The sequence below is a fragment of the Streptomyces sp. NPDC024017 genome (assembly GCF_040638895.1).
Taxonomy (GTDB): domain Bacteria; phylum Actinomycetota; class Actinomycetes; order Streptomycetales; family Streptomycetaceae; genus Streptomyces.
Window position 1 is genome coordinate 344033 of record NZ_JBEZYZ010000005.1, and the last position, 226714, is coordinate 570746.

Genomic DNA, 226714 nt, shown 5'->3' on the forward strand with positions numbered 1-226714 from the left:
GCTCCGCTTCGCCGGCATCCTGCACGACGTCGGCAAGCTGGGCGTGCCCACCCGGCTGCTCAGGAAGGACGGTCCGCTGACGCCCGAGGAGCGGCGGGTGATCGAACTGCACCCCGAGTACGGGCACGAGATGGTGCGCGGCATCGGCTTCCTCGGCGAGGCCCGCGCAGCCGTGCTGCACCACCACGAGCGGCTCGACGGCAGCGGTTACCCCTACGGCCTGGTGGGCCGTCAGATCCCCGAGTCCGCACGGGTCGTGGCGGTCGCGGACGCCTTCGACGCCATGACCTCCACCCGGAGCTACAGCAGGGCCCGGCCCGTCGCCGTGGCCCTGGCGGAGCTGGAGCGGTGCGCGGGCAGCCAGTTCGACCCGGTGATGGTCGCGGCTCTCGTCGAGGCCGTCGGGCGGACGGGATGGCACCCGGCGGTGACCGCCGACGAGGAGGAGACCCGCCCGCCCCGGGTGCCCCCGCCCGGCGCACCTCTCCCCAGCCGCCCGGGAGCACACCGATGAGCGCGTACCGGCCGCCACCGCTCCTCACCCTCGTCCACGCCTGCGCCGCCCTCCTCGCCGCCGGCTCCCTCGCCGTCACCCTCTACCAGGGGCTCGAGGAACGCCGGGTCGCCCTCGCCTTCGGCGTCCTCGTCGCCGTCGGCGAACTCACCCGGCGCAACGGCGCGCGGATCCGGGAGCCGGCACCGCTCGGGGCCGCGGCGGCCCTGTCCTACGCCCTGCTCGGGGAGGCCGGCGGACGGGCCACGTACCACGGCCCCGCCCAGGTCGTCGCCGTCGTCCTGGCCGCCTCGCTGCTCGGCAGCGTGCCGCACGTCGCGCGCGGGCAGGGACCCACCCTCGACCACCTGGCGCGCCGCGTGCTCACCGTCGGCTTCGTCGCCGTGTGCTTCCAGCCCCCGTACAACCGGGGGATGTTCGACGAATGGGGCGGCCCCGCCTACGCCCTGCTGCTGCTCGCGCTGCTGTCCCTGACCGCGCTGTGCGACGCGGTGCTCGCCGCCGCGCTGGCCCACACCCGCACCGGCTGGCCCTTCGGGCCGGTCCTGCGGGACGAGCTGCGGGCCGTGTGCGGCATCGGGTCCGCCGTCATCGCCACCGGGGCGGTGATGGCGCTGGCGGTCGCCGTCGTAGGGCTGTGGGCGCTCCCCGTCTTCTCCGTGCCGCTGCTGCTCGCCCAGATGTCGTTCCGCCGGTACGCCGCCGTCCGGGCGACCTACCGGCAGACCATCGCCTCCCTCGCCCGGGCCACCGAGGTCGCCGGGTACACCCCCTGCGGCCACGCCCGGCGTGTCGCCGCGGTCAGCCAGGCGGTGGGGCGTGACCTGGGGCTGACCGAGCCCGAGCTGGCGGTGCTGGAGTACGCCGCGCTCATGCACGACATCGGGCAGCTGAGCCTCGTCGACCCGGTGCCGGCGGGCGCCACCGCCGCGCTGCCCGCCGCGGAGCAGCGGCGGATCGCACTGCTCGGCGGAGCCGTCGTACGGCAGACGGGCGTCGACGAGGCGGTGGCCGTGGTCGTGGAGCGGCAGGCCGACCCCTGCGCCGAGCAGCCGCTCGCCGCGCAGATCGTCCGGGCCGTGAACGCGTACGAGGAGAAGTCCAGGGAAGGAGGGCCCGGCGGGCCGCTGACGGCGCTGGAGGAACTCCGGCTCGCCACCGCCGGGACCTACGCCCCGGAGGTGGTGGAATCACTGGCCCGCGTACTGGCAAGGAGCAGTCTGACCTTGCCCATGGCTGGGTAACCCATGGGTAATGAGCGCCCTCGAGGCCGTACGTGGTTGGATGCGAAGGAGAAGGTGTCCGGGGGCTCGAAACACAGCTACGGCCAGCCCACCGCACGGAACTGGCAGGCGGGAATCGTGAGGATCTTCGGCAAGGGACGGCACCGGCCCTCCGCCTCCTGGCGGCAGGCCACAGACCGGGCGTTCACCCTCATCGGCGACGGCCGGTACGAGGACGCAGGCGCACTGTTGACACGTGCCGCCGATCTGGAGCCCTGGCTTTCCGAGTCCTGGTTCAACCTCGCGCTGCTGCACAAGTTCCGGCACGACTGGGAGCAGGCGCGGGCGGCCGGCCTCAGGGCCGTGGCGCTGCTCGACCGGGACGGCGGAGCGCCCGACTGGTGGAACGTCGGCATCGCCGCGACCGCGCTCCAGGACTGGCCGCTGGCCAGGCGCGCCTGGCAGGCCTACGGGCTGCGGGTGCCGGGGGCGGCCAACGACTCCGGTGAGCCCCTCGGCATGGACCTCGGCAGCGCGGCCGTACGGCTGTCCCCGGAGGGGGAGGCCGAGGTCGTGTGGGGGCGGCGGCTGGATCCCGCGCGGATCGAGGTGCTGTCCATCCCGCTGCCGTCGTCGGGGCGGCGCTGGGGTGAGGTCGTCCTGCACGACGGGGTGCCGCACGGGGAACGGACCACGGCCGCCGGGCACACGTACCCGGTGTTCGACGAGATCGAGCTGTGGGCGCCGTCGCCCGTGCCGACGTGGGTGGTGCTGCTGGAGGCGGCGACGGAGGCGGACCGGGACGCGCTGGAGCAGCTTGCCGCGGACGCCGGGTTCGCCGCGGAGGACTGGTCCTCCTCGGTGCGGTTGCTGTGCCGGATGTGCTCGGAGTCCCGGATGCCGTCCGACGAGGGCGACGGGGAGCATCTCGACCCGCATGATCACAGTGAGCCGGGGCATCCCGGGCCGCTGGGGCATCGGACGGACGGGCAGCTGTGGGTTCCCGAGCGGGAGTGCGGGCTGGCCGCGCCGGCTGCGTTGGTCCGGGGGTTGCTGGACGGGTGGGTCGCCGACAGTCCGGATTCTCGGGATTGGCGGGATTTGGAAGAGGTGTGCTAGCGCCGTTGCCGGGTGCGGCTGCGTCGTGGTCGCGCGCGCAGTTCCCCGCGCCCCTGAAAGCAGGGCGTTTCACCCGCGTACCCTGTATCGCATCTCAGCCCGGTTAGGTTCAGGAAGGCGTACGTAACGTCATGGCTCAGCAGGACACCGATCAGCAGCACGCGGGCGTGCTCCCCGTCGATGACGAGGGGTACGTGATCGACACGGAGGACTGCGAGGAGCGCGAGGCGGCCTGGCGGGAGCGGGGGACCTCGCGGCCGATCACGGTGGTCGGGAACCCGGTACTGCACAAGGAGTGCAAGGACGTCACCGACTTCGGCGACGACTTCCAGCAGCTCGTCGCGGACATGTTCGCCAGCCAGCGCACCGCCGAGGGCGTGGGCCTGGCCGCCAACCAGATCGGCGTCGACGCGAAGGTCTTCGTCTACGACTGCCCGGACGACGAGGGCGTCCGGCACACCGGCGTCGTCTGCAACCCCAAGCTCGTCGAACTGCCCGCCGAGAAGCGCCGCCTGGACGACAGCAACGAGGGCTGCCTGTCGGTGCCCACCGCGTACGCGCCGCTCGCCCGGCCCGACTACGCCGAGGTGACCGGGCAGGACGAGAAGGGCAACCCGATCCGCGTGCGCGGCACCGGATACTTCGCACGGTGTTTGCAGCACGAGACGGATCACCTGTACGGGTACCTGTACATCGACCGGCTCTCCAAGCGCGAACGCAAGGACGCGCTGCGGCAGATGGCCGAGAACGAGCCCCGCTACCCCGTGGTGGCCAACGACTGAGACCTCAGCCTCACCAGGCGCACGGCGTCTGTTCGGGTTTCCCATCCCGAACAGGCGCCGTTCGACTGTGCCGTTCGCCTGTCCGTCGCACGTTCGATCGCTTCTGGTCTCCTGGTGATCCAACGGTAGTCACGCAGCGGGAGGTTCCCGGCACTGTGGGGTAGTGAATGAAGCAAATACGTTCCCAGAACGGTCAGTTGTAGTGCTGAATGGGATGAGCGGGGTATGCAACGGCGCACGCCCGGCACGAAGGGAGGGGCGCCCGCGCCAACTGGCGGCTGAGAGGGGTTAGTTCGTGCATGCTTTGTCACACGGCACCACATCGACACCGACCGCGATCGCAGTTCCACCGTCGCTCTCTCTCCCGGTGATCGAGGCGGCGTTTCCCCGGCAACTCCACCCGTATTGGCCGAAGTGCCAGGAGAAGACCCGGGCCTGGCTGCTCGAAAAGCGGCTCATGCCGGCGGACAAGGTGGAGGAATATGCCGACGGCCTTTGCTACACCGACCTCATGGCCGGGTACTACATCGGCGCCTCCGACGAGGTCATGCAGGCGATCGCCGACTACAGCGCGTGGTTCTTCGTCTGGGACGACCGTCACGACCGCGACATCGTGCACGGCCGCCCCGCCGCCTGGCGGCTGCTGCGGGACCGGCTGCACTCGGCCCTCGACTCCCCCGGGGAGCACCTGCACCACGAGGACCCACTGGTCGCCGGGTTCGCCGATAGTGTGTTGCGGCTGTACGCGTTCCTGCCCCAGACGTGGAACCTCCGGTTCGCCCGGCACTTCCACGCGGTGATCGACGCCTACGACCGGGAGTTCCACAATCGCAGTCAGGGAATCGTCCCGACAGTTGAGGAATACCTGCGGTTGCGCCGGCTCACCTTCGCGCACTGGATATGGACAGACCTGCTGGAGCCGTCCGCAGGCTGTGAACTCCCGGACACCATACGGAAACACCCGGCATATCGGCGGGCGGCGCTGCTGAGTCAGGAATTTGCCGCCTGGTACAACGATCTGTGTTCGCTTCCGAAAGAAATAGCGGGCGACGAGGTGCACAATCTCGGAATCAGTCTCATCACCCATGAGGGGCTGACTCTTGAACAGGCGGTCGTGGAAGTGCGGCGCCGTGTCGAGAAATGCATCACAGAATTCATCGACGTCGAGCAGGAAGCCTTGCGTTTTGCCGACGACCTCGCCGACGGCTCCGTGCGGGGAAAGGAACTGAGCGCCGCTGTGCGGGCCTGCCTGAGCAACATGCGGAACTGGTTCAGTTCCGTCTACTGGTTCCACCACGAGTCCGGCCGGTACATGGTCGACAGCTGGGACGACCGGGCCACGCCCCCGTACGTCAACAACGAAGCGGCAGGTGAGCAATGACCGTCGAGTCCGTGAAGCCCGAAACCCCGCCGGCCGTGGAACTGCGGGAGCCGCCCCGGGCGGGCGGTGGTGTCCCCGTCCTGGGACACGGCTGGAAGCTGGCGCGCGACCCGCTGGCGTTCATGTCCCGGCTGCGCGACCACGGCGACGTCGTGCGGCTGAAGCTCGGGCCGAAGACGGTGTACGCGGTCACCACCCCGGCCCTGACCGGCGCCCTGGCGCTGAGCAACGACTTCATCATCGCCGGGCCGCTGTGGGAGTCCCTGGAGGACCTGCTCGGCAAGGAGGGCGTGGCCACGGCGAACGGACCGCGGCACCGGCGCCAGCGGCGCACCATCCAGCCCGCCTTCCGGCTCGACGCCATCCCCGCCTACGGGCCGATCATGGAGGAGGAGGCCCACGCGCTCACCGAGCGCTGGAAGCCCGGCGAGACGATCGACTGCACCTCCGAGTCCTTCCGGGTGGCCGTGCGCATCGCGGCCCGCTGCCTGTTGCGCAGCGACTTCATGGACGAGCGGGCGGAGCGGCTGTGCGTCGCCCTCGCCACCGTCTTCCGGGGGATGTACCGGCGGATGGTGGTCCCGCTCGGACCGCTCTACGACCTGCCGCTCCCGGCCAACCGCGAATTCAACCGGGCATTGGCTGATTTGCACCTCCTCGTCGACGAGATCGTCGCCGAGCGCAGGGCATCCGGTCAAAAGCCGGACGATTTGCTGACGGCATTGCTGGAGGCGAAGGACGAGAATGGCGACCCGATCGGGGAACAAGAGATCCACGATCAGGTCGTCGCGATCCTCACCCCCGGCAGCGAAACCATCGCCTCCACGATCATGTGGCTGTTGCATATGCTCGCGGAGCACCCCGAACACGCGGACCGGGTGCGTGACGAAGTGCAAGCCGTCACCGGTGGGAGGCCGGTGGCATTCGCAGACGTCCGAGGACTCCGGCACACCAACAATGTCGTCATCGAATCCATGCGTTTGAGCCCCGCCGTCTGGATTCTGACGCGTCGGGCGGTGCGGGACACGGAACTCGGTGGATACCGTATTCCGTCCGGGGCGGACATCATCTACAGCCCGTACGCGATCCAGCGCGACCCGAAGTCGTACGAGCGGAACCTGGAGTTCGATCCCGACCGCTGGCTTCCGGACCGGGTCAAGGACATCCCGAAGCACGCCATGAGCCCCTTCAGCGTGGGCAACCGCAAGTGCCCGAGCGACCACTTCTCGATGGCCCAGCTCACGCTGGTCACGGCGGCCCTGGCCACCAGGTACCGGTTCGAGCAGGTTCCGGGCTCCAAGGACGCCACCCGCGTCGGCATCACGCTCCGGCCGCACGACCTGCGGGTGCGGCCGGTGCCGAGGTGACGGAGGGGGCTTCAGGCCGCTTCGGGGCCTCTGAACGTCCGCCGGTAGGAGTTCGGCGTGGTTCCGATCGCCCGGACGAAGTGGTGGCGCAGCGTGGCCGCGTTGCCGAACCCCGTTCGACCGGCGATCGCGTCCATCGTCTCGTCCGTCGCCTCCAGCAGCCGCTGGGCCAGCAGCACGCGCTGGCGCAGGATCCAGCGGTAGGGAGTGGTCCCGGTCTCCTGCTGGAAGCGGCGGGCGAAGGTGCGCGGGGACATGTGGGCGTGGGCGGCGAGCTGCTCGACGGTGAGCTCCTCGTCGAGATGGCGCTCCATCCAGGCCAGCACGTCGCCGATCGTGTCGCCCTCGGGGTGGGGGAGCGGGCGCTCGATGTACTGGGCCTGGCCGCCGTCGCGGTGCGGCGGCACCACCATTCGCCGGGCGATCTTGTTGGCGACCTCGGAGCCCTGCTCCTTGCGCACCAGGTGCAGGCAGGCGTCGATGCCGGCGGCCGTGCCGGCGGAGGTGATCACCGGGTCCTCGTCGACGTAGAGCACGTCCGGCTCGACGACCACGCGCGGGTACTGCCGGGCGAGGTCCTTCGCATGCTTCCAGTGCGTGGCGCAGCGGCGGCCGTCCAGCAGCCCGGCGGCGGCCAGCACGAAGACGCCGGAGCAGACGCTCAGCACCCGGGCGCCGCGGTCGACCGCGCGGCGCAGGGAGTCCAGCAGCTCCGGCGGGAAGTCCCGGTACGCGTAGGTGTGGCCGGCCGGCACGGCGATCAGGTCGGCCGTCTCCAGCCGCTCCAGGCCGTGCTCGGCCTGGAGCGTGATGCCCGAGTTCATGCGGAGCACCGGGCCCTCGGCCGAGGCGACGGCGAAGTCGTAGACCGGTAGGCCTTCATCGCTCCGGTCGGTTCCGAAGACCTCGCACACCACACCCAGTTCGAAGGGATTCACGCCGTCGAGCAGGGCGACGGCCACGTTCTGCAGCATGCCTCCAGTGTGCCTCGCCTTTGGCAGTAATTCGAGGTTCTACGGCAGTACTGCCACTGACGGTAAGGAGTCATCGGCGCGACACTGGTGTCCATGAACACGAACCAGATCGAAGCACTCATCGGACTGACCGCGACGCTGGGGATCCTGGTCCTCCTGATCCTCCCGTCCGTGATCGGCCTGGTGCGCGAGCGGCGCATCGACCGTCAGATCAGGGAGGCTCAGGAGACCCGGGAAGGTGTACCGGCTCAGAAGTCCTCGTCCAGGTCGACGGTGCCCTCCACCGCCACCTGGTACGCGGAGGGCCGCCGCTCGAAGAAGTTGGTCAGCTCCTGAACCCCCTGGAGCTCCATGAAGGAGAAGGGGTTCTCGGAGCCGTAGACCGGAGCGAAGCCGAGGCGGGTGAGCCGCTGGTCGGCGACGCACTCCAGGTACTGCCGCATCGACTCGGTGTTCATGCCCGGGAGACCGTCCCCGCACAGGTCGCGCGCGAACTGCAGCTCGGCCTCGACGGCCTCCCGGAGCATGTCCGTCACCTCCTGCTGGAGCCGGTCGTCGAAGAGCTCCGGCTCCTCCTTGCGGACGGTGTCGACCACCTCGAAGGCGAAGGACATGTGCATCGTCTCGTCGCGGAACACCCAGTTGGTCCCGGTGGCCAGGCCGTGCAGCAGGCCCCGGCTGCGGAACCAGTAGACGTACGCGAAGGCGCCGTAGAAGAACAGGCCCTCGATGCACGCGGCGAAGCAGATCAGGTTGAGCAGGAACCGGCGGCGGTCGGCCTGGGTCTCCAGCCGGTCGAGCTTGTCCACCGAGTCCATCCACTTGAAGCAGAACGAGGCCTTCTCGCGGATGGACGGGATGTTCTCCACGGCCGCGAAGGCCGCAGCACGGTCCTCCGGGTCGGGCAGATAGGTGTCGAGCAGCGTCAGATAGAACTGGACGTGCACGGCCTCCTCGAAGAGCTGCCGGCTCAGATACAGCCGCGCCTCGGGGGAGTTGATGTGCTTGTACAGCGTCAGCACCAGGTTGTTCGCGACGATCGAGTCGCCCGTCGCGAAGAAGGCGACCAGCCGGCCGATGAGGTGCTGCTCGGCGGGGGAGAGCTTGGCGAGGTCGGCGACGTCCGAGTGGAGGTCGACCTCCTCCACGGTCCAGGTGTTCTTGATGGCGTCCCGGTAGCGCTCGTAGAAGTCCGGGTAGCGCATGGGGCGCAGGGTGAGCTCGAAGCCGGGGTCGAGAAGGTTCTGGGTGCTCATTACTGGCAGGCCTCGCAGGACTCGGGGTTTTCCAGGGAGCAGGCGACCGCTTCGGGGTCCGGGGTGGCCTGCACGGGGACGGTGGCCTGGGCGGCGCGGGCGATGCGGGTCGCCGGGCGCGAGCGCAGGTAGTACGTCGTCTTCAGCCCGGACTTCCAGGCGTAGGCGTACATCGAGGAGAGCTTGCCGATGGTCGGCGTCTCCAGGAAGAGGTTCAGGGACTGGGACTGGTCCAGGAACGGGGTCCTGGCCGCCGCCATGTCGATCAGACTGCGCTGCGGGATCTCCCACGCCGTGCGGTAGAGGGCGCGCACCTCCTCGGGGATCCAGGCGAAGTCCTGCACCGAGCCGTTGGCCTCGCGCAGGGCCTCCCGGCTGCGCGCGTCCCACACGCCGAGCCGCTTCAGCTCGTCCACCAGGTAGGAGTTGACCTGGAGGAACTCACCCGACAGCGTCTCGCGCTTGAACAGGTTGGACACCTGCGGCTCGATGCACTCGTACACGCCCGCGATGGAGGCGATGGTGGCCGTGGGCGCGATGGCGAGCAGCAGCGAGTTGCGCATGCCGGTGGTGGCGATGCGCTCGCGCAGGGCCGACCAGCGCTCCGGCCAGGTGAGCTCCGTGTCGTAGTGGTCGGGGTGCAGCACGCCCCGGGCCGTACGTGTCTTCTCCCAGGCCGGCAGCGGGCCGTTGCGCTCGGCTAGGTCGGCGGAGGCCTCGTACGCGGCGAGCATGATGCGCTCGGCGATACGGGTCGAGAGCGCCTTGGCCTCGGGCGAGTCGAAGGGCAGGCGCAGCTTGAAGAAGACGTCCTGGAGGCCCATGGCGCCCAGGCCGACCGGGCGCCAGCGGGCGTTGGAGCGGCCCGCCTGCTCGGTCGGGTAGAAGTTGATGTCCACGACCCGGTCGAGGAACGTCACGGCCGTGCGGACCGTCTCGTCCAGCCGCTCCCAGTCCAGGGCACCGGTCGACGTGTCGACAAACGAACCCAGGTTGACCGAGCCCAGGTTGCAGACCGCCGTCTCCCCGTCGCTGGTGACCTCCAGGATCTCCGTGCAGAGGTTGGAGGAGTGGACGACGTGGCCCGGCTCGGCCGTCTGGTTGGCGGTGCGGTTGGCGGCGTCCTTGAAGGTCATCCAGCCGTTGCCGGTCTGCGCGAGGGTGCGCATCATGCGCCCGTACAGCTCACGGGCGGGCAGGGTCTTCTTCGCGAGGCCCTTCGCCTCGGCCGCCCGGTACGCGGCGTCGAACTCCTCGCCCCACAGGTCGACCAGCTCGGGCACGTCCGAGGGGGAGAACAGCGACCAGTGCGCGTCGGCGTTCACGCGCCGCATGAACTCGTCCGGCACCCAGTGCGCGAGGTTCAGGTTGTGCGTACGGCGGGCGTCCTCACCGGTGTTGTCGCGCAGCTCCAGGAACTCCTCGAGGTCGGAGTGCCAGGTCTCCAGGTAGACCGCGGCCGCGCCCTTGCGGCGGCCGCCCTGGTTCACGGCGGCGACCGAGGCGTCGAGGGTCTTCAGGAACGGGACGATGCCGTTGGAGTGGCCGTTGGTGCCGCGGATCAGCGAACCGCGGGCGCGGATGCGGGAGTACGCGAGTCCGATGCCGCCGGCGTGCTTCGACAGCCGGGCCACCTGGTGGTACCGGTCGTAGATGGAGTCCAGCTCGTCCTTGGGGGAGTCGAGGAGGTAGCAGGACGACATCTGCGGGTGCCGGGTGCCCGAGTTGAAGAGGGTGGGGGAGGAAGGGAGGTAGTCGAGGCGGCTCATGAGCCCGTAGAGGGCCGCGACCTCGTCCAGCGCGCGTGTGGTGTCGTCCTCGGCGAGGCCGCTCGCCACCCGCAGCATGAAGTGCTGGGGCGTCTCGACGACCTTGCGGGTGAGGGGGTGGCGCAGCAGGTAGCGGCTGTACAGCGTGCGCAGGCCGAAGTAGCCGAAGCGGTCGTCGGCGCCGGTGTCGATCAGGGCGTCGAGCCGGGCCGCGTGCAGCCGGACGAACTCGGCGGTGCGGTCGGCGATGAGGCCCTCGCGGTGGCCGACCGCGACGGACTCGGTGAAGGACGTGACGCCCTGCGAGGCGGCCTCTTCGCGGATGCCGATGGTCAGCAGCCGGGCGGCCAGCCGCGAGTAGGCGGGGTCCTCGGAGATGAGACCGGCGGCCGCCTCCGTCGCAAGCTCGCGCAACTCCGACTCGCCGGCCCGCGCGGACCGGCCGCGCAGCGCGGCGGCGGCGACCCGGCCGGGGTCGGTGTCGGGGAGGTCGGCGGTCAGCTCGGTCAGGGTCCGCAGCAGCGCGGTACCGGGAGCGTCGTGCTCTTCTTCGGCGGCTGAGACCGGTTCGGCTGGCGCGATGGTCACGTGGGGCTCTCCCTCGCTCGGCACGGGGGCCTCGTCGAGGGCAGGGGGCAGCACGCGAGCGCACGCGGCGTCGCGTCCACCGGCCCATTCCACGAGGCCCGGACGTCAGGGCACACCGGCCGGGTGGCCGGGTGCGCTGTCGGCAGGTCCTCGGACTGACTCTCGTGCACAAAACATGCACAAGTACACCGTTGCGGGACAGTTCCGGATTCGCACCGGATTCCCCTGCGGCGGCAGCGAGCATGAGCATACATCTTGTGTTGGGTTCCGGCGGCACCCCCAGATGTTGTGTCGCGGTGGTGTCAGAGCGTCAGCTTTACGTGACAGCGGGCCGCCGTGACGCATGGTCACGGCGGCCCGCTGCGGGGTGTTCGTGGTGGGTCGGGGCCCTGGAATCAGTGCGCGGAACCAGCAGTCGCAGGCGGAAGCTCCACCTGGACCCCGGGGTCGCCCGCGTCCGCCGTGTAGTCCTCCGGCTTGGTCTCGTCGATGCCTTCGGGGGCCTTCAGGGCCTTCAGGACGAAGGTCAGGACCACCGTCACCACCACGTTCAGGACGAACGCCGTGAGGCCGATGTAGCCGATCTCCCCGATGCCCGGGATCTCCTTCGCGGAGCCGCCGAAGTGCTTCTGGGTCGGGGAGGCCACGCCGTACGCGGCGGCCGTGCCGTAGATCATGCCGACCGCCCAGCCGGCGAGCAGCGCCCAGCGGTGGAACCAGCGGGTGAACAGGCCGCCGACCAGGGCCGGGAAGGTCTGCAGGATCCAGATGCCGCCCAGGAGCTGGAAGTTGATGGCGACTGTCTTGTCCATGGTGAGGACGAAGGCCAGCGCGCCCACCTTCACCAGCAGGGAGACCAGCTTGGAGACCTTGGTCTCCTGCGCCGGTGTGGCGTCCGGCTTGATGAAGTCCTTGTAGATGTTGCGCGTGAAGAGGTTCGCCGCCGCGATGGACATGATGGCCGCGGGCACCAGCGCGCCGATGCCGATCGCCGCGAACGCCACGCCCGCGAACCAGTCCGGGAACATCGTCTCGAACAGCTGCGGAATCGCCAGCTGCCCGTTCTGCACCTTGATGCCCGCCGCGATCGCCATGAACCCGAGCAGCGCCAGCAGACCCAGCATCAGCGAGTACAGCGGCAGGATCGTGGTGTTGCGGCGGATCACCTCACGGCTCTTCGAGGACAGCGTCGCCGTGATCGAGTGCGGGTACATGAAGAGGGCCAGGGCGGAGCCCAACGCCAGTGTGGCGTACGTCCACTGGCCTGGCTCGGCCGGTGTCAGCGCACCGCGCGGCGCACCCGTCGCGGGGTTGGTCTGGCTGTACGCCTCGCCGGCCTTGGCGAAGATGTCGTCGAAGCCGCCCAGCTTGATCGGGATGTAGATGATCGCCACCGCGATGACGATGTAGATCAGCGTGTCCTTCACGAACGCGATGAGCGCGGGGGCCCGCAGTCCCGACGAGTACGTGTACGCCGCCAGTACGCCGAACGCGATCAGCAGCGGCAGGTCCTTGATGAACCAGTTGGTGTCCTCGCCGCCGCCGACGCCCATCACGTCCAGCACGGCCTGGATGCCGACCAGCTGGAGCGCGATGTACGGCATCGTCGCCAGGATGCCGGTCACCGCCACCGCCAGCGACAGGCCCTTGGAGCCGAAGCGGCCGCGCACGAAGTCGGACGTCGTGACGTACCCGTGCTTGTGGGAGACCGACCACAGGCGGGGGAGGAAGGTGAAGATCAGCGGGTACACCAGGATCGTGTACGGCACGGCGAAGAAGCCGGCCGCGCCCGCCGCGTAGATCGCCGCCGGCACGGCGACGAAGGTGTACGCCGTGTACAGGTCGCCGCCGAGCAGGAACCAGGTGATCCAGGTGCCGAACGAGCGGCCGCCCAGGCCCCATTCGTCGAGGCTCTGCTCGTTCTCGGCCTTGCGCCAGCGCGCGGCCAGGAAGCCCATGACCGTCACGGCCACGAAGAAGAAGATGAAGACGCCGAGCGCGACGCCGTTCACGCCGTCCTTCACTGCGACGCACCGCCCTTCGCGGCCGAGCGGGCGCGCTGGTCACGCTGCCACAGCTTGTAGGCGATCATCGTCAGGACGGTGGAGATCAGCACCCACGCCATCTGGTACCAGTAGAAGAACGGGATCCCGATGAAGGCCGGATCGGTCTTGGCGTACGAGCCGACCCACAGCATGGCCACGAACGGCGCGATGAGGCAGACGGCGATGACGACGCGCAGGGGCGTCACCACCGCCCCTCTGCTGACTTCTGGGGCTTGCGACATCAGGCGGCTCCGTCCCCTAAGTGATCACCTGTGTAATGCGCAGGCAATCTAGGTCAGGGTGTGGCGATAGCGGAACCCCTCGTCCGCAATGCGGTACCCAACCGAAACCGGGCCTCGGCGACAGCCCCCGGCAGCGGCGGAATCCCCGCCGCAGGCCGCTGGTCGACAGGCCGCTAGTCGACCGGCCGCTTCAGCCGGGCCACGAACTTGTACCGGTCCCCGCGGTAGACCGACCGCACCCATTCCACCGGCTGGCCGTCCCGGTCCAGCGAGTGCCGGGAGAGCATCAGCATCGGCAGGCCGACGTCGGTGCCGAGCAGGCCGGCCTCGCGCGGGGTGGCCAGTGACGTCTCGATGGTCTCCTCGGCCTCCGCGAGATGGACGTCGTAGACCTCGGCCAGCGCCGTGTAGAGGGACGTGTACTTCACCAGCGAGCGCCGCAGCGCCGGGAAGCGCTTCGCGCTCAGGTGGGTGGTCTCGATGGCCATCGGCTCGCCGTTGGCCATGCGCAGCCGCTCGATGCGCAGCACGCGTCCGCCGGGCGTAATGTCGAGCAGCCCGGCCAGGCGGTCGTCCGCCGTGATGTAGCCGATGTCCAGCAGCTGCGAGGTGGGTTCGAGGCCCTGGGCGCGCATGTCCTCGGTGTACGAGGTCAGTTGCAGCGCCTGCGAGACCTTCGGCTTGGCGACGAAGGTGCCCTTGCCCTGGATGCGCTCCAGCCGGCCCTCGACGACCAGCTCCTGCAGCGCCTGGCGCACGGTCGTGCGTGAGGTGTCGAACTCCGCCGCCAGGGTGCGCTCGGGCGGGACCGGCGTGCCCGGCGCCTGCGTCTCCGTCATGTCGAGCAGGTGCTTCTTCAGGCGGTAGTACTTGGGCACGCGTGCGGTACGGACGGGCACCCCGTTCTCGTTCTCCGCACTGCTGACGTCGGTGCTCATGCTCCGCCTTCCCGGCTCGGTCTGCCGACACGATCCCACTTGTATACCGTCGGCGCCTCTTTTGGTCTAGTCCACCATTCCCTGTGGTCTACCCGCAGTATGCCGTGTGCACCCAGGTTTTCGCTGGCTTCTTACTTAAAGGTTCCTGCATATGTAGGTCGCATAACGGCTGGTCAGGGCTGTATCTGGAGCCTTGACAGGCTTCGTGGTCTGGTCCAAGCTCCCCGTACTGGTCTACACCATTGGTCCAGGCCCGGCCCCACGTTCACTGCGGGGAGCCAGGGGGGTTGTGGGATCCCTGAGGAGGGTGGCGTGAAGCGCAAGCTGACAGCCGCGATCGGTATCGCGGGCATGATGGTCTCCATCGCGGCGTGCGGCGGCGAGGGTGGCGGGGGTTCCGACAAGGGCGCGGACGCCAAGGAGCTGACCGTCTGGCTCACCGTCGACGCGCAGAACAACTGGCCGGGGCTGGTGAAGGCCGCCGACGCCGCGGTGAAGAAGAAGCACCCCGGCCTCAAGATCAACCACGAGTACTACGGCTGGCCCGACAAGAATGCCAAGCTCGACGCCGTCCTCGCCACGGACAAGGCCCCCGACGTGGTCGAGATGGGCAACACCGAGATGCTCGGCTACATGGTCAAGGGCGCCTTCGCCCCCCTCGACCAGGCGAAATTCGACAACTCGGACGTCTGGCTGGACGGCCTCAAGGCCTCGGTCACCTACGAGGGCAAGACCTACGGCGTCCCGTACTACGCCGGCGGCCGCGTCGCCAACTGGCGCAAGGACGTGGCGGATTCCGTCGGGGTGAAGTCGGCACCCAAGACGTACAAGGAGCTGACCGCCGCCCTGGACAAGATCCAGAAGAAGCAGGGCGACAAGTTCAGCGCCTGGTACCAGCCCACCCGCGACTGGTACGCGGCCATGTCCTTCGTCTACGACGCCGGCGGCGCCATCGCCACCGAGTCGGGCGGCCAGTGGAAGGCCTCTCTCTCCTCGCCCGAGTCCCTCAAGGGCCTCACCGAGTTCAAGAACGTCGTCGACAGCTACATGCACGGCGACAAGACCAAGGACGAGTCCGACCGCTACATCGTCTACGGCCAGGGCAAGTCCGCCATGATCTTCGCCGCCGCCTGGGAGGGCGCCACCTCCGAGGACCCGAAGAACGACAAGAGCGGCAGGCTCAAGGGCAACCTCGAGAACTTCGTGATGCCCGGCCCGTCCGGCAAGAACATGCCCGTCTTCCTGGGCGGCTCCGACCTCGCGGTGCCGGTGAAGTCCGACGCGCAGGCCCTGGCCGCCGAGTGGATCAACGCGTTCACCGGCTCCTCCGGGCAGAAGGGCCTGATGGCCAAGGGCAACCTGCCCAACAACAAGACCGACCTCGCGACGCTCAAGAACGACCCGAAGACGGCGGTCCCCGCCACCGCGGCCGAGTCCAGCTGGTTCGTCCCGATGGCCCCCGGCTGGGGCCAGGTCGAGAAGGCCCAGATCCTTCAGACCATGCTGCAGAGCATCGGCACCGGCAAGAAGTCCGTCGAGGCCGCCGCCAAGGACGCGGACGCGGCGATCGACAAGGTCATCAACACCAAGTGACCTGAGCACAGGGCCCCGTCGCCTCCCCGCAGTCCGGGACGGGGCCCTGATTCTCGTACGACCTGAGGGACCGCCAAGGAGCGCGCGATGAGTGCCGCAGACACCACCACCCCTGCCAAGGTGCCGCCACCGCGGCAGGCACCGCCGCCGCCCCCGAAGGACCGGCGGCCCCGCGGGCAGCGCACGTCGGGCGGGGCATCCGCCCCCTGGCTGCTGCTCGCGCCCTGCCTGCTGATCCTCGCCCTGGTCATGGGCTATCCGCTGGCCCGGCTGGTCACCCTGTCCTTCCAGAAGTTCGGGCAGTCCCAGCTGTGGGGCTTCCAGCCGGCCGAGTCCGTCGGCTTCGACAACTTCGCCAAGGTGCTGGGCGACCAGGAGTTCTGGGCCGTCGTCCTGCGCACCATCGTCTTCGCGGCCGGCGCCGTCGTCTTCACCATGGTCATCGGCATGGCCCTCGCCCTGCTGCTCCAACGCGTCTCCGGCTGGCTGAAGATGCTCATCAACATCGTGCTGGTGGCCAGCTGGGGCATGCCGGTGATCGTGGCGACCACGGTCTTCAAGTGGCTCTTCGACTCCGACTACGGCGTCTTCAACGCGCTGCTCAGCAAGCTGCCCGGCGTCGAGATGATCGGCCACAACTGGTTCGCCAGCGGCCCCGAGGGCCTGGCCGTGATCATGCTGCTGGTGATCTGGGGAGCCGTGCCCTTCGTGGTCATCACCCTCAGCGCCGGTCTCACCCAGGTCCCGAAGGAACTGGAGGAGGCCGCCCGCCTGGACGGCGCCGGCTCCTGGGGCGTCTTCCGCTATGTCACCCTGCCGGTCCTCAAGCCGATCATCGTGATGCTCACGACCCTGTCGGTCATCTGGGACATGGGCGTCTTCCCTCAGGTGTTCGTCATGCGCAACGGCCACCCCGAGCCGGAGTTCCAGGTCCTCAACACCTACTCCTACGACCGGGCGTTCGTCGTCAACGACTACGCCCAGGGCTCGGCCATCGCGCTGATCACCGTCCTGCTGCTGCTCGGCGTGGTCGCCGTCTACATGCGGCAGATGCTGAAGATCGGAGAGGTCGAATGAGCACGCTCGCCGGAGCCGGCCGCCGGAAGAACTCGCGGCTGGGCTGGAACCTCCTCGGTCTCCTCGTCTTCGTCATCGCCGGCTTCCCGCTCTACTGGATGCTCAACACCGCGTTCAAGCCCGCCAAGGACGCCATCGACCCGGACCCGAGCCTGCTGCCGACCGGCCTCACCTTCGACAACTTCGGGCGGGCGCTGGACATCGCCGACTTCTGGGGCCCGGTGGGCCGCAGCATGGTGGTCTCGCTGGCCGTGGTCGTCATCGGCATGGTCGTCGGGCTGCTGGCCGCGCTCGCCATCTCGCGCTTCGCCTTCCGCGGCCGCAAGATCGTGATCGTGGGCATCCTCGCGGTCCAGATGGTCCCGCTGGTCGCCATGATCATCCCGGTGTTCCTGCTGCTCAACGACCTGGGCCAGTACGACCGGCTGACCGGCCTCATCATCACGTACCTGACCTTCGTCCTGCCGTTCACCGTGTGGACGCTGAGGGGCTTCATCGTCAACATCCCCAAGGAACTGGAGGAGGCGGCCATGGTCGACGGCTGCTCCCGCACGGGCGCCTTCCTCCGGGTCGTCTTCCCGCTCCTGGCCCCCGGCATGGTCGCCACCTCGGTCTACGGCTTCATCCAGGCCTGGAACGAGTACCTCTACGCCCTGATGCTGCTCAGCCAGAAGAACCAGACCGCGACCGTCTGGCTCGGCAACTTCACCACCAAACACGGCACCGAATACGCCCCGATGATGGCCGGCGCCACGATGATGGCCGTGCCGATCGTCGCCCTCTTCCTCCTCGTCCAGCGCAAGATGGCCGCGGGCCTGACCGCCGGCGCAGTGAAGGGATGACCTCACCCGATGACGACACTCGCCAGCGGCACCGACACGCTCACCCGCGACGCCCTGACGGTCCTCCAGCCCGGCTTCACCGGCACCACCGCTCCCGACTGGCTGTTGCGCCGGCTCGGTGAGGGACTCGCCTCCGTCGGACTGTTCGGCCGCAACATCGCCTCCCCCGGCCAACTCGCCGCCCTGACCGCCCAGCTGCGGGCCGAGCGCGACGACGTCCTGGTCGCGATCGACGAGGAGGGCGGTGACGTGACCCGCCTGGAGGTGCGCAGCGGCTCCTCCTTCCCAGGCAACCACGCGCTCGGCGCGGTCGACGACGTGGAGCTCACCCACCAGGTCGCCCACGAACTGGGCCGCCGCCTCGCCTCCTGCGGCGTCAACCTCAACTGGGCCCCGTCCGCCGACGTCAACTCCGACCCCCGCAACCCGGTCATCGGCGTCCGCTCCTTCGGCGCCGACACCGAGCTGGCCGCCCGGCACACCGCCGCCTATGTGACGGGCCTGCAGTCCGCCGGAGTCGCCGCCTGCACCAAGCACTTCCCGGGCCACGGCGACACGGCCGTCGACTCCCACCACGCCCTGCCGCGCATCGACATCTCCGCCGACCTGCTGACCGAGCGCGAACTGACCCCCTTCCGCGCCGCCATCGCCGCCGGAACCCGGGCCGTCATGAGCGCCCACATCCTGGTCCCGGCCCTGGACCCCGACCGCCCGGCCACCCTCTCCCGCCGCATCCTCACCGGCCTGCTCCGCGACGAGCTCGGCTACGACGGCCTCATCGTCACCGACGGCATGGAGATGCGGGCCATCGCGGGCACCTACGGCATCGAACGCGGCAGCGCCCTCGCCATCGCCGCGGGCGCCGACGCGATCTGCGTGGGCGGCGGCCTCGCCGACGACGCGACCGTGCTGCGCCTGCGGGACGCCCTGGTCGCGGCCGTGCGCGGGGGCGAACTCCAGGAGGAACGCCTCGCCGAGGCCGCCGACCGGGTACGGGCACTGGCCCGCTGGGCGGGCACGGCGGGCCGCCCGGCCGAGAGCACCCACGGCACCGAGATCGGCCTGCACGCCGCCCGCCGCGCCCTCACCGTGACCGCCGCACCGGGCCTCGGCAGCCCGGACACCTTCAAGCCCCTCACCGAACCCCCCTACGTCGCCGCCCTCACCCCCGTCGCCAACATCGCCGTGGGCGACGAGACCCCGTGGGGCGTCGCCGCGGAACTCGTCCACCTCCTGCCGGGCACGGTGACGGGCAGCTTCGCCCCCGGGGACGGCCCGGAGGGCGAGGCCGGTGAGAGCGCCGGCAGGGCGGCACTCCAGGCGGCCGGCACCCGCCGGATCGTCGCCGTCGTCCGCGACGAACACCGCCACCCCTGGATGGCCTCGGCCCTCGACACCCTGCTCGCGGCCCGCCCCGACACCATCGTGGTCGAGATGGGCGTCCCCCAGGCCACCCCACGGGGCGCCCTGCACATCGCCACCCACGGCGCGGCCCGCGTCTGCGGCCGGGCGGCGGCCGAGGTGATCGCCGGGATCACGGGACTGTGAGAGCACGTCCGTGAACCGGCCGGTCCGGCGTAGCCGTGCAGGCCCGGCAGAGGGCGCCCCGCAGTGATGAGTTCCGGCCGGGTCGCGCGTCTCTTTGTCGACGGCACGGTCGAGGTCGTCGGACCCGACGGACCGGTCCCGCTCCTGGACCGACCCGCCGCGAGGGCGACGCCATCGCCGCGGCCCGCCGCCGGCCGCCGAGCTCCGCCGACGGGAACGCCACCTAAGGCCCGACCAGTCGCCCCGTAACGCAGTGGACCCGCCCCGGCGTCCCCCCGCGGACCGGGATCGTAGTTGTAAAGCTGCATCCAAATGTAGTACTTCTTATACATGAGCGAGCAGGTGCACAACAGGTTGGCCGTGGTGCGTGCCGAACACAAGGTGTCGCGCCAGAGCCTGGCCGAGGCAGTGGGAGCCCACTACCAGACCATCGGCTACATCGAGCGGGGGCAGTACAACCCGAGCCTCGACCTGGCGCTGAAGATCTCGAAGTTCTTCGGCCTGCCGGTCGAGGCCCTGTTCTCCCTCGAACCGTTCCGCCCGCTCACGGACGAGGTCTACGGGAGGAACCAGCAATGACGACGACACGCCTGACCCGCTACGACCGGAGCATGCTGCGGCTGATGAACGACCGCCGCGCAGCGGCCTGGTACGCCACGGCAGCGCGCCGCCGCCTGGCCGTCGCCGCCCATGTCACCCTCACCGTGGCCATCGGCGGCCTGATGACCCATTGCCTCCTCGCCGAGGGTGAGCCGCTGTGGGCCGTAGCCGTGATGGCGGTGCTGCTGCTTCCCTGGATGGTCGCGACCGGCGTGATCAACGGCGCCACCCGCGGCCTGCTGGAACTGCGCGAACGCGCGCTGGACGAGCGCCAGTCGGCAGAACGCAGCCACGTCCTGGCCCGGGCCCACCGCGTGACGACCCTGCTCCTGGCAGCGGTGGTGGTCACCCTGCTGATCACGGGCGGGGTCGCCGGCGACGCCCCGAAGGCCTATGCCGCACCCCTGCTCATCGCCGTCCTCGTCGTCCACCGGGTGATGCCCCTGTGGGTGGCCGGCTGGCGCGCCCAGGACGAACCGGCCGACGACGACGTATTGGAGCCGGAGGTCCTCGGCCGCTAAGGCTCGCGGCCGACCAGGGCTCTCGTTCGGATCAGGCGGCAGGGAAGTGCCGGTGGGTCCGGTGCCGGCGGTGGGGGCCGGTGCCGGTGGGAGGCCTAGATCCCCTGCCACTCCGGCTTGTTGACGTAGGTGTGCCGGAAGTAGTCCGCCAGCTTCAGCTTCGACGCGGCGGCCTCGTCGACGACGACGGTCGCGTGCGGGTGGAGCTGGAGCGCGGACGCGGGGCACACCGCGGCGATCGGCCCCTCCACCGTCGCCGCGACCGCGTCCGCCTTGCCCTCGCCGGTGGCGAGCAGTACCAGATGCCGGGCCTCCAGGATGGTGCCGATGCCCTGCGTGATCACGTGGTGCGGCACCTGGTCGATGTCGCCGTCGAAGAACCGCGCGTTGTCGATCCGGGTCTGCTCGGTCAGCGTCTTGATCCGCGTCCGCGAGGCCAGCGACGAGCACGGCTCGTTGAACCCTATGTGCCCGTCGGTCCCGATCCCGAGCAGCTGAAGGTCCACACCCCCGGCGTCCGACAGGACCTTGTCGTACGCCTCGCACGCTCCCTGCACGTCCTCCGCCGTGCCGTCCGGACCCGTGAACTGGTCCATCCCGATTCCGAGCGGCTCCAGCACCTCACGCCGCAGCACCGAGCGGTACGACTCCGGATGGTCGGCGGGCAGCCCCACGTACTCGTCGAGCTGCGCGATCCGCGCCCGCCCGACGTCCACGGCACCGGAGCGCACCTTCGCCGCCAGCGCCTCGTACACGGGCAGCGGCGTCGACCCGGTGGCCACGCCGAGCAGGGCGCCGGGCTTGCGCCGGAGCAGCTGAGCCATGGCCTCGGCGATGAGCTCGCCGCCCGCCTTGGCGTCCGGAACGATGACAACTTCCACGCTGGGCCTGCCGATCTGAGAGGAGTGCTCAACTGGGACCGGACCCGGGAGGGGTCGTGTGGTTTAGACCAATCTAACAGAGCGGTCCTGTCCCTCCCAGGGTGAACACCGCCGCTCCCGCGCGGGCGGCGCCGGCCTGCCGACCAGGTCACCAGGGGGTGAACAGTGCCGCTCCGCACGGGGCGTGGAGGCGGAATCGAGGCCACCCGGGCGGGCGCTGTCCGGCCCGGGGGAGTGGAATGGGGTCTGCAGCGTCCCGCCCCCGGAAGGAACCCGCCATGACAGCCGCCGCCACACCGGACGCCCTCGGCGACATCCCGGGCCGGACCATGGCCCGTGAGATGGCGGAGCAGCCCGCCGTCCTGCGTCGGATCCTGTCCGAGGGCGCCCCTGCCATCCAGGACGTGGCCCGGCGGATCGCGGCCCGCGCGCCCCGCTTCGTCCTGCTGACCGCCCGCGGCACCTCCGACAACGCCGCCCTGTACGCCAAGTACCTCCTGGAGATCCGGCTCGGCCTGCCCTGCGGACTCACCTCGATGTCCACCACCACGGCCTACGGCGCCCGGCCCGACCTCACCGATGTCCTCGTCGTCACCGTCAGCCAGTCCGGCGGCTCCCCTGACCTGGTCGCCTCGACCCGGGCCGCCCGCGAGGCCGGCGCCATCACGCTGGCCGTCACCAACAACCCCGACTCACCCCTCGCCGGCGTCTCCGAGTACCACATCGACATCATGGCCGGACCGGAGAAGGCCCTCCCCGCGACCAAGACCTACACCGCCTCCCTTCTCGCGCTCTACCTCTTCGTCGAGGGCCTGCGCGGCGGCGACGGCGCGCCCGCGCGGGTGCTGCCGGACCTCGCCGGGCAACTGCTCGCCCGGCAGGACGAGGTACGCACCCTCGCCGCCCGCTACCGCTTCGCCGAGCGCATGGTGATCACCTCCCGCGGCTACGGCTACCCCACGGCCAAGGAGGCCGCTCTCAAGCTGATGGAGACCAGCTACATCCCCGCCCTCTCCTACTCCGGCGCGGACCTGCTGCACGGACCGCTCGCCATGGTCGACAACGTCTCCCCGGTCATCGCCGTGGTCACCGACGGGAAGGGCGGCGAAGCGCTCCAGCCCGTCCTGGACCGGCTGCGCGGCCGCGGCGCCGACCTCGTCGTCATCGGCCCCCGGCACCAGGTCGAGCAGGCATCGGCCGGCTTCGTCCTGCCCACGGGCGGCGTGGCCGAGGAGGTCCAGCCCGTGCTGGAGATCATCCCCCTTCAGCTCCTGGCCTATGAGGTCACCATCGCCCGGGGCCAGGACCCGGATGCGCCCCGGGCACTGGCGAAGGTGACGAAGACTCGCTGAGGAGGCGGAGTTCTTGGAGGAGGGGGCGGACGCGAACGTCATGGCGGCGGGGCGGCCTGGTCACTGTGGCCACTGAGGCCCACCCCCTCGGTCCGGCCGTCGCGCCTACGTAAGCGAACCGCCCGTCACATCCACCCAACTGCCCGTCACCCAGCGCCCCCCGTCCGACACCAGGAACGCCACCACGTCGGCGACCTCGGCAGGCTCGCCCACCCCGCCCAATGCCGATATCGCCGCCGCCTTCGCCCAGCCGTCCGGGCTGCCGCGCAGCAGTGTTGCCGTGTTGTCCGTGTCGATGATCCCCGGGGCGACCGAGTTCACCGTGATGCCCCGGTGCCCCAGCACCTTGGACAGGTCCCGTGAGAGGACGTCCAGCGCACCCTTCGTCATCGCGTACGCCATGTTGTCCGGCATCGCCGCCGTCCGGGCCAGCCCCGACGAGATGTTGACGACCCGGCCGCCGTCCCGCAGGCGCGTCATGCCGTGCTTGAGGATGAAGAACGGCGCCTTCACGTTCACCGCGAAGACCTCGTCGAACTCCCGCTCCTCCAACTGCCCGATCGGCCGGGTGTTGCCGATCCCCGCGTTGTTCACCAGGATGTCCAGCCCGTCCGCGTGCCGGTCGAACTCCTCCCACAGCGCCTCGGCGTCCCCCGGTGTCCCCAGCTCCACGCCCACCGCGAACGCCGAGCCTCCGGCCCTCTCGATCGACGCGACCGTCTCCTTCGCCGCCGCCTCGTTCCTGCCGTAGTGCACCGCGACCCGCGCCCCGTCGCGCCCCAGCCGCTCGGCGATTCCTCGCCCGATGCCCCTGCTCGCCCCCGTGACGAGTGCCGTCCTGCCTGTGAGCACGCCCATGGCGGCGCCCCCTTCTCATTTCCCTAGCGGTCGCTACAGAAATGACCGTACAGCAGCCGCCGACATTTCTCTAGTGGCCGCTATAAAATGCACCCCATGGTGAACGACGACGGAACCGCGAAGACCTCGGCGAGGCCTGACGCCGCGAGTGCGAGGGCCGTCGGGGACGGCAAGGCCAGGGCCAGGCCCCGCGGACGCCCCCGCTCCTTCGATCGCGAGACCGCGCTGGAGAAGGCTCTCCTGGCCTTCTGGGAGCACGGCTACGAGGCCACGTCCGTCTCCGACCTCACCCGCGTCATGGACATCGGTGCTCCCAGCCTCTACGCGGCCTTCGGCGACAAGCGCTCCCTCTTCGAAGAGGTCGTCCAGGTGTACGGCACGGGATACGGATCCTTCACCGGCCGCGCCCTCGCCGAGGAACCCACCGCACGGGCCGCCGTCGAACGCATCCTGCGCGAGGCCGCCACGGCGTACACCGAACCCGGCCACCCGCACGGCTGCCTCGTCGTCCACGCTGCCGCGAACTGCTCGAACCCCGAGGTGGAGCAGTCGCTGCGGGACCGCCGCAACGCCAACATCGCCGCGTTCGAGAGCCGTATCAGAGCCGATGTCGCCGCCGGCGTGCTGCCACCGGCCATCGACGCCGCCGCGCTGGCTCGTCACACCGGAGCGATGATCCAGGGCATGTCACAACAGGCGCGCGACGGGGCGAGCCGGGAGGAACTGGAGGCGGTCGCGGAAATTGCCCTGTCCATCTGGCCCCGCACAGGAACCCACACGGGTTAGGCTGCCTGCTGGACGCCAGTGCGTCCGACGCGTCACGGAAATGACAACAACGAACAGCCTCCAACGCATGGACACCCGCAAGTGGTCTAGTCCACAATGCGTGACGAGAGCGCGTGTGCAACGCGCACCAACCTCCGTCTTCCCCGCACAGGAAGACGGACCGAGGAACCGAGGCTCTCTGCCCTGACTGCCCCGGCTCCTCATCCTTCGGCCGACCGGGACCGCACACCCCACGGCCGATGCTGCTCCGGGCTGCGGTGCCGAGAGGGTTGAGGGTCCCTCTCAGGCGCCGCGGCCCGCGGGTGTTTCAGGGCCGTACGAACCCCCGGGTACGCTCGCACACGTGCCCTCCATGAACGAACTCGTACGCCAGCACACCGCCCTCGACGACACCGATCTCGAGTGGCTTCACCTGCTGGTCTCGGAGTGGCAGCTGCTCTCCGACCTCTCCTTCGCCGACCTGGTCCTGTGGGTCCCCACCAGCGACGGCACCCGGTACGTCTCGGTCGCCCAGATGCGGCCCAACACCGGCCCGACCTCGTACCAGGACGACATGGTGGGCCATCTCGTCCCGCGCGGCCGTCGCCCGATGCTGGACGCCGCCCACGACGAGGGCCGCATTGTGCGCGAGGGCGATCCCGAGTGGCGCGAGGAGGTCCCCGTCCGGGTCGAGTCGATCCCCGTACGGCGGGAGGGGCGCGTCCTCGGCGTCATCGCGCGCAACACCAACCTCCTCACCGTGCGTACCCCGAGCCGCCTGGAGCTCACCTATCTGCAGAGTGCCTCCGACCTGGCGCAGATGATCGCGGCCGGGTCCTTCCCGTTCGCGAACCAGCAGCTCGACATGGATGCCTCGCCCCGCGTGGGCGACGGACTGATCCGGCTCGACGCCGACGCCATCGTCCAGTACGCCTCCCCGAACGCCCTGTCCGCATATCACCGGCTCGGCCTCGCCTCCGACCTCGTCGGCCAGCACCTGGGCAGGACCACCGCCGAACTCGCCCCGACCCGGGGCCCGGTGGACGAGGCACTCGCCAAGGTCGCCAGCGGCTGGGCGCCGCGCGAGTTCGAGATCGAGGCCACGGACGGCGTCATCCAGTTCCGCGCGATCCCGCTCAAGCCGAAGGGCACCCGCATCGGTTCCCTCGTCCTGCTCCGCGACGTCACCGAACTGCGTCGGCGAGAGCGCGAGTTGATCACCAAGGACGCGACGATCCGGGAGATCCACCACCGCGTCAAGAACAACCTCCAGACGGTGGCGGCGCTGCTCCGCCTCCAGGCCCGGCGTATCGAATCCGACCGCGGGCGCGAGGCCCTCGAAGAGGCGGTGCGGCGTGTCGGATCGATTGCGATCGTGCACGAGACGCTCTCGCAGAACCTGGACGAGCGTGTGGAGTTCGACGACATCGCCGACCGCGTACTGGCCATGGTCGCGGAGATCTCCCCGGGCAAGGTCGCGGGCCGGCGCACCGGCCGCTTCGGCATTCTCGACGCCGAGGTCGCCACGCCGCTGTCGATGGTGCTGACCGAGGTGCTGCAGAACGCGCTGGAGCACGGCTTCCGTGAGGGCGACACCGGCACGGTCGAGGTCTCGGCGGTCCGCGGCGGCACGACCAAGGAAGCCCGACTGCTGGTCACGGTCCAGGACGACGGGATCGGCCTGCCGGAAGGGTTCGATCCGCACACCGCCGGAAATCTCGGCCTGCAGATCGTGCGGACTCTGGTGGAGGGCGAGTTGGGCGGCACCTTCGACATGGTCCCGGCCCCGGAGCGCGGCACCCGTGTGATCCTGGACATCCCGGTGCGGTCGCAGAAGTAGCGGACCCCGGAGCCTCGGAAAAGGGGGCCGGAAAAGCAATGAGCCCCGGGCCACCAAGTGGTCCGGGGCTAAAGCTCGTTGCTGCTTAACTAAGCGCATCGGGGGAACTGCGCGCTGCGGCTCGGGGGCGGGAGATACGTACTCGCTGTACGCGCCGCCAAGCTCAGGCTGTCAGCAGGGGTGGGTTGTCAGGCGGAGGCCTGACGGGCCCGGTTGCGGGCGGCGCGGCGCTTCATGGCACGGCGCTCGTCCTCGCTGAGACCACCCCAGACGCCGGAGTCCTGGCCGGACTCGAGCGCCCACTGCAGACACTGCTCCATCACCGGGCAGCGACGGCAGACGGCCTTGGCTTCCTCGATCTGCAGCAGCGCAGGACCGGTGTTGCCGATGGGGAAGAAGAGCTCGGGGTCTTCCTCGCGGCAAACGGCGTTGTGACGCCAGTCCATGGCTGCTACCTCTCCTTGGTATTACGTGCAGGGCTTGCTTGTGAATGTGAACGCTTTCACGAATCCCTCAACAAGTGAAGGGCCGACCGTCAGGTTCCCTGACGTAGGTCCTGTGAGTTGAAGAGGGGTTCTGGTGATCAGTGGAGGCCGATGTTGCGGGCCGTCCCGATCGCCATGTAGAGACTCGCAAACCTCAGCGGCGGACACAACCCCTTCCGGAAAGTTTTTTTTGATTCTTCGGTGTCGACTAGGTCACAGCCGTACTTCCATGGGGTGGATCCTGGCCTAAACGTTCGAGTGAAAGGACTTTAGCCAGTTCTGCTCACACAATCACACGCAGTGCACGGCGTACGCCTGTGAACGTCACGCTTGTTCGCAGCCCCAGGTGGTCACCGTCCATCTGGAGGGGGAGCGGGACCTTCGAATGCAAGGTGAACTCCGTCAAGTCATGCAGAGAGGTGGCGTGCTTGCCATGGGGTCCACGCTCGGGGGACGAAGTGAGCAACTGGGTGCCATACCGGGCAACCGCCGCGGTGGACAGGCGGCTGAGACCGAAGAGATCGAGCCCGGTATCGAACGAGGCTTTAGGTGCCGCGTAGATCGGGCGATTCCCCAGAAACGTCCATGGTGAGGTGTTCGAGACTATGGACAGCACCAGATCGGTGACCGGATCCTCACCGGCCCGCTCCAGCGTGATCGTCCCGTTACGGCGGTTCGGCTCACCGAGGAGCTGACGTACGACCTGGCGCACGTAAAGAGCGTGTGTGGATTTCCGGCCGCGTTCGCGATGCTGCTCCACACGACCCACCACACCGGCGTCGAAGCCGAGCCCGGCGTTGAAGGTGAACCAGCGGGCCGGCACCGCCTCGTCCTCCGTGCCCGGCGTGCCCGAGGTCAGTCCCAGGCCGACGGTCCGCTCGCTGCCGTCGCGCAGGGCGTCCAGCAGGGCGCCGGTGGCCTCCACGGCGTCGTTGGGCAGGCCCAGGGCGCGGGCGAAGACATTGGTGGAGCCGCCCGGGACCACGGCGAGGCCGGGCAGATGACCCGGAGCGGGGCCGGCGTGCAGGAGGCCGTTGACCACCTCGTTGACCGTGCCGTCGCCGCCGAGGGCCACGACCAGGTCGATGTCGTCGCTGTCCGCCGCGTGCCGGCCCAGGTCGCGCGCGTGACCGCGGTACTCGGTGGTGACCGCCTCCAGCTTCATCTCGCTGGCGAGTGCATGGATCAGTACGTCGCGTGTGCGCGCACTTGTGGTGGTTGCCGCCGGATTGACCACGAGAAGTGCACGCATGACTGGCAGCGTACCTACTGGGTGGTACCTGGCCCATACCGAGGTAGGGATCAGGTAAGAGAGCGGGGGTGAACCGCGCCACGGGGGCGTGTACGACGGGGGCTACTCTGCAGGAGTGAGCAGTGAGCAGACCCGCACCACCGAGGAAACCACCGGCCCCCGCCCCCGGCGTCTGACGTACGCCGCGCTGCTGGCCGCACTGGAGGGGCTCGCGCTGGTCGTGGGCGGTGTCTGGATCCTCGTCCTCGGCCTCACGGGCCATCCGGACGACCGGCAGCAGGCCGTGACCGGGGGCATCACCCTGATGGTGCTCGCGCTGCTCCCGCTGCTCGCGGCCCGCGGACTGCTCGCCCTGCGCAGCTGGAGCCGTGGTCCGGCCGTGATCACCCAGCTCATGGCGCTGCCGGTGGCCTACAACCTGCTGCAGGCCGACAGCATGGCCATTCCGGCCGGGATCGCCCTCGCGGTCGTGGCAGTCGCGTCGCTCGTGCTGCTGGTGAACCCCGAGACGACCCGGGCCCTCGGGATCCGCGGGCCCGGCAACCCCGGCAACCCGGAGAAGTAGCCGTCACTCCTCGACGAGGAGCTTCTCCCGCAGCTGTGCCAGCGTGCGAGCCAGCAGCCGGGAGACGTGCATCTGGGAGATGCCGACCTCCTGCGCGATCTGCGACTGGGTCATGTTGCCGAAGAACCGCAGCAGCAGGATCCGCTTCTCACGCGGCGGCAGATCCTCCAGCAGCGGCTTGAGGGACTCCCGGTACTCCACGCCCTCCAGCGCCTCGTCCTCCGCGCCGAGGGTGTCCGCGACCGCCGGGGACTCGTCGTCGGTGTCGGGGACGTCGAGGGACAGCGTGGAGTACGCGTTGGCGGACTCCAGGCCCTCCAGGACCTCCTCCTCCGAGATCGCCAGCTTCTCGGCGAGCTCGTGGACCGTGGGGGAGCGGCCGTGCAGCTGTGAGAGCTCGGCCGTGGCCGTGGTCAGCGCCAGGCGCAGCTCCTGCAGCCGGCGCGGGACGCGCACCGCCCAGCCCTTGTCGCGGAAGTGCCGCTTGATCTCGCCGACGACCGTCGGGGTCGCGTACGTCGAGAACTCCACGCCGCGGTCCGGGTCGAAACGGTCGACCGACTTGATCAGACCGATCGTGGCGACCTGGGTGAGGTCGTCCAGCGGCTCGCCGCGGTTGCGGAAGCGGCGCGCGAGATGCTCCACGAGCGGCAGATGCATCCGGACCAGCTGGTTGCGCAGCTCCGCGTACTCGGGGCTGCCGCTGCTCAGGGTGCGCAGTTTGAGGAACATCTCGCGCGCCCCGCTGCGGTCCGGAGAGCCGTGGTGCGCACCCTGTGCGTGGTGTGCGCGCGGCGTCTGATCCTCCGAGTGTCGCTCGTGCTCGCTCATCGTCCCGCCCGTCGCCCTTCCCCGAGCCCTCGCCTCCTCCGCCACTCTCGACTTCTCGCGAGTGGGGGGACCCCCCTGGGCCGGGGATGCGGTGATCCCCTCGCCCGGAGGCGCGCTCCGCACGGCACCGTCCCGGTCCAGCCGCCCGCCGCCCGGTAGGGCGGCTCCAGTGGAGTCGTCCTCGGGATGCGGGCGGGCCTGCTCGGGGATGCCGTCGATGCCGTCCGCCATGCGCCGGGCACCGCTCGGGCCGCTCGTGCCCGTGCCCTCGGCCGGCAGCTCTCGTGTGCCGCGCTCTTCGTCCCGCACCGGCCCGTCCTCGCTCCTCACGCCGGCCCGGGTCCCGCGCCGCGCTGTTTGTAGAGGCTGATCGAAACGGTTTTGTCCTTGTCCACGGCAGAGGAGACCTTGCCCGCGAGAGCGGACAGGACGGTCCAGGCGAAGGTGTCCCGCGAAGGGGCATGTCCGTCCGTGGTCGGTGCCGAGACGGTGACCTCGAGTGAGTCGTCGACGAGGCGGAAGACACAGCTGAGCACCGAGCCGGGCACGGCCTGCTGAAGCAGGATCGCGCAGGCCTCGTCCACCGCGATGCGCAGGTCCTCGATCTCGTCGAGGGTGAAGTCCAAACGGGCCGCGAGACCGGCCGTGGCCGTACGCAGCACCGACAGGTAGGCCCCCGCGGCCGGCAGCCGGACTTCGACGAAGTCCTGGGTCGCGGGCTCGCCTGCGATCTGGGACACCCTCACCTCCATGGTGGTACAAGCGTTTCAGGGCCGAGGGTCGCCCCCCGGGGGTAACGCGATACGTGGTTCAGCGGTGACGCTATCGCGCTCTCGACGGTCCTGTCCCCGGGACCCCAACCCCTTGTCGTCACTCACAGTAAACCTGTGGATACGCTCCGTGTCTAGGGGTTGGGCGGGCCCAAATGGGAAGAGCGCGCGCCGGGTTGACGTACCCAGACGTCAGACGGTCGAACCGTCCACCGCCGGGGTCCTGTCGTGTCACACCAGGACATGGTCCACGAAACACCAACGCCAGGTCTCCCCGGGCTCGTGAGTCCGCATCACGGGGTGACCGGACTCCTTATGATGCTCCGCCGCGTGCCGTCCCGGCGAGGAGTCGCAGCAGCCGACGTGACCGCAGCTGAGGCACAGCCGCAGTTGCACCGGATCCATGCCCTCCGCCAGGCACTCCGGACACGTCTCGCTGAGCGGGCCGGGTTCGGGGTGCGGCAGCGCGTCGGCGTGCGTGCACTGTTTCATGATTGCCAGGTTACGTCGGTCGGGTGGAAGACCGCGTCGAAAAACGAGGGCGGGCGAGAACGATGGACGTGATGCCACTGCTGCTGCTCGTGGCGGGCAGTGCCGCGATCGCCGCGGCCGCGCGCCGCACCCCGGTGCCGGCGCCGTTGCTGCTGGTGGCCGTGGCACTGGCGGTCAGCTACGTCCCTGGGGTGCCCGAGTACACGCTCGACCCGCACATCGTCCTGCCGCTCATCCTGCCCCCGCTGCTGCACACGGCCGCCACCGACAGCTCCTATCTCGACCTGCGGGCGCAGCTGCGGCCGGTCGCGATGCTGTCCGTCGGGTACGTGCTGTTCGCGACCTTCGTCGTCGGCTGGGCCCTGTACGTGATCGTGCCGGGCATGCCGCTGACCGCGGCGCTGGTCTTCGGGGCGGTGGTGGCGCCCCCGGACGCGGTCGCGGCGACGGCGGTGGCCCGCCGGGTCGGGCTTCCGTCGCGGATCACCACGATCCTCCAGGGCGAGTCCCTGCTGAACGACGCCACCGCGATCACCGCGTACCGGGTGGCCCTGGCCGCCGCCGTCGGCGAGGGCGCGACCTGGGCCGGGGGCATCGGCGAATTCCTGCTCGCGGCGGTCGGCGGCGTCGTGATGGGCCTGCTGCTGATGGCGCCGATCCACTGGCTGCGCACGCACGTGAAGGAGGCGCTGCCGCAGAACACGCTCTCCCTGCTGATCCCGTTCGTCGCGTACGCCGTCGCCGAGCAGGTGCACGCCTCCGGTGTCCTCGCGGTCGTGGTCGTCGCGCTCTACCTGGGGCACCGGGCGTGGGAGGTCGATTTCGCGACGCGTCTGCAGGAGGAGGCGGTCTGGAAGATGGTCGCCTTCGTCCTGGAGTCGGCGGTGTTCGCCCTGATCGGACTGCAGCTGCCGGTGGTCCTGAGGGGACTCGGGGAGTACGAGGGCGTCGAGGCCGCCTGGTACGCGGTCGCCGTCTTCCTGGTCGTCGTCGCGACCCGGTTCCTCTGGGTGTATCCCGCCACCTTCCTGCCGCGGCTGCTGTCGGCCCGGGTGCGGGAACGGGAGCAGAACCCGACCTGGAAGGGCCCGTTCGTCATCGCGTGGGCGGGGATGCGGGGCGTGGTCTCACTGGCCATCGCCTTCTCGATCCCGCTCACCATGCACGACGGCGAGGAGCCCTTCCCCCAGCGCAACCTCATCCTCTTCCTGACCTTCACGACCGTCATCGGGACCCTCGTCGTCCAGGGCCTGACCCTGCCCCCGCTGATCCGGCTGCTGAAGTTCCCCGGGCGGGACGCCCAGACCGAGACACTCGCCGAGGCCAACGCCCAGGCCCAGGCTTCCAGAGCCGCCGAGCGGCGCCTGGACGAGCTCCTGGCCGACGAACGCAACGCCCTGCCCACCCCGCTCGCCGACCGGCTGCGCATCGTCCTGGAGCGTCGCCGCAACGCCGTCTGGGAACGGCTCGGGCAGGCCAACCCCGTCACGGGGGAGTCCGTCGACGACACCTACCGGCGGTTGGCGCGGGAGATGATCAGCGCCGAGCGCGAGGTGTTCGTCAGGCTCCGGGACGGCCGCTACATCGACGACGAGATGCTGCGGACCCTGCTGCGCAGGCTGGACCTGGAGGAGGCGGCGGCCTTCCGAGAGGCGGCATGACGACGGGGCGGTGCCTCAGGCGAAGGGGCGGCGCCTCAGGGGAAGGGGCGGCCGGTGACCACGGCCGCCACTGCCGTCCCGCGCGGGAAGGCGCCTTCGCCGGCCAGGGTGACGAGTCCGTACAGCAGCTTGGCGACGTACAGACGCTCCACGGGCAGGCCGTGCCGGTGCTCGAAGTCCGCCGCGAAGGCATCGAGCTCGGCGGGCACGCGCGCGTAGCCGCCGAAATGGAAGCGGTCGTCCAGTCTCCAGGTGCCGCGCCGGCCACCGAAGGCCTCACGCTGCAGGGCTTCCGTCTCGGCGGCCAGGAAGCCGCCCTTGAGTACCGGCACGCCCAGGGCACGCTGGCCGGGAGCGAGACCGGCGGCCAGCCCCGCGAGCGTGCCGCCGGTGCCGCAGGGCACGGCGGCGACCTCGGAGCGGCCGCGCAGCTCGGCGCCCAGCGCCCGGCAGCCGCGTACGGCCTCGGCGTTGCTGCCGCCCTCGGGGACGACATACGCCTCCTCTGCGTCCGCCGCGACGAGGATGCCGGCCAGGGTTCGCGGCTCGGACTTGCGGCGGTAGGTCGCCCTGTCGACGAAGTGCAGCCGCATGCCGTCGGCCGTGCAGCGGGCCAGCGAGGGGTTGAGGGGCCGGCCGGCGAGCTCGTCGCCGCGTACGACACCGACCGTGGGGATGCCGAGCAGCCGGCCGGCCGCGGCCGTGGCGCGCAGGTGGTTGGACCAGGCGCCGCCGAAGGTGACGACGGTACGGCCGGCCGCCGCGGTCAGGTTCGGCGCGAGCTTGCGCCACTTGTTGCCGATCAGCTCCGGGTGGATCAGATCGTCCCGCTTCAGCAGCAGCCGCACGCCCCGGCGCTCGAACCGGCTGTCCACGACTTCCTGAACCGGCGAGGGCAGCCGGGGGCGCAGCACCGCGAGTCCGGGGGTGTCGGGGCTGGTCACCGGGCCATTGTCACCCGGGAGTGGGGGAGGTGGGGGCTCGGGGCTGACGCCGATCTCGGCGTCCGGGCACCCGGTCCGAGGCCCGGACCCGGGCCGTTTCCAGCGCCGTAACGGCCCCCCTCTGCCCAGTAGTAGGAAGATCCATTCCCGCTCTTTCGGGTAATAGCACCAAGACGTCGAGTGGGGAAGGCTTGCCCGTGCACATCGATGCCCGAGGCAATGGGCGTCGGTCACAACCGGGAGGGCAGTTCTCTATGTCGGTAGGCGAAGAGGTCCGTACGGAGCAGACCAAGCCGCAGCAGAGTCTCGGCACGGCGGCCGCGCGGAACCTGGCCACCACGACCAAGTCCGTGCCACAGATGCAGGAGATCAGCTCCCGCTGGCTGCTGCGGATGCTGCCGTGGGTCGACATCCAGGGTGGTACGTACCGGGTGAACCGGCGGCTGACGTTCGCCGTGGGCGACGGCCGGCTCACGTTCGTGAAGACCGGCGACCGTGTCGAGATCATCCCCGCGGAGCTGGGCGAGCTGCCGCCGCTGCGGTCGTACGAGGACGAGGAGGTGCTCTTCGAGATCGCCCGCCGCTGCGAGCAGCGGGAGATCGCGGCGGGCGACGTGATCGCGTCGTTCGGCAGCCCGGCCGACGAGGTGTACCTCCTGGCGCACGGCAGGGTCGAGAAAGTCGGCACGGGCCCCTACGGGGACGACGAGTCCCTCGCAGTCCTCGCCGACGGCGCCTACTTCGGCGACGACGCGCTGCTGAACGAGGACGCGATCTGGGAGTACACGGCCCGCGCCCTCACCGCGTGCACCGTGCTCGTGCTCCCCCGCCAGGAGTTCGAACAGGTCGCGGAGCGCTCGGACACCCTGCGCGAACACCTCCAGCAGCGCCGCGCGATCCCGTCGCAGCGCTCCAACAAGTACGGCGAGAAGGAGATCGACCTCTCCTCCGGGCACTCCGGCGAGCCGGACATCCCGCACACCTTCGTCGACTACGAGGCCCGGCCCCGCGAGTACGAACTGAGCGTCGCCCAGACCGTGCTGCGCATCCACACGCGCGTGGCCGACCTCTACAACAAGCCCATGAACCAGACCGAGCAGCAGATCCGGCTGACGGTCGAGGCGCTGAAGGAGCGCCAGGAGCACGAGCTCATCAACAACCGCGACTTCGGTCTCCTGCACAACTGCGAGTACGACCAGCGGATCCAGCCGCACGACGGCGTGCCCGGCCCGGACGACATGGACGAACTGCTCAGCAGGCGCCGCGGCACCAAGTTGCTGCTCGCCCACCCGCGCGCCATCTCCGCGTTCGGCCGCGAGCTCAACAAGCGCGGGTTGGTGCCCGAGACCATCGACATGGCGGGCAACCGCATTCCGACCTGGCGCGGTGTGCCGATCTTCCCGTGCAACAAGATCCCGGTCTCGGACGCCCGTACGACGTCGATCATCGCGCTGCGTACCGGCGAGGCAGACCAGGGCGTCATCGGCCTGCGCGCCTCCGGCATCCCGGACGAGATCGAGCCGAGCCTGTCGGTGCGCTTCATGGGCATCAACGAACAGGCCATCATCAAGTACCTGGTCACGGCCTACTACTCGGCTGCGGTCCTGGTACCGGACGCGCTCGGCGTCCTGGAGAACGTCGAGATCGGCCGCTGGCAGTGACGCTCCCGGTATGCCGGCCGTGTCCCCGCCCCTCGGGGCGGGTACATCCTCGGGGTACGCGCCCAGCGGCAGCGGAAGCGCCACCGTCCGCTCATACTCCGAGGCGGTCCCATGGGTGAGTCCCTCACGGAGTCCAGGACGGAGACGACGCTGCCCGCCCCCGGTGGGCAGCGCGGCGCCGAGCCCCGGCAGACGCCCGGGGCTCAGGAAAGACGGGTGCCCATCGGGACGCAGCGGGACGGCGGGCCGGCACCGGCCGACGGGCACGAGGCGGTCACGCTGCTGGAGCGGGCACGGGCGGAGGTCGACCCGGTGCTGCGGGCCGCGCTCGGCTCGCTGCCCGGCCCGATGCGGCGGATCGCGCTCTACCACTTCGGCTGGGAGCAGGCCGACGGTACCCCGGCGGAGGGAGGCTCCGGCAAGGCGATCCGGCCCGCGCTGGTCCTCGCCGCGGCGGCCGCTCTCGGCGGGCCCGAGGCGCGGGCGGGGGCGGCTCGGGCAGCCGCCGCGGTGGAGCTGGTCCACAACTTCACGCTGCTGCACGACGACGTGATGGACCGGGACACGACCCGCCGCCACCGCCCCACCGCGTGGACCGTGTTCGGTGACGCCGACGCGATCCTCGCCGGGGACACGCTGCAGGCACTGGCCCTGCGGCTGCTCGCCCAGGACCCGCACCCGGCCTCCCCGGCCGCCGCCGTCCGGCTCGCGGACTGCGTGGTCGAACTGTGCGCGGGGCAGCACGCGGACACGGCCATGGAGCGGTGCGCCCCCGCGGAGGTCACGCTCGACGAGGTGCTCGCCATGGCCGAGGCCAAGACGGGCGCTCTGCTCGGGAGCGCCTGCGCGATCGGCGGACTGTACGCGGGCGCCTCGGAAGCGGAAGTGGCGGCGCTGGACGCGTTCGGCCGGGAGGCCGGGCTCGCCTTCCAGCTCATCGACGACGTCATCGGCATATGGGGCGACCCGCGCCGCACCGGCAAGCCCGTCGGTGCCGACCTGGCGGCCCGCAAGAAGTCGCTGCCGGTGGTGGCGGCTTTCGCCTCCGGCACACCGGCGGCGGCCGAACTCGCCGAACTGTACGCGCGACCCAGCGAGAAGGAGGACCTGGACCACATCGCCCTGACCGTGGAGCGCGCGGGCGGCCGTGACTGGGCGCAGGGACAGGCGGCCGACCGGATGGCACGGGCGATGCAGCAGCTGGCCCGAGCGGTGCCGGACCCGGAGGCGGCGGGCGGTCTGCTGGCACTCGCCGAGTTCGTCACGCGGCGCACCAGTTGACGGCCCGCAGCAGCAGACGACCAGCAGCAGACACCCGCGTCGGTCGGCGGCCCGCAGCGGTTGCCGGCCGACGGCAGTCAACGGCCGCAGCGGTGGTGCTGCGATCAGTCGTCGACCACCGGCGGCCGATGACCGACCGCAGGTGCCGGCCGTCAGCGCCGATGGCCGGCAGCAGAGGTCGCCCGTGAGCGCCGACGACCGACCGCAGGTGTCGGCCCTCAGCGCAGATGGCCGGCCGCAGTAGACGACCGTCAGCAGTCGACGGCCGGCATCGGCCGGCGAGAGGCAGCATCAGCGACGCCCCTTCGGGCGACCGAAGGGCAGACCCCCGGAGCGCCGGGGCCGTGCGGCTCCTGACACCGCACGGCCACCGGCCTCCGGTCGGCGGGTCCCGCACTGCCCCACGGTGTGCGGGGCCCACCCCCTTCCCGTATCCGTCGAGTTTGGGCAAACGTTCGATCGAATCCCGCCAAGCTCCTGCCCGGCTCCCCCGGGGAGGGCCAACCCCCCTACGATCAACGCCCGTCGGGACGAGCGAAGGGGCGGGGCATGGGTGTGGCCATCCGAACGGCGGGCGAAGAGGACAGGGAGCTGATCGTCCGGCTTCTGGACGAGGCGTTCCAGGACGACCCCGTGAGCGGGTGGGTCTTCCCCGGCCTGGAGGACCGCCGTGCCAAGCACCCCGGGCTCATGGCCGCCTTCACCGACATCGTGCTCGCGGCCGGTCGCATAGACGTCACCGAGGACGGCTCGGCCTGCGCCCTGTGGCTCTCCATGCCCGCCGACGAGGGCCACGACGACCACGACGCCGAGGACGAAGGCCCTGCCCAGGTGCGGGAGGCCGTGGACCCGGACAACGAGCGCATCGAGACGATCGGCCGGCTGACGGCCGCCGTCCATCCCACCGGACGGGCCCACGAGTACCTGTGGATGATCGGTGTGGCCCCCGGCCGCCAGGGCGAGGGCCTCGGCACCGCGCTGATCGAGGCCGTCCTCGAACGCTGCGACCGAGAGGGCCTGCCCGCCTACCTGGAGGCCAGCAGCGCCCGCAGCCGCGAACTGTACGAGCGGCTCGGCTTCGAGCCCGCCGGCCCGGTTCTCGACCTCCCGGACGGCCCGGCGATGTGGCCCCTGTGGCGCGAGCCCAGGCCGCACCGGCCCGCCTAGGGGGTCTTACGGCGCCACCGCGACAACCAGTCGGTGGGGCGTGCCGGGCCTCGCGGGCAGGCCGTCGCGACAGGCGCTAGGTCTCGTCCGCCCGGCCCTCCTCCGGCAGCACCGTCGCCACGATCCGCTCCACCAGTCCGTCCGGCACGCCCACGCCGGGCAGGACGCCCTCCAGCACGCCCGGCAGGGTCAGATGCTCAAGGAGCAGCCCGAGCATGGCCAGATACAGCACGGCGACGGACTCGTCACCGCCGGGCAGCCCGGCGGTGCGGTGGAACTCCATGGCCTCCTCGAGGTCCCCGCGCACCGACGTGGTGTAGGAGGCCAGCAGTTCGGGGCGCCGGGTGGCCTCCAGACGTAGCTCCATGAGGGCCAGATAGCCCGTGCGGTCGCGGGTCGCGCGGGCCATGAGGTCGTGCATGAAGGCCGTCACCAGCGAGCGGTCCTTCGGCCGGGTCATCAGGTCGGCGACCACGTCGGGGTCGGGTGCGAGCCGTACGTGCAGCCGGGTGTCGATCTGGCGCAGCAGGTCGGCGCGACCGGTGAAGTAGTTGGAGGCGGTGCCCACGGGCACCCCGGCCTCCGCGTCCACCGCGCGGAACGTCAGCCCGCGCGCCCCCTCGCGCGCGAGCACCTCGACACCGGCGTCGACGAGCGCGGCCCGGCGCCCGGGGTTGCTGACCATGCGGAGTCCCTTCTCCCACTTTCGACTGATCGCCGAAAATCTCTTGCAACCACTACGTCAGGAGTACTACAACTGAAGTCGTTACAGCGGCAGCCTACGAAAAGAGACCGGCTTGCGAAAGCTCACGTACTTCATCGCCTGTTCCCTCGACGGCTTCATCGGCGACCCGGACGGCGACGCATCGGCGATGCTCCGTTTCGTCGACGAGGAGTTCCTCGCCTTCCTGAAGGCGGAATACCCGGAGACCATGGCCACCCACGGCCGCCGGGCCCTCGGCCTCGACGACCTGCAGAACAAGCGGTTCGACACCATCATCCAGGGGCGGGGCAGCTACGACTTGGCCCTGAAGGAAGACATCACCAGCCCTTACGCCCACCTGCGCGAGTACGTCGCCTCCAGCACCCTGAAGGAGTCGCCCGACCCGAACGTCGAGATCATCGCGGACGACCTGGTCGGCAGGGTCCGCGAACTGAAGGCGGAGGAGAGTGAGTTCGGCATCTACCTGTGCGGCGGCTCGAAGGTCGCAGGGGAACTGATCGACGAGATCGACGAGCTCGTCATCAAGGCCTACCCGCTCGTGTACGGCACGGGCATGCCGATGTTCGGCTCCGGGTTCGCGATCTCGGAGTTCACCCTGGAATCGGTGCGCACGTTCGGTAACGGCGCGGTGGTGCGCACGTACAGCAGGAAGCGCTGAGCCTCCGACCGGCCTACCCTGAGGACATGGGCAGCGAAGGACACGTCTGTCCGGCCTGCGGACAGCCAGTGGAAACAGTGGTCCGGCGCCACAAGACGCTGGGCGCGTGGGTGCCGCGGTGGATGGCGGGCCCGTGCCACAACCCCGCGTGCGGGGCCTACGACGCGGAGGGCGCCGACAGCGGCTACGCGGGCGAGGGCACCCGGCCCGGGGAAGGTGACCGGCTCGCCGAAGACCCCAGGCCCGCCGAGCAGGCCCGGCCCGCCGGGAACGCCCGCGACGCCGGCGAGGCCCGGCCCGCCGGGGGCACCGCCCCGTCTGCCACGACCCCGCCCGAACCGGCTCCAGGAGAATCCGCCGCGAAGAATTCCTGAGCCCGTGTCGAGATGCGCGGCCCGGCTCCGACGTCCCCTGTGAAGAGCCGCCCACCGGGCGGTGAGAGCCGAAGGAGCGGACCGATGAAGTACCTGGTCATGGTGCAGGGCACACAGGCGGACTACGAAGCCATGCGCGGCAAGGCGTCGGCGAACTCCCCGGCCTGGAGCGAGGAGGAGCTGCAGACCATGTTCGCCTACATGGGCGCCATCAACGACGACCTCTCCGAGAGCGGCGAGCTCGTCGACGGGCAGGGCCTGGCCGAGCCGGCGCAGACCCGGCACGTCACCCTCGGTGACGACGGCAAGGCCGTGATCACCGACGGGCCGTACAGCGAGACCAAGGAGCTGCTGGCCGGCTACTGGGTCCTGGAGTGCGAGAGCCTGGAGCGGGTCACGGAGATCGCCGACCGCGTCTCCCGCTGCCCCCAGCCGGCCGGTGCCCCCGCATACCCGGTCGTGATCCGCCCGATCATGGACGGTTCCGGGGACATCTGACGAACCGGCCGACGCCGACGGACACGCTGGTGAGGAGCACGCCCGAGATCGAGGACCTGCTGCGCGGCAACGCGCCGCAGGTCCTCGGCGCGCTGGTCAGACGGTACGGGCACTTCGACGCCGCCGAGGACGCGGTGCAGGAGGCGCTGCTCGCGGCGGCCGGGCAGTGGCCCTCGGCGGGCGTGCCCGGCAATCCGCGCGGCTGGCTGATCAAGGTCGCCTCGCGGCGCCTCACCGACGCCCTGCGCAGCGATCAGGCCCGGAGGCAGCGCGAGGAGCGGGCGGCCGCGCTCACGCCCCGGGACGCCTTCACGGCACCGCCACCCGGGGAGCGGGCACCCCGCGAGGACGACACGCTCTCGCTGCTGTTCCTGTGCTGCCATCCGGACCTGTCGCCGCCCGCGCAGATCGCGCTCACGCTGCGCGCCGTGGGCGGTCTGACCACAGCGGAGATCGCCCGGGCGTATCTCGTCCCGGAGGCGACCATGGCGCAGCGGGTCAGCCGGGCCAAGCAGAAGGTGCGGGGCGTGCGCTTCGGGCGCCCGGACCGCTGGGAGCAGCGGCTGCCGTCCGTCCTGCAGACCCTCTACCTGATCTTCAACGAGGGCTACACGGCGACCTCCGGCGCCGCGCTGCAGCGCCGCGACCTCGCGGGCGAGGCCGTGCGGCTGACCCGCACGGTCCACCGGCTGCTGCCCGGCGACTGCGAGGTGGCCGGGCTGCTCGCACTGATGCTGCTCACCGACGCCCGGCGCGACGCGCGCAGCGGTCCGCACGGCGAGCTGATCCCCCTCGACGAGCAGGACCGCGACCGTTGGGACGAACCCGCGATCGAGGAGGGCGTCGAGCTGGTCACCCGGGCCCTGTCCCGGGGCCGCCCGGGGCCGTTCCAACTGCGGGCCGCGATCGCCGCCGTGCACGACGAGGCATCCTCGCCCGAGGCGACCGACTGGGCCGAGATCCTTGGCCTGTACGACGTCCTCGTCGGCCTGGTCCCCGGCCCGGTCGAACGCCTCAACCGCGCGGTCGCCGTCGCCATGGTCCACGGCCCGCGCGCGGCACTCGCCGAAGTGGACGCCTTGGTCGACGAGTTGACGGGCCACCGCCTGGAGGCCGTACGAGGCCACCTCCTGGAGCGCGCGGGCGAGCCCGAAGCCGCCCGGGCCGCTTACGAGTCGGCGGCCGCGCAGACCCTCAGCCTGCCCGAGCAGCGCTATCTCCGGGCCAGGGCGGCGCGGTTGTGCGACTAGCGTGTGGGACATGGGCAGACCGGGGGAGCGGCGTCGCCGTGTGTGGCGCCTGGTGGTGATCGTGTGGTTGCTGGCCGTGGCCGTCGCGGGCGGGCTGACACTGTGGATGCAGGACTCGACGGAGCCTCGGGGGCCGTACGTGTGGGAGGAGACGAATCCCGACGAGCCACCGGACCTGCCGCCCTGTCCGAGGCCCGAGGAGGCCGGGGCGTCCGCCTGTGCGTATGCCGACCTGCACTAGCCGCGCGGCCCGCCCGTCACCGGGTCCCGGGTCGTCAGGCAGTACGTGCCGCCCGCCGGGTCGCGCATCACCGTCCAGCGGGAGAAGCCGGCCACGAAGGCGGCCCCGAGCTCCTCGTGCCGTGCCCGGGTCGCCGCGACGTCCGCGCAGGCGAGGTCGAGGTGGGCGGAGGCCGGGCGTTCCTCACCGAGGCGTTGCAGGAGCAGACGGACCGGCAGGCCGGGCGGCGGCTTGACCACGTGGAACTCCGGGAGGGCGCCCGGCAGCGACTCCCAGCCGTCGAGCAGCGCGCTCCAGAAGGCGACTTCCTTCCCGTAGGCCGAGGGCGGGACGTCCAGGCACACCTGGTCGAGCCGGCTGCCCCGCACCACGCCCGGCCGTGACGACTGCCCGCGCCAGGGGTCCGCGCAGAACAACTGCCCGCCGGGCGAACGCAGCACGACGAGCGACCCGAGGTCGGCCACCACGCTCGCACCGAACCGAACCGCCGTGGCGGCGAACTCCGGGACGTCGTCCACGCAGAAGTCGATGTGCGCGCCGCCGGAACCCGGACCGACCGCCTGCACCTTCACGCACGCGTCGGCGCCGTCGGGGAGCAGAGTGCCGAACTCGTCGTGCTCCCCGCGCAGTTCGGACAGGCGGGTGTCCGTGACCGCCGTCCAGAAGTCGCAGGCGGCACCGAAGGCCTCACGCGGGCGGTCGATGAAGGCGTACGTCCAGCTGATCCTCATGGGCGCGATCGTAGAGGGCGCGCTCCACCGCCACCTGCGTGAACCTTGACCAACCCTTGCCGCACCGTTCCCCGTCCATTGGCCGGCGCTTGTTTGCATTCAGCAATGGACCACATCACGTTCCTCGTGGCGGTCGTCATCGTCACCGCACTCGCCTTCGACTTCACCAACGGTTTCCACGACACGGCGAACGCGATGGCCACGTCCATCGCCACCGGCGCGCTCGCTCCCCGTACGGCGGTCCTGATCAGCGGTGTCCTCAACGTCGTCGGTGCCTTTCTGTCCACCGAGGTCGCCAGGACCATCTCGGGCGGCATCGTGGACGACACCCTCGTCTCCCCGGGCATGATCTTCGCGGGGCTGGTCGGCGCGATCCTGTGGAATCTGCTGACCTGGCTGGTCGGTCTGCCCTCAAGCTCCTCGCACGCCCTGTTCGGCGGGCTGATCGGGGCCGTGTGGGTCGGGGCGGGCAGCCAGGGCGTCGACTTCGACAAGGTCGTCGAGAAGGTGCTGGTGCCGGCGGTGGCCTCACCGATCGTGGCCGGTGTCGCCGCGCTGCTCGCCACCTACCTCGCCTACCGGCTCACCGACCGGGCCAGCAAGGACTCCGTCACCAAGGGCTTCCGCATCGGACAGATCGCCTCCGCCTCGCTGGTCTCCCTCGCCCACGGCACCAACGACGCGCAGAAGACCATGGGCGTCATCACCCTCACCCTGATCTCGGCCGGCGCGCTCGGCCACGACGCGGGCCCGCCGCTGTGGGTCATCGCGTCCGCGGGACTCGCCATCGGCCTGGGAACCTACCTGGGCGGCTGGCGGATCATCCGCACCATGGGCAAGGGCCTCACCGAGATCCAGTCGCCGCAGGGCTTCGCGGCCGAGACCGCCTCCACGACCGTCATCCTGACCTCCGCCCACCTCGGATTCGCCCTGTCCACCACCCAGGTGGCCTCGGGCAGCATCCTCGGCGCGGGTCTCGGGCGCCGGCTCGCGCAGGTCCGCTGGGGCGTCGCGGGCCGGATGGCGGTCGCCTGGATGGTCACCCTGCCCGCCGCCGCGCTGGTCGGGGGGCTGGCCGCCGCGGTCGTGCAGAACGGCGGGGATCTCGGCACGGCGGTCGTCGCGCTGGTCGGCGCGGCCCTGGCCGCGGGCATCGTGGTCATCTCGCGCCGCAACCCGGTGCACGCGCACAACGTCAACGACGCACACGAAGTCAGTATCCGCACCGAGCCGCCGGCCAAGGTCGGCACGGCCGCCTGACCGACAGGAGCCGCACATGCATCTGGACTGGACCGCACTCGGCCGGGTCGCCGCGGTGAGCGTCGGCGCCACCGTCACCGTGGTCGTCGTCTTCGCCCTCGGTGTCCTCGGCCTCGCCCGGCTGGAGGGCACCCGCGCACAGCAGGGCGGCACCTCCGCCCTCGGCCTCACCCAGGCAACCCTGTGCTTCCTGGCCTGCGCGGCCGTGGTGGGGTACGGGATCTACCTGATCGTCCCTCAGCTCCACTCGTGGCAGGTGTTCCACTGACAGCGCCCACGACGAAGGGGCCCGGCCGGTTCTCGGTCGGGCCCCTTCGCCGTACGAAGGCGGTCAGGCCTTCTTGGTCTCCCAGAAGATCTTGTCGATCTGGGCGATGTAGTCCAGCGCCTTCTGGCCGGTGGCCGGGTCGGTCGAGCCCTTGGCGGCCGAGAGGGCCTTCAGGGTGTCGTTGACCAGCTGGTGCAGCTCCGGGTACTTCTCGAAGTGCGGGGGCTTGAAGTAGTCGCTCCAGAGCACCGAGACGTGGTGCTTCGCGAGCTCGGCACGCTGCTCCTTGATGACGGTGGCGCGCGCCTGGAAGTGCGGGTCGTCGTTGGCGGCCATCTTCTCCTGCACGGCCTTCACCGACTCCGCCTCGATGCGGGCCTGGGCGGGGTCGTACACACCGCAGGGAAGGTCGCAGTGCGCACTGACCTTGACCTTGGGGGCAAACAGGCGGGAAAGCATGGAGCATTCCTTCCTCGTGATCGTCTTCTCACAGGGGACATTACTCCGTGGGGGACGGCTTTTCGCGGGTGCCCCCATGGGCTTAGGACAAAAGTCCGGGGTGAGACTGAGACTGGTGGACGAAGAACCGGGGAGGTGCCGGGTGATGCCGGAGCTGTCGCAGGAGTCCGAGCGGGGGCGGCCGGCCCCCTTCGGGGTGGCCGAGGTGACCGGGCCGTCCATGGTGCCCACGCTGTACCACGGGGACCGGCTCCTGGTGCACTACGGGGCGCGGGTCAGGCCCGGTGACGTCGTCGTGCTGCGGCACCCCTTCCAGCAGGACCTGCTGGTCGTCAAGCGGGTCGCCCAGCGGCGCGAGAGCGGCTGGTGGGTGCTCGGGGACAACACCTACGCCGGCGGCGACAGCACCGACTACGGCGTCGTGCCCGACGACCTGGTGCTGGGGCGGGTCCGGTTCCGTTACCGGCCGCGCAGGTCCGGCCGGCGGTCGCCCTGGGCGCTGGTGGGCTGGGCGCTGTCGGCCGCCAGGCCCGTCCTCTCCGACCGGTCCGCCTCCAGGCGTTTGCGGGCGCGGTAGGCCGCCACGTTGGCGCGGGTCGCGCAGCGGTCGGAGCAGTAGCGCCGGGAGCGGTTGGTGGAGGTGTCGAGGTAGGCGTTGCGGCAGGGCGCGGCCTCGCACAGGCCGAGGCGGTCCACGCCGTACTCGGTCAGGTGGAACGCCAGGCCCATCGCCGCGATCGCCGCGTAGCCCGCGGTCGCGTTCGACGGGTGGTCCGCCAGATGCATGTGCCACAGGGGCCGGCCGTCGTCGTCGCGGAAGTCGTGCCCGGAGATCTGCGGGCTCACCGGGAACTCCAGCAGCAGTGAGTTCAGCAGGTCGACGGCGAGCCTCTCGTCGCCGGTGTCGGCCGCCTCGAAGACCGCGCGCAGCCGGGCCCGGACCGAGCGGAAGCGGGTGACGTCCGCGTCGGTGGCGCGGCGGGCCGCCGACTGGCTGGGCCCGAACAGATCGCGGACGACCTCGACCGACGTCAGGGCGTCCTTGCCCCGGGCCGGTTCCTCGGTGTTGACGAGGCGCACGGCATAGTCCGAGTAATAGGCCAGTTCCACTTGTAGTCCTTACGGAGGGGCTTTATGGTCGTGAGCGCGCACGTGTAACAGCTGATGGTGCTTCCAGGGTATTACGAGGGAGGGGCTCGATGACGGACGCCGACATCACCACGGCCACCGCCGACTGGCACGCCTGGCAGAAGAGCTGGGACCGGCAGCAGGAGTGGTACCTGCCCGACCGCGAGGAGCGGTTCCGGATCATGCTCGACATGGTCGAGGCCCTCGTGGGCACCGCCCCGCGCGTCCTCGACCTCGCCTGCGGCACGGGCAGCATCACGGCTCGGCTGCTGGCCCGCTTCCCGGACGCCACCAGCACCGGCGTGGACCTCGACCCGGCGCTCCTCGCCATCGCCGAGGGCACCTTCGCGGGCGACGACCGGGTCGGCCTCGTCACCGCCGACCTCAAGGACCCCGACTGGCCGGCGAAGCTGCCGCACGACTCGTACGACGCCGTCCTGACCGCGACGGCCCTGCACTGGCTGCACCGGGAACCCCTCGCGGACCTCTACGGCCAGGTCGCGGGGCTCGTCCGCGCCGGCGGTGTCTTCATGAACGCGGACCACATGATCGACGAGTCGACGCCGCGGATCAACGCCGCCGAGCGGGCGCAGCGCCACGCCCGCATGGAACAGGCCAGGGAATCCGGTGTCCTCGGCTGGACGGAGTGGTGGCAGCTCGCCGCCAAGGACCCGGTCCTCGCCGAACCCACGGCCCGGCGCTACGAGATCTACGGCGACCACGCCGACGGTGACATGCCGTCGGTCCAGTGGCACGCGCGCGTGCTGCGCGAGAAGGGGTTCGGCGAGGCCAGGCCGGTGTGGTGCTCGCCCTCGGACACCCTGCTGCTCGCCATGAAGTAGACCGCGCGAAGGGGGCGGTACGGAGATCCCGTACCGCCCCCTCGCCGTGCGTACCGTCAGAGCACCTTGGACAGGAACGACTTCGTCCGCTCGTGCTGCGGGTTCGTCAGCACCTCGCGCGGGTGGCCGGATTCGACCACCACACCGCCGTCCATGAAGACCAGGCTGTCGCCCACCTCGCGGGCGAAGCCCATCTCGTGGGTGACGACGATCATCGTCATGCCGGACTCGGCCAGGTCGCGCATGACGTCCAGGACGTCACCGACCAGCTCCGGGTCGAGCGCCGAGGTCGGCTCGTCGAACAGCATCAGCTTCGGGTCCATGGCCAGGGCCCGGGCGATGGCGACGCGCTGCTGCTGGCCGCCGGAGAGCTGCGAGGGGTAGCTGCCCGCCTTGTCGGCCAGGCCGACCCGGTCCAGCAGCTCCAGGGCGCGCTCCCGGGCCTTGCCCCTGCTCACGCCCTTGACCTGGACCGGCGCCTCCATGACGTTCTCCACCGACGTCATGTGCGGGAACAGGTTGAAGCGCTGGAAGACCATGCCGATGTCCCGGCGCTTGACCGCGACCTCGCTGTCCTTCAGCTCGTAGAGCTTGTCGCCCTTCTGCCGGTAGCCGACCAGGTCGCCGTCGACGTACAGACGGCCGGCGTTGATCTTCTCCAGGTGGTTGATGCACCGGAGGAAGGTCGACTTGCCGGAGCCGGAGGGGCCGATGAGGCAGAACACCTCGCCGGACTTCACCTCCAGGTCTATGCCCTTGAGGACCTCTACGGGGCCGAAGGACTTGTGGACGCCCTCGGCCTTCACCATGGCGGTCATGCCTTGCCTCCCGTCGGCTTGGAGCGGCTGGACAGGGAGAGCACGTTCGCCCTGATCTTCTGGAACGGGGTGGCCGGCAGGGACCGGCTCGAACCACGCGCGTAGTACCGCTCCAGGTAGTACTGGCCGATGCTGAAGACCGACGTCATGAGCAGGTACCAGGCCGCCGCCAGGAACAGCATCTCGGCGGGGGCGCCGGAGGTCTGGCCGATGTCCTGGGCCGCGCGGAGCAGCTCGGGATACTGGACGACCGAGACCAGCGAGGTCGTCTTCAGCATGTTGATGACCTCGTTGCCCGTCGGCGGCACGATCACGCGCATCGCCTGCGGGATGACGATCCGGCGCAGCGTCTTGGCGTGGCTCATGCCCAGCGCGTGCGACGCCTCGGTCTGGCCCTCGTCGACCGAGAGCAGACCGGCCCGGCAGATCTCCGCCATGTACGCGGCCTCGTTGAGGCCGAGGCCGAGCAGCGCCGTCAGGAACGGGGTCATGAAGTCCGACCACTCGTCCTTGTAGAACGGCCCGAGGTTGATGTACTCGAAGACCAGGCCCAGGTTGAACCAGACGATCAGCTGGACCAGGACCGGGGTGCCGCGGAAGAACCAGATGTAGAACCACGCGATCGACGAGGTCACCGGGTTCTTCGACAGGCGCATCACGGCGAGCATGACGCCGCCGACGATGCCGATCACCATGGACAGCACGGTCAGCAGGAGCGTCTTGCCGACGCCGTCCAGGATGCGGTCGTCGAAGAAGTAGTCCGGGATCGCGCCCCAGTTGATCTTGCCCTGGGCGAACGCGTACACGACCCCGACCAGCAGGGCGATGGCGACGACGGCGGAGACGTACCGCCCGTAGTGCCGGACCGGGATGGCCTTGATGGCCTCCGGCCCGGCCGGGGGCGTGTCAGCCGGCGTCTTGTCGATGTCAACAGTCACGGGTGTTGCCTTTCAGTGCCGCTAGGGCGCGGTCACTTGCCGCCGTTGATGGTGGCTTCCTGCACGGAGCCGTCCGTGACGTTCCACTTCTTCATGATCTTCTCGTACTCGCCGTTCTTGATGACGGCGTCGAGGGCGGCCTTGAGGGCGTCCCGCAGCTGCGTCTGGTTCTTGGCCACCGCGATGCCGTACGGAGCGGCCTCGACCTGCTCGCCGACCAGCTGGAAGTCCTTGCCGCCACCGGAGGTCTTCACCGCGTACGCGGCGACGGGGAAGTCGGACGAGCCGGCGTCGGCGCCGCCCGCGCGCAGGCGGGTCTGGGCCTGCTGGTCGTTGTCGAAGGGCTCGACGGCGATCTTCTTGCCGGCCGGGCACTTCTTCGACTCCGCCTTGGCGAGGTCCTCCGAGACCGTGCCGCGCTGCAGCACGATCTTCTTGCCGCACAGGTCGGACCAGGTCTTGATGCCCTGGTCGTCGCCCTTCTTGGTGTAGATCGAGACACCGGCGGTGAAGTAGTCCACGAAGTCGACGCCCTCGCCGACCTTCTTGCCGGTGTCGGAGTCGATGCCCTCCTGGCGGTCCTTGGTGTCGGTCATCGCGGACATGGCGATGTCGTACCGCTTGGAGCGCAGACCCGTGATCAGCGTGTCGAAGGTGCCGTTCTCGAACTGGAAGTCGACCCCGAGCTGCTTGCCCATGGCGGCGGCGAGGTCCGGGTCGATGCCGACGACCTTGCCTGAGCTGTCCTTGAACTCGACCGGGGCGTAGGCGATGTCGGAGCCGACCTTGATGACACCCTTGTCGCGGATGGCCTGCGGCAGCTTGTCGGCGAGCGGGGCCGAAGCCGCCGTGTCGCTCTCCGAGCCGCTGTCCTTGGTCTGGTCACCGCATCCGGTGAGCATCAGCGCGCCTGCGACCGCGATCGCACCGACCGCTGCTAGCCGGGAGTGCGCGGCGGTCGTACGACGGGTGGAGCTTGCGGTCATGGTGGGTTCCTCCGGCGGATGGGTGGAGTTGCCGATGGGGCGGGCCGCTGCCGATGGGTTCGGCACGGCCGTGGCCTGCCGAGAGGTTCGGCAGTGCCGTGGGTTGACGAGAGCACACCTCTTCGAGTGTCGCGACCTCGTGTGATTACGGCATCTTGCCATTCGGACTGCGCGATTCTGGGGGCCAGCCATGTCAAAATCGGATAACGGGCGACCCCCGAACCGCACCACTCCGGTACATCACGGCCGGACCTTCTATGGGAATGCCCCCTTCCGGCCGGAAGATCTTCGGTAAATCCCGAGATTTCGATACGGGGACCGCGAGCTTCGCCGATGGTTGAGTGGTTGTAGCTGGTTTGTCCAGCTCTTGTCCCGATTTTGGACGAAGAGTCAGGGCGCCGTCATGTGACCTTCGCGTTATGGACTCGTCGTCGATGCGGTCCGTCCGGTAAGAAGGGTCTTTACACCCCTCATCCGGGGCTCAGGGCGCGTGTGCGGCGCGCCCGTCGCGTACGCGCCCGTACGTATACACGTACACAGCACGACATGGGCCTACGCGGTGCCCGCCCACCCCTCACCAGGAGTGGCCACCCTCAAAACAATGAAGATTTAAGGGGTAAAACGAAGTGGCAGCGGAGATCGTCAATCCTCGCAGCGAGAGCAAGACCGGCGATACGGATCACGAGGGCGGTGCGGAGCCCCTCGACTCCTTCGATCCGGCGTTCGCGCTGCACCGCGGCGGCAAGATGGCTGTGCAGGCCACCGTGCCGGTCCGTGACAAGGACGACCTGTCCCTGGCGTACACGCCCGGCGTCGCGAAGGTGTGCAGCGCGATCGCGGAGCAGCCGGAGCTCGTGCACGACTACACGTGGAAGTCGTCGGTCGTGGCCGTCGTGACGGACGGTACGGCCGTGCTGGGCCTCGGTGACATCGGGCCCGAGGCCTCCCTCCCGGTGATGGAGGGCAAGGCGATTCTGTTCAAGCAGTTCGGTGGCGTGGACGCGGTTCCGATCGCCCTGAACTGCACGGACGTCGACGAGATCGTCGAGACCGTGGTGCGGCTCGCTCCGTCGTTCGGCGGGGTCAACCTGGAGGACATCTCGGCACCCCGGTGCTTCGAGGTCGAGCGGAAGCTGCAGGAGCGGCTGGACATCCCGGTCTTCCACGATGACCAGCACGGAACGGCCGTGGTGACGCTGGCGGCCCTGCGGAACGCCGCGCGGCTGAGCGGGCGGGCGCTGGGTGAGCTGCGGGCCGTCATCTCCGGCGCCGGTGCGGCCGGTGTCGCCATCGCGAAGATGCTGGTCGAGGCCGGGATCGGGGATGTCGCGGTGGCCGACCGCAAGGGTGTCGTGTCGGCGGACCGTGACGACCTCACGCCGGTGAAGCAGGAGCTGGCCGGGTTCACGAACAAGGCCGGGATCACCGGGTCGCTGGAGGCGGCGCTGGACGGGGCCGATGTGTTCATCGGCGTGTCCGGCGGGACGGTTCCGGAGTCCGCGGTGGCGACGATGGCCAAGGGCGCGTTCGTTTTCGCCATGGCGAATCCGAATCCCGAGGTTCACCCCGAGGTCGCGCACAAGTACGCGGCGGTCGTCGCGACCGGGCGGTCGGACTTCCCGAACCAGATCAACAACGTGCTGGCGTTTCCCGGGATCTTCGCGGGGGCACTGCAGGTGCGGGCCTCTCGGATCACCGAGGGGATGAAGCTGGCTGCCGCTGAGGCGCTGGCGGCCGTGGTCGGGGACGATCTCGCGGCCGACTACGTCATCCCGTCGCCGTTCGACGAGCGGGTCGCGCCGGCGGTCACGGCCGCGGTGGCGGCTGCGGCCCGGGCCGAGGGCGTGGCTCGGCGCTGACGGTGACGCCGGTGTTTGTGTGATGTGGCCCCGCCCGGGATCGGGCGGGGCCATTTCTTTACGTTCGGGCAGGGCTGTTCGGGTGGTGCGTCGGGGTGCGGGTGCGCGTCTTCGCCTGGCGATGGCTGGTGGGTCGGGGCCGCGCCGGGGGGTGTCCGTCCTCGGAACGGCGCAACGGGGTCTCACGCCGACCGACTGTCCGTTGACGCGCCAACCGCTGCGGGTGGCCCCCCCGACACGTCCCCTTCTCGCCGTGCGCGGGTGCGGGTGCGCTCGTTCGGCGGCACCGATCCCCGGACGTTGGCAAGAGGGTGTGTCTCACAGACGTCGGTGGTTCCACTCGGCAGGTGGTGGAACCTATCGTCAAGGTCATGTTCGCTGTCTACGCCGCCCGAATCGACCGCGACCAGCCGCTGTCCGGCCTGGAGTTGGGAGAGCGTCCGGCTCCCGAGGCCCGTCCCGGCTGGAGTACCGTCACGGTCAAGGCCGCCTCCCTCAACCACCATGACCTCTGGTCCCTGCGTGGCGTGGGCCTCGCAGAGGACAAGCTGCCGATGATCCTCGGCTGTGACGCCGCCGGTGTCGACGAGGACGGCAACGAGGTCGTCCTGCACTCCGTGATCGGACAGAGCGGGCACGGGGTCGGTCCGAAGGAACCCCGTTCCATCCTCACGGAGCGCTACCAGGGCACCTTCGCCGAGCAGGTCTCCGTGCCGACCTGGAACATCCTGCCCAAGCCCAAGGAGCTCTCCTTCGCGGAGGCCGCCTGCCTGCCCACGGCGTGGCTGACCGCGTACCGCATGCTGTTCACCAACGCGGGTGTCCGCCCCGGTGACTCCGTGCTGGTGCAGGGCGCCGGCGGTGGGGTCGCCACGGCCGCCATCGTGCTGGGCAAGGCCGCCGGGCTCCGGGTCTTCGCCACCAGCCGGGACGAGGCCAAGCGGAAGCGGGCCCTGGAGCTCGGGGCCGTCGAGGCGCTGGAGTCCGGGGCGCGGCTGCCGCAGCGGGTCGACGCCGTGATCGAGACCGTCGGTGCCGCCACCTGGTCGCATTCCGTGAAGTCGCTGAAGCCCGGCGGCACGCTGGTCATCTCCGGTGCCACCAGTGGCGACCGGCCCTCGCACGCCGAGCTGACCCGGATCTTCTTCCTCGAGCTCAAGGTCGTCGGATCCACGATGGGCACCAAGGACGAACTGGAGGACCTGCTCGCGTTCTGTGCCGCCACCGGCGTGCGGCCCGTCATCGACGAGGTCATGCCGATGGACCGGGCGCGTGAGGGCTTCGAACGACTGGCCTCGGGTGATCAGTTCGGGAAGGTCGTGCTGACGAATCCCTGACTTCTCTCGGGTGTGCGTTGACGGTCGGTCCGGTGCGGGCCGGCCGTTTTCGTATGTCAACTGTGGTTGACGCGGGCGGGATGTCAACGTAGGTTGACGGCATGACGGAAGCGACCGATCTGGCCGAGCGTGCGGGTGACCGTGATCCACGGGTCGGCCTACGGGCTGTCGCCGCGCTGCGTCGGCTACTGGAGCAGTTGGAAGCCGTACAGGTGCGCAATGCGCGCAATCAGGGCTGGTCGTGGCAGGAGATCGCCACCGAACTCGGTGTGAGCAGGCAGGCCGTGCACAAGAAGTACGGGAGGCATTGATGTTCGAGCGGTTCACGAAAGACGCCCGGGACGTGGTGAAGGGCGCGTACGCGTATGTGGAGGGCGGTGGGGGCGGGCAGTGTGTGGAGCCGGAGCATCTGCTGCTGGCGCTGCTCGACCGGGAGGGCAGTCGTGGGTCCTTCGCGCTCGCCGCTGCCGGGCTCGGTGAGCGGCGGGAGTCCGTGCGGGAGGCGCTGCGTGACGCGCGGCGGCGGGCCGGGCTGACGCAGGCCGAGACCGACGCGCTCGCGGGGCTGGGCATCGATGTGGAGGAGATCGTCGCCCGGGTGGAGGAGGCGCACGGGGTCGGCGCCCTGGCCGGCGACCGGAAGGACAAACGGTGGTGGTCGGGACGTACCTCCTTCGGGCGGGGGGCCAAGGACGTGCTGGAGCGCTCCTTGCGGGTCGCTCTCGCCCAGCGGGACCGGCACATCGGGGACGAGCACATCCTGCTGGCCCTCACCACGGGCCCCGGAGTGCCGGCCGAGGTCCTCGCCGACCACGGGGTGACGTACGCGTCCCTGGTGCGGGTGCTGTACGGCGGTGGTGGCGAGGCCAAGGCCGGCTGAAGGGCCTGCGCCCCGGGCGCCGCCCGCTCTGTGGGGGCCTACTTCTTCTGCGTACGCAGGAGGGCCCCTATGTGGGCCGCCGCCGTCGACAGGTGGCGGCGGGCGTCGCGCAGTTGGTCGGGGGTGACGCCGTGGTCGCGGGCGGCGTCACGGATGTCGTCCCGGAAGCGGTCGAGCAGGCGGTCCAGATCGCGGGCGGGGTCGCCGGTCGAGTCCGTGGCCTCCTCGTGGGCCCAGGCCGGTTCGTAGGCGGCGGGGAAGTCCTCCGGGGGCTGTGAGCGCGTCTGCTCCGCGGTCGGCTTGCCGGTGCCGGTCCAGTCGAAGCCCAGGTCCTTGCCGTAGTCCTTTCCGAACTCGCCCACCTCCTTGACCAGTTCGCTCAGACCCTCGCGCAGGCCCGTCGGCCAGTCGCCGCGGGCGAAGTGGTCCTGCACCTGCTCCTGGACACGGCGGGTGATGCGCTGCACCTGCTCCTGGGCCTGGGCCCGCGCCTGCTCCTGGGCCTCCTTCGCCTGGCGGCGGGCGCGCTGGGCGTCCTCCCGGGCACGGCGGCTCTCGTCCTTGGCGCGCCGGGCCTGCTCCTTCCACTCCTGCCGGGCACGGCGCATCTCCTCCTTGGCGATGCGCCAGGTCTCCTTGTCGCCGTACTGCGCGAAGTCGCCGTAGGGGGCGCCCGCCGTGCCGTCGGCCCTGGCGCCGGTGTCCCGGCGGGCCTCGGTCGCCGCCGCGCGCATCTCGCGGCGCAGGTCGCCGGCGGCTCCGCGCACGTCCGCCTGGATCTCCGCGGCCAGTTCCGCGACCGACTCCCGGATCTCCAGCTCCAGGTCGGCCAGCTCGCCGCTGCGGTCGGCCAGCTCGGCGCGGCCCGCGTCCGTGATCGAGTAGACCTTGCGGCCGCCCTCGGTGGTGTGGGTGACCAGGCCCTCGGCCTCCAGCTTGGCCAGGCGCGGGTAGACCGTGCCCGCCGACGGCGCGTACAGCCCCTGGAAGCGCTCCTCGAGGAGACGGATCACCTCGTAGCCGTGGCGGGGGGCCTCGTCCAGCAGTTTCAGCAGGTAGAGGCGGAGGCGGCCGTGGGCGAAGACGGGGGGCATGTCAGAGCACCTTCTTGTCGGTCGTGCCGTCGGCCGGGGCGGTGGTGGGGTCTTCGCCCGGGCCGGAGACGGAATTGTCTCCCGAGCCGTCCTGGGGGCCACTCGCCGGGGCTGCCGCCGCGCCGCTGGTGCCGGGCCGGGTGTCCCATGGCTCGTCGTGATCGTCCTCCCCCGCCGGGCGGCGGAGCAGAGCGATCGAGCCTGAGACAGTGGTGGCCCGCAGTTTGCCGGTGCCCGCGCCGAGGCGGCCCGTGATCTTGTGGGCCCCCCACTGGCCGTGCACCCGCAGGCCGTCGAAGGCGTTGGAGACGGAGCCGCTCGCCGTGTTCGCCTCGACCTCCGCATCCGCCGGGTACGGCAGCCGGATCGCGATCTCGCCCGAGATGCTGGTCAGCCGGACGTCCGTCGGGCCGTTCGGGTCGAGGTCGACGATCATCGAGCCGCTGACCGATTCCGCCCGCACGGAGGGGCCGGAGCCCTCGACCACCGTGAGGTCGCCGGAGACCGAGTTGAACCGGAGGTCGCCGGTCACGTCCTGGGCCTCCAGGCTGCCGGAGACCGTCTCGGCGCGGACCGGGCCGGAGACACCCACGAGCGTCGTGTCGCCCGTGACGCCCTTCACCACCGACGGGCCCTGGATGCCGGAGATCACGGCGGCCGCGCTCACCACGCCGACCTCCACGCGGGTGCCGGCCGGGACGGCCAGGGAGACCACCGCGCTGCGGCGCCAGCCCTTGCGGTCCAGCCACTTGAGGAAGCCCTTCCACGGCAGGTCCTCGTAGGCCACCGTCAGTACGCCGTCCTGCTGGGTCACCACCAGGGGCGGCCCCTCGATCTCGGAGATCTCCAGGCGGGCGGAACCTTCGTCCGTGCCCACCACGTTCACCGTTCCATTGACGAGACGCACGTGCAGATCGCTCACGGGCTCGTCGAAGGTGAGTTTTTTCGGTTCCGTGACGGACCACTCGGACATGGTGCAGACCTCCCCGTCCGACGCGCCATATCGCGTCCTCTCGTATTCACGATATATCGCGGTCACGGAAAGTCAAGACACCCGTTCTGGGGATGGCGGGGCGGTCAGAAGTGCTCAAAGTGTGACGATTCGCCCTAGCGTGTGAGCATGCCGACGGAAGCTGCCCGCACCGGTCCCGCGCCTGGGGCGCTGCTGTTGTGCCGGGCCGCGCCCGCGTCCGTCGCCCCGGTCGCCCACCTGCTGCGCGAACCGATGCAGCTCACGCGCGCGGGCGAGGCATGGAGCGTTCTTGTGCCCGAGGGCGGGCCCTGGCGGGACGGTGCCGAGCCCGTCGACCGCGTGGTCACCGGCTGGGCCACGGCCCTCGCCGTCGGCGCGCCCTGGCCCGTCCTCGCCCTGTGGTGGGACACCGACCACGCGGGCTTCACACTCGCGTCCGGCTTCCGCCGCCCGGTCGGCTTCGTATGGCTCGCGAGCGGGGTCCCGGCGGGGGAGGACGAGGCGATGCGCACCTTCGCCGCACGCATGGGCCTCGACCCCGTCCTGGACGTGCAGGCCCTGGACCAGCTGACGAAGCCCGACTCCGCGGCCGACGCCCGCACCCGCCTGCGCGGCCTGCTCGCGGTCCTCGCGCGCGTGGGTGTCTCCCTGCCCGCCGAACTCGCCCCCGGCGAAGGCGCCGCCCGCCTCCGGGAGGCCGCCGCCCGCCGGCCGGACAGCCTGCCCGTCGAGTGGCCGGGCTGGCGCGAGGCGGTCGCGGAACGCGACACCGTCGACCACAGCCGCCTCGGCCCATGGATGCCCTGGACCGGCGGGCCGAGGGCCCGTGCCCTGGCCTTGGCGCAGGTGGCGGCGGGCCTGCCGCTCCTGGTCCGGGGCCTACGACGGCGGGGCGGCGGCTGGGCCGCGGCCGGAGCGCTGCTCCTCGCGCACGGAGTGCTGGGCCTGACCTACGACCTCACCCACCCACGCGACTGACGCGACTGGCGCGACCGACGGCCCGACGGCGACGCGTCTCCTACTCGTCGTCCTCGTCGTCCAGCCGCGCCAGCCACGTCGCCAGCCGCTCCACCGGTACCTCGAAGTCGGGATTGAGATCGACGAACGTCCGCAGCTGCTCGGCGAGCCACTCGAAGGTGACTTCCTCCTCGCCGCGCCGCTTCTCCAGTTCCTCGATGCCGCGGTCGGTGAAATACATCGGGTTGTTCTCCTGCGTTCGTCCCGGACGGTGGTGCCGGAAACAGCCTACGTACCGGCCGGGCGACCGCGCTCCGCCTCCAAGGCCCGGCCCCGGCGGTGGGACGCGTGAAGGCCCGGCCCCGCGGGGGGACCGGGCCTTCACGGCGAGAAGGATCAGAGGCTCACGCCTCGAACACCTCACGCACCAGCTGCTCCTGCTCGGCCTGGTGCCGCTTCGCGGAGCCCACCGCCGGGGACGAGCCGTGCGGGCGGGAGATGCGCCGCAGCCGCTCGCCGTGCGGGACGTCCGCGCCGACCGCCAGGTCCAGGTGGTCGATCAGGTTGAGCGCGATGAACGGCCAGGCACCCTGGTTCGCCGGCTCCTCCTGGGCCCACAGGTACTTCTCGGCGTTCGGGTACTTCTTGATCTCCGCCTGGAGCTCGGTACCCGGCAGCGGGTACAGGCGCTCGATGCGGATGATCGCCGTGTCCGTGACGCCGCGCTTCTGACGCTCGGCCTCGAGGTCGTAGTAGACCTTGCCGGCGCAGAAGACGACCTTCTTGACCGCGGCCGCGTCCACCGACGTGTCGCCGATGACCGGCTGGAACTGGCCCGTCGTGAACTCCTCCGCCTTGGCCGCCGCCGCCTTCAGGCGCAGCATCGACTTCGGCGTGAAGACCACCAGCGGCTTGTGGTGCGGGTTGTGCACCTGCCACCGCAGGAGGTGGAAGTAGTTCGACGGAGACGTCGGCATGGCGACCGTCATGTTGTTCTGGGCGCACATCTGCAGGAAGCGCTCCGGGCGGGCCGAGGAGTGGTCCGGGCCCTGGCCCTCGTAGCCGTGCGGCAGGAGCAGGACGACGCCGGACGTCTGGGCCCACTTCTGCTCGGCCGACGAGATGAACTCGTCCACGACCGTCTGCGCGCCGTTGACGAAGTCGCCGAACTGCGCCTCCCACATCACGAGCGCCTCGGGGCGGGCCAGCGAGTAGCCGTACTCGAAGCCCATCGCGGCGTACTCGGAGAGGAGGGAGTTGTAGACGTTGAGCCGCGCCTGGTCCTCGGAGAGGTACTGAAGCGGCGTGTACTCCTCGCCGGTGCTGCGGTCGATGATGACCGCGTGGCGCTGGCCGAACGTACCGCGCTGCGAGTCCTGGCCCGCCAGGCGGACCGGGACGCCCTCCAGCAGGAGGGAGCCGACCGCGAGGGTCTCGCCCATGCCCCAGTCGATCGTGCCGTCCTCGACCATCGACGCCCGGCGCTGCAGCTGCGGCAGCAGACGCGGGTGGACGGTGATGTGGTCGGGGATGTTGACCTGGGACTCGGCGATCCGCTTGACGACCTCCGTGGTCACCGCGGTGTTGACGGCGACCGGGAACTCGGCCTGCGGGTCCGAGGACTCGACCGTCGACGGCTGGGACGTGGCCTCACGGACCTCCGTGAAGACCTTCTCCAGCTGGCCCTGGTAGTCCTGCAGCGCCTGCTCGGCCTCTTCCAGCGTGATGTCGCCACGACCGATGAGGGACTCGGTGTACAGCTTGCGCACCGAGCGCTTCTTGTCGATCAGGTCGTACATCAGCGGCTGGGTGAAGGCCGGGTTGTCCGACTCGTTGTGACCGCGGCGGCGGTAGCAGATGAGGTCGATCACCACGTCCTTGTTGAACGCCTGGCGGAACTCGAAGGCCAGGCGGGCAACGCGGACGACCGCCTCGGGGTCGTCGCCGTTGACGTGGAAGATCGGGGCCTCGATCATGCGGGCCACGTCCGTCGCGTACATGGAGGAACGCGAGGACTCGGGGGCCGCCGTGAAGCCGACCTGGTTGTTGATGACGATGTGGACCGTGCCGCCGGTGCGGTAGCCGCGCAGCTGCGACATGTTCAGGGTCTCGGCCACCACGCCCTGGCCCGCGAAGGCCGCGTCGCCGTGGATCGCCACCGGCAGGACCGTGAAGTCCGTGCCGCCCTTGTTGATGATGTCCTGCTTGGCGCGCGAGACGCCCTCCAGGACCGGGTCCACCGCCTCCAGGTGCGACGGGTTCGCGACCAGGGAGACCTTGATCTGCTCGCCGTCGAGACCGGTGAAGGTGCCCTCGGCGCCCAGGTGGTACTTCACGTCGCCGGAGCCGTGCATCGACTTCGGGTCGAGGTTGCCCTCGAACTCGCGGAAGATCTGCGCGTACGACTTGCCGACGATGTTGGCGAGGACGTTCAGGCGGCCGCGGTGGGCCATGCCGACGACGACCTCGTCCAGGCGGGACTCGGCGGCCGAGTCCAGCACGGCGTCGAGCAGCGGGATGACGGACTCGCCGCCCTCCAGCGAGAAGCGCTTCTGGCCGACGTACTTCGTCTGCAGGAAGGTCTCGAAGGCCTCCGCCGCGTTCAGCCGGCGCAGGATGCGCAGCTGCTCCTCGCGCTCCGGCTTGGTGTGCGGGCGCTCCACGCGGTCCTGGATCCACTTGCGCTGCTTCGGGTCCTGGATGTGCATGAACTCGATGCCGGTGGTGCGGCAGTACGAGTCGCGCAGGACGCCGAGGATGTCGCGCAGCTTCATCATCGACTTGCCGGCGAAACCGCCGACGGCGAACTCGCGCTCCAGGTCCCAGAGCGTGAGGCCGTGCTCGGTGATGTCCAGGTCGGGGTGCTTGCGCTGCTGGTACTCCAGCGGGTCGGTGTCGGCCATGACGTGACCGCGGACCCGGTAGGAGTGGATCAGCTCGAAGACGCGGGCGGCCTTCGTGACGTCGTCGTCGTGCGAAGCGTCGATGTCCTTGAGCCAGCGGACCGGCTCGTAGGGGATGCGCAGCGCCTCGAAGATGTCGTCGTAGAAGCCGTTCTCACCGAGGAGGAGGTTGGCGACGATCCGCAGGAACTCGCCGGAGGCGGCGCCCTGGATCACCCGGTGGTCGTAGGTCGACGTGAGCGTCATGACCTTCGAGATGCCGAGCTTGTTCAGGGTGTCCTGGGAGGTGCCCTGGAACTCCGCCGGGTAGTCCATGGAGCCGACGCCCATGATCACCGACTGGCCGGGCATCAGACGCGGCACGGAGTGCACGGTGCCGAGGCCGCCGGGGTTGGTCAGGGAGACCGTCACGCCGGTGAAGTCGTCCATGCCCAGCTTGCCGTCGCGGGCGCGGCGGACGATGTCCTCGTAGGCCTGCCAGAACTCGAAGAAGTTCAGCGTCTCGGCCTTCTTGATGCCCGCGACCACGAGCTGGCGGTCGCCGTTGGGCTTGACCAGGTCGATGGCGAGGCCGAAGTTGACGTGCTCCGGCTTGACCAGGGTCGGCTTGCCGTCCTTCTCCGCGAAGGAGTAGTTCATCGACGGCATGGCCTTGATGGCCTGCACCATCGCGTAGCCGATCAGGTGCGTGAAGGAGATCTTCCCGCCCCGGGCGCGCTTCAGGTGGTTGTTGATGACGATGCGGTTGTCGAAGAGCAGCTTCACCGGGACCGCGCGCACGGACGTGGCCGTGGGCACCTCCAGGGAGGCGTTCATGTTCTTCGCGACCGCGGCGGCGGGACCGCGCAGCACGACCTGCTCGGGGCCCGAGGGGGCCTCACCGGCGGGTTCGGCCTTCTTCGCGGCGGCCGGCTTCGCTGCCGGGGCGGCCTGCGCCGGAGCGGGGGCCTGAGCCGGCGCCTGTGCGACGGGCTTCGCCGGGGCCGGAGCCGAGGCGGGGGCCGGCGCGGCGGCGGACTTCTCGGCCGCCGGGGCGGGGGCCTGGGCGGGGGCGGCCGGAGCGGCCGCCGGAGCGGTGGTGGTCTCCGCGGCCCCCGCGGCCGCGGTACCCGCCGGAGCCGAGGCGGCGGCCGCCCCTGGCTTGTAGTCGGCGAAGAAGTCCCACCAGGCTCGGTCTACCGAATTCGGGTCCTGGAGGTACTGCTGATAGATCTCGTCGACGAGCCACTCATTGGCACCGAACGACGCGGCAGGGTTCTTCCCCGCTTGGTCGGTGTCGGTCGAGATGCTCGAGTTACTGGGGGACTGTGGCGACACGGCGGCAACCGCCCTCTTCCGCTTCACAAGATGATGGACAGCGGGAATCAAGGCTACGCCCCCTGGACGGGGAAGGTCAGGTCGGGCCCGTGCAACGTCGTGCAAGTCACATCTGGAACCGTGTTTCGGGGCTTGAAATGGCGGGAAACAAGCGTGGTTCCGCTTAACGAGGGATGGGCGGGGCAGGGCCCCGGGCGCCGACGGCGCGGGCCTGTGCCTGATCACACGTGTCCGTCAGCGCGGACGTCCGTGGATCTTGTGGCTCCGCTTCGAACTTTACGTCAACTTGGCACAGATGACAGTCCCGGAAGAGTGACAAGAATCCGGCAACCTCGCTCGGATTCGGCCACTCCGATCCGGCCCCCGTGCAGGTCCACCGCCCAGCGGGCGATCGCCAGGCCGAGACCCGTGCCGCCGTCGCTGCCCGGCCCCTGCGGCCGCTTGGCACTGCCGCGGTTGAACCGCTCGAAGACGCGGTGCCACTCGGACTTCGGAATGCCGGGGCCCTCGTCCAGGACCTCCAGCTCCAGCGACTCCGGCAGGGGGCCGCGCCGCGCCTTGACCGTCACCCGGCCGTGCGGCGGGCTGTGCTTGACCGCGTTGTCGATGAGGTTGGCGACGACCTGGTGGATGCGCTCCGGGTCCGCGTGCGCGGTCAACTCCGGTGGGTGGACGTCGAGGTGCAGATGGACGTCCGTACGGGTGTGGCTGCCCGAGCCGGTGGCGATGCCCGCGCGCACGGAGGCGACCATGTTGGCCTCCTTCAGCACGCCGGACAGATACGGCCACACCTCGAACCGCCGCTGTTTCAGCGGTACGACGCCGTTGTCCAGCCGGGACAGGTCCAGCAGCGTCTCCACCAGCCGCCCGAGCCGCTCGGTCTGCTTCAGCGCCGTGCGCATCGTCTCCGGGTCGGCCTGCGTGACGCCGTCGACGATGTTCTCCAGCACCGCGCGCAGACCCGCGATGGGCGTGCGCAGCTCGTGGGAGACATTCGCCACGAGTTCCTTGCGCTGGCGGTCCTGGGCCTCCAGCTCGTCGGCCATGGCGTTGATCGTCACGGCCAGGTCGCCCAGCTCGTCACGGCGGTTCTCCCGCGTCCTGCGGGTGTAGTCGCCCTGCGAGATGGAACGGGCCACCGCGGTCATCTCGTCCAGCGGTGCGGTGAGTGAATGGGCCACGAACTGCGTGATGAGAAGTGTGGCGATCATCGAGAAGACCGTGATGAAGCGCAGCTCCGTCTTGGTGTGCACCGCGATCACCGACAGGCCCGTGGTGATCAGCACCGAGATGACGACGAGCGCGCCCAGCTTGGTCTTGATCGAGAACGGGCTCACCCCGCCCCAGGGATCCGGCTCCCCGGGGGTTCTCCGTCCGGCCGGCCCACCGCTCATGGCGTCGGGGTCTCCAGGGCGTAACCGACGCCGTGCACCGTGCGGATCCGCTCGGCGCCGATCTTCCGGCGCAGCGCTTTGATGTGACTGTCGACCGTGCGGGTGCCGGAGGCGTCCGCCCAGTCCCAGACCTCGGCGAGCAGCTGCTCACGGGAGAGCACCGCACGCGGGGTGTTCGCCAGGCACACCAGCAGGTCGAACTCGGTGGGCGTCAGGTGAACGTCCTCGCTGCGCACCCGGACCCGGCGCTGCGCGTGGTCGATCTCCAGCTCACCGAGGCGCAGGATGCCGGAGCGGGGGGTGGCCGCCGCGATGGCGGCCCGCTCCACCCGGCGCAGCAGGACGTGCACGCGCGCCGCCAGCTCCCGCATCGAGAAGGGCTTGGTCATGTAGTCGTCGGCACCGACGCCGAGCCCGACCAGCATGTCGGTCTCGTCGTCGCGCGCGGTGAGCATCATCACCGGCACCGGGCGGGCGGCCTGCACGCGCCGGCAGACCTCCAGGCCGTCGAAGCCGGGCAGCATGATGTCGAGGATCAGCAGGTCGGGCTGCCACGCCTCGGCCGTGTCGACCGCGGCCGGACCGTCACCCGCCGTTTGCACGAGGAACCCCTCGGCCCGCAGGCGGGTCGCGATGGCGTCCACGATCGTCGCGTCGTCCTCGACCACCAGGACCCGGCGCTGTGCGCCCGGAGTAGCCGTCGCCGAACCGTTGTGGGAGGTCTGTGTCTGCTCCATCGCCCGCCCCTGGGGTGTGCTTTCCGGAATCAGTGGGGTGATTCCTCGGTCTGCGCATGGTTGCGATTGACGCTTGAATGATCGGCGTCAGAGGAGCAGCGTACGGGGAGTCAGCACACCTTTGCTATCCAGGGCTGATGCCGAGGTGTACGACGTCCGGAACGCCCCGGGCAACCGGGATCTCTTCGGTACGCACCTGTTGGAACCCGGCATTCCGCAAGGTTTCTTCGAATTCCGGAGACGGCTGGGCGGACCAGACAGCGAGAACCCCGCCGGGCCTCAACACCCTTGCGCAGCTTGCCAGTCCGGCTTCCCGGTAGAGATTTCCGTTGCCCTCCGTGACGGTCCAGCCGGGGCCGTTGTCGATGTCGAGGCACAGGGCGTCGTACGTGTCGGATGTCTCATTGACGTGTGCCACGAGATCGGCTTCGACGATTTTCGTGCGACGGTCCGACAGGGCTCGGGCGGAGAGCCCGGAGAGCGGGCCGTCGAGATGCCATTCGACGATCGCGTGCTCGCGCTCCACGACCGTGATCCGTCCCCAGCGCGGGTCCGCGGCGGCGTGCGCGAGGGAGAAGCCGACGCCCAGTCCGCCGATCAGGACGTCGGGGTGGTCGCGGCCGGGCAGGGCGTCCAGTGCCGCGTCGACCAGCCGCCGCTCCGAGCGGCCGTCGGAGGTGTCCATCAGGAAACAGCCGTTGGCGATGATCTCCAGCCGGTCACCGTGCCGCCGCAGGACCACCTCGCCGTGCGGGCCCTCGCGACGGTCCAGGACATCGGGAATGTCGTAAGAGGTAGGCATGGGGGCATCCTCGCAGGGGAGGGGGGTGTGGCGCGCGGCATTTCGCCGGGCCCTGCGGGACGCGGGGCGAGGCTGTCGGGTTGCTGTGAATCGGCTGCCGCGTGGCGCCGGTCACAGACAGCGGGGTGCCCGGGGCGAAGGCTGGGGCATGACGGAAGGAGCGCCCGTTTTGGAACGCACCGCGCCGCCCCATGAGACGGCCGCACCGACACCGGCGGGCGCGCCCGTCTCCGACCTGTCGGGGCTGTTGGACGGGGTGCCGCGGCAGCGGGGCCCGCGTGAGACGGCGGTCGCGGGAGTACGGGAGCCCGTTCCGGCCGCGGGGCCCCCGCTGCGGAGGATCCGCCCCTGGCGTCTGCTGCCCAGCCCCACGGGAACGCCGTTCACCTTCGGATACGCGATCGTCCTCTGCCTCACCTCGCTGATCTCCGCGTACGCGGACCCGGCCCTCGTGCACGCCCTGCTCCAGGGCTCCAGCACGGATGTGGCGCACCTGGTGCGCACGCCCGAGCTGGTGCTGATCGGCAGCGCGCTGTGGGTCGCGGGCGGGGTGACCTCGCCGTTCGCCATCGCCTTCGTGCTGGTGCTGACCGCTCTGGAGCGGCGGATCGGGGGCGTGCGCACGGCCGGTGTCTTCCTCCTGGGACATGTCCCGGCCACCCTGGCGACCGAGGTCCCGGTGGGCCTGGCCGTCCTGGCCGGGCACCTCCCCGCCACCTCCCTGCACCGCCTCGACTACGGCGTCAGCTTCGGCGTCGCCGCCGGCATCGGTGCCCTGGCCGGTCTGCTGCCGCTGTGGCTGCGCCTGCCGCTGCTGACCGGCTTCGGCTGGATGCTGCTCCAGGACCTGCTCGCCTTCACCGACCCGATGACGAACTGGGGGCATGTGATCGCCCTGGGCATCGGGATCGCGACCTGGCCGGTGGTCCGGCGGTGGTACGCGACGCGCCGCGGCCCGGCCGGGGGCTGAGCGCGAGTCACCTCAGGTCCGGGCGGAGGCCGGCGGGTCGTGTTTGGCGCTGGTCAGCGGCGCCACCACCTCCCAGCCCAACGCCTCGTAGAGCCCTCGCCCCGCAGGCGTCCCGGCCAGGATGCCGGTCCGCGCTCCCTGCCGGACGGCGGCGCTTTGCAGGGTCCGCATGACGAGACTTCCCAGGCCCTTGCGGCGGTGTTCGGGGGCCGTCTCGATCTGGTCGACGACGGCGGTCTCGCCCGTCGGGACGATCTGGCCGCGTGCCGCCAGGGACCCGTCCGGCGCGGCCACCATCAGACGGGTCACCCCGCCGCGCGACCACCTGCGCAACCGGTAGCCCTCGGGGACGGCTGGAGCGCCGCCCGCCGCCAGCGGGACCGTCATCAGGCAGCCGGGCTCGGGGTCGATCCACCAGGTGTCGTCCAGCCAGCCGGAGACCACCGACGGGTCCCGGAACGCCTTCAGCCATACGCCGTGCCCGGTCACCGCGCCGGCCACCTTGCGGACGCTCGTCTCGTCGAGGTCGTCGCCCGTCGCACCGAACACGTGCCGCGTGACGTGCCCGTACATCCCCACGTCGATCGTCCAGCCCCACGGCTCGGTCATGGGCGGAGCGGCCCCGCGCGACACGACCCAACCGTTCACCCATGCCTGCACGGTTCCATCCACGCCATCCCCCTGTAATGCCTGCCATGCCAGATCATCTATTACCCACCGGGACCTTACGCACCTCCCCGCTCTCCGCGTCACAGGTGATCGCTGACAGCGAACAGCGGGCGGGGAACATCCGGCGTTGCTCAAGCATTGAGTCGGCATAGCTCAACTTGACTGCCGAAGGGGAGATCATGGCTTCGACGTCCACACCGCTCACCCTGCCCGTGCTGCCGCTCGACGGCGAGGTCGTGCTGCCCGGGATGGTGGTCCCGCTGGACCTGAGCGACTCCGAGGTCCGTGCCGCGGTGGAGGCCGCCCAGGCCGCTGCCCGGTCAACGCCCGGAAAGCCCCGGGTACTCCTGGTGCCACGCATCGACGGGACCTACGCGAACACCGGTGTCCTCGGCACCGTCGAGCAGGTCGGCCGGCTCGCCGACGGCGACCCGGGCGCCCTGATCCGGGGCCGGAGCCGGGTGCGCATCGGCGCGGGGACGACCGGTCCCGGTGCCGCACTCTGGGTCGAGGGCACCCGCGTCGACGAGACCGTGCCGGAGCCGCTGCCCGGCCAGATCGCCGAACTGGTCAAGGAGTACAAGGCCCTCGCCACCGCCTGGCTGCGCAAGCGCGGCGCCTGGCAGGTCGTCGACCGGGTCCAGGCCATCGACGACGTCTCGGCGCTCGCCGACAACTCCGGCTACTCGCCGTTCCTCACCACCGACCAGAAGGTCGAGCTGCTGGAGACCGCCGACCCGGTGGCCCGGCTGAAGCTCGCCACCCAGCAACTGCGCGACCACCTCGCCGAGCAGGACGTGGCCGAGTCCATCGCCAAGGACGTCCAGGAGGGCGTCGACAAGCAGCAGCGCGAGTTCCTGCTGCGGCGTCAGCTGGAAGCGGTCCGCAAGGAGCTGCGCGAGCTGAACGGCGAGCAGGACGGCGAGGAGTCCGACGACTACCGCACCCGCGTGGAGGCCGCCGACCTGCCCGAGAAGGTCCGCGAGGCCGCGCTCAAGGAGGTCGACAAGCTGGAGCGGTCCTCCGACCAGTCGCCCGAGGGCTCCTGGATCCGCACCTGGCTCGACACGGTTCTGGAGATGCCGTGGAACGAGCGCACCGAGGACGCCTACGACATCCGGGGCGCCAAGGCCGTCCTGGACGCCGAGCACTCCGGTCTCGACGACGTGAAGGAGCGGATCACCGAGTACCTGGCGGTGCGCAAGCGGCGTGACGACCGGGGTCTCGGCGTGGTCGGCGGGCGGCGCGGCGGCGCCGTGCTCGCGCTCGTCGGTCCGCCCGGCGTCGGCAAGACCAGCCTGGGCGAGTCCGTCGCCCACGCCATGGGCCGCAAGTTCGTCCGCGTCGCCCTCGGCGGCGTCCGTGACGAGGCCGAGATCCGCGGCCACCGGCGTACGTACGTCGGCGCGCTGCCAGGGCGGGTCGTGCGGGCCATCAAGGAGGCCGGGTCGATGAACCCGGTCGTGCTGCTCGACGAGATCGACAAGGTCGGCTCGGACTTCCGGGGCGACCCGGCCGCGGCCCTGCTCGAAGTCCTCGACCCGGCGCAGAACCACACCTTCCGGGACCACTACCTGGAGGTCGAGCTGGACCTGTCGGACGTCGTCTTCCTCGCGACCGCCAACGTCCTGGAGGCGATCCCGGAGGCGCTGGCCGACCGGATGGAGATCGTCCGCCTGGACGGCTACACCGAGGACGAGAAGGTCGTCATCGCCCGCGACCACCTGCTCCCGCGCCAGCTGGAGCGGGCCGGGCTCGACAGGGACGAGGTGGCCATCGACGAGGGCGCGCTGCGCAAGCTCGCCGGCGAGTACACGCGCGAGGCGGGCGTCCGCACCCTGGAGCGGTCGATCGCACGGCTGCTGCGCAAGGTCGCCGCCCAGCACGAACTGGGCGAGCGGAAGCTGCCCTTCACCGTCCGGGACGAGGACCTGCGCGACCTGATCGGCCGGCCGCACCACGTGCCCGAGTCCGCCCAGGACCCGGCCGAGCGGCGGACGTCCGTGCCGGGCGTGGCGACCGGGCTCGCGGTGACCGGAGCGGGTGGTGACGTGCTGTTCGTCGAGGCGTCGCTGGCCGACCCGGAGACGGGCGCGGCCGGGCTGACCCTGACCGGTCAGCTGGGTGACGTGATGAAGGAGTCCGCGCAGATCGCGCTGAGCTTCCTGCGCTCGCGCGGTGCCGAGCTGGAACTGCCGGTGGGTGACCTCAAGGACCGGGGTGTGCACATCCACTTCCCGGCCGGGGCGGTCCCCAAGGACGGCCCGAGCGCCGGCATCACCATGACCACGGCCCTCGCGTCCCTGCTGTCCGGCCGGCTGGTCCGCACCGACGTGGCGATGACCGGTGAGGTCTCGTTGACCGGTCGGGTCCTGCCGATCGGCGGTGTGAAGCAGAAGCTGCTCGCGGCGCACCGGGCGGGGGTCACCACGGTGATCATCCCCAAGCGCAACGAGCCCGACCTGGACGACGTCCCGGCCGAGGTGCTGGACAAGCTCGACGTCCACGCCGTGAGCGACGTCCGCCAGGTCCTGGAGCTGGCGCTCGCGCCCGCGACCGCGGGTGTGACACCGGAGGTTCCGGTCGCGGCGTGACGGACGTGACCGGATAGGGAAGGCCCGGGTTCTCGTGAGGGAGGCCCGGGCCTTCACCGTGTGGTGGCCCTGTGGACACGGACGCCCTGACCTGCGGAATACTTGCCGAACTGCGGTGATGGTGGCAGGTGGCGGAAAATCCCAGTACCGGAATTCTCAGGACCGGGCGACGACCGAGGCAGGGGCTGACGTGCACGAGGGCGGCAACGACGACGGACACCGCGACGCCGGTGTGGCCGGAAGCGGTGTGGATCAGCCTGCCTTCCTGGCGCTGGAGCGCGAACTGACCGTGCTGCTGCGGCGCGCCCGGGCCAGCCAGGGCGAGATGGCCCGCGAGGTCCATCCCGACCTGGAGTCGTCCGCGTACGGCCTGCTCGTCCGGCTGGACGAGTGCGGAAAGCAGCGGGCCACCGAGCTCGCCGCCTACATCGGGGTCGGCAAGGCGACGATGTCCCGCCAACTGCGCGCCCTGGAGGAACTCGGGCTGGTCGCGCGCGAGCCCGACCCCGCCGACGGACGCGCCTGGCTCGTCGCCCTCACCCAGGAGGGCCACGACCGCGTCCGCCGGGTCCGGGAGGCCCGCCGCGCCCGCTACGCCGGCCGCCTGGCCGACTGGGACTCCCGCGAGGTCACGGAACTGGCCAGGCTGCTGAACCAGCTCAACCGGGGCATGGAGAAGTAGGTCCGGACAGTCGCCTAGAACTCGACGTACACGGCCGTCGCGTCGTCGTGCCGCTTGCTCCGGCCCAGGAACGTCACGGCGTCGTCCGACCGCTCCAGCGCCCGGACGCGGTCCACCAGCGCCTGCGGACCCTCCTTGCGGATCAGGTGGAAGCAGTCGGTCCAGCCACCCTCCTCGAACCGCTCCACCCAGCGGGTCGCGCCGTCCGTCAGCGCTGCCAGGGCACGGACCTGGCCGCGGGGTACGGTTCCGGCCACCGCCCGGGCCGCCACCGAGGGATCCGCGGCCGCCGTGAAGAAGCCGCCCTCCATGTTGCGGAGCGTGGAGTCCACCAGCGCGTCCGTCGCCAGCGCCGAGCGGGGGAGCAGGGCCAGCCGGTCGTCGAGGACCGGGGCCACCACGCCGTCCGGGGACTCCAGGAGAAGGGCCGAGTCCGACAGGACCAGATACTCCACCGTGTCCGGATTCCAGCGGACCGCGACCACCGTGGCCTGAGGCGTCCTGGGGTGAGAAAGGTCACAGGTTGCGGCGTGTGCCTCGGAGGTACGCGCGATGGCACGGGACAAGGCGTCGACCAGAGGAACATCCGGGAGTGAAACGGTCAGTTCGGTCAGTGCGCCACCGAGGCGTGCGGTGAACCAGGGAACGGAATGCAGACAGCCCGTCCCGGTCTTCGGCGGTGTGACCCCGTCCAGGACGACGACCGAACCGCCCTGTCCCGAGGCCGGTAGTCCGACACTGGCGAAGTCCTCGTTGGGGCGGTCGGCGTCTCCCGGCTCCGAGGCGAGTTCAGTACGCATCCAGCCAGTCTGCACGAGCCCTTCACAAGGCCCGCAAAACACTGGCAATGGTTGCCTGACCGGCGCAGTCACGCAGGTCAGACGCCGGGTTTGGGGTGGAATGATTTGTTCCGGGAAGGCGTGGTGGCGAATACTGCCACCGGCCGTCGCCGTCGTCCAACCGGCGTGCCGCGCACGGCTGCTGCGACGGCCTGCGGAACTTGCCCCTCAACTCCCGTCCGAGGTTCACTCCTTCGGGTGGCGGGTCAGGTGATGCGCGTGCGCTGCCCACCGGCGCTGGGAGGGTCGGGAAGTGTACCGGGAGTACGCACCAGTTGACGGAGCGTCACCCGGGCCCAAGGGTTCACGAGTCAGGAATGCGAGCACCGGTGCAGAAGACGCGGCCTCGTCGCACAGGCAAGCAGACGGCCCCCGTTCAGGGCGCTGAGCCGACGCCCCCCACCGGCAAGGGACGCCCCACGCACGTACGCAACCGGCTGATCGTCGCCGTGGCCGTGGTCGCCGCGGCCATCGCCGGCGCCGGCGCCCCGTCCGTCCTCGCCGCCTCCGGGGAACTCCACGACTCCCAGGAACTGGTGACGCTCGCGGAGCAGACGCAGGGCGCCCTCGCCCTCGCGCACTCCCTCGCCGACGAGCGGGACGACGTCACCTCCTACATCGCCGCCGGGCGCCCCAAGTCCAAGGCCCCCTCCGAGCAGCACAGCGCCCGGGTGGACCGGCAGGTCGAGGAGCTGCGGTCCGACACGGACACGCCCGCCTCGCTGCGCTCGGACCTCGACGCCATAGCGGCCGTGCGCAGGGCGGCGCTCACCGGCAAGAGCAGTGCCCTCGAAGCGCACCAGGCGTACTCCGCCGCCATCACCGAACTCCACCGGCTCGCCGAGCAGCTGGCGCAGCAGACGCCGCCGCGCGCCGGCTCCGGCTCGTACGCGCTGGCCGAGCTGGACTCCGCCGTCCAGCAGGCCGCCTCGGCCCGCGGGCTGCTGCTCGCCGCGCTGAGCGTGCCGCGCAGCACGGAGACGGTCGTCGACCCCGTCACCGGCCTGCCGACCGAGACCTCCACCTCCTCGGACGAGGACACCCGGCAGCGCGACGCCCTGAGCGCCGCCGCCCAGCAGGCCCGGCTGCGCTCCGACGCGGCCCTGGCCGACTTCCGCGGCACCGCGCCCAAACCGGCCCGCGCCTCCTTCGACTCCACGGTCACCGGCACCGAGGTCAACTCCGCCGACAAGTACCTCGCCACCCTGACCGACCAGCCGACGCTCTCCCGCAGCGACCTCGCCACCGGCACCAAGAAGCTGGACGCGGCCCTGTCCGCCCGCGTCGACCTGATGCGCGGCGTGGAGTCGGCCCTCTACGACCGTCGCACCAAGGACCTCGAGGCACTGCGCGACGACGACGTCACCGCGCTGGAGATCCGCATCGCCGTCCTCGGCGCCCTCATGCTGCTCGCCGTCGGTGTCGCCACGGGCATGGCCCGCAGCCTCACCCGCCCGCTCGCGGTCCTGCGCCTGGGGTCGAAGCGGCTCGCCGAGGCCGATGACCCGGTGGCCGAGGAGCCGGTGAAGTTCACGGGCCGCAACGACGAGTTCGCCCAGGTCGTCCGCTCCGTCAACGCCCTGCACGCACACGCCGCCGCCCTCACCGAGCGGATCACCACGCTGGAGTCCGACCGCAAGCACCTGGTCGGCCAGCGCCAGAAGATGGCCGACGCACGCGAGGAACTGCGCGGCGAACTCGCCGAGTCCGCCGCCCAGCTGGAGCGGCTGCGCACGGCCATCGGCGGGACGTTCGTCAACCTCGCCCTGCGCACCCTCGGGCTGGTCGAGCGGCAACTGGCCGTCATCGAGAACCTGGAGGAGCGCGAGCAGGACCCGGACCGGCTCGCCACGCTGTTCAAGCTCGACCACTTCGCGACGGTCATGCGCCGGCACAGCGAGAACCTGCTGGTCCTCGCCGGTACCGAGCACGTCCAGCACGCCGCCGGGCCGGTGCCGCTGGTGGACGTCGTCCGTGCCGCCGTGAGCGAGATCGAGCGGTACGAGCGGGTCCGTATCGCCGCGCTGCCGCCGCACGCGCACATCGCCGGGTTCGCCGCGGACGACCTCTCCCACCTGCTGGCCGAGCTCATGGAGAACGCCACCTCGTTCTCGCCGCCCGACCTGCCCGTCGAGATCTCCGGCTGGCTGCTGGAGAACGGCGAGGTCATGCTCTCCGTCCAGGACGAGGGCATCGGCATGACCGAGGACCGGCTGGAGCGCCTCAACTCCCGCCTCACCGACTTCGACCCCGAGGCGCCCTACGACCAGGAGGGCGAGGACGGTCTCGGCCTCGGCCTGTACGTCGTGGCCCGGCTCGCCCACCGCCACGGCGTGCGCGTCCAGTTGCGCGAGCAGAAGCAGGGCGGTGTCGCGGCGGTCGTCGTCCTGCCGCGCACGCTCCTCGCCGCCGCCCCGCCCGTGGCCGTCCCGACCTCCGGCCCCCTCGCCGGCGGGACCCACTCCTTCTCCTTCCCGGGCGCCGACGCCGAGGCCAACTCCAACGTCCTGCACGGCCGCACGGCCGGCGGCGATCCGTTGGTGGCCCTGGCGGAGAAGGCGGTACGGCAGGACGGAGCGGCGGAGATCACCGCAGCCGCCGAGCACCCGGAACCGGCCGGGGAGCCGGAACCGGCCGAGACGACGGAGACGGCCGAGGCGGCAACCCTGGCGCCACACGCCGAGCCGACCGCGCCCGCCGAGCCGGCCGGGCCCGCCGAGCCGGCCGGGCCCGCCGAGCCGACAACGGCCGGCGAGCCGACCACGCCCGCCGATCTGTCGACGCCTGCCGAGCCGACCGCGCCCGCTGAGCCTGTGGCGCCCGCTGGGCCAGCCGCACCTGCCAGCCCGGCGACGCACGCTGAGCCGCCCGTACATGCCGATCCGGCCGCGCACGCCGAATCTGCGGCGCCCGCTGGGCCAGCCGCACCTGCCAGCCCGGCGACGCATGCTGAGTCGGCCGTACACGCCGACCCGGCAACGCCCGCCGACCCGACCGCGCACGCTGAGCCTGTGGCCCCCGCTGAGTCGGCCGCGCACGCCGACCCGGCCGCGCCCGCTGGGCCAGTCGCGTACGCCGATCCGGGGACGCACGCCAAGCCTGTGGCCCCCGCCGGCCCCGTCGAGAACACCGCCCCCGTGGAGTCCCCCGCGGAAACCACGATGGAGCTGCTGATCCCGTTGCAGCCGGGGGCGTCGGACCCGGTCGGGCGTGAGCACGCGGGCGGGACCGGCCCGCAGGGGGCACCCGCACCCGGGGACGCGACCCGCACGGGCGACGCGGACGCGGACGCGGACGAGAACCCGGAGCACGAGCGCGCGCCCGACGAGGAGGAGGACCGCGTCACCGACAAGGGCCTCCCCAAGCGCACCCCGAAGATCACCGCACAGACCACCGCCCCGCGCCAGCGCAGCGGCTCCGTCGACGCCGAAGCCCTGCGCCGCCGTCTCGGCGGCTTCCGCCAGGGCGCCCAGGCCGGCCAGCGCGACGTGGAGGCGGAGATCGCCGAGAGGACGGCCTCGCACCAGCGGCCGGTCACCGGCGCAGCAGGACCAGCTGAACCCGAAGAAGCCACGGGGGGCACAGTCGAGGAGGCAAGCAGTTGACCGCTCCCAGTACCTTCGGACTGATCGGACTGAGCAGTGAGGCCCGCAACCTGCACTGGTTGCTGACCAACCTCGTCGAGGAGGTACCCGGCATCCTCTCGGTCGCGGTCGTCTCGTCCGACGGGCTGCTGCTGCTCTCCTCCGACGACCACCGCAACAAGGAGGCGAGGCAGGCCCTGCAGGCCCGCGGGGCCCGCCGCACCGGCCCGCGCGGCTCCGCCGCCGACCTGGCCACCATCGTCTCCGGCATCGGCAGCCTCACCATCGGCGCCGCCCGGCTGATGGACTTCGGCGGGGTGCGGCACACGATGATCGCGATGGACGAGGGCAGCCTGTTCGTGATGTCGATCAGCGACGGCTCGCTGCTCGGCGTCCACGGCTCCGCGGACTGCGACATGAGCGTGGTGGCGTACCACATGGCCCTGTTCGTCGGCCGCGCCGGTCACGTCCTGACGCCCGAACTCCGCAGCGAGCTCCGTAAATCCCTGGAGGATTCCCAGACGACGGGGAGTGCCCGATGAGTACGCCGAAACATCACCTCCCGGTCCGCGGCGGCGACCGCAAACCCGCCCGGGTCCGCCCCTACTCGCTCACCGGCGGCCGCACCCGCTTCGGCCACGTCCTCCTCGTGGAGACGTTCGTGGCGAGCACGGCCGCGCTCGACGCCCCGGAGGAGCGCAAGGAACTGACGAACGGCCACCTCTCCACTCGCGTGATGCCGGAGCTGCGGGCCATCGTCGAACTGTGCCGCCGGATGCGTACGGTGGCCGAGATCGCCGCGCTGCTGAAGATGCCGCTCGGCGTGGTCCGCGTGCTCCTCAGCGACCTCGCGGACCAGGGAAAGATCCGTGTGTACGGAACGGGCACCGGCCATGGCACGGGCCGCCCGGACCGGGCTCTGCTGGAAAGGGTGCTGAGTGGACTCCGTCGTCTCTGACGTCGCTCACGGCGTCTCTGGTTCATCCCCGTTCGTCCAGCCCGGCGAGAGCATGCACGCCTGGGAGACGGACCGCACCCGTGCCCCGATCGCCACGAAGATCGTGGTGGCGGGCGGCTTCGGCGTGGGCAAGACCACGCTCGTCACCGCCGTCTCGGAGATCACGCCCCTGCAGACCGAGGCGCTGATGACCGAGGCGAGCGAGGCGACCGACGACCTCACCGCCACGCCGGGCAAGTCCACCACCACCGTGGCCATGGACTTCGGGCGCATCACGCTCGACGACGACCTGGTGCTCTACCTGTTCGGCACGCCGGGCCAGCAGCGGTTCTGGTTCATGTGGGACGACATCGTGCGCGGCGCCATCGGCGCCGTCGTCCTGGCCGACACCCGCCGTCTGAAGGACTGCTTCCCGGTCCTGGACTACTTCGAGAGCTCCGGACTGCCCTACGTGGTCGCGGTCAACCACTTCGACGGCAGCGAGCTGTTCGAGCCGGAGGACGTGCGGGAGGCCTTGACCATCCCGCGACACATACCTGTCATGATCATGGACGCGCGTCGCCGGATCTCCGTGATCGAGACCCTCCTGGCCCTCGTGGGCCACGCGCTCGACGAAACCCCCGAGTAAGAGGACAACCCCGCATGCGGAAGATACTCGTCGTCGGAGCCGGTCAGTCCGGACTCCAGATAGCTCTCGGCCTCCAGTCGCAGGGGTACGAGGTCACCCTGATGTCCAACCGGACGGCGGACGAGATCCGCACCGGCCGGGTCATGTCGACGCAGTGCATGTTCCACACGGCCCTGCAGCACGAGCGCGATCTCCAGCTGAACTTCTGGGAGTCCCAGGCCCCGAAGATCGAAGGACTCGGCGTCTCGGTCGCCGCCCCCGGCTCCTGGGCCGAAGGCCCCTCCGCCCGCGCCATCGACTGGCTGGGCCGCCTCGACGGCTACGCGCAGTCCGTCGACCAGCGCGTGAAGATGGCCGGCTGGATGGAGACGTTCGCCCAGCGCGGCGGCCAGCTCGTCATCCACGGCGCGGCCGTCGGCGACCTCGACTACTTCTCCCGCACCTACGACCTGGTGCTCATCGCGGCCGGCAAGGGCGAGCTGGTCCAGATGTTCGGCCGCGACGCGGAGCGCTCCCCGTACAGCGAGCCGCAGCGTGCGCTGGCCGTGGCGTACGTGCACGGGCTGGGCCCGCGCCCCGAGCACCCGGGCACCGAAGCGGTCCGCTGCAACCTCGTGCCGGGCGTCGGCGAGCTGTTCGTCATGCCCACCCTGACCACCTCCGGCCGCGCCGACATCCTGTTCTGGGAGGGCATACCCGGCGGCCCGCTCGACGCCTTCAACGGCGTCAAGGACCCCGCGGAGCACCTCTCCCTGACCCTGGAACTCATGGAGCGGTACGTCCCCTGGGAGTACGCGCGGGCCACCAAGGTCGAACTGACCGACGCCGGCGGCACGCTGGCCGGACGCTACGCCCCCACCGTCCGCAACCCGATCGGCCGCCTCCCCGGCGGCGGACTCGTGCTGGGCGTGGCGGACGTCGTCGTGGCCAACGACCCGATCACCGGACAGGGCTCCAACTCGGCGTCCAAGTGCGCCGCCGCCTACCTCTCCGCGATCGTCGAGCACGGCGACAAGCCGTTCGACGAGGAGTGGATGCGGGCCACCTTCGACCGCTACTGGGACACCGCCCAGCACGTCACCAAGTGGACGAACGCGATGCTCGCGCCGCCGCCGGAGCACATCCTGAACCTCATCGGCGCCGCCGGTGAGCTCCAGCCGGTCGCCGACCGCTTCGCCAACGGCTTCGACAACCCGGCCGACTTCGAGAACTTCTTCTACGACCCGGACAAGACCCAGGCCTACCTGGCCGACGTGTCCGGCGCGGGCGCCGCGTAACCCTCGTAGCCCTCGTCCGGCCCGTCCGTGGCACCCTCGGGGAGCTCCGGCGGCTCGTAGCGCCGCAGGGGCTCCCCGCCCGGGTCCGGTCGCACGGCACCCAGGACGGGGTTGGCCGCGATCGGTGACACCTTCACCTTCGCGCCCGGCCGGGGTGCCTGGACGACCATGCCGTCCCCGAGGTACAGCGCCACGTGCGTGGCCTTCGGGAAGTACACGACCAGGTCGCCCGGGCGCAGCTCGTCCAAGGGGATCCGCTCCAGTTGCTTCCACTGCTCCTGACTGGTCCGGGGGATGGGCGTCCCCGCCTCGGCCCACGCCTGCGAGGTCAGCCCCGAGCAGTCGTACGTCTTCGGGCCCTCCGCGCCCCACTCGTACGGCTTGCCGAGCTGCCGCACGGCGTAGCGCACGGCCCGGCCGCCCTCGGCCGACGGGGTGCGGACACTGTTGCTGCTCCCGCTGCTTCCCCCGCCTTTGTCGCTGCTGCCGTCGCTGCTGCGGTCGTTGCCGAGCGCGCCGGACGCCATGAACTTCTTCTGGGCCTTCGCGATGCCGTCCTGCTCGAACTCGGCGAGGTACGTGAGCTGGTCGCGGCTGAGGGAGGCGAGCAGTTCCTCGACGTCGTGGAGGCGGGCGCGGACCTCGTCCCGTTCCTTCTTGCGCCGCTCGGTGAGGGCGAGCTGCCGGTCGAGGGCCGTGCGGGCCTTGCGGGCCAGCTCCTGGGCCTTGCGCTCGTTGCCGGCCAGCCGGCCGATGGTGTCGGCCCGCTCCCGTGCGAGCCGTCCGATCACATGGCCCTGGTCGATCGCGTGCTGCGGGTCGCGGGCCAGGAGCAGGCGGACGTACGGGGAGATGTCGGTGCTGCTCTGGTACTGCTGCCGGGCCAGCCGGCCGGCCGCGCCCCGGCTGTCGTGCAGGGAGAGCCGGGCGCGGGCGAGGGCGCGCTCCAGGCGGTCGGTCTCGGCGCGCTGCTTCTTCAGCTTCTCCTCGGTGGAGTTGTAGGCCTCGGTGGCCTCCTCGGCCTTCCTGTACAGCTTCTGAAGATCTGTCAGGAGCTCTGCGACGTGCCGCTGTTCCGTGTCCGGTTCGGGAACGGCCGTGGCCGGGACGGGCGCCAGGACGGTTCCGGCCGCCGTCGCCGCGATGCAGACCAGACGCAGAAGCTTTCCTGACATGCCATCACCTCCGTTGCGGGGGCGGCGTGGTGCCGCCGGACACCGTGAGGATCAGGCGTGGGCGTGCGGTGCGCGCGGTGAGTGTGCGCGGTTCGGCGCAACGGGGTCACCCGTCGGCGTCGTCCGGCTTGCCGGGCGGCGTGGCGTCTGGATTGTCGCGGGGCGTGACGTCCGGCTTCGACCAGGGCCAGTTGAGCCGGCGGGGCGGGACGCCCTCCGGGGCGTACTCGTACTTCCAGCGGTTGGTCAGGCCGACCTTGCCCGGTCCCCGGGGGACGCGGCGGTAGACGAGTACGGTGTCCGGTCCGCCGTCGGGGTCCGGGACGGGGATGCGGTACGTCTTGGGCGGGTGGCCGGTGATGCCGACGAGGACGGGCAGGACTCTGCCGTCCATGGGGCCGCCCTCGAAGGGGGTGTCTTCGCTCTTCACGGGATCAGTGTCAGACATCCTCGGCGAGCGCCTGGACCAGGGCGTCGGTCTGCGGGTCGCGGCGGGCGGTCACCGTCAGCATCGCCACGAACTGCTCGACGAGCCAGTCGCGGAGCTCCTCGGCGGGGGGCTGCTTGTCCTCGTCGAGCCAGATGAGCGACGACGCCTCCACGGCGGTGATCCACATGCGGATGGTCATGCGCAGGCGCCGCCCCGGCTCGGTGACCTCCAGGTGCCGGACGATGTGCTCGGCGGCGGCACGGCGTACGCCGTCGACGATGGCGGTGGTGCGGGACGTCTCGACGACGCTGCCGCCCTGGAGGAGGGCGCTGAACCCGGCGTCGTGCTGGTCGACGAAGGTGAGGTAGCGGTCGAGGGCGCGGGACAGGCGGGGGAGGAGGGGGCCCTCGCGGGGTTCGTCGAAGCAGTGCTGGAGCTCGTCGGCGGCGGAGCGCAGGGCGGCCTCGTAGAGCTGCTGCTTGCCGCCCGGGAAGTAGCGGTACACCAGGGGCCGCGAAACCCCGGCCGCCTCCGCCACGTCGTCGAGGGACACCTCCTCCGGGGCGCGGTGGGCGAAGAGGGTCAGCGCGGAGGTGAGCAGCTGACTGCGGCGTTCCTCGACGCTGAGTCGCCGGTAGGCGGGGGTGGGGGCGGCTGGTGTCATGCCTCGAAGCGTAATCGGGGGGCCGGAGGGCTGCGTAGCGGTGGGGATGCGGGCCTGCGCCCGGCGCCGGGTGGTGGGTCGGGGCCGTGTCGGGGGGTGTTCGTCCAGTGACGCCGCGACGCCCCACCCGGATCCACCGAGTGGGGCGCCTGATCCTCCCCCTACGCCAGCAGCCCCGACGACTTCCACAGGCGTCGTCCGACTCCCCGCAGCACCCCGATGTCGTCGAGGAAGTCGGTCAGGCGCTTGGAGCCGTTCTGCATGACCTCCCGGCGGTGTCCGCTCGCCCGTACCTGGGCGAGGGCCTCTCGCTTGTCCAGGCCGACGTTCGTGTAGACGTCGGGGTTGACGAAGGCCACCGAGAAGACGCGGGCGAACTCGCCGGAGGTGACGCGGGTGAACTCCTGGGACCACTTGGGGGCCGTCACCATCTGGCGGCGGAGTTCCTCGCGGGCGTAGCGGACGTGGCGGGCCTCCTCCACGACGTGGATGCGGGTGACGCCGCGGACCAGGGTCTGGACGCGCTCGTCGGGGAACGTCAGCCGCTGCATCCAGTCCAGGACCTCCTCACCCAGCAGGGTCGCCGTGAAGGAACCCGGCGTGGTGGAGATGGTCTTGAACAGGCGGCCCAGGTGCTGGTGGGCGCGGCTGACCGGGTACCAGGGCGTGTCGCCGTGGGAGATCAGGCGGGCGAACATCTTGGAGTGGCGGCACTCGTCCTCGATCTCGGTGAGCGCGTAGCGGACGTGCGCGCTCGTGGCCGCCTTGTCGTAGATGTGCCGCACCAGCAGCTGCATCAGGATGATCTCGAACCAGATGCCCAGGGACGCCAGGGCCGCCGCCTCGTGCTGGGAGAGCAGGATCCGCTGCTCCTCGCCCATCCGCTTCCACAGCGGGGTGTCGTAGAGCGACACCAGCTCCGGCGGCCAGAACCACTTGCCCTCCTCGAAGGGCGCGTCCCAGTCCAGTTCCTTGTCCGGGTCGAAGGAATGCTTGGCGGAGGAGTCGAGCAGCCGCTGGGCCACCTGCTCCCGGTCCTTCAGCAGGCCGAGGGCATCGCGCAGGCCGTCGAGCGCGTCGGCTTCCGTCAGGGTCGTCATGGCTGCCCACCTCGTTGTGCACACGTCACTGTTTCTCTTATGAGACTGCCTGTCAGCAAGCTCGTCAATCCCCTGCGCGCTACTTGTTGACCCGGTGTCTACCTTCTGTGAGCCTGCGGGCATGCCGACCTTCGACCTGTACACCGAGGAACCGGAAGAGCCCGTCCGGCAGGTGCCGGCGAGCGGCGCGGCCCGTTTCACCTGGGAGTACGACGACGGGCGCGACCGCCTCCTGGCCCTCTACCAGAAGGGCAAGGACAAGCAGTGGGACGGCCGGAAACGCATCGACTGGGAGTTGGAGGTGGATCCGTACGATCCGCTCGGGACCCCCGATGAGGCGATGTCCCTCTACGGGACCAGGCACTGGGCGAAGCTGACGGACAAGGACAAGGCCGACCTGCGCCGGCACTACGCCTCCTGGCAGTTCAGCCAGTTCCTGCACGGCGAGCAGGGCGCGATGATCTGCGCCGCGCGGATCGTGGAGTCGGTCCCCGACCTGGACGCGAAGTTCTACTCCGCGACCCAGACCATGGACGAGGCCCGGCACGCCGAGATCTACGGCCGCTTCCTGCACGAGAAGATCGGGCTGCTGTACCCGATCAACGACAACCTCCAGTCCCTGCTGGACGACACGCTGCGCGACGCGCGCTGGGACATGCCGTACCTGGGCATGCAGGTGCTGATCGAGGGCCTCGCACTGGCCGCCTTCGGCATGATCAGGGACACGACGGACAAGCCGCTGCCGAAGCAGATCCTCGCGTACGTCATGCAGGACGAGGCCCGGCACGTGGCCTTCGGGCGGATGGCCCTGCGCGACTACTACCGGCAGCTCACGGACGCCGAGTTGAGGGAGCGCGAGGAGTTCGTCATCGAGGGCTGCTACCTCATGCGCGACCGGCTGCGGGGCGTGGAGGTCCTGGAGAACTTCGGCATCCCGAAGGCCGAGGCGGAGGAGTGCAGCGAGCAGTCCGAGTTCCTCACCCTGTTCCGCAAGCTCCTCTTCAGCCGCATCGTCCCCTGCGTCAAGGACATCGGCCTGTGGGGCGAACGCCTCCAGCAGGCCTACGTCGACATGGGCGTCCTGGAGATGGGCGACTCCAGCCTGGACCTGCTGATGTCCGAGGACGAGGAGATCGCCGAGCGACTCGACGCCGAGCGCTTCGCGGCGGAGGAGAAGGAGCGGGTCGCCGAGGTGCAGGGGGCGATCGACGCGGGGCGGCGGGCCGTGGAGTGAGCGCCCGTCAGAGTGCGCAGCCCAGCCCCTCCGGCACTTCGCCGAGCAGCGGTGCCGCGCCCTGGGGCGGGAACTGGGTCCGCAGCGTGAAGGCGTACGGGGTCGGGCCGTGGGTGCGGATGTGGAGGAGGCGGGACTCCGCCTCCGCGACCGTGGGGCGGTGGCCCGCCGGCACCCACCACAGGGCGACCATGGCCTCCTCGATGCGTTCGAACCACTCCCGGCGGCGGGCGAGCATCTCCCGGTGCCTGCCCTGGTACATGTACGCCGTCAGCGAGTCGGCGTCGCGCCACACCGACATGTTGAGGATCAGCCAGGAGTCGCCGAAGACGGACACGTCCGTGGCGTTGCCGGTGTCGCCCTGCAGGCGCCAGACGAAACCGTCGGCCGCGTCGGCGTCGGCGTTCACCGGGTCCAGGTTGTCGACGAAGTCCTTCAGTTGCGGGGAGTCCAGCGGTGCCTTGAGACGGGCGATGTTGACCTCGGCGAGTTCGTACGCGGCAGCAGGCTCAGTCATGTACCGAACGTTAGGTCGGGAGTTTTCGAGGTGGTAGTCCCGTCTCACCAACTGGGCAACCCTCACCGGGACTTGAGGACCGCCTCCATCACCGCCCGCGCGATCGGCGCCGCGTCACCGCCTCCGCTGATGTCCCTGCGCTGCGCCTCCGCGTCCTCCACGACGACCGCGACCGCCACGCGCGCCGCCAGGTCGCGCTCACCCTGCGCCCAGGAGACGAACCAGGCGTACGGCGTCCCGGAGTTGCCGAGGCCGTGCTGGGCGGTGCCGGTCTTGCCGCCGACCTTGGCGCCGCGGATGGCGGCTCTGCGTCCGCCGCCGTTCTCGACCACGTCCCGCATCATCGCCCGCAGCCGGACGGCGGTGGACGGGTACATCGCCTGGCGGATCGCCCGCGAGCCGGCTGTAGCGAGGGTGCTGCCGCCCGGCCGGGTCGTGCGCTCCACCAGGTAGGGGTCCCGCACCTGCCCGCCGTTGGCCACGGCCGCGGCGACCATCGCCATCTGCAGCGGTGTGGCGCGGGTGTTGTACTGACCGATCGACGACAGCGCCAGCTGTGCCTTGTCCAGGGTGGTGTCGAAGGTGGACCGGGCCACCGGGAAGGGGATCCTCAGCTCCCCGTTGTTGAAGCCGAACGCGTGCGCCGTGGCCGTCATGTCGGTCACGCCCACCTCCACACCGAGCTTGGCGAACACCGTGTTGCAGGAGAGGGTGAAGGCCTCGCGCACGGAGGCGTCCTTGCAGCCCTTCGACGCGTTGGTCAGGCGCGTCCGCGTCCCGGGCAGCCGGTAGGGGTCGGGGGAGCCGGTCGGCGCCTCCAGGTCCGTGACCACACCGGCGTCCAGCGCGGCGGCCGCGGTGACGACCTTGAAGGTCGAGCCCGGCGGATACGTCTGCCGCACCGCCCGGTTGAGCATCGGGCGGTCCTTGTCCCCGTTGAGCCGCGTCCAGGCCCGGGCCGCCGCCGAGCCGTTGCCGGACAGCGGCTGGGGGTCGTAGGACGGGGCGGACACCAGGGCCAGGATCCGGCCGGTCGACGGCTCCAGCGCCGCCACCGCGCCCTTGCGGCCCGCGAGTCCCTTGTACGCGGCCTCCTGTGCTGCCGGGTGCAGTGTCGTGACGACGTCTCCACCGGCGTTGCGCGCACGCGTGAAGTCGTTCCACAACGGGAACGGCGCGAGCATCGGATCCGCCCCGGACAGCACGCCGTCCTCGGCGCTCTCCAGGAGCGTCGTCCCGTACAGCTGGGAGGCGAAGCCGGTGACCGGGGAGTACAACGGGCCGTCGGTGTAGGTCCGTTCGTAGCGGAGGTGCTCGCGGGTGTCCTTGGAGCCGGTGACGGGCCGCCCGCCGACCAGGATGTCCCCGCGGGGCTGCTCGTAGCGCGTGATGTCGGGGCGCCGGTTGGCCGGGTTGCGGTCGTACGCCGGTGCCTGGACGACCTGCACGCGGGCGGCGTTCAGCAGCAGGGCCACCAGCAGCAGGGCGCAGAAGTATCCGGCGTGCCGGATGTGCCGGGTCACCGGGTGTCCTGCCCGTCGTAACTCCGCCGGGCCGAGTCGCTCACCCGGACCAGCAGCGCCACGATCGCCCAGTTGGTGACCACCGACGAGCCGCCCTGCGCCAGGAACGGCATCGCCATGCCGGTCAGCGGGATCAGGCCGGTCACCCCGCCCGCGATCACGAACACCTGGAGCGCTACCAGCGAGGCGAGGCCGACCGCCAGCAGCCGGCCGAACGGCTCGCGCTGCGCGAGGCCCGCCCGAAAGCCGCGCTCCACCAGCAGGCCGTAGAGGAGGAAGATCGCGGACAGGCCGGCCAGGCCGAGTTCCTCGCCCGCGGTGGCCAGGATGAAGTCCGACTTCACGGCGAAGCCGATGAGGACCGAGTGGCCGAGTCCTAGGCCCGTGCCGAGCATGCCGCCCTCCGCGAAGGCGAACAGCGACTGGGCGAGCTGGTTCGCGCCCTCGCCCGCCTCGATGGAGGCGAAGGGGTGCAGCCAGGTCTCGATCCTGCTGTGCACGTGCGGCTCCAGCCGGCCCACGGCGACCGCGCCCAGCGCGGCCAGCAGCAGGCCGACCGCGATCCAGCCGGTGCGGCCGGTGGCGACGTAGAGGAGGACCACGAACAGGCCGAAGAACAGCAGCGAGGTGCCGAGGTCGCGTTCCAGGATCAGCACGCCCACGCTCACCAGCCAGACGGCGACGATCGGGCCGAGGACGCGGCCGGTGGGGAGCTGGAGCTTCCAGATGCGGCGGCCGGTGTAGGCGAGGGCGTTGCGGTTCGCCGCCAGGTACGCGGCGAAGAACACCGCCAGCAGCACCTTCGCGAACTCGCCCGGCTGGATGGAGAACCCGGCGATCCGGATCCAGATGCGGGCCCCGTTCACCGCCGGGAACAGGATCGGCAGCGTGAGCAGGACCAGGGCCGCGACCACACAGACGTACGTGTAGCGCTGGAGCACCCGGTGGTCACGCAGCAGCAGGACGACCAGGATGAACAGCGCCACGCCCAGCGTCGACCACACCAGTTGGGCCGGTGCCGCCCGGTCGCCCGGGGTCTCCAGGTCGAGCCGGTAGATCAGCACCAGGCCCAGCCCGTTGAGCAGCACTCCGATCGGGAGCAGCAGGGGGTCGGCGTACCGGGCCCGCAGGCGTACCGCCAGATGGGCCAGCAGCGCCAGTACGCCGAGGCCGGCGCCGTAGCCGGCGGCGCCGGGCGGGAGCGCTCCGTGCCGGGCGAGGCCCACGGCGCAGTAGCCGTACACCGACAGCAGGACGGCCAGCACGATGAGGGCGAGTTCGATGCCGCGGCGCCGGGGGAGGCGGCGGACGGCGGGCGTGGGCGGGTCCGCCGTCGCCACGGTGATTCCGGCCTTGCTCATGTCCGGAACCTACCCAAACAGTGCGTCTTGTGTGCCTTTGGGTGACCGAGTGTCAGCACCAGCGTGGCGCGGGGCCGATGTTGTCGATGTACCGGGCCGCGCCCCAGGCCCAGGTGCCGTCCGTCAGCAGGTACCAGAGCGGATTGCCCTGCACGGTCTCGCCGCCCGTCTTGCAGAAGATCCGGACGACGTCGCCCCGGTGGGCGAACCGGATGATCTGCGAACCGCGGTTCGGGGCGCTGCGCAGCGCCAGCGTGTCCGCCGTGACGACACCCTCGTAGAGGTCCTGGTCTTGGTTCTGGTGGTTTCCGTTGCCGTTTCCGTTGCCGTTTCCGTTGCCGCCCGTCGGGTCCCAGTCGTCGTGCGCGGCGGCGGCGGGCGTGACGGCGGCCGCGGCGGCGAGGAGCCCGGCGACGGTGGCTATGGAGAGACGGGTGCGCAGGGACATGGGGGTTACCTCCATGTGGTGGCGAACGTACAGAAGCTGACTAATCGCCACATTAGGAGCGCCCAGGGGGTGCCGCCCCTCACGCTGGGCCATAGGAGGACGTGTCCCGGGCTCTCACTCCGCCGTGAGGTTCAGGGTGGCCACCGCCCCGCCCTCCGGCGCGTTCGCGAACTCCAGCCGGGCTCCCAGCACCTCGGCCTGCCCCCGCGCGATGGTCAGCCCCAGCCCGTGCCCCCGCGTACCGCCCTCCGTGCGGAACCGCTGCGGCCCGTGCGCGACCAGGTACTCGGGAAACCCGTCCCCGTGGTCGCGGACGGTCACCACCGGACCGTCCACGGTCAACACCACGGGCCCCCGCCCGTGCTTGTGCGCGTTCGCCACGAGATTGCCCAGCACCCGCTCCAGCCGCCGCCGGTCCGTCTCCACGGACGCATCCCGTACGACCCTGACCTCCGTGCCGTCCCCCGCCGCCCGCACCGCTCGCTCGGCCAGCGGCCCCAACTGCTCGATGTCCAGCTCCAGCCGCTCCCTGCCGGTGTCCAGCCGGGAGATCTCCAGCAGGTCCTCGGTGAGGGTGCGCAGCGCCGCCACCCGGTCGCGGACCAGTTCCGTCGGACGGCCCGGCGGCAGCAGTTCCGCCGCCGCGTGCAGCCCGGTCAGCGGCGTGCGCAGCTCGTGCGCGACATCCGCCGTGAACCGCTGCTCGGCCAGCAGCTTGCCCTGGAGCGAGGCCGCCATGGAGTCCAGCGCGGACGCGACCGCGGCCACCTCGTCCTGCGGGCTGGCCTTCGTGCGCGGCCCCGTGCGGGGGTCGTTCACGCGCGCGTCCAGATCGCCCGCGCTGATCCGCCGGGCCACCAGCGCCGTGGTGTGCAGCCGCCGGGTCACCCGCGTCACCGCGAACGCCCCGACCAGCAGCGTCGCCCCGATCGCCAGGCCCGACGACCACACGATCGCCCGGTCGAGGCCCTCGATCGTGCGGGCCTGCTGCGAGTAGTCGACCGCCACGGCCAGCGCCCGCTCGCCGTCGACGGGACCCGCCGCCCACATCGTGGGGCGTCCCGCGCGGTCGGCGACCATCGTGCCGCGGTCCCCGGCCACCGCCAGCTCCCGCAGCTCCCCGGGCAGCTCCGGCGGATCCACCCCGGCGCCCCGCCGGAGCGTGTCCCCGGCCTCGTACCGCTCCGTCGCCTGCGTCAGCCGCTGCAGCGCCTGGTCACGAGCCTGTCCCACGGTCTGGTTCGTCACCTGCACATGCACCAGGACGCCGAGCAGAGCCGCCAGCGCGCAGCACATCACCGTGATGAACGCGGCGGCCTTCGCGGCGAGCGTTCCGGTCCACAGGGGGAGCGCCGGTCTCATCCGCCACCCGCCGAGGAGGAGCCGGACGGGGAGCCGTCGGGGGAGGCCGACGGCTGCCGGGAGTGCTGGCGCGGACCCGTGCGCAGCATCTCGTCGTGTGTGAGGAGCATGGCCCGCTGGTCCCGGTCCCAGGTCCACTGCAGGCGGTACTCGTAGCCCGCGACCTCCGACGGCGAGCGGATGACCAGGGAACGTCCGGCCAGCTCGACGCCGCTCAGCGCGTCCTCCCACGCCATCACCTGCACCAGCCGGTCCTTCTCGACGGTGTAGACACGGACCGCGGTCGTCTTGCCGGGCAGCAGGGGGAAGCCCAGCGTCAGGTCGTCGCGCCCGTCGCCGGTCAGGTCCCGGTAGTACGGCCTGAGCACCGGGCACTTTCCGTGCCCCGGGCCCTTCGCGCAGTCGGCCATCCTGCGCTTCGTGTCGCGGTAGGGCGCCTTGTCGCCGTCGTAGTCGCCCGGGCTCCCGGCGATCTCGGCCCGGACGATCTTGACCGGATCCACCCGGCGGATGTCGTCGCCGGGCACCTTCACCCCCTTGACCACCTCGGTGTTCACCTCGCCGATCTCGAACGCCGGGCTCGACGCCGGGGTCAGCTCCGGCCAGAGCCGGGCTGGCCCCTCCGCCGTCGGGGTCGACCCCGCGCCCTCCAGCCCGCCGGCGTCCCCGCAGCCCACGGCGGCGGCCAGCAGCAGGGCGACGACGGCGAGGCGACGGGCGGCCTGTCCGGGGCGGCTGAGGGGCACTGCACTCCTGGCGGTTCGTGGGCGATCACACGGGCGGACGCGACCGTCGGCCGCGTACACCTTATTCGTAGGGAAGTCCCATTTGCGCGAGAGGGCGGCCGTAAGTGTGCGGTCGTAGGTGTGCAGCCGTGGGCGTGCAGTCGTGGGTGTGCCGTGCTACTCGGTGAGCTCCTCCAGCAGCCGGGCCGTGGCCAGCCCGGCCCGCAGGTACTCGACGAACAGGTCGTTGTGCAGCGCCCAGGGCGAGCGGCGGGCCCGGATCAGCCGGATCGCCGCCTCGGCGGAGCTGCCCTGGCGCATCAGCGCGTGCGCGATGACGAGACCGGAGCGGTTGTACCCGTGGTAACAGCGGACGAGGACCCTGCGGCCCTCGTCCATGGCCTCGCACGCGGCCTCGGCCAGCCGTATCACCCCGGCGAGCTGCGTCCCGTCCAGCGGCCCGTCGGGGATCGGCCACACATGGTGCCGGACCCCGGGATCGGGCCCGTGGCCCGGCAGCCGCAGCAATGTCTGCACGAGCTCGAACTCGTCCCGTACGACGGCGAACTCCGGATGGCCCATGGCCCCCGTGTACTCGTGACCGCCCATCCAGAGCCCGGGGACGACCTCGTTCCACGGACTCTCCGGAGCGGGCACGTCGGGTTTACTGCGGGTACGCAACGGCGCCTCCCCACCACTACCGCCCGAGGGTCCGCGGGCAGGCCCAACTCCTCAAAGGTAACCGGGTTCTTGCCCCCGCAGCACCCCGCCTGTTCCCATGGAACGGGGTGATGGTGCATGAACGGACTGCGCGTCATACCGACCTGGCGGCACGGCCGGGAGCGGCTGTACGTCTGCCTCCCGGACGGCAGGAACATCGCCTGGTACGACCGTGAGTCGGCCCGGGTGAACCTGCTCGGCGAGGACCGCGAGGACGACGTCCTGCGGGCCCTCGGGCCCTTCATCACCGGCTCCGTGACGGTGGGGCCGCCCCTGGTGCCGACCCCCGCCGAACTGGCCCGCCTCACCCTCCACCCCGACGACGACCTGGCCCCCAACCGCCCCGGGGAGGCCCTCATCGTCGCCCTCGACCGCGACCCCGGCCCCACCCACCGGCTGCGCCCCGACCCGCGCCGCAGGGCCCTGGCCGCCGAGCAGACGGTCGGCGACGCCCTGGACCGCCTCGACAGCGCCGGCTGGCACGCCCTGCACTCCGTGCCGCTCCCCGGCGGCGACCGCATCCACCACCTGCTGATCGGTCCCGGCGGCCTCTACGCCGTCCACAGCCTCCACGCCCGCAAGCAGCGTGTCCTGATCGCCGACCCCATGGTCACCCTGGGCCGCCGTGACCCCCAGCCCCTCCTCCGCCGCCTCCGCGGCGACGCCGACCGCGCCTCCTACGCCCTCACGGCAGAGGTCCGCCCGGTGCTCGCCCTGGTGGACCCGGCGGCCCTCTCGATCCCGACCGCCCCACGCGGGGTCAACGTCCTGACGTCCGCGGAGGTGGAAGGCCTGTCCCAACGGGGCGCAGTCCTGAAACCGGCAGACGTGGAGGCCCTGCACGCGATGGCCCGCGACCGGAACACGTGGGCGCGGGTGTGAAGGGGGCGGGGTGTACGGGGGGCGTCCGGGCGGCTTGAGGGCGTCCCGGGGCCGGAGCACACGCGCCGCCCGACTCGCACTCCGTCGGCCGTCCGGCTGCGGCGGGTCCGGCTACGGCAGGTCCGGCTACGGCAGGGTCCCGGCCCCCTTCGTGTCCAGGAGCGGAGCGAGCAGGTCGCCGTAGTCCTGGATCCTCGGGGCTATGTCGGCGGCATGGAGGTCCAGCCGTTCAGGCGTGCGGCACTCCTCGATCTCCTCCCAGGTCACCGGGGCCGAGACGGTCGGTTCCGGGCGGGCCCGGAGGGTGTAGGGGGTCGCCGTCGTCTTGCGGGCGGCGTTCTGGCTCCAGTCGACGAAGACCTTTCCCGGACGCAGGCTCCTGGTCATCCGGTGGAGTGCGAGCCGGGGCATGGCCTTCTCGGCCTCGACGGCGAGTGCCTTGGCGTACTCGGACACCCGCTCGGAGGACGCCCCGCGCACGGCGGCGAGCAGATGCAGCCCCTTCGAGCCGGAGGTCTTGGCGTAGGCCTCGATGCCGTCGCGTGCGAGCCGTTCCCGCAGCCACAGCGCGACCTCGCAGCACTGCACGATGCTCGCCGGGGCCCCCGGATCGAGGTCGAACACGATCCGGTCGGCCTCGTCCGGCGTACCGACGAGCCACTGATGGGTGTGGAACTCGGTCACGAGGTTCGCCGACCACATCAGGCTCGGCAGATCCTGCACCAGCACCATCCGCGAGGGCCCCTCGACCCGTGGCACCTCGGCGGTGGTGACCCACTCGGGCGTACCCGGCGGCACGTTCTTCGTGAAGAACACCTGCCCGTCCGGCCCGTCCGGATACCGCAGGAAGGACACCGCCCGATCACGCAGATGGGGCAGCAGGACCTCGGCGACGGTGGCGTAGTAGTGCAGCACCTCGCCCTTGGTGAAGCCGGTGGCGGGATACAGCACCTTCTCCAGATTGCTGAGAGCGAGCCGTCGCCCCTCCACCTCTGTGATAGGCGCCATACGATAAGAATCCCACGCAAACCGTGACGAACACTCCCGAGCGTGACCGGAAGGGTGCTGCACGTGAGATCCATATGGAACGGCGCCATCTCGTTCGGCCTGGTCAGCATTCCGATCAAGCTGGTGAACGCCACCGAGAGCCACTCGATCTCCTTCCGCCAGATCCACACCGAGGACGGCGGCCGCATCCGCTACCGCAAGTTCTGTGAACTGGAGGACCGCGAGGTCACCCAGGGGGAGATCGGCAAGGGGTACGAGGACGCGGACGGCACGATCATCCCGATCACCGAGGAGGACCTGTCCAGCCTGCCGCTCCCGACGGCCAAGACGATCGAGATCGTCGCCTTCGTCCCGGCCGACCGGATCGATCCGCTCCAGATGGACGCGGCGTACTACCTCCAGGCCAGTGGCGCCCCGGCCGCGAAGCCGTACACCCTGCTGCGCGAGGCGCTGAAGCGCAGCAACAAGGTGGCGATCGCGAAGTTCGCCCTGCGGGGACGTGAGCGCCTGGGCATGCTCAGGGTCGTCGGCGAGGCCATCGCCATGCACGGCCTGCTGTGGCCGGACGAGGTCCGTGCCCCCGAGGGCCTGGCCCCCGACACCGACGTCACCGTCCGTGACCAGGAACTGGACCTGGCGGACGCCCTGATGGACACCCTGGGCGAGGTCGACCTGGAGGACCTGCACGACGAGTACCGCGAGGCCGTGGAGGAGGTCATCGCCGCGAAGGCCGCCGGCGAGGCCCCGCCCCAGGCCCCGGAACCCGCCGCGGGCGGCAAGGTCCTGGACCTGATGGCGGCCCTGGAGAGCAGCGTCCGCGCTGCTCGCGAGTCCCGGGGCGAGGAGGCCGAGCACGCCGAGGTGAAGTCGCTCCCGCAGCGCAAGACGGCCCGCGCGGCCCCCAAGCAGACCGGCGGCAAGAAGTCGACGTCCACCACGAAGAAGACGGCCGCCAAGAAGACCACGGCCGCGAAGAAGTCGACGGCCAAGTCGGGCCAGGGGTCGGCCAAGAAGACGGCGTCGAAGAGCACCGCGAAGAAGACGACCGCGAAGAAGTCGGCGTCCCGCAAGCGCTCGGCCTGATCCGCCTCGGCTCGGCCGTGGGCCCCCGCATTCCACGGCACCCCGGCGCGCCGCGAACCGGTCCTCGGCGTGCACGGACTGCCCCGCCCGGAACCGTCAGACGCGACCGTCAGACGCGATCGTCAGACGTGACCGTGCCGTCCCGTCTGCACGGCGACCACTGGGACCGCCGTGCCGATCCTGACCGCACCGCACCGCACGGCGGTCACGGCGGGCACGCCCGCGTGCCGTGCGGTCCCGGGGCGGTCCCGGAGGTCTGCTGATGCGGGCCCTCAGGTCAGGCCACCCGCCTCTCCTCCGGCCCGGACTCTTCCTCCTCCTCGTCCGGCAGATGGACGTCGCCGACGGCGATGTTGACCTCCACGACCTCCAGGCCGGTCATCCGCTCCACCGCGTTGACGACGTTGGTCCGGATGTCCGCCGCGGTGTCGACGATGGCGGCGCCGTACTCGACGACCACATCGAGATCAACGGCGGCCTGGCGCTCGCCGACCTCCACCTTGACCCCCTGGGTGACGCCGCCGCCCCCGCCCGGCACCCGCTGACGCACGGCCCCGAAGGCCCTGGTCATTCCTCCGCCGAGGGTGTACACCTCGGGGATCTCCCGGGCCGCCATGCCCGCGATCTTCGCGACGACCGTGTCCGCGATGGCGGTGCTCCCGCGGGTGCCGGGAGCACCCTTGCCGCCCTGCGATGTCGCCCCGTCCTGCCTGCCCGTTGTGTTCGTGCGCTGAGTGGTCTCCGTCATGACCGTCACCTCGATGATCGGTGAGGGGGTGAGCAGCGTCGTTCCTCTCCACGGTAGAACAATGGTGCGTATGGGGCGAAAGTGGTGATTCGCCCTCTTCGCGCTTCACCCTTCCCGGGTGAGGCCCTCCCCGTCTTGCCGTGGGCACGCTGAAAGCGGCACGCGTCATCGGCCGGGGCCGCCCCGCGCCGACCGCGCCCGGATGGAGGACGGACATGAGCGCGCAGTACCTCGCCTACGACTTTCCGCTGTTGAGTGCCTTCTGGACGGTGTTCTGGATCTTCCTGTGGATCATGTGGTTCGTCCTGCTCTTCCGGATCGTCGTCGACATCTTCCGCGACGACTCCCTGAGCGGCTGGGCCAAGGCCGGCTGGCTGGTGTTCGTCTGCGTCCTGCCGTTCCTCGGCGTGTTCATCTACGTGATCGCCCGCGGCAAGAACATGGGCAGCCGCGAAGTGGCACAGGCGCGCGCCCAGCAGGAGGCGTTCGAGAGCTACGTCCGGGACACGGCGAAGGGCGGCGACAAGCGGGCCGGCAGCGTCGACGACCTCGCCAGGCTGTCCGAGATCCGCGCCCGCGGCGACATCACGGACGAGGAGTTCCGCAGGGCGAAGGAACTGGTCCTGGCCGGCGGCCACCCCTCACCGGACGACCTGGGAACGAGGGGACAGGCATGACCACCACGCACCCGGGAGGCGCCCGTACGTCCATGCGGGAATGGGCCACCGGCGTGACCGTCTTCGCGGCCATCATGCTCATGATCGGCGGCATTCTCGACATCATGCGCGGCATCGCGGAGATCGCCGACGACGACATCTTCGTCTCGACGCGGAACTACGTCTTCGCGTTCGACCTCACCGCCTGGGGCTGGATCCACCTCGTCCTGGGCGTGCTCGCCTTCGTCGTCAGCTTCGGGCTGTTCATGGCGTCGACATGGGCTCGCGTCGTCGGCGTGGGCATCGCCGGCCTCGTCATCATCGCCAACTTCCTCTCCCTGCCGTACTACCCGGTCTGGTCGATCGTGATGATCACCATCTCGGGGTTCATCATCTGGGCCCTGTGCGTGATGAGGAAGGACGACGCCTTCGTCCCGTTCGAGAGTCCGCGGGACATGTGAGAACGCGGCCGGGGCGCGGACGTGCTCACCCGCCGGCGGTCGGCGCGCGCGGGTGCGCGGAGGCTGGGATGCTGGCAAGGGAAGTCCTGCCCGCAGCCTGGACGGACAGAGGTCGTGAGCATCATGGCCGTGACCGAAGATCGTGATCAGGACCCGGACCCGCCGGGGCCGGAAATGCTCGATCCCTCCGGTGCCCCGCTCCTCCGAGCCCGTTTCGCTCTGCCGACCACACCCGCCACGTTCCTGCGTCGCGAGCGGCTGGTCAGGCACCTCGACCGGGCGTTGCTGACCAGCCTGACCATGGTCAACGGGTCGTCGGGAGCGGGCAAGACCCTCCTGGTCGCCGACTGGGCCGCGGACCTGGAGACCCCGGTCGCATGGCTCACCGTCGACGCGGACGACTGGGCTCCCGGGCTCTTCTGGGCGTATGCGCTCCAGGCGCTGCGCGTAGCCGGCGTACCGGTGCCGGAGGAGGTCGGCTCCCCGGCAGAGGCGAGCCACGTAGACCGCGGGATGCTGGCCCGCCTGGCCGCCGAGCTCGACGGCCGCGACCGCCCCGTGGTCCTCGTGCTCGACGACTACGATCGCGTGACCGACCCCGAGATCGCCGGGCAACTGCACTTCGTCCTGCACCACGCGGGACAGGGAATGCGCCTGGTGCTCATCACCCGCACCGATCCCCTGCTGCCGATGCACCGGTACCGGGCGTCGGGCGAGATGACGGAGATCCGCGACGCCGAGCTCTCCTTCACGCGGGAGGAGGCCGCGAAACTCCTGGCCCTCCACGGTCTTCGGCTGCCCGCAAGCGCCGTGCACGCCCTGGTCGCGCGTACCCAGGGGTGGGCCGCGGGCCTGAGACTGTGCGCCCTGGCCGCCCGGCAGAGCACGGATCCCCAGAGGTACGTCAAGCAGTTCGAAGCCAGCCGCAGTGCCGTGGCCGACTTCCTGCTGGCCGAGGTGCTCGACCTGCAGAAGCCCGACACGCAGGACCTGCTGCTGCGCATCAGTGTCCTGGAGCGGTTCTGCCCCGATCTGGTCAACGCCCTGACGCTCCGGACCGATGCCGAACCGGTCCTGGCCGCGTTGCACCGCGAGAACGCCTTCGTCCAGTACCTCGGCCGCTCGTGGTACCGGCTGCATCCCCTGTTCGCGGAGATCCTCCGCGCCCATCTGCGCGAGCGCGTTCCCGGGCTGGAGCCCGAACTGCGCCGCCGGGCCGCGCTGTGGCTGCGGCGTTCAGGAGCCCTGCCCGAGGCGCTCGCCCAGGGGGCCGCCGCGGACGACTGGGAGTTCACCGCCGGCGCCGTCGTCGACGACCTGGCGATCGGGCAGTTGTTCACCGGCCTGCGCAGCGAGGACCTGTGCGACCTGTTCGCGCGGATGAGCCCCGAGACCACGGGACCGGCCGCCGACCTCGTCCGCGCGGCCCGAGAGCTGGCTCACCACGACCTCGAACACGGTCTGCACCACCTGCATCATGCCGAGGAGATCCTCGGCGGAGGCGGGCCCGACCCGGCCGCCGCCCGGCTGAGCTGCGCCCTGCTGGAGGCTCTTGCGGCACGGCTGACGGGTTCTCCGGGCCGGGCGGAGAAGGCAGCCGAGACGGCACAGGCCCTCCGGCAGGTGGTGCCGGCCCACCTCCTGGACCGGCATCCCGAGCTCACCGCCCTCCTGCTCACCCATCTCGGCTGCGCCCGTCTGTGGGCCGGTCGTTTCGAGGACGCACGCGTGGTCCTCTCGACGGTCGCCGGGCACCGCGGCGGAGCCCCGATGGCGCTTCCCCGCGTGGAGTGCCTCGGCCACCTGGCGCTGATCGACTACTTGCAGGGCTGGCCGGGCCGGGCGGAGCACCGGGCCCGGGAGGCGGCGAGCGAGGCGGAACGCTACGGCCTGCCCCGGCGGTCGGGCTCCGGCATCGGCCGGCTCGTCCTGGCCGCCGTGCTGGTCGAACGCGACGAACTCCACGAGGCGCAGGCCCTGCTGGAGGACGTGACCGCCTCGCCCGCCGTCCTCGAAGACCCGGTGATGCAGGCGAGCAGGACCATCGCCGAAGGGCGCCTGCAACTGGCCAGGGGAGACACCCGAGGCGCGCTGCAGACGGCGAACTCCTCCGTCCCCGCGGCCGTGACCTCGCCCTGGGCGGAAGACCACACGGCGCTGGTCGCCTCCGCCGCCCACCTGTCCCAGGGCAGCCCGGAGACGGCCGAGAGGGTCCTGCGACACGCGGCACACCACCGGTCGGCCTGCACGGTCCAGGCGGCACGGGCGCGGCTGGCGGCGGGGCACCGCGACGAGGCGCTGGACATGCTCGACGGCATGCCGGGCGGTGACCGGCCCGGCCCGGCGGTGACCGTCCGGGCCACCCTGGTCCGAGCCGAGGCCGCCCACCGGGCAGGGGACCGCACGACCGCCCGCCGCCTCGTCTCCGAGGCGCTCCTGGACGCCCGGCGCGAGCGGTTGCGCCGGCCGTTCCTGGAAACCGGGCCCTGGATCCGCCCGCTGCTCGGCGCGGACCCGCTGCGCGCCCCGGCCGGGGGCCGGCTCGTGGACAGCCCCGTTCCCCGGCCGGCCACGGCGATCAGGGAACCGGCGCTCGTCGTCGAGGAGCTGAGCGCACGCGAGTGCGACGTCCTGCGGCGGCTGGGCCAGATGATGTCCACCGAGGAGATCGCCGCCGACCTCTACGTGTCCGTGAACACCGTGAAAACCCACCTCAAGAGCATCTACCGCAAGCTCGCGGTGAACCGGCGCAACGACGCCGTGCGCCGCGCACGGGAACTGCGGCTGCTGTGACCCCCTTTCACGCGAGGCCACGGGGCGGGGCGATGAGCAACTCGACCACGGCGGGCAGTGAGGGATCATGCGCCGCCGGGAGGAAGCCGCGATGCACCGGACCGAACGGGACACACTCCGGGCACGCAAGGCCGAACGCCGGACCCACATGGACTACACGGGCGGCGTCTACGGCTCGATGCTCGCCGCATCGGTGATCATCGGCGCCGGCGACCTGGGCTCGTTCCCCCGCGCGGAACTGGTGCTGCTGCTGTTGCTGACGGGCGTCGTGTTCTGGATCGCGCACGTGCACGCCCAGTTGTTCGGCGCGCGCATGGCACAGCGGACCCTGGACCGCGGCACCGTACTGCACGTGTGCCGGGACGAGTGGCCGATCGTCAAGGCAGCCGTCCCGCCGGCCGCAGCCGTGGCCGTCAGTCCACTGCTGGGCCTCGATGTGGAGGGGGCCCTCTGGCTCGCCCTGTCCGTCGCCGTGGCCGGACAGGTGGGATGGTCGGTGGCCGCGGCACGGCGGGCCGGCGCCTCCCGGCGCCTGATGGCCGCCTCCGCGTCGGTCAACCTGTTCCTCGGTCTGCTGATCATCCTCTTCAAGATCGTCTTGACCCACTGACGCAGGCCGTCCGTCCCGCGGTGCGGCGTATCACCTGTACCGGGTGAGGGCGGGCGGTGCCCGGCGGCGGAGGATCGCAGGGAAGGCGCCGTCCGCCTGCCCCAGGCAGCCGGGGGGAGAGCAGCTCATGCACTACGAGATCCGCGTCGACGGACACCTGTCGGAGACGCTGTCCAAAGCATTCCCGGAGCTGGACCACGTGATGATGTCCGGTCAGACCGTCCTGTTCGGGCCGGTCGTCGACGAGGCACACCTCTACGGGCTGCTGGCCCGCTGCCAGTCGCTGGGGCTGCGGGTCGTGGAGATGCGTCAGGTGCCGGAGTGACTCGTCCGGCGAGAGACGGACGGCACCGGACCCACCGCCCCGCAACAGCGGACAGGTCACCCGCCGCGGGTGACCCGCTAACCGGCCGTGCGCGCGACGCTGATCGCCCAGCGGCCGTCCCACTCCGGGGTCCCGGGAGCGACCCGAAGAACAGGAGGAGCCATGACCATGCCGCATGGTTCGGCACCGCCCACCGGGCCGGAGCCCCTGTCCGGCGGAACGGCCCTCGGCCCGGCGGCCGACGACCCCGCGCGGGTTCTGGCGGTCCTCGGGCGTTCGTGGACGTGGATCATGGGGGCCGCGATCGCCACGCTCGTGCCGGGCGTCCTGGTCCTGGTCTGGCCGGACGAGACCCTGCACGTACTGGCCGTCCTCATCGGCCTGTACCTGCTCGTGACCGGGATGTTCCGCTTCGTCTCGTCCTTCTCCAGGGACGAGCACGGTGAACGGTTCGCCGGGCTGCTGCTCGCGGTGCTGTACGTCCTCGCCGGGGTCCTGTGCCTGCGGAACCCGTTGCAGACCATCGCCGCGCTCTCGCTGATCGTCGGCGTCGTCTGGCTGGTGTCCGGCGTGGTCACCCTCCACACCGCCCTCGCCGGCCGGGACATGCCGCACCGCGGCTTCGTCCTCGCCGCCGCGCTGCTCGGCATCGTCGCGGGGATCGTCGTGCTCGCCCTGCCGGCCGAATCGGCCCGCGCGCTGACCCGGTTGCTCGGCCTGTGGCTCGTCCTGCTCGGCCTGGTCGAGATGGCGACCGCCTTCGCGTGGCGAGCCGCACTCCGCAGAACACGTGCCCCGGCACCGCACGGACCCGACGAGACACCCTGAGTCCGCGCCCGTACGCAGCCAGGGGGTTCGAGGCAAGGAGCACCCATGGTCCCGAACAACGCCTCCGGACCCTCCCACTCGGGCGGAACCCCGGACAGCGGCCGCCACCTGACGCCCACGGAACGCGCGGAGTACGAGCGCCTGCGCGGCGCGGCGAAGGTACGCCACCGGCGTCTGCGCCATGCGGGCGCCTCCGTCCTCCTGATGGCGGCCCTCCTGCTCGCCCCCCTCGCCGTGGCCGCGGCCTGGGTGGACGACCAGGTCTCCGACACCGACCGGTACGTGCAGACCGTCACCTCGCTGTCGTCGGACCCGGCCGTCCAGGACGTCGTGATCGACCGGCTGACCAACCGTGTGGTGGAGAACGTGGACGTCGAGGCGGTGACGACCGCGCTCTCCGAGACACTCGCGGACAACGGAGCCCGACCGCGCGTCGTGGAGGGGGCCGCAGCGCTCGACGGTCCGCTGAGCTCCGCGGTCAGGACGGCCGCGGAGACCGTCATCACCCGCGTGGTCACCGGCGACGCCTTCCAGCAGGCGTGGGAGGGCGCCAACCGGCGAGCCCACGGCGCTGTGATGAACATGCTCACCGGAGAGCGCGAGGGCGCCGTTCGCGCCACGGACGGCACCATCCAGCTGGACCTCGGAGCGCTGGTCGACGAAGTACGGCAGCGCCTCGTCGACGCGGGCTTCGACAAGGCGTCCGCCATCCCGGACGCCGAGCGCACCGTCACGCTGTTCGAGACCGAGAAGCTCACCAAGGCGCAGGACGCGATGCGGCTCCTCGACGTCGTCGGCACCTGGCTGCCGGTCCTGACCGTCGTGCTCGCCGCCCTCGCCGTGTGGACCGCTCCCGCACACCGGGTGATGCTCATGGTCACGGCCACCGGCGTCGCCGTGATGATGGTGCTGCTGCTCGTCGCGCTGGCCGTCGTACGGAGGATCTACCTCGACGCGGTCCCACCGGCGACCCTGCCCACCGACGCCGCCGCCGCGATCTACGACACGTTCGTGCGCTTCCTGCGCGACAGCACCCGCACCCTCCTCGTCGTGGCCGTGATCACAGGGCTGGCCGCCTACCTGTACGGCCCCGGACGTGCGGCACGCGGGGTGCGGTCGCTCGCCCAGCGGGGCGCCGGAGCCGCAGGAGGGGCGCTGCACCGCGCCGGGGCCCGCACGGGCTCCACCGGACATTGGCTGGACACCCACCGTGCGGGGACCACCGGAGTCGTCCTCGGCGCGGGCGCCCTGGCACTCGTGCTCTGGAACCACCCCACGGTCGGCGCGGTGGCGCTCGTCCTCGGCGTGGCCCTCGCCGTCCTGGCCGTCCTGGCCGTACTCGCCGCCGCGGCGGGACCGGAGCGGGCAGCGGGCGCCGGTGAACCGCGCCGACCGGTCCCGTGACACCGGGCCGACCGGTTGCGTGAGCCATGGTCAGGAAGCCCGTCCCCGCTCAGCGCTCCCACCGGGCAAGGGCGGAGAGACTCGCGGCGAGTCTGCGCTCGGGCCCGGCGGCCCGGCTGCTGCCCCGGTTGTCGGCCGTCAACATCGTCGAAAGCGCCGTGCGGCTGGCCGCCCAGGCCTTCCTCACCGCGCTCCCGCTGCTGATGACGGTGGCGGCGTTCGCGCCGAGCGGAGTGCAGGACCTGCTCGCCGACTCCCTCCGCGCGGTTCTGGGGATCCGCGGCGACACGCTGGAGGAAGTACGCCGCGCGTTCGCCGCCACCGGACCGACACGGGAGGCCGTCGGCGCCGTGGGCGTGATCGTCACGCTCGTCTCGGCCACGGCCTTCAGCCGGGCGCTGCAGGTGGTCTGCGAGCGGTGCTGGCATCTGCCCCGGGCCCCACTGTGGGCGGCGGCCTGGCGCTGGCTGCTCTGGCTGCTCGTCTGGCTGGCCGTCCTGCTGGTCCAGGCACCGCTGCGCAAGGGCTTCGGCCTCGGCCCCGTGACCGGGATCGTGCTGTCCCTGCTGTCGGCGACGCTGCTGTGGTGGTGGTCCCAGCACCTGATGCTGGGCGGCAGGGCCGGCTGGCGCAGTCTGCTGCCGGGGGCGGTGCTGGCCGGAACGGGCACGGTCGTCCTGAGCTGGGCCGCCCGCCTGTTCATGCCCACGGTCACGCAGCGCAGCCTGGAGGAGTTCGGTCCCCTCGGCCCCGTCTTCACCTTCCTGTCCTGGCTGATCGCCGTCTTCCTGGTGGCCGTCTCGGGCCTCGCACTCGGCGAGGTGGTCGCGTCCTCCACCTGGTACCGGACGGCCGTCGCCGACCGCCACCGCGCGCAGGAAGAGCGGGAAGACCCGTGACGGTCACACGGCCGCCCGCCTCACCCGCCTCGGGTGAGGCAGCCCGGGCCTTGCCGTGGGCACGCTGAGAACGCATGCGGTCTGTGCCGTTCGTCTGCGCCCTGCCCTTCCCGGGCGGGCCGGACGACCCTCACCGGACACCATCGAAACGAGGAGCCAGGATGGCCGCCACACACCCCGGACGCACGCACACAGCCAGGCAGGAATGGGCCACGGGCCTGACGGTCTTCGCGGCCGTCATGCTCATGATCGTCGGGATCCTCGACGTCATGAGAGGCATCGCGGCGATCGCCGAGGACGACATCTTCGTCACGACGAGGAACTACACCTTCGCGTTCGACCTCACCAGCTGGGGCTGGATCCACCTCGCCCTCGGCGTGGTCGGCGTGATCGTCAGCCTGGGGTTGTTCCAGGCATCGGCATGGGCACGCGTCATCGGCGTGGGCATCGCCGGACTCATCATCATCGCCAACTTCCTCTCCCTGCCGTACTACCCGGTCTGGTCGATCGTGATGATCGCCGCGTCGGGGTTCATCATCTGGGCCCTGTGCGTGGCGAGGAAGGACGAGTCCTTCGAGTAGTCCGCGCACCCACCGCACGACGTCCGCTCCGGGCGACCCGGCGTACGACGTGCCCCGCACCGGCACGGCCCTGAGGATCCGTACCGGCGCCGGAGGGACAGGGCTGATGAGACGAAGCGGCACGACCGGGAGCCGGCCGGCACGGGGTTCACCGGCAACCACCGGAGGGCACCGTGCCGGTTGGGCGCGCCTGGCACTCCTGGCCCTCCTGGCGAGCGTGCTCGTGCCCCTCACCGTCGCCGGTCTGCGCAGCGTGCTCTGGGTGCTGGTCGGCGTCGCCGGACTGGCCCTCGCCGCGGCCGGGATGTGGTGGACCCTGGCCCACACCGGCGCCGGGCGCGTGCTGGGAGCGGTCGTGTCCGTGATCGCGCCGGCCACGGTCCTGGCGCTGTACGCCGCAGCGGGCATGCTGGGGACGGCACTGCTCTCCCTGGCCCTGTGGGCGCTGGCCGTGGCGGCGGCCCGCATCGCCTCGGCACCGGCTCACACACCCCTGCGGGAGAGGCCCCTGGCCGAGCACCCGCGTCACCCCTGGATCCTCATGAACCCGCGCTCCGGCGGCGGCAAGGTGGACCGCCACCACCTCGCGGACAAGGCCGGCGCGGCGGGCGCCCGTGTCGTCCTGCTCGGCGCCGGGCATCAGGACGTGGCCCAACTCGCCCGGCAGGCCGTCTCCGAGGGAGCCGACCTGCTGGGCGTGGCGGGCGGCGACGGCACCCAGGCCCTGGTGGCGGAAGTGGCGGCGCGGTACCGCCTGCCCTTCGTGGTGATCCCCGCCGGCACCCGCAACCACTTCGCCCTCGACCTCGGCCTCGACCGCGACGACCCGGCGGCAGCCCTGGACGCCCTCACCGACGGGGTCGAAGTCCGTGTCGACCTCGGATTCGCCGCCGACCGGGTCTTCGTCAACAACGCGTCCTTCGGCACCTACGCGACGGTCGTCAGCGACCCCGCCTACCGCGACGACAAAGTGCGCACGGCCCTGCAGACGCTGCCCGGACTCCTCACCGGCCTCGACGCCCCCCGGCTGCGGGTGCGCTCCGCCGGTGCGCACGTCGAGGGTCTGCAGGCGCTGCTCGTCAGCAACAACCCCTACCGGCGAGCCGTCGACTCGCCCCACCCCGGACGCAGGGAACGACTGGACTCGGGGCGGCTCGGTGTTCTCGGCGTACACGTCGAGAACACCGCACAGGCGGCCCGGATGGTGCGTGGTGCCCGTTCCCCGAACCTCACACGGTTCACCGCGGAGGAAGTCGTCGTCGAAGCGGACACGGACACCGTCCCGGCCGGTATCGACGGGGAGTACGTGGTGCTGCCGGCCCCGGTGGTCTGCCGCATCGCGCCCGGCGCGCTGCGCATCCACGTGCCGCGCCACCGCCCGGGAGTACCGCACGGCAGACCACCGGCCGACTGGCCCCGCGTCACCCGACTCGCCCTGGGCCGCCGGCCTCCGGCCGACGACCGGGACCCGGCACCCGCCTGACCGGAGACGGCCTGGCGAAACGGACCGGGAGCCGAGGGGTGGACTGTCCGCACGCAAAAACTCCCGACCTGTACCCCAGGTCGGGAGCGATTCCGGAAGTGCCCCCGGCAGGATTCGAACCTGCGCAGACGGCTCCGGAGGGCGCTTCGACTAGCAGAAGACGTGGTGGTCACAGAGCCAAAATCAGACCGCCGGGCTCACGTCGTCCACGAATGGTCCATGGCCTGGCGCCGATACCTGCGCCAGGCCGTGCGCTCAGTCACAGTTCAGTCAGAGCAGGAACCAGTAGTTTCCGCCCGCGACACCGACGGCCGCAGCTAGCAGCGTGAGGAAGGCCGGCGACACCGACAGAGACACGGACAGGTCGAAGTGCTTGCCGACGGACACGCGAATGTGCCGGGGGGTGGAAGCCGGGCGTCCCTGGAGACCGGCCTGGCCGTTCTGGCTCGCGTTGACAGGCGTGTCATGCTGGTAGTTCATAGGGGACCCCTTCCTGATGACGGCGACGCCCCCGCCCACCCTCCTGCTTGTGCAGAAGAGGACAAAAAGGGGCCCCACCCTGGTAAGCCAGAGTGGGGCCCCTCAATACTAAGAAGACGGTAGCGAGTTACCGAGAAGTAGGTCAACTAACCCTAGTCGCAGCCAAGTTGCACCCCCTCGTCTGTGGCTGCGCGCCTCTGCGACGAACGCAAACGCCCGGACATCCCTTCCCCATGAGGGGTGCATTACGACTTCTTCGTCCCGAAACAACTTGGGGGGAGGCGCCTAGTACTCCAGCCGTAGATCGTGATCTTCATGCTTGAGCGGCTTGTCGTCGGTAGTGGCTGGTCTGGGATCGGGCCTGGTGGCGGCGTCGCCAGACGGACCAGCCAAGCCGGTGGACAGGGTCAAAGACGCGTTGGATGACGAGCGTGATGAACAGTCGTTGGATCTCGTTGCAGGTGAGCGGTATCAGCTCGTCGGGTGAGGGATGACGGTCGTGTTCGTTTGCGCGGACGACGGCGAGGAAGGCGTGCGCAAGCATGGCCAGGGTGGCCCAGCGGGACTAGGACGAGTAGCGCCGGACCTGGTGCTCGTCCAAGGCCGCCAAGCCCTTGCCGGGCTGGAAAAACTCCTCGACCCGCCACCTTGATAGCGACGCGCACCAGGGTGGTCAGAGGCACTGCGGCCGGCGAGTAGCAGCGGTAGTACGCGAGTTCGCCGGTGCTGCGGTTGCGGCGGATCAGCAACTGCTGGCTCCCGGGCCGGGGGTCGGTGAGGTCGATGACGGCCCAGTCGTAGAAGCGGTGGCCCTTGGCCTCGACCCCTGCGGACAGCTTCTGCCAGGCCCTCTTGGGCACCTTCCTGGCCAGCGTGTCCGCGCGGAACTTCCCGGCGCCTGTGGTGACTTCGTGCGAGCAGGCCACCGCTAGGACGTAGCCGGTGCCGCGTTCCTCCAGCGCGGCGCGCAGCCTCGGGTTGCCGCCGTAGACCTCGTCTCCCGCGACCCAGGCGGCCCGGTGGCCGGCGTCGAGGAATCGGGTGACCATGCGAGCGGCCAGTTCCGTCTTGGTCGCGAACTCCGTCTTGTCACCGAGTCCGGCGGCCCGGCAGCGGTCGGGGTCGGAGGTCCAGGAACGCGGAACATAGAGTTCCCGGTCGATCGCCGCGTGCCCTCGCGGGGTCGAGTAGGCGAGGTAAACGGCTACCTGGCTGTTCTCGACGCGTCCGACGGTGCCGGTGTACTGGCGCTGGACACCGACAGTGTCGGTGCCCTTCTTCACGTCGCCGGTCTCGTCGACCGCCAGCACCGCCTCGTCGTCGTGCAGATGCTCCACCACGTAGTCACCCGCGTCGTCGCGGACCTGGTCGGCGTCCCACTTGGCCCGCCCGAGCAGGTGCTGCATGCCGTCCGGGGCCCTGTCCCCGGCCCACTCGGCGATGGTCCAGCAGTTCTTGCGCGGCAGGTCCGACAACATGCCGAGTACCAACTTCCGGGCCCGGCACCGGGATTCCACCCGCGTGAACCCTCCCGCTATCCGGCTCATCAGGCCCTCGAACGCCTCCTGCCGGCAGGCAGGGTCTACGCTGTGACCTGCGGTCACCGCATGATCGTTTGTCTTCACACACCGATGATCAACGGTGGCCGCACCCGTCTCCACAGCGCGTCAGGTTCGCGCAGGGTCTGCCTGCCGTCCTGTGTCTGGAGGACTTGTGCAACGTGGCGAAGTCTGGTGGGTGCAGTTCGCCGAGCGGAGGTTGGTCGTACTGCTGTCGGGAGACGACGCGTCCGGGATCCGGGTGATGCAGGTCGTGCTCCGGCGGGCGTCGACATCAGCCGTCTGGGCATCGAAGTGATGGTGGGCGCCGGTGAAGGACTGCCGTTCGAAGACCGTGCTGCGGCTCGCGTTCCCGCGTCCAGGCTTCACCCCTTGCACGTGGCTGACCCCTGTGTCACGGGACGACCTGATAGAGCGGGCGGCCGTCCTGTCCTCGGCGAACTCAGCGAGATTGACGACGCCCTCCGACTCGCTGAACAAGCGCAGGAGCAGACCCCGGCGACGACCGCGAAGCTCAGCGAGATAAGGGACGCTCTAAGTCTCGGTGAACTCGGATAGAGGGAGAAGGAGCCGACGGCGTGGGCGGTCTCGGCCAGATGGTCGACGCTGTCCGACTGTCGCCTCGGCGCCTCTCACCATCGAGATCACGATCTACGGCTGGAGTACTAGGGGCGACGTGTTCTTCACTTGAACTGATGGTCCGCAGACGTCCGCGGTTGTCCACCGCTGTTCGTCGGCGATGTCACGCAGTTGGAGTATGTCCCGGCCCCGCGTGGCGCGAACGGTGATCGAACTGGACACCGTCCAACGCCTCTCGCAGCCCGACTGTCGTCTACCCGGCGTGGTCGGCGGCCAAGGAGTACGGCGCGGCTTCGAAGGCTGCCTCGCCTACCTTCCACCCAGTGTGCCGGGATGGAGGCCGAGAGCAGAGTCTGTGTCACTCCAGGGCAAGCAGATGCCAGAAGGCACCCTTGCGAGGCCACCAGACTGGGGCCCAGCAGCGCGAGGAGTTCGCGCATGGTCAGGGTGCGGCAGCTCGCCCCCGATCAGAGGCCGCGAGGCGTACACCTGCGGGCGGCCGCTTGAGCGACAGGCCTGTACTGTGCAGGGCCTGAGTGAAGGCGATTGCAGTGAGGTTTCCTGCCATGTGTGAATGATAGTTGGGGACGTTCAGGCGTTAACGCGATAACGGCGCCGCAGTAGCGCCAGAACTATGACGGCTGCGAAGGTCATCCACGTTTTGCCGAGGATTTGTCCAGGCAGGTAATTGAGGGACCCGAAGGCAAGGTGGAGGAACAGGAGGCTGTCGGCGAGAAGTCCGACGGTGTTCGAGGCGAGTATCGCGACGAGTAGTCCTCGCTCGCGCAGGGGTTCGTAGACGACGAAGTCCATGGTTTCAGCGACGGCGAAAGCGACCGCTGAGGCAGTGGCGAGGCTGGGGTCGGCGAGGAGGTAGGAGAGGACGGTGCCGATGGCTATGGCGGCGAGGATGGCGCCACGGCCGGTCGCCTCGCGTGCGAGGTCGCGCAGGACGAGCGCCAGGCCGACGAGGTAGACGCCGGCAGGTGCGACGTAACCGAGGCCGACGGGTACCGCGCCGAAGTGAGTGACGGCCAAGTTGGCGGCCGGGATGGTGGCGATGTAGGCGATGATTGTGGCGATGCCGGCAGGAGCGGGGGCCTTCACGATCTACTTTCTGTCTAGGTCGGCGGGGTGCTGCGCTCGGCTCCAGCGGCGGACGGGCGGTTGGACGAACGTGCAGACAGTACAGCGCAGGGTACTGACACCCCGAGGGCGTCGGTCCGTGCTGCAGTGCTGGGAAGTGCCTGGTTCCGGTGGGCAAATCCGCCTGGGGTCAGGCGGGCGATGCGCGCACTGAGGGACAGGGGTGGGCCTCTCGACGGCGGGCGCGCCAGACAGTGTCGCGGGTGCCGGCTCGCTTTACGGGCCGCGGGGCGCGTGCATAGCCGCCAGTGGGCGCCTCCCGCGGGCTCGGGCGGAACCATGCGCCTCGCCGCGGCAGGCACGGCGTAGGGAAGGGGATGGCATCCCCCGGTTCCGGCCTGAGGCGCGGGCGAGGACGTGGGTTTAGTCGGTGTAGGTCAGGCTGGCGATGGCGTCGTGGCTGTGAATACTTTCCAGATTCTTCGCGCGGATCGCATGGTTCAGACCCTTTTCGCGGCATGTGAGGCTTATTTCGCGAATGAGGTCTTCTACGAAGACGGGATGGTCGTAGGCCTGCATGGTGACGACGCGCTCATCGGACCGCTTGATGAGGGGGAAGACAGGGGCGGAGCCGACGTTGCGCAGTAGGTCGACGATTTCGTGGATCGCCAGGGGGTAGGGCGCGTCCGTTGTCCCGGTGACCGTCAGGGTGATCTCGCTGCGCTGGTTGTGGGCACCGTAGTCGGAGATGGCCTTGGAACACGGGCACAGGCTGGTGACGTCGGTGGTCACCGTGGTGGCGACGGTGCAGGTGTCGGCGGTGATGCGGCCGGTAATGGTGACGTCATGGGTTTGCCACGACTGTCGCTTACTCGCGGGTGCGGTCACGGTCGTGGCGATGGGCAGGGACAGCGTCAATACCAGGGTGGGGGCTTCGAGCAGCTCGAGCCCTCGTTTGAGGGCGATGGGCAACTCCTGCGGGGCGAGGGTGGCCACTTCCTCGTGCACCAGAGCGATCATGCGGCTCATGTGGGTGCCGCGCCGGTCGGCCTGGAGGCCGACGGTGACGCTGATGTCGGCGATGCCGTGTTGGCGTGTGTGGCCGTCATCGAACGTGACGGGGTAGCGCAGGCCGCTGATCCCTACTTCGTCGATGGCGATGCCGCGGGGGTCGGTCTCGTTTTGGATATCGTGCATGTTGCTACTCGCCTCGGTAGGTGCAACCGGAGGTGCAGGTCTCGCGCACGGTGATCGCTGACAGGGCGGGGAGTTCGGCGATCATCCGGTCCCAGATCCAGCGGGCCAGGTTCTCGCTGGTGGGGTTTTCCAAGCCTTCGATGTCGTTCAGGTAGTAATGGTCTAGTTGTGCGTCGATAGGCTTGAACGCACGCTTGACGTCGCCGAAGTCCATTACCCAGCCTGCTTCCGCATCCACTGGCGCTTCGACGTGCACGGTGATCTCGTAGGAGTGGCCATGCAGGCGGGCGCACTTGTGTCCTTCGGGGACACGTGGCAGGCGGTGGGCTGCTTCGAAGGTGAACTCGCGAAAGATTTCCATTACTGAATTCCCAGATACTTGTGCGTCTGGAGGGAAAGTGTCCAGCGCGGGTTCTTCATGCAGTACTCGACGACGGCGCGGGTGTGGGCCTCGCGATGAGCGTCGTCCAGCGGTTGCAGTCTGAAGTGGCGGAAGTTGAGGTCTTCGAACTGGGCGGGGTCACCGCCGGCCTGGGGATAGACCAGCTTGAGTTCGTCGCCGTGAGTGAGGACCAGTGTGGAGCCGATCTTGGGGCTCACGCACAGCCAGTCGATACCCCGGGGCGCCGGACGGGTGCCGTTGGTTTCCACTGCGACTTCGAAGCCGCGGTCGTGGAAGGCGTTGATGGCGTCCTCGTCCAACTGCAGCAGGGGTTCTCCTCCGGTACACACCACGAACCGGTGTGCCCGTTCGGCGGTGGGCCAGGCGGCTTCGACGGCGGCGGCTAGGTCGTCGGCGGTGGTGAAGCGGCCGCCTCCTTCGCCGTCGGTGCCGACAAAGTCGGTGTCGCAGAACTGGCAGATGGCGCGGGCGCGGTCGCGCTCCCGGCCGGTCCACAGGTTGCAGCGCGAGAAGCGGCAGAAGACCGCAGGGCGTCCTGCGTGACTGCCTTCCCCTTGGAGGGTGTAGAAAATTTCCTTGATCAGGTAGGTCATCAGGCGCTCTGGTACTGGACCGGGTCCTTCACGCCGGCTTCGGCGAAGCCTTTCAGGCGCAGCAGGCACGTCTCGCACTTGCCGCAGGCCTGTCCCTGCTCGGCGGGGTCGTAGCAGGAGGAGGTCAGGGAGTAGTCCACGCCCAGGCGCAGGCCCTCGCGGACGATGTCGGCCTTGGACAGTGTCATCAGGGGGGAGTGCAGTGTGATCTTGGAGGTGCCTTCGACGCCGGCTCGGGTGGCCAGGTTGGCCATCGTGGCAAAGGCCTCCATGTACTCGGGGCGGCAGTCGGGGTAGCCGCTGTAGTCCACGGCCGTGACCCCGGTGAAGATGTCGCTGGCGCCGACGGTCTCGGCGAAGGCTAGTGCGAACGACAGGAAGATCGTGTTGCGGGCCGGCACATACGTGATCGGTACTCCGGACTGGGGTGTGTCCTGAAGCGACTCGTGCTTGGGCACCTCGATGTCGGCCGTCAGGGCAGAGCCGCCGAAGACCCGCAGATCGATGTCGGCGATGACATGCCGGGCCACCCCCTGTGCCTGGGCGACCCGCTGGGCTGCCTCCAGTTCGATGGAGTGGCGCTGACCGTAGCGGAAGCTGAGCGCGTAGGGAGTGAATCCCTGGTCCTTGGCGATGGCCAGCACCGTGGTCGAGTCCAGGCCGCCGCTCAGCAACACGATCGCGGGACGGTCCATGCTGTCACTCCCTTGTCTGATGTCCAGTTGCCTCACTTGAGGCAGAGGAAGCCTACCCCGGTAACTACCGGCTACAGTAACTACGACAACAGACGAGTTAACGAAGCCAGAGGTCGAACCGCAGTGAACGAGTTGCCCATCGTGGTCACGTGCACGGACCGGAAGGCCTCACCACCCGTGACCGCCCTGCGGGTCCGCGATCTGCCTGCCGCGGACCTGTCCGAAAAGGCCGTGGAGTGGGAACGCCGCCTCCGCACCGCCTCCGAGGGGCGGGTGGAGTTGGCGCATCTCTACCAAGGGGACCAGTGGAGGCGCGCTCAAGCCCTAGCGGCCGCTGCGACCCACGCCGGGTTCGCCCCTCGCCTGTATGTGGCCTCGGCCGGACTGGGCCTACGATCAGTCTCCAGTCTTGCCCCCCCTTACGCGGCCACTTTCATGTCTCGACATGCAGATTCCGTGGCTTCCTCCACGTCCCAGGCGGCCGACTGGTGGGATCATCTGCAGCGCATGGACGAAAGTCATAACTTGTCCAAGATTGCGGCTTCTGCCGGGCGAATTCTTGTGGTGCTGTCCGAGACGTACGCCCAAGCCATGCACCGCGAACTGCTTGCCCTGGCGGCCAGCGGAGCGGACACGGTGCTCATCGGAGGCGCCTGCGACCTGGACGGCGTGCTGCGCATTCCAGCCAACGCCGCCCTACGTTACGCCCTGGGCGGCACCCTCACCAGCCTCAACGCCCGCACGGCGGCAGCCTGGCTGCAGCACTGCACTCCCGGCCGCCTCATTACCCCTGCCGCCACAGAACGTTGGACGACCTGGGTCGACCAGGCAGCCCGCCCGGAACGCTATGCACGCACCCCGATGTCGGACGCTGCAGTGATCGACTTCATCAAGGACATGAAAAGCCGCTACCCACATGCGTCCCGTACGCGCCTACTACGCCTACTGAGAGACGAGGGGATGGCCTGCGAACAGAAGCGCTTCGCAGGACTGTACTCGTCAACGATTGGCCAACGATGACCTCCACTGTGCTTAAGCGTCGGGCGCTGCGGATCGAGCAGCACCCCACGATCCCGCTGTATGTGTTCACCTTGGCGGCGGAAGAGGTCCACCAGGTCGCCGACGTCGCCCGCATCTCCCGAGACGAAGCGGGCAAACTGATCGGCTACCAACGCCCCGAGAAGAAGCAGCACGTGAAGCAGATTCTCGAGTACCTCGACGGCGAGGAGGTCCTGTTTCCCAATGGGCTGATCATGGCGCTGCCCTCCAGCGTGCGGTTCAAGTCCAGCCCGGGCCCGGGCAGCAGCGACGGCCTGTGCACCTCGGGCACGCTGGAGATCACACTGCCCGATGCCCCCGACGCCCCCCGGCCCGCCTGGATCGTCGACGGTCAGCAGCGCAGCCTCGCCCTGGCTCGCACCCGCAACACCCGCCTGGCTGTGACCATCGCCGGCTTCGTTGCCGAAGACCTGGAAACCCAGCGCGACCAGTTCTTGCGCGTGAACACGGTGTCCCCGCTGCCCACGAATCTCGTGACCGAACTCCTCCCGGAAGTCGGCACCCTGCTGCCGACCAAGCTCTCCGCCCGCAAACTCCCCGCCGTGCTGGTCGAGGCCCTCAATCACGACAAGGACTCACCCTTTCGAGGCCTGGTGCGCCGCCCGTCCACCACGGCCGAGCAGAAGACGGACGCCGTCGTCACGGACAACAGCCTCACCACGGCCATCCAGGAATCCCTCAACTCCCCGTCAGGCGCCTTCTTTCCCTACAAAAATCTGTCCAATGGCACGGTCGACACGGCCACCATCCGCCAGATCCTCGTCGTCTACTGGACCGCGGTGCGCGACACCTTCCCCGACGCGTGGGGGCTGCCGGCGACCAAGAGTCGGCTGATGCACGGCGTCGGCATCCGCTCCATGGGACGCTTGATGGATCGCGTCATGATGGCCATCGACCCCGCCTCACCCCATGCCGTGAAGTTGGCGCGGGACGAACTCGCCTTGATCGCACCGCACTGCCGCTGGACCCAGGGACGCTGGCCCGACCTGAACACCCCCTGGAACGAACTCCAGAACAACCCCCGCCACATCAGCACCCTGTCGAACTACCTCCTCCGTATCTATGTGCAGGAAAAGGCAAAGGCCGCGTGAAATTCTATTTCCCTGACAGCCAGGACCTGGTGAGCCCCACGTACGACTTCATCAACGATGAGTACTCGCCCTACCGAGTCCGTCAGCGCGATGACGTCTACGCCCACCAGGCCGTGACACCGATCCCCTACGACGGGATCCTTGTCAGCAAGGCGGTTGTCGACGGATCCATGAAGGGTGCAGGTAAATACTCTGCCTCCCAGCGCGAGCGCTTCTACCGCCTGGGCGTGAGGAACTTCTTCCGTCTCCCCGACGAATGCTCCACCATCGGAGACTGCGGCGCCTTCAACTATATCGACGAAGAGCGCCCACCCTACGAAGTCGACGAAGTCCTTGACTTCTACGGCCGATGCGGATTCGACGCCGGAATCAGCATCGACCACATCATCTTCGGCTACATCCCTCAAGAATCCGACACGGAACCAGAAGCGGCGTGGGTGGAACGCCAGCAGATCTCCCTGGAACTCGCTGAGAACTTTCTCACCGCGACCAAAAAGCACGGCGCCCACTTCGAACCCGTCGGCGCCGCCCAGGGGTGGGGACCCGACAGTTACGCCCACTCCGTCGCGCAACTGCAGAAGATGGGGTACCGGCGTATCGCCCTCGGCGGCATGGTCCCCCTCAAGTCCCACGAGATCCTGGCCTGCTTGCGGGCCATCGACGAAGTACGCAACCACGACACCGAACTACACCTGCTCGGCATCAACCGCGTCGACAGCATGGAGCAGTTCGCCCGCCACGGCGTGACCAGCTTCGACAGTACCTCCGCCTTCCGCCAGGCCTTCATGGACGACCGCAACAACTACCACACCGCCACCGGTGCCTATACCGCCATCAGAGTCCCCCAAGTCGACGGCAACCCCGCACTCAAACGCCTCATTTTGTCCGGAAGCGTCTCCCAGGCTCAGGCCATCACCGCAGAACGTGCCTGCCTGCGCGCACTACGGGAATTCGACAGCGGAGAGAACTCGCTCGAAGAGGTACTCGACGCCCTCTCTGTCTACGAGTCGCTCGTCCTCGGCCCGAAGAAGAAGAGCTACCTCGCATACTACGAGCGCATCCTCAGCGATGCTCCCTGGCGCGCCTGCCCCTGCGCCCTGTGCAAGAAACATGGCATCGAGATCGCAATATTCCGGGGAACCGAGCGGAACAAACGCCGAGGATTCCACAATCTGACCGTACTCGAGGCCAAAATGCGCTCCCTCACCTTCGGGTGAACCCCCACTTTTCTTCTTTTCATATGTCTGGAGATGCAATGGCCGACCGATACGAACTCAGGCTCCCGGCGCTCGAGATCCGCCAGGGCGGAAGAAAGATCTACTGCTTCGCCGTCGACGGCAAGAAGGTTCACAGCTTCGCCGCGGTCTCCCGCGTACGCCGCGACGGCGACAGCAACCTCCAGGGCTACCAGCGCCCCGAGGTCCTTAGCCACATCCGCGGCATCCGCCGCTACCTCGAGTCCGACAACGCCATGCTCCCCAACGCTCTGGTCCTGGCCTTCGACGAGAGCGTCAGGTTCGAGAGCGGGGCGCGGCGGGTCGCTGGCGTCGACTACTCCATCCCCGGCGAGTTGGTGATCCCTGTCGACGAGTCCCTTTCCGACGAGGACAAGCCCGCCTTGATCGTCGATGGCCAGCAGCGCAGCGCCGCCATCCGTGACGCCGACCTGGTCGAATTCCCCGTCGCCGCCGTCGGGTTCATCGCCGACAACCACGACGATCAGCGCTCCCAGTTCATTCTGGTCAACTCCACCAAGCCGCTACCCAAGGGACTCATCCATGAGCTCCTGCCCGAGACCAGCGGCCACCTCCCGCCCACCTACGCCCGCAAGCGTCTGCCCGCCCAGTTGATGACCCGCCTCAACACCGACGGCCAGGGCCCCTTCTACGGCCGTATCGCCAGCCCCACCTCACCCGACGGCAACATCAAAGACACTGCCGTTCTCCGCATGCTGGAGCACAGCCTCTTCGAGGGTGCTCTCTACCAGTACCGCAACCCCGAAGACGGCTCCGGCGACGTCGACCGCATGCTGCTGCACCTGCGCTCTTTCTGGGCCATCGTCAAGGACACCTTCAGCGACGCCTGGAAACTCCCGCCCCGCCAGTCCCGCCTCACCCACGGCGCCGGCATCCAGGCCATGGGCTTCGTCATGGACAGCCTCACCGATGGCATGCCTGCCGAAGACGTCGACTGCGACGCGGTGCGCAACGCTGTTCTGGGCCTGATGCCGATCACTGCCTGGACCTCCGGCATGTGGCGCTTCGCCGACGGCGAGCAGCGCCGCTGGAACGGTCTGCAGAACACTCCCAACGACGTTCGCCTCCTGACCGACCTGCTGGTCCGCGCCGTACACAGCTGACCTGACCGTTTGTCGTGCTCCGGCTCCGGGGCACGCGAATGACCGCAATCCGCCCGCCACCGGCATCCGGTGGCGGGCGGATCCGTTTTCAGTGCGGCAGTCGCCGTCTGCTTGTGCGGTGCTGCCGCCAGCGCTTTGCCGTCGATCACCAACCCATGAGGATGCCGTCTGACTCCGGTGAGTGTCGGTCGGGCCGCTGGCGGGACCGACCGAGGCCCTGGTTACTGATGTTGATGAACCTGCAACAGTACGCGGCAACAGTCGTCAACCCGATGCCGGGCAGCGGGGTAACTCGAACGCAAGCGCCGGGCGGTTGACGCCTCGTCCTGCCACGCTTGCATCTGTCCGTGGGGGCAGGTCTCGTGGCACCCCATACCTTCCGGCCCCATCAGCCGGGGCAGGTTGGGCGTCAGCTCTGTGATCGACGGCTGGGTTCCGAGGGCATCGGTCACAGCGACTCCCCGGCCCGTAGTGCCTGCAGTTACCCGGCACCGCGGGCATCAGGGTGTCCCGCGACGTTAGGCACTGACCGTTTGTGCTCAGTATTGACCGGATCAACTGTATGGGTTATGAAACTACATGATCATCCTTATCGTGATCTCACCCCCGGTTTCCTGTAGGTGGCCTGGAGGGGCGGTGGGGCGGGGCAGGGTGGCGCTGTTCGGAGTGGTGGGGGCGGCCCGGGTTGCGGCTTTGGTGCGGTGACCTAACACGTCAATGAAGCGCGATCGCCCGAGGCTGTCCACTCGACGAGGGCGTTGTCGGTGGTGCGGTTTACGCTTCAACCGGCTGGATGTGAGCATCTCGTGAAGGAAGTGCGATGTCGGGGCTGAGGGTGGGGGATTTTGTCCGGTTCGCCGGTTCGCGGGGGGTGGGGCGTGTAGGGGCGCTTGAAGGAGACAGTGTCCAGGTCGACTTCTTCGAGTCGATAGCGGAACCTGTTGCGCTACAGCAGCGCATCGCTGCACGGTTGTGCACGCCGGTGGCCCTGCCAGAGGAGACGCGGGTCTACCGGCGCGATCCCAGCACGGGCGTGTGGACCGTGGGACGGGTGCGGGGCAGCGACCCGGGCGTGTACTACGTACAGTTCCCCAATCATCCGGACGTGCACCTGCCCGTCAAGGCGGCCGAGTTGCACGTGCGCTGGGACGAACCGGTACGCAATCCGGTGGCCACCCTCGGAGCCGGCGGAAACGAGTCCGGCTACTTCCACGACGCCCGCCTGCCGATGCTGCACAGCCTCATCGCCCAGCGCAGTGCCAGCGGCAGCATTCCTGCACTGCTCTCCGCCGCCGTGGAGATCTACCCCCACCAAGTGCAGGCCGCCCTGACGGTCCTCTCCGACCCGGTGCAGCGCTACTTGTTGGCCGATGAGGTGGGACTCGGAAAGACCGTCCAGGCCGGCTACGTCATGCGGCAGACCCTCATCGACAACCCCCACGCCAGGATCGTCGTCGTTGCGCCCCAACCTCTGGTGAGGCAGTGGCGCAGCGAGATGCTGGAGAAGTTCTTCATCGACGACTTCCCCGATGCACACATCACCTTCACCGCCCACGAGACCCCCCGCAAGTGGGAGACCTACCGAGGCGCCGACCTGCTCATCGTGGATGAGGCGCATCTCCTCGTCCACGGCATCACCGAGCCCACGCAATCGCCGTACCAGGAACTGTGCGGCATCGCACACTCGGCCGCCCGATTGCTGCTGCTGTCGGCCACTCCAGTGACCTCTCACTACGTCACCCACCTCGGCCTGCTGCATCTGCTGGACAAGGACCTGTACCGGTGGGACGACCGTGCCGCCTTCGGGGAGCGCTACCGGCGGCGCAAGGACCTGGCCGATGGCGTGTTCCAACTGGACGCCTACTTCCCCGCACTGCTGCCGATGACTATTGAAAGCCTGCGAGACCTACTGCCGCCTGATGCACGCTTCGAAGACCTGGCCGCCGGAGTACTGGACCTGCTCACCGAGGACGCTGATCTGGCGGACGAGGATCAGGCTCCCGAACTGGGGCTGCGCGTGGAGAGCCTGAGAGCTCATCTCAGCGAGACCTACCGTCTGCACCGCAGGGTCATCCGCCACCGTCGCGCCTCCGTGCTCCAAGAGGACGAGGAGACGGACCTGGTGCCCTACGAGGTCAGGGGCCGCACCCGCCCGCGACTGCTCGCGGTGGACCGGGACGAACACCACCTGGGCCAGGAGTTGTTGCTCGAGTGGCGCACGCTTGCTGCCGACCACCTGATGGACACGGAAGCAGACGACCACCAGTACACGGCGTTCGCCATGGCACTGGCGGTGCTGGCCTCCCGGGCCGGGGGCCCGGCTCAGGACCTGCTGTGCGCACTGCGCTGGCGCACTCACCTCGATGAGCACGCCGCTGACCGCGCCGGACTCACCGAACAAGAACGACACCTGCTCACGGCGCCAATCGCCCTGCCGGGCGAAGGCAGCCTGCTGGAGGCCTACAGCAACCAGTGCGCCAACTCCTTCGATGCCTCCGCCTGCACCTCCCTTGCCCAGGTGCTGGCACCGGTGATGCGTCCCGGGACGAAGGTGGTGATCTTCTGTGGTCCAGGTTCCATGGCCGCACAGTTGGCGGCCGCCCTCACCGCCGCCCACGCGGCGAGTGCCTTGGTAGGCCTGCACACGACAAAAGCTGGCGCGGACGCCTGCGAACGTGCGGTGCAGGCATGGCGTGCCTCGCAGGACGCGGGAATGTGCCAGGTCCTCGTCGCCGACACCTCGGCCGAGGACGGACTGAACCTTCAAGCGGCCGACACGCTGGTGCACATGCGGCTGCCGTGGTCCCCCAATCGCCTCGAGCAGCGGATCGGACGGGTGGACCGCTACCGGGGAGTGGAATCGCTGCGGCAAAATCGGCCGGCGCAGCAATTCCGCATCGGTGACCGCGAGGGCAACGAGATGTTCTGCGGCGCCTGGGCCGGCCTCCTCCACGAGGGGTACGACCTGTTCACCGCATCGGTGTCAACTCTTCAGGACATCATCGCCGAAGGACTGGCCCGAGTGTGGCGGCGGGCGCTGACCGACGGCCCCGCAGGACTTACGGCCCTGGCACCTGCGCTGCGCGAGGACCTCCGCCAGGCCAAACGGGACATCGACACCATGGACATGCTGGAATCCAGCCACGAGACGTCGGAACAGGCACGTCAGACCACGGGCGCACTCGACCGCCTGGAACAGGACTGGCGCACGCTGCGCAAGAACCTGGTGCACTACGCTGACGACAGCAGTGGCGGCCTGCGCTTCCGGCATGACGTACGCACCGTCGCCGGTCACCAGCGTGACCTCTTCGATATCGCCTCCTCGCGCCCCCTGCTCGACCCCCAGCGTCGCAAGGCGGCCACCGAAAGCATTCACCCCCATATGTCCCAGGGCGTGTTCAACCGCTCCACAGCCTTGCGAGCACCAGGGACTCGGCTCTTTCGCTCGGGCAACCCCTTCGTCGACATGCTGGCGGGCATCGTCTTCACCGACGAACGCGGACAGGCCACGGCCTTCCGGCGCTTTGACCCGGCCTGCCGGGGCGCGGACGAGGCGTACTTCGGCTTTGAGTACCTCGTCGAGGCCGACATCAACTCCGCCCTTCAGCACCTCGCGGACGTACCGGAAGCGAGGCGGGCACTGCGGCGCCAGGCCGACCGCCTGCTCGCACCATTCACCCGCAAGGTCTGGGTGCCAGCCGGACACCGAACAGCTCTCACCAATCCTGAGGCGTGCGCTTGGCTGGACGCCCCCTACGGTCGGCAGGGCGACCAGAACTACAACTTCACCAACCATCAGCAGCTGATCACCGTGTTCGGAGGCGGGCAGGACTACCGGCGCACGGCTGAAGCAGCTGAGGAGGTGGCTCGCGCCCACCTCGTCCAGGCAACCGATCTGGTGGGCAAGTGCGTTACGGCCCAGGACCAGGCACGACAGCAGCTTGCCGTGGCGAGTGCGCAGGCGCAGGCGCGACGTGCGGCCGGGCATCTGTTGGGCGACACCGAGAGCTACCTGCTGGACGTGGCCGTGGCGCGGGATCTGACGGAAGGCCTGAGTCGTCCCTCGGTGCGCGTGGTGGCCGCCACCTGCATCGTGCGCGGTGGATACCGGACGGTGAACCACCATGGGTGATCTGTGGGCGCACGCACAGGAGTTGTTCTCGGCATGGCCCGAGGTGCCAGCGACGACCGCGACGGGGACGCTGCAACGGCTGAAGGACGCCTTGGCCGACCGGGCGGCCAAGCGGACCGACGCGGTCGACTGGCGCGACATCGCGGCCCTGACCCGCCAAGTCCTGCTGGAGGCCGCGGCCAGGGGTAACCATGCCGGCCTAGAGGTGCCGTTGGATGCGGCTCTGCCCAGCCGCGAGCAGTGGGAGCAGATGGCTTGCAGGACGCTGCCCACCGGACGTGGATTGCGTGTTTTTGCCCTGGAATGGCATCCGCGCGCCCTGACACCCCACGCACAGCAGAGCGCACGGGAGGACTTGCAGCAGATTTACCTGGGAGAAGACTCACTGCACCGGCGCCACCTCGAATCCCAGCCGGCCGATCCCTATTGGACCGAGGCCCTCGGCTACCAGGAGTACGTCTCCGTCGGACAGCAGCAGGCCGCACGGGCCGTCGCACTGGCTCCCGCGGGCAGCACCACGATCGTGTGCCTGCCCACCGGCCATGGCAAGACCGCCGTGGCCCAGGCCGCCGCGCTGCTGACAGGAGCCCGCGGGGGAGTGTCTGTCGTGGTCGTGCCCACCGTCGTTCTCGCTCTGGACATGGAGGCCAGGACGCAATCTGCCCTTGCTCTGCAGGGTAGGCAGAGCCCGACCGGCCGCTATGCCTACACCGGCGGCATGCCGCAGGAAGTCAAGCGACAGATCTGCGAGGACGTGCGGACTGGTCGCCAGCGCGTGCTATTCACATCTCCCGAGGCGGTGGTGACGGCGCTGAAGAAGCCTCTGGAGGACGCCGCCGAAGCCGGACTGCTGCAGTACTTCGTCATCGACGAGGCGCACCTGGTAGAGCAGTGGGGCACCGGCTTTCGGCCCGAGTTCCAGACCATGGCCAGCCACCGGCGTACCTGGCTGCGCAAGGCCCCACCAAACCAGGCGCCGGTGACGGTGGCGATGAGTGCCACTCTCACCCACCAGCAGGTCAGCCTGTTGGAGCAATTGTTCGCCGAAGAAGGGCAGGCCGAGGTGATATGGGCTTCCCAACTACGGCATGAGCCCAGCTATTACGTCGACACCTGCCCCGACGAGCAGAGCCGTAACCAAGCCGTGATTGACGCGGTCGCCATGCTGCCTCGGCCGCTGGCGCTCTACACCACCCGGGTCAAAGACGCCGTCGACTGGGCCGAACGGCTGCGCCAGGCCGGTTTTCGCCGTGTCACCCAGGTCACCGGAAAATCTACCGACGAACAGCGGCGGCAGGCTCTTGAGGGCTGGGCGGGATCGACCGCGGCCGGGCCTGCAACCACGCGCTTCGACGTGGTCGTGGGCACCTCGGCCTTCGGCCTGGGAGTCGACCTCGCCGACGTGCGTACCGTGGTTCACGCCTGCCTTCCGGAGACCACGGACCGCTACTACCAAGAGGTCGGCCGCGCCGGACGTGACGGCAACCCCTGCATCGCCTACATGGCCACCGCCCCTGGGGACGAGGAATTGGCCGAAAGCATCAACCGCAGCCCGCAATTGACCGCCGAGCGTGCCTGGTCCCGGTGGCGGGCTATGTGGGTGGGGCGCACCTCCACCGCCAACGGCGCCCACAGACTCAGCCTCGAAGCCCTGCCGGCCGACATGCCCGAAGGGTTCGGCCGCCACCGCAGTTGGAACGAACGCATCCTGAACTTTATGGTCAGAGCGGGGCTCATCAAGGTGAGTATCACCGACCCCCCCCAGCGCGCCACGCAGGAGGCCGACACGGCTTGGCAAGAACGCCTCGATGCGTTTTATGCGTCGCTGGGCAAAGAGTTCGACGTCTTCCTCGTGGACGGGCAGACCAACGACCGTGTCTACTTCCTGCAGCGCTTCAACGACGTCCGTCGGCTGATCATTAACGACCAGCGTGACGCCGCCGGCCGGCTGCGAGAGATCCTTCGCAGCGACCGCTGCTGGGGCGAAGCACTCGCCGACCACTATCGCGTGCCCTACCGCAAAGGCGTCCTGACCACTGGCGTCACCTGCCGTGGATGCCCGCCCTGCCGAAAGCAGGGGCCGCCGCGGACCGCACCGGAGGGCTACTACCGACTCGCGGTCGAGCCCTGGCCCGCCGTGCCATCGTGGCCGAACCGGCACGAGGATCCTCTTAAGCGGTTCCGCGCAGACCTGCCGTGCCTGTCCCTGTACTGGGAAACCGAGCAGGAGTTCACCGACCTGGTGCCCGAACTGCTCGAGCGCCTGGCTGTGCGGGGGATGTCGGTCCTCGGCGGTCCGGGACTCGCCCGACTTGCCACCCGGCGACTGCAGCGCGACGTGCGGCCCCGCCCTCTGGTCGTCGACAGGGACGAGGACCTCCTGGGCCGCTACACCAACCCGATGGTCTGGTTGCTGGACCCTTCCGCCTCCCACATGGGAGAGGAACTGACGATGCGATTTGATTCTCAGGATGTAACGTACCTGCTGCATCCACGGTCTTTGGCGCATCCGGATCGCCCCGACACCCCACTTGTTGCAATCCACCGCGCCCACTTGTGGGTACGTACTGCCTTGGAGTCGTTCTAGTGGCCCTGTTGCTTGCGGAATCTTCAATACCACCGTTTATGTGGGCCGTCGTTCGTCTCCTTGCCGCAGAAAAGAAGCCGGTGCCGGTCGATCGCGCACGGGCTCTTCTGGCTCCCCCGTCCCTGACCGAGGGCAAGGAGAGCAAGACCTTCGACCAAGCCGTGCGCAGTCTGCGCGAGGTGCAGTTGGTCGTCGTCGACGAAGGCCGCCTCTCGCTGACCGGATACGCCAGCGACCTCGACGGCACGGACTTCTCGTCCTTCAGCAGCGCCCTGCGCGAGGCTGTGTTGGCCGGTGAACTCAATGTTGGACTGGCCGACGACGCCGGACAGACCGGTTCGCGCGACCTCACCCGCATCCTCGTGTGGTTCCTCTCCTGCGATCCTCTCGACGGGCCGGCCACCTGGGACATCGTCCAACGCGAGCAGTCCATCGACCTCAATCCGGATGCGGGTACGGCGTCGCGAAACGACACGCGCTGGAACCGTTTTGTGCATTGGGCGCCGGCTCTCGGTATGGCCGCGGCGCCTTTGCTGCCCAGCAGCGGAGTGGGCCCCCTGCTGCCAGACTGCACAGAGGCCGTCAAGCAGACGGTGCAAAGGCTGTGGACTGTCGGGGAACGAGTCAACGCCGTCGACGCCGCCCGAACCCTGCGCACGGCTTTGCCGGTCCTGCCAGGCGGGGACTACGCCAATGCCATGGGCATCCCCGACCCGGGCGGGCAGTCAGCAGGGCCGGCCTTGTCCTACGCCCTGCTGCGCGGCGAAGACGAGGGCTGGCTCATCCTGCAGCAGGACGCCGACGCTCAGCGCGTCTTGACCCTTCATGACCCTGACCGTCCGTCGCACTACGTGTCCGACGTCGTCATCTCGGAGGACCAGCATGGCTGACTTCCGTGGCTTCCTGTGCTGGACGCCCGAAACCGCTGCCGCGACGATCAACACCGAGGCGGTCAGCCCCTCGCGTGCGGTCTTCTTGGCCACGCACGCGCCGCTGCGCATCCGCAAGGCTGGCCTGGACGGACGTGCCCTCGTCTCCGAGGGCCCCCTCATCGACGAGAGCACCGTCCTGAAGGACTTCCTGTCGCTGCAGTCCGACACCGGCGCGCTCCTGTTGCCGATCGTCGGCGACTCCGGAACGGGAAAGTCGCACCTGGTGCGCTGGGTGCGCGAAAACCTTCCCTCCTCGGACAAGTACAAAGTCATCTATCTGGAAAAGGCCAAGACCAGCCTGCGCGCGGTGATCGATGCTCTGCTTGCCGACGCGGATAGCGGCGAACTGGCTCAATTGCGCTCCGACATCCACCGATTCACCGACAGCATAGACGCGGCCACGCTGAGCAGGCGTCTGGTCAACGCCCTCAGCGAGTCCCTGGCCGCCACCACGGCTCGGGACGTACCGCAGCACGCCCGCCCGCTCGCCGGTCCCCGGGGCCTGACGGTCGTCCTGCAAGACCCTCACGTCAGCGCATTCATGCTCGGCCAGGGCAAGTTCCTTACCCGGCTCGCGGAACAACTGCTCAAGGACCGCTCAGATGGTGAGCCGGACCGCCCGATGGCGTTCACCATGCAGGATCTCCCCACCGACCTGCTGGACCTCCACCGCGCCGCCAAGATCACGATCAAGCTGATCAACGTGATCTCGGGCAACACGCAACTACAGCAGGCTGCCGTCGACCTGCTGAACCATCATCTGGAAGCGGCCGTTAAGCGGGTGGCTAGCCTGGGAGCAGGCCGCCTGCAGGACGCCATGCTCCAGGTGCGACGCGAGTACGCTCGTAAGGGCAAAGAGATCATCCTGCTCATCGAGGACTTCGCGCTGATCCAAGGCGTGCAGAAAGATCTCCTTGATGCGGTTATCGAGGCCGCCAACCGATACGGCAGCACCACCTTGGCCCCGATCCGCACCCTCATGGCGGTCACCACGGGCTATTTCAGCGACCTCCCGGAGACCGCACTCACCCGCGTGCGGGCCACCGCCGGCTACGCCTACAACCTCAACGTCCCCTTCACCAATGACGACCAGGGCGAAGCCGAGATCACCTCGTTCGCCGGACGATATCTCAACGCCGCCCGGGTCGGGCGAGACGTCCTGGAGAACGAGCGGCAGGTGCGCAATCCCTGCGAGACCTGCGACCTGGTCTCCCGATGCCATGAGCAGTTCGGGGCCACCTCCGAAGGCTTCGGTCTGTATCCGTTCAACTCCTCCGCCCTGGTCCGCGCCATCCACGCGACAGCTCCGCGCAGCGACCCTTACGCATTTGTCCCGCGTACGGTGCTGGGCAGCGTGATCCGTCCCGTCCTGGTCGAGCACGCCGGCGCACTCAAGGAAGGCACCTTCCCCGACGCCCGTTTTCGCACGCAGTTCCCCACCGCGGACATCGACGAGCCGCTGTCTACCGACGTACAGGAAGTGGTAGAGGCAGAGGACCATCTGGACGCCGACCGTCGAAAGATCGTCCTGGAGTTTTGGGGCGGCGCCCCCGACCAGGCTAGCGCTCTGTCGCCCGCGGTCACGGAAGCCTTCGCCCTGGAAGCCCGTACCTTCTCCGGGGCCAGTGCCGCTCCCAAGCAGCCGATCAAAACCCAGCCGAAGCGGGAAAAGAAGCAGACCGAGACGGAATCCACCACCGCAAAGTTCCCTCCTTCTCTCCAGGCCAAGCTCAATGCCGTGGAGGACTGGCTTACCCGCGAACAAGTACTGCCGCAGGCCGTGGCCGGCGACCTGCGCACGATCATCGCCACGGCCGTCGCCCAACGCTATCGCTGGGTCAATCCGCTGATGCGGGAACAGAACCAGACGACGATCCGCGCAGCATGGCCGTCCAATGCCCGTGTGGTCTCCCTCGAAGGCGCAATGGAAAACATTCAAGGCGCGGACACGGCGCCGATCCGGTTCAAGCGGACGGCACGCAACAGCCGTTATCTGCGCAGCGTGCTGCTGCTGAAGAACGGCCAGCCCGCCCAGCGGGCCGAACACGTGAGACGACTGAGCACCGAGTCCGACCGCTACACGGCGTCGCTGACCACCGCTTTGCAAAAAAGTCTGCAGATTACCGATGGCGACTTGGTTCTTGGGCTGCGGGCAGCCCTGATTGGCGCCGCTTTGGCTGGGCAGGCGTGGCCCGGCATGGACGAGGCCGAACTGCTGGCAGCCACCTTCGCCGACGGCCGCTCCTGGGCGCGCGAGGACACGGCATCGCGTGACGATGCGTGGAGCCGGGCACTGGAGGGTCACCTTCAGCACAGGACACCCCTCGTCGAACGGTTGCGGGACGCCCTGGGCGTGGCGCAGGGCGAGGGTAAGCCCCGACTGATCGACGCAGCACGGGCGCTGCCGCTGCTGCGCCAAGCGACAGCGCAGTGGGACTGGCAGGTGACGGGATCGGACATACCGGAGTGGGTGAAGAAGGCTGTCAAGAACTTCGCCAACTGGACCGACATCGTGAAGGCGCAGAATGCTTCGCTGCGCCGCCAACTGGACGGCATACGCCGCCACCATCCACGGGGCACGACCGGCGCGCAGGTCCTGGCCGCCGTGCGCGACGCGCTTCTTGCGGCCGAGAACGCCAGCATCCCGATTTCGCTGGCCACACGGACCGGTATCACCAGCCTTCTGGCGCAGGCGCAGAACATCGACTGGAAGATGCTGAACCAACTCGAGGACGATCTCCTACGCGCGGAGGACGTCGAAGCCTCCGACGCGGCCCGTATCACGGCCGCCGTGCGGGACCGAGGGGTGACCACCCAGGTGATCGGCGCCTTGCTGCAGGCCAGCGACGCATGGCTGACCACCGCTTTGGAACACGCTGCGTCCCGCACCAACTCCCATGGCGATGAAGCAGCCAGGGGTGTCCAGGAACTTTTGATCGAATGGCAGTCGCTGAGCGCACCGGAGGAGGATCGATGAGCGCGCCCCTGTCCGTGCTGCAAAAGGCCGAACGCTTGCAGGCGGAGGCACGCCGACTCAATGAGGGAGAGAAGGGGGAGGAGGAGGCGAGGCGCATCAGCCAACGCATTGGTGGCCTGCACAACGAGTTGATGGCCCTGCAGCGAAGCCTGCGCATCGCTCGCGCCCTGATGGCCCAGCCGGCGGCCGGCGACATCGACCTCTCCGGGCTCGACACAGGCCTGGCAGCCTTCACTCGCCAGTGCGAGGGCGGACTGCCTCCCAACCCCGCCTTCACCAGGGCTTCGACAGCGGTGCACAAGGTCGCCGACCGCATCGCCCAGGACAGCCAGGAGGCGTGGCGGCAGTGGACACAAGCCCAACTGGCGGCCTTGCAGATGGCGCGGCAGGCCATGCTCTCCCTGCAGGACCAGGCGCGGGCCAAAACCCTGCACCAGGACCTCACCAAGACTGCTCGCGCCGACGTCGACGCAGCCGTGATCACTCTGTTCGCCCATGCCCACGCCGAACTGGTTGAACTCCTCGAGACTGCGCCAGCGCCGCCAGAAGGACTGCAGACGCTCCTGGACCGCCTTGCCTCCGGCACCGCCCTGCTCCTTAGCGACATCACAGACGAGGAGATCGCACTGCTGCGTCGTGTCGATCTCGACGCCGACCTGGAAGTCCGCAGGAGGCGCACGTGATCACACCGTCCCTTGCACGTTTTTACAACCACGTCCTCAACACGCTCGAGAACCGCGAGTTGCCCCTGGTGTCCTGGGGCATCACCGACGGCGTCCTGACCGAGAGCGAAGTCCTCGAGGCCATCGAACTCTGCCTGTCCGACGCCCCGCAGGAGGCGGCAGGCATCTCGAGCGAAGATCTGCTGTATGAATTCCGCGACCGTGCCTGGCTGTTCAAGGTGCCCGACACCTCGCCCCCGCAATATCGCACGCGACTGGCCGAAACCGTCCGTCTGGCGGCACAGTTGCGGCAACTCTTCCCCTGGCAGGTCCGCGACGAGGCCACGCCGTGGTGGCAGAGCAGCAAACGACTCGTCGCCGACTACCGCCTGCACACCGCGCCCCGCCGCTACCCCCAGCGCAATATCCCCGCGGCCGCCGCGCTGAAAGAACTCGCCGACTTGCCAGGGTGGGGCCGCCTCCAGCACCTCGTGGCACAGGCGCAGATCGGCTCCCGTGACCTTGCCCGCTTCCAGATCGATGCCGCTGCCGCGGTGACCCAGGCCCTGAAGCGCCCAAACTCCAGCGGTGTCATCGTGGGCGCCGGCACCGGCAGCGGCAAGACGCTCTCCTTCTACCTGCCGGCGTTCGCCGCCATGGCCGAACGCGCCCGCCCGAACAGCTTCCGACTGCACACCCTGGCGCTGTATCCGCGCAAGGAACTGCTGCGCGACCAGCTACGGGAAGCGCTGAGCACCGCCCGCGCCCTGGAGCCCGCCCTGTACAGCGGCGACCGCAGGCCGCTTCGCCTGGGAGCCCTCTACGGAGACACGCCATACCACTCCCAGGACACACGCCTCGAGCCCGGCGCCAACGGCCGCACCGCCTGGAAACGGACCCAGCAAGGTGCCATATGCCCCTACCTGACATGTCCGCGATGCGAACGCGGTGAGCTTCTGTGGTATGACTCCGACCGCCGCCACAACAAAGAACGCCTGACATGTCTTAGCCCCACCTGCCAGAACGTCATCCAGGAGGGCCGCCTGGCCCTCACCCGCCAATCCCAGCGCGAGCAGCCACCGGATCTGCTGTTCACGACGACAGAGATGCTCAACCTCTACAGCGCTGCAGGAGGCATCGGCCGACTGCTGGGCTGGCAGGCAGGCGCGGTGCCCTCGCTGGTCCTGCTCGACGAGGTGCACACCTACGCCGGGCTTCACGGGGCACAGACGGCCTTGCTGCTGCGCCGATGGCAGCAGGCCGTCGGCAAACCGGTCACTTTCGTCGGACTGAGCGCCACGCTGCGTGACGCCAGCACGTTTTTCGCCCGCCTGGTGGGTCTGCGCGACAACAACGTTGAGTACATCCAGCCCGCCGACGACAGCATGGACGAGGAGGGCCGCGAATACGCCCTCGCACTGCGCGGCGATCCCATCGCTGGCAGCAGCCTGCTGTCCACCTCCATTCAAACGGCCATGCTCTTCGGGCGCATGCTCGACCCTGAGGAAGACGCCGCCCTGTACGGGTCCACCGGATTCCTCTTCACCGACGACCTGGACGTCACCAATCGCTTCTACGACGACCTGCGTGATGCCGAGGGAAAACAAGACCGCTACGGCAGGCCAAATGGCCGCCAACCAGCCCTCGCCGCCCTCCGTGCTCCGGCCAACCCCCAGCACCGCGCCCGCTACCGCGACGGCCAGTCATGGGACCTCATGGAGAAGATCGGTCATGTGCTCGCCCCTGGTACGGGCAGTCGCTCCCTGCGCGTGGCACGCACGTCGTCGCAGGACGTCGGAGTCGATCTGCACGCGGACCTGACGGTGGCGACCGCCTCCCTCGAAGTTGGATTCAACGACCCGCGCGTCGGACTGGTGCTTCAGCACAAGGCCCCACACGACGCAGCGGCCTTCATCCAGCGACGCGGCCGCGCCGGCCGTCAGCGCGCCATGCGCCCGATCACGGTCATCACTCTCTCCGACTACGGCCGCGACCGGCTCGCCTACCAGGCGTACGAGACACTGTTCCAGCCGGAAGTGGCCGCACGCCATCTTCCGGTCAACAACCGCTTCGTGATCAAGATTCAGGGGGCGCAGTCACTCCTTGACTGGGCCGGGCGAAAACTACGTTCTCGCCAAATCTGGAACGATCCCAGGCAACTACTGACTGCACCACGAAACGGCAGCAGCAAAAGTCAGGACGACGACGCCCGCGAGAAGTTGGTGCTCCTGCTGGAGAGTCTGCTGATCAATGCCACCCTTCAGGACGATCTGGCACGTCACCTCAAAGCGGCCCTGCAGTTGAGCGCCGATGAGGTACAGGCCCTGCTGTGGGAGGAGCCGCGGTCGCTGCTGCTCAGCGTCGTACCCACCGCCACTCGCCGTCTGAAGAGCAACTGGCAGACCCTGCAGCACAAGGATCCTGGCGCCGAACCCGGCACCATGCTGCCGGAGTTCGTGACCCGCGCCCTGTTCGACCCACTCAACGTGCCCGAGGTCGCACTGACCCTGCCCTTCGCCGCGCGCCAGGCCGCCGGAGGCGTAGAGCAGGAGAGCACCAACGAACTCCTCCCGATCGCCAGGGCCCTCAGAGAAGCCGTACCTGGCCGGGTCAGTCGCCGCTACGGCTACCAACGGGACGACCACCGAACGTGGCTGCCCATCCCCCCACTCGGCCAGGACACCCTGGAACTCGACGAAACCCTCGCCCCGGAGCCGACGCCCGAAGGACGATGGTTCCCCCCGGGATATGACCAGGGGGGTCTGGTCGTACTGCGCCCGCATCGCCTGCACCTCAGCCAGCCGCCACGACCGGTCGCCGACCGCTCACAAGGCTTTCCGCTGTGGGGCTCACAGATCGTTGTCGACACCAACACCTCGCCCCTTGCCGGGGACGTTCCCCGTCCTTCGTCGTGGCAGGACCGCATCACTGCCGTCGGGTTCTCTCTGCACGCGGCAGGCAACCCCGTCGAAGTACGCCGGATGACCGTCGGAGCACGCTTCGAGGTGAGCTACGACTCGGGCACCACAGATGCCCGAACCGTGCACTACACCTGCAACGGAGAACCCGCCGCCCTCGGATTCCGGCTCAGCGTGGATGCCGCTTCCTTCACTCTTGCCCCGCTGGACACCACCCGCCCCGAGATCGCCCACTACCTCACCTCACCCCCATGGCGGACCCTGGCCTTCTTCCAGGCCGTGAGCGACGATCTTGCACTGGCAGAGGTGACCAACCAGTTCCAGCGCGGCTGGCTTGCCCTGGTCTACCTGACGTCGTTCTCCCTGCGAGGCATAAGCAAGGACACCCCCGATCCGTCATCGATCCGCGCCGCACTAGCAGACGGCAGTTGGCGCCAGGACCTTGCGGAAATCCTCAGCGTGCTCTACCGCGACGAGTCCACCGGCCAGCCCGTCCACACCAACGAACGACTCATCGCCACCCTCACCGAACTGAGCGACCTGCCCACCGTCGTGGACGCCCTGGACCGGGCCGGGCACCTCCTGGTGGCATCGGACGTCGCCGCCCGCACCACCGACCTGGCACGCCGCGCCTACACCGACACCGTGGCCGCCGCCGTCCTCGCTGCCGCACTGCGGGCCTGCCCGGACGCACAGGACGGCGATCTGATCGTCGACGTCGTTGCTGCGTCTGAGCACGGCCATCCGGCAACCGTGTGGCTGAGCGAGACCTCCATCGGCGGCCTGGGCGTGATCGAACAACTCTCCCGCTACTACGCCGAAGACCCGCGCCGCTTCTGGCGCCTGGTTGAGACAGCCTTGACGCCCAACGACTACGAATACGTCGACACCACCCTCACCCGACTCCTGCGCCACGTGACCACAGCACCCACCGGCGCAGCAGCGCAGGCGATGGCAGGTCTGCGGGCCCGCACCTCTGCAGCCGATTCCCGCCAAGCACTCACCGATCTGCGCTCAGCATGGAGCACCCTCGACGGACCGCCACGCCACAGCGCTGTGGCAGCCCTGTCCACGCGACTGCTCCGCCCGGGCAGCAGCCCCACCACCGATGCCAGCGCACTGGCTTTGATCGACGCTTGGCAGGCCCTCGAACACCGTCTTGGCGTGGAAGTTGATGCCCGCGTCATCGCTTACGCCGTCGGCTCCGGACGCCTGCCCACCGGCCTCGGCCCGCGCCTGTCGGCCGATCAGGCATTCAGCCTGCTCTGGCCGCGGGGCAGGGACGCCCGGATTCACCACCTTCAGCACTACCAGCCTTACCTCGACCGCCCACCCGTCCTGGATCGTCTTCTGGCTGCCGCAGCACACGACGAGCAACTGCCGCGTATCGACGTCACCAAAGAAGGCTGGGAAGAGCGCTACAAAGCCGCCATAACCCGGCACGCCGCTGTGGAGTTGACCGCCGACACGAACGCTGCGACGGCTCTGTCCGACGCCATCGTCCGCGTGCCCGTACTGACCGTGGACTGGGACGTGCTACGCCTGTACGGAGAAATGCAAGGAATGCGACGCGACGGCCAGCACTGGCGTGTTCGAGTGGATATTAGGGAGGCCACTCAGTGAGCGGCCTCGAGCGACCCGTTCGCACCGGCGGGCATACCGGCGTGCACGCCGACGCCATCTTGGCCATGGCCCTCGTCGGAGAATTCACCTCCCCCGGACCGGTGATGTGGCTGGTTTCACCTTGGATCAGCGATGTGAAGATCCTCGACAACAGCCAGGGAACATACGACGACCTGTTCGACGACAATCCCCCCAGCAGTTGCTCGTTGGCCGACTTGCTGGCCAGGATCACGGCATCCGGCACCTCCCTGACCGTGGTCACCCGCCCCGACACGCACAACGGCCAATTCCTCGGACGGCTACAGCGCCTGACCTCTCGCCACGCCGTGCGCATCGTCCAGAATCCCGCTGTCCACGAAAAGACCATGTGCGGACGGGACTGGATGCTCACCGGGTCCATGAACTTCACAGTGCGCGGCCTGCTGGAGAACGACGAGGCGGTGAGCTACAAGGTGGGCGGAAGCGACGCGGCCCAGGCACGCCTGGAACTCGCCCAGCGATGGAAGGAACACCAGTGATCGCCCAGCGCCCGGCTGCTGCCGCCCCAAGCGCCCAAGACTTGGAAGCTTTCCTTCAGCGTTTCTTCGGCCAGGGAAACGACGCCTGGCCGGACATGGATCCCGACCCGAGCCAAGGCGAACGAGCCCGGCGCTTCGTCGAGCTGCTGCGTAGCGGCAGCGACCTCCCGATCGTGCTGCCGCGCTACCAGCAGGCCGAGGACCGCTATGCGATCTATGTCATCGCTCGCGACGAGGCGCACGCGACTCTCGTCGGCAACATCATCACGGCCTTCGCAGGCGTCACCTACCTCGACGGCGCTGGCGTGCACCCCTGCACGCTGGACCCTCATGATCCGGTCGAGGCAGCAGTGCAGGAGTTCGCCGCAACGGCGACGACCACCTTCAGGCTCGAGACACACCCCAATCGCCGCTTCCGCCAGAGGCTTACCGACGTGGCGCTGCTCATGCTGCAAACGTTGGCTCACCGTCCCCCGCGACTGTGGCGAGCAGTGAAGCCCACAGGACGGCTGCTGGCCGAATTCGACGCCGCCCTGGCGGCCGGCGGTCAAGCCGCCTCACAAGCGGTTCTCGATCAACTGGTGGGCCAAGGAGGCATGACCGCCACCAACCTTGCCCACCTGCACATCAAGCGGCTCAGCCGGCTCGGCCTCGACCGGGAACTGCTCAGCTACCCGGACCTCGGCGACGTGCTGCGGCAAGACCCGCCCACACCGGTGAAAGCAGCGGTGCTCGGTGCGGTCTTCTCCTGCGACGTGCAAGAGCCCCTGGGCAGCGGCGACCTGCCTGTCGCGCAACAAGCTCTCCACGATCGGGGCTTCCTTGCACTGGCTCCCTTCGAAGACGGCGTGGAGTCCTATTCCGCCGATGCACTTATCGTTTTGCTCCTGGCCGCAGTGACGCGTGGCGCCCGACACAGCAGTCAACACATCCTCACAGCTGTTGAGCGCACAGCGTCCCTCGACGTTGTTCCACCCGTCCTCCAAGAAGCCGCAACGGCTCTCCTCAGCCTGCACAGCGCCCCCCGGAGCCAGTCCGTCCAAGACGGTGCGGACACCCCGGCCGATCCACCGACGCCGGCGCCCGCCCCGTCCGCAGCACAGGACACCGAGCCGGATACGATCGAACCGGCACCAGCCTCCTGGCCGGAGTTGATCAATGCAATCGCTGGCGGATACGCCAGCGTGAACGCCGTCCTGGAGCAGGAAGCCTGGACCGTGTGGTCCTCACCGGCCTTGAACGACCGCAGCATTGCCGCGCTGCTGGAAAACCTGCATGACGAGGGCCAGGCCAAGGTCTGGCGCTGTGTGGGAGCATTTATCGATAGCGTCGGATACCACCAGCCCGCGCCGCTCAGCGCACGCTCCCTCATCACCTGTGCGCTGGCCTTCGATTGGCTGGGCCCCGGGGATCTGCTGGCGGTGCAGGCACTGACCGAGATCGTGCTGCGATCGAGTCCCTCCGCCGACATCTACCGGCAACTGCTGGGAGAACTCGCCGACACCTGCGAGCGGTGGGTCGCTCCCGAGCGAGCCGCTATCGCACTCGATTTCGCCGACCGACTGGTCATGGAGGCCTCTCCCGACCCCGACGCCCGTGAATCCTTCGCGCTTGCACTGCTCCTGCCGCTCAGCGTGCACCAAGGACGCTTGGACCCCGCAGACACTGCCATGGCCCGGCGCCTGTCCTTGGAACTCGGCATCGAACTCGAGTGGCCTGAGCAACTCGACGAAGACCTGGCGCAGGACACGAACGCTAGCCTACGCAAGGCAGCCGGCCGCACCGTACTGCTCTACTCCCTCGACCAGCGAGTCCTGGACCGCGTCAGCGAAGCCCTCCAACAGCTCGCGCCCGGGGTCAAAGTCACCTGTGCTCACGACAGCGTCGGGAGTCCGCCGCTGCGGCAAAAGGCCCGTCAGGCCGATGTGGTCGTGTTGGCCACTCGGTGCGCCAAGCATGCCGCAACGGGCTTCATTACCCAGCACGCAAAAGCAGCCCTCATCGACTACGCGGACGGGAGCGGCTCAGCCTCTCTTATGCGCGCCGCAGTACATGGTCTGCTGCGCATTGTGCACGGAGACTGACAGCTGCCCAGTCGAAGCCGACTATTTTGCCGTTCACGAACCGGCCGCACACCAGAAGAAGGCTCGGACGCCCAGGAAACCTAAAGGTTGTCCCGTAAGTGATCTTGGAGGCGCTGCGGACGCGGGGTGACCGGGGCACGGTCCGCTCGGTCATCCGGTGAGGGCGAGGTTGTACAGGCGGGCAATGCCGAGCATGGCGTAGTGGACGCCGTCGCCTTACGGGGCTATCCAGGACGGCTCCGCCGCCGTCATCACGCCAGCCATCCGAAGATCATTCCAGTTGCCGACACCCCTCGCCACGACGATCCTGGGCTACGAGCAAGCAAGGGGGACAAGGTGGGGCTGATGCTCTTTCCAGGCGACGACGATGTGGCGAGCCCGGACATCTCCTGGTCGTACACCGGCTTCAGCATGTTCAGGAAGTGGTTGGCCCAGGCCGAGGGCTTCAGGCTCGCCGAGATGGACGGCTTCGGCGGAGACCGCCAATGGTGCAGCGTCTCCACCACGCTGGCGCCACTGCTCAACCATCCAGACGACGATGGCCCTGACCTCGCACCCGCTCAATGCGCGGCCATGTTGCCCCGGCTGGAAACGATTATCGACCAACATCAGCACGGCGACAGCGACCCCGTCCTCCGACGGCGCATCGAAGACGTCAGTCAGTTGATCACCGTCCTGCGGTTCTGTGTGGACGAGGACGTTGAGCTCATCTTCGGCTGAGCGCGGGGGCGCGGAGCGACCCGTCGTCGAGGGGATAGCCCGTGGTTACGGGACGGTCTTTAGGAACGAGAAAGAGCGGGACCCAGTGAGACTGGGTCCCGCTCTTCGCGTTAGGCATCTGCGCTGGTCAACCGCATGCTAGTGCTGGTTGAGGCGAAGTGCCCCCGGCAGGATTCGAACCTGCGCACACGGCTCCGGAGGCCGACTGTTTGTCTGCCATCTCCGCAGGTCGGTGGGGTTCAGAGGAAGATCGGCGCTTCCTCGGTCCACATATAGTCCACGGTTCCGGCGACGAGACGGCTCAAGATCCTCTAGCGTGCTGTAAGTGCGCCGCACACCCGCCGCGTACATTTAGGCCAAAATGTCTGAATTGGTTATAAATGTCTGAAGACAGCTTTGTCGAGTTCGAACCTCTCCTGGCCAGCGCAGGTGACGACTCTCCATGGAAGGAGGGCGAATACTACGCCGATATGGGGCTGTTGGAAGACTTGATTGGTATTCCGCTCGGTCAAGGGGCGACCTCACAGAGCGGCTGGCTGGCCAAGGCTCTGGATTCCTGGATAGCTCACGAATTGAGGCGATCAGGATTTCATGCGGATGAGGTATGGCCTCGTCAAGAGGCGCCAAGAGTCCTGCCACACGAAGTTTCGACATTCATCAATAGGCTCCCGAAAGCGATGCGCGCCGACCTGCACAAGCGTCTACTCAAGGACAAGAAGACGGCGCCGACCAGTGCAAAGGTGCTTGGCAGAGCATACGTGAAGCAGGTTGATGTTGTTGTGGCCCAGTGGGCCCGAGGGCCTGAGATCATGGTTTCCACAAAGACCATGGAATCTTCGTTCGGCAACAACATGTTCAATCGCTTTGAAGAGTCCTACGGTGACGCAAAGAACTTGCGCGGGCGACACCCCCTGGCCGCAATTGGCTTTGTATTTCTGCTGAACTCATCGATCCACTCACAGGCGCCTGGCTCGTATGAGCGTGCGATTGACATGATGAGAAAGCTGAAAGCCGAGTTGGACGTCTATGATGCGACGGCCCTAATCATTGCTGATTGGACCCCACGTAGTGCAGAAGGTATTAAGGTGCGTCCCGAGCTTGTTCCCGAAGACGTGTCCATCAACAGATTTTTCGAGGAAATGGTAGCTGCTGTTCTGTCGAGGACTCCTATCGAAATGCATGTTGCAGTCCGAGAGAGGAGAGAGGCCAGGGAGATTCCCGTACCCGAGCAGGACCCTGAGGAGTGACCCTCTAATAGGCCGGAAGATTATCGATCCCGTAGGCGCTGAGAGCTGCTTCAGTGGCTCCCTCCACGTCCCGGCGCCTGAATGCTTCAGCCAAAGCCTGTGTGATGTCGGAGGTCAACACATCTGGATTAGGCACGCGGATCCGCCTCAGGTACTGTGCTTGAAACCTGAGCGTCCCCCCTCGCATCCTCACTGCGTAGGCTTCAACAAAAGTTTGAGCCAGGCGCGATAGGAGAATGCCGCCGAGAACTTCTAGGTCCCAACGATCCGTGACCATGTAATACAAATTATGGTGCGGATAGTGCCCGCCATCCTCAAGTGTTGGATGGATATTGAGTTTCATATCGGGAAAGAGCAGCTTAGGTCGGCTAGTCAAGCTCGCGTCGACCTTGTCGATGGTGCGATACCAGCGGTTAGGGGTCTTCCTAGCTACATGACGACGCTCTAGAGCTGGTCGATTCTTTTCGAAGAATGAGCGCAGGCGCGGATAGTCTTCAAAGGCTACGAGATCTCCATCTTCAGTCCAGGGGTTGACCAGGTAATGCCCCGTCCAAATAAAATTACCCGTCTTGGCGTCTCTGACCATGGATAGCGGAAGTAGCCGGTCACGTTCTACTAGATCGTGGTCTGTAGTTACGAAAACAGAGTCTGCCCCAGTTGCGACTCCGATTCCCACCTTTACGCCAGTTTCTTCGAGCGTCGGGTATCGGTCGCTGAGATCTTCGAGGAGAGCGAGTCGTTCAGGGCTGCCCATCGGCCAAGACTCCGTGCCTTGAAACCAGTGTGGAAGACGTGCGGCACGGAAAGCGACATGTTCGCTATTCGCGGTTTTTGAAGACTCAACCCATGAAACAAGCTCCTCGGAATGACGCTGACCCAGTTCCTTGGTGGTGTCGACAACAGTTGCAGCTTGCTGGGGTCCGCTGCGGATGACCGTGATTGCTGGATAGGCTGCCACTTTGTCTTCGAAAGCATCGACGTCATGCATGACGATGAGGCAGTCGACTGCATAATTCTCAGAGATCAGCTCTCGCAGGTTGCGCCCGTACTGGTTCCTCATCCATCGATCAGCACAAATGAACCCTAGTTTTCCACCGGGCTTAAGTGCTTTCAGCCCCTGCTCGTAGAAGCCTACGTAGATGTCTGACCTACCGGTCATGGTCCTATTCCGGCGCCGATACAAATCCATTCGTGACGCGGGAACGTCCTCGATGCGAATGTAGGGTGGGTTGCCCACGACGAGGTCCGCTTGGGTGTGTTGATCTTGCAGCAGGTAGTCCCCCTGCTTTACCCACTGAGAGGCAAGATCTTGCGCTACCTGTTGCCCCCAACCCTCATCAATGAGTGTCGCTTCGATGCTTCGTCGACTACTCTCCACGTTTCGCTCAAGAAGATCGAAAGCTTGGACTGACGTGAAAGGGAGCTCACGATCATACTTGCGGCAGGACTGGCTCAGCCGCTCGGCGATCGCGACAAGGAAGGCCCCACCCCCGCACGCAGGGTCCGTGATGGTCAAACTGGCGAGGTCCCGGTCCGCGGTGTAGCCGATCAGGTCAAGGATCATGTCTACGACCCAACGCTGGGTGTACACCTCGCCGTGCTTGATGGAGCCAGCAGGGATCTCAGTGCCGGATGGAGTCTGTGGTGTCTGCGGTGTCACAGTGGAAGCCTATCCTGGCGAGCTGGGGCTGCTCTGTTCAGAGGGGCGTATTGAAAGAACGAGACGTTTGAGAGCACCCTTCTTCGGTAAATCTGCCTGGTCTAGGGGATCTAAGGCTGCCAAGCCGCCGGCTGCCTGCCAAGAGACCTGGCGTACTGCTGAACGTGGTCTTTCAGGACTTCGTAAATCGAAGTAGATAGCTGACTAAGGAAGGCCACGTTGAAACGAATCTCTGCGGGAGAAGATGGGATATTGGCGCCGCTATGGGCGACAATGTTTCGTAGACGCATGATCTGTCCTAGGCGGTCTTCTAGCTTACCTACCGCAATGGTACTTATCGTTGGAAGAGTGGGCGCTGTATAGGAGGCATCGAAGTGTTCGGTGATGCGCTTCCAGGCGTTATCTACGCCGACAAGCTTCATTAGCTCTGCGACTGTTTTAGGGCCTGGGTTGCCCCCGGTTTCGATGGCATGTTCCGCCTTGATGTTCCCGCCTACGACGTGTTTCGCTGCTTCCACACCCTCAGTGATACGTTGGGATGGTGTTCTAGGTTCGCCGTGCCGAATTCCTTGCAGAGCGGCATTTAGGCTCTTTGAAATTAGGTGCACTTGAACGTTCTCCGGGAGATCCCAGAGTGTCATCGGAGGATCGCAGAGGCTGTGACGTTCGAGTGCGTAGGCTATGATTTCTTTAAGAAATTCTTCGAACCTCGCGCACAATAGAACAACAGCGCCGGCGAGTAAGGGACTGGGGTCCAGTCGGTGACGCAGGTATGACAGAGAAGGGTCGCCCAGTGTAATCGACTCAACGAGGTCCAGCATGCCTTCGACGTCGACCAATTGTGCCCGGAACTTGTTCAGCGCCATGGCTACCTCGCCGCACGGTCGAGGAGTTCCTTGAAAAACTCGACTCGCCGGACCAGGCTATGTGGCAGTTGATTTCCAAAGCGCAGCGATTCTTGGAATTCAGGTAGCGTGAAAAGCTCTTTCGTTCTCTCCTGGATGAACCACGAGTTTCGTGTGAGCTTACTGATCTCCCAATCTCGCACGGCTATCATTTGTGCTTCGTAGACGGCGACTGAGATTCGCTTTGATGGAGCGTTCCTCTCCGGCTGCCATCGACGGAATAGAAGATCTCCAAAAGCTGCTCTGCACTTGTTGAAAGACGACAGGAAGTCTGTTTTGCACCACTCAATCTCCTGCGGCGTCGAGTGATTCTTCCGAGCCAGGGTGTTTGTCAGGGCATGAGCCATCGACCTGCGGTAAGCCAGGGGGTCGTCGACCAAAGTGAAGTAGCGCAATACGAGCTCGACGTCTCTCATTTCTCGGTAGATTGCACTGAAAGGGCCACTGTCAATTGCTGCTTGAAATGTGAGATCTTCTGAAAGCTCGACAGTTAGACGATTGAACGGTCCGGGGTGCACGGCGTTTCTCAACTCTTGGGCGTTCAGTGGCACGCCACCCGTGTTTAGTCGGGCAAATACCTCGTACTTCATATCGGGGTCCGAAAGGCGCCTGAGGATCACCGCACGGATTGTCCCCGTAGAGGTCAGAGATCGCTGAATGGCTGGGTCTAGATCTTGATATGTCTTTCCTTCCGCCTCTCGCAATACACCAAGCCCCCTAAGGGCGTAGTGCCCTTCGATGAATTCCACCAGGGCTGTTATTCTTTGTTTTCCGTCAATGACGGAATACTGGCCATAGTCTTCTTCATTGAGAAAAACCGCGGGGATGGGAATGTTCAACAGGAAGGATTCAATTAGTCGTGACTTCCTGTGGATATCCCACCTGTCGCGGCGCTCGAATTCTGGGAAGAGGTCCAGATTCCCCTCTCTGACGAGAGAAACAACAGACCATACGGTGAAGTCCATCGCATGGCTGATAAGGTCCCTTTGGTGGCGCTCCCAACGCTCACGCAGGTCACTATCAGGCTCGATGTCGGAAGAATTTACTTCGAGCTCTGCGGGACTCTCCTCGAAGATGTTGCCCTCTTCCTCGCTCATACGTGCCACGCTGCCTCGCTCTCAAGACTTGCTTAGGGCGTGCACTAGTCTGCCGTACCGAGGGGTGGGCCACGTGCCCTTCGCGGGCGGCGGAGCGGCTTTGGGCTGGAGCTGCTTTGGGGTGAGTGATCATGGCCCCGTAAGCTTCCGGCGCGTCGGGCAGTCTGTGGACCTGCCCGGTAAAGCACGACGTTGGGGCCATGATCTTCGAGGCTCGCCCCAAAGTGGCTGCGTAAAGCCGCGGAGCCGACCGCCCCAGCCACGGCTTACGCTTCTCTGGCATCAGGCGGCTAGTTGCTGGGCGCGCGGCACGGGCGCCGGCCGGGCTGGAGCGGGGCGGAGACTGGAGCGCAGGCCCGGCCGGGGGCCGTGCCGCGCGCGGTGAGCGGAGCGAGCCGCCTTGAACCCGTGAAGAAGGTTGTTACTCAGGGGTGGATGTGATGCGCCACAAGGGTGCGTCGTACTGCTCCGGACGGCTGTTGATGAGCAGTTGGCGCAGGTCCTCGCGTAGGGAGCCGTTGAGGTTCAGCGCCTCGGTGATGCGGCGGAACGTCGTGTGGGTAACTCCGCGGTTCAGGGCCTCGGCTTCGAACTGGTTGAGTTGGGACAGCACGGCTCCCGGGTCGAGCTGCACCGGAGGCTGGTCCTTGAGCCATGCGGCCTTGTTGCGCTCGTAGTCGATTTCCGAGTAGCCGCAGATCTCACGGCTGTGTGCCTCTGCCTCGTCCAGGGTGGCGGTCGTCAGGATGGCGCGGGCCAGCTGGTTACGGCTCAGTGCCTCGTCCAGGTCGACCTCATGGACGGTGGGGCCTTCGTCGGTGAGGGGGACTGGGAGGCCGGCGTCTCGCATCTCGCATGTGCCGCGTACGCCTCGGGCTGTCGCTGCCAGCATTCCGGTTGCCTCGGACGGGTGCCACTCCAGGACCGAGCTGATCGGCTCGACGTCCTTCGCGGTGAAGGTGTGGACGAGCGGGCCAAGCATGTTGTGCAGTTCGTCGAGAGGCAGTTCACCGTCAAGTCCGGGGCCTGCCACCAGGAGGCGGATCGTTGCGTTCACTTGGCAGCACGCGGCGAGCGTGACGGCGTCGGCAAGCGGGCTCTTCAGCGTCGGCTCATCGCCGCGGGCGAGGATGTCTCCGCCTACGTCCAGGAGGTCGATCGACTCGGGTGACAAGTGGTCAACCAGGTCTTCGAGTTGATGCGTGATGCCCTCGACCCCGTGGCGCGGGTCGATCAGCGCGATCGTGTGCGGGAGCTCCGTCGCGAGTCGGGGGAGGGTGGAGCCTGCCGGAGCGATCGGGCGGGCCTCGGCCGGCACTGCCCGGACAGCTGGGGTGAGCGGCTTGAGGCCAGTGAAGTTATCTGGGCCTCGGGGGCCTGGTACTGGGTCGATCAGGAGACGGTCCCACGCGTACGTGAGGATCACCGCCTGGTCCTCGTCGCCATAGAGGGCGGCGTGAAGCATTGCGGCGGCGACTGCGTCGCCCCCTCCTCCTGCTGCGACGATCAACCGCATCATGCGGTTCAGCCTACGGGGTACGGGGTTGACCACTCACCCTATAGTGGCTAGAGGCCATAGCCACTTGTATCGAGAATCGGCCTCAGGCCGGTAGCGGGGTTCCCGACTACTCACCTGGAGCCCACGTTGGGTGAGGAGGACTGATGCCACAGATCGAGGAGGCTCAGCCGAAGTATCTCCAGATCGCGCACTACATCCGCGATCAGATTCTTCGGGGTGACCTGCGGCCGGGGGACGAGGTCCCGTCTGAGCGGCAGTTGGCGGCGGACTGGAAGGTCTCCCGACCCACGGCTGCACGGTCGTTGGAGGCGCTGAGCCACCAAGGGCTCGTCGAGAAGCGTCAGGGGTCGGGTACGTACGTGCGGAGCCTGGAGGTCAACCGGCGAGCACGTGAGTTGTACGGGCGGGCTCGGCAGACCGGCAAGATCTACACGCCCGGTGAGTACGCGGTGATCACCTCGACCGGTTGGATGGAGGCGCCGGCTCACGTTGCTGAGGGGTTGGGCCTGGTCAAGGATCGACGGGCTGTGCATCGGCGGCGCGTGACCAATAACCAGGACGGGCCGATCACGCTGTCCACCTCGTGGTTTGCTCCGGAGGTCGGCCACCGTGCGCCGAAGCTGCTTGAGCCGGAGCGCATCCAAGAGGGAACGCTCATGTACGTCGAGAACATGACGGGGCGGCAGGGCAGTTACGCGGAAGATCGCATGTGTGCGAGGGATGCCACGGAGGAAGAAGCCGTGGACCTCCAACTGGAGCCTGGCTCGGCCGTCCTGATCGTCCACCACGTCGTCTTCGACCTCCAGGACCGGCCGTTGGAGTTCGCCGAAGCCACGTACCCGCCGCATCGCTGGGCTTTCGAGCAGGGCTACCCGCTCACCTGAGGGTGCGGTGAGGTCCCGCTAGTTACGGCGAACGGGTTGCGGAGTAGAAGTGGCTAATGCCACTATCCAGAAAGTGGCTAAGGCCACTTGAACGGGAAGGGGGCACGGGTGACGAGTCAGCGGCCGGACGAGGATGCGCGGTTAGCTTGCCGGGGTTGTCGTGGGCGCGGTTGGAAGCGCGTCGGCTCCCGTACGGCTCTGGCGCTCTCCACGGCCAACGATCGCCACCGTGTCACATCGAAACGGCGCTGCCTCGACTGTGACGGCAGCGGCAAGGAGTGAGCGCGGATGGCCTACACGATCGACCGCTTTCCTTCTGAGGAGTGGCCGCGACTCGGTGCCATGACTTTGCACCCAGTCGCGGAGTCCGTGCCTCGGGCTCGGTACTGGTTCCGGAAGTTCCTCGCCCCGTACAACCCGTCCTGCTCGATCGACGACTGCGCGCTGATGATTTCCGAGCTGGTGACCAACGCCATTCTCTATGGGCGGGCGGATGAGTCCTGGGTGGTGCGCGTTGAGTGGTTTCGCGTGGAGACGACACTTCGGATCGAGGTGCACAACCCGGGCTTCCCTGCGAACGTTCAGATGCGGCGGCCAGACGCCAACGACGCCCACGGTCGCGGCCTGCTCCTGGTCGACTCCATCGCCGAGTCGTGGCACTCCGGGCCTAGCCGCTTCGGTGGGACGATGGTCTCCTGCGACGTGGCCGGCGCGTGGCCGTCCAGCGAGGGCTTCACTCCGATCCTGTTCTGACGCTCCAGTTGTCGCTAGTCTGGTTGACCAGTTGACTTGGCCAATCCCGACAGGCGGCGTTCATGGCGTATGAAGTGGCGGCACCGAAGTACGTGCGCCTAGCTCAGACGATCCAGCGCCGCATCGAGGACGGCACGTACCCGCCCGGCACCCGGGTGCCCAGCGAAAACCAGTTGGTGCAAGCCTTCGGGATGTCCCGTCCCACCGTCGTACGGGCGCTGGAACTGCTGAAGCGCGACGGCTGGCTGGAGTCCCGGCAGGGGTACGGCACGATCGTCCGGGGCAGGCCGGAGGTCGTGGAGCAGAAGGGCCGGCGGGGACTGGAGGCCCTGGAGCGCGACGAGTCGCGGGCCTCGGGGCGCCTGGTTGAAGTCGGTGAAGTCCCTGTTCCGGCCCGGGTCGCCTCTGCGCTCGGGCTCCCGAAGCGGGCCGAGGTCGTCATGCGTCGCTTTCTGGTGGAGGAGGACGGCGAAGCGGTCGAGTTGGTCTCGTCGTACTTTCCCGCCGGCCTCGTCGAGGGCACCGAGTTGGCGAGTGGAGAAGCTCTGAGCGGCAGTGTCCGCGAGCACGTGGAGGCCCGGCAGAAGGTCCGCTTCGACCATGTGACGGAGCGAGTCTCGGCTCGGCTGCCGGAGAGTGGCGAAGCCGAACTTCTGGGCGGCTTGCCGGACGGCACGCCTGTGCTCAGCGTCTTGGTCATTGCGTGCGATGCCTCCGGGCGGGCGCTGCAAGTCTCTGAAGTGCTGCTGCCTGCTGATCTGCATGAACTCGAAGACACCTATCGCTTGAACTGACGCCTGGTCCAGGCGAGTTCACCCGAAACTCCACTTGACAAGTCAACCTGTCATCCGTAGCTTCGAACTTGCTAAGTCAACTTGTCAGGTGGCGAGTTGGTCGCCTCAGAAGGAGAAATCTCTGTGCGTGTGATCCGCATTGACGCCTCGACCGCCACGATCCTGCTCACCGAAGCTCCGGCGCCGAAGGTGCGCGACCGGCAGACCGGCGAGATCGCCAAGGACGCGATGAGCGGCGAGGCACTGATGACGATCGGCGTGGTCTACATCGAGGAGGGGGAGTCGTCGCTGATCAAGGTCACGGTTCCTGAGAGCGGGGTCTCTGAAGGGCTGACGCTCGGGGCTCCGGTCGCGCTGCCGGGGCTGGTGGCTCGTCCGTGGGAGAGCGTGTTCAACGGCCAGCAGCGGCACGGCATCGCGTTCCGGGCCACCGCCGTGGCTCCGGGCGCCTTCCCGATGGCTGAGGCGGGCTGATCGACGTGACCGACCTGGTGACGTGGGCCGAGCTGGGCGGATCGCTTGCTGCGATAGGCGGCGCGGCCTACGCCCGGCACGCCCACCCGGCCGCGTACTGGTCAACGGTCGGGCTGCCGGTCTCGGTGGCCCGGCTGCTGGCCTCGTACTCCTCGACCATGGATGCGTGCGGTCTGACGGTCGAGCCGTCCCGGTGGCGGGCACTGGCCGTCAAGGCGACCACTCGCCGTGAAATCCGTCCGGTGCCCCCTCGGCGGGGCATGATCCGGCCCACCTCGACCGGTCTGCGGCTCCGGCTGCGGCTGGCTCCGGGGCAGGAACCTGCGGACGTGGCGGCCTCGGCCGAACGGCTGCGCCATGCCTGGGGCGTTCACGCCGTGTACGTCCGGGACGTGAAGCCCGGAGTCGTGGAACTGCGGCTCGTCGGCTTCGACGTTCTGCGGAAGGTGCGGATGCCTCGACGAACCGTCTCAGGTCCGTTGCAAGTGCCGGTGGCTCTGCGAGAAGACGCCACCGCCTTTGTACGGGACTACCGGGCCGTCCCTCACGAACTCGTGCTCGGCGCCACGCTGTCGGGCAAGTCCATGTTCCTGCGGAGCCTGATTGCCGCACTGGCCGCTCAGTCGGTGGCGCTCGTGGGGATCGACTGCAAGCGCGGGGTGGAGCTGGCGCCGTTCGCGCCCCGGCTCTCCGGGCTGGCGACGGACCCGGAGCAGGCTTCCGAGCTGCTGCCCGTGCTGGTCAAGGAAATGGAGGACCGCTACGACCTGATCAAGGCCCGGCAGGGCATCGCACCAGGTACCCCGGACGAGGAGATCACCTCGGACATCTGGGGCCTGCCTGAGGACGAACGTCCCGCGCCCATCGTGCTGTTCGTCGACGAGGTGGCCGAACTGTTTCTCGTCGCCACAAGGAAGGAGGAAGAGCGGCGAGACGAGATGGTCACTCAGCTCATCCGCCTCGCCCAACTCGGCCGCGCGGCCGGCATCTACCTGGAGGTCTGCGGCCAGCGTTTCGGAGCCGAGCTCGGCAAGGGCGCGACCATGCTCCGGGCCCAACTCACCGGTCGGGTCTGCCACCGCGTCAACGACGAAGCCTCCGCCAAGATGGCGCTCGGCGACATCGCCCCTGAAGCGGTCTACGCGGCCTGCTCCATCGCCGCCGAGCTGCCCGGCCTCGCGGTCGTCGGCGACACATCCGGCGGCTGGTCCCGCATCCGTACCCCGTACCTGTCCCTCGCCGAAGCTGCGGCCACCTGCCGCGAGACGGCACACCTCGCCCCAGACGTACCAGCGCTCACGCCCTTCCGGCCGTATGTCCCGCCCGTGCCAGTGAAGGAGCCCAAGCCCGTGGCCGCTCCTGCGCCGGTCATCGAGTAACCACCCCGATCCCACGGTCGGCGCGGCCGTCTCGCGCCAAGTCCCTACCCCGCCCATGCCTGGAACCGAAAGGAGTCGCGCCGTGCGCACCCTGCCTGTCCGCGTTGACGCCGTGCTCGTTCAAGCAGTGATCGCCGCCGCGCTGTCCTTCGCCCACCTGCACGACCTGGCCGCAGCGGCCGGACAGGACGGCTGGAAGGCGTGGGCCTATCCGGTCTCCGTCGATCTGCTGTTGGTGGCTGCCTGGCGGCGGCTCCGTTCCGGTGAGGCGAAAGCGGCCGGGTGGTGCTGGTTCCTCGTTGCCCTGATCGCCTCCCTCGGCGCCAATGTCGCCACCGCCGGACTGCTGGACCTCGACCGCGTACCGGCCTGGCTGCGCATTCTCGTCGCGGGCTGGCCCGCGGTCGCCTTCCTGGGCGGCACGCTCCTTGCCCACGGATCGCCGAAGTCGATCGAGACTCCGGCGACGACACCCGAGCCGCCCTCGACGGACACGGAATCCGAACCCACCCCCGTAGAAGTCGAACCGCCCTCAGCAGCGGCCGTACTGCCCGCCGCCGAACCGGGGCCAGCTCCGACGTCTCCGATACCGCCCGCGCTCGTCGCCCTGGCCCGCAAGGTCGCCGACGAACACCGCGCCCGGACCGGAACCGACATCGACACCTCGACACTTCGCGCCCGGCTCGGTGTCCCGATGCCGCTCGCCGAAGCCATCGCTACCCAACTCACCTGACCCGGAGGACTTTCCCCCTTGCGCCCGTCCACGCTCCGCGCGCTGAAGCGCGCCGCCGAGCTGACCCGACAGAACCGCCTCACCGAAGCCGTGCTGATCGCAGAGCCCGTGATCCTCGCCGCCGACAGCTACGAGGGCGACGAGATCTTGCGCTGGCTGGCCGACCACGTCACCGACTTCACCGGCGAGACCGACAAGGAGAGGCCCTGATGTCCGCCAACCGCCGTTTCCGCCGCGTCGTCCGCATCGGCCCCGTCCAGGTCGCCACCTACTACGACGGCCGGGGCCGCGAGAAGCACACCGCCGCCTGCACGGCTCCGCGCTGCGGCTTCTCCACCGACTACGACAGCCGCGCCGCCGCCGAGCTGGCCGCGCGCACCCACCGCTGCCGCGTCCGCTGAGGAGCTCCCGTGACCGTCTCGCTGCCGCTCGTCTTCGTCCTGGGCGTCATCGCCTGGGCCGCGATCAAGTTCCTCGGCATCCGCCTCTGGGTCGCCGTCGTGATCGCGCTGTTCGGCTTCTGGCTCTCGCACACCATCCTCGCCCCGGCCATCGAGTCCGGCACCCGCTCCGGAGTCGACGTCGTCAACGGCACCCACGAATGACACCCCGACCGACAAGGAGTCCCGCGATGTTCCGCCCCAAGCTGCCCGACACCCCGCACGTCCCGAGCATCACCACCCACATCCCGCAGGACGGCGCCCCGGCTCCCTCCGCCGGCCGCTCGGTTGCCCCGTTCGTGGGGGTCGGCGCCGGTGCGGTCGCCGCGGTGGTGGTCGTCGGCGTCGTCCTCACCGCGCTCCTGGCGGCGGTCGCCGTCTCGGCCGTGTCCGTGGCCATCGCCGCCGTGGTCCTGCGCTCCCTCGTCACCGGCGCGAACAAGCGCTGACCGGCCGCCGGGGCGGCAAACGCCGCCAAGCATCCCGCCGCCCCGGGGCCGTCCCTCCCAACCGCCGAAACAGCCGAAAGGAAGACCCATCATCACCCGGCAGACTCCGCCCCCGCTGGCGGAACTCTCCATGCTGGCCTCCCTCGGCACCATGCCCGAGCTGGCCCGCCAACTCTCCGGCCTGGGTGGCTGCACGAACCCCGTGCGCCTCGACGGCCACCGCACCGAGTACGCGGTTGACCGGACGACCGGAGAGATCGGGCGCGTCCTCCAGCACCTCGACTCGTCCTCCCTGCCCGCCGGAAGTCTCCTCGTCCGCTGCAACAACCGTCGTGCCACCCGCTGCGCGGCCTGCGCGGAGGTCTACCGCCGAGACACCTTCCATCTGATCACCGCCGGACTCCGTGGCGGCAAGGGCACCGCCGAACAGGTCGGAACGCACCCGCGTGTCTTCGCCACCCTCACCGCGCCGAGCTTCGGCCCGGTCCACAACCGCCCCTCCAGCGGGCGGCCCTGCCGCTGCGGTGCCCGGCACGACGAGACAGACCCGGCCCTCGGTACGCCCCTCGATCCGGACACGTACGACTACCAAGCGGCCGTGCTCTGGAACGCCCACGCCGGAGCCCTCTGGCGGCGCTTCTCCATCTACCTGCGCCGTGAGATCGCCAAGCGCGCCGGACTCACCCAACGCGCGTTTCGGCATCACGCACGCGTCTCCTTCGCCAAGGTCGCCGAGTATCAGAAGCGAGGCGCCGTCCACTTCCACGCGGTCATCCGCCTCGACGGCCCGGAGGGCGGCGACACGGCCCCTCCGGCTTGGGCGTCTGCCGAGCTGCTGACCGAAGCGATCCATGCCGCCGTCACCGCCACACGCGTCAACGGACCGCATGTCGACGGCCGCGCCCACACCTTCACCTTCGGCCGCCAACTCGACGTACGCACCATCCGCTCGGCCGACTTCGACGGCGGCCAGGAACTGACCGAACGGGCCGTCGCCGCATACATCGCCAAGTACGCCACCAAAGGCGCCGAGACAGCGACCGGCACCCTGGACCGGCCCATCCGCTTCCTCGCCGAACTGGCACAGGCCCGGCTCAACGGCCACGCCCGCCGCATGATCCGAACGGCCTGGACCCTCGGCGCACGCAAGGACCTCGAACACCTCCGCCTGCGCGCCTGGGCCCACATGCTCGGCTTCCGCGGCCACTTCTCCACCAAGTCCCGCCGCTACTCCACCACCCTCGGCGCCCTCCGCGACGCCCGCGCCGAATGGCGCCGCGCCAAAGCCGCCACGGCCGCTCCCCAGGACGGCGAAACCACGCTCGTCCTCGCTCACTGGGTCTTCGCCGGAACCGGCCTCAGCACCGGCGAAGCCTGGCTTGCCGCATCCCTCGAACCCGCGCCCGGAACGGAAGGAGAACCGACATGGACGCCCGTCGCGACGAGCTGATGACCGTTCGCCAAGTCCTGGACGAGCTCGGCGGTGTCTCCCGTCGGACGTTCTACCGCTGGCGAGAACTGGGGTACGGGCCGGCCGCATTCAAGCTGCCCAACGGAGAGCTGCGGGTTTGGCGGAGTGACTTCAACACATGGCTGCGGCAGCTGGAGGAGGCGGCGTGAAGTCTCTCGATGTGAAGGTCTGGGGAGTCCGCAAGCGGGACACCAAAACGCCCTCGTACGGTGTCCGCTGGTCCGTCGCAGGCGGTGTGTTCTCGGATTCCTTCCGCACTAAGGCGCTCGCAGACCACTACCGCACGAAGCTCATGCGCGCGATGCGTGAGGGCGAGGAGTTCGACACGGAGTCGGGACTTCCGGCCTCGATGGAAGAGAAGAAGTCGGCCGTGTCGTGGTACGCCTTCGCTCTCAGGTACCTCGCCATGAAATGGCCTCATACCGCCCCCAACACACGGGACGGCATCAACGAAGCCCTCACCAGCGTGACGCTGGAACTCCTCGACGAGCGCGCCGGACGACCGTCCGACGAGGAAATCCGCAGAGCACTGCGCAACTGGGCCTTCGTGCTGCCGGGGCCCGATGACCGGGAAGTCCCGGACGACGTACGGAACGTTCTCCACTGGGTGTCCAAGGCGTCCCGGCCGCTCGCCGATCTCGCTGAGGCGGCCACGGCTCGCACGGTCCTCGACTCGCTAAAGCTCAAGCTCGACGGCACGGCGGCAGCGGCGGAGACAGTGCGGCGTAAGCGGCGGACACTCGTCAACGCCGCGAACTACGCCGTCGACCTGGGGGAGCTGCGGGAGAACCCCATCACGGCTGTCCGCTGGCAGAAGCCGAAGGTGTCCAACCAGGTCGACCCGCGGGTTGTCGCCAATCCGGAGCAGGCACGGAACCTCCTGGCGGCGGTTTCCTACGTGGGCGGGTACCGGCGTGCTCGTGGGCGTCGCCTCGTGGGTCTGTTCGCCGCCATGTACTTCGGTGGCCTGCGGCCGGCGGAAGCGGTCGGCATCGTCGAGACGGACCTTAAGCTGCCCGAGCAGGGCTGGGGCTCGGCGCTGCTCCACCGGACCCGTCCATCCGTCGGCAAGCAGTGGACCGACTCAGGGGAGACCCATGACGACCGCGGGCTGAAGAACCGGCCGACCGAGGACGTCAGGCGGGTGCCCATCCCGCCCCACCTCGTCGCCGTGCTCCGCGAGCACCTGGCCACCTTCGGCACGGCGGACGACGGACGGCTCTTCTTCAGCGAGAAGGGCTCGGTCGTCCCGTCGTCGACCTACTACCGCGTGTAGCAGGAAGCTCGGCTCCTCGCGCTGCCGCCGGCCGTCGCGGCCTCGCCGCTCGCGAGTCGGCCGTACGACCTCCGGCACTCGGCGCTGTCGACGTGGCTCAACGCCGGTGTCGACCCCACCGAGGCGGCCGGGCGCGCCGGCAACAGCGTGGAGGTCCTGCTGACCCGCTACGCCAAGTGCCTCGACGGACGGCAAGACGTCGCCAACCGGCGTATTGAGGATCTGTTGCGCGAGTACGAGTGATCGCAGACGACGGTAGCTCCGATGCCCCCGGACTTGTTCCGGGGGCATCGGCATGCCTTGGCCGAGAGGGGCGTTCCTGTCCTCAGGAATTCCGCGCCGGTGGCTCTGGGGTGTATGTCGGGCCGGGCCATGAAGTAAGGCCGGCTTCCATCACTCGTTCAGAGGCGCCTCTCATGCGCATTACGCGCATGATGCCCAGAGTTGACCACGACTAGTTGCGTCTACTTACAGGGGTAAAGGATCATGCCGACGTTTGTTGCGCTGCTGAACTGGACCGACCAGGGAGTCCGCGGCTACAAGGACACCCCGCAACGCGCCGAAGCCTTCACGGCAGCGGCTCAGAAGCTCGGGGTGAAGGTCCTGAACCTCTTCTGGACCGTCGGCCCGTACGACCTCGTGGCTGTCGTGGAGGCGCCCGACGACGAGACTGCCACCGCAGTGCTCCTACAGGTCGGCGCGTTGGGCAACGTCCGTAGCACGACCCTCCGAGCCTTCGGCCGGGAGGAGATGGACCGCATCATCGCCAAAGCCACCGGCTGAGGGACTTCCACGTCGAGGTTCTGTTGGTACGAGTGACACGCTCAAGGCGGCATGACCTGCGCTTACGTCCCAAGATCCCGTCCACGCCTCGTCCACAGCCCCCGACATACGCCCGCTCCGGGCCGCACACGCCTGCACATACGCGAAGACCCCGTCTCAGCGAAAGCGCTGATGGCGGGGTCTTTGGACACCTCATACAAGGTGCCCCCGGCAGGATTCGAACCTGCGCACACGGCTCCGGAGGCCGTTGCTCTATCCCCTGAGCTACGGGGGCGTGTTCGTCGCGTTGCTCGCGGCGACGGGTAGAACACTACCAGCTCCCTCGGGGTGGTCATGAACGGGTTTCCGCTGTCGGGGGCGGGGATGCGGGGCGCTCGTGCGGGGTGGAAGTGGGGAAAACCCGGACGCGATGGCCGGGTCCGACCTACTCTCGAGTTGTGCCAGGCGCGTCGGGTCGGGTGCTTGTTGTGGACGACAACAAGGTCATCCGGCAGTTGATCAGGGTCAACCTCGAGCTGGAGGGGCTGGAGGTCGTGACCGCGGCCGATGGTGCCGAATGTCTTGATGTCGTTCATCAGGTGCGGCCCGATGTCGTGACCCTCGATGTCGTCATGCCCCGGCTGGACGGGCTGCGGACCGCCGCTCGCCTGAGGGCCGATCCGCGGACCCGGGACATGCCCCTCGCCATCGTCAGCGCCTGCGGCCATCACGAGGTCGAGGCCGGACTCGAAGTGGGCGTCGACGCCTTCCTCGCCAAGCCCTTCGATCCCGCCGAACTGGTCCGCATGGTGCGGCAGTTGGTCGAGCGGGCCCGGGGCGGGGGGCGGCAGCGCGGCGGTGGCCCCGACGCCGGCGGCGGTGCCCAGGCCAAGGAAGTTGATCAACCCGCCGTACCGTAGGCGAGTGGCCCGTGCGAGACCCCTTGAACAGGGGGTCGCGTCCACATCCCGGACCGTACGGAAACCGGCTCGCATACCCACCCCCTTCCTCCCATACGCTTGTCCCGTGACCCCCGTCGAGCTCTCCCGCACCGTGCTGCACGCCGTGCGCCGTGCTGTCGACGAGGGTGAGCTCAGCGTGACCGTGCCGGAGCGGGCCGTGGTCACTCCGCCGGGGCCCGGGGGGTGTGGCGACTACGCCACGAACATCGCCCTCCAACTGGCCCGCGCGGCAGGGCGGCCGCCGCGCGACGTGGCCGAGATCCTGCGGGCGCGGCTCCTCGACGAGCGATCGTTCACCGATGTCGTCGTCACCGGGCCCGGCTTCCTCAACCTCAGCCTGCAGAGCACCGCCTCCGCCGGCCTCGTCGAGGAGATCCTGCGGCGCGGGCGGCGGTACGGGCACGCCACCACCGGGTTCAGCGGGACCGCCGTCCGGCTCCGGTGCCCGGCGGAGGTGCGCGCCGTCGTGGTCGCGGACGCCGTGACCCGTGTGCTGCGCAGCCAGGGGGACTTCGTCCGTGTCGAGTGCGACGGCCGGCCCGCCCCGGAGTGGGAGTCCGTCCTCGGGGCGGACGTCACCACCCGCGGGCCACGTCTCATCGCCGATCGGTCCCTCGCCGTCCGCCCCGTCCCCGCCCCCGCCGACCCCCTGCCCCTCGGCAGGGACGCCGCCCGCTGGGCCTTGCTGCACCCCGCCGCCCACGACCGGCCCCGGATCCCCGGAGATCACCTCGTCCAGCGGGAGACCAACCCCCTCTTCCGCGTCCGGTACGCCCACGCCCGCACCCGGGCCCTCCTGCGCAACGCCGCCGACCTCGGCTTCCACCCCGAGCCCGGTCCCGTGAGCGAAGCGGAAGCGCTGACCGCCGTACTCGGCGACCACCCCCGCGTCCTGGCCGCCACGGCCGCGCAGCACGCCCCCGACCGTCTGGCCCGGCACCTCATCGCCGTCGCCGATGCCGCAATGCCCCTGCTGCCCGCCGTGTTGCCCCTCGGTGAGGAGAAACCCTCGGCCGCCCACCGTGCCCGGCTCGCGCTCGCCGAAGCCGCCGGGACGGTGCTGGCCGGCGGCCTGTCCCTGCTCGGCATCGACGCTCCCGACCATCTCTGAGAGACACGAACAGATCATGAGCCGTTCCGCACACCCCGCCGGGCCCCGTCACGCCGATGTCCTCCCCGAGGGCCACTACTCCGCCCCGCCCGCCGACCTCAACGCGCTGGACCCCAAGGTGTGGGCCCAGACCGTGACGCGCGACGGCGACGGAGTCGTGACCGTGGGCGGCATCCCCGTCACCCGGCTCGCCGAGGAGTTCGGCACCCCCGCCTACGTCCTGGACGAGGCCGACTTCCGGGCCCGCGCGCGTGCCTGGCGCACCGCCTTCGGGGCCGACGCCGACGTCTTCTACGCCGGCAAGGCGTTCCTCTCCCGCGCCGTCGTGCGCTGGCTCGACGAGGAGGGGCTGAACGTGGACGTCTGCTCCGGCGGCGAGCTGGCCACCGCCCTCTCCGCCGGCATGCCCGCCGACCGCATCGCCTTCCACGGCAACAACAAGTCCGTCGACGAGATCACCCGGGCCGTCGAGGCCGGAGTCGGGCACATCGTCCTCGACTCCTTCCAGGAGATCGTCCGCGTCGCCCACATCGCGCAGAGCCTCGGCACGCGGCAGAAGGTCCTCATCCGCATCACCGTCGGCGTCGAGGCCCACACCCACGAGTTCATCGCCACGGCCCACGAGGACCAGAAGTTCGGCATCCCGCTGGCCGGCGGGCAGGCCGCCGAGGCCGTACGCCGGGCCCTGAAGCTCGACGGGCTCGAGCTGGTCGGCATCCACAGCCACATCGGGTCGCAGATCTTCGACATGTCCGGGTTCGAGGTCGCCGCCCACCGGGTGGTCGGGCTGCTCAAGGACATCCGCGACGAGCACGGCGTCGAGCTGCCCGAGATCGACCTCGGCGGCGGCCTCGGCATCGCGTACACCAGCGACGACGACCCCCGTGAGCCGCATGAGATCGCCAAGGCGCTCACCGAGATCGTCACCAGGGAGTGCGAGGCCGCCAAGCTGCGCACGCCGCGCATCTCCGTCGAGCCGGGGCGCGCCATCGTCGGCCCGACGGCCTTCACGCTCTACGAGGTCGGCACCATCAAGCCCCTCGACGGGCTGCGGACCTACGTCTCCGTCGACGGCGGCATGTCGGACAACATCCGCACCGCGCTGTACGACGCCGAGTACAGCGTCGCGCTGGTCTCCCGCACCTCCGACGCCCAGCCGATGCTCGCCCGCGTCGTCGGCAAGCACTGCGAGAGCGGGGACATCGTGGTCAAGGACGCGTTCCTGCCGTCCGACCTGGCACCGGGTGACCTCATCGCCGTACCGGCCACCGGCGCGTACTGCCGGTCCATGGCCAGCAACTACAACCACGTGCTCCGCCCGCCGGTCGTCGCCGTCGACGGCGGTGAGGCGCGGGTGATCGTCCGCCGCGAGACGGAGGAGGACCTGCTGCGTCTCGACGTCGGCTGAAAAGAAGCGAGAAAAGGCGGAAAGTGGCAGGCGGCGGAAGATCTCCTGTCTTCCGCCCCCGCGAAAATGAAATAGACGTCTCACGATCCGGACTGGGGGCAGAAACTCCCGTCCGGTGAGTGAGACTGGTTCCACCGTAGACGGTAATGAGGAAACGAGGTCGGATGATGCGTACGCGTCCGCTGAAGGTGGCGCTGCTGGGCTGTGGAGTGGTCGGCTCAGAGGTGGCGCGCATCATGACGACGCACGCCGACGACCTCACGGCCCGGATCGGGGCCCCGGTGGAACTCGCGGGTGTGGCCGTACGGCGCCCGGACAGGGTGCGCGAGGGCATCGCCCCCGAGCTCGTCACCACCGACGCCATGGCCCTCGTCAAACGCGGCGACATCGACGTGGTGGTCGAGGTCATCGGCGGCATCGAGCCCGCGCGCGGCCTCATCACCACCGCCTTCGAGCACGGCGCCTCCGTCGTCTCCGCCAACAAGGCGCTGCTCGCGCAGGACGGGGCAGCCCTGCACGCCGTCGCCGAGCAGCACGACAAGGACCTCTACTACGAGGCCGCCGTCGCAGGTGCCATCCCGCTGATCCGGCCGCTGCGCGAGTCCCTCGCCGGCGACAAGATCAACCGTGTGATGGGCATCGTCAACGGCACGACGAACTTCATCCTCGACAAGATGGACTCCACCGGTGCCGGCTACCAGGAGGCCCTCGACGAGGCCACCGCCCTGGGCTACGCGGAGGCCGACCCGACCGCCGACGTCGAGGGCTTCGACGCCGCCGCCAAGGCCGCGATCCTCGCCGGCATCTCCTTCCACACGCGCGTGCGCCTCGACGACGTCTACCGCGAGGGCATGACCGAGGTGACCGCGGCCGACTTCGCCTCCGCGAGGGAGATGGGCTGCACCATCAAGCTGCTCGCCATCTGCGAGCGAGCGGCCGACGGGGCGTCCGTCACCGCGCGCGTGCACCCGGCCATGATCCCGCTGAGCCACCCGCTGGCCTCCGTCCGCGGCGCCTACAACGCCGTGTTCGTCGAGTCCGACGCCGCCGGGCAGCTCATGTTCTACGGCCCCGGCGCGGGCGGTTCCCCGACGGCCTCCGCCGTGCTCGGCGACCTCGTCGCCGTCTGCCGCAACCGGCTCAGCGGCTCGACCGGACCGGGCGAGTCCGCCTACGCAGCGCTGCCGGTGTCCCCGATGGGCGACGTCGTCACGCGCTACCACATCAGCCTCGACGTGGCCGACAAACCGGGTGTTCTCGCCCAGGTCGCGACCGTCTTCGCCGAGCACGGAGTCTCGATCGATACGGTTCGCCAGTCGGGGAAGGACGGCGAGGCCTCCCTCGTCGTCGTCACGCACCGCGCGTCCGACGCCGCCCTCACCGGGACGGTCGAGGCGTTGCGCAAGCTCGACACCGTGCGTGGTGTCGCCAGCATCATGCGGGTTGAAGGAGAGTAACCAGCAATGACCCACCAGTGGCGCGGAATCATCGAGGAGTACCGGGACCGGCTGCCCGTCTCCGACAGCACGCCGGTCGTGACGCTCCGTGAGGGCGGTACGCCGCTCGTGCCCGCGCAGGTGCTCTCCGAGCGCACGGGCTGCGAGGTCCACCTCAAGGTGGAGGGCGCGAACCCGACCGGGTCCTTCAAGGACCGCGGCATGACCATGGCCATCACGCGGGCCAAGGAGGAGGGCGCGCAGGCCGTCATCTGCGCCTCCACCGGCAACACGTCGGCCTCCGCCGCCGCGTACGCGGTGCGCGCCGGGATGGTCTGCGCCGTGCTCGTGCCGCAGGGCAAGATCGCGCTCGGCAAGATGGGCCAGGCCCTCGTGCACGGCGCGAAGATCCTCCAGGTCGACGGCAACTTCGACGACTGCCTCACGCTCGCGCGCGGCCTGAGCGACAACTACCCGGTGGCGCTGGTCAATTCGGTCAACCCGGTACGGATCGAGGGCCAGAAGACGGCCGCGTTCGAGATCGTGGACATGCTCGGCGACGCGCCCGACATCCACGTCCTGCCGGTCGGCAACGCGGGCAACATCACGGCCTATTGGAAGGGCTACACGGAGTACGCCGCCGACGGTGTGGCGACCCGGACCCCGCGGATGTGGGGCTTCCAGGCCTCCGGCAGTGCCCCGATCGTGCGCGGCGAGGTCGTCAAGGACCCGTCGACCATCGCCACGGCCATCCGCATCGGCAACCCGGCCTCCTGGCAGTACGCGCTCGCCGCGCGGGACGAGTCGGGCGGCTTCATCGACGAGGTGACGGACCGTGAGATCCTGCGCGCCTACCGGCTGTTGGCGTCGCAGGAGGGTGTCTTCGTCGAGCCGGCGTCCGCCGCGTCCGTCGCCGGTCTGCTGAAGGCCGCCGAGCAGGGCAAGGTCGACCCGGGGCAGCGGATCGTGTGCACCGTCACCGGCAATGGGCTGAAGGACCCCGACTGGGCCGTCGCCGGTGCCCCGCAGCCGGTCACCGTACCCGTCGACGCGGCGGCCGCCGCGGAGCGCCTCGGCCTGGCCTGACGTGCGGCAACGCACCGAGCGCCGGTGCAACGCCGGACACGGTCCGGCGTAAGACGGCGCTTGCCCGGGGACATTCCCTACGGGGGGTGCACAGGGGGCTTACGACACGCATCGTGCGCCTCCTGTGCGCCCTATGTCGCCACAGAACCTTCCTTCGATAGGCTGTACTGAACCCGCCCGCCGCATATGCCTCCGCATGGAGCACGGCGCCGCGCCGTCTCCGCGGCCGGGACAGCGGCCGGCCCTCGCGGTCGGCAGCGGCCCCCAGGGTTCTCGTACGCCATCGAATGTCCACTGAACGTCATTCGACAATCACGCAGCTCAAGGAGAGTCATCGAGCGATGGCCGGTCCAGCGTTCCGCGCCGCCGCCGTCCGGGTGCGCGTCCCCGCCACCAGCGCCAACCTCGGCCCGGGCTTCGACGCCCTCGGCCTCGCGCTGGGCTTGTACGACGACGTGGTCGTCCGGGTGGCCGACTCCGGGCTGCACATCGACATCGCGGGTGAGGGAAGCGAGACGCTCCCGCGCGACGAGCAGCACCTCCTCGTCCGTTCCCTGCGCACCGCCTTCGACCTGCTGGGCGGACAGCCGCGCGGTCTGGAAATCGTCTGCGCCAACCGCATTCCGCACGGCCGGGGCCTCGGCTCCTCCTCGGCCGCCATCTGCGCCGGGATCGTCGCCGCCCGCGCCGTGACCATAGGGGCAGACGCCAAGCTCGACGACACCGCGCTGCTGGAACTCGCCACCGAGATCGAGGGCCACCCCGACAACGTCGCGGCGTGCCTGCTCGGCGGCTTCACACTGTCCTGGATGGAGGGCGGCGCCGCCCGCGCGATCAGGATGGACCCCGCCGATTCCATCGTTCCGGTGGTTTTCGTCCCCGGAAAGCCCGTACTCACCGAGACGGCGCGCGGCCTGCTCCCGCGCACCGTGCCGCACGTCGACGCGGCCACCAACGCCGGCCGGGCCGCCCTGCTCGTCGAAGCCATGACGCGCCGCCCCGAGCTGCTGCTGCCGGCCACCGAGGACCGTCTGCACCAGGAGTACCGCGCGCCGGCCATGCCCGAGAGCGCGGCACTGGTGGAGCGGCTGCGGGGCGACGGCATCCCCGCGGTCATCTCCGGGGCCGGACCGACGGTCATGGCACTGGCCGACGCGGCGTCCGCCGACAAGGTCGAGGCCCTGGCGGGCGCGGACTGGGCCGCGAACCGGCTGCCTCTCGATCAGCAGGGCGCGAGTGTTTTGCCGCTCGCGGCCTCCGGTGACATCTAAAAGCGCGCGGTTGCCGGATTTCGAGAGGGGGAATGTTTGTTGGATCCGGTAGTGTTAACCTCAAGTCTGCACCCGACCCCACCATGGCGAGGTGCCTCGTGTCCCCGTCCGGGACAGACATTCTTCCGGGAGCCCCCCAAGCCGCACTGTGTTTTGTACGTCGGATCGTACGCCGTACAAGGACACTGAGCGGGGCGCAGGGCACGCTCCGGAACCGGTGCAACCACGCCGCGTGACACTGACACTGGGTGCCACGGCTCAAGGAAGCGCCATCACCAGATTCCTCCGCCGCTTAGGCGGACCACCGCCCCGGCACGGTTCACACCACACGAACCGAAGCCGGACAGCACAACCGGTCGCCGAGCCAGACAGGCCGACGTCCGCTCCAGGGAAGGACCCTTCGTGAGCGACACCACCGATCTGATGGGCGCACGTGTCGAGGAGACCGCTGCCGCGCCCGCCACGGACGCCTCCGCGCCTGCCACCGGTGCCGGCTCCCGGCGGCGCCGCGGTACCGGCCTCGAGGGCATGGTGCTGGCCGAGCTGCAGCAGGTCGCATCCGGCCTCGGCATCAGGGGCACCGCGCGTATGCGCAAGAGCCAGCTGATCGAGGTCATCAAGGAGGCGCAGGCGTCCGGCGGCGCCGCTCCGGCCGCGAAGGCCGACGCCACCGCCGAGACCAAGCCCAAGCGCCGCGCCACCTCGCGGACCCGTACGGGCGACAACGCCGAGAAGGCGGACAAGAAGGCGGACGCGAAGGAGGCCTCCCAGGCCCCCGCGGACAAGGCCGACAAGGCCGTGGCCCAGCAGCAGATCGAGATCCCCGGCCAGCCCGCCGGGGGCCCCTCCCGCGATGGCGGAGACGACGCGCCCGAGCGCCGTCGGCGCCGGGCCACCGCCGAGGCCGGAGCTCCGTCCTCCGCTACGGAGACCATCGTCGCCGAGGCGAAGAACGACTCCAAGGCCGAGGCGCCGGCCCAGTCGCAGCAGCAGTCGCAGAACAACGAGGCCAAGTCCGACGCCGGTGACGGCGGCGAGGGCCGTCGTCGCGACCGCCGTGACCGCGGCAGGGACCGGGACCGCGACCGCGACCGTGACCGCCGGGGCGGCAAGGGCGACGACCAGCAGGGCGGCCAGCGCGGCCAGCAGCAGAGTCAGGGTGGCGGCGGCCGTCAGGACCGCGGCCAGCAGCAGCAGGACGACGACGACTTCGAGGGCGGGCGTCGTGGCCGTCGCGGGCGCTACCGCGACCGCCGGGGCCGTCGCGGCCGCGACGACATCGCCTCCGAGCCGCAGATCAACGAGGACGACGTCCTGATCCCCGTCGCGGGCATCCTGGACATCCTCGACAACTACGCGTTCATCCGCACGTCGGGCTACCTGCCCGGCCCGAACGACGTGTACGTCTCCCTCGCCCAGGTCCGCAAGAACGGCCTGCGCAAGGGCGACCACATCACCGGTGCCGTGCGGCAGCCCAAGGACGGCGAGCGGCGCGAGAAGTTCAACGCGCTGGTGCGCCTGGACTCCGTCAACGGCATGGCGCCCGAATCCGGGCGCGGGCGACCGGAGTTCAACAAGCTGACGCCGCTTTACCCGCAGGACCGCCTCCGCCTGGAGACGGACCCGGGCGTGCTCACCACCCGCATCATCGACCTGGTCTCGCCCATCGGTAAGGGCCAGCGCGGTCTGATCGTGGCCCCGCCGAAGACCGGCAAGACCATGATCATGCAGGCGATCGCCAACGCGATCACGCACAACAACCCCGAGTGCCACCTGATGGTCGTCCTCGTCGACGAGCGTCCGGAAGAGGTCACCGACATGCAGCGGTCGGTGAAGGGCGAGGTCATCTCCTCGACCTTCGACCGCCCGGCCGAGGACCACACCACCGTCGCCGAGCTGGCCATCGAGCGCGCCAAGCGCCTGGTGGAGCTGGGTCACGACGTGGTCGTGCTGCTCGACTCGATCACCCGCCTGGGCCGTGCGTACAACCTCGCCGCCCCGGCCTCCGGCCGCATCCTGTCCGGTGGTGTCGACTCGACGGCGCTGTACCCGCCGAAGCGCTTCTTCGGTGCGGCCCGCAACATCGAGGACGGCGGTTCGCTGACCATCCTCGCCACCGCCCTGGTGGACACCGGGTCCCGCATGGACGAGGTCATCTTCGAGGAGTTCAAGGGCACGGGCAACGCCGAGCTCAAGCTCGACCGGAAGCTCGCCGACAAGCGCATCTTCCCGGCGGTGGACGTCGACGCGTCCGGTACCCGTAAGGAAGAGATCCTGCTCGCCCCCGACGAGCTCGCCATCGTCTGGAAGCTGCGCCGGGTGCTGCACGCCCTCGACCAGCAGCAGGCGGTCGAGCTGCTGCTCGACAAGATGAAGCAGACGAAGTCGAACGCCGAGTTCCTGATGCAGATCCAGAAGACCACCCCGACGCCGGGCAACGGCGACTGAGGCAGGTCGACTCGGTAAGGACCGCACAAGAGGGCCGCTCCCCGACCGGGGAGCGGCCCTCTTGTGCGGTTGGTGTGCGGGTAGGATCACGCTCTCTTCGAACTTGTGATCCCGAGGGGGGACATTCGTGGGTACACCCATGCCCGGGGGCGGTCGGCACAGACGCCGCATACGCATCGCACTGCCCATCGCCGCGGCCGGTGTCGCCGCCGCCGTGGCCGGCGCGCTGCTGACGACGTCCGCCGGTGCGGCCACCCCGCTGCCGCAGCCGACGGTCAAGCCCGTCACCAGCTCGCCGTCGCTCGCCGAGCTGGAGAAGCGCGTCGCGGGCGCCATGGCCGGTGACGACGTCGCCGGCAAGACGAGCAAGGCCGCGCTCACCGCGGGCACCGTCGCCGGCAGCATCGACGCGAAGGTCATCGGCGGCAACGAGACCACCATCAGCACGGCCCCGTGGATGGCGCAGCTCCTCTACTTCGACGACCGGGGCACCTCCAGCACCGGCGACGACATCGGCTTCTTCTGCGGCGGCGCCGTCGTCTCGCCGACGAAGATCCTCACCGCCGCGCACTGCGTCAAGGGCTACAACTGGAGCGCCAACGGCGCCGTCGTCACCGGCACCTCCCAGCTGCCCTCCGCCGACGGCACCGACCTGCACGGCGGTACCGCCACGGCCGTCCGGCGGCAGTGGAACCACCCGTCGTACAGCGCGACGACCATCGACAACGACATCGCGGTGCTGACTCTCGGCGGACCGGTCAAGGCCACGCCCATCCGCATGACGACGTCCGGTGACACCACGTCGTACGCGGCCGGCACCAGTGCCAAGGTCTACGGATGGGGCCGCACCAGCTCCATCAGCGACGACATCTCCGAGACGCTGAAGACCGCCACGCTGCCCATACAGTCCGACACGACCTGCTCCGGCGCGTACGGCAGTGACTTCGTCAAGGGCCACATGGTCTGCGCGGGCAACCCCGCCACCGGCAGCGACGCCGGCACCGTCTCCGCGTGCAACGGCGACTCCGGCGGCCCCCTGGTCGTGAACAACCGGATCGTCGGTGTCGTGTCCTGGGGCGTGACCGACTGCGTCGCCAAGGGCGCCTACAGCGTCTTCGCCAAGGTCAGCTCCTACGTCGGCGCCGCCTACCCGCGCCTCGACGACACCAACATCAGCCTCGACCACAAGGCCGACCTGTGGGTGCGCAACGCCTCCACCAAGACCGGCTACTCCAAGAACTCCACGGGCACGGCGTTCGCCGCTCGCGAGTCCTGGGGCGACTGGAGCGGCGTGAACGTCGTCCTGCAGACCGACCTCGACCGCGACGGCTTCCAGGACCTCGTCTACCGGCGCAGCAGCGACGGCGACCTCTTCTGGACGCACTTCGTCACCGCCAGCGGCACCTGGTCCACCAAGCAGATCGCCGACAACTGGAAGACCCGCACCCGCATCATCACCCCCGGTGACGTCACCGGCGACTACCTGCCCGACCTGCTCTCGGTCGACTCCGCGGGCGTCATGTGGATCTACCCGGGCAACGGCAACGGCACCTTCGCGTCCCGCGTGAAGGTCGGCTCCGGCTGGAACCAGTACAACTCCGTGCGCGGCAAGGGCGACTTCAACGGGGACGGCAAGACCGACCTGATCGCCCGCAGCGCCTCCGGGAGCTACATCTACCTGTACAAGGGCACCGGCAAGGCCGGCTCGGGCGCCTTCTCGGCCCGGGTCAAGGTGCGCACGTGGAGCGGCTACAACGCCTTCGACGCGCCCGGCGACGTCACCGGCGACGGCAAGGCCGACTTCCTGGCCCGCACCCCGGGCGGCACGCTCTACCTGTACCCGGGCACCGGCAAGGGGACCAGCGAGATCTTTGCCACAAGGAAGTCCGTGGGCACCGATTTCAAGCAGTACGACATCTTCGGCTGAAGCCGCAGGTGAGCGGGTTTCACCCCGCTGTGACGAACACGGACTGTGCCCACCGCCGCACGCGGTGGGCACAGTCCGTTGTGCAACCCTTTCCCGAGTTTCTCCGTCTGACCAGGCGGGGCGACGACAGGTGCGAGGAAGGGTCTTCTCCGGCCACGCCTGGCACTGACCGCAGGGGGTAACCGACTGAAGAAGAGCTGAGGAGTACATGTCTGCCGAGAGCACGCCGGACCCGGGTATACCGGGCGACACCGGCATCGACGGAGCACGTCACCGCGGCAAGGGTCGGCGCCGCAAGCCCCAGAAGCGCCACAAGGGCTTGATGATCATGGCCTGGACCGCCGCGGGCATCGTCGTGCTGGGCGGCACCGGGGCCGGATACATGTACTTCAAGCTCAACGGCAACCTCAAGAGCGTCGACATCGACCAGGCCCTCGGCACCGACCGGCCCAAGAAGGCCGACAACGGCTCCGAGAACATCCTCGTCCTCGGCTCCGACACCCGCGCCGGAGGCAACAAGAAGCTCGGCGGCGGCACCGACGACGGCAGCGCCCGATCCGACACGGCGATGATCGTGCACGTCTACAAGGGCCACAAGAAGGCCAGCGTGGTCTCCATCCCGCGCGACACCCTCATCGACCGCCCCTCGTGCACGGACACCAAGGGCACCGAGCACCCCGCCGCCCACAGCGTGATGTTCAACTCCGCGTACTCCACCGGCGGGGCCGCCTGCGCCGTGAAGACGGTCGAGTCGATCACCGACCTGCGCATGGACCACTACCTGGAGGTCGACTTCGCCGGCTTCCAGACGCTCATCGACGACCTCGGCGGCGTCGAGATCACCACGACCAAGAGCATCGACGACCCCGAGAGCCACCTGAAGCTGAAGGCGGGCACCCACACGCTCGACGGCAGGCAGGCCCTCGGCCTGGTCCGCACCAGACACGGCGTCGGCGACGGCTCCGACCTGGGCCGCATCCAGCTCCAGCAGGCCTTCATCAAGGCCCTGGTCAACCAGATCAAGGACGTCGGCGTCTTCTCGAACCCGAAGAAGCTGCTCGACCTCGCGGAAACCGCGACCAAGACGGTGACGGCCGACTCCGACCTCGGCTCGGTCAACAAGCTCGCGTCCTTCGCGAACGGCCTCAAGGGCATCGAGCCGTCCAACATGCACATGGTCACGATGCCGGTGGCCTACGACCCGGCCGATCCCAACCGCGTCCTCCTCCAGGAGAAGAAGGCCGACCAGATCTGGAAGGCCCTGGCGAACGACAGGCCGATCCCGGCGAGCGCCACCAAGGGAACGGCCACGGGTGAGGCCAAGGGCGTCGTCAGCGGCTCCTGAGGGGCGGCATGGAATAGATCGCGGCAACCCCCGGTTTTGGGGGATGGCCCCAGTCCTGGCAGACTGGTACGTCGGCTCCGGTTCACGCTCCCGCACCCCGCGGCGGCGACCCGGCGCCCTCCCGAACCTAGGAGACACCTTGAAGCGCGACATCCACCCCGAGTACGTCGAGACGCAGGTCAGCTGCACCTGTGGCGCGTCGTTCACCACCCGCAGCACGATCGAGTCCGGCACCATCCGTGCCGACGTCTGCTCCGAGTGCCACCCGTTCTACACGGGCAAGCAGAAGATCCTCGACACCGGTGGCCGTGTGGCCCGCTTCGAGGCCCGCTTCGGCAAGGCCGCCGGCTCCAAGAAGTAGCGAGCCTCAATTCGCCGGTCCACGGCCGCGCCCCCACCGAGGGCGCGCCGGGACCGGCGTTTTTGGTCGCCCGCCCTTCACCCCCGTCCGTTCACAGGAGCCCAAGATGTTCGAGGCCGTCGAGGAACTCGTCGCCGAGCACGCCGACCTTGAGAAGAAGGTCGCCGACCCGTCGGTCCACTCCGACCAGGCCAACGCGCGCAAGCTGAACAAGCGTTACGCCGAGCTCACCCCGATCGTCGCCACGTACCGCTCCTGGAAGCAGACCGGCGACGACATCGAGACCGCGCGCGAACTGGGCGCCGACGACCCGGAGTTCGCCGCCGAGGTCAAGGAGCTGGAGAAGGCCCGCGAGGAGCTGACGGAGAAGCTGCGGCTTCTCCTCGTCCCGCGCGACCCCAGCGACGACAAGGACGTCATCCTCGAGATCAAGGCGGGCGCGGGCGGCGACGAGTCGGCGCTGTTCGCCGGCGACCTGCTGCGCATGTACCTGCGCTACGCCGAGCGCGTCGGCTGGAAGACCGAGATCATCGACGCCACCGAGTCCGAGCTGGGCGGCTACAAGGACGTCCAGGTCGCCGTGAAGACCAAGGGCGGCCAGGGCGCCACCGAGCCCGGCCAGGGCGTCTGGGCGCGGATGAAGTACGAGGGCGGCGTGCACCGCGTGCAGCGCGTGCCCGCGACGGAGTCCCAGGGCCGTATCCACACCTCCGCGGCCGGTGTGCTCGTCACGCCCGAGGCCGAGGAGGTCGACGTCGAGATCAACCCGAACGACCTGCGCATCGACGTCTACCGGTCCTCCGGGCCCGGCGGGCAGTCCGTCAACACCACCGACTCCGCCGTGCGCATCACGCACATCCCCACCGGAGTCGTCGCCTCCTGCCAGAACGAGAAGAGCCAGCTGCAGAACAAGGAGCAGGCACTGCGTATCCTGCGCTCCAGGCTGCTCGCGGCGGCGCAGGAGGAGGCGGAGCGGGAGGCTGCCGACGCCCGCCGCAGCCAGGTCCGCACCGTCGACCGCTCCGAGAAGATCCGCACGTACAACTTCCCGGAGAACCGCATCTCGGACCACCGCGTCGGCTTCAAGGCGTACAACCTGGACCAGGTCCTGGACGGCGACCTCGACGCGGTGATCCAGGCCTGCGTCGACGCGGACTCCGCGGCGAAGCTGGCGGCTGCGTAAGGCACGCACGAGCACGTACGAGCAATACGGAGGACTTGCGTGAACCTGCTGCTCGCGGAGGTGGCCCAGGCCACCCAGCGGCTCGCCGACGCCGGCGTGCCCTCGCCGCGTACCGACGCGGAGGAGCTCGCCGCGTTCGTGCACGGCGTCAAGCGCGGCGAGCTGCACTCCGTCAAGGACTCCGATTTCGATGCCCGCTACTGGGAGGTCATCGCCCGCCGCGAGGCCCGCGAACCGCTCCAGCACATCACCGGGCGCGCCTACTTCCGCTACCTGGAACTCCAGGTCGGCCCCGGGGTGTTCGTGCCGCGGCCCGAGACGGAGTCCGTGGTCGGCTGGGCCATAGACGCCGTACGGGCCATGGACGTCGTCGAGCCGTGCATCGTCGACCTGTGCACCGGCTCCGGCGCCATCGCGCTCGCCCTCGCCCAGGAGGTGCCGCGCTCGCGCGTGCACGCCGTGGAGCTGTCCGAGGACGCCCTGCGGTGGACCCGCAAGAACGTCGAGGGGTCCAGGGTCGACCTGCGGCAGGGCAACGCCCTCACGGCCTTCCCGGACCTGGACGGTCAGGTCGACCTGGTCATCACCAACCCGCCGTACATCCCGCTCACCGAGTGGGAGTACGTCGCCCCCGAGGCCCGGGACTACGACCCCGACATGTCCCTCTTCTCCGGCGAGGACGGCCTCGACCTCATCCGCGGTCTCGAGCGCACCGCGCACCGGCTGCTGCGCCCGGGCGGCGTGGTCGTCGTCGAGCACGCGGACACCCAGGGCGGCCAGGTGCCGTGGATCTTCGCCGAGGACCGCGGCTGGACCGACGCGGCCGACCACCCGGACCTGAACAACCGCCCGCGCTTCGCCACGGCCCGCAAGGCGCTGCCGTGAGCACACCGGGCACCCCGCGTTCCTCGCGGACTTCATCCCAGCAGCACGTGTACGAGGAGGCCAGCTAAAGATGGCACGGCGATACGACACCAACGACGCGACCGACCGTGTGACCGGTCTGCGCGAGGCAGCGTCCGCCGTCCGCCGTGGCGAGCTCGTGGTGCTGCCGACGGACACGGTGTACGGCATCGGCGCGGACGCGTTCTCCTCGGAGGCGGTCGCCGACCTGCTGGACGCGAAGGGCCGGGGCCGCAACATGCCCACCCCCGTCCTCATCGGCTCACCGAACACGCTGCACGGCCTCGTCACGGACTTCTCCGAGCTGGCCTGGGAACTGGTCGACGCCTTCTGGCCGGGCGCGCTGACGCTCGTGGCCAGGCACCAGCCGTCCCTCCAGTGGGACCTCGGGGACACCCGTGGCACGGTCGCCGTGCGCATGCCGCTGCACCCGGTCGCCATCGAGCTGCTGACCGAGGTCGGTCCCATGGCCGTCTCCTCCGCCAACCTGACCGGCCACCCGGCGCCGGAGGACTGCGACGCCGCGCAGGAGATGCTCGGCGACTCCGTCTCCGTCTACCTCGACGGTGGCCCGACCCCCGGCATCGTGCCGTCGTCGATCGTGGACGTGACCCGTGAGGTGCCGCTGCTGCTGCGCGCGGGTGCCATCTCGGCGGACGAGCTGCGAAAGGTCGTACCCGACCTCGAGGTGGCGAATTGACGGCCCCTGGATCGGGGCGTGGCATAGGCAACGGGGAAAGCGCGGCGGAGATCACGACGACCTTCGTGGGACTTCCGCGCGACAGCTTCCGCATCCTCCACGTCAGCACCGGCAACGTGTGCCGCTCGCCCATCACCGAGCGGCTGACCCGCCATTTCGTCAAGGAGCGCCTCGGCATCCTCGGCGGCGGGCTCGTCGTGGAGAGCGCGGGCACCTGGGGTCATGAGGGCGCGTCCATGGAGTCCCACGCGGAGACCGTCCTGGCCGACTTCGGCGCGGACGCCTCCGGCTTCACCGGGCGCGAGCTCCTCGACGAGCACGTGATCCGCGCCGACCTGGTGCTGACCGCCACCAGGGACCACCGGGCGCAGGTCATCTCCATGGGGCACTCGGCGGGCCTGCGGACCTTCACCCTCAAGGAGTTCACCCGTCTGGTCAAGGCCATCGACCCGGCGACCCTGCCGCCCCTGGAGGAGGGTGTGGTCGTCCGCGCGCGTGCGCTGGTCCGCGCCGCGGCGGCTCTACGCGGGTGGCTCCTGGCGCCGACCGCCGAGGCGGACGAGGTCTACGACCCGTACGGCGCACCCCTGACGTTCTTCCGCTCCATCGGGGACGAGATACACCAGGCACTGGATCCGGTCGTCACGGCCCTGACGGGCGTCCCCGCAAAGACGTAACGGCCGAGCGCTCTTCAGGCCCCGGGCCTACATTGGTCGTACGTCACCGTCGACGCCCGGAGCCCACCATGACGGTCACCCCTGCCATCGAGGCCGACGTCCTGCGCCGCCAGGACCCCGAGCTCGCCGACATCCTGCTCGGCGAGCGGGAGCGGCAGTCGACGACGCTCCAGCTGATCGCCGCCGAGAACTTCACGTCCCCGGCGGTGCTGGCCGCGCTCGGGTCCCCCCTCGCCAACAAGTACGCCGAGGGCTATCCGGGGGCGCGGCACCACGGCGGCTGCGAGATCGTCGACGTCGCCGAGCGTCTCGCCGTCGAGCGTGCCCGGGCGCTCTTCGGGGCCGACCACGCCAACGTCCAGGCGCACTCGGGCTCTTCGGCGGTGCTCGCCGCCTACGCCGCCCTGCTCCGCCCCGGCGACACCGTCCTCGCCCTCGGCCTGCCCTACGGCGGCCACCTCACGCACGGCTCGCCCGCCAACTTCTCCGGCCGCTGGTTCGACTTCGTCGGATACGGCGTGGAGGCCGAGTCCGGGCTCATCGATCACGAGCAGGTGCGCACCCTGGCCCGCACGCGCCGGCCCAAGGCGATCGTGTGCGGCTCGATCGCCTACCCCCGGCACATCGACTACGCGTTCTTCCGCGAGGTCGCCGACGAGGTGGGCGCGTACCTCATCGCGGACGCCGCGCACCCCCTCGGGCTCGTCGCCGGGGGAGCGGCCCCGAATCCGGTGCCGTACGCGGACATCGTCTGCGGGACCACCCACAAGGTGCTGCGGGGCCCGCGCGGCGGCATGATCCTGTGCCGCTCGGAGCTGGCCGAGCGGGTCGACCGGGCCGTGTTTCCTTTCACACAGGGCGGCGCGCAGATGCACACCATCGCCGCCAAGGCGGTCGCGTTCGGGGAGGCGGCAACACCGGCGTTCGCCGCGTACGCCCATCAGGTGGTGGCGAATGCGCGGGTTCTGGCGGCCCGGCTGGCCGCGGAGGGCCTGGTCGTCACCACCGGCGGCACGGACACCCACCTGATCACCGCCGACCCGGCGCCGCTCGGCGTCGACGGACGCACCGCCCGGGGCCGTCTCGCCGCTGCGGGCCTGGTCATGGACTGCTGCGCGCTGCCGCACGGCGACGCCCGGGGACTGAGGCTCGGCACGGCCGCGATCACCACGCAGGGAATGGGCGAGGTGGAGATGGCCCGGATCGCCAAGCTGCTCGCCGGAGTGCTCCTCGGCGTGACGGAAGCCTCAAGAGCCCGTGAAGAAGTGCGGGAGCTGGCCGGTGGATTTCCGCCGTATCCCGCTTGAGTCGGGGTAAGCGCACCAGGGTGCACAGCCACTCGTGCAACCATCGTCGCTACCCGGAAGTCCCCACCCATATGCGCGCATCGCTAGGGTGTGGGGCTGAGATGGCCAGCGAGACCTGTGGGGAAGCCCGTGCGTGAATACCTCCTGACGCTCTGCATCACGGCCGCGGTGACGTATCTGCTGACAGCGCCGGTACGTAAGTTCGCGATCGTGGCAGGAGCGATGCCGGAGATCCGGGCACGTGACGTGCACCGGGAGCCCACTCCGCGCCTCGGCGGTATCGCGATGTTCTTCGGCCTGTGTGCGGGCCTGCTGGTCGCCGACCACCTGACCAACCTCAGCCAGGTCTTCGAGACGTCGAACGAACCCCGGGCACTGCTGTCCGGGGCGGCGGTGATCTGGCTGATCGGGGTGCTGGACGACAAGTTCGAGATCGACGCCCTGATCAAGCTGGGCGGCCAGATGATCGCCGCGGGCGTGATGGTCGTGCAGGGTCTGACGATCCTGTGGCTGCCGATCCCCGGTATCGGCTCGGTCGCGCTCACCCAGTGGCAGGGCACCCTGCTCACGGTCGCGCTGGTCGTCATCACCATCAACGCGGTCAACTTCGTCGACGGCCTCGACGGCCTCGCGGCCGGCATGGTCTGCATCGCGGCCACGGCGTTCTTCCTGTACGCCTACCGCATCTGGTACTCGTACGGCATCGAGGCCGCCGCCCCGGCCACGCTCTTCTCGGCGATCCTGATGGGCATGTGCCTGGGCTTCCTGCCGCACAACATGCACCCGGCCCGGATCTTCATGGGCGACTCGGGCTCGATGCTGATCGGCCTGGTGCTGGCCGCCGGTGCGATCTCCGTCACGGGGCAGGTCGACCCGGACGCCCTCAACCTGTACGTGGGGTCCGAGAAGGAGGCCGTGCACCAGACGGTCCCCGTCTACATCCCGCTGCTGCTGCCGCTGACGATCATCGCGGTGCCGGCCGCCGACCTGATCCTGGCGATCGTGCGGCGTACCTGGCGCGGCCAGTCCCCGTTCGCCGCCGACCGCGGCCACCTGCACCACCGGCTGCTGGAGATCGGCCACTCGCACAGCCGCGCGGTGCTGATCATGTACTTCTGGTCGGCGCTGATCGCCTTCGGCGCGCTCGCCTACTCGGTCAACTCGGCGTCCATGTGGATCGTGCTGGGTGTGGTGTTCCTGAGCGCGATCGGTCTGATCCTGCTCCTGCTGCCGCGCTTCACGCCGCGCGCCCCGCGCTGGATGGAGCACTTCGTGCCCCCGCGTTACCGGCGCCGCGGCTCGGTCGCGGCCCTGTCGCCCGAGGCCTCGACACCGGCGTCAGCGGCGGACCAGCACACCCCGGTCGGGCCGGAGAACCGCACCCCGGTGGTGTCCGGGGTCGCCGGCGTCAACGGGGCGACCGCCATCGGCCCCCGTTCGCGTCTGGACCGGCGCAAGGCGGGGACAAGGTAAGAATCTGACTAGAGCATTGCCAAGTCGTGGGGTTGTGATGGGGGTACGAAGCGCCCCAATACCAGACATGTCGGCGGTGTTCTCGCTCAGGCGCGCACGTTCACTCTCATGTGTGACAGTCCGCACACCTCCAGGTAAAGACTGCATCAAATAGTTTGTGATACGGTTCACGAGAACCCCCGGATAGAGCCGAAGGACCGCAGTGCGACGGTCCATTGGCGTGAGGTCTCCACTCAGCCCGGGACTACGCTCGTCCATGACGACACCCCTGCCCCCTGCGAAAGCGGAGTTGCCGCCATGCCGTCCAATGACGCCCGGAACCTCTTGCAGTGCGCTGTGCCCACAGCGGCTGCCGGTGCGGTCGCGGTCGCCGTCAGCGGCGTGGTGGCCGGAGGCAAGGGGGCTGTCGGAGCGGCTGTCGGTGCGGTGGTGGCCATCCTCTTCATGGGGATCGGTCTGTTCGTTCTCCAGTGGACGGCAAAAACGCTCCCGCAGTTGTTCCAGGCAATGGGGCTGATGCTTTATATGGCTCAGCTCCTGCTGCTCCTGATCTTCGTCGCCCTCTTCAAGGACACCTCTCTCTTCAACGCGAAGACGTTCGCCGCAGGGCTCGTCGTCGCGACCGTCGTGTGGATGGCTGCGCAGGCTCGTGCGCATATGAAGGCCAAGATCTTCTACATCGACCCGGACTCCGAGAAGAGTGAGAAGCCCGAGAAGACCGGGTCGTCGTCGTGACGGGTAGGGGCGCGATAAAGAGCACTGAGAACTCCTGCTATCGTCCGGTGCCAACTGCGGCATCGCGGGCGCGGGCATCTGAGCTGACGCCTGCTCGAACGCGAGGCTCGATGCCCCCCAGCCGCCCTCACATCCGTAACACCAGTCCAGTGCCGATCCGCGGCTGCGTGCCGCGCCGACACAACGAGGTTGCCGTACCCATGCGTCACGCCGAAGGAGCCCGCGGTGAGTGCTGACCAGACCCAGCTCGCCTTTGACTGGAGCTGTCGGATCATGTCCGACGGGTGTGGTTTTCCGGCACCGGGCCTGCACTCGTTCCTCTTCAAGCCGATTGCCACGGTTGGAGGGTTCGAGTTCAACAAGGTGATGCTGCTTGCCCTCATCACCACCATCCTCGTCATCGGCTTCTTCTATGCGGCCTTCGGCAAGGCCAAGGTGGTACCGGGCAAGCTGCAGATGGTCGGTGAAGCCGGTTACGACTTCGTCCGCCGCGGCATCGTCTACGAGACCCTCGGCAAGAAGGAGGGCGAGAAGTACGTCCCCTTGATGGTCTCGCTCTTCTTCTTCATCTGGATCATGAACATCTGGTCCGTGATCCCGCTCGCGCAGTTCCCGGTCTCGTCGATCATCGCGTTCCCGGCGGTCCTCGCCGTGATCGTCTACGTGACCTGGGTCTCGCTGACCTTCAAGCGGCACGGCTTCGTCGGGTTCTTCAAGAACATCACCGGCTACGACAAGTCGCTCGGCCCGGTGCTGCCGCTCGTGATGGTCATCGAGTTCTTCTCGAACCTGCTCGTCCGGCCGTTCACGCACGCCGTGCGACTGTTCGCGAACATGTTCGCCGGCCACCTGATGCTGGTCATGTTCACCGTCGCCTCCTGGTACCTGCTCAACAGCTGGATGATCCCGGCGGCCGGTGTCTCCTTCGTCATGACCGTCGCCATGATCGGCTTCGAACTTTTCGTGCAGGCCGTCCAGGCTTACGTCTTCGTACTCCTTGCCTGCACGTACATCCAGGGCGCTCTGGCCGAGCACCACTGAGCCCCTCCGCCCCCGCAAGTCCCAAGAACGTCCGGTGGCCAACCCCCGCCGGTCCGTGAAAGAGAAGGAAGATTCAGCATGGCTGCCACTGAGACCCTCGCCGCTGTCTCCGGTTCGCTCGGCTCCATCGGCTACGGCCTCTCCGCCATCGGCCCCGGCATCGGCGTCGGCATCATCTTCGGCAACGGCACCCAGGCCCTGGCCCGTCAGCCCGAGGCCGCCGGCCTGATCCGTGCCAACCAGATCCTGGGCTTCGCCTTCTGTGAGGCGCTCGCCCTCATCGGCATCGTTATGCCGTTCGTGTTCGGTCAGTAATTACCTGCTCACCGACACGTTTCGACGAAAGGCACTGATGTGATCGCCAACCTGGTGCAGCTGGCGGCCGAGGAAGAGCAGAACCCGCTCGTTCCTCCGGGCCCCGAGCTGCTCGTCGGCACCATCGCCTTCGCCATCGTGTTCTTCTTCTTCTGGAAGAAGCTGCTTCCGAACATCAACAAGGTTCTGGAGGAGCGCCGCGCGGCGATCGAAGGCGGTATCGAAGAGGCCGAGACCATGAAGGTCGAGGCCCAGAGCGTCCTTGAGCAGTACAAGGCACAGCTCGCCGAGGCCCGGCACGAGGCCGCGCGTCTGCGCCAGGAGGCGCAGGAGCAGGGTGCCGCGCTCATCGCCGAGATGCGGGCCGAGGGCCAGCGTCAGCGCGAGGAGATCGTCGCCGCCGGTCACTCCCAGATCGAGGCCGACCGCAAGGCCGCCGCGTCCGCGCTGCGCCAGGACGTCGGCAAGCTCGCCACCGACCTGGCCGGCAAGCTCGTCGGCGAGTCCCTCGAGGACCACGCCCGCCAGAGCCGTGTGATCGACCGGTTCCTCGACGAGCTCGAGGAGAAGGCCGAGGCCGGACGATGAACGGAGCGAGCCGCGAGGCCCTGGCAGCCGCACGTGAGCGTCTCGACGCGCTGACGGACTCGACGTCCGTGGACGCGGGCTCGCTCGCCGACGAGCTGGCCGCCGTCACCGCGCTGCTCGACCGCGAGGTGTCTCTGCGTCGGGTCCTCACCGACCCGGCGCAGGCCGCAGAGGCCAAGGCCGAGCTGGCCCAGCGTCTGCTCGGCACCCAGGTCAGCGGCCCCGCCGCCGACCTGGTGGCCGGCATGGTGCGCTCCCGCTGGTCGCAGTCGCGCGACCTGGTGGACGCGCTGGAGGTGCTGGCCGACACCGCCGACCTCACGGCCGCCCAGCAGGCCGGCAAGCTCGACGACGTCGAGGACGAGCTGTTCCGGTTCGGCCGGATCATCTCCGGCAGCACCGAGCTGCGGGCCGCGCTGACCGACCGCAAGGCCACCACCTCGGCCAAGGGCGAGCTGCTGCGCAGCCTGCTCGGCGGCCGGGCGCAGTCGGCCACCGAGCGTCTGGTCACGCGCCTTGTGACCGCGCCGCGGGGACGTAGCCTGGAGTCGGGACTCGAGTCCCTGTCCAAGCTCGCCGCCGATCGCCGGGACCGCATGGTGGCCATCGTCACCTCGGCGGTACCGCTGAGCGACCCGCAGAAGCAGCGCCTGGGTGCCGCCCTCGCGAAGCTCTACGGCCGCACGATGCACCTCAACCTGGACGTGGACCCCGAGGTCCTCGGCGGAATCCGGGTGCAGGTCGGCGACGAGGTCATCAACGGCGCTCTGGTGGACCGCATCGAGGACGCCAGCCGCCGGCTCGCCGGCTGAGCAGCAACTCAATAGGCACAACGTACTTACGACGGCCCTGGTTGGGCCGTGCAGAAGAATCCTGGGGGTCGCCCCCAGACCCCCAAAGTGAAACTTCGGGCCCAACAAGGAGAGCAGGGAACCCAGATGGCGGAGCTCACGATCCGGCCGGAGGAGATCCGGGACGCGCTGGAGAACTTCGTCCAGGCGTACAAGCCGGACGCGGCCTCGCGCGAGGAGGTCGGTACGGTCACCTTCGCCGGCGACGGTATCGCGAAGGTCGAGGGTCTGCCCTCGGTCATGGCCAACGAGCTGCTGAAGTTCGAGGACGGCAGCCTCGGTCTCGCCCTCAACCTCGAGGAGCGCGAGATCGGCTGTGTCGTCCTCGGCGAGTTCAGCGGTATCGAGGAGGGTCAGCCGGTCTCCCGTACCGGTGAGGTTCTCTCCGTTGCGGTGGGCGAGGGCTACCTCGGCCGCGTGGTGGACCCCCTCGGCAACCCGATCGACGGCCTCGGCGAGATCGAGACCGACAGCCGCCGTGCCCTGGAGCTGCAGGCCCCGGGCGTCATGGTCCGTAAGTCGGTGCACGAGCCGATGGAGACGGGCTACAAGGCCGTCGACACGATGACCCCGATCGGCCGTGGCCAGCGTCAGCTGATCATCGGTGACCGCCAGACCGGCAAGACCGCCCTGGCCGTCGACACGATCATCAACCAGCGTGACAACTGGCGCACCGGCGACCCGAACAAGCAGGTCCGCTGCATCTACGTCGCCATCGGTCAGAAGGGCTCCACGATCGCCGGTGTGCGCGGCGCTCTGGAGGAGGCCGGCGCGCTGGAGTACACGACCATCGTCGCCGCCCCGGCGTCCGACCCGGCCGGCTTCAAGTACCTGGCGCCGTACACCGGTTCGGCCATCGGCCAGCACTGGATGTACCAGGGCAAGCACGTCCTGATCATCTTCGACGACCTGTCGAAGCAGGCCGACGCCTACCGCGCCGTGTCGCTGCTGCTGCGCCGCCCGCCGGGCCGTGAGGCCTACCCGGGTGACGTCTTCTACCTGCACTCCCGTCTGCTGGAGCGCTGCGCCAAGCTCTCCGACGAGATGGGTGCCGGCTCGATGACCGGTCTGCCGATCGTCGAGACCAAGGCCAACGACGTCTCGGCGTTCATCCCGACCAACGTCATCTCCATCACCGACGGCCAGTGCTTCCTGGAGTCGGACCTGTTCAACGCCGGTCAGCGCCCCGCGCTGAACGTCGGTATCTCCGTCTCCCGCGTCGGTGGTTCCGCCCAGCACAAGGCGATCCGCCAGGTGTCCGGCCGCCTCCGTGTGGACCTCGCCCAGTTCCGTGAGCTGGAGGCGTTCGCCGCCTTCGGTTCCGACCTGGACGCCGCGTCCAAGGCGCAGCTGGAGCGTGGTCAGCGCATGGTCGAGCTGCTGAAGCAGCCGCAGTACCAGCCGATGGCCACCGAGGACCAGGTCGTCTCCATCTGGGCCGGCACCACCGGCAAGATGGACGAGGTCCCCGTCGCCGACATCCGCCGCTTCGAGAAGGAGCTGCTGGAGTACCTGCACCGCAAGGAGCAGGGCCTGCTGACCTCCATCCGCGAGGGCGGCAAGATGTCCGACGACACCCTCCAGGCCATGGCAGACGCCATCGCGGAGTTCAAGAAGCAGTTCGAGACCTCCGACGGCAAGCTGCTCGGCGAGGACACCCCGGCTGCCGGCAAGTGACGACGGAAGGGACCTGACTCATGGGAGCCCAGCTCCGGGTCTACAAGCGTCGCATCCGATCCGTCACCGCGACCAAGAAGATCACCAAGGCGATGGAGATGATCGCCGCCTCGCGCGTCGTCAAGGCGCAGCGCAAGGTGGCGGCCTCCACCCCGTACGCGACCGAGCTCACCCGCGCGGTCACGGCGGTCGCCACCGGCTCTAACACCAAGCACCCGCTGACGACGGAGGCGGAGAACCCGACCCGTGCCGCGGTCCTGCTCCTCACGAGCGACCGCGGTCTGGCCGGCGCCTTCAACTCCAACGCCATCAAGGCCGCGGAGCGGCTCACGGCGAAGCTGGAGGCCGAGGGCAAGGAGGTCGTCAGCTACATCGTCGGCCGCCGTGGTGTCGCCCACTACAACTTCCGCGAGCGCAAGATCGCGGAGTCGTTCACGGGCTTCACCGACGACCCGTCGTACGCGGACGCCAAGAAGGTCGCGGCCCCGCTGATCGAGGCGATCGAGACGGAGACGGACGAGGGCGGCGTGGACGAGCTCCACATCGTCTACACCGAGTTCGTGTCGATGATGACGCAGACGGCGATCGAGGCCCGGCTCCTGCCGCTCAGCCTCGACGAGGTCGCCGAGGCCGAGACATCGGCCGCTGAAGCGGCGGGCAAGCCCGGCAAGGGCGAGATCCTCCCGCTGTTCGACTTCGAGCCGTCGGCGGAGGACGTCCTCGACGCCCTGCTGCCGCGCTACGTCGAGAGCCGCATCTACAACGCGCTGCTCCAGTCGGCCGCCTCCAAGCACGCCGCCACGCGGCGCGCGATGAAGTCGGCCACCGACAACGCCGGAGAGCTCATCGAGACGCTCACCCGGCTTGCCAACCAGGCCCGCCAGGCCGAAATCACCCAGGAAATCAGCGAGATCGTCGGTGGCGCGAGTGCCCTGGCCGACGCGACCGCGGGGAGTGACCGATAAATGACCACCACTGTTGAGACGGCCACGGCGACGGGCCGCGTCGCGCGGGTCATCGGCCCGGTCGTCGACGTGGAGTTCCCCGTCGACGCGATGCCGGAGATCTACAACGCCCTGCACGTCGAGGTCGCAGACCCGGCGCTGGCGGGCGAGAAGAAGACGCTGACCCTGGAGGTCGCCCAGCACCTGGGTGACGGCCTGGTCCGCGCCATCTCCATGCAGCCCACCGACGGTCTGGTCCGCCAGGCCTCGGTGACCAACACCGGCGCGGGCATCTCCGTCCCGGTCGGCGACTTCACCAAGGGCAAGGTGTTCAACACCCTCGGTGAGGTGCTGAACAGCGACGAGGCCTACGAGGGCGAGCGCTGGTCCATCCACCGCAAGGCCCCCGCGTTCGACCAGCTCGAGTCGAAGACCGAGATGTTCGAGACGGGCCTGAAGGTCGTCGACCTGCTCACCCCGTACGTCAAGGGCGGCAAGATCGGTCTGTTCGGTGGTGCCGGTGTCGGCAAGACCGTGCTGATCCAGGAAATGATCATGCGTGTCGCCAACCTCCACGAGGGCGTCTCCGTCTTCGCGGGCGTCGGCGAGCGCACCCGTGAGGGCAACGACCTCATCGCGGAGATGGAAGAGTCCGGCGTTCTGGACAAGACCGCCCTGGTCTTCGGTCAGATGGACGAGCCCCCGGGCACCCGTCTGCGCGTGGCCCTGGCCGGCCTGACGATGGCGGAGTACTTCCGTGACGTCCAGAAGCAGGACGTGCTGTTCTTCATCGACAACATCTTCCGCTTCACCCAGGCCGGCTCCGAGGTGTCGACCCTGCTCGGCCGTATGCCCTCCGCGGTGGGCTACCAGCCGAACCTGGCCGACGAGATGGGCACGCTCCAGGAGCGCATCACCTCGACCCGTGGTCACTCGATCACCTCGATGCAGGCGATCTACGTCCCCGCGGACGACCTGACCGACCCGGCCCCGGCCACCACCTTCGCCCACCTCGACGCGACGACGGTGCTCTCCCGTCCGATCTCCGAGAAGGGCATCTACCCGGCCGTGGACCCGCTGGACTCCACGTCCCGGATCCTCGACCCGCGGTACATCTCGGCGGAGCACTACAACGCCGCGATGCGCGTGAAGAACATCCTGCAGAAGTACAAGGACCTGCAGGACATCATCGCGATCCTCGGTATCGACGAGCTCGGCGAGGAGGACAAGCTCGTCGTCCACCGTGCCCGTCGCGTGGAGCGCTTCCTGTCCCAGAACACCCACGCCGCCAAGCAGTTCACCGGCGTGGACGGTTCGGACGTGCCGCTGGACGAGTCGATCGCCGCGTTCAACGCGATCTGCGACGGCGAGTACGACCACTTCCCGGAGCAGGCGTTCTTCATGTGCGGTGGTCTCGAGGACCTGAAGAACAACGCGAAGGAGCTGGGCGTCTCCTGACCCGGGCAGTGCTCGAGTCATGAGGGGGCGGGGTTCGTCCCGCCCCCTCATTCACGCCTACTAGACTTGTAACCAACACCCGGCACTCCCGCCGGGTGGTGACCCGAGGAGCCACCCTTGGCTGCTGAGCTGCACGTCGCGCTGGTCGCGGCCGACCGTGAGGTCTGGTCCGGCCAGGCCACCCTGGTCGTCGCGCGCACCACGTCCGGCGACATCGGCGTCATGCCCGGTCACCAGCCGCTGCTCGGTGTGCTGGAGTCGGGCCCGGTGACCATCCGCACGAGCGAGGGCGGGACGGTCGTCGCCGCGGTCCACGGCGGATTCATCTCGTTCGCGGACGACAAGCTCTCGCTGCTGGCCGAAGTCGCCGAGCTGTCGGACGAGATCGATGTCCAGCGCGCGGAGCAGGAGCTCGAGCGCGCGAAGGCGGAGGACGACGCGGAGGCCAAGCGCCGCGCGGACGTCCGCCTGCGGGCTGCCACGGCGGCGCGCTGACCCCGTCCGCCGTGTGATGACGTCACTCAGCCGCGGCTGGGTACCGGAGTGATCCGGGACCCAGCCGCGGCTGAGGCGGATGTGGGTGATTTTTACGTTCCGTTACCTAGGAGACGAGGAGGTCGGTGTCGATGGTCCTCGCTCTGACTGTGTGCGGAATCGTGGTGGCCCTCGTGGTGGTGGGTCTGTTCGTCTTCGGCCTGCGCCGCCGGCTGATCCAGCGTTCGGGCGGCACCTTCGACGCCAGCCTGCGCTGGGACGCCCCGGCCGAGGGCGACTCGAACGGCAAGGGCTGGGCGTACGGGGTGGCCCGGTACAACGGTGACCGCGTCGAGTGGTACCGCGTCTTCTCGTACTCGCCGCGTCCGCGCCGCGTCCTGGAGCGTTCCGCGATCGAGGTGGCCGGCCGCCGGGTCCCGGAGGGTGAGGAGGAGCTGGCGCTCCTGTCCGACCATGTGATCCTGGCCTGTCTGCACCGGGGCACGCGTCTCGAACTCGCGATGAGCGAAGACGCGCTGACCGGTTTCCTCGCGTGGCTGGAAGCAGCCCCGCCCGGTCAGCGCGTCAATGTCGCTTAGGGTCTACGACCCTTCGAACTTCTCTGTGATGCGGCCTACTTCAGGCCGCTGTCGATGGCGGTCGCCAGCTCTCCGTTGGCGGTGTCTCCGCTGAACTCCCAGAAGAACGCGCCGCCGAGCCCCTGGTTCTTCGCCCAGGTCATCTTCCCGGCGATCGTGGCCGGGGTGTCGTACGACCACCAGTTGCTGCCGCAGTGCGCGTACGCGGTGCCGGCGACGGTGCCGGTGGCCGGGCAGGAGTTCTTCAGGACCTTGTAGTCCTCGATGCCCGCCTCGTACGTGCCCGGGGCCGCGCCGGTCGCCGATCCGCCCGGGGCGGACTGGGTGACGCCGGTCCAGCCGCGGCCGTAGAAGCCGATGCCGAGCAGCAGCTTCTTGGACGGGACGCCCTTCGCCTTCAGCTTGGCGATCGCGTCGGCCGAGTTGAAGCCCGCCTGCGGGATCCCCGGGTACGACGTGAGCGGGGAGTGCGGGGCGGTCGGGCCGTCCTTGTCGAAGGCGCCGAAGTAGTCGTACGTCATCACGTTGTACCAGTCGAGGTACTGGGCGGCGCCGCCGTAGTCGGCCGCGTCGATCTTGCCGCCGGAGGAGCCGTCGGCGGTGATGGCCGCGGTGACCAGGTAGTTCGGGCCGAACTCGGTGCGCAGGGCCTGGGAGAGGGTCCTGAAGGCCGCCGGGCCCGAGGTGTCGCAGGTCAGGCCGCAGGCGTTCGGGTACTCCCAGTCGATGTCGATGCCGTCGAAGACGTCGGCCCAGCGCGGGTCCTCCACGACGGCCTTGCAGGACTTGGCGAACGCGGACGCGTTCTGCGCCGCCTGGCCGAAGCCGCCGGAGTAGGTCCAGCCGCCGAAGGAGTAGAGCACCTTGATGTGCGGGTACTTCGCCTTCAGCTGGCGGAGCTGGTTGAAGTTGCCGCGCAGCGGCTGGTCCCAGGTGTCGGCGGTGCCGCTGACGGACTGGTCGGCGGTGTAGGCCTTGTCGTAGGCGGCGTAGGTGTCGTCGACGGTGCACTGGCCGTTCTTGACGTTGCCGAAGGCGTAGTTGATGTGCGTGATCTTCGACGCCGAGCCCGAGGTCACCAGGTTCTTGACGTGGTAGTTGCGGCCGTAGACGCCCCACTCGGTGAAGTAGCCGAGCTTGACCTTGTCGCCGGTGGGCGGCTCGGTGGTGCCGCCCGTGGTGCGGACCCGGACGGAGCCGCTGACCGGGCCGCTCTGGTCGGCGGTGTCACGGGCCTGGACGGAGTAGGAGTAGTCCGTGCCCTTGGTCAGGCCGGTGTCGGTGTACGAGGTGGTCGTCACGGTGGCGACCTTGGTGCCGTCGCGCAGGACGTCGTAGTTCTTGACGCCCTTGTCGTCGGAGGCGGCGGACCAGGTCAGTTTCACCGAGGTGTCGGTGATGCCGGACGCGGTGGGGGTGCCGGGGGCGCTCGGGGCGCTGTCGCCGGGTTCGGTGGTGCCGCCGTCGCAGCTGCCGCCGTTGAGCTTGCAGTTCGTGGGGGAGCCGGAGCCGGTGCCGTTGAAGCCGAAGGTGACGGAGGCGCCGGGGGCGAGGGTGCCGTTCCAGGACTTGTTCTTGGCGGTCCAGTGGGTGCCGGAGGAGGTGACGTCGGCGTCCCAGGCGGAGGTGACGGAGGTACCGGAGGGGAAGTCCCACTCGACGGTCCAGGAGCCGATGGCCGTGGTGCCGGTGTTCTTCACCGTCCACTTGCCCTCGAAGCCGGAGCCCCAGTCCTGGGTCTTGGCGTACGTGGCGGTGGCGGACGTGGCTGCCTGGGCCGGGCTCGCCAGGCCGACGAGGCCGGCGAAGGGGAGCAACAGGGTCACGAACCCTGCCGCGGCTCTGTGTCTGAAGCGCATGCTGCGCCTCCTTGATGGAGTTGTGGGGGGCGTGACTGAGCCTCACGCCACTCGTGGTGCGGTGAGAATAGAAAGGTCTGGACCACCGGTCAATAGGTCTGGACCACCACGCGCCGAACTCGGATCAGACACCCAACTCCTGGGCCAGCACCGCGGCTTGCACCCGGCTCCGCAGCCCCAGCTTCCCCAGCAGTCTGCTGACGTGGGTCTTCACGGTCGCCTCGGCCATGTCGAGCCGCTCCGCGATGCCCGCGTTGGACAGACCCTCGCCTAGGCAGGCCAGCACCTCGCGCTCCCGCCGGGTCAGCTGGTCGAGCACCGCCGGGTCGGCCGCGGGCTCCCGGGCGGGCTTGGCGGCGAACTCCGCGATCAGCCGCCGGGTCACCGCCGGGGCGATCAGCCCCTCCCCGCGCGCGACCGTCCGCACGGCCTCCAGCAGCTCCCTCGCCTCGGTGTTCTTGAGGAGGAAGCCGGACGCGCCCGCCCGCAGCGCCCCGAAGACGTACTCGTCGAGGTCGAAGGTGGTCAGCACCAGCACGTCGGCCAGGTGCTCCGCGACGACCTGCCGGGTCGCCGACACCCCGTCCAGACGTGGCATCTGAACGTCCATCAGCACCAGGTCCGGCCGCAGCTCGCGGGCCAGCGCCACCGCCTGCTCGCCGTCCGCGGCCTCGCCGACCACCTCGATGTCGGGCGCGCTGCGCAGGATGAGGACCAGGCCCGCGCGGACGGCGGACTGGTCCTCGGCGACCAGGACGCGGATCATGCGGTGTCTCCTTCGACGATGTCGGTGACGGGCAGGGCCGCGCGTACGACCCAGATCTTGCCGTCCGGCGAGTCCTCGGGGCCTGCCTCGAACGTGCCGTCCAGCAGCGCGGTGCGTTCCCGCATGCCGACCAGACCGGCGCCGGAGCCGGGGGCGCTCGGCCCGTCCCGGTCGCCGTAGGGGCTGGTCACCGCGACGGTCAGCAGCCCGTCCCGCTGGGCGAGGGACACCGCGACCCGGCCGGGTGCGGCGTGCTTGAGGGCGTTGGTGAGGGACTCCTGGACGATGCGGTAGGCGGCGAGTTCGAAGGGCGCGGGAACCGTGCCGTGAGCGACGTCGAGCGTGACGTCCAGGCCGTTGGTGCGGGCACCCTCGACCAGGGCGCCGAGTCCGTCGAGGGTCGGGGCGGCGGCCGGCTCGGTGTCTCCGCTGGAGTCGCGCAGGATGCCGATCAGCCGCCGCATCTCCGAGAGCCCCTGCACGCTGTTCTCACGGATGACCACCAGCGCCTCCTGGGAGGTCTTCGGGTCGTCGAGGGAGAGCGCGGCGGTGGAGTGGATGGCGATCGCGGAGAGGTGGTTGGCGACCATGTCGTGCAGTTCGCGGGCCATCCGCGCGCGTTCGGCGGTGACGGCCTGGGTGCGGTCCATCTCGGCGAGCAGCGCGGTCTGTTCGGCGCGCAGCCGGGCCGCCACGGCGGCGTCCCGGTGGTTGCGGACGATCAGGCCGGTGGCCGCGGGCGCGAACGCCACGAGACCGGTGACCACACCGATCAGCAGTGCCTCGGGTTCACGCCACAGCGCGAACGGCACCACGGTCCCCGCCACCGACAGCAGCCCCGTGATCCGCGGGATGCGGTGGGCCGAGGCGGGCGGGCCGTACAGGACGGCCGCGTACATGAGGTCGGTGTACATCAGGACCGTCACCAGGTTGCCCTGGGTGAGGACGTCCACGACGATCGCGGCCGTGCCGGTCAGCAGGGCGATGCGCGGGGCGGTCCGGCGCAGCAACTCGCAACCGGCCATGACGGCCAGCGGCAGCAGGACCGGCCAGCGTCCGGGCAGGAGCACGTACGGCTCGGTGTGCGGACGGGTGGCCAGGCCCAGGCCCCACAGCAGCAGCCCGCCGAGCAGCCCGCCCAGCGCGACGTGGACGTCGAAGCGGTGCGGGCGGGGGAGTCGTACGGCCATGGCACCATCCAACACGGCTGCCGTGCCCCGCGCGTGATCCCCGCGTAGGGTCCCCGACTGCATCTTTCGATGTACCGCGGGTTCGTCAGTCGCGACGACGATTCGGGCCGCGCCGGCCGGGAGCCTGGAAGGGTGACCGAGAGGAGCGAACCGTGATCGTCGCCTTGATCGCAGCCTGCGAGATCGGCTTCTGGGTGCTGCTGGCGGCCGGGCTGTCCGTCCGCTATCTGCTGCGCATGCCGCGCACCGGACTGGCGCTGCTGCTGTGCGAGCCGCTGCTGGAGGTCGTCCTGCTGGTCGCCACCGCGCTGGACCTGAAGAACGGCGCCGACCCGAACTGGACGCACGGTCTTGCCGCGCTGTACATCGGCTACACCGTCGGCCACGGCCACCGCACCGTGAAGTGGCTCGACGGCCACGCGGCCCACCGGCTCGGCGGCGGCCCGCCCCCGCCGAAGCCGCCGCGCTACGGCATGGCCCGGGCGCGCCACGAGGGCAAGGTGTGGCTGGGGACGCTGACGGCGGCCGTCGTCGCGACGGTGCTGCTCCAGCTCGCCATCTGGTACGTGGACGACCCGAGCCGCGTCACCTCCCTGGAGAACTGGCGCTGGGTGGCCTGGCGCACGGCCGGGATCCACGGCCTGATCGCGCTGAGCTACGCGATCTGGCCGCGGAAGGCTCCGGCGGGTGAGCCGGAGGTCACGCCGGAGAAGGAGGGGGCGCAGCGATGAGCAAGGCTCGCGGGAACCTGGTGGAGGGGGTCGTCACCTTCGTGATCGGCCTCGGGCTGTGGCTGTTCACCGGCGATGTGGAGGTCCCCGTCGTCACCCTCACGAAGGTCGGCATCGTGATGATGTGCGTCGGCGGTGTGCTGGTCGCCTCCGGCCTGTGGCAGGAGGCACGCGGCAAGAGCTGACTAACGCTCCCCGCCCGGTACCCACAGCACATCGCCGACCTCCTTGTTCGCCGTCCTGGCGAGGATGAACAGGAGGTCGGAGAGGCGGTTGAGGTAGGTGGCCGTCAGCGGGTTCATGACCTCGCCGTGGACCTCCAGGGCCGCCCAGGTCGAGCGTTCCGCTCGGCGGACCACCGTGCAGGCCTGGTGGAGCAGGGCCGCGCCCGGGGTGCCGCCCGGGAGGATGAAGGAGCGGAGCTTCTCCACCTCTTCGAGGAAGCGGTCGCAGTCCGCCTCCAGCTTGTCGATGTAGAACTGCTCGACCCGCAGGGGCGGGAACCCGGGGTTCTCCACCACCGGCGTCGAGAGGTCCGCACCCACGTCGAACAGGTCGTTCTGGACGCGGGTGAGGACCGTGACGATCTCCTCGTCCAGGCCGCCCAGTGCGATGGCCGTGCCGATCGCCGCGTTCGCCTCGTTGGCGTCGGCGTACGCGGCGATCCGCAGGTCGGTCTTGGCGACCCGGCTCATGTCGCCGAGGGCGGTGGTGCCCTGGTCGCCGGTCCTGGTGTAGATGCGCGTCAGATTGACCATGCCGCCAGCGTAGTTACGCTCCGGCGGTTCGGAACACGCGTGTGCCCACTGTCACGGCCAGCGCGGTGAAGCCGACGGCCACCAGGACGCCGTACACCATGTGCTCCGTGGCGTACGAGCCGACGTAGGCGTCCCGGACCGCGTCCACCAGATAGCGGAACGGTACGAAGTGGGACAGCACGTCCAGCCACTTCGGTCCCAGTGTCATCGGCAGCATCAGGCCGGACAGGAGCATCATCGGCATCGTCATGGCGTTGACCGCCGGGCCGAACTCCTGCGGGGTGCGGACCTTCATCGCCAGCGCGTACGACAGCGCGGCCAGCGACACCGTCAGCAGCGCGACGAACGCGAAGCCGATCAGGACGCCCGCGAGCGGGGCCCGCAGGCCCATCGCCAGGGCCGCCAGCACCAGCAGCACCGCCTGGAAGACGAACACGGTCGCGTCCCGCAGGACCCGCCCCAGCAGCAGGGCGAGCCGGCTGACGGGCGTCACCCGCATCCGCTCCACTACCCCCTGACCCTTCTCGATGATGATCGAGAAGCCCGCGAAGGACGCTCCGAACAGACCGAGTTGCAGCAGCAGCCCGGGCACCAGCACCTGCCACGAGCTGCCCTGTCCGCCCAGCGGCAGATCCGTCAGCAGCGGACCGAAGAACAGCAGGTACAGCAGCGGCATCAGGACGCCGAAGAGCAGTGCGAACCGGGAACGCAGGGACTGGCGTAGGTAGCGCCCGTAGACGAGCGCGGTGTCGTGCAACAGCATCGTGAGTCCTCTGGCGTCTATACGGCGACGGGGGTCTGGTCGGCCGGCGCGGCATTGCGGCCGGTGATGGCGAGGAAGGTGTCCTGGAGCGAGGCGTCGAGCGAGCCGCCGTACTCGAGCTTCAGCGCGCTCGGGGTGCCCTCGGCGACGACCACGCCCTGGTCGACGATCACCAGCCGGTCGGAGAGGGCGTCGGCCTCGTCGAGGTAGTGGGTGGTCAGGAAGACGGTGGTGCCGTACGTGTCGCGCAGCCGGCGCACCAGGTCCCACAGGTCGGCGCGGCTGCCCGGGTCGAGACCGGTGGTCGGCTCGTCGAGGAACAGCACCTTCGGGCGGTGGGTGAGCGCCATCGCGATGTCCAGGCGGCGCCGCTGCCCGCCGGAGAGGGCGGCGCACTTGCGGTCGAGCAGCTCGGTGAGGTTCAGGTCGCGGGCCAGTTCCCCGGCGCGCTCGACGGCCTCGGTCTTCGACAGGCGGTACAGCCGCCCCTGGGTGACCAGCTCCTCCCGCACGGTGATCTGCGGGTCGACCCCGCCGGACTGCGCCACGTACCCGCAGGCCCGTCGCACCCCGGCGGGGTCGCTCGCCAGGTCGTGACCCGCGACGGTGGCGGCGCCGCCGGTCGGCTCCAGCAGGGTCGTCAGCATCCGCAGGGTCGTCGTCTTGCCGGCCCCGTTCGGGCCGAGGAAGCCGAGGATCTCGCCCTCGCGGACGGTCAGGTCGATACCGCGCACGGCCTCCACGGGGCCGCGTTTCGTCTGGAAGGTACGGGCCAGGCCGGCCGTACTGATGATTGCCATGGCCCTAGAAAAACAGAGTCTCTTAAAGTTTGCAATGACCCCAAGTTTTCAGAGCCACCAGGGAAGCTAGGATTCGGACATGGCTGAGGGGCTCAGGGAGCGGAAGAAGCGCGAGACCAGGCAGCGCATCTCGGACATCGCCACCGGGCTGTTCCTGGAGCACGGGTTCGTGACGGTGACGATCGCGGACGTGGCGGAAGCGGCCGACGTCTCCGTGAACACCGTCTACAACTATTTCCCGGCCAAAGAGGACCTCTTCTTCGACCGCTCCCAGGGCGTCGTCGGCCGGCTCTCCCGCTGGGTGCGCGGCCGGGACGCGGGGGAGTCGGCCGCCCGGGCGGTGCTGCGCGAACTGCGCGCCGAGATCGAGGCCGTCTCACCCCGGATGGGCCTCATCGAGGGCTATGACCGTTTCATGCGCTGCATCGACGAGGCCCCGCCGCTGCGCTCCCGGCTGTGGAGCATTCAGCAGGAGGTCCAGGACAACCTGGAGGCGACCCTCCGCGAGGAGGCGGGCGCCGAGGACGGCGACCCGCTGCCGAGGCTGATCTCCGGTCAGATCTGCTGGGTCCACGGCACCGTCTTCGTCTCGATCGGCCGCGAGATGGCCCAGGGGCGCAACCCGGACGAAGTGTCACGGGAGATGCTCGTCCTCCTCGACGACATCGAGGAGCTGTTGAGCGAGAAGGTGCTCAACTACGCCGTACGAGGCGCCGCATGACCCGCGCCGGTGTGATGTCCGTCATGTGAGACGTGACGCGCATTACTTACTGGTCACACAGCCCCTCACGAGCGCTAGTGTCCGCCCGAGAGCAGACATGAGCAGCGCGTCAGGGGAGTCGCACAGTGGCACGGAAGCTTGCCGTCATCGGAGCCGGCCTCATGGGATCCGGCATCGCCCAGGTCTCCGCACAGGCGGGCTGGGAGGTGGTCCTGCGTGACGTCACCGACGAGGCGCTGACGCGGGGCACCGACGGCATCAAGGCGTCGTACGACAAGTTCGTCGCCAAGGGCAAGCTGGAGGCGCACGACGCCGACGCCGCCCTGGCCCGCATCACCGCGACCACCGACCTGGACGCCGTGGCCGACGCGGACGTCGTCGTCGAGGCCGTCTTCGAGAAGCTCGAGATCAAGCACGAGATCTTCCGCGCGCTCGACAAGATCGTGAAGGACGAGGCGATCCTCGCGTCCAACACCTCCGCCATCCCGATCACCAAGATCGCGGCAGCGACGGAGCGCCCGGAGCGTGTCGTCGGCACGCACTTCTTCTCGCCGGTGCCGATGATGCAGCTGTGCGAACTCGTCCGCGGCTACAAGACCAGCGACGAAACCCTCGCCAAGGCCCGGGAGTTCGCCGAGTCGGTCGGCAAGACCTGCATCGTCGTCAACCGCGACGTCGCAGGCTTCGTGACGACCCGTCTCATCTGCGCCCTGGTCGTCGAGGCCGCGAAGCTGCAGGAGTCGGGCGTGGCCAGCGCCGAGGACATCGACCTCGCCTGCAAGCTGGGCTTCGGCCACGCCATGGGTCCGCTGGCGACGGCGGACCTGACGGGCGTCGACATCCTGCTGCACGCCACGAACAACATCTACACCGAGTCGCAGGACGAGAAGTTCGCGGCCCCCGAGTCGATGCGCCGGATGGTTGACGCCGGTGACATCGGGCGCAAGAGCGGGCAGGGCTTCTACAAGCACTGAAACCGCACATGCCCCGGGGGCCATCACCCCCCAGGGTGAATTCGGTATCGGTTCGCTTACAAGAAGCAACCTCTGGCTCCTCCACACAGTCAGAGGTTGCATCACCCACATCCAGAACGCGGAGCACGATTCGCACGCACGGGGAGCACATATGTACATCAGGGGCGACCACGCCGAGCTGGTCGTCGGGGGCCGCCTCGACGTCCGGAGCGCGGCGGACGCCCGTACGGTCCTGCACTCGGCCGTCGACGACGGAGTCGGCGACCTCGTGCTGGACCTGTCCGAATTGGACTCCTGGGACGCCACCGGACTGGGCGTGATCATGGGGGCCCACCGGCGGGCCGGCCGCTGCGGCCGGCGTCTGGTGCTGCGCGGAGTACCGCCGCAGATGCAGCGCCTGCTGGTGGCCACCCGCCTGCACCGGATCCTGGCGATCGAGGGCGGCATCGGGGTGGAGACCCTTCCCCGCGTGTGACGCTTCGTACGGGTGTGAGCCGGGCGACCGGGGAGACCCGGACGCACGTCGTCGAATCGTGCGACGCGCACAATCCTCACGAGACCGTGACGTTACGGACGGCGCGGTACCCCGGACTGTCGTAGATACTGTGCGAAGGTTTAGGGTTCGGCTGCCCGCTGCCTTGACACCCTTCGGCGGGACCGGACCAGAAGCGACAGCGCGGTGTGCAGCAAGGCCGGGAGGGGCTTTTCAGGCACACACACGCTTTTGGGGGGCTTGACCTATGGATCCTGACAACCAGGGACCCGAGGAGTACGGCCACGACGGTGACGGCCCTGCGCCGCGCCAGCGCCCTCCCAGGGAATCCCTCGCACCCGACTTCGGGCAGCACGCGCCGGCGCTCGCCCGCACAGTGCAGCTCGTCTCCGGCGATTTCCTGCTGACCGTCAACCCCGTCGACGGCAGCGAGATAGAAGTCTGCCCGCCCACCGAGCGTCCCGCCCGGCCCGTGAAGCTCACCGCGGCCGAGCGCGCCGAGGCCGAGCGCGCGGCCCGCCCGCCCGTCCCGCCCGGCCCCCCGCAGCCCGCCCTGCCGCTGCTGGCCCGCCAGGACGAGCGCGAGCACCTGGTGCGCCTGCTCGCCCGCGGCCGCTCCACCCGCCTCACCGGCGCGGCCGGCTCCGGCCGCACCCGGCTCCTCGACCTCGTCGCCGAGGACTGCTCCGACCTCGCCCCCGACGGCGTCGTCCGCCTCAACGGCTTCGGGCGCACCTCCGGCGATCTGCTGTACGACCTGTTCCACGCGGTGTACAGCGCCCCCCTGCACCGCCCGGACCGGGACGAACTGCTCACCTACGTCCGTGAGATCGGCGCGGTCGTCGTCCTCGACGACCTGGAGTTCGGCGGCGCCGCGCTCGACGAGCTGCTGGAGGCCACGCCCGAGTGCGCCTTCCTGCTCGGCGCCACCCCGGACGTGCCGGCCCCCTCCGCCGACGCCGGTGTCGAGGAGGTCCTCCTCGGCGGACTGGAGCGCGCGGCCGGGCTCGACCTGCTGGAGCACGCCGTCGGCCGGACCCTCACCGAGGACGAGTCCAACTGGGCGGGCGACCTCTGGTTCGAGTCCGAGGGCCTGCCGCTGCGCTTCGTCCAGGCCGGCGCCCTGCTGCGGCAGCGCGACCGGATGCGTGCCGGCACCGGTGCCGTCGACGAGTTCGGCGTCTTCGAGGACGCACCCCCGGCCGACACCGCCGGGGCCTACGACCTCGGCGACGACGTGCCGCTGCCCGCGCTCGGCGAGGCCGCCGCGCCCGCTCCGCTGCTCGCCTCCCGGCTGAGCGCCTCCGCCCGCGCCACCCTGCGGTTCGCCGTCGCCCTCGGTGGCGAGGTCCCGCACCAGGCGCATCTGCCCGCCCTGGTCGGCGACACCCACGCGGACGCCGCGCTCGGCGAACTGGCCGCCTGCGGCCTGGTCTCCCCGGTCGGCTCCCGCTACCGCCTCGCGGCCGGCGTGCCGGCCCAGCTGGAGGCCGCCGGGTACGCCGACGAGGCCGAGTCCCGTGCCCGCAGCGCCGCTCAGCACTACTCCTGGTGGGCCGGGCACCCCTCGGTCACCCCGGAACGCGTGTGCGGCGAGGCCGACGCGGTCCTCGCCGCCCTGGCCGTCCTCGGCCCGGCCACCCGGCCGCCCGCCGAGGGCGAGGAGAGCGCGGCCGTGCACCTGGCCCGCACCGCCGCCCCCGCGTTCGCCGCCGGACTGCACTGGAGCGCCTGGGAGCGGGCCCTGCGGTCCGGCGCCGAGGCCGCCCGGCTCGCCGGGGACGTCGCCGAAGAGGCCTACTTCCACCACGAGCTCGGCATCCGCGCCCTGTGCGGGGGGCAGCTCGACCGGGCCCGCGCCGAGCTGGAGGCCTCCATCGGCCTGCGCGGCGCGCTCGCCGACAAGCGCGGCACCGTCGCCGGCCGCCGTGCCCTCGCCCTGGTCGCCGACCGCTCGGGCACACCGCTCGGGCTCGGGCCGACCGCGGGGGAGGAGGTGCCCGACGCCCGTGACGAGGAGTCGGCGTCCCCGCCCGGAGGTGTTCCGGCGGCCTTCCCGACGCTCCAGCACCCGCCGTCCCCGGCCCTGGTCACCCACCGCAGCTCGCCCTCGCCCTCGCGGGGGGCCTCGCCCGCACCCTCCCGGGCGGCCCGGGGCGGCCTCAAGGGCCTGGCCCGGCGCAACCTCGTGGCCTCCGGTGCCGGTGCCCTGCTCGTCGCGGTCCTGGGCACGGTGGTGACGCTCGGCGCCACCTCCGACAAGGATCAGAACCCGCCGTCCGACCAGGTCGGCGTCAACCCGTCCGCCAGCCAGGGCATCAACGACGGCAGCCTCGGAGCCGACCAGCCGGTCAGCGACAGCAACGGCGACACGGCCCCGGCGACCAACCGCCCGACCGACCCGGGCCCGGACGGCACGCTCGGCACGTCGGACGACCCGACGCCGTCGGACTCCCCGAGCGGTTCGCAGGACCCGAGTGACCCGGCGTCGACGTCCAAGCCGCCGACGTCCTCGAAGCCGCCGTCCACGTCCAAGCCGCCGACGACGTCCAAGCCCCCCACGACGTCCAAGCCGCCGACGTCGAAGCCGCCGACGTCCGAGCCGCCGACCTCGCAACCGCCCACCTCCGTGCCGCCCACCTCGGCGCCGCCGACGACCAGCCCGTCCACCTCCGACTCGGCCAGCGGTCCGGCGCCGAGCACCACCGCGAGCGCGTCGCAGAGCACCACGGGCACGCCGAGCGGCCCGGACACGGTGATCTGACACCCGTACACACGGCAGGGCCGGGTCCGCGCAACGGACCCGGCCCTGTTCGTCGTCGTACGGACCGTCAGAACAGCCGCAGCTTGTCGTCCTCGATGCCCCGCAGCGCGTCGTAGTCGAGGACCTGGCAGCCGATGCCGCGGTCGGTCGCGAGGACGCGGGCCTGGGGCTTGATCTCCTGGGCCGCGAAGACACCGCGCACCGGGGCGAGATGGGGATCGCGGTTCAGCAGCTCCAGATAGCGCGTGAGCTGCTCCACGCCGTCGATCTCACCGCGTCGCTTGATCTCCACCGCGACGGTCTTGCCGTCGGCGTCCCGGCACAGGATGTCGACCGGCCCGATGGCCGTCGGGTACTCGCGGCGGATCAGCGTGTAGCCGTCGCCGAGTGTCTCGATGCGGTCGGCGAGCAGCTCCTGGAGGTGCGCTTCCACGCCGTCCTTGATCAGGCCGGGATCGACGCCCAGTTCGTGCGAGGAGTCGTGGAGGACTTCCTCCATCGTGATGATGAGCTTCTCGCCCGCCTTGTTGACGACGGTCCAGACGCCCTCTTCCTCGCCGGTGCCCTCCTTCAGCGTGCAGGGCGGCGACATCCAGTTCAGGGGCTTGTAGGCCCGGTCGTCGGCATGGATCGAGACGCTGCCGTCCGCCTTCACCAGGATCAGGCGCGGGGCCGAGGGAAGGTGGGCGGTGAGCCGCCCGGCGTAGTCCACGGAGCAGCGGGCAATGACGAGACGCATGGTCGGCAACGCTACTCGACGGGCACCTGTCCACGCGATTCGCCCTGGAAAACACGTGTTCGGTAATGGCCGATTGTGTGCACGGTGTGCTCAGCGAGAGTGTCTCATCTGCGCATTTTCCTGGTGCCGTCACCGTACGGTGCTTACCGTATGAACGGGAGGTCGCGGTGCGTGTACGCAGCGTGTCCGGTGTCGCGAACTCCCTTATCTGTCCGGCAACCCCTGCTCGTCGGGGGTGCGAGAGGAGAACTCATGTCGCTCGACGTCTCACCGGCCCTACTCGAACAGGCCGAGCGAGGCGAGGTCGACGAAGCGGAATTCGTCGACTGCGTCCGGACCTCCCTGCCCTATGCGTGGGAGATGATCAGCTCACTGGTGGCCCAGCTGAAGGTGGACGGCGGCGCGTTCGCCGACAACCAGACGCCCCCGCCGGACGAGCAGGCACGCGGTCAGCTGCTGCGTGCGCTTGCGAGTGACGCGATACGCGGCGCGCTGCAACGGCACTTCGGTGTACGACTTGCCTTCCAGAACTGCCACCGGGTGGCCGTGTTCCCGCTCGACTCCTCGGTGGACGAGAAACTGGGCCGCTTCACCTCGGTCCGCAGCCAGGTGCTGAACCAGTCGCCCGAGTTCCGGGACTGCTGACGCGGCGCCACTTGCTTGCCGCTCCGTACGCGGGAGGTGCAGTTCTGTACCGGAGCGGCAAGCCCCCAGGAATCCACCGCGCTCTCACACGAGTTGGGGGAGCACCTCGGCGCCCAGCCGCCGCACGTTCTCCTCGGTCGCCGCCAGGTCCCCGGAGCCCTCGACGAGCAGCGCGAAGCGGGAGATTCCCGTCCGCTCGCTGGTCGCCGCCAGCCGGTCCGCGCACAGCCGCGGAGTGCCCACCGGGTGCAGCCCGCAGAGCAGTTCCGTGTATGCGAGCGGGTCGCGCATCCGGCGCGTACGCCCGTCGACCGTGACATGCGCCTCCAGGCCTTGCTTCAGCCAGCCCGGCATCGCCTTCATGAGGGTCTCCGCCGCGTCGACCCGCCGGTCCGCGATCTGGCAGACGCCGGCCGACACATGGGACGCGCCCCGGATCTCCTCCGGCGACCGGCCACAGGCGCGCGCGTGCTGCCGCCACAGCGCGACCATCTCGGCCTTCTCCTCGTCCCCCACGTGCATCCCGAGCAGCATCGACAGGCCCCGCTCGGCGGCGAGCCGCACGCTCGCCGGCGATGTGCAGGCGACGACGAGCTCGGGTCCCGCGGCCTCCGTCAGGGCCTCCGACGGCCGGGGCACCACCGGGACTTCACGGAAGCGGAAGCGCTCCCCGTCGGCCGCCACGGACGACTCGCGCAGCCACCGCACCAGAAGCTCCAGGGACTCCGGGAACCCCTTCTCGTACGCCTCCAGACCCGCGCCGAACACCTCCAGGTCGATCCACGGCCCGCCGCGTCCGACGCCGAGCGTGAAACGGCCGCCGCTCGTGTGGTGCAGCAGCGCGGCCTGTTCGCCGAGGGCCACGGGGTGGACGGTGGGCAGGACGCTGACCGCCGTACCGACCCGGATGCGGCGGGTGCGGCCCAGCAGCAAGGCGGCCAGGGTGATGGCCGACGGGCACGTGCCGTACGGCACGAAGTGGTGCTCGGCCAGCCAGACGGTGTCGAGCCCGGCCTCCTCGGCCACCTCGGCCGAGCGGACCGCGCGGTGCAGCGCCTCTCCCTCGCCCTGACCGGGGAACTGGGCCGCCAACACGAAACTTCCAACGCGCATTGCTTTCCTGCTTCCTTGGCTCCGACACGGAGCTCCCCCACAGCGCATAACCGTCTGACACGTGCCGAGGACACGGCCGGGCGGAGTGTTTTGCGGATTGTCTGCAGAATGGGGCGTTCCGCCGGGAGTCCGGGGGAGGGCACCCGGCCCGTCCGCCGCGCCCGTGAGGGACTTATGGCGTTTGGTGCCGTACGTGTACCGTTCCTAGAGACTGAGCGGGAGTGAGTCCTGGTGCCAGGGCTCATGCTCAGCCGGACGCCCTGAACGGTGTTGGGCGTCCTGGTTCCCCGCGTTCGCTCCGTATCCGGCGCGCACGGATCGTGTCCGTGGTCCGGGAATGCGGGGGCGGGGTTCCTCACACCCGGGAATGTCGGATCTGGCCTGGGCGGTCCGATGCCCCTGCTCATCACTCCGGTGAGCAGGGGGCGGTGCCGTCCGTCGCCGGATCGGGTGCCCCAGGGCGCGCCTGCCGATCGCCACGGCTGCCGCGTCGTGGCGAGTGGTCGTGCGGTTGTGGGTGGTAAGAGGTTTCTGCCAGTGCTGGGCGCCCCACTTGGAGGTGTAGGCGGGGTCGACGGCGACGACGGTGATGCCGAGTTCGGCCGCCATCGACACCAGCCGGGCCCGCAGCCTGGAGGTGGGCATGCCGGAGATGAGGTTGCGGAACTTCTTGCGGCGGCCGTGCTTCTCGCGGGTCTTCTCGGCGGTGAAGTCGAGGTCTTCGATCGCGATCGCGAGGTGGTGGCGTTCGGCGAAGTGCAGCAGGCGGATCAGGGCGTGGCGGATCTGGGCGTCGCGATGCTGTGCGGTGCCGGACAGGTCGTAGTCGAACCGGCAGGGCTCGCCGACAGGGTTGCCGTGCGCGTCGAGGCGCCAGGCGGCCAGGTGGTCGGCGTTGGTGTCGACACCAACCAGCCCGCCAGCGCGGGCCGCCGCCAAGGGCGCGGTCTTCACCGGGGGAATCGTCCACGAGGCGGTCAGGTACCAGCGTCCGCGTGCGGTGTCTTCGTGGATGCGGTAGGCGGCGGCTCGGTTCGCCTGGATGCGGTCGCGCCACTGGTCGCCCCGGTGCGCGAAGGCCACCGTTGAGGCGAGCACGTACCGGTCGTGCGGGGCGTTCGCCAGATGTGCCAACGGGGTGGGGAGTTTGATCGAGACCTCGCCGCCGGGGGTGACGCGGATGGTCTCGTTGCCGAACCGCTTGCCGCTCTCGCCGTCGGCTGCGAGGAACCGGCGCCCGGCCTGCCACCGCGTGCGCCACTGTTCCTCGCTCAGCTGGGCAGTCTGCAGGTGGTGGCGGGTGTTCAAGAGCCGCTTCCCGCCGCGCACCACATGCACGCGCCCGGTCTCCCAGTCTGCCCGGGCCGCCTGGAGCCGGTCGGTGAGCACGTGCAGGCGGCGCGTCTTGGCGAACCACTCCCGCTTGCTGCGGTAGCCACCCGGAGCCCGCTTGCTGCCCGCCTCACCGACTGGGAGGGACAGCCGGTGCGCGATCGTGCGCACCCCTGCCTGAAGGCTCTGGATGTGTGCCAGCTGGCTGCGTCGGGCCAGCGCCCACTGATCGTGGGTGGCCTTCGTGATCGACCCGGCCCACCGCGAAGAGGACGCCTGTGTCAGAGCCCGCTTACGCTCGGCCCACTGCTCAGTGTCATGCTCCAGCCCTGCCGCGCACCGCATCTTCAGGTCCAGGCAAGCCAGCCTGCCCAGATGGTCACCGACCAGACGCAGCACTTTCTCGTCCTCGGCAGTCAGGTGCTTGAGCCGGTCCCGGACCGCAACCCCGCAAGGGCCGGGCACCACGAACGGCGCCCCAACGCTCCGCAGCCCGCTCAATCCCCTCACCCCCGCCCAGCGCTGACCCACCCATCCCTCAGCACGTCTCAACGACCACCACGGGCAAAAGGTCACACATTCGACAGAAGAACCTGCGTTCCCGCCCAGGGGTCCGCACGCGCCACAACACGGACACTCGCCCATACACGCCTGTGCGCAGTCAACCGTCGGGAGCCCAGAACCCCCGTGCGCGCCGCGTAGGCTGGACGCCGCCCGTGCTTCCTGTATAGCCCCGAGAGGTGTCCCGTGTCCCCGCGTCGCAACCGACCCAAGGGCGCCGCTTCGTCCGGCCGGAGCGTCGAGGACGACCGCCCCGGCCGCTACGGCGGCTGGCAGTCTTCGGAGCACTGGCAGGGCGAGAACTGGAGCGTACGGCACGTGGCTGGCGCGAGCGCGCAGGGCAAGTCCTACCGCTGCCCCGGCTGCGACCAGATGATCCCCGACGGGGTGCCGCACGTGGTGGCATGGTCGGAGCACACGGGCGTCGACGACCGCCGGCACTGGCACAAGGCCTGCTGGAACGCGCGGGACCGCCGCACCCCGGGGGTGCAGCGGTCCCGTAACGCGCCGAGATTCTGACCGGACTCAGACGTCCCGCTTCTCCAGCAGCGCGAAGGCGCCGGCGAACGCGACGGCCGTGGCGCCGAGGATGATCCACAGCGGGTCCCAGCCGGACGGGCCGGACTGGCTGAGGGAGTTGGCGTAGAAGACGCTGAGCTGGTTCGGGATCGAGTACTCGAACAGGGCGTCGCGCACCCCCTCCAGGGACTCCGAGAACATGAACAGCGCGATCACCAGCGGGGCCAGCACGGCGCCGATCATGATGGTGATGGCGCCGGCCGAGTGCCGGATGATCGAGCCGACGAGGAGCGAGAGCAGACCGAGCAGCGCGATGTAGAGCGCGATGCCGACCGTGCCCTTCAGCCACTCACCGCCGGTCGGTTCCTTGGCGCCGTTGCCCTCCAGCATGGCCACGTGCAGGAAGGCGACGAGGGAGCCGGCCACCAGCGTCACCACGAACGCGACCAGGAAGAACACGATGGCCTTCGCCGCCAGCACGCGTCCGCGGCTCGGGCACGCGACCATCGTGGTGCGGATCATGCCGGTGCCGTACTCCGAGGCCGTGGTCAGCACGCCGAGCGTGATGATGCACATGCTGCCGAGCAGCAGGCCGAAGAAGCCGAGGGACAGCGCGTTCTCGCCGGACAGGTCCGAGGAGGAGCTCGACACCACGATGCCGGTCAGCAGACCGATGCCGACCACGAGCAGGACGAACACGCCGAGCGTCCACATCGTGGAGCGCACCGACCTGATCTTCGTCCACTCGGAGGCGATGGCGTTGCCGAGGTGCGTGCGCACGACCGGGATCGGCGAGGTGTAGCCAGTGCTGCCGGCGTACGGGGCGGAACCGGGCGCCGCCTGCCAGGCGGGCGCGGCCTGCGGCGTCTGGGACTGGGGGCTGCTCATCGGGCGTCCTCGGGCTTGGTCAGGTCGGAGGTCGGGGCGGCGGCGGGCTGGGCGGCGGGAGCCGGGGATTCCTGCGGCGCGGACTGCGCGCCACCCTGGGGCGCCTGGGGCGCGGGCTGGACGTACGGGTTGGGCGTTCCCGCCCCGGGGGCGCCAGGGGCGCTCGGAGCGGCGCCGGGTGCTCCCGGGGCGCCGTAGGGGCCCGCCGGAGCCTGGCCCGGCGCGCCCTGCGGCGGGGTCGGGAACGGCTGTCCGCCCTGCTGGGGCGGCGGCGGGGCGTACCAGCCCGGCTGGCCCTGCCCGGGCACCGGCATCGGCGGCTGCGCGCCGGGCGGCAGCGGCTGCTGGAACCCTTCCTTCTGGTCGACCGTCGAGCGGTAGTCGACGGCGCCCTGCGTCATCCGCATGTACGCCTCCTCCAGGGAGGCCTGGTGGGGCGACAGCTCCCACAGCCGTACGTCGTGGTCGTGCGCGATGTCGCTGATCCGGGGGAGCGGCAGCCCGGTCACCCGCAGCGCGCCGTCCTGCTCGGGCATGACGTGTCCGCCCGACTCGGTGAGCGCGGCCGACAGCTTCTCGCGCTGCTGCGGCTCGCTGTCCGGCGTCCGCACGCGCGCGAAGTCCGCGGAGTTCGCCGAGATGAACGCGGTCACGCTCATGTCGGCGAGCAGCTGACCGCGCCCGATGACGATGAGGTGGTCGGCGGTCAGCGCCATCTCGCTCATCAGGTGGGAGGAGACGAAGACCGTACGGCCCTCCGCCGCCAGCGCCTTCATCAGGTTGCGCACCCAGAGGATGCCCTCGGGGTCCAGGCCGTTGACCGGCTCGTCGAACAGCAGCACCTGCGGGTCGCCGAGCAGCGCCGCCGCGATGCCGAGCCGCTGGCCCATGCCGAGGGAGAACCCCTTGGACCGCTTCTTGGCCACGTCCTGCAGGCCGACGACCCCGAGCACCTCGTCGACCCGCCTGGCCGGGATGCCCGAGAGCTGGGCCAGGGACAGCAGGTGGTTGCGGGCCGAGCGGCCGCCGTGCACCGCCTTGGCGTCCAGCAGGGCGCCGACCTGACGGGCGGCGTTGGGCAGTCTGCGGTACGGATAGCCGCCGATCGTCACATGCCCGGCCGACGGGTTGTCCAGGCCGAGGATCATCCGCATCGTCGTCGACTTGCCCGAGCCGTTCGGCCCGAGGAAGCCGGTGACGGCTCCGGGCCGCACCTGGAAGGAAAGGTTGTACACAGCGGTCTTGTCGCCATAGCGCTTCGTCAGGCCGACTGCTTCGATCATGCTCCGCACCCATCGCAAGGTTCAGGACAGCGGGGCACACGCCCCCGTAAGGGTTAGGAGGATATCGAGGCGCTGACGGTTCCGCCCAAGAGGAGGTAAAAGGTCGGGCCGCGTCCGGCCCCTCAGGCGTCGCGCTTCTTCAGCAGCACATAGCCGCCGACGAGTGCGGCGAGGACCCACAGCCCCATGATCCCGAGGCCGCCCCACGGTCCGTACGGGGTGTCGTCGTCGATCGGCGTGACCACCTGCATGATCTTGCTGCCGGCCTGGTCGGGAAGAAACCGGCCGACCTTCTTCGTCGCGTCGACATTGCCCAGGATGTTGGAGATCAGGAAGAAGAACGGCATCAGGATGCCCAGCGACAGCATCGGTGAGCGCAGCATCGCGGCGACGCCCATGGAGAACATCGCGATCAGCGCCATGTAGAGGCCGCCGCCGAACACGGCCCGCAGCACCCCCGGGTCGCCGATCTCCGCCCGGTGCGAGCCCAGCATCGCCTGCCCCAGGAAGAACGCGGCGAAGCTGGTGACGAGACCGACCAGCAGGGCGAGTCCACTGGCGACCGCGATCTTGCTGAACAGGAAGGAGCCGCGCTGCGGCACCGCGGCCAGCGAGGTGCGGATCATGCCGGTGCTGTACTCGTTCGACACGACCAGCACACCGAAGACGATCATCGCGAGCTGACCGAGACTCATCCCGGCGAAGCTGATGAACGTCGGGTCGAACTCCGCGCGGCCCTGCGCGTTCATCGAGTCGAACTCGCTCTTCGACAGCGCCGAGATCAGCATGCCGAGGGCGACCGTCACGACCACCACCAGCGAGAGTGTCCACACCGTGGACGCCACCGACCGGATCTTGGTCCACTCCGACCGTACGACCTGTGTCACCGCCATGCTCAGCCCCTCTTCCAGCCGTCGCCCCACTGCTGCCGCGGTGGCTCGGGGCTCGCCGGGCTCGTCTCGCTGTGTGCGTGGTACTCCACCGACTCCGCGGTCAGCTGCATGAACGCCTCCTCCAGCGAGGCCTGTTGGGGGCTCAGCTCGTGCAGGGTGATCCGGTGCTGCGCCGCCAGCTCACCGATGTGCTCGGCCTTGCCGCCGTCCACCTCCAGCACTCCGTCGCCGCTCTCCACGGCCACGATCCCGGCCTGGTGCAGCACGTCGAGCAGCCGCTCCCGCTGCGGACTGCGGACCCGGACGTACGAGCGTGAGTTGCGGTCGATGAAGTCCGCCATGGAGGTGTCCGCGAGCAGCCGCCCCTGCCCGATGACGACGAGGTGCTCGGCCGTCAGCGCCATCTCGCTCATCAGGTGGGAGGAGACGAACACGGTCCGCCCCTGTGCGGCGAGCGACTTCATCAGGGTGCGGATCCAGTGGATGCCCTCGGGGTCGAGGCCGTTGACCGGCTCGTCGAACATCAGGATCCGCGGGTCGCCGAGCAGCGCGGCCGCGATGCCGAGCCGCTGCCCCATGCCCATCGAGAAGCCCTTGGTCTTCTTCCTCGCGACCGCCGTCAGCCCGACCGTCTCCAGCACGTCCCGCACGCGGCTGCGCGGAATGCCGTTGCTCTGCGCGAGGCACAGCAGATGGTTGTAGGCGGTGCGCCCGCCGTGCCAGGCCTTGGCCTCCAGCAGGGCGCCGATGTACGTCAGTGGGTCCTTGAGCTGCTGGTAGTGCTTGCCGTCGATACGGACGTCGCCGGCGGTCGGGTGGTCGAGACCGAGGATCATCCGCATGGTCGTCGACTTGCCCGCGCCGTTCGGCCCGAGGAAGCCGGTGACGATGCCCGGTCTCACGGTGAACGACAGGTTGTTGACCGCCACCTTCTCGCCGTACCGCTTGGTCAGCCCCTCCAGCTCAATCATGCCCGCCACGCTAGAACGGGACAAAGCCCTCTGCCACCCGAGCGGCAGAGGGCTTTGCGGAGATTCAGACTCCGTATGCCGGGCTGTTACCGGGACTGCTGCGCCGGGACCCCACGGGAGATCGGCTCGTCCTCGGCCGGCGTGCCGGCTGCGGCCACCGCGGCGCCCGTGAGCGTCGCGAGCATCTCGCGGACGTTCGTCAGCTGGGCGTTGATGCTGTCGCGGCGGTTGGTGAGGGCCGCGAGCTCCCGCTCGGATTCCGAACGGATGCGGTCGGCCTTGGCGTTGGCGTCGGCCACGATGTCCTCGGCCTGGCGCTGGGCCGTCTCCACCGTCTGGCGGGCGCGGCGCTCGGCGTCCGTGCGCAGCTTCTCGGCCTCCAGGCGCAGCTGCTCGGCGCGGTGCTCGATCTCGGCGAGGCGCTTCTCGGCCTTGGCCTGACGGGAGGCCAGGTCGCGCTCGGACTGCTCGCGGCGCTTGGCGAGGTTCGTCTCGAAGTCGGCGGCGGCCTGAGCGGCCTTCGCGCGGGTCTCCTCGAAGAGGGCGTCCGCCTCCTCACGCTTGGACTGCGCGTCCTTCTGCGCCTCGGAACGCAGCTGGGAAGCGTCACTCTTGGCCTTCTCGACGATCCGCAGGCCCTCGTCCTCGGCCTTCGCCTTGCGATCCGCCGAGTACGACTCGGCGTCGTTGCGCACCTGCTGGGCCGCCGACTCGGCGAGCTCGCGGTGCTGCTCGGCCGCGCGCCGGGCCTCCTCGCGCAGGTCCTTCGCCTCTTCCTCGGCGAGGCGGAGGATCTTCTCCACGCGCGCGCCGAGACCCGCGTACGACGGCTCGGCGTCGGTGATCTGGGCCTGGGCGTTCTGCGTCTCGAGGTGGAGCTCTTCGATGCGCTTTTCCAGAGCGGTGATGCGGGCGAGAGCGCTGTCACGGTCGGAGACGAGCTTGGAGATACGTTCGTCCACCTGAGCGCGGTCGTACCCACGCCGCACAAGCTCGAAGCCGTAGGGGGAAGTGTCGCTCATGGGGTTCCTGTCGAATGAGACCGGTGAGGTGATAGGTGGAATCCTAGGGGCCGAAACGGTGTGTCATCGAGCGGATGCGCGTTTGATCTGGAAAATGACACCCCTTTTGAGTGGCTAATCCCTGGACCGCTTGCCAAAGACTTGGCCAAAGGCCCCAGCACACACCGGATTCGCCCCGATTCGCTAGCTATCCGCGGACTTGCCACCCGAACGGGGTGCGCCGACCGTCGCGCCCGCCTTGACCCCGTTGTCCTTGCCCGTGGCAGGGGCCTCGAAGGACTCCAACGCCTCCAGGACGTCCTGGACACGGGAGATCTCGGCGTTGATGTCCTCGCGGCGGCGGACCAGGACCTCCAGCTCGCGCTTGCCCTCCTCGACCGTGCGCTTGGCCTCGCGGATCGCCTCGGCCTTGAGCTCCTCGGCCTCCCGGACCAGCGTGGACTTCTTCTGCTCGGCCTCCTTGAGCAGGCCCTCCGCCTTCTTCACCGCGGCGATACGGACCTTGCCCGCCTCGGAGTTGGCCTCCGAGACGATCTCCTTGGCCTTCGCCTGCGCCTTCGCCAGCTGCTCCTCGGCCGCCTTGACGAGCGCGTCGCAGCGGTCGCCCGCCGACTTCATCGTCTCGGCCGACTCGCGGCGGGCCCGCTCGTGCAGCTCCTCGATCTCGGAGGTGATGCGGTCGCGCAGCTCCTCGGCACGCTCCCTTATCTGCGTGGCGTCCCGGCGCGCGCCGACCAGCAGCTCGTCGGCGTCCGTACGGGCCTTCTCCACCAGGGAGTTGCCCTCGACCGTCGCCTCGGACACCAGCCGGTCGGCCTCCGTACGGGCCGCGCCCACCATCGTGTCGGCCTGCGACTCGGCCTCCGCGGTGGTCTTGTGCGCCTGCTGCTGCGCCTCGGTCAGCAGCTTGTCCGCCTCGGCCGTGGTCTCCGTGATGAGCTTGTCGACCTGCTCGGCCGCCTCGGAGCGCCGCTTGTTGGCGTCCTTGCGGGCCTCGTCCAGCGTGCGGTCGGCCTCCTCGCGCGCGGTGCTGACGAGCCGCTCCGCCTCCGCCTCCGCATCGGTCTTGACCCGCTGGGCCTCGCTGCGGATCCGCTCCGCGTGCTGCTGCGCCGAACCGACCGTCTCGGCGGCCTCGGCCCGCAGCCGCTCGGCCTCGCCGGTGGCTTCCCCGACCAGCTGGTCGGCCTTGGCGACCGACTCCGCCCGCAGCCGCTCGGCCTCCGTGGCCGCCTCGGAGCGGACGCGGTCGGCCTCGGAGATCGCCTCCGTGCGGACCCGCTCGGCCTCGGCGACCGTGTCCATGCGCAGCCGGTCGGTCTCCTGGACCGTCTCCGTCGTGAGCCGCTCCGCCTCGTTGCGCGCCTCGGTGATGAGGGTGTCCGCCTGCGTCGCCGCGTCCGAGCGGATGCGGTTGGCGTCCTCCCGGGCGTCCGCACGGGTGCGCGAGGCGGCCTGCTCTGCCTCGGCGATCGCGTCCGACGCCTCCGTGCGCACCCGCTGGGCGTGCTCGGCGACGTCCGTGCGGATCCGCTCCGCCTCCGAGATCGCCTCGGACATCGTCCGCTCGGCGAGCGCCTTGGCGGCCTCGGACTCCTCGTGCGCCTCGCGCCGCAGCCGGCCGGCGTCCTCGCTCGCCCGCTCCCGCTCGGCGTAGGCGTCGGAGCGGACCCGGTCCGCCTCCTCCTGGGCCTCCCGGCGCGTACGGTCCGCCGCGTGCTCGGCGGCGGACCGCAGGCCGGTGATCTCCTCCTGGGCCTGCTCGTGCAGCCCCGCGACGGAGTCCCGGACCTGCTGGGCGTGCTGCTCGGCCGCCGACACCATCTCCGTGGCACGGCGGTCGGCCTCCTCGACCAGCCGTACGGCCTCGGTCTGCGCCTCCTCCACGCGCTTGCGCGCCGAGGCCAGCAGCTCCTCGCTCTGCTCGCGGGCCCGCTCGCGCTCCTGGTCGGCCTCCTGCCGGGCGCTGCCGAGGAGTTCCTCGGCCTCGCGGCGGCGCCGGTTGGCCTCGTCCTGGGCGGCGGCCAGCGTCTCGGACGCCTCCGCGGCGAGCCGCTCGGCGGCGGACTGCGCCTCCGCGCGCATCCGGTCGGCGCTCTCCTGCGCCTCCGACTTCAGCCGCTCGGCCTCGTTCGCCGCCTCCGAGCGCAGCCGTACGGCGACGGCCTCGCCCTCGGCACGCGCCGCGGACGCGTCCGACACGGCCTCGTCGCGCAGCCGCTCGGCCTCCGCCTCCGCCTGCTGCTGGAGCGCACGGATCCGCTCGGCGGCCTCGGCGCGCAGCCGCTCGTTCTCCTCGGCGGCCTCGCGGCGGATCCGCGCGGCCTCCTCACGGGCGTCCGACAGCGCCTGCTCGGCGGCCGTCAGCCGCTCCTCGGCCTCCGTCTGGAGCCGCGTCAGCTCCTCGGCGGCCTCGCGGCGACGGGCCTCTATGGCCTGCTCGGTCTCCTCGTGCAGTTCCCGCGCCGCGCGCTCGGCGTCCTCCTTGAGCGCCTCGGCCTGCTCGACGACCTCCTCGCGGTGCCGCTCGGCCTCCTGCCGGGTGCGCTGGAGGGTCTCCTCGGCCTGCCGGCGCAGGGTCGTCGCCCGCTCGATGGCCTCGGTGCGGACCCTCTCGCTGTCCGTCTGGGCCGTCGTGCGCAGCTCGTCCGCGTCCGCCTTGGCCTTGGCGAGCAGTTCCTCGGCGGACTTCGCCGCCTCCTCGATCTGCGCCACGGCCTCCTTGCGGGCCTCGGCGCGGATCTTCTCGCCCTCGTCGACCGCGTCCGCCCGCAGCTGCTCGGCCTCGCCGCGCAGCCGGCGGGCCTCCTCCTGCAGCTCGACCGTCTTGGCGCGGTACTCCTTGGTGTCGTCCTTCGCCGCGCCCTTGAGCTGCTCGGCGATGTCGTGCGCCTCGGCCCGCAGCCGGTCCGCCTCGGTCTCGGCCTCCGAGCGGATCCGCTCGGCTTCCTCGGCCGCCGCCTTCGTCGTCTTCTTGGCGTCCTCCGACGCCTTGTTGAGGACCTCCTCGGCGGTCCTGGCCGCCTTGGACAGCTGGGTCGCGGTCTCCTCGGCGGTGAGCGTGCGGGCCTTCTCGGCGGCCTCCGCGACGATCTTCTCGGCCTCGGCGCGGGCGTCCGCGACCAGCTGCTCGGCCTCGGACTTGGTGTTCTCGGCCTCCTTCGTGGCCTCCTCGACCAGCCGGGCGACCTGCTCCTTGGCGGTGCGCGTCCGCGTCTCGTTCGCGGACTCGGCGCTCGCCAGGGCCTTGGCGGCGGCCTCCTTGGCCTCCGTGACCAGCTTCTCCGACTCGGTCTGCGCCTTGCGCAGCGCCTCCTCGGCCTCGGCCATCCGCTGCTCGGCGGCCTTGCTCAGCTCCTGGGCCTCGCGGCGCGCGGACTCCGACTCCGAGGCGCTGGACGTGCGCAGCTGCTCGGCGTGGTCGGTGGCCTCCTGGGCCTGGTTGGAGGCGGCGTTGAGCAGGCGCTCGGCGTCCGTGCGGGCGCGGCGCAGGATCTGCTCGGCCTCGGCCCGGGCCTCCTCGGCCGCGCCCGTCAGCCGCTGCCGGGCCTCGGTCGAGACTCGCTCGGCCTCCGCGCGGGCGGTGGCCAGGGCCTGCTCGGCCTCGGCCCGGGACTCCTCCAGCAGCCGGCGGGCCTGCTGCTCGGTGCGGGCCCGCAGCTGCTCGGCCCACGCCACGTTCTCGTTGACGTGCGACTCGACCGTCTGGCGGCGCTCGGCCAGCTCCTGGTCCAGCTGCTGGCGGCGGGTCACCGCCTCCTGGTGCAGCTCGGCCTGGAGCCGGGCCGCCTGCTCGGCGTGCTCCTGGAGGATCCGCTGGGTCTGGGCCCGGGCCTCGCTCAGCTCGCGATCGGCGTCCGCGCGGATCTGGTCGGCCTGCATCTGCGCGTTGCGCAGCAACTGCTCGGCCTGCCAGCCGATGTCGCCCCCCTCGAAGGAGGGCCGGGACATGATGGTGCGCCGCGCCTCGTGCAGCTTGGCGCGCAGCACCTCGACCTGGTAGCCGAGGTCCTCGGCGTGCTGGATCGCCTTTTCCCGCTCGGTCTTCAGCCGCTTCATCTCGGCTTCGAACCGAGAGAGGTGGTCGACGTCAGCCGCCGGCTCTCGCTCCTGGCTCTCGTAGCCCCGCACTGCGCGGTCCCATCCGTCCCCTGGTCGCAACTCTTTCCGAACGAGCTCCGTCCATCCGCCGAACGGGGCCCCCGGGGAATGGTGTCAGATCATCGGCGGAGCAGAGGCTGCTGCCCCGACGCTCGTCCCCCGAAACCCGGACCCCGGTGGTCCTGCCGTCGCACGGCGGGACCGCGGTCACCCTGGACTGAGCGGCGACCGCACCCAACCCTACCGGCCCCTATGTACGAGCATCAGTGCTCAGGTGACTCAACAGGCGCCGAAGTGACCAGTTCTGTCAGTACGCCATGACAGTCCTTGGGGTGCAGGAAGGTGATCCGTGACCCCATGGAACCGACTCGCGGCTCTTCGTACAGCACGCGTACGCCCTTGCCCTTGATCTCCTCGGCGTCCCCGTCGACATCCGCCGTACCGAAAGCGATGTGGTGGACGCCCTCCCCGTTCTTCGCCAGCCACTTCGCGACGGTGGAGTCCTCGCGGGTCGGCTCCAGGAGCTGCAGGTAGGAGGCGCCGCCGTCGGACGTATCGTTGATCTTGAGCATGGCCTCGCGCACCCCCTGCTCCTCGTTGACCTCGGAGTGGAACACCTCGAAGCCGTAGGTGGCACGGTAGAACTCGACGGTCTTGTCGAGATCGAAACAGGCGATTCCGATGTGGTCGATTCGCGTCAGCATGGATTCAGTGCAGCGCCCCGGAGGTGGTTACGCAACGTGCGCGCGATCACACCGACAGCCCGATGACGGGGTGGAGTACCGGTCAGTACATTCGAAGTAAACCCTCGTTCACTCCTCGGCTGTGCAGCCGGTAAGGGGATCGCAGCTCATGTCTTCTGCTACGACCAGCTCGGTGATCGTCTCGGGCGCCCGTACGCCCATGGGGCGGTTGCTCGGCTCGCTGAAGTCCTTCTCCGGAGCCGACCTCGGCGGCTTCGCGATCAAGGCCGCCCTCGACCGTGCGGGGATCGGCGGCGACCAGGTGCAGTACGTGATCATGGGACAGGTGCTCCAGGCCGGGGCGGGGCAGATCCCGGCCCGTCAGGCCGCGGTCAAGGCCGGCATCCCGATGAACGTGCCGGCGCTGACCATCAACAAGGTGTGTCTGTCCGGCCTCGACGCCATCGCGCTCGCCGACCAGCTCATCCGTGCGGGTGAGTTCGACGTGGTCGTCGCCGGTGGCCAGGAGTCGATGACCAACGCGCCGCACCTGCTGCCGAAGTCCCGCGAGGGCTTCAAGTACGGCGCCATCGAGATGCTCGACGCCATGGCCTACGACGGTCTGACCGACTCCTTCGAGGGCGTCGCCATGGGCGAGTCGACGGAGAAGCACAACACGCGTCTGGGCATCGCGCGGCCCGAGCAGGACGAGATCGCCGCGCTGTCGCACCAGCGGGCCGCCGCGGCCCAGAAGAACGGCCTGTTCGAGGCGGAGATCACGCCCGTCGAGATCCCGCAGCGCAAGGGCGACCCGGTGCTGTTCAGCAAGGACGAGGGGATCCGCGGCGACACGACCGCGGAGTCCCTGGGCAAGCTGCGCCCGGCGTTCGCCAAGGACGGCACGATCACGGCCGGTTCCGCCTCGCAGATCTCCGACGGTGCCGCCGCCGTCGTCGTGATGAGCAAGGCCAAGGCGCAGGAGCTCGGTCTGGAGTGGATCGCCGAGATCGGGGCGCACGGGAACGTGGCCGGGCCGGACAACTCGCTCCAGTCGCAGCCGTCCAACGCGATCCTGCACGCGCTGAAGAAGGAGGGCCTGGAGGTTTCGGACCTCGACCTCATCGAGATCAACGAGGCGTTCGCGGCCGTGGCCGTGCAGTCGATGAAGGACCTCGGGGTGTCCACCGAAAAGGTGAATGTCAACGGTGGTGCGATTGCCCTGGGTCACCCGATCGGGATGTCCGGTGCGCGTCTGGTGCTGCATCTCGCGCTGGAGCTGAAGCGGCGCGGCGGCGGCGTGGGCGCGGCCGCGCTGTGCGGTGGCGGTGGGCAGGGTGACGCGCTGATCGTGCGCGTGCCCAAGGCCTGAGGTTCGGTACGTCCCTTATCTGAACGGAGCTGTGATGCAGGACGTCTCCACGCTGGTGGCCCAGGCCAGGGAGGGGCGGCCGCGGGCCGTGGCCCGGCTGATCTCCCTGGTGGAGGGGGCGTCCCCGCAGCTGCGGGAGGTCATGGCGGCGCTCGCGCCCCTGACGGGCGGGGCGTACGTCGTGGGTCTGACCGGGTCGCCCGGGGTCGGCAAGTCCACGTCGACCTCGGCGCTGGTCTCCGCGTACCGCAAGCAGGGCAAGCGGGTCGGCGTGCTCGCCGTCGACCCGTCGTCCCCGTTCTCGGGCGGTGCGCTGCTCGGGGACCGGGTGCGGATGTCGGAGCACGCGTCCGACCCGGGCGTCTACATCCGCTCGATGGCGACGCGCGGGCATCTGGGCGGGCTGGCCTGGTCGGCCCCGCAGGCGATCCGGGTCCTGGACGCCGCCGGCTGCGACGTGATCCTGGTCGAGACGGTGGGAGTGGGGCAGTCCGAGGTGGAGATCGCCTCGCAGGCGGACACGTCCGTCGTCCTGCTCGCGCCGGGGATGGGCGACGGGATCCAGGCGGCCAAGGCCGGGATCCTGGAGATCGGCGACGTGTACGTCGTGAACAAGGCGGACCGGGACGGGGCGGATGCGACGGCTCGCGAGCTGAACCACATGCTGGGCCTGGGGGAGTCCCGGGGACCGGGCGACTGGCGCCCGCCGATCGTGAAGACGGTCGCCGCGCGGAGTGAGGGCATCGACGAGGTCGTCGAGGCCCTGGAGAAGCACCGCGCCTGGATGGAGGAGCGGGGCGTCCTCGCGGAGCGGCGTCTGTCCCGGGCCTCGCGGGAGGTCGAGACGATCGCGGTGACGGCGCTGCGGGAGCGGATCGGTGACCTGCACGGCGACCGCCGCCTCGGGGCGCTGGCGGAGCGGATCATCGCGGGTGAGCTCGATCCTTACCGGGCGGCTGACGAGCTGGTTGCCGGGTTGACGGAGGGCTGAGGGCTTACGGCTGAGGGCTGAGCCGCTTGCGCCTGCTCGCCGTGGTGGGTCGGGGCCGCGCCGGGGGGTGTCCGTCCTCGGAACGGCGCGATGGGGTCGGACGCCGACTGACTGTCCGTTGACGCGCCAACCGCTGCGGGCGGACACCCCCCGACACGGCCCCTTCTCGCCGTACGCGGGTGCCGGTCCGCTCAGCCTGCGGCGCCGGGTTGCGCGACGCCCCGGCGTCAGCACGGACGCCGGGGCGGCAGAAGGCAGCAGTACCTGATCAGTCCTGGTCGTCGGCGTCGTCCTCGTCGTCCTGGGCGTCCGAGCGGTCCGCCGTGACCTTGCCCGTCTTGAGGTCGACCTTCCAGTCCTGCTCGGCGGCGCCGGACTTGCGGGTCTCGGCCTCCCAGGACTTGTCCTTGCCGTCCTCGTCCAGGTCGACGGACGTCACCACGCCCTTGCCGGCGGCAGCCTTCGCGGCCTCCTCGGCCGTCACCGAAGAGCCCTTCAGGGCCGCCCGGACCTGGGCCGTGTCGTCCTCGTCGTCGGTGTGCGAGCCGAGGACCCTGCCGTTGGACGGGTCGACGCTCACGCTGTGCCAGGTGTTGTCGCCGGAGAGGACGTCGACCTTCCAGATCACCTTGGCGTTGTCGTCCTCGTCGTCCAGCTCGGCGGAGACGGCCGTGCCGGACGTGTGCTTCAGCGCGGAGGCGATGGCCTCGGACGCGGTGACGTCCGCGGAGGCGGCCTGCGCGGCGTCGTCGTCGCGGTCGTACTGGTCGTTGCGGTCGTCGTCCGCCGACAGCCGCGTGTTCGCCGCCTGCCGCGCCGAGCCCCCGTCGTCTCCCGTGGTCGCGAGAGCCGTGGCCGTACCGCCTCCGACCAGAGCGGCGGCGGTCACAGCGGCGATCACGATGTTGCGCTTCATGCGGATTCCTCCCGAGTCGTTTCGTTTTCGACGTCTTCGACTCTGGCTGATCGAGGCTGAGAGGAAGCTGAAGGCCCCTGAAGGGATCTTCAGGTTGGCTTTGCCACTCTTTACCCATGCGCCTGTTGATCGTGGAGGACGAAAAGCGGCTGGCCCTGTCGCTCGCCAGGGGCCTGACGGCCGAGGGGTACGCCGTGGACGTCGTCCACGACGGACAGGAGGGGCTCCACCAGGCCTCGGAGGGCACGTACGACCTGGTGATCCTCGACATCATGCTGCCCGGCCTCAACGGCTACCGGGTCTGCGCCGCCCTGCGCGCCGCCGGGCACGAGGTGCCGATCCTGATGCTGACCGCCAAGGACGGCGAGTACGACGAGGCCGAGGGCCTCGACACCGGCGCGGACGACTATCTGACCAAGCCGTTCTCGTACGTCGTGCTCGTCGCCCGGGTCAAGGCGCTGCTGCGGCGGCGCGGGCAGGGCGCGGGAGCCTCGCCCGTGCATGTGCACGGGGATCTCAAGGTGGACACCGCGGCCCGGCGGGTGTTCCTGGGTGACGACGAGATCGCCCTCACCGCCAAGGAGTTCTCCGTGCTGGAGCAGCTCGTGCTGCGGGCCGGCGAGGTGGTGTCCAAGTCCGAGATCCTGGAGCACGTCTGGGACTTCGCGTACGAGGGTGATCCCAACATCGTAGAGGTGTACGTCAGCACTCTGCGGCGGAAGCTGCGGGCGGGGCTGATCCGGACCGTGCGCGGGGCCGGGTACCGGCTGGAGACGTCGCCGTGAGGCGGCTGTTCGGGTCCGTCCGGGCGCGGGCCACGCTGGGGGCGACGCTCGTGGTCGCGGTGGCGCTGGTCGCGGCCGGGGCCGCCGTGCTGCTGTCCCTGCGGTCCAACCTGATCGGCGAGGCCGGTACGCAGGCGGAGCGCTCCGCGCGGGCGGTCGCCTCCGAGCTCGCCGCCGGGACGCCGTACGACAAGCTCTCGGGGCTGGACGGCGACGACGGGCCGGTGCAGGTCCTGGACGAGCACGATCGGCTGGTCGCGGCCAGTGAGGATCTGGAGCGGATCAGCGGCACGGACAGCACCGAGGTGAAGCCGCAGAAGGCCGTGGCCCCGGGCGCGGACGACGATGACGACGCCGACGACGCGGGCGAGGCCCTCGAACCCGGTGAGATCTCCGGGGAGAGCGTCACCCGCAACGGGTCGGCGACGATCGACGGTGAGACGCAGGACTACCGGTTCGCCGCGGTCGAGGTGGAGACCCAGGACCGCGGACACCTCAAGGTCTACGCCGGGTCCCCGCTGGCCGCCGAGCACGGGGCCGTGCGGACCGCGCTGACGGTGATGCTGATCGGGTTCCCGCTGCTGCTCGGTGTCGTCGCGGCCGTGACCTGGCTGGTCACCCGGCGGGCCCTGCGGCCCGTGGAGGGCATCCGGCGCGAGATGGCCGCGATCACCCACTCCGAGGACCTCGCGCGGCGCGTCCCGGAGCCGGACACGCACGACGAGATCGCCCGGCTCGCCAGCACCACCAACGAGACGCTCGCGGCGCTGGAGACGTCCGTGGAGCGGCAGCGGCGGTTCGTCGCCGACGCCTCCCACGAGCTGCGCAGCCCCATCGCCTCGCTGCGGACGCAGTTGGAGGTGGCCGCCGCGCACCCCGAGCTGCTGGACCTGGACGGGGCCGTGGAGGACACCGTCCGGCTGCAGCGGCTGGCGGCCGATCTGCTGCTGCTCGCCCGGCTGGACGCGGGGGAGCGGCTGGGCGACGCCAAGGTCGACCTCGCCGGACTCGCCCGGGAGGAGGCCGAGGGGCGGCCCGGTGTCACCGTGGACGCCGAGCCGGTGGAGGTGGCCGGATCACGGGGGCAGTTGGGGCGGGTGCTCGCCAATCTGCTGGACAACGCCCAGCGGCATGCGCGGTCGGCTGTCGTCGTGAGCGTGCGGCGCGAGGGTGACCGGGCCGTGGTCGGGGTGGCCGACGACGGTGACGGGGTGCCCGAGGACGACCGGGAGCGGATCTTCGAACGGTTCGTCCGTCTGGATGCCGCCCGCAGCCGCGACGACGGCGGAGCCGGGTTGGGGCTCGCCATCGCCCGCGACGTCGCCGTCCGGCACGGCGGCACGCTCACGGCCGGACGGGGGCCCGCAGGCGGAGCCCTGTTCGAACTCCGCCTGCCGCTCGCCTAGCGCCTGCGGTTACGGGCGCCCGCGCTGTCCGCGCAGGTGCTCCGCGATGGGCTTGAGGCCCTTGTCGAGCTCGGTCAGGGCCTCGGGGGACAGCAGGTCGATGAAGTGCCTCCGCACGGACGCCACATGGTGGGGCGCGACCTTCTGCATCGTCGCCATGCCGTGGTCGGTGAGGACCGCGTAGAGCCCCCGGCGGTCCGACTCGCAGTTCTCCCGCCGGACCAGGTTCGCGTTCTCCATACGCGTGATCTGGTGCGAGAGGCGGCTCTTGGACTGGAGGGTGGCGGAGGCGAGGTCGCTCATCCGCATCCTCTGGTCCTCGGACTCGGAGAGATTCACCAGGATCTCGTAGTCGTTCATTGTCAGGCCGAACGGCTGCAGGTCCTTCTCGAGCTGGTACGTCAACAGCCTGTTGACCTCCAGGTGGGTGCGCCAGGCGCACTGCTCCGCATCGGTCAGCCAGCGGGTGGCCGTCTCGGTCTCCATGAATGAAGTCTACCTAAAAGGTTGAAAGGCGAACTAGTGAGGGTGGCGTGTGACCGCGCACACCTGGGCGAACAGCAGTGCGCAGGCGTTCGATGTCACACTCCGCAGACTACCGCTCACAGCCCGAAGCGACGCTGGAGGTCCCCCAGCTGTCCGGGAAGGCGCGGTACGCCGGACTGCCCCGCCTGGGGGCTGTGCGCCCCGCCGCCAGGCACGCCGGCCTGGTGCGGAACGGTCCCTGTGGCGTGCTCGGCCATCAGAGTCTCGGACGACTGGAGCAGCACCGTCCCGGCGCCGACGAACTCGAACTGGTGCTCCTCGCCGGAGGCCCCGCCGAGGCCCGTCAGTGCACGTAGACCGCCCATGACGCCGGTCATGTACCCGTAGTCGTAGTGGTGGCACGGGGAGGGGCAGTCGGCCCAGCCGACCAGGGCCTGGGGGTCGACGCGGATCGGGGGTTCCATGAACACCACCGGCCCGTTAGACGCGGCCACGAACTTTCCGGTTCCGATGAGGGTCAGAAAACCCGGCACGATTGATTGCTTCAGTGCCAGAGTTGGCTGAAAAGCGAGCAGGTTGCCCGAGCGAATGGTCAGGTTGCCCTCTTCGAGGTCGTACGAATTGACGTCGAAGGCCCGGTCGGCGAGGAGCATCTTGCCCGAGCCCTCCGCCACGACCCAGTCGCTCGCGTGCAGTGGCGAATGGAAGGACGTGCGGACGAGACGGTCCAGCCGGCCGTGTCCGACGCCGTTGAAGTCGATCGAGCCGTAGTAGGCGATCATCTTCCCCTTCTGCAGGAACCACTGGCTTCCCTTGAGCTCCACACAGAAGGTGTACGCGTTGACGTTGTCGTCGGGCGGCAGCGTCGCCGGGTCGAAGACCACGGGGCCGGCGCCCGGGGTTCCGTACGTGCTCACAGCTTCTCCTCCGACGCCTGGACGTACACCGCACCGCTGCCGCTGAGCTCCAGCTGGAACGCCTCGCCCGAGCCGCGGCCCACCATGTCCCGCCAGCCCAGGGCCGTGGACAGCTTGTTGCGGACGTCGCCGTGGTGGGCGACGTAGGCCTGCGGGTCCACATGGACCGGCCGCTGCGGGCTGATCGGGATCTCGATGACGCCGCCGTGGGCCATGACCGCGACGGCCCCGTGCCCCTTCAGCGTCGTGGTGAACAGGCCCTGACCGCTGACCTGGCCCCGCACCATGCCCATGACGCCGCCCTGCGAGCCCAGGAACATCGTGCCCTGCTGGAGCGAGCCCTCGAAGGCCAGGAGGCGGTCCGCCTCGACGCAGAGCGTGTCGCCGGTGAGGCGGATCACCTGGACGTGGTGCCCGCCGTGCCCGAACAGGACCGTGCCGCTGCCCTCGACGGACATCAGGGGGGTGTCCTCGTTCGCCACCCGGCGGCCGATCATCGACATGATCCCGCCCTGGCCGCCCGCCGTGTTGGGCGTGAACGACACCTCGCCCTTGTAGGCGAGCATCGCGCCGCGCTGACTGAACAGCCGCTGCCCCGGCACGACCGTCGCCTCGACCATCTTTCCGTTGATCTCCCGGAAGGCCATGTCACACGTCTCCCGCGATCGTGTTCCGCTCGCTCGGCTGCACGTACACCAGCCCGTCCCCCTCGAACCGCATCTGGAAGGCCTCGCCGCCGCCCTCCCCGAGCAGCGTGCGGAACGTCACACCGGACTGGAAGGACTGCCGCAGATTGCCCTGGTGCGCCACGTACGCCCCCGGGTCGACGGTCAGCGGGTACTGCGCGCTCACCCGCAGCACCACCGCCGGGCCGTCCGACATGATCGCCGCCTGGCCGTGGCCCTCGACGGTCGTCGTGAACAGGCCGTTGCCCTGTGAGGCGCCGCGCAGGCCGGTGAACTCCGTGCCCGTGCGCAGCCCGCCGTCGGTCGCGAGCAGGTTGCTCGACTCGACGTAGAGCTTGTCGCCCTGGACGCTGACCAGGTTGATCTCGGACGCGCGGTCCGCGAACCAGCAGGTTCCGCGTCCCTTCACCTCCATCAACGTCATCTGCTCACCGGTCAGCCGCCGGGTCACCATGCCCCGGATGCCCTCGCCGCCGCCGCTGAGCTTCTTGAAGGCCATCTCGCCGTCGTACGCGACCATCGAGCCGTTCTTCGCCTTCACGGCGTCTCCGGTCATGTCGACGGCGAGCACCTTGCTGCTCTGAAGTCGGAACATCGCCACGACTGGAAGGTAGCCGCAGGCCGGGCCCCGCGGACAGGGCCCGTGGGTGGAGAACGACCCTGATCGCACCCCTAGGGGCGGGGAGGCGGACCCCGGGCCGGAGTGCCCGCGGCGGTTTGCCACAATGGGCGGGACGCTTGTGCGCGCGTTCACAAACCGTCGGACCCGTGCCAGCCGTTCAGATCGACCAGACCGCCGCGTTACTCCCACCGAAGGTGACCCGTGGACCTCAAGACCGCCACCGCCATCCGCCGCCTCCGCCTGGTCTCGGCCCCCGAGGCGATCTCCTTCCTCCTCCTGCTGGTCTGCTCGGTGCTGAAGCGGACCACGGACTTCAACGCCGTGCCGGTGATGGGCATGGTGCACGGAGTGCTGTTCGTCCTGTACGTGATCTTCTGGGCCGACGCGTGGAACCGGGCGAAGTGGCCGCTGAAGACCGCCGCCCTGTACTTCGTCCTCTCGGTGCTGCCGGCCGGCGGGTTCTTCGCCGAGCGCAGGCTGCGGCGTGAGGCCGAGGACGCGGTCATCGCGTCCCGCGCCCGCAAGGAAGGCGTGGTGGGCGCGTGATCGTCGCCTTTTCCGTGACGCCGCTCGGGGTCGGTGAGGACGTGGGGGAGTACGTCGCCGACGCCGTGCGGGTGGTGCGTGAGTCGGGGCTGCCGAACCGCACCGACGCGATGTTCACGTCCGTCGAAGGTGAGTGGGACGAGGTCATGGACGTCGTCCGGCGCGCGGTCGCCGCGGTCGAGCGCCGGGCCCCCCGGGTCTCCCTCGTCCTCAAGGCGGACATCCGCCCCGGAGTGACGGACGGCCTCACGTCCAAGGTCGAGACCGTGGAGCGGCACCTCGCCGAGTAGCGGTTCCGCAAGCCTCACATCGAGAACCCTGGCCCGCTCGGGCCGGGGTTCTCGTCGTACTCGGCCCTCCTCGAGCCCCGGGCCTGGCCGCCGCCTTCACCGCCGGCGCCGGGTCGGCCTGCCCGTCGGCCACAGCGCGACCGGCCGGCCGGCGATCCGCGGATCGGCTCGGCGTCCTGCCCGCGGCGAGACCGAGCACTGCGAGGGCCGCGAGGGCTTGGATCAGTACGGTTCATGCCGCTCCGGGATGAAACGAGGACATGGGCCCGCCGGGCCCGCGTACGGAACCGACGCCGCGCGCCCGAAGGGCGAGACAGGGCTGACCACCATGTGACCGGCCGGTAAGGTCGGGTTCGTGCCGAAGCCGCTCAGTCTCTCCTTCGATCCGATCGCGCGCGCCGACGAACGCTGGAAGCAGCGCTGGGGAAACGTGCCGTCCATGGCCGCGATCACCTCGATCATGCGCGCCCAGCAGATCCTCCTCGCCGAGGTCGACGCGGTGGTCAGGCCGTACGGGCTGACGTTCGCGCGCTACGAGGCGCTGGTGCTGCTCACCTTCTCCAAGTCCGGTGAGCTGCCCATGTCCAAGATCGGTGAGCGGCTGATGGTGCACCCCACGTCCGTGACGAACACCGTGGACCGGCTGGTGAAGTCGGGTCTGGTCGCCAAGCGGCCCAACCCGAACGACGGCCGCGGCACCCTCGCCAGCATCACCGACAAGGGCCGCGAGGTCGTCGAGTCGGCCACCCGCGACCTGATGGCGATGGACTTCGGGCTCGGGGCGTACGACGCCGAGGAGTGCGCGGAGATCTTCGCGATGCTGCGGCCGCTGCGCGTCTCGGCGGGCGACTTCGAGGAGCAGTGACCCGGGGCAAGATCTCCCGGAACGGGTCGTTACGCTCGACCGCATGAAAAAGAGCGTGCTGACCCGCTATCGCGTGATGGCCTACGTCACCGGCGTACTGCTGGTCCTGCTGACCTTCGGCATGATCGGCAAGTATGTGCTCGACCTGAACGGCGCGGCCGACTTCACGCGCGTCGTCAGCATCGCGCACGGCTGGCTGTACGTCGTGTACCTGATCTTCGCCTTCGATCTCGGCTCCAAGGCGAAGTGGCCGGTGGGCAAGCAGATCTGGGTGCTGCTCGCCGGGACCATCCCGACGGCCGCGTTCTTCGTGGAGCGCAGGATCAGCCACGAGCTGGAGGCCCGGATCGCCGAGGACGCGCCCGCGCCCGCCAAGGCGTAACCGCGCGCAGACCTCGTAGCCGCCGTACGCGCGCGTACGGCGGCCGGTCTCACCCGTTCGCCAGGTCACTCCCGTCAGCCATCGACATTTACTAGGACGTCCAAGTAAATTCGAAGGTATGGACGCTGACGCCATCGAGGAGGGCCGCCGCCGCTGGCAGGCCCGGTACGACGCCGCGCGCAAGCGCGAGGCCGACTTCACCACGCTCTCCGGCGACCCCGTGGAGCCGGTGTACGGGCCGCGGCCCGGTGACACCTACGACGGGTTCGACCGGATCGGCTGGCCGGGGGAGTACCCCTTCACCCGCGGCCTGTACGCGACCGGCTACCGAGGGCGGACGTGGACCATCCGGCAGTTCGCCGGGTTCGGCAACGCCGAGCAGACCAACGAGCGCTACAAGATGATCCTCCGCAACGGCGGAGGCGGGCTCTCGGTCGCCTTCGACATGCCGACGCTGATGGGCCGCGACTCCGACGACCCGCGCTCGCTCGGCGAGGTCGGGCACTGCGGTGTCGCCATCGACTCGGCGGCCGACATGGAGGTCCTGTTCAAGGACATCCCGCTGGGTGACGTCACGACGTCGATGACCATCAGCGGCCCGGCCGTCCCCGTCTTCTGCATGTACCTGGTCGCCGCCGAACGGCAGGGCGTCGACCCGTCCGTCCTCAACGGCACCCTCCAGACGGACATCTTCAAGGAGTACATCGCCCAGAAGGAGTGGCTCTTCCAGCCCGAGCCGCATCTGCGGCTCATCGGCGACCTCATGGAGTACTGCGCGGCCGGCATTCCCGCGTACAAGCCGCTGTCCGTCTCCGGCTACCACATCCGCGAGGCCGGGTCGACGGCCGCGCAGGAGCTGGCGTACACGCTGGCGGACGGCTTCGGGTACGTCGAGCTGGGCCTGTCGCGCGGACTGGACGTGGACGTCTTCGCCCCCGGCCTGTCCTTCTTCTTCGACGCGCACGTCGACTTCTTCGAGGAGATCGCCAAGTTCCGCGCGGCGCGGCGCATCTGGGCCCGCTGGATGCGTGACGTCTACGGCGCGCAGTCCGAGAAGGCCCAGTGGCTCCGCTTCCACACGCAGACCGCGGGGGTCTCCCTCACCGCGCAGCAGCCGTACAACAACGTCGTACGGACGGCCGTTGAGGCGCTGGCGGCCGTGCTCGGCGGGACCAACTCGCTGCACACCAACGCGCTCGACGAGACCCTCGCCCTGCCGAGCGAGCAGGCGGCGGAGATCGCGCTGCGCACGCAGCAGGTGCTGATGGAGGAGACCGGGGTCGCCAACGTGGCCGACCCGCTGGGCGGTTCCTGGTACGTCGAGCAGCTGACCGACCGCATCGAGGCCGACGCGGAGAAGATCTTCGAGCAGATCAAGGAGCGCGGGCTGCGGGCCCACCCCGACGGGCGGCACCCCATCGGCCCGATCACCTCCGGAATCCTGCGCGGTATAGAGGACGGCTGGTTCACCGGGGAGATCGCCGAGTCGGCGTTCCGGTACCAGCAGGCGCTGGAGAAGGGCGACAAGAGGGTCGTAGGCGTGAACTGTCACGACGGGTCGGTCACCGGGGACCTGGAGATCCTGCGGGTCAGCCACGAGGTGGAGCGGGAGCAGGTCCGGGCGCTGGGCGGGCGGAAGACGGCCCGTGACGACGCGGCGGTGCGCACCGCGCTCGACGCCATGCTGGCCGCCGCCCGCAGCGGCGCCAACATGATCGAGCCGATGCTGGACGCGGTGCGGGCGGAGGCCACGCTCGGGGAGATCTGCGGCGTGCTGCGGGACGAGTGGGGGGTGTACACCGAGCCCGCCGGGTTCTGACCCGGGGCCTGATCCAAACGACAGGCCCTAGCTGCTCAACCCGTGCAGCAGCACCCTGGTGAAGCCGCGGACCCATTCCTCGTCCGCCGGTTCCGCGCTCACCAGGGTGCGGTGGACCACCGCACCCGCCACCATGTCGAAGATCAGGTCCACCGTGCGGGCGGACGAGGCGGGGTCCGGCTCCGGGGGGAGCTCGCCCCGCGCCTGGGCCCGCGCGCGACCCTCCAGGACCAGGCGCTTCTGGCGGTCGACGACCGAGGCGCGGATGCGTTCCCGCAGGGCCTCGTCGCGGGTGGCTTCCGCCACCACCGCCATCAGACCGCTCTTCGCCTCCGGGCAGGCCAGGATCGTGGCGAACTGGAGGACCACGCCCTCGATGTCGGCGGCCAGGGAGCCGCGGTCGGGGAGTTCCAGCTCGTCGAAGAGTTCCGCGACGGCGTCGACGACCAGTTCGTTCTTGCCCGCCCAGCGGCGATAGAGCGTCGTCTTCGCAACCCCGGCGCGCGTCGCGACGTCTCCCAGTGTGAGCTTGGACCAGCCCAGTTCCACCAGAGCCTCGCGTGTCGCGGCCAGGATCGCGGCGTCCGCCGTGGCGCTGCGCGGACGCCCCGTGCGGCTGGCTGGGCTGCGGCTCTGCATCTCATGACCATAAACCGACGGTTCGTGTGCGGCCGTGAGGGAGATCACCGGGGGGTGGTGTCCCGGCACCCCGGTGTGGCATTACGCTACGACTCGTAGCGAAAGCCCGTGATGGACGTACACGGGCCTCGGCACACGCGGCGCGGGGTGGGGACCCGGCGCCGAAAGGCACCGACCGGCCTGGCTTTCACACCGTTTTTCACACGCGCGCGCAGTACGGGGGAGGATAGACGCATGCAGCCACGGAACATGTCCATGAGCGGAGTCGTCGACCTCGCCGCGGTGAAGGCGGCCCAGGAGGCCAAGGCGAAGGCGGAGCAGGCGCGCGCGCAATCAGCCCGGGAGGGCGGGACGGGGGCCATCTCCCCGGCCGATCTCGTCATCGACGTCGACGAGGCGGGGTTCGAGAGGGACGTCCTGCAGCGTTCCGCCGAAGTGCCCGTCGTCATCGACTTCTGGGCCGAGTGGTGTGAGCCCTGCAAGCAGCTCAGCCCGGTCCTCGAGCGGCTGGCCGTCGAGTACAACGGCCGCTTCCTGCTCGCCAAGGTCGACGTCGACGCCAACCAGATGCTGATGCAGCAGTTCGGCATCCAGGGAATCCCCGCGGTGTTCGCGGTCGTCGCGGGGCAGGCGCTTCCGCTCTTCCAGGGGGCGGCGGGCGAGGCGCAGATCCGCCAGACCCTGGACCAGCTGGTGCAGGTCGGCGAGCAGCGCTTCGGCCTGACCGGCCTCACCGTCGACCCCGAGGCCGAGCCGGGCGGTGCCCCGGCGGCTCCCGAGCGCCCGGCCGGTCCGCACGACGGGCTCCTCGAGGCCGCCGTGCAGGCACTGGACTCGGGCGACCTGTCCGGTGCCGTCCAGGCGTACAAGAACGTACTGAACGAGGACCCGGGCAACGAGGAGGCCAAACTGGGTCTCGCCCAGGCCGAGTTGCTCCAGCGGGTGCAGGGCGTCGACCCGCAGCAGGTGCGCCGGGACGCGGCCGACAAGCCGGCCGACGTGCAGGCGCAGATCGCCGCCGCCGACCTGGATCTGGTGGGCGGCCATGTCGAGGACGCGTTCGGCCGGCTCATCGAGACCGTGCAGCGCACGGTGGGTGACGACCGGGAAACCGTGCGGATGCGGCTGCTGGAGCTGTTCGAGGTCGTCGGACCCGAGGATCCCCGCGTGATCGCGGCGCGCCGGGCCCTGGCGCGCGCCCTGTTCTGACCAGTCGTTAAACACGCGGGCATGTGGTGCCCGCGTGAAAAGTTTGCCGAATGAAGGTCACTGCGGCCGCGCTTTACCAAATCTTGGTAATCGCGGCCGCTGTTACTACGAGTAAGTCACAGGCGTTGATCTGTCGGATTCTGTCCATCGATCAACAGCTTTGTACCGCCGCCCGGCACCACCCTGTGTCGCCGACCGAGACCGATGGGTCGTTGTTCGGTTATCCGGCCGTTACTAGCCAGTAACGAACCCCCTTGTGCGGGCGGCGAGAATGCACCACGATCGGCCACGCTCGGTCCATTCCCGCAACCCGGCAGCCGGTTGGGTCGCGGGACATCCTGGGTCCCCACCGAGCAGAGCCGGCGGCAGTGGCGCCGGCTCTTGGGCAGGGGGGTCTTCGCCCTTCCGGTGAAGCCTGTCCAGCAGGTTGTGCGTGATGCGTGTCAGGCGCGACCAGTGGTTGTCGCTCGGGGGTGATCGCCGGTGATTCGGGCGCAGTTGCGCCGCCGAGTGCAGGCGCTCTCCTTCCCGAGGACGTAGCACTTCTCCCATCCCTGCCCGGCTGAGCCTCGACTCGAGGCTGGTCAGGACAGGAGATGTACGTCCGAGAAGGAGGAAATATGGAGTCCCAGGTGCGTGGCGGGACCAGATGGAAGCGGTTCGCTGTGGTCATGGTGCCCAGCGTCGCCGCCACGGCTGCGATAGGTGTCGCCCTCGCGCAGGGCGCTCTCGCCGCGTCGTTCAGTGTCTCCGGGCAGTCGTTCAAGGTCACGACCGACCAGCTCGTCGGCACGGGCTTCTCGCAGTACGGCGCCCTCGATGAGGGATACACGATGGACGGCAAGAAGGCCGTCCACCCGGTCGCCGTCTCGTCGTTCAAGCAGGCGACGATCAAGAACCTGTGCCAGTCGGTCGTCACCCCGAACATTCCGGTGCTCGGGAACGTCAGCCTGATCCTGCGTGCGGGTCAGGGTGCGAAGCCGGTGGAGGCGCAGAACCTCTACATCGACGTCGCCGACCTCAGTGCCGATGCGACGTTCGAGAACATCGACATCGGTGTGGCCGCCAAGGACGCCACCAAGGGTCCGGCCATGCGGAAGGGCGAGACGGCCAACCCGTACGGCTTCGCCCAGCAGGCGGACAAGGCGACCCTGTCCGACGTGAAGCAGACGGCGTGGGCGACCACTGCCGGAACCTTCAAGCTCAGCGGCCTGAAGATGTCGCTGTCGACGGGTGTCAAGGAGTGCTACTAAGCACTCGCTGACGGGCGGGGGAGCCGGTGGCGCCCCCGCCCGTCCACCTTCCGGCCGCGCCTTCACGCGGGGCCCACATCACCACCACAGCAACGCTGTACCAGGGAGCTGTTTTTCCATGAGCGCCGAGACTCCTGCCGCCACCGGCCAGTTCACCGTCCGGAGGCAGCAGTTCCGCGCCTGGCGGGGTGAGCGGCCGTTCTGGGCCGGGCTTTTCGTCCTCCTCAGTGGACTGCCCATCGCCTACTTCCCGTACGCGAACCTCCAGATCGGCCACTTGACGCTGGCGATGGCGACCACCGCGGGTGCCGGGTCCCTGATCATCGGCGTGCTGCTCGTCGTACTGGGCGTCAGCCTCTGGTTCCAGAAGCACGTCCGCGTCTTCGCGGGAGTCGCGGCGATCCTGCTGGCGCTGGTGTCCATCCCCGTGTCCAACCTCGGCGGCTTCCTCATCGGCTTCTTCCTCGCCCTCGTGGGCGGGGCGATGGCCGTGGCCTGGGCGCCGGGGGCACGTCCCGCGGGGCAGTCCGCCGCCATGGCCAGCACCGGTACGGGCGGGGCCCCCGAGGCCGCGGACCACGAGACCACGGTGCTGCGGCCCGTGGACGCGGCGGACGAGCCGAACGATCTGTCAGGAACGAACCCGGCCAACGGGGCGAACGGGAGGCACAGTGCCGGCTGACGAGGTGACCCACGGGGTTGATGTGGAGGCGTCCCGTGTGAGAACCGGGCCGCGCCACGCGGCACCCAAGAAGCCGCTGTTCACCAGGTTCAACAGGCCGGCCGGCAAGGCGATAGCCATGGCGGCGATGCCGACGGCGGTGCTCATGGGCATGGGCTTCACGTCGACGCTCGCCATCGCCGACAGCGACAACCCCGTGGCGCCGACGTCGAAGAGCCTGACGGCCGACGAGTACAAGGACTGCGTGGCGGCCCTGGAGGACTCCGACAAGGACTCCAAGGGCGACGAGTCCGCCTCGCCCACGCCGTCCCCCTCGGCGAGCGAGGGCGCGACGGACGGGAAGGACGACGACCAGGGCGACACGGCCCCGACGCCGTCCCCCTCGGGTGGTACGGACGCGAACAACGGCGGTTCCTCTTCGTCGGATTCAGGTGCCGACGACGAGCCCGAGCCGACGCCGACCCCGTCCACGAGCGCGCCCGCCACCGGCGGCGACGACGCGGCCGACACCGCGTCCCCCTCGCCGTCCGAGAGCGGCGGCAACGTGCTGGAGGACATCGGCGACGCGATCGGCGGCATCTTCGACGGCGGGAACAAGGACGCGGCGAGCCCCGGTCCGACCCCGTCCGCCTCGGCGTCGGAGAGCACCGAGAAGCCGGCCGAGGACGCCTCCGACGCCGTGAAGGACACGACCGACAAGGTCACCGGCACGGCCGAGGACACCGTCGAGGACACCACCGACAAGGCGTCCGGGACGGCCGAGGACACCGGCAAGACGGTGGAGGACACCTCCAAGGCCGTCGAGAAGGCGGCCGAGGAGGCGGCGGAGAAGGCGCAGGAGGCCACCGCCTCGCCGAGCCCCTCCCCGAGCGCCAGCACGGACCCCGACGACTGCCCGGCCGCCACCGAGGCCGAGGGCGGCGTCGACAACAAGGTGCCGCTGCCCGACGACCCGTGGTTCCTCAACGCCAGCTCGCTGACGCTGAAGGGCGCCGACTACAAGGGCATCGTCGAGGTGCGGACCGCCGACGGCACCGTCAAGAAGGTGCTGAAGTACGTCATATCCGGCGGCACCGACATCGGCGACCTGCACCAGACGGTCAAGGACAAGCAGTCCGGCAAGACCTACCACGTGCAGGCGGCCAAGGGCTCGACGTCCACGATCACCGGTGGCGACACCGTGATGTACACGGAGAGCATCTCCGGCAACCTGCTCGGGCTGATACCGATCACGTTCGACCCGGAGCACCCGCCGCCGCTGAACATCCCGCTGATCTACTTCACCAACGTGAAGGTCCAGCAGGCCGGCCAGTTCGGCGGGACCCTGCACGTGCCCGGGCTGCACAACTTCGTCACCGACTGAGCGCCCCTCAGAGCCCGTTCGGGAGCCGCACACAAGGAGGGCGCCCCCTGGATCCCAGGGGGCGCCCTCCGTGCCGTCTGCGGGCCTTCACGGCCCTTTGCCGATCAGCCCTTGGCCTCGCCCAGGTGGTGGACCCGCACCATGTTGGTGGTGCCGGGCACGCCGGGGGGCGAACCGGCGGTGATGACCACGATGTCGCCGTCGTTGAAGCGGTTCAGCTTCACCAGCTCCTGCTCCACCAGGTCGACCATCTCGTCGGTGCTGTTGACGAACGGCACCACGTACGGCTCCACGCCCCAGCTCAGCGCCATCTGGTTGCGGGTGCCCTCGTCGGTGGTGAAGGCGATGATGGGCTGCTGCGCGCGGTAGCGCGACAGGCGGCGGGCGGTGTCGCCGGACTGCGTGAAGGCCACCAGGCCGCGGCCGCCGAGGAAGTCGGCGATCTCGCAGGCCGCGCGGGCCACCGAACCGCCCTGCGTGCGCGGCTTCTTGCCCGGCACCAGCGGCTGCAGGCCCTTGGACATCAGCTCCTGCTCGGCCGCGGTGACGATCTTCGACATCGTCTTCACGGTCTCGATCGGGTACGCGCCCACGCTCGACTCGGCGGACAGCATGACCGCGTCGGCGCCGTCCAGGATCGCGTTGGCCACGTCGGAGGCCTCGGCGCGGGTCGGACGGGAGTTGGTGATCATCGACTCCATCATCTGGGTCGCCACGATCACCGGCTTGGCGTTGCGCCGGCACAGCTCGATCAGGCGCTTCTGCACCATGGGGACCTTCTCGAGCGGGTACTCGACGGCCAGGTCACCGCGGGCGACCATCACACCGTCGAACGCCATCACGACGTCCTCCATGTTCTGCACCGCCTGCGGCTTCTCCACCTTGGCGATGACCGGGACGCGGCGGCCCTCCTCGTCCATGATGCGGTGCACGTCCTGGACGTCCTTGGCGTCCCGGACGAAGGACAGCGCGACCAGGTCGCAGCCCATCCGGAGGGCGAAGCGGAGGTCGTCGATGTCCTTCTCGGACAGGGCCGGCACGTTGACGGCCGCGCCGGGCAGGTTGATGCCCTTGTGGTCGGAGATGACACCGCCCTCGATGACGATCGTCTTCACCCGGGGGCCCTCGACCTCGGTGACCTTCAGCTCGACGTTGCCGTCGTTGATGAGGACCTGGTCGCCCTTGGTGACATCGCCGGGCAGACCCTTGTAGGTCGTCCCGCAGATCGTCTTGTCGCCGGGGACGTCGTCGGTGGTGATGGTGAACTCGTCACCGCGCACCAGCTCCACGGGACCCTCGGCGAAGGTCTCCAGCCGGATCTTCGGGCCCTGGAGGTCGGCGAGGACACCGATGGCCCGGCCGGTCTCCTTGGCGGCGGCACGGACCCGGTCGTACCGGCCCTGGTGCTCGGCGTGCGAGCCGTGGCTGAAGTTGAAGCGGGCCACGTTCATGCCGGCTTCGATCAACGCGACAAGCTGATCGTGGGAGTCGACCGCGGGGCCGAGAGTACAGACGATTTTCGAACGGCGCATGGGGGCGATCCTATCGGTTTGTTTCGCAACGGAATATTCCGTCTGGCGGAAAATACAAAAGGGCGGGATGCCGCTCAGGTGTGATTCCCCGAACCAATTACCAGCGCGTAGGTCTGTGTCGCGATCTCCAATTCCTCGTCAGTAGGTACCACCGCCACCGCGACCCGGGCACCCTCGGGCGAGATCAGCCGCGCCTCGTCGCCGCGCACGGCGTTGCGTTCGCCGTCCACCGTCAGGCCCAGCTCCTCCAGGCCCGCCAGGGCGGCCGCCCGCACGGGAGCCGCGTTCTCGCCGACACCGGCGGTGAAGGCGACCGCGTCCACCCGCCCGAGTACGGCGTAATAGGCGCCGATGTACTTCTTCAGCCGGTGAATGTAGATGTCGAACGCCAGCTCCGCCTGCTCGTCGCCCTCGTCGACGCGGCGGCGGATCTCCCTCATGTCGTTGTCACCGCACAGACCGATCAGACCGCTCTTCTTGTTGAGAAGAGTGTCGATCTCGTCGGCGGACATTCCGCCAACACGCATCAAATGGAAGATGACGGCCGGGTCCATGTCTCCGGAGCGCGTACCCATCACGAGCCCCTCCAAAGGCGTCAGCCCCATGGAAGTGTCCACGCAGCGACCGCCGCGCACGGCCGAGGCCGACGCCCCGTTGCCCAGGTGCAGCACGATCACGTTCGTCTCGGAGGGGTCCTTGCCGAGCAGCTCTGCGGTGGCGCGGGAGACATAGGCGTGCGAGGTGCCGTGGAAGCCGTAGCGCCGCACCCGGTGCTCGTCGGCGGTCTTCACGTCGATCGCGTAGCGGGCGGCCGACTCCGGCATGGTCGTGTGGAACGCGGTGTCGAACACGGCGACCTGCGGCAGGTCGGGGCGCAGCACCTGGGCCGTGCGGATCCCGGTGAGGTTGGCCGGGTTGTGCAGCGGGGCCACCGGGATGAGCCGCTCGATCTCGGAGAGCACGGCGTCGTCGATCACGGTGGGCTCGGTGAAGGACTTGCCGCCGTGCACCACCCGGTGCCCTATCGCGGCGAGTTCGGGCGAGTCCAGGCCGAGGCCGTCCTTGGCGAGCTCCTCGGCCACGGCCTTCAGGGCGGCGCCGTGGTCGGCGATCGCCCCGCCGCGCTCCCGGCTCTCGCCGCCGGCCGGGGTGTGCTTCAGACGGGAGGTCTGCTCGCCGATGCGCTCGACCAGGCCCACCGCCAGCCGGCTGCTGTCGCGCATGTCGAGCAGCTGGTACTTCACCGACGAGGAGCCGGAGTTGAGGACGAGGACACGGGTGGGGCTCACTGGGCGGTCGCCTTCTCGCTCGGGGACGGGGCGGGGGTCTGGGCCTGGATCGCCGTGATGGCGACGGTGTTGACGATGTCCTGGACGAGGGCGCCCCGGGACAGGTCGTTGACCGGCTTGCGCAGACCCTGCAGCACCGGGCCGACGGCGATCGCGCCGGCCGAGCGCTGCACGGCCTTGTAGGTGTTGTTGCCGGTGTTCAGGTCGGGGAAGATCAGCACGCTCGCCTGCCCGGCGACCTCGGAGCCGGGCAGCTTGGTCGCCGCGACCGACGGCTCCACGGCGGCGTCGTACTGGATCGGGCCCTCGATCTTCAGGTCGGGCCGGCGCGAGCGCACGAGCTCGGTGGCCTCGCGCACCTTGTCGACGTCGGCGCCGGAGCCCGAGGTGCCGGTGGAGTACGACAGCATCGCGATCCGCGGCTCCACACCGAACTGCTCGGCCGTGCTCGCCGACTGGATGGCGATGTCGGCGAGCTGCTGGGCGTTCGGGTCCGGGTTGACCGCGCAGTCGCCGTAGACGAGGACCTTGTCGGCCAGGCACATGAAGAACACCGACGAGACGATGTCGGCGTCCGGCTTGGCCCTCCCGTCTCCCACCACCGCCCTACCTGACGCGCTTCGCGCGGCCCCTCGTGTCTTGATGATCTCGAAGGCCGGGCGGATGGTCGCGGCCGTGGAGTGCACCGAGCCCGACACCATGCCGTCGGCGAGGCCCTCCTGGACCATCAGCGTGCCGAAGTAGTTCACGTCGGAGACGACGTCGTAGGCCAGCTCCACGGTGACGCCCCGGTGGGCGCGCAGGCCCGCGTACTTCTCGGCGAAGGCGTCCCGCAGGTCGGAGGTGGCCGGGTCGATGAGCTGGGACTCGCCGAGGTCGACGCCCAGGTCGGCGGCCTTCTTGCGGATCTGGTCGACCGGGCCGAGCAGGGTCAGCTCGCAGACGCCCCGGCGCAGCAGCACCTCGGCGGCGTGCAGCACGCGCTCCTCGGTGCCCTCGGGCAGGACGACCCGGCGCAGATCGGAGCGGGCCTGCTCCAGCAGCTTGTGCTCGAACATCATCGGCGTGACGCGGTCGCTGCTCGGTGCGGAGACGCGGCGGGCCAGGTCGCCGGTGTCGGCGTACCGCTCGAACAGGCCGAGGGCCCGCTCCGCCTTGCGCGGTGTGGCCGCGTTGAGCTTGCCCTCCAGGGAGAACAGCTGCTCGGCGGTGGGGAAGCTGGTGCCGGCCACCGACAGCACCGGGGTGCCGGGAGCGAGGCGGTCGGCGAGGGTGAGGATGTCGTCGCCGGGCACCTCGTCCAGGGTGAGCAGCACGCCCGCTATCGGCGGGGTACCGGCGCTGTGTGCGGCGAGCGCGCCGACGACCAGGTCCGCGCGGTCTCCCGGGGTGACGACGAGGCAGCCCGGTGTGAGGGCGCCGAGGAAGTTCGGCAGCATCGCCCCGCCGAAGATGAATCCGAGCACGTCACGGGCGAGCCCGGAGTCGTCGCCGAGCACCACCTTGGCGCCGAGGGTGTGGCCGATCTGCGAGACGGTCGGCGCGGACAGCGCGGGCTCGTCGGGCAGGACGTAACAGGGCACCGGCAGCCGGGAGCCGAGCCGGCCGGCGATCTCGTCGCGGTCCTCGCGGGCCACCCTGTTGGTGACCATGGCCAGGACGTCGCAGCCCAGGGTGTCGTAGGCGCGGTAGGCGTTGCGCGTCTCGGCGAGCACCGACTCGACGGTCTGCTTGCGGCCGCCGACGACCGGGATCACGGACGCGCCGAACTCGTTCGCCAGCCGGGCGTTGAGCGACAGCTCGTCGGGGAGCTGGGTGCCGGCGTAGTCGGTGCCGAGGACCAGGACGACGTCGTAGTCCCGGGCGACCAGGTGGAAGCGGTCGACGAGCGTGGACACCAGCTCGTCGGTGCCGGCCTCGGCCTGGAGGGCGGACGCCTCGTGGTAGTCCATGCCGTAGACCGTCGCCGGGTCCTGGGTGAGCCGGTAGCGGGCGCGCAGCAGCTCGAAGAGGCGGTCGGGTCCGTCGTGGACCAGGGGCCGGAACACACCGACCCGGTCGACCTGCCGGGTGAGGAGCTCCATGACCCCCAGTTCGACGACTTGGCGTCCGTCGCCGCGGTCGATGCCGGTCACGTACACGCTGCGGGTCACGCGCGCTCTCCGTTTCGTCTCGGTGTCGTCTTGCGTCGTCTTGCCGTGAGGGGGCAAATCAAGCCAGGGCACAAAAATCGCCCACCGAGGTGAGCAGAACCCTCTTGACAATACCTCTGCCGCTAGATAAGGCGCCCATCAGAGTGGGGTGCCGCACCGGGCTGTGGAGCGTGAAACAATCGGCAGTGGCTCACCGGTGTCAACAGCGAGCAGGAGACACAGCACGATGCGTATCGGAGTTCTCACCGCAGGCGGCGACTGCCCCGGCCTGAACGCCGTGATCCGGTCGGTCGTGCACCGGGCGGTCGACAACTACGGCGACGAGGTCATCGGCTTCGAGGACGGCTACTCGGGCCTGCTCGACGGCCGCTACCGCGCCCTCGACCTGAACGCGGTCAGCGGCATCCTGGCCCGCGGCGGCACCATTCTCGGATCGTCCCGGCTGGAGCGCGACCGGCTCCGCGAGGCCTGCGAGAACGCCTCCGACATGATCCACGAGTTCGGCATCGACGCGCTCATCCCGATCGGCGGCGAGGGCACGCTGACGGCCGCGCGCATGCTGAGCGACGCGGGCCTGCCCGTCGTGGGCGTCCCGAAGACGATCGACAACGACATCTCGTCGACGGACCGCACCTTCGGCTTCGACACCGCCGTGGGCGTCGCCACGGAGGCGATGGACCGCCTGAAGACCACCGCCGAGTCCCACCAGCGGGTGATGGTGGTGGAGGTCATGGGACGGCACGCGGGCTGGATCGCCCTGGAGTCCGGCATGGCGGCCGGTGCGCACGGCATCTGCCTGCCGGAGCGGCCGTTCGACCCGGCCGACCTCGTGAAGATGGTCGAGGAGCGCTTCGCCCGCGGGAAGAAGTTCGCGGTGGTCTGCGTCGCCGAGGGCGCCCACCCCGCCGACGGCAGCATGGACTACGGCAAGGGCGCCATAGACAAATTCGGCCACGAGCGCTTCCAGGGCATCGGCACCGCCCTCGCCCTCGAGCTGGAGCGACGGCTCGGCAAGGAGGCCAAGCCGGTCATTCTCGGCCACGTCCAGCGCGGCGGCTCACCGACCGCGTACGACCGGGTGCTCGCCACGCGGTTCGGCTGGCACGCGGTGGAGGCGGCGCACCAGGGGCAGTTCGGCCGGATGACCGCGCTGCGCGGGACGGACATCGTGATGGTGCCGCTCGCCGAGGCCGTGACCGAGCTGAAGACGGTGCCGAAGGACCGGATGGACGAGGCGGAGTCGGTCTTCTAGCAGTCGGTCCTCCAGCCGCCGGTCTTCCCGGAGGCCGGTCTTCTAGCCGGCCTCCAGGTCGGTGTCGTCCTGGAGCTTCGTCCAGAAGTGCTCCACGATCCGGTCGAGGAAGTCCTGGCCGGCGCCGCCCGCGTCACCGCTGCCGCCACCCCAGCTCAGGGTGGCGGCCATGTGGCCCTGGTAGTCCTCGTGCAGGCCCCGCAGGGCGTCCTCCAGGAACCGCCGGTCCAGGGGCACGAGTTTGGCCACCGGGCGGACATAGGCCTGCCACCGGGTGGTGGCGGCGCTGCGCAGCAGGTCGCCGAGTCTGGCGTCGCGGCCCGTGACGGTGACGAAGTCGGGCAGGCCGAGCCCGAGCAGATCGGCGAGGGCGGCGGACTGGCGGTCCGTGCCGCGCCAGGTGTCGGTCTCCTCCATGCGCAGGTACGCGTGCACGTCGTGCCCCACGGCCCGGGCGACGTCCTCCGGGGCGAGGCAGCGGGCGATGCGGTGTTCGCGCAGGGTGCGCGGTCTGCCGATGAGTTCGGCGGGCGAGCACCACAGCACGCCCGCGAGCGCGGTGAGTTCGGAGTTGGTCGGGGCGGCGGCCCCGCGTTCCCAGGCCATCACGTGGTCCGGGGTGATGTGGGGATGCCCGTACGAGACGCGCATGCCGTAGGCGACGTGCTCGGGTGCCATCCCGAGGGCCTCGCGCAGCCGGCGGGCGGCGGGGGCGTTGAAGGGCGGGGCCGTGGGGGCGGACGGCGCGGGGGGAGAGGAGGGAGGGAGCTGGCCAGGTCGGGCTGAAGGTCGGCGCACGGCCCACAAGCTAGGGCGGCCTGGGTGGGTTGACTACGGTCTGTTCGGCCAGGATCACGGATTGTAGGAAGCTACGGCTACCGGCGGGTTCGACCGGGGCTGAAGATCGCCTGTCGACCGGGGTGCGGGCGGGGTGAGGATGGCGCCGGGTCCGGTGATCGCGGGCCCGGAAAGGCAGTGACTTACGTGAACGGCAAGCTCAACGGGCATATTCGCGAGCGTCTTCTCGCGCCGAACTTCTGGCATCTCGCGACGGTGGGGGCGGACGGGGCACCTCAGGTGTCGCCCATGTGGGCGGACATCGAAGGGGAGTACGTCATGGTCAACACCTCGGTGGGGCGGGTGAAGGAGGAGAATCTGCGGCGCAATCCGTACGTTTCGCTGTCGCACCACGACCCCGCGAACCCGTACGACCGCGCCGAGATCCGCGGGAAGGTCGTGCGGTTCGTGGAGGGGGAGGCCGCCGAGCGGGCGATGGACCGGCTGGCGCGCAAGTACCTCGGCGAGGACCGCTACCCGTGGCTGCTGCCGGGTGAGCGCCGGGTGATGCTGCTGATCGAGCCGACGCGGGTGCGGAGGCTGGACGGAGTCGAGCCGTTCCGGGCGGGTGTGCTGCCGGAGGAGGCGGCAGGCTGAACCACGGGCGCGGCCCGGGTGGGCGGCGCGCCCCGAATCCCCTTCGGTGATCTTCACCCCGGACCTCGGGGTGGCGGTCGACGGTCCGTCTCCGAAGGGCAGTTCGTCATCAGAGCGCTCGGCGAGCAGGGTCTCGCCGGGCGCTCCGGCATGTGCGGCCCGGGTCCCCCTGTCCCGCGCGAGCCGGCCGAGGTGTGATCGTCCGACCCATTGACCCGATGCGTTCACCCACTTAGCCTCCATCTTCATACGTGGACGCCATCTTCATACAGGGATGAGACACCGGTTCAAAGGGGAACTGCCTTGCCTCTGCTCGTCGTAGGGATCAGCGTTCTGATCCTTCTCCTCCTCATGACCAGGCTGAGACTGAACGGCTTCGCGGCCCTGCTGCTCGTGGCGGTAGGGGTCGCGCTGGTTCAGGGCATCCCCGTGGCGACCATCCCGGACGTCCTCTCCGAGGGCATCGGGGACCAGATCGGCGACACCATGCTGACCATCGGGCTCGGCGCGATGGTGGGCCGCGTGATGGGGGACTCGGGCGCCGCCCAGCGCATAGCCGGCAAGCTCCTCGACGCCTTCGGCCCGCGCTGGGTCCAGGTCGCCATGGTGGTCACATCCATGCTGATCGGCGTGACCATGTTCTACGAGGTCGCGTTCATCATCATCGTCCCCATCGCGTTCACCCTGGTCAGGGTCACCGGGGCGAAGCTGCTGTGGGTGGGCCTGCCGATGTCCATCGCGCTGTCCACCATGCACAGCTTCCTCCCTCCGCACCCCGGCCCGACCGCCGTCGCCGCGACCTTCCACGCCTCCGTCGGACTGACCCTGTTCTACGGCCTGTTCATCGCCGTGCCCGTCGGCGCGCTCATCGCCCTGACCTGGCCGAGGCTTCCGTTCGTCGCGCGGCTGACGCCGTCCATCCCCAAGGGCCTGGTCAGCGAACGGGAGTTCACCGACGAGGAGATGCCGGGCCTCGGCTGGTCGCTGTTCGTGGCGCTCTTCCCCGTGGTGCTGATCGTGGCCGCCGCGGTGACCGAGATGGCCACATC

General features: G+C 69.6%; 212 protein-coding genes, 1 tRNA gene, 3 pseudogenes and 1 riboswitch (2 of these 217 cut by a window edge). Of the genes and pseudogenes, 135 read left to right on the forward strand and 81 right to left on the reverse strand.

The features are described from left to right. From AB0G20_RS15800 to AB0G20_RS15825, 6 genes are all read left to right on the forward strand, one after another. Positions 1 to 514 carry the final stretch of an HD-GYP domain-containing protein gene (locus AB0G20_RS15800; RefSeq protein WP_361301788.1) on the forward strand. 824 nt of this gene lie to the left of the window's left edge, so only the last 514 of its 1338 coding nucleotides appear in the window; the start codon falls outside the window, past its left edge; its stop codon occupies positions 512 to 514. After that, on the forward strand, positions 511 to 1758 hold the full coding sequence (locus tag AB0G20_RS15805) for an HD domain-containing protein (protein ID WP_361301791.1): 1248 nt from the start codon (positions 511 to 513) through the stop codon (positions 1756 to 1758). The genes AB0G20_RS15800 and AB0G20_RS15805 overlap by 4 nt, the downstream gene beginning before the upstream one ends. A 117-nt stretch (positions 1759 to 1875) precedes the next feature. Next, positions 1876 to 2856, forward strand: coding sequence for a hypothetical protein (locus tag AB0G20_RS15810; RefSeq protein WP_361302433.1), 981 nt, complete (start codon positions 1876 to 1878; stop codon positions 2854 to 2856). A gap of 131 nt (positions 2857 to 2987) precedes the next feature. Next, complete coding sequence (gene def, locus AB0G20_RS15815) at positions 2988 to 3638, forward strand: peptide deformylase (protein ID WP_361301794.1); 651 nt, start codon at positions 2988 to 2990, stop codon at positions 3636 to 3638. Between the two features lie 295 nt (positions 3639 to 3933). Further along, a complete protein-coding gene (gene cyc1, locus AB0G20_RS15820; protein WP_361301797.1) occupies positions 3934 to 5019 on the forward strand; it encodes an epi-isozizaene synthase in 1086 nt (361 codons plus the stop codon). Beyond that, complete coding sequence (locus tag AB0G20_RS15825) at positions 5016 to 6386, forward strand: cytochrome P450 (protein WP_361301800.1); 1371 nt, start codon at positions 5016 to 5018, stop codon at positions 6384 to 6386. The genes cyc1 and AB0G20_RS15825 overlap by 4 nt, the downstream gene beginning before the upstream one ends. Positions 6387 to 6397: 11 nt before the next feature. Here AB0G20_RS15825 and AB0G20_RS15830 read toward each other — a convergent pair whose 3' ends face one another. Further along, entirely contained in the window at positions 6398 to 7360 is a 963-nt protein-coding gene (locus tag AB0G20_RS15830) for a helix-turn-helix domain-containing protein (RefSeq protein WP_361301803.1), read from the reverse strand. A 93-nt stretch (positions 7361 to 7453) separates the two neighbouring features. Between AB0G20_RS15830 and AB0G20_RS15835 the strand changes: the two genes are divergently transcribed. Then, entirely contained in the window at positions 7454 to 7696 is a 243-nt protein-coding gene (locus tag AB0G20_RS15835) for a hypothetical protein (RefSeq protein WP_361301806.1), read from the forward strand. Here the strand turns inward: AB0G20_RS15835 and AB0G20_RS15840 are convergent. The 5 genes from AB0G20_RS15840 to AB0G20_RS15860 form a co-directional block, all read right to left on the reverse strand. Then, positions 7609 to 8616 carry a ribonucleotide-diphosphate reductase subunit beta gene (locus tag AB0G20_RS15840; RefSeq protein WP_184849822.1) on the reverse strand — a complete coding sequence of 336 codons (1008 nt, stop codon included), beginning with the start codon at positions 8614 to 8616 and terminating at the stop codon, positions 7609 to 7611. The genes AB0G20_RS15835 and AB0G20_RS15840 overlap by 88 nt on opposite strands. Then, the gene (locus tag AB0G20_RS15845; protein WP_361301810.1) at positions 8616 to 10973 is read right to left on the reverse strand and encodes a ribonucleoside-diphosphate reductase subunit alpha; all 2358 of its coding nucleotides are present in this window, start codon (positions 10971 to 10973) and stop codon (positions 8616 to 8618) included. The genes AB0G20_RS15840 and AB0G20_RS15845 overlap by 1 nt, the downstream gene beginning before the upstream one ends. 123 nt (positions 10974 to 11096) lie before the next feature. Then, positions 11097 to 11230, reverse strand: a riboswitch (cobalamin riboswitch). Between the two features lie 138 nt (positions 11231 to 11368). Further along, positions 11369 to 12997 (reverse strand): monocarboxylate uptake permease MctP, encoded by a 1629-nt coding sequence (gene mctP / locus AB0G20_RS15850; protein ID WP_361301813.1) that lies wholly within the window; start codon positions 12995 to 12997, stop codon positions 11369 to 11371. Further along, positions 12994 to 13260, reverse strand: a complete 267-nt coding sequence (locus AB0G20_RS15855) for a DUF3311 domain-containing protein (RefSeq protein WP_361301816.1) — start codon at positions 13258 to 13260, stop codon at positions 12994 to 12996. The genes mctP and AB0G20_RS15855 overlap by 4 nt, the downstream gene beginning before the upstream one ends. A gap of 173 nt (positions 13261 to 13433) precedes the next feature. Then, positions 13434 to 14198, reverse strand: coding sequence for a GntR family transcriptional regulator (locus AB0G20_RS15860; protein ID WP_033313567.1), 765 nt, complete (start codon positions 14196 to 14198; stop codon positions 13434 to 13436). 312 nt (positions 14199 to 14510) lie between these two features. Between AB0G20_RS15860 and AB0G20_RS15865 the strand changes: the two genes are divergently transcribed. The 6 genes from AB0G20_RS15865 (at position 14511) to AB0G20_RS15890 (ending at position 20379) form a co-directional block, all read left to right on the forward strand. After that, positions 14511 to 15791 carry an extracellular solute-binding protein gene (locus AB0G20_RS15865; RefSeq protein ID WP_361301819.1) on the forward strand — a complete coding sequence of 427 codons (1281 nt, stop codon included), beginning with the start codon at positions 14511 to 14513 and terminating at the stop codon, positions 15789 to 15791. An 87-nt stretch (positions 15792 to 15878) separates the two neighbouring features. Beyond that, complete coding sequence (locus AB0G20_RS15870; RefSeq protein ID WP_361301821.1) at positions 15879 to 16868, forward strand: sugar ABC transporter permease; 990 nt, start codon at positions 15879 to 15881, stop codon at positions 16866 to 16868. Then, positions 16865 to 17710: a carbohydrate ABC transporter permease gene (locus AB0G20_RS15875; protein WP_361301823.1), complete on the forward strand. Its 846-nt coding sequence runs from the start codon at positions 16865 to 16867 to the stop codon at positions 17708 to 17710. The genes AB0G20_RS15870 and AB0G20_RS15875 overlap by 4 nt, the downstream gene beginning before the upstream one ends. Before the next feature lie 9 nt (positions 17711 to 17719). Continuing rightward, entirely contained in the window at positions 17720 to 19258 is a 1539-nt protein-coding gene (locus AB0G20_RS15880; protein WP_361301826.1) for a glycoside hydrolase family 3 protein, read from the forward strand. A 330-nt stretch (positions 19259 to 19588) separates the two neighbouring features. Beyond that, on the forward strand, positions 19589 to 19837 hold the full coding sequence (locus AB0G20_RS15885; RefSeq protein WP_248504658.1) for a helix-turn-helix transcriptional regulator: 249 nt from the start codon (positions 19589 to 19591) through the stop codon (positions 19835 to 19837). After that, positions 19834 to 20379 carry a hypothetical protein gene (locus AB0G20_RS15890; RefSeq protein WP_361301830.1) on the forward strand — a complete coding sequence of 182 codons (546 nt, stop codon included), beginning with the start codon at positions 19834 to 19836 and terminating at the stop codon, positions 20377 to 20379. The genes AB0G20_RS15885 and AB0G20_RS15890 overlap by 4 nt, the downstream gene beginning before the upstream one ends. Before the next feature lie 95 nt (positions 20380 to 20474). Here AB0G20_RS15890 and nagB read toward each other — a convergent pair whose 3' ends face one another. Further along, positions 20475 to 21260, reverse strand: coding sequence for a glucosamine-6-phosphate deaminase (gene nagB, locus AB0G20_RS15895; RefSeq protein ID WP_361301833.1), 786 nt, complete (start codon positions 21258 to 21260; stop codon positions 20475 to 20477). Positions 21261 to 21538: 278 nt separating this feature from the next. Between nagB and AB0G20_RS15900 the strand changes: the two genes are divergently transcribed. After that, a complete protein-coding gene (locus AB0G20_RS15900; RefSeq protein WP_361301836.1) occupies positions 21539 to 22612 on the forward strand; it encodes an SIS domain-containing protein in 1074 nt (357 codons plus the stop codon). 105 nt (positions 22613 to 22717) lie between these two features. On the opposite strand, the gene AB0G20_RS15905 is transcribed toward AB0G20_RS15900, so the two are convergent. Continuing rightward, positions 22718 to 23470 (reverse strand): SDR family oxidoreductase, encoded by a 753-nt coding sequence (locus tag AB0G20_RS15905; protein ID WP_361301839.1) that lies wholly within the window; start codon positions 23468 to 23470, stop codon positions 22718 to 22720. Between the two features lie 96 nt (positions 23471 to 23566). Between AB0G20_RS15905 and AB0G20_RS15910 the strand changes: the two genes are divergently transcribed. After that, entirely contained in the window at positions 23567 to 24256 is a 690-nt protein-coding gene (locus AB0G20_RS15910; RefSeq protein WP_361301842.1) for a TetR/AcrR family transcriptional regulator, read from the forward strand. Positions 24257 to 24599: 343 nt separating this feature from the next. Continuing rightward, entirely contained in the window at positions 24600 to 26075 is a 1476-nt protein-coding gene (locus AB0G20_RS15915) for a PAS domain-containing sensor histidine kinase (protein ID WP_361301845.1), read from the forward strand. Between the two features lie 188 nt (positions 26076 to 26263). Here the strand turns inward: AB0G20_RS15915 and AB0G20_RS15920 are convergent, their stop codons facing one another. Next, positions 26264 to 26521, reverse strand: coding sequence for a WhiB family transcriptional regulator (locus AB0G20_RS15920; protein WP_016639615.1), 258 nt, complete (start codon positions 26519 to 26521; stop codon positions 26264 to 26266). Positions 26522 to 26843: 322 nt separating this feature from the next. Further along, a complete protein-coding gene (locus tag AB0G20_RS15925; RefSeq protein WP_361301848.1) occupies positions 26844 to 27812 on the reverse strand; it encodes a diacylglycerol kinase family protein in 969 nt (322 codons plus the stop codon). 115 nt (positions 27813 to 27927) lie between these two features. Between AB0G20_RS15925 and AB0G20_RS15930 the strand changes: the two genes are divergently transcribed. Next, a complete protein-coding gene (locus tag AB0G20_RS15930) occupies positions 27928 to 28377 on the forward strand; it encodes a hypothetical protein (protein ID WP_361301851.1) in 450 nt (149 codons plus the stop codon). A gap of 3 nt (positions 28378 to 28380) precedes the next feature. Here the strand turns inward: AB0G20_RS15930 and AB0G20_RS15935 are convergent, their stop codons facing one another. The 3 genes from AB0G20_RS15935 to AB0G20_RS15945 all read right to left on the reverse strand — a co-directional run bounded on the left by AB0G20_RS15935 (position 28381) and on the right by AB0G20_RS15945 (position 30470). Continuing rightward, positions 28381 to 29517 (reverse strand): RNA polymerase sigma factor SigF, encoded by a 1137-nt coding sequence (locus AB0G20_RS15935; protein ID WP_361301854.1) that lies wholly within the window; start codon positions 29515 to 29517, stop codon positions 28381 to 28383. Between the two features lie 17 nt (positions 29518 to 29534). Continuing rightward, the gene (locus AB0G20_RS15940) at positions 29535 to 29948 is read right to left on the reverse strand and encodes a hypothetical protein (RefSeq protein ID WP_003992877.1); all 414 of its coding nucleotides are present in this window, start codon (positions 29946 to 29948) and stop codon (positions 29535 to 29537) included. A gap of 261 nt (positions 29949 to 30209) precedes the next feature. Beyond that, positions 30210 to 30470 (reverse strand): UBP-type zinc finger domain-containing protein, encoded by a 261-nt coding sequence (locus tag AB0G20_RS15945; protein ID WP_053672413.1) that lies wholly within the window; start codon positions 30468 to 30470, stop codon positions 30210 to 30212. A 62-nt stretch (positions 30471 to 30532) separates the two neighbouring features. Here AB0G20_RS15945 and AB0G20_RS15950 point away from each other — a divergent pair, with 62 nt between their 5' ends. Further along, positions 30533 to 32131, forward strand: a complete 1599-nt coding sequence (locus AB0G20_RS15950) for a Na+/H+ antiporter (protein WP_361301858.1) — start codon at positions 30533 to 30535, stop codon at positions 32129 to 32131. A gap of 35 nt (positions 32132 to 32166) precedes the next feature. On the opposite strand, the gene AB0G20_RS15955 is transcribed toward AB0G20_RS15950, so the two are convergent. Further along, on the reverse strand, positions 32167 to 33075 hold the full coding sequence (locus AB0G20_RS15955; RefSeq protein ID WP_361301861.1) for a pyridoxal-phosphate dependent enzyme: 909 nt from the start codon (positions 33073 to 33075) through the stop codon (positions 32167 to 32169). A gap of 254 nt (positions 33076 to 33329) precedes the next feature. On the opposite strand from AB0G20_RS15955, the gene AB0G20_RS15960 reads away from it, so the two are divergent. From AB0G20_RS15960 to AB0G20_RS15970, 3 genes are all read left to right on the forward strand, one after another. Next, positions 33330 to 34736 (forward strand): family 2B encapsulin nanocompartment shell protein, encoded by a 1407-nt coding sequence (locus tag AB0G20_RS15960; RefSeq protein ID WP_361301864.1) that lies wholly within the window; start codon positions 33330 to 33332, stop codon positions 34734 to 34736. A 111-nt stretch (positions 34737 to 34847) separates the two neighbouring features. Next, complete coding sequence (locus AB0G20_RS15965) at positions 34848 to 36017, forward strand: family 2 encapsulin nanocompartment cargo protein polyprenyl transferase (protein ID WP_361301867.1); 1170 nt, start codon at positions 34848 to 34850, stop codon at positions 36015 to 36017. A gap of 549 nt (positions 36018 to 36566) precedes the next feature. Next, the gene (locus AB0G20_RS15970; RefSeq protein ID WP_361301870.1) at positions 36567 to 37184 is read left to right on the forward strand and encodes a GNAT family N-acetyltransferase; all 618 of its coding nucleotides are present in this window, start codon (positions 36567 to 36569) and stop codon (positions 37182 to 37184) included. A 76-nt stretch (positions 37185 to 37260) separates the two neighbouring features. On the opposite strand, the gene AB0G20_RS15975 is transcribed toward AB0G20_RS15970, so the two are convergent. After that, entirely contained in the window at positions 37261 to 37869 is a 609-nt protein-coding gene (locus AB0G20_RS15975; protein ID WP_361301873.1) for a TetR family transcriptional regulator, read from the reverse strand. A 112-nt stretch (positions 37870 to 37981) separates the two neighbouring features. On the opposite strand from AB0G20_RS15975, the gene AB0G20_RS15980 reads away from it, so the two are divergent. The 5 genes from AB0G20_RS15980 (at position 37982) to AB0G20_RS16000 (ending at position 40929) form a co-directional block, all read left to right on the forward strand. After that, on the forward strand, positions 37982 to 38566 hold the full coding sequence (locus AB0G20_RS15980) for a dihydrofolate reductase family protein (protein WP_361301876.1): 585 nt from the start codon (positions 37982 to 37984) through the stop codon (positions 38564 to 38566). A 26-nt stretch (positions 38567 to 38592) separates the two neighbouring features. Further along, positions 38593 to 38940: a hypothetical protein gene (locus tag AB0G20_RS15985; protein WP_361302452.1), complete on the forward strand. Its 348-nt coding sequence runs from the start codon at positions 38593 to 38595 to the stop codon at positions 38938 to 38940. A gap of 84 nt (positions 38941 to 39024) precedes the next feature. Continuing rightward, a complete protein-coding gene (locus tag AB0G20_RS15990; protein WP_361301879.1) occupies positions 39025 to 39438 on the forward strand; it encodes a YciI family protein in 414 nt (137 codons plus the stop codon). A gap of 29 nt (positions 39439 to 39467) precedes the next feature. Then, positions 39468 to 40688, forward strand: a complete 1221-nt coding sequence (locus tag AB0G20_RS15995) for a sigma-70 family RNA polymerase sigma factor (protein ID WP_361301882.1) — start codon at positions 39468 to 39470, stop codon at positions 40686 to 40688. Between the two features lie 10 nt (positions 40689 to 40698). Beyond that, a complete protein-coding gene (locus tag AB0G20_RS16000; RefSeq protein ID WP_361301885.1) occupies positions 40699 to 40929 on the forward strand; it encodes a hypothetical protein in 231 nt (76 codons plus the stop codon). Here the strand turns inward: AB0G20_RS16000 and AB0G20_RS16005 are convergent. Continuing rightward, a complete protein-coding gene (locus AB0G20_RS16005) occupies positions 40926 to 41660 on the reverse strand; it encodes a VOC family protein (RefSeq protein WP_361301888.1) in 735 nt (244 codons plus the stop codon). The genes AB0G20_RS16000 and AB0G20_RS16005 overlap by 4 nt on opposite strands. 105 nt (positions 41661 to 41765) lie before the next feature. Between AB0G20_RS16005 and AB0G20_RS16010 the strand changes: the two genes are divergently transcribed. Continuing rightward, positions 41766 to 42920, forward strand: coding sequence for an inorganic phosphate transporter (locus tag AB0G20_RS16010; RefSeq protein ID WP_361301891.1), 1155 nt, complete (start codon positions 41766 to 41768; stop codon positions 42918 to 42920). 16 nt (positions 42921 to 42936) lie between these two features. Continuing rightward, positions 42937 to 43188 carry a hypothetical protein gene (locus tag AB0G20_RS16015; RefSeq protein ID WP_361301894.1) on the forward strand — a complete coding sequence of 84 codons (252 nt, stop codon included), beginning with the start codon at positions 42937 to 42939 and terminating at the stop codon, positions 43186 to 43188. Positions 43189 to 43251: 63 nt separating this feature from the next. Here the strand turns inward: AB0G20_RS16015 and sodN are convergent, their stop codons facing one another. Then, the gene (sodN, locus tag AB0G20_RS16020; protein ID WP_031140564.1) at positions 43252 to 43647 is read right to left on the reverse strand and encodes a superoxide dismutase, Ni; all 396 of its coding nucleotides are present in this window, start codon (positions 43645 to 43647) and stop codon (positions 43252 to 43254) included. A 145-nt stretch (positions 43648 to 43792) separates the two neighbouring features. On the opposite strand from sodN, the gene sodX reads away from it, so the two are divergent. Beyond that, a complete protein-coding gene (sodX, locus tag AB0G20_RS16025) occupies positions 43793 to 44224 on the forward strand; it encodes a nickel-type superoxide dismutase maturation protease (protein ID WP_361301898.1) in 432 nt (143 codons plus the stop codon). Here sodX and AB0G20_RS16030 read toward each other — a convergent pair. Further along, positions 44107 to 44757, reverse strand: coding sequence for a CGNR zinc finger domain-containing protein (locus tag AB0G20_RS16030; RefSeq protein ID WP_361301901.1), 651 nt, complete (start codon positions 44755 to 44757; stop codon positions 44107 to 44109). The genes sodX and AB0G20_RS16030 overlap by 118 nt on opposite strands. Before the next feature lie 89 nt (positions 44758 to 44846). On the opposite strand from AB0G20_RS16030, the gene AB0G20_RS16035 reads away from it, so the two are divergent. Next, positions 44847 to 45617: a class I SAM-dependent methyltransferase gene (locus AB0G20_RS16035; RefSeq protein WP_361301904.1), complete on the forward strand. Its 771-nt coding sequence runs from the start codon at positions 44847 to 44849 to the stop codon at positions 45615 to 45617. Positions 45618 to 45673: 56 nt separating this feature from the next. Here the strand turns inward: AB0G20_RS16035 and AB0G20_RS16040 are convergent, their stop codons facing one another. From AB0G20_RS16040 to AB0G20_RS16050, 3 genes are read right to left on the reverse strand one after another with little or no spacing between them, the layout of a single operon-like run. Further along, positions 45674 to 46435 carry an amino acid ABC transporter ATP-binding protein gene (locus AB0G20_RS16040; protein ID WP_030851712.1) on the reverse strand — a complete coding sequence of 254 codons (762 nt, stop codon included), beginning with the start codon at positions 46433 to 46435 and terminating at the stop codon, positions 45674 to 45676. Next, positions 46432 to 47373, reverse strand: coding sequence for an amino acid ABC transporter permease (locus AB0G20_RS16045; protein WP_361301907.1), 942 nt, complete (start codon positions 47371 to 47373; stop codon positions 46432 to 46434). The genes AB0G20_RS16040 and AB0G20_RS16045 overlap by 4 nt, the downstream gene beginning before the upstream one ends. A 32-nt stretch (positions 47374 to 47405) precedes the next feature. Beyond that, complete coding sequence (locus AB0G20_RS16050) at positions 47406 to 48359, reverse strand: ABC transporter substrate-binding protein (protein WP_361301910.1); 954 nt, start codon at positions 48357 to 48359, stop codon at positions 47406 to 47408. A gap of 626 nt (positions 48360 to 48985) precedes the next feature. On the opposite strand from AB0G20_RS16050, the gene AB0G20_RS16055 reads away from it, so the two are divergent. The 4 genes from AB0G20_RS16055 (at position 48986) to AB0G20_RS16070 (ending at position 52435) form a co-directional block, all read left to right on the forward strand. Continuing rightward, positions 48986 to 50218 (forward strand): NADP-dependent malic enzyme, encoded by a 1233-nt coding sequence (locus AB0G20_RS16055; RefSeq protein WP_361301913.1) that lies wholly within the window; start codon positions 48986 to 48988, stop codon positions 50216 to 50218. 371 nt (positions 50219 to 50589) lie between these two features. Next, entirely contained in the window at positions 50590 to 51555 is a 966-nt protein-coding gene (locus AB0G20_RS16060) for a zinc-binding dehydrogenase (RefSeq protein WP_361301916.1), read from the forward strand. A 101-nt stretch (positions 51556 to 51656) separates the two neighbouring features. Beyond that, positions 51657 to 51866: an HTH domain-containing protein gene (locus AB0G20_RS16065; protein ID WP_003992902.1), complete on the forward strand. Its 210-nt coding sequence runs from the start codon at positions 51657 to 51659 to the stop codon at positions 51864 to 51866. Beyond that, on the forward strand, positions 51866 to 52435 hold the full coding sequence (locus AB0G20_RS16070; protein ID WP_361301919.1) for a Clp protease N-terminal domain-containing protein: 570 nt from the start codon (positions 51866 to 51868) through the stop codon (positions 52433 to 52435). Before AB0G20_RS16065 ends, AB0G20_RS16070 begins: the two co-directional genes overlap by 1 nt. Before the next feature lie 38 nt (positions 52436 to 52473). On the opposite strand, the gene AB0G20_RS16075 is transcribed toward AB0G20_RS16070, so the two are convergent. Together AB0G20_RS16075 and AB0G20_RS16080 are read right to left on the reverse strand one after the other, a co-directional pair. Then, positions 52474 to 53529 carry a helix-turn-helix transcriptional regulator gene (locus AB0G20_RS16075; RefSeq protein WP_361301922.1) on the reverse strand — a complete coding sequence of 352 codons (1056 nt, stop codon included), beginning with the start codon at positions 53527 to 53529 and terminating at the stop codon, positions 52474 to 52476. A gap of 1 nt (position 53530) precedes the next feature. Then, a complete protein-coding gene (locus AB0G20_RS16080) occupies positions 53531 to 54502 on the reverse strand; it encodes a DUF4097 family beta strand repeat-containing protein (RefSeq protein ID WP_361301925.1) in 972 nt (323 codons plus the stop codon). Between the two features lie 147 nt (positions 54503 to 54649). Between AB0G20_RS16080 and AB0G20_RS16085 the strand changes: the two genes are divergently transcribed. After that, positions 54650 to 55480 carry a hypothetical protein gene (locus AB0G20_RS16085; protein WP_361301928.1) on the forward strand — a complete coding sequence of 277 codons (831 nt, stop codon included), beginning with the start codon at positions 54650 to 54652 and terminating at the stop codon, positions 55478 to 55480. 40 nt (positions 55481 to 55520) lie between these two features. Here AB0G20_RS16085 and AB0G20_RS16090 read toward each other — a convergent pair whose 3' ends face one another. The 5 genes from AB0G20_RS16090 to AB0G20_RS16110 form a co-directional block, all read right to left on the reverse strand. Continuing rightward, positions 55521 to 55700 (reverse strand): DUF6104 family protein, encoded by a 180-nt coding sequence (locus AB0G20_RS16090; protein ID WP_003992906.1) that lies wholly within the window; start codon positions 55698 to 55700, stop codon positions 55521 to 55523. A gap of 163 nt (positions 55701 to 55863) precedes the next feature. Continuing rightward, positions 55864 to 59679: a multifunctional oxoglutarate decarboxylase/oxoglutarate dehydrogenase thiamine pyrophosphate-binding subunit/dihydrolipoyllysine-residue succinyltransferase subunit gene (locus AB0G20_RS16095; protein ID WP_361301931.1), complete on the reverse strand. Its 3816-nt coding sequence runs from the start codon at positions 59677 to 59679 to the stop codon at positions 55864 to 55866. Between the two features lie 281 nt (positions 59680 to 59960). Further along, a complete protein-coding gene (locus AB0G20_RS16100) occupies positions 59961 to 61073 on the reverse strand; it encodes a HAMP domain-containing sensor histidine kinase (RefSeq protein ID WP_361301934.1) in 1113 nt (370 codons plus the stop codon). Further along, positions 61070 to 61810, reverse strand: a complete 741-nt coding sequence (locus AB0G20_RS16105) for a response regulator transcription factor (RefSeq protein WP_030851757.1) — start codon at positions 61808 to 61810, stop codon at positions 61070 to 61072. The genes AB0G20_RS16100 and AB0G20_RS16105 overlap by 4 nt, the downstream gene beginning before the upstream one ends. A 124-nt stretch (positions 61811 to 61934) precedes the next feature. Then, on the reverse strand, positions 61935 to 62612 hold the full coding sequence (locus AB0G20_RS16110) for a spermidine synthase (RefSeq protein ID WP_361301938.1): 678 nt from the start codon (positions 62610 to 62612) through the stop codon (positions 61935 to 61937). A gap of 169 nt (positions 62613 to 62781) precedes the next feature. Between AB0G20_RS16110 and AB0G20_RS16115 the strand changes: the two genes are divergently transcribed. After that, the gene (locus tag AB0G20_RS16115; protein ID WP_361301945.1) at positions 62782 to 63582 is read left to right on the forward strand and encodes a rhomboid-like protein; all 801 of its coding nucleotides are present in this window, start codon (positions 62782 to 62784) and stop codon (positions 63580 to 63582) included. Between the two features lie 12 nt (positions 63583 to 63594). Here AB0G20_RS16115 and AB0G20_RS16120 read toward each other — a convergent pair whose 3' ends face one another. Then, a complete protein-coding gene (locus AB0G20_RS16120; protein WP_361301948.1) occupies positions 63595 to 64254 on the reverse strand; it encodes a GNAT family N-acetyltransferase in 660 nt (219 codons plus the stop codon). Positions 64255 to 64430: 176 nt separating this feature from the next. Between AB0G20_RS16120 and lon the strand changes: the two genes are divergently transcribed. Continuing rightward, positions 64431 to 66845 (forward strand): endopeptidase La, encoded by a 2415-nt coding sequence (gene lon, locus AB0G20_RS16125; RefSeq protein WP_361301951.1) that lies wholly within the window; start codon positions 64431 to 64433, stop codon positions 66843 to 66845. 190 nt (positions 66846 to 67035) lie between these two features. Beyond that, positions 67036 to 67527: a MarR family transcriptional regulator gene (locus AB0G20_RS16130; protein ID WP_361301954.1), complete on the forward strand. Its 492-nt coding sequence runs from the start codon at positions 67036 to 67038 to the stop codon at positions 67525 to 67527. 14 nt (positions 67528 to 67541) lie between these two features. On the opposite strand, the gene AB0G20_RS16135 is transcribed toward AB0G20_RS16130, so the two are convergent. After that, positions 67542 to 68327 carry a protein phosphatase 2C domain-containing protein gene (locus tag AB0G20_RS16135; RefSeq protein WP_361301957.1) on the reverse strand — a complete coding sequence of 262 codons (786 nt, stop codon included), beginning with the start codon at positions 68325 to 68327 and terminating at the stop codon, positions 67542 to 67544. Positions 68328 to 68695: 368 nt separating this feature from the next. Here AB0G20_RS16135 and AB0G20_RS16140 point away from each other — a divergent pair, with 368 nt between their 5' ends. The 5 genes from AB0G20_RS16140 to AB0G20_RS16160 are packed head-to-tail and all read left to right on the forward strand — an operon-like array spanning position 68696 to position 74813. After that, entirely contained in the window at positions 68696 to 71971 is a 3276-nt protein-coding gene (locus AB0G20_RS16140) for a nitrate- and nitrite sensing domain-containing protein (RefSeq protein WP_361301960.1), read from the forward strand. Beyond that, positions 71968 to 72492, forward strand: coding sequence for a roadblock/LC7 domain-containing protein (locus AB0G20_RS16145; RefSeq protein ID WP_361301963.1), 525 nt, complete (start codon positions 71968 to 71970; stop codon positions 72490 to 72492). Before AB0G20_RS16140 ends, AB0G20_RS16145 begins: the two co-directional genes overlap by 4 nt. Beyond that, on the forward strand, positions 72489 to 72908 hold the full coding sequence (locus tag AB0G20_RS16150) for a DUF742 domain-containing protein (protein ID WP_361301966.1): 420 nt from the start codon (positions 72489 to 72491) through the stop codon (positions 72906 to 72908). The genes AB0G20_RS16145 and AB0G20_RS16150 overlap by 4 nt, the downstream gene beginning before the upstream one ends. Then, entirely contained in the window at positions 72889 to 73536 is a 648-nt protein-coding gene (locus AB0G20_RS16155) for an ATP/GTP-binding protein (RefSeq protein ID WP_361301969.1), read from the forward strand. The genes AB0G20_RS16150 and AB0G20_RS16155 overlap by 20 nt, the downstream gene beginning before the upstream one ends. Positions 73537 to 73550: 14 nt before the next feature. Continuing rightward, the gene (locus AB0G20_RS16160; RefSeq protein WP_361301972.1) at positions 73551 to 74813 is read left to right on the forward strand and encodes a styrene monooxygenase/indole monooxygenase family protein; all 1263 of its coding nucleotides are present in this window, start codon (positions 73551 to 73553) and stop codon (positions 74811 to 74813) included. Here the strand turns inward: AB0G20_RS16160 and AB0G20_RS16165 are convergent. The 4 genes from AB0G20_RS16165 to AB0G20_RS16180 form a co-directional block, all read right to left on the reverse strand. Next, the gene (locus tag AB0G20_RS16165; RefSeq protein WP_361301974.1) at positions 74777 to 75988 is read right to left on the reverse strand and encodes an NlpC/P60 family protein; all 1212 of its coding nucleotides are present in this window, start codon (positions 75986 to 75988) and stop codon (positions 74777 to 74779) included. The genes AB0G20_RS16160 and AB0G20_RS16165 overlap by 37 nt on opposite strands. A gap of 106 nt (positions 75989 to 76094) precedes the next feature. Further along, positions 76095 to 76418, reverse strand: a complete 324-nt coding sequence (locus AB0G20_RS16170) for a hypothetical protein (RefSeq protein ID WP_361301977.1) — start codon at positions 76416 to 76418, stop codon at positions 76095 to 76097. 10 nt (positions 76419 to 76428) lie between these two features. After that, complete coding sequence (locus AB0G20_RS16175; protein ID WP_361301980.1) at positions 76429 to 77082, reverse strand: TetR/AcrR family transcriptional regulator; 654 nt, start codon at positions 77080 to 77082, stop codon at positions 76429 to 76431. Between the two features lie 161 nt (positions 77083 to 77243). Then, positions 77244 to 78182 carry a diiron oxygenase gene (locus AB0G20_RS16180; protein WP_031108281.1) on the reverse strand — a complete coding sequence of 313 codons (939 nt, stop codon included), beginning with the start codon at positions 78180 to 78182 and terminating at the stop codon, positions 77244 to 77246. A gap of 121 nt (positions 78183 to 78303) precedes the next feature. Between AB0G20_RS16180 and AB0G20_RS16185 the strand changes: the two genes are divergently transcribed. Further along, complete coding sequence (locus AB0G20_RS16185) at positions 78304 to 79416, forward strand: ferritin-like domain-containing protein (RefSeq protein ID WP_361301983.1); 1113 nt, start codon at positions 78304 to 78306, stop codon at positions 79414 to 79416. 7 nt (positions 79417 to 79423) lie between these two features. On the opposite strand, the gene AB0G20_RS16190 is transcribed toward AB0G20_RS16185, so the two are convergent. The 7 genes from AB0G20_RS16190 to AB0G20_RS16220 form a co-directional block, all read right to left on the reverse strand. Next, positions 79424 to 79933: a DUF3291 domain-containing protein gene (locus tag AB0G20_RS16190; protein WP_361301986.1), complete on the reverse strand. Its 510-nt coding sequence runs from the start codon at positions 79931 to 79933 to the stop codon at positions 79424 to 79426. A gap of 62 nt (positions 79934 to 79995) precedes the next feature. Further along, on the reverse strand, positions 79996 to 81456 hold the full coding sequence (locus AB0G20_RS16195; RefSeq protein ID WP_361301989.1) for a penicillin-binding transpeptidase domain-containing protein: 1461 nt from the start codon (positions 81454 to 81456) through the stop codon (positions 79996 to 79998). Further along, entirely contained in the window at positions 81453 to 82817 is a 1365-nt protein-coding gene (locus tag AB0G20_RS16200) for an FtsW/RodA/SpoVE family cell cycle protein (RefSeq protein ID WP_361301992.1), read from the reverse strand. The genes AB0G20_RS16195 and AB0G20_RS16200 overlap by 4 nt, the downstream gene beginning before the upstream one ends. A 52-nt stretch (positions 82818 to 82869) precedes the next feature. Further along, the gene (locus AB0G20_RS16205; protein ID WP_361301995.1) at positions 82870 to 83265 is read right to left on the reverse strand and encodes an SH3 domain-containing protein; all 396 of its coding nucleotides are present in this window, start codon (positions 83263 to 83265) and stop codon (positions 82870 to 82872) included. Between the two features lie 114 nt (positions 83266 to 83379). After that, positions 83380 to 84627 carry an ATP-binding protein gene (locus AB0G20_RS16210; protein ID WP_361301998.1) on the reverse strand — a complete coding sequence of 416 codons (1248 nt, stop codon included), beginning with the start codon at positions 84625 to 84627 and terminating at the stop codon, positions 83380 to 83382. After that, positions 84624 to 85373 carry a hypothetical protein gene (locus tag AB0G20_RS16215; RefSeq protein ID WP_361302001.1) on the reverse strand — a complete coding sequence of 250 codons (750 nt, stop codon included), beginning with the start codon at positions 85371 to 85373 and terminating at the stop codon, positions 84624 to 84626. The genes AB0G20_RS16210 and AB0G20_RS16215 overlap by 4 nt, the downstream gene beginning before the upstream one ends. 156 nt (positions 85374 to 85529) lie before the next feature. After that, on the reverse strand, positions 85530 to 86033 hold the full coding sequence (locus AB0G20_RS16220) for a dual specificity protein phosphatase family protein (protein ID WP_361302004.1): 504 nt from the start codon (positions 86031 to 86033) through the stop codon (positions 85530 to 85532). 117 nt (positions 86034 to 86150) lie between these two features. Here AB0G20_RS16220 and AB0G20_RS16225 point away from each other — a divergent pair, with 117 nt between their 5' ends. Next, entirely contained in the window at positions 86151 to 86954 is an 804-nt protein-coding gene (locus AB0G20_RS16225; protein ID WP_361302007.1) for a nuclease-related domain-containing protein, read from the forward strand. A 126-nt stretch (positions 86955 to 87080) separates the two neighbouring features. Here AB0G20_RS16225 and ligD read toward each other — a convergent pair whose 3' ends face one another. After that, the gene (ligD, locus tag AB0G20_RS16230) at positions 87081 to 87962 is read right to left on the reverse strand and encodes a non-homologous end-joining DNA ligase (RefSeq protein WP_361302010.1); all 882 of its coding nucleotides are present in this window, start codon (positions 87960 to 87962) and stop codon (positions 87081 to 87083) included. A gap of 54 nt (positions 87963 to 88016) precedes the next feature. Between ligD and AB0G20_RS16235 the strand changes: the two genes are divergently transcribed. Next, on the forward strand, positions 88017 to 89045 hold the full coding sequence (locus tag AB0G20_RS16235; RefSeq protein ID WP_361302436.1) for a Ku protein: 1029 nt from the start codon (positions 88017 to 88019) through the stop codon (positions 89043 to 89045). Between the two features lie 277 nt (positions 89046 to 89322). Here AB0G20_RS16235 and AB0G20_RS16240 read toward each other — a convergent pair whose 3' ends face one another. Then, complete coding sequence (locus tag AB0G20_RS16240; RefSeq protein WP_361302013.1) at positions 89323 to 89793, reverse strand: Asp23/Gls24 family envelope stress response protein; 471 nt, start codon at positions 89791 to 89793, stop codon at positions 89323 to 89325. 215 nt (positions 89794 to 90008) lie between these two features. Between AB0G20_RS16240 and AB0G20_RS16245 the strand changes: the two genes are divergently transcribed. From AB0G20_RS16245 to AB0G20_RS16290, 10 genes are all read left to right on the forward strand, one after another. Then, positions 90009 to 90470, forward strand: coding sequence for an SHOCT domain-containing protein (locus tag AB0G20_RS16245; protein WP_361302016.1), 462 nt, complete (start codon positions 90009 to 90011; stop codon positions 90468 to 90470). Continuing rightward, on the forward strand, positions 90467 to 90910 hold the full coding sequence (locus AB0G20_RS16250) for a hypothetical protein (RefSeq protein WP_361302019.1): 444 nt from the start codon (positions 90467 to 90469) through the stop codon (positions 90908 to 90910). The genes AB0G20_RS16245 and AB0G20_RS16250 overlap by 4 nt, the downstream gene beginning before the upstream one ends. A gap of 123 nt (positions 90911 to 91033) precedes the next feature. Continuing rightward, on the forward strand, positions 91034 to 93703 hold the full coding sequence (locus tag AB0G20_RS16255; RefSeq protein ID WP_361302022.1) for a LuxR C-terminal-related transcriptional regulator: 2670 nt from the start codon (positions 91034 to 91036) through the stop codon (positions 93701 to 93703). A 91-nt stretch (positions 93704 to 93794) separates the two neighbouring features. Continuing rightward, positions 93795 to 94313, forward strand: a complete 519-nt coding sequence (locus tag AB0G20_RS16260; RefSeq protein WP_361302025.1) for a hypothetical protein — start codon at positions 93795 to 93797, stop codon at positions 94311 to 94313. Between the two features lie 127 nt (positions 94314 to 94440). Then, a complete protein-coding gene (locus AB0G20_RS16265) occupies positions 94441 to 94638 on the forward strand; it encodes a hypothetical protein (protein WP_361302028.1) in 198 nt (65 codons plus the stop codon). A gap of 162 nt (positions 94639 to 94800) precedes the next feature. Next, positions 94801 to 95466 (forward strand): DUF308 domain-containing protein, encoded by a 666-nt coding sequence (locus tag AB0G20_RS16270; RefSeq protein WP_361302031.1) that lies wholly within the window; start codon positions 94801 to 94803, stop codon positions 95464 to 95466. A gap of 45 nt (positions 95467 to 95511) precedes the next feature. Next, the gene (locus AB0G20_RS16275; protein ID WP_361302034.1) at positions 95512 to 96870 is read left to right on the forward strand and encodes a hypothetical protein; all 1359 of its coding nucleotides are present in this window, start codon (positions 95512 to 95514) and stop codon (positions 96868 to 96870) included. A 26-nt stretch (positions 96871 to 96896) separates the two neighbouring features. Beyond that, positions 96897 to 97769, forward strand: coding sequence for a YhjD/YihY/BrkB family envelope integrity protein (locus AB0G20_RS16280; protein ID WP_361302037.1), 873 nt, complete (start codon positions 96897 to 96899; stop codon positions 97767 to 97769). A gap of 161 nt (positions 97770 to 97930) precedes the next feature. Further along, positions 97931 to 98350 (forward strand): hypothetical protein, encoded by a 420-nt coding sequence (locus AB0G20_RS16285; protein WP_361302040.1) that lies wholly within the window; start codon positions 97931 to 97933, stop codon positions 98348 to 98350. A 217-nt stretch (positions 98351 to 98567) separates the two neighbouring features. Beyond that, on the forward strand, positions 98568 to 99833 hold the full coding sequence (locus AB0G20_RS16290) for a diacylglycerol kinase family protein (protein WP_361302043.1): 1266 nt from the start codon (positions 98568 to 98570) through the stop codon (positions 99831 to 99833). 270 nt (positions 99834 to 100103) lie between these two features. Here AB0G20_RS16290 and AB0G20_RS16295 read toward each other — a convergent pair whose 3' ends face one another. Then, positions 100104 to 100313 carry a hypothetical protein gene (locus tag AB0G20_RS16295; protein WP_361302046.1) on the reverse strand — a complete coding sequence of 70 codons (210 nt, stop codon included), beginning with the start codon at positions 100311 to 100313 and terminating at the stop codon, positions 100104 to 100106. A 313-nt stretch (positions 100314 to 100626) separates the two neighbouring features. Then, a pseudogene (locus AB0G20_RS16300) lies at positions 100627 to 101860 on the reverse strand (IS701 family transposase). Positions 101861 to 102026: 166 nt separating this feature from the next. Between AB0G20_RS16300 and AB0G20_RS16305 the strand changes: the two are divergent. Next, positions 102027 to 102430, forward strand: a pseudogene (locus tag AB0G20_RS16305) (type II toxin-antitoxin system PemK/MazF family toxin). Between the two features lie 612 nt (positions 102431 to 103042). Here the strand turns inward: AB0G20_RS16305 and AB0G20_RS16310 are convergent. The 5 genes from AB0G20_RS16310 to queC all read right to left on the reverse strand — a co-directional run bounded on the left by AB0G20_RS16310 (position 103043) and on the right by queC (position 106425). Continuing rightward, complete coding sequence (locus tag AB0G20_RS16310; protein ID WP_361302049.1) at positions 103043 to 103558, reverse strand: VUT family protein; 516 nt, start codon at positions 103556 to 103558, stop codon at positions 103043 to 103045. 402 nt (positions 103559 to 103960) lie between these two features. After that, positions 103961 to 104734, reverse strand: a complete 774-nt coding sequence (locus AB0G20_RS16315) for a GTP cyclohydrolase, FolE2/MptA family (protein WP_361302052.1) — start codon at positions 104732 to 104734, stop codon at positions 103961 to 103963. Positions 104735 to 104738: 4 nt separating this feature from the next. Next, positions 104739 to 105095, reverse strand: a complete 357-nt coding sequence (gene queD, locus AB0G20_RS16320) for a 6-carboxytetrahydropterin synthase QueD (RefSeq protein WP_361302055.1) — start codon at positions 105093 to 105095, stop codon at positions 104739 to 104741. Next, on the reverse strand, positions 105095 to 105730 hold the full coding sequence (gene queE, locus AB0G20_RS16325; protein ID WP_361302058.1) for a 7-carboxy-7-deazaguanine synthase: 636 nt from the start codon (positions 105728 to 105730) through the stop codon (positions 105095 to 105097). The genes queD and queE overlap by 1 nt, the downstream gene beginning before the upstream one ends. Further along, positions 105730 to 106425 (reverse strand): 7-cyano-7-deazaguanine synthase QueC, encoded by a 696-nt coding sequence (queC, locus tag AB0G20_RS16330; RefSeq protein WP_361302061.1) that lies wholly within the window; start codon positions 106423 to 106425, stop codon positions 105730 to 105732. The genes queE and queC overlap by 1 nt, the downstream gene beginning before the upstream one ends. A 456-nt stretch (positions 106426 to 106881) precedes the next feature. Here queC and AB0G20_RS16335 point away from each other — a divergent pair, with 456 nt between their 5' ends. From AB0G20_RS16335 to AB0G20_RS16400, 14 genes are all read left to right on the forward strand, one after another. Continuing rightward, positions 106882 to 107445 (forward strand): hypothetical protein, encoded by a 564-nt coding sequence (locus AB0G20_RS16335; protein WP_361302064.1) that lies wholly within the window; start codon positions 106882 to 106884, stop codon positions 107443 to 107445. After that, positions 107442 to 108575 carry a DGQHR domain-containing protein DpdB gene (gene dbpB / locus AB0G20_RS16340; RefSeq protein WP_361302067.1) on the forward strand — a complete coding sequence of 378 codons (1134 nt, stop codon included), beginning with the start codon at positions 107442 to 107444 and terminating at the stop codon, positions 108573 to 108575. The genes AB0G20_RS16335 and dbpB (AB0G20_RS16340) overlap by 4 nt, the downstream gene beginning before the upstream one ends. Continuing rightward, positions 108572 to 109792 (forward strand): tRNA-guanine transglycosylase DpdA, encoded by a 1221-nt coding sequence (gene dpdA / locus AB0G20_RS16345; protein WP_361302070.1) that lies wholly within the window; start codon positions 108572 to 108574, stop codon positions 109790 to 109792. Before dbpB (AB0G20_RS16340) ends, dpdA begins: the two co-directional genes overlap by 4 nt. Before the next feature lie 38 nt (positions 109793 to 109830). Beyond that, a complete protein-coding gene (gene dbpB / locus AB0G20_RS16350; RefSeq protein ID WP_361302073.1) occupies positions 109831 to 110934 on the forward strand; it encodes a DGQHR domain-containing protein DpdB in 1104 nt (367 codons plus the stop codon). A gap of 820 nt (positions 110935 to 111754) precedes the next feature. Beyond that, positions 111755 to 115066: a protein DpdE gene (dpdE, locus tag AB0G20_RS16355; RefSeq protein WP_361302076.1), complete on the forward strand. Its 3312-nt coding sequence runs from the start codon at positions 111755 to 111757 to the stop codon at positions 115064 to 115066. Then, entirely contained in the window at positions 115059 to 117653 is a 2595-nt protein-coding gene (gene dpdF, locus AB0G20_RS16360; RefSeq protein ID WP_361302079.1) for a protein DpdF, read from the forward strand. The genes dpdE and dpdF overlap by 8 nt, the downstream gene beginning before the upstream one ends. Positions 117654 to 117691: 38 nt before the next feature. Continuing rightward, positions 117692 to 118543, forward strand: a complete 852-nt coding sequence (gene dpdG / locus AB0G20_RS16365; protein WP_361302082.1) for a protein DpdG — start codon at positions 117692 to 117694, stop codon at positions 118541 to 118543. Continuing rightward, the gene (gene dpdH, locus AB0G20_RS16370) at positions 118536 to 121562 is read left to right on the forward strand and encodes a protein DpdH (protein ID WP_361302085.1); all 3027 of its coding nucleotides are present in this window, start codon (positions 118536 to 118538) and stop codon (positions 121560 to 121562) included. Before dpdG ends, dpdH begins: the two co-directional genes overlap by 8 nt. Further along, the gene (locus AB0G20_RS16375; RefSeq protein ID WP_361302088.1) at positions 121559 to 122245 is read left to right on the forward strand and encodes a hypothetical protein; all 687 of its coding nucleotides are present in this window, start codon (positions 121559 to 121561) and stop codon (positions 122243 to 122245) included. Before dpdH ends, AB0G20_RS16375 begins: the two co-directional genes overlap by 4 nt. After that, complete coding sequence (gene dpdJ, locus AB0G20_RS16380) at positions 122242 to 126765, forward strand: protein DpdJ (RefSeq protein ID WP_361302091.1); 4524 nt, start codon at positions 122242 to 122244, stop codon at positions 126763 to 126765. The genes AB0G20_RS16375 and dpdJ overlap by 4 nt, the downstream gene beginning before the upstream one ends. Continuing rightward, entirely contained in the window at positions 126762 to 127283 is a 522-nt protein-coding gene (gene dpdK / locus AB0G20_RS16385; RefSeq protein ID WP_361302094.1) for a phospholipase D-like domain-containing protein DpdK, read from the forward strand. Before dpdJ ends, dpdK begins: the two co-directional genes overlap by 4 nt. Continuing rightward, on the forward strand, positions 127280 to 129367 hold the full coding sequence (gene dpdD / locus AB0G20_RS16390; protein WP_361302097.1) for a protein DpdD: 2088 nt from the start codon (positions 127280 to 127282) through the stop codon (positions 129365 to 129367). Before dpdK ends, dpdD begins: the two co-directional genes overlap by 4 nt. A gap of 201 nt (positions 129368 to 129568) precedes the next feature. Beyond that, on the forward strand, positions 129569 to 130087 hold the full coding sequence (locus AB0G20_RS16395; RefSeq protein ID WP_361302100.1) for a hypothetical protein: 519 nt from the start codon (positions 129569 to 129571) through the stop codon (positions 130085 to 130087). Between the two features lie 380 nt (positions 130088 to 130467). Continuing rightward, positions 130468 to 131334: a hypothetical protein gene (locus AB0G20_RS16400; protein WP_361302103.1), complete on the forward strand. Its 867-nt coding sequence runs from the start codon at positions 130468 to 130470 to the stop codon at positions 131332 to 131334. Positions 131335 to 131338: 4 nt separating this feature from the next. Here AB0G20_RS16400 and AB0G20_RS16405 read toward each other — a convergent pair whose 3' ends face one another. The 4 genes from AB0G20_RS16405 to AB0G20_RS16420 all read right to left on the reverse strand — a co-directional run bounded on the left by AB0G20_RS16405 (position 131339) and on the right by AB0G20_RS16420 (position 136515). Continuing rightward, the gene (locus tag AB0G20_RS16405) at positions 131339 to 132994 is read right to left on the reverse strand and encodes an N-6 DNA methylase (protein ID WP_361302106.1); all 1656 of its coding nucleotides are present in this window, start codon (positions 132992 to 132994) and stop codon (positions 131339 to 131341) included. A gap of 110 nt (positions 132995 to 133104) precedes the next feature. Next, positions 133105 to 133860 carry a HEPN domain-containing protein gene (locus AB0G20_RS16410; protein WP_361302109.1) on the reverse strand — a complete coding sequence of 252 codons (756 nt, stop codon included), beginning with the start codon at positions 133858 to 133860 and terminating at the stop codon, positions 133105 to 133107. A gap of 2 nt (positions 133861 to 133862) precedes the next feature. Further along, on the reverse strand, positions 133863 to 134996 hold the full coding sequence (locus tag AB0G20_RS16415; protein ID WP_361302112.1) for a DUF262 domain-containing protein: 1134 nt from the start codon (positions 134994 to 134996) through the stop codon (positions 133863 to 133865). Between the two features lie 421 nt (positions 134997 to 135417). After that, on the reverse strand, positions 135418 to 136515 hold the full coding sequence (locus tag AB0G20_RS16420; protein WP_361302115.1) for a DUF1152 domain-containing protein: 1098 nt from the start codon (positions 136513 to 136515) through the stop codon (positions 135418 to 135420). A gap of 143 nt (positions 136516 to 136658) precedes the next feature. On the opposite strand from AB0G20_RS16420, the gene AB0G20_RS16425 reads away from it, so the two are divergent. From AB0G20_RS16425 to AB0G20_RS16490, 14 genes and pseudogenes are all read left to right on the forward strand, one after another. Next, positions 136659 to 137399: a GntR family transcriptional regulator gene (locus AB0G20_RS16425; RefSeq protein ID WP_086560777.1), complete on the forward strand. Its 741-nt coding sequence runs from the start codon at positions 136659 to 136661 to the stop codon at positions 137397 to 137399. 288 nt (positions 137400 to 137687) lie between these two features. After that, complete coding sequence (locus AB0G20_RS16430) at positions 137688 to 138152, forward strand: ATP-binding protein (protein ID WP_361302118.1); 465 nt, start codon at positions 137688 to 137690, stop codon at positions 138150 to 138152. Between the two features lie 62 nt (positions 138153 to 138214). Beyond that, complete coding sequence (locus tag AB0G20_RS16435) at positions 138215 to 138946, forward strand: GntR family transcriptional regulator (protein WP_361302121.1); 732 nt, start codon at positions 138215 to 138217, stop codon at positions 138944 to 138946. A gap of 123 nt (positions 138947 to 139069) precedes the next feature. Beyond that, the gene (locus AB0G20_RS16440) at positions 139070 to 139420 is read left to right on the forward strand and encodes a hypothetical protein (RefSeq protein WP_030868207.1); all 351 of its coding nucleotides are present in this window, start codon (positions 139070 to 139072) and stop codon (positions 139418 to 139420) included. A gap of 5 nt (positions 139421 to 139425) precedes the next feature. After that, on the forward strand, positions 139426 to 140799 hold the full coding sequence (locus AB0G20_RS16445; RefSeq protein ID WP_361302124.1) for an FtsK/SpoIIIE domain-containing protein: 1374 nt from the start codon (positions 139426 to 139428) through the stop codon (positions 140797 to 140799). A gap of 55 nt (positions 140800 to 140854) precedes the next feature. Then, positions 140855 to 141532, forward strand: a complete 678-nt coding sequence (locus AB0G20_RS16450; RefSeq protein ID WP_361302127.1) for a DUF2637 domain-containing protein — start codon at positions 140855 to 140857, stop codon at positions 141530 to 141532. Between the two features lie 18 nt (positions 141533 to 141550). Then, complete coding sequence (locus AB0G20_RS16455; RefSeq protein WP_352368452.1) at positions 141551 to 141742, forward strand: hypothetical protein; 192 nt, start codon at positions 141551 to 141553, stop codon at positions 141740 to 141742. Beyond that, positions 141742 to 141933: a mobile element transfer protein gene (locus tag AB0G20_RS16460; RefSeq protein ID WP_030868218.1), complete on the forward strand. Its 192-nt coding sequence runs from the start codon at positions 141742 to 141744 to the stop codon at positions 141931 to 141933. Before AB0G20_RS16455 ends, AB0G20_RS16460 begins: the two co-directional genes overlap by 1 nt. Before the next feature lie 9 nt (positions 141934 to 141942). Continuing rightward, positions 141943 to 142137 (forward strand): hypothetical protein, encoded by a 195-nt coding sequence (locus AB0G20_RS16465; protein ID WP_030246370.1) that lies wholly within the window; start codon positions 141943 to 141945, stop codon positions 142135 to 142137. A gap of 26 nt (positions 142138 to 142163) precedes the next feature. Continuing rightward, positions 142164 to 142421, forward strand: a complete 258-nt coding sequence (locus AB0G20_RS16470) for a SpdD protein (RefSeq protein ID WP_361302132.1) — start codon at positions 142164 to 142166, stop codon at positions 142419 to 142421. 130 nt (positions 142422 to 142551) lie between these two features. Beyond that, the gene (locus AB0G20_RS16475) at positions 142552 to 143871 is read left to right on the forward strand and encodes a replication initiator (protein ID WP_361302135.1); all 1320 of its coding nucleotides are present in this window, start codon (positions 142552 to 142554) and stop codon (positions 143869 to 143871) included. Then, a complete protein-coding gene (locus tag AB0G20_RS16480) occupies positions 143847 to 144041 on the forward strand; it encodes a helix-turn-helix domain-containing protein (protein ID WP_030246378.1) in 195 nt (64 codons plus the stop codon). Before AB0G20_RS16475 ends, AB0G20_RS16480 begins: the two co-directional genes overlap by 25 nt. Then, positions 144038 to 145411, forward strand: a pseudogene (locus AB0G20_RS16485) (site-specific integrase). Before AB0G20_RS16480 ends, AB0G20_RS16485 begins: the two are co-directional and overlap by 4 nt. 243 nt (positions 145412 to 145654) lie before the next feature. Continuing rightward, positions 145655 to 145951: a GYD domain-containing protein gene (locus AB0G20_RS16490; protein WP_150483021.1), complete on the forward strand. Its 297-nt coding sequence runs from the start codon at positions 145655 to 145657 to the stop codon at positions 145949 to 145951. A gap of 202 nt (positions 145952 to 146153) precedes the next feature. Here the strand turns inward: AB0G20_RS16490 and AB0G20_RS16495 are convergent. Then, positions 146154 to 146225, reverse strand: a tRNA-Arg gene (locus AB0G20_RS16495). Positions 146226 to 146340: 115 nt separating this feature from the next. Between AB0G20_RS16495 and AB0G20_RS16500 the strand changes: the two genes are divergently transcribed. The 26 genes from AB0G20_RS16500 (at position 146341) to AB0G20_RS16625 (ending at position 174210) form a co-directional block, all read left to right on the forward strand. Next, positions 146341 to 146850: a response regulator gene (locus AB0G20_RS16500; RefSeq protein WP_361302139.1), complete on the forward strand. Its 510-nt coding sequence runs from the start codon at positions 146341 to 146343 to the stop codon at positions 146848 to 146850. A 106-nt stretch (positions 146851 to 146956) separates the two neighbouring features. Next, on the forward strand, positions 146957 to 148003 hold the full coding sequence (nrtL, locus tag AB0G20_RS16505; RefSeq protein WP_361302142.1) for an ArgS-related anticodon-binding protein NrtL: 1047 nt from the start codon (positions 146957 to 146959) through the stop codon (positions 148001 to 148003). Positions 148004 to 148019: 16 nt separating this feature from the next. Next, a complete protein-coding gene (gene lysA / locus AB0G20_RS16510) occupies positions 148020 to 149411 on the forward strand; it encodes a diaminopimelate decarboxylase (RefSeq protein WP_361302145.1) in 1392 nt (463 codons plus the stop codon). 167 nt (positions 149412 to 149578) lie between these two features. After that, the gene (locus AB0G20_RS16515; protein WP_361302439.1) at positions 149579 to 150868 is read left to right on the forward strand and encodes a homoserine dehydrogenase; all 1290 of its coding nucleotides are present in this window, start codon (positions 149579 to 149581) and stop codon (positions 150866 to 150868) included. A gap of 6 nt (positions 150869 to 150874) precedes the next feature. Continuing rightward, positions 150875 to 151933, forward strand: coding sequence for a threonine synthase (gene thrC / locus AB0G20_RS16520; protein WP_361302148.1), 1059 nt, complete (start codon positions 150875 to 150877; stop codon positions 151931 to 151933). Positions 151934 to 152274: 341 nt separating this feature from the next. Further along, on the forward strand, positions 152275 to 153204 hold the full coding sequence (gene thrB / locus AB0G20_RS16525) for a homoserine kinase (protein ID WP_361302151.1): 930 nt from the start codon (positions 152275 to 152277) through the stop codon (positions 153202 to 153204). A gap of 402 nt (positions 153205 to 153606) precedes the next feature. Then, a complete protein-coding gene (gene rho / locus AB0G20_RS16530) occupies positions 153607 to 155652 on the forward strand; it encodes a transcription termination factor Rho (protein ID WP_361302154.1) in 2046 nt (681 codons plus the stop codon). Between the two features lie 139 nt (positions 155653 to 155791). Then, positions 155792 to 157579: a trypsin-like serine protease gene (locus AB0G20_RS16535; RefSeq protein WP_361302442.1), complete on the forward strand. Its 1788-nt coding sequence runs from the start codon at positions 155792 to 155794 to the stop codon at positions 157577 to 157579. A gap of 208 nt (positions 157580 to 157787) precedes the next feature. Continuing rightward, the gene (locus AB0G20_RS16540) at positions 157788 to 158924 is read left to right on the forward strand and encodes an LCP family protein (protein ID WP_361302157.1); all 1137 of its coding nucleotides are present in this window, start codon (positions 157788 to 157790) and stop codon (positions 158922 to 158924) included. A gap of 139 nt (positions 158925 to 159063) precedes the next feature. Beyond that, the gene (gene rpmE / locus AB0G20_RS16545) at positions 159064 to 159285 is read left to right on the forward strand and encodes a 50S ribosomal protein L31 (protein WP_003992975.1); all 222 of its coding nucleotides are present in this window, start codon (positions 159064 to 159066) and stop codon (positions 159283 to 159285) included. Positions 159286 to 159391: 106 nt separating this feature from the next. Continuing rightward, positions 159392 to 160468, forward strand: a complete 1077-nt coding sequence (gene prfA, locus AB0G20_RS16550) for a peptide chain release factor 1 (RefSeq protein WP_361302161.1) — start codon at positions 159392 to 159394, stop codon at positions 160466 to 160468. A 39-nt stretch (positions 160469 to 160507) separates the two neighbouring features. After that, positions 160508 to 161353 carry a peptide chain release factor N(5)-glutamine methyltransferase gene (gene prmC / locus AB0G20_RS16555; RefSeq protein WP_361302164.1) on the forward strand — a complete coding sequence of 282 codons (846 nt, stop codon included), beginning with the start codon at positions 160508 to 160510 and terminating at the stop codon, positions 161351 to 161353. Positions 161354 to 161423: 70 nt separating this feature from the next. After that, positions 161424 to 162071, forward strand: coding sequence for an L-threonylcarbamoyladenylate synthase (locus AB0G20_RS16560; protein ID WP_030854964.1), 648 nt, complete (start codon positions 161424 to 161426; stop codon positions 162069 to 162071). Further along, positions 162068 to 162748, forward strand: coding sequence for a protein-tyrosine-phosphatase (locus AB0G20_RS16565; protein WP_361302168.1), 681 nt, complete (start codon positions 162068 to 162070; stop codon positions 162746 to 162748). The genes AB0G20_RS16560 and AB0G20_RS16565 overlap by 4 nt, the downstream gene beginning before the upstream one ends. 68 nt (positions 162749 to 162816) lie before the next feature. After that, complete coding sequence (gene glyA / locus AB0G20_RS16570) at positions 162817 to 164055, forward strand: serine hydroxymethyltransferase (protein WP_361302171.1); 1239 nt, start codon at positions 162817 to 162819, stop codon at positions 164053 to 164055. Between the two features lie 129 nt (positions 164056 to 164184). Then, on the forward strand, positions 164185 to 165528 hold the full coding sequence (locus AB0G20_RS16575) for an MraY family glycosyltransferase (RefSeq protein ID WP_361302174.1): 1344 nt from the start codon (positions 164185 to 164187) through the stop codon (positions 165526 to 165528). A gap of 297 nt (positions 165529 to 165825) precedes the next feature. Continuing rightward, positions 165826 to 166263 carry a hypothetical protein gene (locus AB0G20_RS16580; protein ID WP_361302177.1) on the forward strand — a complete coding sequence of 146 codons (438 nt, stop codon included), beginning with the start codon at positions 165826 to 165828 and terminating at the stop codon, positions 166261 to 166263. Positions 166264 to 166536: 273 nt separating this feature from the next. Continuing rightward, a complete protein-coding gene (gene atpB / locus AB0G20_RS16585) occupies positions 166537 to 167304 on the forward strand; it encodes a F0F1 ATP synthase subunit A (protein ID WP_184854058.1) in 768 nt (255 codons plus the stop codon). Between the two features lie 78 nt (positions 167305 to 167382). Further along, positions 167383 to 167619 carry an ATP synthase subunit C gene (locus AB0G20_RS16590; RefSeq protein ID WP_010040161.1) on the forward strand — a complete coding sequence of 79 codons (237 nt, stop codon included), beginning with the start codon at positions 167383 to 167385 and terminating at the stop codon, positions 167617 to 167619. A 39-nt stretch (positions 167620 to 167658) separates the two neighbouring features. Continuing rightward, positions 167659 to 168207 (forward strand): F0F1 ATP synthase subunit B, encoded by a 549-nt coding sequence (locus AB0G20_RS16595; protein WP_161368781.1) that lies wholly within the window; start codon positions 167659 to 167661, stop codon positions 168205 to 168207. Beyond that, positions 168204 to 169019, forward strand: a complete 816-nt coding sequence (locus AB0G20_RS16600; protein ID WP_361302182.1) for a F0F1 ATP synthase subunit delta — start codon at positions 168204 to 168206, stop codon at positions 169017 to 169019. The genes AB0G20_RS16595 and AB0G20_RS16600 overlap by 4 nt, the downstream gene beginning before the upstream one ends. 126 nt (positions 169020 to 169145) lie before the next feature. Further along, positions 169146 to 170735 carry a F0F1 ATP synthase subunit alpha gene (atpA, locus tag AB0G20_RS16605; protein ID WP_361302185.1) on the forward strand — a complete coding sequence of 530 codons (1590 nt, stop codon included), beginning with the start codon at positions 169146 to 169148 and terminating at the stop codon, positions 170733 to 170735. A gap of 20 nt (positions 170736 to 170755) precedes the next feature. Further along, positions 170756 to 171700: a F0F1 ATP synthase subunit gamma gene (locus tag AB0G20_RS16610; RefSeq protein WP_361302188.1), complete on the forward strand. Its 945-nt coding sequence runs from the start codon at positions 170756 to 170758 to the stop codon at positions 171698 to 171700. Continuing rightward, positions 171701 to 173137 carry a F0F1 ATP synthase subunit beta gene (gene atpD / locus AB0G20_RS16615; RefSeq protein WP_361302191.1) on the forward strand — a complete coding sequence of 479 codons (1437 nt, stop codon included), beginning with the start codon at positions 171701 to 171703 and terminating at the stop codon, positions 173135 to 173137. 117 nt (positions 173138 to 173254) lie between these two features. Then, complete coding sequence (locus AB0G20_RS16620; RefSeq protein WP_215118518.1) at positions 173255 to 173632, forward strand: F0F1 ATP synthase subunit epsilon; 378 nt, start codon at positions 173255 to 173257, stop codon at positions 173630 to 173632. Positions 173633 to 173763: 131 nt separating this feature from the next. Beyond that, positions 173764 to 174210: a DUF2550 domain-containing protein gene (locus tag AB0G20_RS16625; protein ID WP_361302195.1), complete on the forward strand. Its 447-nt coding sequence runs from the start codon at positions 173764 to 173766 to the stop codon at positions 174208 to 174210. A 35-nt stretch (positions 174211 to 174245) separates the two neighbouring features. Here AB0G20_RS16625 and AB0G20_RS16630 read toward each other — a convergent pair whose 3' ends face one another. From AB0G20_RS16630 to AB0G20_RS16640, 3 genes are all read right to left on the reverse strand, one after another. Continuing rightward, positions 174246 to 176069: a glycoside hydrolase family 18 chitinase gene (locus tag AB0G20_RS16630; RefSeq protein ID WP_361302198.1), complete on the reverse strand. Its 1824-nt coding sequence runs from the start codon at positions 176067 to 176069 to the stop codon at positions 174246 to 174248. Positions 176070 to 176193: 124 nt separating this feature from the next. Next, the gene (locus AB0G20_RS16635; protein WP_361302201.1) at positions 176194 to 176835 is read right to left on the reverse strand and encodes a response regulator transcription factor; all 642 of its coding nucleotides are present in this window, start codon (positions 176833 to 176835) and stop codon (positions 176194 to 176196) included. After that, positions 176832 to 178025 (reverse strand): histidine kinase, encoded by a 1194-nt coding sequence (locus AB0G20_RS16640; protein ID WP_361302204.1) that lies wholly within the window; start codon positions 178023 to 178025, stop codon positions 176832 to 176834. The genes AB0G20_RS16635 and AB0G20_RS16640 overlap by 4 nt, the downstream gene beginning before the upstream one ends. A gap of 152 nt (positions 178026 to 178177) precedes the next feature. On the opposite strand from AB0G20_RS16640, the gene AB0G20_RS16645 reads away from it, so the two are divergent. Both AB0G20_RS16645 and AB0G20_RS16650 read left to right on the forward strand, forming a co-directional pair. Continuing rightward, positions 178178 to 178756 (forward strand): hypothetical protein, encoded by a 579-nt coding sequence (locus AB0G20_RS16645; protein ID WP_361302207.1) that lies wholly within the window; start codon positions 178178 to 178180, stop codon positions 178754 to 178756. After that, a complete protein-coding gene (locus AB0G20_RS16650; protein WP_361302210.1) occupies positions 178753 to 178941 on the forward strand; it encodes a DUF5708 family protein in 189 nt (62 codons plus the stop codon). The genes AB0G20_RS16645 and AB0G20_RS16650 overlap by 4 nt, the downstream gene beginning before the upstream one ends. Here the strand turns inward: AB0G20_RS16650 and AB0G20_RS16655 are convergent, their stop codons facing one another. The 3 genes from AB0G20_RS16655 to AB0G20_RS16665 are packed head-to-tail and all read right to left on the reverse strand — an operon-like array spanning position 178942 to position 181077. Further along, complete coding sequence (locus AB0G20_RS16655; protein WP_361302213.1) at positions 178942 to 179514, reverse strand: cob(I)yrinic acid a,c-diamide adenosyltransferase; 573 nt, start codon at positions 179512 to 179514, stop codon at positions 178942 to 178944. A 13-nt stretch (positions 179515 to 179527) separates the two neighbouring features. Continuing rightward, entirely contained in the window at positions 179528 to 180277 is a 750-nt protein-coding gene (locus AB0G20_RS16660; RefSeq protein WP_361302216.1) for an ABC transporter permease, read from the reverse strand. A gap of 17 nt (positions 180278 to 180294) precedes the next feature. After that, a complete protein-coding gene (locus AB0G20_RS16665) occupies positions 180295 to 181077 on the reverse strand; it encodes an ATP-binding cassette domain-containing protein (protein ID WP_361302219.1) in 783 nt (260 codons plus the stop codon). Between the two features lie 79 nt (positions 181078 to 181156). Here AB0G20_RS16665 and AB0G20_RS16670 point away from each other — a divergent pair, with 79 nt between their 5' ends. The 4 genes from AB0G20_RS16670 to AB0G20_RS16685 all read left to right on the forward strand — a co-directional run bounded on the left by AB0G20_RS16670 (position 181157) and on the right by AB0G20_RS16685 (position 186029). After that, entirely contained in the window at positions 181157 to 181798 is a 642-nt protein-coding gene (locus AB0G20_RS16670) for a TetR/AcrR family transcriptional regulator (RefSeq protein ID WP_361302223.1), read from the forward strand. Between the two features lie 125 nt (positions 181799 to 181923). Continuing rightward, positions 181924 to 182772 (forward strand): 3-hydroxyacyl-CoA dehydrogenase family protein, encoded by an 849-nt coding sequence (locus AB0G20_RS16675; RefSeq protein WP_361302226.1) that lies wholly within the window; start codon positions 181924 to 181926, stop codon positions 182770 to 182772. A gap of 151 nt (positions 182773 to 182923) precedes the next feature. Next, the gene (locus tag AB0G20_RS16680; RefSeq protein ID WP_030246483.1) at positions 182924 to 183247 is read left to right on the forward strand and encodes an STAS domain-containing protein; all 324 of its coding nucleotides are present in this window, start codon (positions 182924 to 182926) and stop codon (positions 183245 to 183247) included. 265 nt (positions 183248 to 183512) lie between these two features. Then, positions 183513 to 186029, forward strand: a complete 2517-nt coding sequence (locus AB0G20_RS16685; RefSeq protein ID WP_361302230.1) for an ATP-binding protein — start codon at positions 183513 to 183515, stop codon at positions 186027 to 186029. A gap of 67 nt (positions 186030 to 186096) precedes the next feature. Here AB0G20_RS16685 and nucS read toward each other — a convergent pair whose 3' ends face one another. Further along, positions 186097 to 186768, reverse strand: a complete 672-nt coding sequence (nucS, locus tag AB0G20_RS16690; protein WP_030854272.1) for an endonuclease NucS — start codon at positions 186766 to 186768, stop codon at positions 186097 to 186099. Between the two features lie 252 nt (positions 186769 to 187020). Here nucS and AB0G20_RS16695 point away from each other — a divergent pair, with 252 nt between their 5' ends. Beyond that, a complete protein-coding gene (locus AB0G20_RS16695; protein WP_030246492.1) occupies positions 187021 to 187413 on the forward strand; it encodes an SCO5389 family protein in 393 nt (130 codons plus the stop codon). A gap of 84 nt (positions 187414 to 187497) precedes the next feature. On the opposite strand, the gene AB0G20_RS16700 is transcribed toward AB0G20_RS16695, so the two are convergent. Then, entirely contained in the window at positions 187498 to 188526 is a 1029-nt protein-coding gene (locus AB0G20_RS16700; protein WP_361302235.1) for an LLM class flavin-dependent oxidoreductase, read from the reverse strand. Positions 188527 to 188730: 204 nt separating this feature from the next. Beyond that, positions 188731 to 190359, reverse strand: coding sequence for an IS200/IS605 family accessory protein TnpB-related protein (locus tag AB0G20_RS16705; RefSeq protein WP_361302238.1), 1629 nt, complete (start codon positions 190357 to 190359; stop codon positions 188731 to 188733). 246 nt (positions 190360 to 190605) lie between these two features. On the opposite strand from AB0G20_RS16705, the gene AB0G20_RS16710 reads away from it, so the two are divergent. Next, positions 190606 to 190938 carry an ATP/GTP-binding protein gene (locus AB0G20_RS16710; protein WP_361302241.1) on the forward strand — a complete coding sequence of 111 codons (333 nt, stop codon included), beginning with the start codon at positions 190606 to 190608 and terminating at the stop codon, positions 190936 to 190938. A 6-nt stretch (positions 190939 to 190944) separates the two neighbouring features. Here AB0G20_RS16710 and AB0G20_RS16715 read toward each other — a convergent pair whose 3' ends face one another. The 7 genes from AB0G20_RS16715 to mce form a co-directional block, all read right to left on the reverse strand. Next, the gene (locus AB0G20_RS16715) at positions 190945 to 191826 is read right to left on the reverse strand and encodes an ABC transporter permease subunit (RefSeq protein WP_361302244.1); all 882 of its coding nucleotides are present in this window, start codon (positions 191824 to 191826) and stop codon (positions 190945 to 190947) included. Next, on the reverse strand, positions 191823 to 193109 hold the full coding sequence (locus tag AB0G20_RS16720; RefSeq protein WP_361302247.1) for an ABC transporter ATP-binding protein: 1287 nt from the start codon (positions 193107 to 193109) through the stop codon (positions 191823 to 191825). Before AB0G20_RS16720 ends, AB0G20_RS16715 begins: the two co-directional genes overlap by 4 nt. Before the next feature lie 122 nt (positions 193110 to 193231). Next, on the reverse strand, positions 193232 to 194002 hold the full coding sequence (locus tag AB0G20_RS16725) for an ABC transporter permease (protein WP_361302250.1): 771 nt from the start codon (positions 194000 to 194002) through the stop codon (positions 193232 to 193234). A gap of 2 nt (positions 194003 to 194004) precedes the next feature. After that, positions 194005 to 194973: an ABC transporter ATP-binding protein gene (locus AB0G20_RS16730; protein ID WP_361302253.1), complete on the reverse strand. Its 969-nt coding sequence runs from the start codon at positions 194971 to 194973 to the stop codon at positions 194005 to 194007. Positions 194974 to 195059: 86 nt separating this feature from the next. Beyond that, on the reverse strand, positions 195060 to 195995 hold the full coding sequence (locus AB0G20_RS16735; RefSeq protein WP_361302256.1) for a cellulose-binding protein: 936 nt from the start codon (positions 195993 to 195995) through the stop codon (positions 195060 to 195062). Positions 195996 to 196178: 183 nt separating this feature from the next. Continuing rightward, on the reverse strand, positions 196179 to 200126 hold the full coding sequence (gene scy / locus AB0G20_RS16740) for a polarized growth protein Scy (protein WP_361302259.1): 3948 nt from the start codon (positions 200124 to 200126) through the stop codon (positions 196179 to 196181). Positions 200127 to 200359: 233 nt separating this feature from the next. Next, on the reverse strand, positions 200360 to 200800 hold the full coding sequence (mce, locus tag AB0G20_RS16745) for a methylmalonyl-CoA epimerase (protein ID WP_030854295.1): 441 nt from the start codon (positions 200798 to 200800) through the stop codon (positions 200360 to 200362). Positions 200801 to 200948: 148 nt separating this feature from the next. Here mce and AB0G20_RS16750 point away from each other — a divergent pair, with 148 nt between their 5' ends. Together AB0G20_RS16750 and meaB are read left to right on the forward strand one after the other, a co-directional pair. Further along, entirely contained in the window at positions 200949 to 202148 is a 1200-nt protein-coding gene (locus AB0G20_RS16750; RefSeq protein WP_361302263.1) for an acetyl-CoA C-acetyltransferase, read from the forward strand. Positions 202149 to 202182: 34 nt separating this feature from the next. Beyond that, on the forward strand, positions 202183 to 203139 hold the full coding sequence (meaB, locus tag AB0G20_RS16755; RefSeq protein WP_361302266.1) for a methylmalonyl Co-A mutase-associated GTPase MeaB: 957 nt from the start codon (positions 202183 to 202185) through the stop codon (positions 203137 to 203139). Between the two features lie 268 nt (positions 203140 to 203407). Here the strand turns inward: meaB and AB0G20_RS16760 are convergent, their stop codons facing one another. Further along, on the reverse strand, positions 203408 to 204055 hold the full coding sequence (locus AB0G20_RS16760) for a PepSY domain-containing protein (protein WP_361302269.1): 648 nt from the start codon (positions 204053 to 204055) through the stop codon (positions 203408 to 203410). A gap of 116 nt (positions 204056 to 204171) precedes the next feature. Between AB0G20_RS16760 and AB0G20_RS16765 the strand changes: the two genes are divergently transcribed. Further along, the gene (locus AB0G20_RS16765) at positions 204172 to 204840 is read left to right on the forward strand and encodes a response regulator transcription factor (RefSeq protein ID WP_361302272.1); all 669 of its coding nucleotides are present in this window, start codon (positions 204172 to 204174) and stop codon (positions 204838 to 204840) included. Next, positions 204837 to 206246 carry a HAMP domain-containing sensor histidine kinase gene (locus AB0G20_RS16770; protein ID WP_361302275.1) on the forward strand — a complete coding sequence of 470 codons (1410 nt, stop codon included), beginning with the start codon at positions 204837 to 204839 and terminating at the stop codon, positions 206244 to 206246. The genes AB0G20_RS16765 and AB0G20_RS16770 overlap by 4 nt, the downstream gene beginning before the upstream one ends. A gap of 9 nt (positions 206247 to 206255) precedes the next feature. Here the strand turns inward: AB0G20_RS16770 and AB0G20_RS16775 are convergent, their stop codons facing one another. The 4 genes from AB0G20_RS16775 to AB0G20_RS16790 form a co-directional block, all read right to left on the reverse strand. Beyond that, the gene (locus tag AB0G20_RS16775) at positions 206256 to 206732 is read right to left on the reverse strand and encodes a MarR family transcriptional regulator (protein ID WP_361302278.1); all 477 of its coding nucleotides are present in this window, start codon (positions 206730 to 206732) and stop codon (positions 206256 to 206258) included. A gap of 116 nt (positions 206733 to 206848) precedes the next feature. Beyond that, positions 206849 to 207649, reverse strand: coding sequence for an AIM24 family protein (locus tag AB0G20_RS16780; protein ID WP_361302281.1), 801 nt, complete (start codon positions 207647 to 207649; stop codon positions 206849 to 206851). Next, the gene (locus AB0G20_RS16785; RefSeq protein ID WP_361302284.1) at positions 207646 to 208296 is read right to left on the reverse strand and encodes an AIM24 family protein; all 651 of its coding nucleotides are present in this window, start codon (positions 208294 to 208296) and stop codon (positions 207646 to 207648) included. The genes AB0G20_RS16780 and AB0G20_RS16785 overlap by 4 nt, the downstream gene beginning before the upstream one ends. A gap of 1 nt (position 208297) precedes the next feature. Continuing rightward, positions 208298 to 208930 (reverse strand): AIM24 family protein, encoded by a 633-nt coding sequence (locus AB0G20_RS16790; protein ID WP_102911820.1) that lies wholly within the window; start codon positions 208928 to 208930, stop codon positions 208298 to 208300. 228 nt (positions 208931 to 209158) lie between these two features. On the opposite strand from AB0G20_RS16790, the gene AB0G20_RS16795 reads away from it, so the two are divergent. The 5 genes from AB0G20_RS16795 to AB0G20_RS16815 all read left to right on the forward strand — a co-directional run bounded on the left by AB0G20_RS16795 (position 209159) and on the right by AB0G20_RS16815 (position 212859). Beyond that, positions 209159 to 209503, forward strand: a complete 345-nt coding sequence (locus tag AB0G20_RS16795) for a DUF3817 domain-containing protein (protein ID WP_361302287.1) — start codon at positions 209159 to 209161, stop codon at positions 209501 to 209503. After that, a complete protein-coding gene (locus AB0G20_RS16800; RefSeq protein ID WP_030854324.1) occupies positions 209500 to 209793 on the forward strand; it encodes an MTH1187 family thiamine-binding protein in 294 nt (97 codons plus the stop codon). The genes AB0G20_RS16795 and AB0G20_RS16800 overlap by 4 nt, the downstream gene beginning before the upstream one ends. A 355-nt stretch (positions 209794 to 210148) precedes the next feature. Next, positions 210149 to 210658, forward strand: a complete 510-nt coding sequence (locus AB0G20_RS16805) for a MarR family transcriptional regulator (RefSeq protein WP_361302290.1) — start codon at positions 210149 to 210151, stop codon at positions 210656 to 210658. A gap of 43 nt (positions 210659 to 210701) precedes the next feature. Beyond that, a complete protein-coding gene (locus AB0G20_RS16810) occupies positions 210702 to 211040 on the forward strand; it encodes a DUF3817 domain-containing protein (RefSeq protein ID WP_361302293.1) in 339 nt (112 codons plus the stop codon). A gap of 118 nt (positions 211041 to 211158) precedes the next feature. Continuing rightward, positions 211159 to 212859 (forward strand): methylmalonyl-CoA mutase family protein, encoded by a 1701-nt coding sequence (locus AB0G20_RS16815; RefSeq protein ID WP_361302296.1) that lies wholly within the window; start codon positions 211159 to 211161, stop codon positions 212857 to 212859. A 27-nt stretch (positions 212860 to 212886) separates the two neighbouring features. Here AB0G20_RS16815 and AB0G20_RS16820 read toward each other — a convergent pair whose 3' ends face one another. Further along, the gene (locus AB0G20_RS16820; protein ID WP_361302299.1) at positions 212887 to 213498 is read right to left on the reverse strand and encodes a TetR/AcrR family transcriptional regulator; all 612 of its coding nucleotides are present in this window, start codon (positions 213496 to 213498) and stop codon (positions 212887 to 212889) included. Positions 213499 to 213732: 234 nt separating this feature from the next. Here AB0G20_RS16820 and AB0G20_RS16825 point away from each other — a divergent pair, with 234 nt between their 5' ends. The 4 genes from AB0G20_RS16825 (at position 213733) to AB0G20_RS16840 (ending at position 218005) form a co-directional block, all read left to right on the forward strand. Further along, positions 213733 to 214707, forward strand: a complete 975-nt coding sequence (locus AB0G20_RS16825) for a tetratricopeptide repeat protein (RefSeq protein WP_361302302.1) — start codon at positions 213733 to 213735, stop codon at positions 214705 to 214707. A 620-nt stretch (positions 214708 to 215327) separates the two neighbouring features. After that, entirely contained in the window at positions 215328 to 215960 is a 633-nt protein-coding gene (locus tag AB0G20_RS16830; protein WP_361302305.1) for a DUF6230 family protein, read from the forward strand. A 118-nt stretch (positions 215961 to 216078) separates the two neighbouring features. Next, a complete protein-coding gene (locus tag AB0G20_RS16835; RefSeq protein WP_361302308.1) occupies positions 216079 to 216642 on the forward strand; it encodes a DUF6114 domain-containing protein in 564 nt (187 codons plus the stop codon). Beyond that, positions 216632 to 218005 (forward strand): hypothetical protein, encoded by a 1374-nt coding sequence (locus AB0G20_RS16840; protein WP_361302311.1) that lies wholly within the window; start codon positions 216632 to 216634, stop codon positions 218003 to 218005. The genes AB0G20_RS16835 and AB0G20_RS16840 overlap by 11 nt, the downstream gene beginning before the upstream one ends. A 104-nt stretch (positions 218006 to 218109) precedes the next feature. Here the strand turns inward: AB0G20_RS16840 and pyk are convergent, their stop codons facing one another. From pyk to pta, 3 genes are all read right to left on the reverse strand, one after another. Beyond that, positions 218110 to 219537: a pyruvate kinase gene (gene pyk / locus AB0G20_RS16845; RefSeq protein ID WP_361302314.1), complete on the reverse strand. Its 1428-nt coding sequence runs from the start codon at positions 219535 to 219537 to the stop codon at positions 218110 to 218112. Between the two features lie 74 nt (positions 219538 to 219611). Continuing rightward, positions 219612 to 220826: an acetate kinase gene (locus tag AB0G20_RS16850; protein ID WP_361302317.1), complete on the reverse strand. Its 1215-nt coding sequence runs from the start codon at positions 220824 to 220826 to the stop codon at positions 219612 to 219614. Beyond that, entirely contained in the window at positions 220823 to 222979 is a 2157-nt protein-coding gene (pta, locus tag AB0G20_RS16855) for a phosphate acetyltransferase (protein WP_361302320.1), read from the reverse strand. The genes AB0G20_RS16850 and pta overlap by 4 nt, the downstream gene beginning before the upstream one ends. Positions 222980 to 223205: 226 nt before the next feature. On the opposite strand from pta, the gene AB0G20_RS16860 reads away from it, so the two are divergent. Then, on the forward strand, positions 223206 to 224231 hold the full coding sequence (locus AB0G20_RS16860; protein WP_248504893.1) for an ATP-dependent 6-phosphofructokinase: 1026 nt from the start codon (positions 223206 to 223208) through the stop codon (positions 224229 to 224231). 42 nt (positions 224232 to 224273) lie between these two features. Here AB0G20_RS16860 and AB0G20_RS16865 read toward each other — a convergent pair whose 3' ends face one another. After that, complete coding sequence (locus AB0G20_RS16865; RefSeq protein WP_361302324.1) at positions 224274 to 225029, reverse strand: helix-turn-helix transcriptional regulator; 756 nt, start codon at positions 225027 to 225029, stop codon at positions 224274 to 224276. Between the two features lie 177 nt (positions 225030 to 225206). On the opposite strand from AB0G20_RS16865, the gene AB0G20_RS16870 reads away from it, so the two are divergent. Further along, entirely contained in the window at positions 225207 to 225665 is a 459-nt protein-coding gene (locus tag AB0G20_RS16870) for a PPOX class F420-dependent oxidoreductase (RefSeq protein ID WP_361302327.1), read from the forward strand. A gap of 303 nt (positions 225666 to 225968) precedes the next feature. Next, a protein-coding gene (locus tag AB0G20_RS16875) for a gluconate:H+ symporter (RefSeq protein WP_361302330.1) crosses the window boundary here: on the forward strand, positions 225969 to 226714 show its 5' portion. The gene runs 592 nt beyond the window's last position; only the first 746 of its 1338 coding nucleotides appear in the window; it begins with the start codon at positions 225969 to 225971; the stop codon falls past the right edge of the window.

What these genes read in the sequence shown, in the direction of transcription:
- AB0G20_RS16765 (WP_361302272.1), top strand. Translation starts at nt 204,172, where the DNA reads ATGCGCCTGTTGATCGTGGAGGACGAAAAGCGGCTGGCCCTGTCGCTC.
- AB0G20_RS16015 (WP_361301894.1), top strand. Translation starts at nt 42,937, where the DNA reads ATGCATCTGGACTGGACCGCACTCGGCCGGGTCGCCGCGGTGAGCGTC.
- AB0G20_RS16135 (WP_361301957.1), bottom strand. Translation starts at nt 68,327, where the DNA reads ATGCGTACTGAACTCGCCTCGGAGCCGGGAGACGCCGACCGCCCCAAC.
- AB0G20_RS15920 (WP_016639615.1), bottom strand. Translation starts at nt 26,521, where the DNA reads ATGGACTGGCGTCACAACGCCGTTTGCCGCGAGGAAGACCCCGAGCTC.
- AB0G20_RS16160 (WP_361301972.1), top strand. Translation starts at nt 73,551, where the DNA reads ATGCGGAAGATACTCGTCGTCGGAGCCGGTCAGTCCGGACTCCAGATA.
- AB0G20_RS16255 (WP_361302022.1), top strand. Translation starts at nt 91,034, where the DNA reads ATGGCCGTGACCGAAGATCGTGATCAGGACCCGGACCCGCCGGGGCCG.
- mce (WP_030854295.1), bottom strand. Translation starts at nt 200,800, where the DNA reads ATGCTGACGCGAATCGACCACATCGGAATCGCCTGTTTCGATCTCGAC.
- lysA (WP_361302145.1), top strand. Translation starts at nt 148,020, where the DNA reads ATGAGCCGTTCCGCACACCCCGCCGGGCCCCGTCACGCCGATGTCCTC.
- AB0G20_RS16730 (WP_361302253.1), bottom strand. Translation starts at nt 194,973, where the DNA reads ATGATTGAGCTGGAGGGGCTGACCAAGCGGTACGGCGAGAAGGTGGCG.
- thrB (WP_361302151.1), top strand. Translation starts at nt 152,275, where the DNA reads ATGGCCGGTCCAGCGTTCCGCGCCGCCGCCGTCCGGGTGCGCGTCCCC.
- AB0G20_RS15945 (WP_053672413.1), bottom strand. Translation starts at nt 30,470, where the DNA reads ATGAAACAGTGCACGCACGCCGACGCGCTGCCGCACCCCGAACCCGGC.
- AB0G20_RS15825 (WP_361301800.1), top strand. Translation starts at nt 5,016, where the DNA reads ATGACCGTCGAGTCCGTGAAGCCCGAAACCCCGCCGGCCGTGGAACTG.
- queE (WP_361302058.1), bottom strand. Translation starts at nt 105,730, where the DNA reads ATGACCTACCTGATCAAGGAAATTTTCTACACCCTCCAAGGGGAAGGC.
- AB0G20_RS16750 (WP_361302263.1), top strand. Translation starts at nt 200,949, where the DNA reads ATGTCTTCTGCTACGACCAGCTCGGTGATCGTCTCGGGCGCCCGTACG.
- AB0G20_RS15970 (WP_361301870.1), top strand. Translation starts at nt 36,567, where the DNA reads ATGGGTGTGGCCATCCGAACGGCGGGCGAAGAGGACAGGGAGCTGATC.
- nucS (WP_030854272.1), bottom strand. Translation starts at nt 186,768, where the DNA reads ATGCGTCTCGTCATTGCCCGCTGCTCCGTGGACTACGCCGGGCGGCTC.
- AB0G20_RS16785 (WP_361302284.1), bottom strand. Translation starts at nt 208,296, where the DNA reads ATGGCCTTCCGGGAGATCAACGGAAAGATGGTCGAGGCGACGGTCGTG.
- dpdH (WP_361302085.1), top strand. Translation starts at nt 118,536, where the DNA reads ATGGCTGACTTCCGTGGCTTCCTGTGCTGGACGCCCGAAACCGCTGCC.
- queD (WP_361302055.1), bottom strand. Translation starts at nt 105,095, where the DNA reads ATGGAAATCTTTCGCGAGTTCACCTTCGAAGCAGCCCACCGCCTGCCA.
- AB0G20_RS16175 (WP_361301980.1), bottom strand. Translation starts at nt 77,082, where the DNA reads ATGACACCAGCCGCCCCCACCCCCGCCTACCGGCGACTCAGCGTCGAG.
- AB0G20_RS16860 (WP_248504893.1), top strand. Translation starts at nt 223,206, where the DNA reads ATGCGTATCGGAGTTCTCACCGCAGGCGGCGACTGCCCCGGCCTGAAC.
- AB0G20_RS16700 (WP_361302235.1), bottom strand. Translation starts at nt 188,526, where the DNA reads ATGCGCGTTGGAAGTTTCGTGTTGGCGGCCCAGTTCCCCGGTCAGGGC.
- AB0G20_RS16270 (WP_361302031.1), top strand. Translation starts at nt 94,801, where the DNA reads ATGACCATGCCGCATGGTTCGGCACCGCCCACCGGGCCGGAGCCCCTG.
- AB0G20_RS16600 (WP_361302182.1), top strand. Translation starts at nt 168,204, where the DNA reads ATGAACGGAGCGAGCCGCGAGGCCCTGGCAGCCGCACGTGAGCGTCTC.
- AB0G20_RS16480 (WP_030246378.1), top strand. Translation starts at nt 143,847, where the DNA reads ATGGACGCCCGTCGCGACGAGCTGATGACCGTTCGCCAAGTCCTGGAC.
- AB0G20_RS16090 (WP_003992906.1), bottom strand. Translation starts at nt 55,700, where the DNA reads ATGTATTTCACCGACCGCGGCATCGAGGAACTGGAGAAGCGGCGCGGC.
- AB0G20_RS16635 (WP_361302201.1), bottom strand. Translation starts at nt 176,835, where the DNA reads ATGATCCGCGTCCTGGTCGCCGAGGACCAGTCCGCCGTCCGCGCGGGC.
- AB0G20_RS16000 (WP_361301885.1), top strand. Translation starts at nt 40,699, where the DNA reads ATGGGCAGACCGGGGGAGCGGCGTCGCCGTGTGTGGCGCCTGGTGGTG.
- AB0G20_RS15990 (WP_361301879.1), top strand. Translation starts at nt 39,025, where the DNA reads ATGAAGTACCTGGTCATGGTGCAGGGCACACAGGCGGACTACGAAGCC.
- AB0G20_RS16315 (WP_361302052.1), bottom strand. Translation starts at nt 104,734, where the DNA reads ATGCACGATATCCAAAACGAGACCGACCCCCGCGGCATCGCCATCGAC.
- AB0G20_RS15985 (WP_361302452.1), top strand. Translation starts at nt 38,593, where the DNA reads ATGGGCAGCGAAGGACACGTCTGTCCGGCCTGCGGACAGCCAGTGGAA.
- AB0G20_RS16450 (WP_361302127.1), top strand. Translation starts at nt 140,855, where the DNA reads ATGCCTGGAACCGAAAGGAGTCGCGCCGTGCGCACCCTGCCTGTCCGC.
- meaB (WP_361302266.1), top strand. Translation starts at nt 202,183, where the DNA reads ATGCAGGACGTCTCCACGCTGGTGGCCCAGGCCAGGGAGGGGCGGCCG.
- AB0G20_RS16165 (WP_361301974.1), bottom strand. Translation starts at nt 75,988, where the DNA reads ATGTCAGGAAAGCTTCTGCGTCTGGTCTGCATCGCGGCGACGGCGGCC.
- ligD (WP_361302010.1), bottom strand. Translation starts at nt 87,962, where the DNA reads ATGGCGCCTATCACAGAGGTGGAGGGGCGACGGCTCGCTCTCAGCAAT.
- AB0G20_RS16190 (WP_361301986.1), bottom strand. Translation starts at nt 79,933, where the DNA reads ATGACTGAGCCTGCTGCCGCGTACGAACTCGCCGAGGTCAACATCGCC.
- AB0G20_RS16760 (WP_361302269.1), bottom strand. Translation starts at nt 204,055, where the DNA reads ATGAAGCGCAACATCGTGATCGCCGCTGTGACCGCCGCCGCTCTGGTC.
- AB0G20_RS15900 (WP_361301836.1), top strand. Translation starts at nt 21,539, where the DNA reads ATGACAGCCGCCGCCACACCGGACGCCCTCGGCGACATCCCGGGCCGG.
- AB0G20_RS16720 (WP_361302247.1), bottom strand. Translation starts at nt 193,109, where the DNA reads ATGATCGAAGCAGTCGGCCTGACGAAGCGCTATGGCGACAAGACCGCT.
- AB0G20_RS16065 (WP_003992902.1), top strand. Translation starts at nt 51,657, where the DNA reads ATGACGGAAGCGACCGATCTGGCCGAGCGTGCGGGTGACCGTGATCCA.
- AB0G20_RS16430 (WP_361302118.1), top strand. Translation starts at nt 137,688, where the DNA reads ATGGCCTACACGATCGACCGCTTTCCTTCTGAGGAGTGGCCGCGACTC.
- AB0G20_RS16830 (WP_361302305.1), top strand. Translation starts at nt 215,328, where the DNA reads ATGGAGTCCCAGGTGCGTGGCGGGACCAGATGGAAGCGGTTCGCTGTG.
- AB0G20_RS16735 (WP_361302256.1), bottom strand. Translation starts at nt 195,995, where the DNA reads ATGAGCGACACTTCCCCCTACGGCTTCGAGCTTGTGCGGCGTGGGTAC.
- AB0G20_RS15875 (WP_361301823.1), top strand. Translation starts at nt 16,865, where the DNA reads ATGAGCACGCTCGCCGGAGCCGGCCGCCGGAAGAACTCGCGGCTGGGC.
- AB0G20_RS16035 (WP_361301904.1), top strand. Translation starts at nt 44,847, where the DNA reads ATGACGGACGCCGACATCACCACGGCCACCGCCGACTGGCACGCCTGG.
- AB0G20_RS15840 (WP_184849822.1), bottom strand. Translation starts at nt 8,616, where the DNA reads ATGAGCACCCAGAACCTTCTCGACCCCGGCTTCGAGCTCACCCTGCGC.
- dbpB (WP_361302067.1), top strand. Translation starts at nt 107,442, where the DNA reads ATGACCTCCACTGTGCTTAAGCGTCGGGCGCTGCGGATCGAGCAGCAC.
- atpA (WP_361302185.1), top strand. Translation starts at nt 169,146, where the DNA reads ATGGCGGAGCTCACGATCCGGCCGGAGGAGATCCGGGACGCGCTGGAG.
- AB0G20_RS16810 (WP_361302293.1), top strand. Translation starts at nt 210,702, where the DNA reads ATGAAAAAGAGCGTGCTGACCCGCTATCGCGTGATGGCCTACGTCACC.
- AB0G20_RS16105 (WP_030851757.1), bottom strand. Translation starts at nt 61,810, where the DNA reads ATGGAGCAGACACAGACCTCCCACAACGGTTCGGCGACGGCTACTCCG.
- AB0G20_RS16470 (WP_361302132.1), top strand. Translation starts at nt 142,164, where the DNA reads ATGTTCCGCCCCAAGCTGCCCGACACCCCGCACGTCCCGAGCATCACC.
- AB0G20_RS16085 (WP_361301928.1), top strand. Translation starts at nt 54,650, where the DNA reads ATGCCGACGGAAGCTGCCCGCACCGGTCCCGCGCCTGGGGCGCTGCTG.
- AB0G20_RS16535 (WP_361302442.1), top strand. Translation starts at nt 155,792, where the DNA reads ATGCCCGGGGGCGGTCGGCACAGACGCCGCATACGCATCGCACTGCCC.
- AB0G20_RS16240 (WP_361302013.1), bottom strand. Translation starts at nt 89,793, where the DNA reads ATGACGGAGACCACTCAGCGCACGAACACAACGGGCAGGCAGGACGGG.
- AB0G20_RS16375 (WP_361302088.1), top strand. Translation starts at nt 121,559, where the DNA reads ATGAGCGCGCCCCTGTCCGTGCTGCAAAAGGCCGAACGCTTGCAGGCG.
- AB0G20_RS15805 (WP_361301791.1), top strand. Translation starts at nt 511, where the DNA reads ATGAGCGCGTACCGGCCGCCACCGCTCCTCACCCTCGTCCACGCCTGC.
- AB0G20_RS15835 (WP_361301806.1), top strand. Translation starts at nt 7,454, where the DNA reads ATGAACACGAACCAGATCGAAGCACTCATCGGACTGACCGCGACGCTG.
- AB0G20_RS16625 (WP_361302195.1), top strand. Translation starts at nt 173,764, where the DNA reads ATGGTCCTCGCTCTGACTGTGTGCGGAATCGTGGTGGCCCTCGTGGTG.
- AB0G20_RS15965 (WP_361301867.1), top strand. Translation starts at nt 34,848, where the DNA reads ATGGGTGAGTCCCTCACGGAGTCCAGGACGGAGACGACGCTGCCCGCC.
- AB0G20_RS16590 (WP_010040161.1), top strand. Translation starts at nt 167,383, where the DNA reads ATGGCTGCCACTGAGACCCTCGCCGCTGTCTCCGGTTCGCTCGGCTCC.
- AB0G20_RS15885 (WP_248504658.1), top strand. Translation starts at nt 19,589, where the DNA reads ATGAGCGAGCAGGTGCACAACAGGTTGGCCGTGGTGCGTGCCGAACAC.
- AB0G20_RS16050 (WP_361301910.1), bottom strand. Translation starts at nt 48,359, where the DNA reads ATGACCGCAAGCTCCACCCGTCGTACGACCGCCGCGCACTCCCGGCTA.
- AB0G20_RS15950 (WP_361301858.1), top strand. Translation starts at nt 30,533, where the DNA reads ATGGACGTGATGCCACTGCTGCTGCTCGTGGCGGGCAGTGCCGCGATC.
- AB0G20_RS16070 (WP_361301919.1), top strand. Translation starts at nt 51,866, where the DNA reads ATGTTCGAGCGGTTCACGAAAGACGCCCGGGACGTGGTGAAGGGCGCG.
- AB0G20_RS16790 (WP_102911820.1), bottom strand. Translation starts at nt 208,930, where the DNA reads ATGTTCCGACTTCAGAGCAGCAAGGTGCTCGCCGTCGACATGACCGGA.
- sodN (WP_031140564.1), bottom strand. Translation starts at nt 43,647, where the DNA reads ATGCTTTCCCGCCTGTTTGCCCCCAAGGTCAAGGTCAGTGCGCACTGC.
- dpdE (WP_361302076.1), top strand. Translation starts at nt 111,755, where the DNA reads ATGTCGGGGCTGAGGGTGGGGGATTTTGTCCGGTTCGCCGGTTCGCGG.
- AB0G20_RS16275 (WP_361302034.1), top strand. Translation starts at nt 95,512, where the DNA reads ATGGTCCCGAACAACGCCTCCGGACCCTCCCACTCGGGCGGAACCCCG.
- AB0G20_RS16210 (WP_361301998.1), bottom strand. Translation starts at nt 84,627, where the DNA reads ATGAGACCGGCGCTCCCCCTGTGGACCGGAACGCTCGCCGCGAAGGCC.
- AB0G20_RS15890 (WP_361301830.1), top strand. Translation starts at nt 19,834, where the DNA reads ATGACGACGACACGCCTGACCCGCTACGACCGGAGCATGCTGCGGCTG.
- AB0G20_RS16670 (WP_361302223.1), top strand. Translation starts at nt 181,157, where the DNA reads ATGGCTGAGGGGCTCAGGGAGCGGAAGAAGCGCGAGACCAGGCAGCGC.
- AB0G20_RS16420 (WP_361302115.1), bottom strand. Translation starts at nt 136,515, where the DNA reads ATGATGCGGTTGATCGTCGCAGCAGGAGGAGGGGGCGACGCAGTCGCC.
- AB0G20_RS15860 (WP_033313567.1), bottom strand. Translation starts at nt 14,198, where the DNA reads ATGAGCACCGACGTCAGCAGTGCGGAGAACGAGAACGGGGTGCCCGTC.
- AB0G20_RS16490 (WP_150483021.1), top strand. Translation starts at nt 145,655, where the DNA reads ATGCCGACGTTTGTTGCGCTGCTGAACTGGACCGACCAGGGAGTCCGC.
- AB0G20_RS16285 (WP_361302040.1), top strand. Translation starts at nt 97,931, where the DNA reads ATGGCCGCCACACACCCCGGACGCACGCACACAGCCAGGCAGGAATGG.
- AB0G20_RS16580 (WP_361302177.1), top strand. Translation starts at nt 165,826, where the DNA reads ATGCCGTCCAATGACGCCCGGAACCTCTTGCAGTGCGCTGTGCCCACA.
- AB0G20_RS16205 (WP_361301995.1), bottom strand. Translation starts at nt 83,265, where the DNA reads ATGTCCCTGCGCACCCGTCTCTCCATAGCCACCGTCGCCGGGCTCCTC.
- AB0G20_RS16060 (WP_361301916.1), top strand. Translation starts at nt 50,590, where the DNA reads ATGTTCGCTGTCTACGCCGCCCGAATCGACCGCGACCAGCCGCTGTCC.
- atpB (WP_184854058.1), top strand. Translation starts at nt 166,537, where the DNA reads ATGTCCGACGGGTGTGGTTTTCCGGCACCGGGCCTGCACTCGTTCCTC.
- AB0G20_RS16475 (WP_361302135.1), top strand. Translation starts at nt 142,552, where the DNA reads ATGCTGGCCTCCCTCGGCACCATGCCCGAGCTGGCCCGCCAACTCTCC.
- AB0G20_RS16655 (WP_361302213.1), bottom strand. Translation starts at nt 179,514, where the DNA reads ATGGTCAATCTGACGCGCATCTACACCAGGACCGGCGACCAGGGCACC.
- AB0G20_RS16225 (WP_361302007.1), top strand. Translation starts at nt 86,151, where the DNA reads ATGAACGGACTGCGCGTCATACCGACCTGGCGGCACGGCCGGGAGCGG.
- AB0G20_RS16680 (WP_030246483.1), top strand. Translation starts at nt 182,924, where the DNA reads ATGTACATCAGGGGCGACCACGCCGAGCTGGTCGTCGGGGGCCGCCTC.
- AB0G20_RS16610 (WP_361302188.1), top strand. Translation starts at nt 170,756, where the DNA reads ATGGGAGCCCAGCTCCGGGTCTACAAGCGTCGCATCCGATCCGTCACC.
- AB0G20_RS16400 (WP_361302103.1), top strand. Translation starts at nt 130,468, where the DNA reads ATGTCTGAAGACAGCTTTGTCGAGTTCGAACCTCTCCTGGCCAGCGCA.
- AB0G20_RS15960 (WP_361301864.1), top strand. Translation starts at nt 33,330, where the DNA reads ATGTCGGTAGGCGAAGAGGTCCGTACGGAGCAGACCAAGCCGCAGCAG.
- AB0G20_RS16005 (WP_361301888.1), bottom strand. Translation starts at nt 41,660, where the DNA reads ATGAGGATCAGCTGGACGTACGCCTTCATCGACCGCCCGCGTGAGGCC.
- dpdG (WP_361302082.1), top strand. Translation starts at nt 117,692, where the DNA reads ATGTGGGCCGTCGTTCGTCTCCTTGCCGCAGAAAAGAAGCCGGTGCCG.
- AB0G20_RS16815 (WP_361302296.1), top strand. Translation starts at nt 211,159, where the DNA reads ATGGACGCTGACGCCATCGAGGAGGGCCGCCGCCGCTGGCAGGCCCGG.
- AB0G20_RS16715 (WP_361302244.1), bottom strand. Translation starts at nt 191,826, where the DNA reads ATGAGCAGCCCCCAGTCCCAGACGCCGCAGGCCGCGCCCGCCTGGCAG.
- AB0G20_RS16080 (WP_361301925.1), bottom strand. Translation starts at nt 54,502, where the DNA reads ATGTCCGAGTGGTCCGTCACGGAACCGAAAAAACTCACCTTCGACGAG.
- AB0G20_RS15880 (WP_361301826.1), top strand. Translation starts at nt 17,720, where the DNA reads ATGACGACACTCGCCAGCGGCACCGACACGCTCACCCGCGACGCCCTG.
- AB0G20_RS16835 (WP_361302308.1), top strand. Translation starts at nt 216,079, where the DNA reads ATGAGCGCCGAGACTCCTGCCGCCACCGGCCAGTTCACCGTCCGGAGG.
- AB0G20_RS15870 (WP_361301821.1), top strand. Translation starts at nt 15,879, where the DNA reads ATGAGTGCCGCAGACACCACCACCCCTGCCAAGGTGCCGCCACCGCGG.
- AB0G20_RS16280 (WP_361302037.1), top strand. Translation starts at nt 96,897, where the DNA reads ATGGTCAGGAAGCCCGTCCCCGCTCAGCGCTCCCACCGGGCAAGGGCG.
- AB0G20_RS16040 (WP_030851712.1), bottom strand. Translation starts at nt 46,435, where the DNA reads ATGACCGCCATGGTGAAGGCCGAGGGCGTCCACAAGTCCTTCGGCCCC.
- AB0G20_RS16515 (WP_361302439.1), top strand. Translation starts at nt 149,579, where the DNA reads ATGCGTACGCGTCCGCTGAAGGTGGCGCTGCTGGGCTGTGGAGTGGTC.
- AB0G20_RS16185 (WP_361301983.1), top strand. Translation starts at nt 78,304, where the DNA reads ATGCCGACCTTCGACCTGTACACCGAGGAACCGGAAGAGCCCGTCCGG.
- prfA (WP_361302161.1), top strand. Translation starts at nt 159,392, where the DNA reads ATGTTCGAGGCCGTCGAGGAACTCGTCGCCGAGCACGCCGACCTTGAG.
- AB0G20_RS16260 (WP_361302025.1), top strand. Translation starts at nt 93,795, where the DNA reads ATGCACCGGACCGAACGGGACACACTCCGGGCACGCAAGGCCGAACGC.
- pyk (WP_361302314.1), bottom strand. Translation starts at nt 219,537, where the DNA reads ATGCGCCGTTCGAAAATCGTCTGTACTCTCGGCCCCGCGGTCGACTCC.
- AB0G20_RS16820 (WP_361302299.1), bottom strand. Translation starts at nt 213,498, where the DNA reads ATGCAGAGCCGCAGCCCAGCCAGCCGCACGGGGCGTCCGCGCAGCGCC.
- AB0G20_RS16650 (WP_361302210.1), top strand. Translation starts at nt 178,753, where the DNA reads ATGAGCAAGGCTCGCGGGAACCTGGTGGAGGGGGTCGTCACCTTCGTG.
- atpD (WP_361302191.1), top strand. Translation starts at nt 171,701, where the DNA reads ATGACCACCACTGTTGAGACGGCCACGGCGACGGGCCGCGTCGCGCGG.
- AB0G20_RS16245 (WP_361302016.1), top strand. Translation starts at nt 90,009, where the DNA reads ATGAGCGCGCAGTACCTCGCCTACGACTTTCCGCTGTTGAGTGCCTTC.
- AB0G20_RS15910 (WP_361301842.1), top strand. Translation starts at nt 23,567, where the DNA reads ATGGTGAACGACGACGGAACCGCGAAGACCTCGGCGAGGCCTGACGCC.
- AB0G20_RS16640 (WP_361302204.1), bottom strand. Translation starts at nt 178,025, where the DNA reads ATGGCCGTACGACTCCCCCGCCCGCACCGCTTCGACGTCCACGTCGCG.
- queC (WP_361302061.1), bottom strand. Translation starts at nt 106,425, where the DNA reads ATGGACCGTCCCGCGATCGTGTTGCTGAGCGGCGGCCTGGACTCGACC.
- AB0G20_RS16110 (WP_361301938.1), bottom strand. Translation starts at nt 62,612, where the DNA reads ATGCCTACCTCTTACGACATTCCCGATGTCCTGGACCGTCGCGAGGGC.
- dbpB (WP_361302073.1), top strand. Translation starts at nt 109,831, where the DNA reads ATGGCCGACCGATACGAACTCAGGCTCCCGGCGCTCGAGATCCGCCAG.
- def (WP_361301794.1), top strand. Translation starts at nt 2,988, where the DNA reads ATGGCTCAGCAGGACACCGATCAGCAGCACGCGGGCGTGCTCCCCGTC.
- AB0G20_RS16630 (WP_361302198.1), bottom strand. Translation starts at nt 176,069, where the DNA reads ATGCGCTTCAGACACAGAGCCGCGGCAGGGTTCGTGACCCTGTTGCTC.
- AB0G20_RS16265 (WP_361302028.1), top strand. Translation starts at nt 94,441, where the DNA reads ATGCACTACGAGATCCGCGTCGACGGACACCTGTCGGAGACGCTGTCC.
- dpdF (WP_361302079.1), top strand. Translation starts at nt 115,059, where the DNA reads ATGGGTGATCTGTGGGCGCACGCACAGGAGTTGTTCTCGGCATGGCCC.
- AB0G20_RS16435 (WP_361302121.1), top strand. Translation starts at nt 138,215, where the DNA reads ATGGCGTATGAAGTGGCGGCACCGAAGTACGTGCGCCTAGCTCAGACG.
- sodX (WP_361301898.1), top strand. Translation starts at nt 43,793, where the DNA reads ATGCCGGAGCTGTCGCAGGAGTCCGAGCGGGGGCGGCCGGCCCCCTTC.
- AB0G20_RS16415 (WP_361302112.1), bottom strand. Translation starts at nt 134,996, where the DNA reads ATGAGCGAGGAAGAGGGCAACATCTTCGAGGAGAGTCCCGCAGAGCTC.
- AB0G20_RS16425 (WP_086560777.1), top strand. Translation starts at nt 136,659, where the DNA reads ATGCCACAGATCGAGGAGGCTCAGCCGAAGTATCTCCAGATCGCGCAC.
- AB0G20_RS16560 (WP_030854964.1), top strand. Translation starts at nt 161,424, where the DNA reads ATGGCACGGCGATACGACACCAACGACGCGACCGACCGTGTGACCGGT.
- AB0G20_RS16685 (WP_361302230.1), top strand. Translation starts at nt 183,513, where the DNA reads ATGGATCCTGACAACCAGGGACCCGAGGAGTACGGCCACGACGGTGAC.
- AB0G20_RS15830 (WP_361301803.1), bottom strand. Translation starts at nt 7,360, where the DNA reads ATGCTGCAGAACGTGGCCGTCGCCCTGCTCGACGGCGTGAATCCCTTC.
- AB0G20_RS16200 (WP_361301992.1), bottom strand. Translation starts at nt 82,817, where the DNA reads ATGAGCAAGGCCGGAATCACCGTGGCGACGGCGGACCCGCCCACGCCC.
- AB0G20_RS16250 (WP_361302019.1), top strand. Translation starts at nt 90,467, where the DNA reads ATGACCACCACGCACCCGGGAGGCGCCCGTACGTCCATGCGGGAATGG.
- AB0G20_RS16695 (WP_030246492.1), top strand. Translation starts at nt 187,021, where the DNA reads ATGTCGCTCGACGTCTCACCGGCCCTACTCGAACAGGCCGAGCGAGGC.
- AB0G20_RS15975 (WP_361301873.1), bottom strand. Translation starts at nt 37,869, where the DNA reads ATGGTCAGCAACCCCGGGCGCCGGGCCGCGCTCGTCGACGCCGGTGTC.
- AB0G20_RS15855 (WP_361301816.1), bottom strand. Translation starts at nt 13,260, where the DNA reads ATGTCGCAAGCCCCAGAAGTCAGCAGAGGGGCGGTGGTGACGCCCCTG.
- AB0G20_RS16825 (WP_361302302.1), top strand. Translation starts at nt 213,733, where the DNA reads ATGCAGCCACGGAACATGTCCATGAGCGGAGTCGTCGACCTCGCCGCG.
- AB0G20_RS16410 (WP_361302109.1), bottom strand. Translation starts at nt 133,860, where the DNA reads ATGGCGCTGAACAAGTTCCGGGCACAATTGGTCGACGTCGAAGGCATG.
- AB0G20_RS16295 (WP_361302046.1), bottom strand. Translation starts at nt 100,313, where the DNA reads ATGAACTACCAGCATGACACGCCTGTCAACGCGAGCCAGAACGGCCAG.
- thrC (WP_361302148.1), top strand. Translation starts at nt 150,875, where the DNA reads ATGACCCACCAGTGGCGCGGAATCATCGAGGAGTACCGGGACCGGCTG.
- AB0G20_RS16725 (WP_361302250.1), bottom strand. Translation starts at nt 194,002, where the DNA reads ATGGCGGTGACACAGGTCGTACGGTCGGAGTGGACCAAGATCCGGTCG.
- AB0G20_RS16150 (WP_361301966.1), top strand. Translation starts at nt 72,489, where the DNA reads ATGAGTACGCCGAAACATCACCTCCCGGTCCGCGGCGGCGACCGCAAA.
- AB0G20_RS15905 (WP_361301839.1), bottom strand. Translation starts at nt 23,470, where the DNA reads ATGGGCGTGCTCACAGGCAGGACGGCACTCGTCACGGGGGCGAGCAGG.
- AB0G20_RS16180 (WP_031108281.1), bottom strand. Translation starts at nt 78,182, where the DNA reads ATGACGACCCTGACGGAAGCCGACGCGCTCGACGGCCTGCGCGATGCC.
- AB0G20_RS16460 (WP_030868218.1), top strand. Translation starts at nt 141,742, where the DNA reads ATGTCCGCCAACCGCCGTTTCCGCCGCGTCGTCCGCATCGGCCCCGTC.
- AB0G20_RS16665 (WP_361302219.1), bottom strand. Translation starts at nt 181,077, where the DNA reads ATGGCAATCATCAGTACGGCCGGCCTGGCCCGTACCTTCCAGACGAAA.
- AB0G20_RS16540 (WP_361302157.1), top strand. Translation starts at nt 157,788, where the DNA reads ATGTCTGCCGAGAGCACGCCGGACCCGGGTATACCGGGCGACACCGGC.
- AB0G20_RS16075 (WP_361301922.1), bottom strand. Translation starts at nt 53,529, where the DNA reads ATGCCCCCCGTCTTCGCCCACGGCCGCCTCCGCCTCTACCTGCTGAAA.
- lon (WP_361301951.1), top strand. Translation starts at nt 64,431, where the DNA reads ATGGCTTCGACGTCCACACCGCTCACCCTGCCCGTGCTGCCGCTCGAC.
- AB0G20_RS16010 (WP_361301891.1), top strand. Translation starts at nt 41,766, where the DNA reads ATGGACCACATCACGTTCCTCGTGGCGGTCGTCATCGTCACCGCACTC.
- AB0G20_RS16660 (WP_361302216.1), bottom strand. Translation starts at nt 180,277, where the DNA reads ATGCTGTTGCACGACACCGCGCTCGTCTACGGGCGCTACCTACGCCAG.
- AB0G20_RS16100 (WP_361301934.1), bottom strand. Translation starts at nt 61,073, where the DNA reads ATGAGCGGTGGGCCGGCCGGACGGAGAACCCCCGGGGAGCCGGATCCC.
- glyA (WP_361302171.1), top strand. Translation starts at nt 162,817, where the DNA reads ATGACGGTCACCCCTGCCATCGAGGCCGACGTCCTGCGCCGCCAGGAC.
- AB0G20_RS16775 (WP_361302278.1), bottom strand. Translation starts at nt 206,732, where the DNA reads ATGGAGACCGAGACGGCCACCCGCTGGCTGACCGATGCGGAGCAGTGC.
- AB0G20_RS15925 (WP_361301848.1), bottom strand. Translation starts at nt 27,812, where the DNA reads ATGCGTGCACTTCTCGTGGTCAATCCGGCGGCAACCACCACAAGTGCG.